General features: G+C 71.7%; 179 protein-coding genes, 5 tRNA genes and 1 pseudogene (2 of these 185 running past the window's edge). 108 read left to right on the forward strand and 77 right to left on the reverse strand.

The annotated features are described in order from the left end of the window. The 3 genes from glmS to ACZ592_RS27005 all read right to left on the reverse strand — a co-directional run. On the reverse strand, positions 1-462 hold the start of the coding sequence (glmS, locus tag ACZ592_RS26995) for a glutamine--fructose-6-phosphate transaminase (isomerizing) (protein WP_471584222.1). It extends 1,356 nt beyond the left edge of the window; only the first 462 of its 1,818 coding nucleotides appear in the window; the start codon lies at positions 460-462; its stop codon lies beyond the left edge, outside the window. Positions 463-516: 54 nt separating this feature from the next. Continuing rightward, the gene (locus ACZ592_RS27000; protein ID WP_471584223.1) at positions 517-774 is read right to left on the reverse strand and encodes a hypothetical protein; all 258 of its coding nucleotides are present in this window, start codon (positions 772-774) and stop codon (positions 517-519) included. Between the two features lie 122 nt (positions 775-896). Next, entirely contained in the window at positions 897-1,775 is an 879-nt protein-coding gene (locus ACZ592_RS27005; RefSeq protein WP_471584224.1) for a DUF4429 domain-containing protein, read from the reverse strand. Positions 1,776-2,013: 238 nt separating this feature from the next. Here ACZ592_RS27005 and ACZ592_RS27010 point away from each other — a divergent pair, with 238 nt between their 5' ends. Continuing rightward, positions 2,014-3,645: a beta-N-acetylhexosaminidase gene (locus ACZ592_RS27010; protein ID WP_471584225.1), complete on the forward strand. Its 1,632-nt coding sequence runs from the start codon at positions 2,014-2,016 to the stop codon at positions 3,643-3,645. Between the two features lie 47 nt (positions 3,646-3,692). On the opposite strand, the gene ACZ592_RS27015 is transcribed toward ACZ592_RS27010, so the two are convergent. The 6 genes from ACZ592_RS27015 to ACZ592_RS27040 form a co-directional block, all read right to left on the reverse strand. Next, the gene (locus tag ACZ592_RS27015) at positions 3,693-4,331 is read right to left on the reverse strand and encodes a GNAT family N-acetyltransferase (protein ID WP_471584226.1); all 639 of its coding nucleotides are present in this window, start codon (positions 4,329-4,331) and stop codon (positions 3,693-3,695) included. Positions 4,332-4,572: 241 nt separating this feature from the next. Beyond that, entirely contained in the window at positions 4,573-5,625 is a 1,053-nt protein-coding gene (locus ACZ592_RS27020) for an ABC transporter substrate-binding protein (protein WP_471584227.1), read from the reverse strand. A gap of 141 nt (positions 5,626-5,766) precedes the next feature. Beyond that, on the reverse strand, positions 5,767-6,921 hold the full coding sequence (locus tag ACZ592_RS27025; protein WP_471584228.1) for an acyl-CoA dehydrogenase family protein: 1,155 nt from the start codon (positions 6,919-6,921) through the stop codon (positions 5,767-5,769). A gap of 6 nt (positions 6,922-6,927) precedes the next feature. Beyond that, positions 6,928-7,881, reverse strand: coding sequence for a hydroxymethylglutaryl-CoA lyase (locus ACZ592_RS27030; protein ID WP_471584404.1), 954 nt, complete (start codon positions 7,879-7,881; stop codon positions 6,928-6,930). Between the two features lie 80 nt (positions 7,882-7,961). Then, positions 7,962-9,899, reverse strand: a complete 1,938-nt coding sequence (locus tag ACZ592_RS27035; protein WP_471584229.1) for an acetyl/propionyl/methylcrotonyl-CoA carboxylase subunit alpha — start codon at positions 9,897-9,899, stop codon at positions 7,962-7,964. Positions 9,900-9,951: 52 nt separating this feature from the next. Continuing rightward, the gene (locus ACZ592_RS27040) at positions 9,952-11,568 is read right to left on the reverse strand and encodes a carboxyl transferase domain-containing protein (RefSeq protein WP_471584230.1); all 1,617 of its coding nucleotides are present in this window, start codon (positions 11,566-11,568) and stop codon (positions 9,952-9,954) included. A gap of 121 nt (positions 11,569-11,689) precedes the next feature. Here ACZ592_RS27040 and ACZ592_RS27045 point away from each other — a divergent pair, with 121 nt between their 5' ends. From ACZ592_RS27045 to ACZ592_RS27060, 4 genes are all read left to right on the forward strand, one after another. Next, the gene (locus ACZ592_RS27045; protein ID WP_471584231.1) at positions 11,690-12,292 is read left to right on the forward strand and encodes an SACE_7040 family transcriptional regulator; all 603 of its coding nucleotides are present in this window, start codon (positions 11,690-11,692) and stop codon (positions 12,290-12,292) included. 84 nt (positions 12,293-12,376) lie between these two features. Continuing rightward, on the forward strand, positions 12,377-13,534 hold the full coding sequence (locus ACZ592_RS27050) for an acyl-CoA dehydrogenase family protein (protein ID WP_471584232.1): 1,158 nt from the start codon (positions 12,377-12,379) through the stop codon (positions 13,532-13,534). A gap of 37 nt (positions 13,535-13,571) precedes the next feature. Beyond that, the gene (locus tag ACZ592_RS27055) at positions 13,572-14,441 is read left to right on the forward strand and encodes an acyl-CoA thioesterase (RefSeq protein WP_471584233.1); all 870 of its coding nucleotides are present in this window, start codon (positions 13,572-13,574) and stop codon (positions 14,439-14,441) included. 44 nt (positions 14,442-14,485) lie between these two features. Further along, positions 14,486-15,487 carry a cation diffusion facilitator family transporter gene (locus ACZ592_RS27060; protein WP_471584234.1) on the forward strand — a complete coding sequence of 334 codons (1,002 nt, stop codon included), beginning with the start codon at positions 14,486-14,488 and terminating at the stop codon, positions 15,485-15,487. Here the strand turns inward: ACZ592_RS27060 and ACZ592_RS27065 are convergent. Both ACZ592_RS27065 and ACZ592_RS27070 read right to left on the reverse strand, forming a co-directional pair. Continuing rightward, positions 15,448-16,245 carry a phosphatase gene (locus ACZ592_RS27065; protein ID WP_471584235.1) on the reverse strand — a complete coding sequence of 266 codons (798 nt, stop codon included), beginning with the start codon at positions 16,243-16,245 and terminating at the stop codon, positions 15,448-15,450. The genes ACZ592_RS27060 and ACZ592_RS27065 overlap by 40 nt on opposite strands. A gap of 98 nt (positions 16,246-16,343) precedes the next feature. Next, the gene (locus tag ACZ592_RS27070) at positions 16,344-17,795 is read right to left on the reverse strand and encodes a PucR family transcriptional regulator (protein WP_471584236.1); all 1,452 of its coding nucleotides are present in this window, start codon (positions 17,793-17,795) and stop codon (positions 16,344-16,346) included. Positions 17,796-17,975: 180 nt separating this feature from the next. On the opposite strand from ACZ592_RS27070, the gene ACZ592_RS27075 reads away from it, so the two are divergent. The 6 genes from ACZ592_RS27075 (at position 17,976) to ACZ592_RS27100 (ending at position 28,184) form a co-directional block, all read left to right on the forward strand. After that, positions 17,976-19,442: a sodium:solute symporter family protein gene (locus ACZ592_RS27075; RefSeq protein ID WP_471584237.1), complete on the forward strand. Its 1,467-nt coding sequence runs from the start codon at positions 17,976-17,978 to the stop codon at positions 19,440-19,442. 50 nt (positions 19,443-19,492) lie between these two features. Beyond that, complete coding sequence (gene speB, locus ACZ592_RS27080; protein WP_471584238.1) at positions 19,493-20,476, forward strand: agmatinase; 984 nt, start codon at positions 19,493-19,495, stop codon at positions 20,474-20,476. Beyond that, positions 20,473-22,161: a thiamine pyrophosphate-binding protein gene (locus tag ACZ592_RS27085; protein ID WP_471584239.1), complete on the forward strand. Its 1,689-nt coding sequence runs from the start codon at positions 20,473-20,475 to the stop codon at positions 22,159-22,161. Before speB ends, ACZ592_RS27085 begins: the two co-directional genes overlap by 4 nt. A gap of 179 nt (positions 22,162-22,340) precedes the next feature. Then, entirely contained in the window at positions 22,341-26,093 is a 3,753-nt protein-coding gene (locus ACZ592_RS27090) for an ABC transporter ATP-binding protein (RefSeq protein WP_471584240.1), read from the forward strand. 121 nt (positions 26,094-26,214) lie between these two features. Beyond that, complete coding sequence (locus tag ACZ592_RS27095; protein ID WP_471584241.1) at positions 26,215-26,625, forward strand: hypothetical protein; 411 nt, start codon at positions 26,215-26,217, stop codon at positions 26,623-26,625. 92 nt (positions 26,626-26,717) lie between these two features. After that, positions 26,718-28,184: an aminopeptidase gene (locus tag ACZ592_RS27100; protein WP_471584242.1), complete on the forward strand. Its 1,467-nt coding sequence runs from the start codon at positions 26,718-26,720 to the stop codon at positions 28,182-28,184. Between the two features lie 118 nt (positions 28,185-28,302). On the opposite strand, the gene ACZ592_RS27105 is transcribed toward ACZ592_RS27100, so the two are convergent. From ACZ592_RS27105 to ACZ592_RS27120, 4 genes are all read right to left on the reverse strand, one after another. Continuing rightward, on the reverse strand, positions 28,303-28,983 hold the full coding sequence (locus ACZ592_RS27105) for a hypothetical protein (RefSeq protein ID WP_471584243.1): 681 nt from the start codon (positions 28,981-28,983) through the stop codon (positions 28,303-28,305). 113 nt (positions 28,984-29,096) lie between these two features. After that, a complete protein-coding gene (locus tag ACZ592_RS27110) occupies positions 29,097-30,992 on the reverse strand; it encodes a glycoside hydrolase family 3 protein (RefSeq protein WP_471584405.1) in 1,896 nt (631 codons plus the stop codon). An 810-nt stretch (positions 30,993-31,802) separates the two neighbouring features. Further along, positions 31,803-32,603, reverse strand: a complete 801-nt coding sequence (locus tag ACZ592_RS27115) for a sugar phosphate isomerase/epimerase family protein (RefSeq protein WP_471584406.1) — start codon at positions 32,601-32,603, stop codon at positions 31,803-31,805. 207 nt (positions 32,604-32,810) lie between these two features. Continuing rightward, positions 32,811-33,854 (reverse strand): LacI family DNA-binding transcriptional regulator, encoded by a 1,044-nt coding sequence (locus ACZ592_RS27120; protein ID WP_471584244.1) that lies wholly within the window; start codon positions 33,852-33,854, stop codon positions 32,811-32,813. A 134-nt stretch (positions 33,855-33,988) separates the two neighbouring features. On the opposite strand from ACZ592_RS27120, the gene ACZ592_RS27125 reads away from it, so the two are divergent. Genes ACZ592_RS27125 through ACZ592_RS27135 form a run of 3 tightly spaced genes read left to right on the forward strand, consistent with a single transcriptional unit; the run spans position 33,989 to position 37,163 of the window. Next, the gene (locus tag ACZ592_RS27125) at positions 33,989-35,146 is read left to right on the forward strand and encodes a Gfo/Idh/MocA family protein (RefSeq protein ID WP_471584245.1); all 1,158 of its coding nucleotides are present in this window, start codon (positions 33,989-33,991) and stop codon (positions 35,144-35,146) included. After that, the gene (locus ACZ592_RS27130; RefSeq protein WP_471584246.1) at positions 35,143-36,306 is read left to right on the forward strand and encodes a dihydrodipicolinate synthase family protein; all 1,164 of its coding nucleotides are present in this window, start codon (positions 35,143-35,145) and stop codon (positions 36,304-36,306) included. The genes ACZ592_RS27125 and ACZ592_RS27130 overlap by 4 nt, the downstream gene beginning before the upstream one ends. Continuing rightward, positions 36,303-37,163, forward strand: a complete 861-nt coding sequence (locus ACZ592_RS27135; RefSeq protein ID WP_471584247.1) for a sugar phosphate isomerase/epimerase family protein — start codon at positions 36,303-36,305, stop codon at positions 37,161-37,163. The genes ACZ592_RS27130 and ACZ592_RS27135 overlap by 4 nt, the downstream gene beginning before the upstream one ends. 83 nt (positions 37,164-37,246) lie before the next feature. Here ACZ592_RS27135 and ACZ592_RS27140 read toward each other — a convergent pair whose 3' ends face one another. Further along, the gene (locus tag ACZ592_RS27140) at positions 37,247-37,783 is read right to left on the reverse strand and encodes a DUF937 domain-containing protein (protein ID WP_471584248.1); all 537 of its coding nucleotides are present in this window, start codon (positions 37,781-37,783) and stop codon (positions 37,247-37,249) included. A gap of 339 nt (positions 37,784-38,122) precedes the next feature. Here ACZ592_RS27140 and recD2 point away from each other — a divergent pair, with 339 nt between their 5' ends. Continuing rightward, positions 38,123-40,429 (forward strand): SF1B family DNA helicase RecD2, encoded by a 2,307-nt coding sequence (gene recD2, locus ACZ592_RS27145; RefSeq protein ID WP_471584249.1) that lies wholly within the window; start codon positions 38,123-38,125, stop codon positions 40,427-40,429. Between the two features lie 133 nt (positions 40,430-40,562). Beyond that, a complete protein-coding gene (locus ACZ592_RS27150; protein ID WP_471584250.1) occupies positions 40,563-41,861 on the forward strand; it encodes a citrate synthase in 1,299 nt (432 codons plus the stop codon). A gap of 412 nt (positions 41,862-42,273) precedes the next feature. On the opposite strand, the gene ACZ592_RS27155 is transcribed toward ACZ592_RS27150, so the two are convergent. The 4 genes from ACZ592_RS27155 to ACZ592_RS27170 form a co-directional block, all read right to left on the reverse strand. Then, positions 42,274-44,625 (reverse strand): heavy metal translocating P-type ATPase, encoded by a 2,352-nt coding sequence (locus tag ACZ592_RS27155; RefSeq protein WP_471584251.1) that lies wholly within the window; start codon positions 44,623-44,625, stop codon positions 42,274-42,276. 121 nt (positions 44,626-44,746) lie between these two features. Then, on the reverse strand, positions 44,747-45,061 hold the full coding sequence (locus tag ACZ592_RS27160; RefSeq protein WP_471584252.1) for a heavy-metal-associated domain-containing protein: 315 nt from the start codon (positions 45,059-45,061) through the stop codon (positions 44,747-44,749). 135 nt (positions 45,062-45,196) lie between these two features. Further along, positions 45,197-45,394, reverse strand: coding sequence for a MerR family transcriptional regulator (locus ACZ592_RS27165; RefSeq protein WP_471073732.1), 198 nt, complete (start codon positions 45,392-45,394; stop codon positions 45,197-45,199). A gap of 253 nt (positions 45,395-45,647) precedes the next feature. Continuing rightward, entirely contained in the window at positions 45,648-46,547 is a 900-nt protein-coding gene (locus tag ACZ592_RS27170; protein WP_471584253.1) for a sugar phosphate isomerase/epimerase family protein, read from the reverse strand. Between the two features lie 128 nt (positions 46,548-46,675). Here ACZ592_RS27170 and iolC point away from each other — a divergent pair, with 128 nt between their 5' ends. From iolC to ACZ592_RS27200, 6 genes are all read left to right on the forward strand, one after another. Next, positions 46,676-47,632: a 5-dehydro-2-deoxygluconokinase gene (gene iolC, locus ACZ592_RS27175; protein ID WP_471584254.1), complete on the forward strand. Its 957-nt coding sequence runs from the start codon at positions 46,676-46,678 to the stop codon at positions 47,630-47,632. Between the two features lie 100 nt (positions 47,633-47,732). Then, complete coding sequence (locus ACZ592_RS27180) at positions 47,733-48,617, forward strand: Cgl0159 family (beta/alpha)8-fold protein (RefSeq protein ID WP_471584255.1); 885 nt, start codon at positions 47,733-47,735, stop codon at positions 48,615-48,617. A gap of 27 nt (positions 48,618-48,644) precedes the next feature. Next, positions 48,645-49,460 (forward strand): 5-deoxy-glucuronate isomerase, encoded by an 816-nt coding sequence (gene iolB / locus ACZ592_RS27185; protein ID WP_471584256.1) that lies wholly within the window; start codon positions 48,645-48,647, stop codon positions 49,458-49,460. After that, the gene (gene iolD / locus ACZ592_RS27190; protein WP_471584257.1) at positions 49,457-51,355 is read left to right on the forward strand and encodes a 3D-(3,5/4)-trihydroxycyclohexane-1,2-dione acylhydrolase (decyclizing); all 1,899 of its coding nucleotides are present in this window, start codon (positions 49,457-49,459) and stop codon (positions 51,353-51,355) included. The genes iolB and iolD overlap by 4 nt, the downstream gene beginning before the upstream one ends. Positions 51,356-51,372: 17 nt before the next feature. Further along, a complete protein-coding gene (gene mmsA / locus ACZ592_RS27195; RefSeq protein WP_471584258.1) occupies positions 51,373-52,875 on the forward strand; it encodes a CoA-acylating methylmalonate-semialdehyde dehydrogenase in 1,503 nt (500 codons plus the stop codon). Between the two features lie 407 nt (positions 52,876-53,282). Beyond that, entirely contained in the window at positions 53,283-54,707 is a 1,425-nt protein-coding gene (locus ACZ592_RS27200) for an APC family permease (RefSeq protein WP_471584259.1), read from the forward strand. Between the two features lie 117 nt (positions 54,708-54,824). Here the strand turns inward: ACZ592_RS27200 and ACZ592_RS27205 are convergent, their stop codons facing one another. After that, positions 54,825-55,238, reverse strand: coding sequence for a GNAT family N-acetyltransferase (locus ACZ592_RS27205; protein WP_471584260.1), 414 nt, complete (start codon positions 55,236-55,238; stop codon positions 54,825-54,827). A gap of 110 nt (positions 55,239-55,348) precedes the next feature. On the opposite strand from ACZ592_RS27205, the gene ACZ592_RS27210 reads away from it, so the two are divergent. From ACZ592_RS27210 to ACZ592_RS27220, 3 genes are all read left to right on the forward strand, one after another. Then, positions 55,349-58,009: an alpha/beta fold hydrolase gene (locus ACZ592_RS27210; RefSeq protein WP_471584261.1), complete on the forward strand. Its 2,661-nt coding sequence runs from the start codon at positions 55,349-55,351 to the stop codon at positions 58,007-58,009. Beyond that, positions 58,006-58,905, forward strand: coding sequence for an ABC transporter permease (locus ACZ592_RS27215; RefSeq protein ID WP_471584262.1), 900 nt, complete (start codon positions 58,006-58,008; stop codon positions 58,903-58,905). The genes ACZ592_RS27210 and ACZ592_RS27215 overlap by 4 nt, the downstream gene beginning before the upstream one ends. Positions 58,906-59,035: 130 nt before the next feature. Beyond that, positions 59,036-60,724 (forward strand): vWA domain-containing protein, encoded by a 1,689-nt coding sequence (locus ACZ592_RS27220; protein WP_471584263.1) that lies wholly within the window; start codon positions 59,036-59,038, stop codon positions 60,722-60,724. Between the two features lie 47 nt (positions 60,725-60,771). Here ACZ592_RS27220 and ACZ592_RS27225 read toward each other — a convergent pair whose 3' ends face one another. From ACZ592_RS27225 to ACZ592_RS27235, 3 genes are all read right to left on the reverse strand, one after another. Next, positions 60,772-61,278: a DinB family protein gene (locus ACZ592_RS27225; protein ID WP_471584264.1), complete on the reverse strand. Its 507-nt coding sequence runs from the start codon at positions 61,276-61,278 to the stop codon at positions 60,772-60,774. A 296-nt stretch (positions 61,279-61,574) separates the two neighbouring features. Then, positions 61,575-62,876, reverse strand: coding sequence for an acyl-CoA dehydrogenase family protein (locus ACZ592_RS27230; protein WP_471584265.1), 1,302 nt, complete (start codon positions 62,874-62,876; stop codon positions 61,575-61,577). Between the two features lie 13 nt (positions 62,877-62,889). After that, on the reverse strand, positions 62,890-63,360 hold the full coding sequence (locus ACZ592_RS27235; RefSeq protein WP_471584266.1) for an SCP2 sterol-binding domain-containing protein: 471 nt from the start codon (positions 63,358-63,360) through the stop codon (positions 62,890-62,892). A 70-nt stretch (positions 63,361-63,430) separates the two neighbouring features. On the opposite strand from ACZ592_RS27235, the gene ACZ592_RS27240 reads away from it, so the two are divergent. Together ACZ592_RS27240 and ACZ592_RS27245 are read left to right on the forward strand one after the other, a co-directional pair. Beyond that, positions 63,431-64,126 (forward strand): TetR/AcrR family transcriptional regulator, encoded by a 696-nt coding sequence (locus tag ACZ592_RS27240; protein ID WP_471584267.1) that lies wholly within the window; start codon positions 63,431-63,433, stop codon positions 64,124-64,126. Between the two features lie 372 nt (positions 64,127-64,498). Continuing rightward, positions 64,499-66,433, forward strand: a complete 1,935-nt coding sequence (locus tag ACZ592_RS27245) for an AMP-dependent synthetase/ligase (protein WP_471584268.1) — start codon at positions 64,499-64,501, stop codon at positions 66,431-66,433. 242 nt (positions 66,434-66,675) lie between these two features. Here the strand turns inward: ACZ592_RS27245 and ACZ592_RS27250 are convergent, their stop codons facing one another. Beyond that, positions 66,676-67,104: a VOC family protein gene (locus tag ACZ592_RS27250; RefSeq protein WP_471584269.1), complete on the reverse strand. Its 429-nt coding sequence runs from the start codon at positions 67,102-67,104 to the stop codon at positions 66,676-66,678. A 321-nt stretch (positions 67,105-67,425) separates the two neighbouring features. Between ACZ592_RS27250 and ACZ592_RS27255 the strand changes: the two genes are divergently transcribed. After that, complete coding sequence (locus ACZ592_RS27255; RefSeq protein ID WP_471584270.1) at positions 67,426-67,998, forward strand: hypothetical protein; 573 nt, start codon at positions 67,426-67,428, stop codon at positions 67,996-67,998. Positions 67,999-68,798: 800 nt separating this feature from the next. Next, a complete protein-coding gene (locus tag ACZ592_RS27260) occupies positions 68,799-69,095 on the forward strand; it encodes a hypothetical protein (protein ID WP_471584271.1) in 297 nt (98 codons plus the stop codon). A 178-nt stretch (positions 69,096-69,273) separates the two neighbouring features. Here ACZ592_RS27260 and ACZ592_RS27265 read toward each other — a convergent pair whose 3' ends face one another. Beyond that, a complete protein-coding gene (locus tag ACZ592_RS27265) occupies positions 69,274-70,479 on the reverse strand; it encodes a restriction endonuclease (protein ID WP_471584272.1) in 1,206 nt (401 codons plus the stop codon). Positions 70,480-70,868: 389 nt separating this feature from the next. Here ACZ592_RS27265 and ACZ592_RS27270 point away from each other — a divergent pair, with 389 nt between their 5' ends. The 5 genes from ACZ592_RS27270 to ACZ592_RS27290 all read left to right on the forward strand — a co-directional run bounded on the left by ACZ592_RS27270 (position 70,869) and on the right by ACZ592_RS27290 (position 75,383). Further along, entirely contained in the window at positions 70,869-71,726 is an 858-nt protein-coding gene (locus ACZ592_RS27270) for an HNH endonuclease (RefSeq protein ID WP_471584273.1), read from the forward strand. Positions 71,727-72,286: 560 nt separating this feature from the next. Then, positions 72,287-72,946, forward strand: coding sequence for a PIN domain-containing protein (locus tag ACZ592_RS27275; RefSeq protein ID WP_471584274.1), 660 nt, complete (start codon positions 72,287-72,289; stop codon positions 72,944-72,946). Between the two features lie 1,288 nt (positions 72,947-74,234). Next, the gene (locus tag ACZ592_RS27280) at positions 74,235-74,414 is read left to right on the forward strand and encodes a helix-turn-helix domain-containing protein (protein ID WP_471584407.1); all 180 of its coding nucleotides are present in this window, start codon (positions 74,235-74,237) and stop codon (positions 74,412-74,414) included. A gap of 71 nt (positions 74,415-74,485) precedes the next feature. Next, positions 74,486-75,226: a helix-turn-helix domain-containing protein gene (locus tag ACZ592_RS27285; protein WP_471584275.1), complete on the forward strand. Its 741-nt coding sequence runs from the start codon at positions 74,486-74,488 to the stop codon at positions 75,224-75,226. Next, on the forward strand, positions 75,216-75,383 hold the full coding sequence (locus ACZ592_RS27290) for a hypothetical protein (RefSeq protein WP_471584276.1): 168 nt from the start codon (positions 75,216-75,218) through the stop codon (positions 75,381-75,383). Before ACZ592_RS27285 ends, ACZ592_RS27290 begins: the two co-directional genes overlap by 11 nt. Positions 75,384-75,581: 198 nt before the next feature. Here the strand turns inward: ACZ592_RS27290 and ACZ592_RS27295 are convergent. Further along, positions 75,582-75,654 (reverse strand) — tRNA-Arg (locus tag ACZ592_RS27295). Positions 75,655-75,961: 307 nt separating this feature from the next. Here ACZ592_RS27295 and ACZ592_RS27300 point away from each other — a divergent pair. The 7 genes from ACZ592_RS27300 to ACZ592_RS27330 all read left to right on the forward strand — a co-directional run bounded on the left by ACZ592_RS27300 (position 75,962) and on the right by ACZ592_RS27330 (position 85,158). Next, positions 75,962-77,614: a GTPase domain-containing protein gene (locus tag ACZ592_RS27300; protein ID WP_471584277.1), complete on the forward strand. Its 1,653-nt coding sequence runs from the start codon at positions 75,962-75,964 to the stop codon at positions 77,612-77,614. Continuing rightward, complete coding sequence (locus ACZ592_RS27305) at positions 77,611-79,554, forward strand: YfjP family GTPase (protein WP_471584278.1); 1,944 nt, start codon at positions 77,611-77,613, stop codon at positions 79,552-79,554. Before ACZ592_RS27300 ends, ACZ592_RS27305 begins: the two co-directional genes overlap by 4 nt. Positions 79,555-79,861: 307 nt before the next feature. After that, complete coding sequence (locus ACZ592_RS27310) at positions 79,862-80,305, forward strand: single-stranded DNA-binding protein (protein ID WP_471584279.1); 444 nt, start codon at positions 79,862-79,864, stop codon at positions 80,303-80,305. Between the two features lie 302 nt (positions 80,306-80,607). Continuing rightward, positions 80,608-82,047, forward strand: a complete 1,440-nt coding sequence (locus tag ACZ592_RS27315) for a Cys-Gln thioester bond-forming surface protein (protein WP_471584280.1) — start codon at positions 80,608-80,610, stop codon at positions 82,045-82,047. 306 nt (positions 82,048-82,353) lie between these two features. Continuing rightward, positions 82,354-84,018 carry an energy-dependent translational throttle protein EttA gene (gene ettA, locus ACZ592_RS27320; RefSeq protein WP_471584281.1) on the forward strand — a complete coding sequence of 555 codons (1,665 nt, stop codon included), beginning with the start codon at positions 82,354-82,356 and terminating at the stop codon, positions 84,016-84,018. Positions 84,019-84,025: 7 nt separating this feature from the next. Next, the gene (locus tag ACZ592_RS27325) at positions 84,026-84,475 is read left to right on the forward strand and encodes an acyl-CoA thioesterase (protein WP_471584282.1); all 450 of its coding nucleotides are present in this window, start codon (positions 84,026-84,028) and stop codon (positions 84,473-84,475) included. After that, positions 84,472-85,158 (forward strand): DUF8185 domain-containing protein, encoded by a 687-nt coding sequence (locus tag ACZ592_RS27330; protein ID WP_471584283.1) that lies wholly within the window; start codon positions 84,472-84,474, stop codon positions 85,156-85,158. The genes ACZ592_RS27325 and ACZ592_RS27330 overlap by 4 nt, the downstream gene beginning before the upstream one ends. Before the next feature lie 63 nt (positions 85,159-85,221). Here ACZ592_RS27330 and ACZ592_RS27335 read toward each other — a convergent pair. Together ACZ592_RS27335 and ACZ592_RS27340 are read right to left on the reverse strand one after the other, a co-directional pair. Further along, positions 85,222-85,542, reverse strand: a pseudogene (locus ACZ592_RS27335) (ABC transporter ATP-binding protein); the annotation flags it as partial. Positions 85,543-85,771: 229 nt separating this feature from the next. After that, positions 85,772-86,185, reverse strand: a complete 414-nt coding sequence (locus ACZ592_RS27340; RefSeq protein WP_471584284.1) for a globin — start codon at positions 86,183-86,185, stop codon at positions 85,772-85,774. A 170-nt stretch (positions 86,186-86,355) separates the two neighbouring features. Between ACZ592_RS27340 and ACZ592_RS27345 the strand changes: the two genes are divergently transcribed. Further along, on the forward strand, positions 86,356-87,318 hold the full coding sequence (locus ACZ592_RS27345; protein WP_471584285.1) for a methyltransferase domain-containing protein: 963 nt from the start codon (positions 86,356-86,358) through the stop codon (positions 87,316-87,318). 6 nt (positions 87,319-87,324) lie between these two features. On the opposite strand, the gene ACZ592_RS27350 is transcribed toward ACZ592_RS27345, so the two are convergent. The 4 genes from ACZ592_RS27350 to ACZ592_RS27365 form a co-directional block, all read right to left on the reverse strand. After that, positions 87,325-88,725: an FHA domain-containing protein gene (locus ACZ592_RS27350; protein WP_471584286.1), complete on the reverse strand. Its 1,401-nt coding sequence runs from the start codon at positions 88,723-88,725 to the stop codon at positions 87,325-87,327. A 116-nt stretch (positions 88,726-88,841) separates the two neighbouring features. Then, the gene (locus ACZ592_RS27355) at positions 88,842-90,188 is read right to left on the reverse strand and encodes a vWA domain-containing protein (protein WP_471584287.1); all 1,347 of its coding nucleotides are present in this window, start codon (positions 90,186-90,188) and stop codon (positions 88,842-88,844) included. A gap of 120 nt (positions 90,189-90,308) precedes the next feature. Then, the gene (locus ACZ592_RS27360; RefSeq protein ID WP_471584288.1) at positions 90,309-91,655 is read right to left on the reverse strand and encodes a PP2C family protein-serine/threonine phosphatase; all 1,347 of its coding nucleotides are present in this window, start codon (positions 91,653-91,655) and stop codon (positions 90,309-90,311) included. Positions 91,656-91,657: 2 nt separating this feature from the next. Next, positions 91,658-93,883: a serine/threonine-protein kinase gene (locus ACZ592_RS27365; RefSeq protein WP_471584289.1), complete on the reverse strand. Its 2,226-nt coding sequence runs from the start codon at positions 93,881-93,883 to the stop codon at positions 91,658-91,660. Between the two features lie 10 nt (positions 93,884-93,893). Here ACZ592_RS27365 and ACZ592_RS27370 point away from each other — a divergent pair, with 10 nt between their 5' ends. Then, entirely contained in the window at positions 93,894-94,250 is a 357-nt protein-coding gene (locus ACZ592_RS27370; RefSeq protein ID WP_471584290.1) for a hypothetical protein, read from the forward strand. Between the two features lie 13 nt (positions 94,251-94,263). On the opposite strand, the gene ACZ592_RS27375 is transcribed toward ACZ592_RS27370, so the two are convergent. From ACZ592_RS27375 to ACZ592_RS27420, 10 genes are all read right to left on the reverse strand, one after another. Further along, positions 94,264-95,583 (reverse strand): hypothetical protein, encoded by a 1,320-nt coding sequence (locus ACZ592_RS27375; RefSeq protein ID WP_471584291.1) that lies wholly within the window; start codon positions 95,581-95,583, stop codon positions 94,264-94,266. Positions 95,584-95,705: 122 nt separating this feature from the next. Then, positions 95,706-96,701, reverse strand: a complete 996-nt coding sequence (locus ACZ592_RS27380) for a glutamate ABC transporter substrate-binding protein (protein WP_471584292.1) — start codon at positions 96,699-96,701, stop codon at positions 95,706-95,708. Between the two features lie 32 nt (positions 96,702-96,733). Next, positions 96,734-98,236, reverse strand: coding sequence for a hypothetical protein (locus tag ACZ592_RS27385; protein ID WP_471584293.1), 1,503 nt, complete (start codon positions 98,234-98,236; stop codon positions 96,734-96,736). Positions 98,237-98,442: 206 nt separating this feature from the next. Continuing rightward, positions 98,443-99,438: an N-acetylglucosamine kinase gene (locus ACZ592_RS27390; protein WP_471584294.1), complete on the reverse strand. Its 996-nt coding sequence runs from the start codon at positions 99,436-99,438 to the stop codon at positions 98,443-98,445. Further along, positions 99,429-100,694, reverse strand: coding sequence for a 6-phospho-beta-glucosidase (locus tag ACZ592_RS27395; protein ID WP_471584295.1), 1,266 nt, complete (start codon positions 100,692-100,694; stop codon positions 99,429-99,431). Before ACZ592_RS27395 ends, ACZ592_RS27390 begins: the two co-directional genes overlap by 10 nt. Before the next feature lie 8 nt (positions 100,695-100,702). Next, a complete protein-coding gene (locus ACZ592_RS27400; RefSeq protein ID WP_471584296.1) occupies positions 100,703-101,608 on the reverse strand; it encodes a carbohydrate ABC transporter permease in 906 nt (301 codons plus the stop codon). Between the two features lie 6 nt (positions 101,609-101,614). Further along, positions 101,615-102,550: a carbohydrate ABC transporter permease gene (locus ACZ592_RS27405; protein WP_471584297.1), complete on the reverse strand. Its 936-nt coding sequence runs from the start codon at positions 102,548-102,550 to the stop codon at positions 101,615-101,617. Positions 102,551-102,564: 14 nt separating this feature from the next. Beyond that, on the reverse strand, positions 102,565-103,905 hold the full coding sequence (locus tag ACZ592_RS27410) for an ABC transporter substrate-binding protein (RefSeq protein ID WP_471584298.1): 1,341 nt from the start codon (positions 103,903-103,905) through the stop codon (positions 102,565-102,567). A 56-nt stretch (positions 103,906-103,961) separates the two neighbouring features. Then, complete coding sequence (locus ACZ592_RS27415) at positions 103,962-105,137, reverse strand: ROK family transcriptional regulator (protein WP_471584299.1); 1,176 nt, start codon at positions 105,135-105,137, stop codon at positions 103,962-103,964. Positions 105,138-105,412: 275 nt separating this feature from the next. After that, positions 105,413-106,495: a mechanosensitive ion channel family protein gene (locus ACZ592_RS27420; protein WP_471584300.1), complete on the reverse strand. Its 1,083-nt coding sequence runs from the start codon at positions 106,493-106,495 to the stop codon at positions 105,413-105,415. Between the two features lie 307 nt (positions 106,496-106,802). Here ACZ592_RS27420 and ACZ592_RS27425 point away from each other — a divergent pair, with 307 nt between their 5' ends. Continuing rightward, on the forward strand, positions 106,803-107,339 hold the full coding sequence (locus tag ACZ592_RS27425) for an HNH endonuclease (RefSeq protein ID WP_306335859.1): 537 nt from the start codon (positions 106,803-106,805) through the stop codon (positions 107,337-107,339). Positions 107,340-107,432: 93 nt separating this feature from the next. On the opposite strand, the gene ACZ592_RS27430 is transcribed toward ACZ592_RS27425, so the two are convergent. Further along, positions 107,433-110,531, reverse strand: a complete 3,099-nt coding sequence (locus ACZ592_RS27430; RefSeq protein WP_471584301.1) for a beta-N-acetylglucosaminidase domain-containing protein — start codon at positions 110,529-110,531, stop codon at positions 107,433-107,435. A gap of 418 nt (positions 110,532-110,949) precedes the next feature. On the opposite strand from ACZ592_RS27430, the gene ACZ592_RS27435 reads away from it, so the two are divergent. Genes ACZ592_RS27435 through ACZ592_RS27445 form a run of 3 tightly spaced genes read left to right on the forward strand, consistent with a single transcriptional unit; the run spans position 110,950 to position 113,647 of the window. Then, positions 110,950-111,186, forward strand: coding sequence for a hypothetical protein (locus ACZ592_RS27435; RefSeq protein WP_471584302.1), 237 nt, complete (start codon positions 110,950-110,952; stop codon positions 111,184-111,186). Then, entirely contained in the window at positions 111,186-113,393 is a 2,208-nt protein-coding gene (gene malQ / locus ACZ592_RS27440; RefSeq protein ID WP_471584303.1) for a 4-alpha-glucanotransferase, read from the forward strand. The genes ACZ592_RS27435 and malQ overlap by 1 nt, the downstream gene beginning before the upstream one ends. Before the next feature lie 20 nt (positions 113,394-113,413). Next, positions 113,414-113,647 carry a hypothetical protein gene (locus ACZ592_RS27445; RefSeq protein ID WP_361181082.1) on the forward strand — a complete coding sequence of 78 codons (234 nt, stop codon included), beginning with the start codon at positions 113,414-113,416 and terminating at the stop codon, positions 113,645-113,647. 154 nt (positions 113,648-113,801) lie between these two features. Here the strand turns inward: ACZ592_RS27445 and ACZ592_RS27450 are convergent, their stop codons facing one another. Then, a complete protein-coding gene (locus ACZ592_RS27450; RefSeq protein WP_471584304.1) occupies positions 113,802-114,410 on the reverse strand; it encodes a TetR/AcrR family transcriptional regulator in 609 nt (202 codons plus the stop codon). Positions 114,411-114,509: 99 nt separating this feature from the next. Here ACZ592_RS27450 and ACZ592_RS27455 point away from each other — a divergent pair, with 99 nt between their 5' ends. The 3 genes from ACZ592_RS27455 (at position 114,510) to ACZ592_RS27465 (ending at position 118,141) form a co-directional block, all read left to right on the forward strand. Next, on the forward strand, positions 114,510-116,006 hold the full coding sequence (locus ACZ592_RS27455; protein WP_471584305.1) for an FAD-dependent monooxygenase: 1,497 nt from the start codon (positions 114,510-114,512) through the stop codon (positions 116,004-116,006). 253 nt (positions 116,007-116,259) lie between these two features. Then, a complete protein-coding gene (locus ACZ592_RS27460) occupies positions 116,260-117,177 on the forward strand; it encodes a DMT family transporter (protein ID WP_471584408.1) in 918 nt (305 codons plus the stop codon). A gap of 52 nt (positions 117,178-117,229) precedes the next feature. Continuing rightward, entirely contained in the window at positions 117,230-118,141 is a 912-nt protein-coding gene (locus tag ACZ592_RS27465; RefSeq protein WP_471584306.1) for a LysR family transcriptional regulator, read from the forward strand. Positions 118,142-118,716: 575 nt separating this feature from the next. Here the strand turns inward: ACZ592_RS27465 and pepN (ACZ592_RS27470) are convergent. Beyond that, on the reverse strand, positions 118,717-121,284 hold the full coding sequence (gene pepN, locus ACZ592_RS27470) for an aminopeptidase N (RefSeq protein WP_471584307.1): 2,568 nt from the start codon (positions 121,282-121,284) through the stop codon (positions 118,717-118,719). A 279-nt stretch (positions 121,285-121,563) separates the two neighbouring features. On the opposite strand from pepN (ACZ592_RS27470), the gene ACZ592_RS27475 reads away from it, so the two are divergent. Continuing rightward, entirely contained in the window at positions 121,564-122,841 is a 1,278-nt protein-coding gene (locus ACZ592_RS27475; protein ID WP_471584308.1) for a flavin-dependent oxidoreductase, read from the forward strand. Positions 122,842-123,093: 252 nt separating this feature from the next. Next, the gene (locus ACZ592_RS27480) at positions 123,094-123,597 is read left to right on the forward strand and encodes a DUF1203 domain-containing protein (protein WP_471584409.1); all 504 of its coding nucleotides are present in this window, start codon (positions 123,094-123,096) and stop codon (positions 123,595-123,597) included. Between the two features lies 1 nt (position 123,598). On the opposite strand, the gene ACZ592_RS27485 is transcribed toward ACZ592_RS27480, so the two are convergent. Next, on the reverse strand, positions 123,599-124,489 hold the full coding sequence (locus tag ACZ592_RS27485) for a LysR family transcriptional regulator (RefSeq protein ID WP_471584309.1): 891 nt from the start codon (positions 124,487-124,489) through the stop codon (positions 123,599-123,601). A gap of 99 nt (positions 124,490-124,588) precedes the next feature. On the opposite strand from ACZ592_RS27485, the gene ACZ592_RS27490 reads away from it, so the two are divergent. After that, entirely contained in the window at positions 124,589-125,824 is a 1,236-nt protein-coding gene (locus tag ACZ592_RS27490) for an MFS transporter (protein WP_471584310.1), read from the forward strand. 53 nt (positions 125,825-125,877) lie between these two features. On the opposite strand, the gene ACZ592_RS27495 is transcribed toward ACZ592_RS27490, so the two are convergent. Further along, on the reverse strand, positions 125,878-126,894 hold the full coding sequence (locus ACZ592_RS27495) for an aspartate-semialdehyde dehydrogenase (protein ID WP_471584311.1): 1,017 nt from the start codon (positions 126,892-126,894) through the stop codon (positions 125,878-125,880). Between the two features lie 242 nt (positions 126,895-127,136). Here ACZ592_RS27495 and ACZ592_RS27500 point away from each other — a divergent pair, with 242 nt between their 5' ends. Together ACZ592_RS27500 and ACZ592_RS27505 are read left to right on the forward strand one after the other, a co-directional pair. Continuing rightward, positions 127,137-127,673 carry a sigma-70 family RNA polymerase sigma factor gene (locus ACZ592_RS27500; RefSeq protein WP_471584312.1) on the forward strand — a complete coding sequence of 179 codons (537 nt, stop codon included), beginning with the start codon at positions 127,137-127,139 and terminating at the stop codon, positions 127,671-127,673. Further along, positions 127,670-128,428 (forward strand): hypothetical protein, encoded by a 759-nt coding sequence (locus ACZ592_RS27505; RefSeq protein WP_471584313.1) that lies wholly within the window; start codon positions 127,670-127,672, stop codon positions 128,426-128,428. The genes ACZ592_RS27500 and ACZ592_RS27505 overlap by 4 nt, the downstream gene beginning before the upstream one ends. A 136-nt stretch (positions 128,429-128,564) precedes the next feature. Here ACZ592_RS27505 and ACZ592_RS27510 read toward each other — a convergent pair whose 3' ends face one another. Beyond that, a complete protein-coding gene (locus ACZ592_RS27510; protein WP_471584314.1) occupies positions 128,565-131,849 on the reverse strand; it encodes a S8 family serine peptidase in 3,285 nt (1,094 codons plus the stop codon). 305 nt (positions 131,850-132,154) lie between these two features. Between ACZ592_RS27510 and ACZ592_RS27515 the strand changes: the two genes are divergently transcribed. From ACZ592_RS27515 to ACZ592_RS27525, 3 genes are all read left to right on the forward strand, one after another. Next, positions 132,155-132,619, forward strand: a complete 465-nt coding sequence (locus tag ACZ592_RS27515; protein WP_471584315.1) for an NUDIX hydrolase — start codon at positions 132,155-132,157, stop codon at positions 132,617-132,619. A gap of 257 nt (positions 132,620-132,876) precedes the next feature. Next, positions 132,877-134,706 carry a TIGR03767 family metallophosphoesterase gene (locus ACZ592_RS27520; protein ID WP_471584316.1) on the forward strand — a complete coding sequence of 610 codons (1,830 nt, stop codon included), beginning with the start codon at positions 132,877-132,879 and terminating at the stop codon, positions 134,704-134,706. A 201-nt stretch (positions 134,707-134,907) separates the two neighbouring features. Further along, the gene (locus ACZ592_RS27525) at positions 134,908-136,062 is read left to right on the forward strand and encodes a serine hydrolase domain-containing protein (RefSeq protein ID WP_471584317.1); all 1,155 of its coding nucleotides are present in this window, start codon (positions 134,908-134,910) and stop codon (positions 136,060-136,062) included. 125 nt (positions 136,063-136,187) lie between these two features. Here ACZ592_RS27525 and ACZ592_RS27530 read toward each other — a convergent pair whose 3' ends face one another. Both ACZ592_RS27530 and pepN (ACZ592_RS27535) read right to left on the reverse strand, forming a co-directional pair. Continuing rightward, a complete protein-coding gene (locus tag ACZ592_RS27530) occupies positions 136,188-137,231 on the reverse strand; it encodes a hypothetical protein (protein ID WP_471584318.1) in 1,044 nt (347 codons plus the stop codon). Positions 137,232-137,539: 308 nt separating this feature from the next. Beyond that, the gene (gene pepN / locus ACZ592_RS27535; RefSeq protein ID WP_471584319.1) at positions 137,540-140,116 is read right to left on the reverse strand and encodes an aminopeptidase N; all 2,577 of its coding nucleotides are present in this window, start codon (positions 140,114-140,116) and stop codon (positions 137,540-137,542) included. A 144-nt stretch (positions 140,117-140,260) separates the two neighbouring features. Between pepN (ACZ592_RS27535) and ACZ592_RS27540 the strand changes: the two genes are divergently transcribed. After that, entirely contained in the window at positions 140,261-140,908 is a 648-nt protein-coding gene (locus tag ACZ592_RS27540) for a mycothiol-dependent nitroreductase Rv2466c family protein (RefSeq protein ID WP_471584320.1), read from the forward strand. Between the two features lie 175 nt (positions 140,909-141,083). Here the strand turns inward: ACZ592_RS27540 and ACZ592_RS27545 are convergent, their stop codons facing one another. The 3 genes from ACZ592_RS27545 to ACZ592_RS27555 form a co-directional block, all read right to left on the reverse strand. Then, positions 141,084-141,734 carry a superoxide dismutase gene (locus ACZ592_RS27545; protein ID WP_471584321.1) on the reverse strand — a complete coding sequence of 217 codons (651 nt, stop codon included), beginning with the start codon at positions 141,732-141,734 and terminating at the stop codon, positions 141,084-141,086. Positions 141,735-141,989: 255 nt separating this feature from the next. After that, positions 141,990-143,408 (reverse strand): amino acid permease, encoded by a 1,419-nt coding sequence (locus tag ACZ592_RS27550; RefSeq protein ID WP_471584322.1) that lies wholly within the window; start codon positions 143,406-143,408, stop codon positions 141,990-141,992. A 192-nt stretch (positions 143,409-143,600) separates the two neighbouring features. Beyond that, a complete protein-coding gene (locus tag ACZ592_RS27555; protein WP_471584323.1) occupies positions 143,601-145,061 on the reverse strand; it encodes an amino acid permease in 1,461 nt (486 codons plus the stop codon). A gap of 262 nt (positions 145,062-145,323) precedes the next feature. On the opposite strand from ACZ592_RS27555, the gene ACZ592_RS27560 reads away from it, so the two are divergent. Continuing rightward, complete coding sequence (locus ACZ592_RS27560) at positions 145,324-145,902, forward strand: biotin transporter BioY (protein WP_471584324.1); 579 nt, start codon at positions 145,324-145,326, stop codon at positions 145,900-145,902. A gap of 51 nt (positions 145,903-145,953) precedes the next feature. Here ACZ592_RS27560 and ACZ592_RS27565 read toward each other — a convergent pair whose 3' ends face one another. Beyond that, positions 145,954-147,213, reverse strand: coding sequence for an FAD-binding oxidoreductase (locus tag ACZ592_RS27565; RefSeq protein WP_471584410.1), 1,260 nt, complete (start codon positions 147,211-147,213; stop codon positions 145,954-145,956). Between the two features lie 290 nt (positions 147,214-147,503). After that, entirely contained in the window at positions 147,504-149,012 is a 1,509-nt protein-coding gene (locus ACZ592_RS27570; RefSeq protein ID WP_471584325.1) for an amino acid permease, read from the reverse strand. A 184-nt stretch (positions 149,013-149,196) separates the two neighbouring features. Here ACZ592_RS27570 and ACZ592_RS27575 point away from each other — a divergent pair, with 184 nt between their 5' ends. Together ACZ592_RS27575 and ACZ592_RS27580 are read left to right on the forward strand one after the other, a co-directional pair. Further along, complete coding sequence (locus ACZ592_RS27575) at positions 149,197-149,682, forward strand: ribose-5-phosphate isomerase (RefSeq protein WP_471584326.1); 486 nt, start codon at positions 149,197-149,199, stop codon at positions 149,680-149,682. 142 nt (positions 149,683-149,824) lie between these two features. Next, positions 149,825-150,685 (forward strand): Fpg/Nei family DNA glycosylase, encoded by an 861-nt coding sequence (locus tag ACZ592_RS27580; protein ID WP_471584327.1) that lies wholly within the window; start codon positions 149,825-149,827, stop codon positions 150,683-150,685. Here ACZ592_RS27580 and ACZ592_RS27585 read toward each other — a convergent pair. Then, the gene (locus ACZ592_RS27585; RefSeq protein ID WP_471584328.1) at positions 150,682-151,911 is read right to left on the reverse strand and encodes a GNAT family N-acetyltransferase; all 1,230 of its coding nucleotides are present in this window, start codon (positions 151,909-151,911) and stop codon (positions 150,682-150,684) included. The two genes, ACZ592_RS27580 and ACZ592_RS27585, sit on opposite strands and share 4 nt — an antisense overlap. A 162-nt stretch (positions 151,912-152,073) precedes the next feature. Here ACZ592_RS27585 and ACZ592_RS27590 point away from each other — a divergent pair, with 162 nt between their 5' ends. After that, positions 152,074-153,252: a PP2C family protein-serine/threonine phosphatase gene (locus tag ACZ592_RS27590; protein ID WP_471584329.1), complete on the forward strand. Its 1,179-nt coding sequence runs from the start codon at positions 152,074-152,076 to the stop codon at positions 153,250-153,252. Positions 153,253-153,757: 505 nt separating this feature from the next. Here the strand turns inward: ACZ592_RS27590 and ACZ592_RS27595 are convergent. The 3 genes from ACZ592_RS27595 to ACZ592_RS27605 form a co-directional block, all read right to left on the reverse strand. After that, positions 153,758-154,969: a cation:proton antiporter gene (locus ACZ592_RS27595; RefSeq protein WP_471584330.1), complete on the reverse strand. Its 1,212-nt coding sequence runs from the start codon at positions 154,967-154,969 to the stop codon at positions 153,758-153,760. Between the two features lie 233 nt (positions 154,970-155,202). Next, complete coding sequence (locus tag ACZ592_RS27600; protein WP_471584331.1) at positions 155,203-155,478, reverse strand: DUF397 domain-containing protein; 276 nt, start codon at positions 155,476-155,478, stop codon at positions 155,203-155,205. Then, positions 155,438-156,286, reverse strand: coding sequence for a helix-turn-helix domain-containing protein (locus ACZ592_RS27605; RefSeq protein ID WP_471584332.1), 849 nt, complete (start codon positions 156,284-156,286; stop codon positions 155,438-155,440). The genes ACZ592_RS27600 and ACZ592_RS27605 overlap by 41 nt, the downstream gene beginning before the upstream one ends. Positions 156,287-156,620: 334 nt before the next feature. Between ACZ592_RS27605 and ACZ592_RS27610 the strand changes: the two genes are divergently transcribed. The 3 genes from ACZ592_RS27610 (at position 156,621) to ACZ592_RS27620 (ending at position 160,483) form a co-directional block, all read left to right on the forward strand. Then, positions 156,621-157,454 carry an ABC transporter ATP-binding protein gene (locus ACZ592_RS27610; protein WP_471584333.1) on the forward strand — a complete coding sequence of 278 codons (834 nt, stop codon included), beginning with the start codon at positions 156,621-156,623 and terminating at the stop codon, positions 157,452-157,454. Further along, positions 157,454-159,928, forward strand: coding sequence for an FtsX-like permease family protein (locus ACZ592_RS27615; RefSeq protein ID WP_471584334.1), 2,475 nt, complete (start codon positions 157,454-157,456; stop codon positions 159,926-159,928). Before ACZ592_RS27610 ends, ACZ592_RS27615 begins: the two co-directional genes overlap by 1 nt. Positions 159,929-160,027: 99 nt before the next feature. Further along, positions 160,028-160,483: an HD domain-containing protein gene (locus ACZ592_RS27620; RefSeq protein WP_471584411.1), complete on the forward strand. Its 456-nt coding sequence runs from the start codon at positions 160,028-160,030 to the stop codon at positions 160,481-160,483. 10 nt (positions 160,484-160,493) lie between these two features. Here the strand turns inward: ACZ592_RS27620 and ACZ592_RS27625 are convergent, their stop codons facing one another. After that, entirely contained in the window at positions 160,494-161,714 is a 1,221-nt protein-coding gene (locus tag ACZ592_RS27625; protein ID WP_471584335.1) for an acyltransferase family protein, read from the reverse strand. 654 nt (positions 161,715-162,368) lie between these two features. Here ACZ592_RS27625 and ACZ592_RS27630 point away from each other — a divergent pair. Next, on the forward strand, positions 162,369-162,563 hold the full coding sequence (locus ACZ592_RS27630) for a hypothetical protein (protein ID WP_467770386.1): 195 nt from the start codon (positions 162,369-162,371) through the stop codon (positions 162,561-162,563). A 132-nt stretch (positions 162,564-162,695) separates the two neighbouring features. Here ACZ592_RS27630 and ACZ592_RS27635 read toward each other — a convergent pair. Then, positions 162,696-162,766 (reverse strand) — tRNA-Gly (locus tag ACZ592_RS27635). Positions 162,767-162,908: 142 nt separating this feature from the next. Here ACZ592_RS27635 and ACZ592_RS27640 point away from each other — a divergent pair. From ACZ592_RS27640 to clpX, 5 genes are all read left to right on the forward strand, one after another. Beyond that, positions 162,909-162,985 (forward strand) — tRNA-Pro (locus ACZ592_RS27640). A 206-nt stretch (positions 162,986-163,191) separates the two neighbouring features. Further along, positions 163,192-164,577, forward strand: a complete 1,386-nt coding sequence (tig, locus tag ACZ592_RS27645; protein ID WP_471584336.1) for a trigger factor — start codon at positions 163,192-163,194, stop codon at positions 164,575-164,577. Between the two features lie 509 nt (positions 164,578-165,086). Next, entirely contained in the window at positions 165,087-165,692 is a 606-nt protein-coding gene (locus ACZ592_RS27650; RefSeq protein ID WP_268775614.1) for an ATP-dependent Clp protease proteolytic subunit, read from the forward strand. Positions 165,693-165,753: 61 nt separating this feature from the next. Continuing rightward, positions 165,754-166,449 (forward strand): ATP-dependent Clp protease proteolytic subunit, encoded by a 696-nt coding sequence (locus tag ACZ592_RS27655; RefSeq protein ID WP_471584337.1) that lies wholly within the window; start codon positions 165,754-165,756, stop codon positions 166,447-166,449. 166 nt (positions 166,450-166,615) lie between these two features. After that, positions 166,616-167,902, forward strand: coding sequence for an ATP-dependent Clp protease ATP-binding subunit ClpX (gene clpX, locus ACZ592_RS27660; protein ID WP_055569952.1), 1,287 nt, complete (start codon positions 166,616-166,618; stop codon positions 167,900-167,902). Positions 167,903-168,007: 105 nt separating this feature from the next. Here clpX and ACZ592_RS27665 read toward each other — a convergent pair whose 3' ends face one another. From ACZ592_RS27665 to ACZ592_RS27675, 3 genes are all read right to left on the reverse strand, one after another. Then, positions 168,008-169,069 (reverse strand): hypothetical protein, encoded by a 1,062-nt coding sequence (locus ACZ592_RS27665; RefSeq protein WP_471584338.1) that lies wholly within the window; start codon positions 169,067-169,069, stop codon positions 168,008-168,010. Positions 169,070-169,190: 121 nt separating this feature from the next. Further along, positions 169,191-170,228, reverse strand: coding sequence for a hypothetical protein (locus ACZ592_RS27670; RefSeq protein ID WP_471584339.1), 1,038 nt, complete (start codon positions 170,226-170,228; stop codon positions 169,191-169,193). 242 nt (positions 170,229-170,470) lie between these two features. Continuing rightward, entirely contained in the window at positions 170,471-171,493 is a 1,023-nt protein-coding gene (locus ACZ592_RS27675; RefSeq protein WP_471584340.1) for a hypothetical protein, read from the reverse strand. Positions 171,494-171,626: 133 nt separating this feature from the next. Between ACZ592_RS27675 and ACZ592_RS27680 the strand changes: the two genes are divergently transcribed. After that, positions 171,627-174,251: a valine--tRNA ligase gene (locus ACZ592_RS27680; protein WP_471584341.1), complete on the forward strand. Its 2,625-nt coding sequence runs from the start codon at positions 171,627-171,629 to the stop codon at positions 174,249-174,251. A gap of 97 nt (positions 174,252-174,348) precedes the next feature. Here the strand turns inward: ACZ592_RS27680 and ACZ592_RS27685 are convergent, their stop codons facing one another. The 5 genes from ACZ592_RS27685 to ACZ592_RS27705 all read right to left on the reverse strand — a co-directional run bounded on the left by ACZ592_RS27685 (position 174,349) and on the right by ACZ592_RS27705 (position 179,952). After that, entirely contained in the window at positions 174,349-175,698 is a 1,350-nt protein-coding gene (locus ACZ592_RS27685; protein WP_471584342.1) for a glycosyltransferase, read from the reverse strand. 49 nt (positions 175,699-175,747) lie between these two features. Then, positions 175,748-176,899 (reverse strand): non-hydrolyzing UDP-N-acetylglucosamine 2-epimerase, encoded by a 1,152-nt coding sequence (wecB, locus tag ACZ592_RS27690; protein ID WP_471584412.1) that lies wholly within the window; start codon positions 176,897-176,899, stop codon positions 175,748-175,750. Between the two features lie 383 nt (positions 176,900-177,282). After that, the gene (locus ACZ592_RS27695; protein ID WP_471584343.1) at positions 177,283-177,993 is read right to left on the reverse strand and encodes a response regulator transcription factor; all 711 of its coding nucleotides are present in this window, start codon (positions 177,991-177,993) and stop codon (positions 177,283-177,285) included. Further along, positions 177,990-179,126 (reverse strand): sensor histidine kinase, encoded by a 1,137-nt coding sequence (locus tag ACZ592_RS27700; RefSeq protein WP_471584344.1) that lies wholly within the window; start codon positions 179,124-179,126, stop codon positions 177,990-177,992. The genes ACZ592_RS27695 and ACZ592_RS27700 overlap by 4 nt, the downstream gene beginning before the upstream one ends. A 7-nt stretch (positions 179,127-179,133) precedes the next feature. After that, positions 179,134-179,952, reverse strand: a complete 819-nt coding sequence (locus ACZ592_RS27705; protein ID WP_471584345.1) for a hypothetical protein — start codon at positions 179,950-179,952, stop codon at positions 179,134-179,136. Positions 179,953-180,131: 179 nt separating this feature from the next. Between ACZ592_RS27705 and ACZ592_RS27710 the strand changes: the two genes are divergently transcribed. Then, positions 180,132-181,316 carry a sensor histidine kinase gene (locus tag ACZ592_RS27710; protein WP_471584346.1) on the forward strand — a complete coding sequence of 395 codons (1,185 nt, stop codon included), beginning with the start codon at positions 180,132-180,134 and terminating at the stop codon, positions 181,314-181,316. A 206-nt stretch (positions 181,317-181,522) separates the two neighbouring features. Here the strand turns inward: ACZ592_RS27710 and ACZ592_RS27715 are convergent, their stop codons facing one another. Then, entirely contained in the window at positions 181,523-182,530 is a 1,008-nt protein-coding gene (locus ACZ592_RS27715) for a rod shape-determining protein (RefSeq protein WP_471584347.1), read from the reverse strand. Positions 182,531-182,653: 123 nt separating this feature from the next. Between ACZ592_RS27715 and folC the strand changes: the two genes are divergently transcribed. From folC to obgE, 18 genes are all read left to right on the forward strand, one after another. Next, complete coding sequence (folC, locus tag ACZ592_RS27720; protein ID WP_471584348.1) at positions 182,654-184,189, forward strand: bifunctional tetrahydrofolate synthase/dihydrofolate synthase; 1,536 nt, start codon at positions 182,654-182,656, stop codon at positions 184,187-184,189. A gap of 5 nt (positions 184,190-184,194) precedes the next feature. After that, on the forward strand, positions 184,195-184,542 hold the full coding sequence (locus tag ACZ592_RS27725; protein ID WP_471584349.1) for a DUF4233 domain-containing protein: 348 nt from the start codon (positions 184,195-184,197) through the stop codon (positions 184,540-184,542). 109 nt (positions 184,543-184,651) lie between these two features. After that, positions 184,652-185,065, forward strand: coding sequence for a nucleoside-diphosphate kinase (gene ndk, locus ACZ592_RS27730; RefSeq protein ID WP_471584350.1), 414 nt, complete (start codon positions 184,652-184,654; stop codon positions 185,063-185,065). 329 nt (positions 185,066-185,394) lie between these two features. Continuing rightward, positions 185,395-186,414 carry a rod shape-determining protein gene (locus ACZ592_RS27735; protein WP_030362602.1) on the forward strand — a complete coding sequence of 340 codons (1,020 nt, stop codon included), beginning with the start codon at positions 185,395-185,397 and terminating at the stop codon, positions 186,412-186,414. A gap of 144 nt (positions 186,415-186,558) precedes the next feature. After that, positions 186,559-187,512, forward strand: a complete 954-nt coding sequence (gene mreC, locus ACZ592_RS27740; protein WP_471584351.1) for a rod shape-determining protein MreC — start codon at positions 186,559-186,561, stop codon at positions 187,510-187,512. 12 nt (positions 187,513-187,524) lie between these two features. After that, positions 187,525-188,196 (forward strand): rod shape-determining protein MreD, encoded by a 672-nt coding sequence (gene mreD, locus ACZ592_RS27745; RefSeq protein ID WP_471584352.1) that lies wholly within the window; start codon positions 187,525-187,527, stop codon positions 188,194-188,196. A 98-nt stretch (positions 188,197-188,294) separates the two neighbouring features. Next, the gene (mrdA, locus tag ACZ592_RS27750; RefSeq protein ID WP_471584353.1) at positions 188,295-190,469 is read left to right on the forward strand and encodes a penicillin-binding protein 2; all 2,175 of its coding nucleotides are present in this window, start codon (positions 188,295-188,297) and stop codon (positions 190,467-190,469) included. A gap of 3 nt (positions 190,470-190,472) precedes the next feature. Then, positions 190,473-191,666: a rod shape-determining protein RodA gene (gene rodA, locus ACZ592_RS27755; protein ID WP_471584354.1), complete on the forward strand. Its 1,194-nt coding sequence runs from the start codon at positions 190,473-190,475 to the stop codon at positions 191,664-191,666. A 62-nt stretch (positions 191,667-191,728) separates the two neighbouring features. Next, a complete protein-coding gene (locus tag ACZ592_RS27760; protein WP_471584355.1) occupies positions 191,729-193,333 on the forward strand; it encodes a CYTH and CHAD domain-containing protein in 1,605 nt (534 codons plus the stop codon). A 50-nt stretch (positions 193,334-193,383) separates the two neighbouring features. Next, entirely contained in the window at positions 193,384-195,309 is a 1,926-nt protein-coding gene (locus ACZ592_RS27765; RefSeq protein WP_471584356.1) for a TIGR03960 family B12-binding radical SAM protein, read from the forward strand. Between the two features lie 53 nt (positions 195,310-195,362). Beyond that, positions 195,363-195,923, forward strand: a complete 561-nt coding sequence (locus ACZ592_RS27770) for a GNAT family N-acetyltransferase (RefSeq protein WP_471584357.1) — start codon at positions 195,363-195,365, stop codon at positions 195,921-195,923. A gap of 6 nt (positions 195,924-195,929) precedes the next feature. After that, entirely contained in the window at positions 195,930-197,285 is a 1,356-nt protein-coding gene (locus ACZ592_RS27775; protein WP_471584358.1) for a hypothetical protein, read from the forward strand. A gap of 145 nt (positions 197,286-197,430) precedes the next feature. Next, positions 197,431-198,228, forward strand: a complete 798-nt coding sequence (locus ACZ592_RS27780) for a TIGR03936 family radical SAM-associated protein (protein WP_471584359.1) — start codon at positions 197,431-197,433, stop codon at positions 198,226-198,228. 233 nt (positions 198,229-198,461) lie between these two features. After that, positions 198,462-202,643, forward strand: a complete 4,182-nt coding sequence (locus ACZ592_RS27785) for an Rne/Rng family ribonuclease (protein ID WP_471584360.1) — start codon at positions 198,462-198,464, stop codon at positions 202,641-202,643. 233 nt (positions 202,644-202,876) lie between these two features. Then, positions 202,877-204,232 carry a phospholipase D-like domain-containing protein gene (locus ACZ592_RS27790; protein WP_471584361.1) on the forward strand — a complete coding sequence of 452 codons (1,356 nt, stop codon included), beginning with the start codon at positions 202,877-202,879 and terminating at the stop codon, positions 204,230-204,232. Positions 204,233-204,419: 187 nt separating this feature from the next. After that, positions 204,420-204,740, forward strand: coding sequence for a 50S ribosomal protein L21 (gene rplU / locus ACZ592_RS27795; RefSeq protein ID WP_055555985.1), 321 nt, complete (start codon positions 204,420-204,422; stop codon positions 204,738-204,740). A 14-nt stretch (positions 204,741-204,754) separates the two neighbouring features. Then, positions 204,755-205,009, forward strand: a complete 255-nt coding sequence (gene rpmA, locus ACZ592_RS27800; protein ID WP_030564037.1) for a 50S ribosomal protein L27 — start codon at positions 204,755-204,757, stop codon at positions 205,007-205,009. Positions 205,010-205,175: 166 nt separating this feature from the next. After that, positions 205,176-206,615 carry a GTPase ObgE gene (gene obgE, locus ACZ592_RS27805; RefSeq protein ID WP_471584362.1) on the forward strand — a complete coding sequence of 480 codons (1,440 nt, stop codon included), beginning with the start codon at positions 205,176-205,178 and terminating at the stop codon, positions 206,613-206,615. Positions 206,616-206,766: 151 nt separating this feature from the next. Here the strand turns inward: obgE and ACZ592_RS27810 are convergent, their stop codons facing one another. Beyond that, positions 206,767-208,857 carry a hypothetical protein gene (locus tag ACZ592_RS27810; RefSeq protein ID WP_471584363.1) on the reverse strand — a complete coding sequence of 697 codons (2,091 nt, stop codon included), beginning with the start codon at positions 208,855-208,857 and terminating at the stop codon, positions 206,767-206,769. 305 nt (positions 208,858-209,162) lie between these two features. Here ACZ592_RS27810 and proB point away from each other — a divergent pair, with 305 nt between their 5' ends. The 5 genes from proB (at position 209,163) to ACZ592_RS27835 (ending at position 214,262) form a co-directional block, all read left to right on the forward strand. Next, the gene (gene proB / locus ACZ592_RS27815; protein ID WP_471584364.1) at positions 209,163-210,377 is read left to right on the forward strand and encodes a glutamate 5-kinase; all 1,215 of its coding nucleotides are present in this window, start codon (positions 209,163-209,165) and stop codon (positions 210,375-210,377) included. Between the two features lie 108 nt (positions 210,378-210,485). After that, positions 210,486-210,974: a hypothetical protein gene (locus ACZ592_RS27820; protein ID WP_471584365.1), complete on the forward strand. Its 489-nt coding sequence runs from the start codon at positions 210,486-210,488 to the stop codon at positions 210,972-210,974. 85 nt (positions 210,975-211,059) lie between these two features. Further along, positions 211,060-212,352 (forward strand): glutamate-5-semialdehyde dehydrogenase, encoded by a 1,293-nt coding sequence (locus ACZ592_RS27825; RefSeq protein ID WP_471584366.1) that lies wholly within the window; start codon positions 211,060-211,062, stop codon positions 212,350-212,352. A 75-nt stretch (positions 212,353-212,427) separates the two neighbouring features. Further along, the gene (locus tag ACZ592_RS27830) at positions 212,428-213,045 is read left to right on the forward strand and encodes an SCO2584 family spore wall biosynthesis protein (RefSeq protein ID WP_471584367.1); all 618 of its coding nucleotides are present in this window, start codon (positions 212,428-212,430) and stop codon (positions 213,043-213,045) included. A 113-nt stretch (positions 213,046-213,158) separates the two neighbouring features. Beyond that, complete coding sequence (locus tag ACZ592_RS27835) at positions 213,159-214,262, forward strand: SCO2583 family membrane protein (protein WP_471584368.1); 1,104 nt, start codon at positions 213,159-213,161, stop codon at positions 214,260-214,262. A 15-nt stretch (positions 214,263-214,277) separates the two neighbouring features. Here ACZ592_RS27835 and ACZ592_RS27840 read toward each other — a convergent pair whose 3' ends face one another. Next, positions 214,278-215,414 (reverse strand): M48 family metallopeptidase, encoded by a 1,137-nt coding sequence (locus tag ACZ592_RS27840; protein ID WP_471584369.1) that lies wholly within the window; start codon positions 215,412-215,414, stop codon positions 214,278-214,280. Positions 215,415-215,524: 110 nt separating this feature from the next. Here ACZ592_RS27840 and ACZ592_RS27845 point away from each other — a divergent pair, with 110 nt between their 5' ends. From ACZ592_RS27845 to ACZ592_RS27875, 7 genes are all read left to right on the forward strand, one after another. Further along, positions 215,525-215,962: a hypothetical protein gene (locus tag ACZ592_RS27845; RefSeq protein WP_471584414.1), complete on the forward strand. Its 438-nt coding sequence runs from the start codon at positions 215,525-215,527 to the stop codon at positions 215,960-215,962. 86 nt (positions 215,963-216,048) lie between these two features. Next, positions 216,049-216,213: a hypothetical protein gene (locus ACZ592_RS27850; RefSeq protein ID WP_150184080.1), complete on the forward strand. Its 165-nt coding sequence runs from the start codon at positions 216,049-216,051 to the stop codon at positions 216,211-216,213. A gap of 67 nt (positions 216,214-216,280) precedes the next feature. Then, positions 216,281-216,919 carry a nicotinate-nucleotide adenylyltransferase gene (gene nadD / locus ACZ592_RS27855; protein ID WP_471584370.1) on the forward strand — a complete coding sequence of 213 codons (639 nt, stop codon included), beginning with the start codon at positions 216,281-216,283 and terminating at the stop codon, positions 216,917-216,919. A 16-nt stretch (positions 216,920-216,935) separates the two neighbouring features. After that, positions 216,936-218,792 (forward strand): LCP family protein, encoded by a 1,857-nt coding sequence (locus ACZ592_RS27860; RefSeq protein WP_471584371.1) that lies wholly within the window; start codon positions 216,936-216,938, stop codon positions 218,790-218,792. A gap of 168 nt (positions 218,793-218,960) precedes the next feature. After that, the gene (gene rsfS / locus ACZ592_RS27865; protein ID WP_055550452.1) at positions 218,961-219,404 is read left to right on the forward strand and encodes a ribosome silencing factor; all 444 of its coding nucleotides are present in this window, start codon (positions 218,961-218,963) and stop codon (positions 219,402-219,404) included. Further along, positions 219,401-220,042 (forward strand): histidine phosphatase family protein, encoded by a 642-nt coding sequence (locus tag ACZ592_RS27870; protein WP_471584372.1) that lies wholly within the window; start codon positions 219,401-219,403, stop codon positions 220,040-220,042. The genes rsfS and ACZ592_RS27870 overlap by 4 nt, the downstream gene beginning before the upstream one ends. A gap of 104 nt (positions 220,043-220,146) precedes the next feature. Then, positions 220,147-220,219, forward strand: a tRNA-Ala gene (locus ACZ592_RS27875). 23 nt (positions 220,220-220,242) lie between these two features. Here the strand turns inward: ACZ592_RS27875 and ACZ592_RS27880 are convergent. Continuing rightward, entirely contained in the window at positions 220,243-221,166 is a 924-nt protein-coding gene (locus ACZ592_RS27880; protein ID WP_471584413.1) for a helix-turn-helix transcriptional regulator, read from the reverse strand. A 111-nt stretch (positions 221,167-221,277) separates the two neighbouring features. Between ACZ592_RS27880 and ACZ592_RS27885 the strand changes: the two genes are divergently transcribed. Next, positions 221,278-222,744: an MFS transporter gene (locus ACZ592_RS27885; protein ID WP_471584373.1), complete on the forward strand. Its 1,467-nt coding sequence runs from the start codon at positions 221,278-221,280 to the stop codon at positions 222,742-222,744. A gap of 256 nt (positions 222,745-223,000) precedes the next feature. Then, positions 223,001-223,234, forward strand: a complete 234-nt coding sequence (locus ACZ592_RS27890) for a hypothetical protein (RefSeq protein ID WP_454409781.1) — start codon at positions 223,001-223,003, stop codon at positions 223,232-223,234. On the opposite strand, the gene ACZ592_RS27895 is transcribed toward ACZ592_RS27890, so the two are convergent. After that, positions 223,203-224,417, reverse strand: a complete 1,215-nt coding sequence (locus ACZ592_RS27895; RefSeq protein ID WP_471584374.1) for a glycosyltransferase 87 family protein — start codon at positions 224,415-224,417, stop codon at positions 223,203-223,205. The two genes, ACZ592_RS27890 and ACZ592_RS27895, sit on opposite strands and share 32 nt — an antisense overlap. Before the next feature lie 121 nt (positions 224,418-224,538). Here ACZ592_RS27895 and ACZ592_RS27900 point away from each other — a divergent pair. Beyond that, positions 224,539-224,611: transfer RNA gene (locus ACZ592_RS27900), tRNA-Ala, on the forward strand. A gap of 164 nt (positions 224,612-224,775) precedes the next feature. On the opposite strand, the gene ACZ592_RS27905 is transcribed toward ACZ592_RS27900, so the two are convergent. Both ACZ592_RS27905 and ACZ592_RS27910 read right to left on the reverse strand, forming a co-directional pair. Beyond that, positions 224,776-226,368, reverse strand: coding sequence for an NADH-ubiquinone oxidoreductase-F iron-sulfur binding region domain-containing protein (locus tag ACZ592_RS27905; RefSeq protein WP_471584375.1), 1,593 nt, complete (start codon positions 226,366-226,368; stop codon positions 224,776-224,778). Further along, entirely contained in the window at positions 226,365-227,384 is a 1,020-nt protein-coding gene (locus tag ACZ592_RS27910) for a hypothetical protein (RefSeq protein WP_471584376.1), read from the reverse strand. Before ACZ592_RS27910 ends, ACZ592_RS27905 begins: the two co-directional genes overlap by 4 nt. 607 nt (positions 227,385-227,991) lie before the next feature. Between ACZ592_RS27910 and leuS the strand changes: the two genes are divergently transcribed. Next, positions 227,992-230,686 carry the 5' portion of a leucine--tRNA ligase gene (leuS, locus tag ACZ592_RS27915; protein WP_471584377.1) on the forward strand. Its footprint extends 206 nt past the window's final position, so the window shows 2,695 of its 2,901 coding nt (coding positions 1-2,695); it begins with the start codon at positions 227,992-227,994; its stop codon lies off the right edge, out of view.

Here is a 230,686-nt window from a genome sequence, read left to right on the forward strand (position 1 = left end):
CTCGATGTGGCGCAGGGCCTCGCGGACCTTCTCCTCCAGGGTGTCCGCCTGGGCGCGGGCGACGAGGTGGGTGAGGACCTCGGTGTCCGTCTCGGAGAGGAACTCGACGCCGTCGGCGGTGAGCTTGGCGCGCAGCTCGGAGGCGTTGTCGATGATGCCGTTGTGGACGACGGCGACCTTGCCGTCCTGCGACAGGTGGGGGTGGGCGTTCTCGTCGGAGGGGGCGCCGTGGGTGGCCCAACGGGTGTGGGCGATACCGGTGGTGCCCTTGAAGCGGGCGGGCACCTTGGCCTCCAGGTCGCGTACACGGCCCTTGGCCTTGACCATCTTCAGGCCCGTGGCCTTGGGGGCGGTGACGGCGATGCCCGCGGAGTCGTAGCCGCGGTACTCCAGGCGCTGCAGGCCTTCGAGGAGGAGCGGGGCGACGTCACGCTTGCCGATATATCCGACGATTCCGCACATGGAGGGTGTCCTAGTCGTAGAGGGATGGCGTGGCCGGTCGTGGTCCGGGCCTGGTCAGCCGTAGACGATGCGGCGCAGCTGTCTCAGCGTGAGTTCCGGCGGGGCGACCGCGCGGTACCCGAGATCCGCCGAGATCTGCTGGAAGATCGCCGCGTTCAGCAGGCCCTGACCCTGCAGTTCGCGGTGGCGGCGACGGACGAACGCTTCGGTCGTCTCGTCGAAGTAGGCGAGCACGTCCTGGACGACCCGCAGCGCTTCGCCCCGCTGGAGCGGGGTGCTGCGGGTGAGGTGGTCCACCAGGTCGTCGTGCATGCGTCGATCCTGGGGTATCGGATGACCTTGTGCAAGAATCCTGCCCGGAATCGGGCAGGGTCGTGTCGGAACGGACCGGAAAGTGACGCGAGCGCGGTCGGTACGCCTCTCCCGCACCGTCCTCACATACGGCGCAGGACCGCCTGCTTGGCCGCCGCGAACTCCTCGTCCGTGAGGATCCCGCTCTGGTGGAGCTCGCCCAGCTCCCGCAGGCGGCGCAGGAGCGCGTCGTGGTCGTCGGCCGGCGGCTGCGGGGCGGCGGCCGGTTCCGGCGCCGCGAGGGCCTTCGGGGCCGTGGCGGCCGCGGGGTGCGGCAGGCGGGCCTGGACCGCCGCGGCGACCAGGGCCATCAGCGGGTCCTTCTTGAAGCCCCACAGCTCGACCGCGTTCGGGTCGTACTTCGGCGGGGTCTTGGTCGGCGCGTTCTTCACGGTGAACCGGAGGTGGCCGTTCTCCAGGCCGATCGCCGGCTGCCACTCCACCGCGGTGACGTCGGCGAGCACCAGCGACCGCGTGCCGGACGCCGACTTCGCCTCCTCCGTCTTCCAGTTCCACTCCAGGCGGATGTTCTCCCCGTCGAAGCTCGCCGTGCCGTCACCGGCCGAGACGGAGAGCGGCAGGGAAGGGCCGCCGAGGAGGTACGCGTCGCAGGGCGCGGCCGGTACCTGTTCGAGCAGGTGGGCATTGCGGACCTCGTCGACCAGATACTCCGCGACGCCGTACCGGTCCGGTTCGACCGTCAGCTGGTACGGGTCCGAGGAGTCCGTCAGCTTGCCGCCCGTCGCCTGGAGCAGCGGGTCGGCGCCGTCCCGCAGCCGCAGCCTCAACCGGCCGGACTTCTTGCCCTGTTCGAAGGCGATGCCCGCCAACGCGGCCAGCGGTACGGTCAGTTCGCCCAGCGACTTGCGCAGCAGGGACACGTTCTTGTCGCGGCCCGGGACCAGGCGCAGCGTCTCTCCGTCGAAGGTCCACGTGCCGTCACGCTGGATGATTTCCGCCATGCGGGGATTCTCGCACCGACCACTCGGATAAAAGGTCAACACCCCTTGACCCCTGGTGAGGACGGGGTTACCAATGGGGACCGTTCGATTGCGATGCCACCGGGGTGCGCCACACGGCCATGACGCCGTACAGCCGCGACGCCGTACAGCCGTGACGCTGTGACGCACCGGGGGCGCCACCACAGACGCGCCGCACACGTGCCCCACCGCGGCGCCGGCCCGTCGAAGGGACCCGCTTGTGAGATCGCACAGAAGAACGACACACCTCATCGGCTCGCTGCTGCTCGTGGCGGCCGCCGGAATCTCCTCGTCCGCCGCCGCGTCCGCCACGGGCACCGAGCACGCCACGGACGCGGCGCGGCCCGCCGTCACCCCGCTCGGCCAGGTCGTGCCCGCGCCCCTGAAGGCCGAGGCGGGCGGGGCCGGTTACGAGATCACCGCCAAGACCCGGATCCGCGTCGACAGCGGCAGACCCGAGGAGCGCCGGGTCGCCGAGTACCTCGCCGCGGTGCTGCGCCCCTCCACCGGCTTCAAGCTCCCCGTCACCGCGGGCAAGGGCGCGGACGGCATCCGGCTGCGCGTCGGCGGCGCGGATCAGGACAAGGCGCTGGGCGCCGAGGGGTACCGGCTCGTCTCCGCGCCCGGTTCCCTCACCATCGCAGCCCGGACGGGTGCCGGGCTCTTCCACGGTGTCCAGACGGCCCGTCAGCAACTGCCCGCCGACGTGGAGAAGAGGACCGGACAGCGCGTCCCGTGGCGGGTCGCCGGCGGCACCGTCACCGACGCGCCGCGCTACGGGTACCGCTCCACGATGCTCGACGTCTCCCGGCACTTCTTCACCGTCGGCCAGGTCAAGCGCTACATCGACCAGGCGGCCCTCTACAAGATGAACAAGCTGCACCTGCACCTCAGCGACGACCAGGGCTGGCGCATCGCCGTCGACTCCTGGCCGCGCCTGACGTCCCACGGCGGATCCACGCAGGTCGGCGGCGGCAAGGGCGGTTACTACACGAAGGCGCAGTACAAGGAGATCGTCGACTACGCGGCCTCGCGGTACCTGGAGGTCGTTCCGGAGATAGACATGCCGGGCCACACCAACGCCGCGCTCGCCTCGTACGCCGAACTGAACTGCGACGGTGTCGCCCCGCCGCTCTACACCGGCACCGAGGTCGGCTTCAGCTCGCTGTGCGTGAAGAAGGACGTCACCTACGACTTCGTGGACGACGTGATCCGTGAGCTCGCCGCGATGACGCCGGGCGAGTACCTCCACATCGGCGGCGACGAGGCGCACTCCACCAGCCACGAGGACTTCGTCGCTTTCATGGACAAGGTGCAGCCGGTGGTCGCCAAGTACGGCAAGAAGGTGCTGGGCTGGCACCAGCTGACCGGCGCGAAGCCCGCACAGGGCGCCGTCGCGCAGTACTGGGGCTACGACAGGACCGGCGCCGCCGAGCGCGAGCAGGTCGTGAACGCCGCGAAGAACGGCACCGGGCTGGTCCTCTCGCCGGCCGACCGCGCCTACCTCGACCACAAGTACACCAAGGACACCCCGCTCGGCCTGTCCTGGGCGGGCTACGTGGAGGTGCGGCGGTCCTACGACTGGGACCCGGGGACGTATCTGGCGGGCGCGCCCGCGGACGCGGTCGTGGGTGTCGAGGCGCCGCTGTGGACCGAGACCCTGTCGACCTCGGCGCAGCTCGAGTACATGGCGTTCCCGCGGCTGCCCGGCATCGCCGAGCTCGGCTGGTCGCCCGCGGCCTCGCACGACTGGGACGCGTACAAGGTGCGGCTCGCCGCGCAGGCCCCGCGCTGGGACGCGCTGGGCATCGGCTACTACAAGTCGCCGCAGGTGCCCTGGCCCGCGGGGTGAGGGTGACGGGCGCCCCGGAGGACCGTCTCCGGGGCGCCCGTCGGTTTTCAGGCGAGCGCGCCGTGGTGGCGCTCGCGGGTGCAGAAGCTCAGCAGGGCCTCCTTCTCGGGCTTCTGGACGACGGTCTCGGCGCGGAAGCCGAGCGTCTCGTTGCGGGCGTGGGCCGCCGTGTCGCGCACGTCGGGGTCGACGACGACCCGTTCGGTCGCCGGGTCGGCGAACAGCAGGCGCAGCGTCGCCGCGAGCGCCCCGCGCGTGAAGCCGGGCACGCGGGCGTCGTAGGGCGCGGTCAGCAGCCGCATCCCCACGTCGCCGGGCAGGGGCTCGTAGAGGCCGGTGAGTTCGGTGTACGCGGGGTCGTAGCGCTCCGCGAGGAACGCGGGCACGCCGTGGTGCAGGCCGAGGAACGCGTCACGGTGCGCGGAGGCGGCGATCGCCATGTACTCGCGCTCGGTGTCGGTGAGCGTGGCGTGCCGCATCAGCCAGGCCGCCGCCTTGGGGTGGGTGACCCAGCCGTGCACCAGTTCCGCCTCGGTGAAGGGGTCGAGGGGGCGCAGCGTGAAACCGGGGGTTCCCGTGAACGGACGGGAGGTGGTGGCGAGTCGGGCCGCCACCCGCTCGGCTCCCTCGGTCACGCAGGCGCGGTACCGCTCCGCGGTGGTGTCGTTGAGCAGGGGCGAGCGCATGGACTGTCCTCCAGGTGAGGGGACTTGACCGCGCCCCCGGGGACGGAAACGCGGGGAGACGGGGGCGCGGTGTGTAACTAAGGTTAGCCTAACCTAAGTCTCTGTTGGGTTGGTCTCCGGGCCGGAAGACGGACCAGAAGACGAAACCGCCCCCTCCGTACGTGGAGGGGGCGGCCGGTGGAGCCGGTGGCGGTGGCAGCGGCGGCGGTGGCTGAGCGAGCCGGAATCGGGGCGAGGGCGCCTACTTGAGCTTCTTCGCCTTCTCGATCGCGTCCGCCAGGTCCTCCAGGATCGGCGCGCACTTGTCGTAGGAGAAGATGGGCTCCGTGACGCGCGGGACGACCTGTCCGGCCTTGACCGCGGGAAGTTCGCGCCAGGTCGGCTTGGACTTGTCCAGGGCGGCCGGCTGGATCGCCGAGGTGCGGTTGTCCATCATGATGAGGTCGGCGTCGTACCGGTCGACGTTCTCCCAGCTGAGATTCTCGAACCAGCCGCCGGACTCCTTCTTGGCCTTCTCCGGCGGCTCGACGATGTTCACGCCGAGCGCCTTGAAGTACTCCAGGTCGACGGAGAGGTTCGAGCCGGAGACGTAGAACAGCTCCTGACTCGCCGAGCCGACCAGGACCTTGATGTCCTTGTGCGCCTTGGCGACCTTGCGCAGCCGCTCGGAGGCGTCCTCGAAGCGCTTCTTGGCCTTGACGACCTTGTCGGACCTCACGTCCGCGCCGAGCGACTCGGCGAGCGCCTGGATGCGCTGCAGCGGGTGCGTGAGCTGCCGGTCGTAGACGCTGATGCCGACGCTCGGCGCGAGCTGCAGGATCTTGTCCGCGTCCTCCTCGGGGACGTACCAGAGCGTGCCCTTGGCGTCGAACATCGTGGAGATCAGCAGGTCCGGGGCGAGGCTCGCGTACTTCTCCATCTTGAACTGGCCCCAGGTGTTGCCGATGACCGTCAGCTTGCTGACGTCCATGTCGCCGGCCTGCACGTCGGGCTTGCCGCCGTCGGTCGTCGTCGGGCCGAAGACGCCCTTGACCTCGATGCCGTAGTCGAACAGGGCCGCCGCGACACCGGTGAACGCCACGATGTTCCCGGGCGTCGCGTCGCGCCTGGCGGTCTTGCCCCGGTCGTCCTTGAAGCTCCAGGGGCCCTTCTTGCCGCCGCCGGCGTCCCCGCTCCCGGCGGTCCCGTCCTTTTTCTTGTCGCCGCAGGCCGCCAGCGCGGCGGTCAGGCCGAGGGCGCCGCCGGCGGCGAGGAGGCCGCGGCGGGAGGGCTGGAAGAGGCGGGCCTGGGGCATGCGGATCTCAGCTTTCGTGACGTACGGCGGTGGGGCGACTGGCCGGAACCAGCGCTTAGGTTAACCTAAGCTAAGTTCGCGTCCAGTGGCCCCACGCGTCACACGCCCCGCCCCCGGCCGGCCCGCCTCACGAAGCCCGCCTCAGCTCGCGAAGCCCAGCTCCCGTGCGATCAGCATGCGCTGCACCTCGCTCGTGCCCTCGCCGATCTCCAGGATCTTGGAGTCCCGCCACATGCGGGCGACCGGGTACTCGTTCATGAAGCCGTACCCGCCGTGGATCTGTGTGGCCTCGCGGGCGTTGTCCACCGCGACCGTCGACGAGTAGAGCTTGGCGATGGCCGCCTCCTTCTTGAAGGGCTCGCCCGCGACCAGGCGGGAGGCCGCGTCGTGCCAGCCGATCCGCGCCATGTGCGCCCGCGTCTCCATGTCGGCGATCTTGAACTGGATGGCCTGGTTCGCCCCGATCGGCCGGCCGAAGGCGTGCCGCTCCTTGGCGTACTTCACGGACTCGTCCACGCAGCCCTGGGCGAGGCCGGTGGCGAGTGCGGAGATCGCGACCCGGCCCTCGTCGAGGATGTGCAGGAACTGGGCGTAGCCGCGGCCCTCCTGGCCCAGCAGGTTCGCCGCGGGGACGCGGACGTCGGAGAAGGACAGCTCCCGGGTGTCCGACGCGTTCCACCCCACCTTGGAGTAGGGCGCGGCGACCGTGAAGCCGGGCGTCCCGGACGGCACGATGATCGAGGAGATCAGCGGACGGCCGTCCTCCTTGCGGCCGGTGACGGCGGTGACCGTGACCAGGCCCGTGATGTCGGTGCCGGAGTTGGTGATGAAGCACTTGGAGCCGTTGATCACCCAGTCGTCGCCGTCACGGACGGCCGTCGTGCGCGTGCCGCCCGCGTCCGAGCCGCCGTCCGGCTCGGTCAGGCCGAACGCGCCGAGGATCTCGCCCGAGCACATCCTCGGCAGCCACTGCCTCTTCTGCTCCTCCGTACCGAAGAGGTGCAGCGGCATCGCGCCGAGGGAGACGCCCGCCTCCAGGGTGATCGCCACGGACGAGTCGACGCGGGCGAGCTCCTCCAGGGCGATGCCCAGCGCGAAGTAGTCACCGCCCATCCCGCCGTACTCCTCAGGGAAGGGCAGCCCGAACAGGCCCATGCGGCCCATCTCGCGGACGATCTCGTAGGGGAACTCGTGGCGTTCGTAGAAGTCGCCGATCTTGGGGGCGACGACGTCGTGCGCGAACGCCTCGACCGTGCGGCGCAGTTCCTCGTGCTCGGGGCTCAGACGGTGGTCCATCGTTGTTCACTGCTCCTGGTGGGAGTCGGTCTGCTCGTCGTGTGAGCGGGCCGTGAGGGCACGGACGGTGCGGGACGGGCTCGGCCGGCCCAACTGGTCGGCCATCCAGGCGCTCGTGGCGCTGAGACGGACGAGGTCGACCCCGGTGTCGATGCCGAGGCCGTGCAGCATCCAGACGAGGTCTTCGGTCGCGAGGTTTCCGGTGGCGCTCTTCGCGTACGGGCAGCCGCCGAGGCCGCCCGCGGAGGCGTCCACCGTCGTCACGCCGTGTTGCAGGGCGGCGAGGGTGTTGGTGAGCGCCTGCCCGTATGTGTCGTGGAAGTGGACGCCGATGCGCTCGGTCGGCACCTGGACCGCGTTGAGCGCGGCGAGCATCGCCGAGACGTGGCCCGGGGTGGCCACGCCGATCGTGTCGCCGAGGCTCAGCTCGTCGCAGCCCATGTCGAGCAGGGCGCGGCTGACGCGGACGACCTTGGAGATCGGGACCGCGCCCTCCCAGGGGTCGCCGAAGCACATCGAGAGATAGCCGCGGACGTGCACGCCCTGCTCGCGGGCGCGGGCGACGACCGGGGCGAACATCGCGAGGGCCTCGTCCACCGTGCGGTTGAGGTTGGCCTTGGCGAAGGACTCGGTGGCGCTGGCGAAGACGCCGACGCGGTGGGCGCCGAGCGCGAGGGCCCGGTCCAGGCCGCGCTCGTTCGGCACGAGGACCGGCAGGTGCACGTCCGGGAGGTCGCCGAGGAGCGGGAACAGCTGCTCCGCGTCGGCCAGTTGGGGCACCCACTTGGGGTGCACGAAGCTCGTCGCCTCGACGGTCGTCAGGCCCGCGTCGGCGAGGCGGTGGATGAACTCCGCCTTGATCTCCGTGGGAACGACCGTCTTCTCGTTCTGCAGGCCGTCGCGGGCGCCGACCTCGTGGATGCGGACGCGGGCCGGCAGGCCGCGGGTCGGTACGACCATCGGGAGCGGCGCGTCCGCCAGCTCCAGCGGCTCGTCCGTGGCGTCTCCCGCGGCCGACGGGCCGTGCAGCGGGTCGGTGGTCATTCCTGCTCCTCCTCGGGGGTGACGACGGCGAGGACCTGGTCCATGGCGACGGTCGTGCCCGGGGTGACGTCGAGCTCGGCGACGGTGCCGGCGTGCGGGGCGGAGATGACGTGCTCCATCTTCATCGCCTCGACCACCAGCAGGCTCTGGCCCGCGCTCACCCGGTCGCCGGGGGAGACCTTCACGACGGTGACGGTGCCGGGCATGGGGGCGGTGAGGGCGTCGGCCCCGGCGTGCGCGGTGCCGGTCAGGGAGGCGGCCACGGGGTCGTGGTCCTGGACGTGCCAGGCGTCGCCGTCGCCGCCGAGCCAGTCGCCCGCGCGGTGGAAGGTGTGCAGGGTGCCGTCGACGGTCACCGAGACGCGGTCGGGGCCGACGGTGCTTCCCGTGGCGCGGATCCGGTGGGCGACCGGTTCGTGCCCCGCCACGCGCAGCCAGTGGGTGAGGGGCGCCGGGGTGCCCCCGAGCCGCCAGCCGCTCGGCACGGAGAAGGGGTTCTGCCAGCCGTCGCCCGAGGGCCGGAGCGCGTCCTCGCGCACCGCGGCCGCCGCCTCGTACACCTCGTCGGGCACGCCGTCCGGGACCAGGCTCTCGGCCTCGCGCTCCACCAGGCCCGTGTCCAGCTCGCCCGCGACGACGTCCGGGTGGGCCAGGAGCCTGCGCAGGAAGCCCGCGTTGGTGGGGACGCCGAGGGTGACCGTGTCCGCGAGGGCGGCGCGCAGCTTGCGCAGGGCCGTGGCGCGGTCGGGGCCGTACGCGATGACCTTGGAGAGCATCGGGTCGTAGAGGCTGCCGACCTCGGTGCCCTCGCTGAGACCGGAGTCGGTGCGCACGCCGTCGCCCTGCGGCTCGTGCAGGGCGAGGACCGCGCCGCCCGAGGGCAGGAAGCCGCGGGACGGGTCCTCGGCGCAGACGCGGGCCTCCACCGCGTGCCCGGTCAGGCTGATGTCGTCCTGCGCGAAGGGCAGCGGCTCGCCCGCGGCCACCCGCAGCTGCCACTCCACCAGGTCGAGCCCGGTGACGAGCTCGGTGACCGGATGCTCCACCTGCAGGCGGGTGTTCATCTCCATGAAGTAGTACGACGAGGGGTCGTTGCCCGGCACGATGAACTCCACCGTGCCCGCGCCCGCGTACCCGCAGGAGCGGGCCGCCTGCACCGCTGCCTCGCCCATCGCCGCGCGCGTGGCCTCGTCCAGGAGGACGCTGGGCGCCTCCTCGACGACCTTCTGGTGGCGGCGCTGCAGCGAGCACTCGCGCTCGCCGAGGTGCACGACATGGCCGTGGGTGTCGGCGAGGACCTGGATCTCGATGTGCCGGGGCCGGTCGACCCACCGCTCCACGAGCAGCGTGTCGTCGCCGAAGGAGGCGCGGGCCTCGCGCCGGGCCGCCGCGATCTCGTCGGCGATGAGCGCCTCGTCCCGCACCAGGCGCATGCCCTTGCCGCCGCCGCCCGCGCTCGGCTTGAGCAGCACCGGGGTGCCGATCTCGCGGGCCGCTCCGGCCAGTTGGGCGTCGGTCAGGCCGCTGCCCGAGGAGCCGGGCACGACCGGCACGCCGGCCGCCTGCACGGTCTCCTTGGCGCGGATCTTGTCGCCCATGAGGGAGATCGCCTGTGCGGGCGGGCCGATGAAGGTGAGGCCCGCGTCGGCGCAGGCCCGCGCGAAGTCGGCGTTCTCCGCGAGGAAGCCGTAGCCCGGGTGGACCGCCTGGGCGCCGGACTTCGCCGCCGCCTCCAGGAGCCGCTCCACGGACAGATAGCTCTCGGCGGCCGGCGCCGGGCCGAGCCGTACGGCCGTGTCGGCCTCGCGCACGTGCCGGGCGTCCGCGTCCGCGTCGCTGAAGACGGCGACCGAGCGGACGCCGAGCGCCCGCAGGGTGCGGATGACGCGGACCGCGATCTCGCCGCGGTTGGCGACGAGCACCGTGTCGAACATGGTCCCTCTCCCCGAGGTGGTCCCTTGCTGGAAGTCGCTCATCGTCCGCCCCTCACATCCGGAAGACGCCGAAGCCGGGCTCGCCGAGCGGCGCGCCCGCGCACGCCGTCAGGGCGAGGCCGAGCACCTGCCGGGTGTCCCGGGGGTCGATGACCCCGTCGTCCCAGAGGCGGGCCGTGGCGTAGTAGGCGTTCCCCTGCTGCTCGTACTGCGCGCGGATCGGGTCCTTGAAGGCCTCCTCGTCCTCGGCGGGCCACTGCTCGCCGCGGGCCTCCAACTGGTCGCGCTTGACCGTGGCGAGGACGGAGGCGGCCTGCTCGCCGCCCATCACGGAGATCTTGGCGTTGGGCCACATCCACAGGAAGCGGGGGGAGTAGGCCCGGCCGCACATCGAGTAGTTGCCCGCGCCGTACGAACCGCCGACGACGACCGTCAGCTTGGGCACGCGCGTGCAGGCCACGGCCGTCACCATCTTCGCGCCGTGCTTGGCGATGCCGCCCGCCTCGTAGTCCCTGCCGACCATGAAGCCGGAGATGTTCTGCAGGAAGACCAGGGGGATGCCGCGCTGGTCGCACAGCTCGATGAAGTGGGCGCCCTTCTGGGCCGACTCGGAGAACAGGATGCCGTTGTTCGCGACGATCCCGACCGGGTGGCCGTGGATGTGGGCGAAGCCGGTCACCAGGGTCGTGCCGTACTCCGACTTGAACTCGGCGAAGCGGGAGCCGTCGACCACGCGCGCGATGACCTCGCGCACGTCGTAGGGGGTGCGGGAGTCCGTCGGCACCGCGCCGTACAACCCCAGGGGGTCGACCTTCGGTTCCTCCACGGGCTGCACCGACCACGGCAGTTCGCGGCGCTCGGGGAGCGTGGAGACGATCGTGCGGACGATGCGCAGGGCGTGGGCGTCGTCCTCGGCGAGGTGGTCGGTGACTCCGGAGGTCCGCGAGTGGACCTCGCCGCCGCCCAGCTCCTCGGCCGTGACGACCTCGCCGGTCGCGGCCTTCACCAGGGGCGGTCCGCCGAGGAAGATCGTGCCCTGATTGCGCACGATCACCGCCTCGTCGCTCATCGCGGGGACGTACGCCCCGCCGGCCGTGCAGGAGCCGAGGACGGCGGCGATCTGCGGGATGCCGGCGCCCGACATCCGGGCCTGGTTGTAGAAGATCCGCCCGAAGTGCTCGCGGTCGGGGAAGACGTCGTCCTGCATCGGCAGGAAGGCGCCGCCCGAGTCGACCAGGTAGAGGCACGGGAGGCGGTTCTCCAGGGCCACCTCCTGGGCGCGCAGGTGCTTCTTCACCGTCATCGGGTAGTACGTGCCGCCCTTGACGGTGGCGTCGTTGGCCACGATCACGCACTCGCGGCCCGAGACGCGGCCGATGCCGGCGATGACGCCGGCCGCGGGGGCGTCCCCGCCGTACAGCCCGTCGGCCGCGAGGGGAGCCAGCTCCAGGAAGGGGGAGCCGGGGTCCAGGAGCGTGTCCACGCGGTCGCGGGGCAACAGCTTGCCGCGCGCCACATGGCGGGCCCTCGCCCGCTCCCCGCCGCCGAGCGCGGCCGCCGCGAGCTTGGCCCGCAGCTCTTCGGCGAGGGCGGTGTGGGCCGCCTCGTTCGCCCGCCATGCCTCGGACGCGGGATCCGCCGCGCTCGCCAGCACTGGTGCCTGCCGCATCAGTCGAGCCCCCTTGCTCGGTCCATTCGGTGCACTCGGTCGACCTTCGGTTCGGTTAATGACCGTTAACGTGTTTCCTCTAGGTTAACGATCGCTAACCGGCCTGTCTAGAATCAATTTCATGGCCACGAGAACCGACGCCCCCACGCGGCGCGAGCAGATCCTGAAGGAGGCCGCCCGGCTCTTCGCCGAGCGCGGCTTCCATGGAGTCGGAGTCGACGAGATAGGAGCCGCGGTCGGCATCAGCGGCCCCGGCCTCTACCGGCACTTCGCGGGCAAGGACGCGATGCTCGCCGAACTGCTCGTGGGCATCAGCGGGCAGCTCCTGACCGGTGGCAAGCGGTGTGTGGCCGACGTGGAGGGGGCACCCGAACGGGTGCTGGACGCGCTCATCCAGGGACACATCGACTTCGCCCTGGACGACCGCTCCCTCATCACCCTCCACGACCGCGAGCTTGACCGGCTGCGGGACAGTGACCGCAAGCTGGTCCGCCAGCTCCAGCGGCAGTACGTGGAGATCTGGGTCGACGTCGTGCGCAAGGTCTACCCGGACCTCGCCGAGAACGCGGCGCGGGTGGCCGTGCACGCGGTCTTCGGGCTGCTGAACTCCACGCCCCACCTCAGCCGCCGTGACGCCCTGCCCAGCCGCACGGCGATGTCGGACCTCCTGCACCGCCTCGCGCGCGGGGCGTTCGCCTCGGCGGTCACGCCCGCCGCCGAGTGACGTGCATCTCTGGACGCTCTGGTGACCGCCGGGTAACCTGCCCCTGAGCAAGCGCTTAGTCGCCGTAGGCAGAGGGAGCTTTCCGTGCGCCGTACCGTTTTCAATGAGGACCACGAGGCGTTCCGGGAGACCCTGCGCGCCTTCATCGAGGCCGAGGTCGTCCCCGTCCACGACGAGTGGTTCGCCGCGGGCCAGGTGCCGCGCGAGTTCTACTACAAGCTCGCCGAGCTGGGCCTCTTCGGCATCAACGTGCCCGAGGAGTTCGGCGGCGCCGGCCTGGACACCCACAAGTTCGAGGCCATCCAGTACGAGGAGACCGCCCGCGCGGGCGTCACCTTCGGCGGCTCCGGCGTCCACGTGCTGCTCGCCCTGCCCTACATCAAGGCGCTCGCCACCGACGAGCAGAAGAAGCGCTACCTGGAGAAGTTCGTCTCCGCCGAGGAGATGTGGGCCCTCGCGATGACCGAGCCGGGCACCGGCTCCGACCTCGCGGGCATGAAGAGCACCGCCAAGCTCTCCGAGGACGGCACGCACTACGTCCTCAACGGCTCCAAGACCTTCATCACCGGCGGCGTGCACGCCGACCGCGTGATCGTCTGCGCCCGCACCTCCGCGCCCACCGCCGAGGACCGCCGCTTCGGCATCTCCCTCTTCGCCGTCGACACCAAGTCCGAGGGCTACTCCATCGGCCGCAAGCTCGACAAGCTGGGCCTGAAGACCTCCGACACCGCCGAGCTGGCGTTCGTCGACGTGAAGGTCCCCGTGGAGGACCTCCTCGGTGAGGAGAACAAGGGCTTCTACTACCTGGGAAGCAATCTCCCCTCCGAGCGCTGGGGCATCGCCTACGGCGCGTACGCGCAGGCCAAGGCCGCCGTCCGGTTCGCCAAGGAGTACGTCCAGGACCGCACGGTCTTCGGCAAGACGGTCGCCTCCTTCCAGAACACCAAGTTCGAGCTGGCCGCCTGCCAGGCCGAGGTGGACGCCGCGGAGGCCGTCGCCGACCGCGCCCTCGAAGCTCTGGACCAGGGCGAGCTGACCGCCGCCGAGGCCGCATCCGCGAAGCTCTTCAACACCGAGGTCGCGCACCGCGTCATCGACAAGTGCCTCCAGCTGCACGGCGGCTACGGCTTCATGAACGAGTACCCCATCGCCCGCCTGTACGCGGACAACCGCGTCAACCGCATCTACGGCGGCACCAGCGAGGTCATGAAGATGATCATCGCGAAGAACATGGGCCTGTAGAGACCGCCCACCAGAGACGCCCGGTAGAACTGCCTTCATGAACCAGGCACTTGAAGCCCTCCTCGATCTGCTCGACCTGGAGCAGATCGAGGAGGACATCTTCCGGGGCGTGAGCCGCTCGGCGCTCGTGCCCCGCGTCTTCGGCGGCCAGGTCGCCGCACAGGCCCTCGTCGCCGCCGGACGCACCGTCCCCGACGACCGTCCCGCCCACTCCCTGCACGCGTACTTCCTGCGCCCCGGTGACCCCGGCGCGCCCATCGTGTACTCCGTCGACCGGATCCGCGACGGCCGCTCCTTCACCACGCGCCGCGTCGTCGCCGTCCAGCACGGGCAGCCGATCTTCCACCTCTCCGCCTCCTTCCAGACGTACGAGGAAGGGTTGGAGCACCAGGCGCAGATGCCGCCCGCGCTCGACCCGGAGACGCTCCCCACCGCCGCCGAGACGCTCCCGCAGCACCTCCCCAAGGAGGTCGCCGACCGGCTCCTGGAGACCCGCGCCGCCGTCGACCTGCGCTACGCCGACGCGCCGCCCTGGGCCACCGCCGGACAGCCCCGCGAGCCGCGCTCCCAGGTGTGGTTCCGCGCCAACGGCAAGCTCGCCGACTACGAGTCGGACCCCCTGCTGCACGTCTGCCTCGCCACGTACGTCTCCGACATGACGCTCCTGGACTCCGTGCTCCTCGCGCACGGCCGGGGCGGCTGGGCCGTCGGTGACGTCGTCGGCGCCTCCCTGGACCACGCCATGTGGTTCCACCGGCCCTTCCGTGCCGACGAGTGGCTCCTGTACGACCAGGAGTCGCCGTCGTCCTCCGGAGGCCGGGGCCTGGGCCAGGCGCGGATCTGGACGCAGGACGGGAAGCTGGCCGTCACCGTCATCCAGGAAGGCGTGATCCGGGTCCCGCGCTGACCCGGGGTTCGCATTCCCCACTGATCGGACATACCGTCCGATACATGAGTGAGCAGGCCGTCAGCGGCGCCCCGCAGCCGTCACAGCCGCCGGAAGGCGGCGGCGAGAGCACCTTCACCGTCATCGTCGCTGCCGTCGCCAACCTCGGTATCGCCCTGGCCAAGGCCGTCGCGGGCGTCATCAGCGGCTCCAGCGCCATGCTCTCCGAAGCGGCGCACTCGGTGGCCGACACCGTCACCGAGCTGATGCTGCTCGTCTCCCTGAAGGCCAGCGACAAGCCCGCCGACGAGGAGCACCCGCTCGGCTACGGAGGCGCCCGCTACATCTGGGCGCTCCTCGCCTCCGTCGCCACCTTCGTCGGCGGCGGCGTCTTCGCCGTCTACGACGGCATCCACACCCTCACGCACGGCGAGGACCCCGGCGACCCGCTCATCTCGTACATCGTCCTCGCCATCGCCTTCCTCCTGGAGGGCTACTCGCTGCGGACCGGCCTCAAGCAGGCGCGCGGCGAGGCCGACCGCTTCGGCGTGCACATCAAGCGCTACCTGCGCCACACCCCCGACACCGCGGTCAAGGCCGTCGTGATGGAGGACTCGGCGGCGCTGGTGGGCCTCGTGCTCGCCGCGGCCGGGCTCCTCGGCGGCCAGCTCACCGGGTCCGGCGTGTGGGACGGCGTCGCCTCGCTCTGCATCGGCGTGCTGCTCGTCTACGTCGCCTGGGTCCTCGGGCACGCCAACTCCGAGCTGCTCATCGGGCGACCGCTGCCCCACGGGATGCGGTCCGCGGTCCGCGCCGAACTCCTCGCCGACCCGCACGTCGTGGACGTACTGGAGCTGACCACGCTGCTCCAGGGCCCCAACGAGGCCCTGGTCGCCGCGAAGGTCGACTTCCGGGACATGTCGAGCGCCGCGGAGATCGAGCGTGCCTGCGACCGGATGGCGCGCCGCGTTCAGGAACGCTTCCCCGCCGTGCGGCGCGTGTACCTCGACCCGACGCCGGGCCCCGCTCAGGACCCGGGCGTCAGCCCCGCCGCGTCGAGCAGGTAGGCCGTCATCGGGTCGTAGTGGCGCGGGCTGGTGACGTGGTCGTCGAGCGGCACGGTCACCTGCACGGTGCCCTCGGCCTCGCCGATGAACAGCGCGGGGTCGTTGCAGTCCGCGTAGCCCACCGCGTCCAGGCCGCGCTGGCCCGCCCGGCCCGCCCAGCCGTGGTCGGCGACCACGAGGTCGGGCCGCGGGCGCCCCTCGCGCTCCAGGCCGTCCAGGATGGCGTTCATCGGCTCCGGGGAGTGCGTGTGCCACAGCGTCGCGCCGCGCTCCAGCATCGCCACGTCCGCGAACTGGAAGACCATGCCCTCGTCGGCCGTCAGGCCCTCGGGGATCACCACGATCTCGCAGCCCGCCGAGCGCAGGGCCGCGGCCGTCGCGCGGTGCACGTCCATCAGGCCGCCGGGGTGCCCGGTCGCGAAGAGCACGCGCTCCTTGCCGGCCGCCGCCTTGCGCAGCCGGGCCGCCATCCGGTCCAGGGCGTCGACCGTCAGCTCCGGGTCGATGGTGTCCTGGCCGTGCCGGTACTGGGGGTCGTCGATGACGCCGCAGCGCTCGGCCATCACCGCGAGGACGTCCTGCTCGTCGGTCCAGCGGTCGCCGAGCTCCAGGCCGAGCCAGTAGTGGCGGTCGCCGTTCGCGAGCTTCCTGTAGTGGCTGAGGTTGTTCTCGCGGGGCGTGGCGACGTCGCCCGCGATGCGGGTGCGGACGAGGTGGTCGACGAGCGCGGCACGGGTGGGTATGGACATGGGCCCCATTGTGCCGTCGCTCGGGCCGCGGGGCCCCGGCGTCCCATCAGCCGGCCCTGTGATGTGTGTTGCCCTGGGGTGGCTGGTCGCGCCGTTCTCCGCGCCCCTCACGGGGCGCTCTTCAACGCGAACCACAGTTCCATGCGGACGTCCGGGTCGTTCAGGTCCGTGGCCAGGAGGGATTCGCAGCGGGCGATGCGCTGGCGGACCGTGTTGCGGTGGATGGAGAGGGCGAGGGCCGTGCGGTCCCAGCTGCCGTGCAGGGAGAGCCAGGTGCGCAGGGTCTGGGGCAGGGCCTCGTTGGTGGCCAGGGGGGCGAGGAGCACGCGTGCGTGGGCGGTGGCCTCCTCGGGGGCGATCAGGGCCGTGACACCGTTCTCGTGGTGGCGGACGAGGGGGACGCGGGTGGCCTCGGCGCGGCGCAGGGCGCGGGCCGCCTGGGCGTCGGCGGCGGCCAGGTCGGCCACGGCCGCCGGGGCGGAGAGGCCGAGCGTCCAGCCGTCGGCCGGGGCGATGTCGCGGTCGGCGGGGACCAGGAGACGTACGTCCGCCTCGTCCCCGGGGTCCACGAGCGCGCTGCCCAGGGCGGCGGCGAGCGCGGACGCGGCCAGCGGGGTGTGCTCCCCGCGCGCGTGCGCCACGGTCCACGGACCGCTGCCCAGGAGAGGGCCGATGTCCTCGGGGGAGGCGCCGAGCAGGAGTCGTACGAGGGCCGTCGAACGGGCCGCCTCGGAGGTGCTCTGGTGTTCGCCGGTGAGCAGCGAGAGCAGGACGACGGCGGCCCCCGCGATGGTGTGGTCGCCCGGCTCGCGGCGGTCCGTGGCGACGCCGAGGGCGAAGCCCCGGCCGCCGCCGAGCGCGTAGGCGGCCAGGTGGGTGGGGCCGGCCGTGTCGGCGGCGGACGCCGGGGCGGGCGCGGTGCGGCGCACGACGCCGGTCAGTTCGCGCAGCGCCGCTCGCGCGGGCTGCTCCGTGTGGCCCGCCGTCTGCAGCTCCGTCCCGTCGGGTCCGTAGAGGGCCGTGAGGCCGCCGAGGCGCGCCGCCAGCTGGCGCAGGACGGCGGGGACCGGGTCGGGGCGGGCCGCGGCTGTGGCGAGGCCCTGCTGGGCCTCCGTGACCCGGCGCAGCTCCGTGTGCCTGGCCTCGGCCATCAGCCGCCACACCGCCCGGGCGACCCCGCTGAACGTGGTGCGCGGCGGGACCTCCAGGAGCGGCAGCCCGTAGTGGTCGCAGGCCTCCAGCAGGGCGCGCGGCACCGTGTCGTGCACGGGGGCGACGCCGAAGCCGAGGGCCGCGCCGCCCGCCGCGACGATGCGGGCCACGTAGGCGTCGAGGTAGTCGCCCGCCGGGTCGGTGATGTGCACGCCCGCCGTGAGCAGCAGCTCGCCGCCCAGCAGGTACGGGTAGGGGTCCGTCATCTCGGAGGTGTGCACCCACTGCACGGCCGTGCCCGCCGCCCGCGCCCCGGGCCCGGCGATCTGCCGCAGGCCCAGGTCCTCGCGGGCGAGCAGCGCGGTGAGCGGGACGGGCGGGGTGGGCGGGGCTGCGGGGTCGGTCATGGTGGATGTTCCATCCGGATCAATCGCGGCGAGTGGAGGAAACGTACACTTCAGCGTTGCTTTCCGGCCACCTAAGGTCGTGCCGACCGGAGGCCGCGGGTACGGGCGGATGTCCCCGCGGCCGGTCCTCATCCCCATCTGCACGACACGCCACCGAGGTGCGCGAAGGAGGCCCCCCTTATGGCCGTCGACTACACAGTGATCGTCGTCTATCTCGCAGGGATGCTGGCCATGGGCTGGTGGGGCATGCGCCGCGCCAAGTCCAAGTCGGAGTTCCTGGTCGCGGGGCGCCGCCTCGGGCCGTGGATGTACTCCGGGACCATGGCCGCGATCGTCCTCGGCGGCGCCTCCACCATCGGCGGCGTCGGCCTCGGCTACCAGTACGGGCTCTCCGGCGCCTGGATGGTCTTCACCATCGGCCTCGGCCTGCTCGCGCTGAGCGTCTTCTTCTCGGCCCGCATCGCGCGCCTGAAGGTGTACACGGTCTCCGAGATGCTCGACCTGCGCTACGGCGGGCGCGCGGGCGTCATCTCCGGAGTGGTCATGTGGGCGTACACGCTGATGCTCGCGGTCACCTCGACCATCGCGTACGCCACGATCTTCGACGTCCTCTTCGACGTGAACCGCACCGTGGCGATCGTCATCGGCGGCTCGATCGTCGTCGCGTACTCCACGCTCGGCGGCATGTGGTCCATCACCCTCACCGACATGGTGCAGTTCGTGGTGAAGACCATCGGCGTGCTGCTGCTCCTGCTGCCCATCGCCGTGGTCAAGGCGGGCGGCTTCAGTGAGATGAAGGCCAAACTGCCCACCGAGTACTTCGACCCGCTGGGCGTCGGCGGCGAGACGATCTTCACGTACGTGCTGATCTACACGTTCGGCATGCTCATCGGGCAGGACATCTGGCAGCGCGTCTTCACCGCCCGCAGCGACAAGGTCGCCCGCTACGGAGGCACGGTCGCCGGCACGTACTGCCTGGTCTACGCGATCGCGGGCGCCGTCATCGGCACCGCGGCCAAGGTCATGTACCCGAAGCTGCCGAGCGCCGACGCGGCCTTCGCGACCATCGTCAAGGACGAACTGCCCATGGGCGTGCGCGGCCTGGTCCTCGCGGCCGCCCTCGCCGCGGTGATGTCGACGTCCTCCGGCGCGCTCATCGCGTGCGCGACCGTCGCCAACAACGACATCTGGTCGCGGCTGCGGGGCGTCGTGACGTCCGACGCGGGCGACGGGCCGCACGACGAGGTCAAGGGCAACCGCGCCTTCATCCTCGCCATGGGCGTCGTCGTCATCGTCATCGCCATCGCCCTCAACGACGTCGTCCAGGCGCTGACCGTCGCCTACAACCTGCTCGTCGCCGGGCTGCTCGTGCCGATCCTCGGCGGGCTGCTGTGGCGGCGCGGGACGGCGCCCGGCGCGCTGGCGGCCGTCGCCGCCGGCGGGCTCTCCGTCATCGGGCTGATGTGGGGGTACGGCATCCTCGCCAACGAACCCGTCTACTACGGCCTGTTGATCTCGCTGGCCGTGTACGTCGTCGTCTCCCTCGCCACCCGGCCGACCGACGCCGCGGTGCTCGCCGCCTGGCGCGAGCGTCTCGCGGGGCGTGGCACGGAGCCCGTGGCCGAGACGGCCCCCGTACCTCAGTAGAGTCATAAACGCTCACAAAGCGCATCGAAGCGTAAGAAGGAAGGCACTCCATGAGCAGCAACGAGACGCCCCGCGGCCCCGTCGACTCCTCCCGCGTCCCGCGGTACGCGGGTCCGGCGACGTACGCCCGCCTGCCCCGCCTCGACGAGGTCGGCGGCACGACGGACATCGCGGTGGTCGGCGTGCCCTTCGACACCGGCGTCTCGTACCGCCCCGGCGCCCGCTTCGGCGGCAACGCGATCCGCGAGGCGTCGCGCCTCCTGCGCCCCTACAACCCGGCGCAGGACGCCTCGCCCTTCGCGCTCGCGCAGGTCGCCGACGCGGGCGACATAGCGGCCAACCCGTTCAACATCAACGAGGCCGTGGAGACGATCGAGGCCGCCGCCGACGACCTCCTCGGCTCCGGCGCCCGCATGATGACGCTCGGCGGCGACCACACCATCGCGCTGCCGCTGCTGCGCTCGGTCGCCAAGAAGCACGGCCCGGTCGCGCTCCTCCACTTCGACGCCCACCTGGACACCTGGGACACCTACTTCGGCGCCGAGTACACCCACGGCACGCCGTTCCGCCGGGCCGTCGAGGAGGGCATCCTCGACACCGAGGCGCTTTCCCACGTCGGCACGCGCGGCCCGCTGTACGGCAAGAAGGATCTCACCGACGACGAGAAGATGGGCTTCGGCATCGTCACCTCGGCGGACATCTACCGCCGCGGCGCCGACGAGGTCGCCGACCAGCTGCGCCAGCGCATCGGCGACCGCCCGCTGTACATCTCCATCGACATCGACTGCCTCGACCCGGCCCACGCGCCCGGCACCGGCACCCCCGAGGCGGGCGGCATGACCTCCCGCGAGCTCCTGGAGATCCTGCGGGGCCTCGCCTCCTGCAACCTCGTCTCGGCGGACGTCGTCGAGGTCGCCCCCGCCTACGACCACGCGGAGATCACGGCCGTCGCCGCCTCCCACACCGCGTACGAACTGACCACGATCATGTCCCGCCAGATCGCGGAGGCCCGCGGGACGGGGAGCGAGAAGTGACCCACGACCACGACGTCGTCCTGAAGCCCACCGCGGCCCAGACCGAGGCGGCCCTCAACCCGGCCCCCGGGCGCAACGGCGGCGACCTCGTCGTCGAGACCCTCCAGGGCCTCGGCGCCACGACGGTCTTCGGCCTGCCCGGCCAGCACGCGCTCGGCATGTTCGACGCGCTGCGCCGCTCCTCGCTCTCGTACGTCGGGTTCCGCGTCGAGAACAACACGGGCTTCGCCGCGGACGCCTACGGCCGGATCACCGGCGAGGTCGCCCCGCTGCTGCTCTCCACCGGGCCCGGCGCGCTCACCTCGCTCGCCGCGCTCCAGGAGGCCGCGGCGGGATCGTCCCCGGTCCTCGCCATCGGCAGCCAGGTCCCGGTCGCCGGGCTCGGCGGTGGGCGCCACGGCTACCTGCACGAACTCCGCGACCAGCAGGCGTCCTTCCGCGACGTCGTGAAGTCCGTCCACCCGGTCCGCACGGCCTCGCAGATCCCCTCCGCGATCGCCGCGGCCTGGGAGTCGGCGCTCACCGCACCGCACGGCCCGGTCTGGGTGGAGATCCCGCAGGACGTGCTGCTCGCCGCGACGACGCTGCCGGCCGTCACCGCGATGGACGCGACGCCCGAGGAGGTCGTGCCGCGCCCCGAGCTGACCGCGGTCGCCGCCGACCTGCTCGCCCGCGCCGAGCGCCCGGCGATCATCGCGGGCGGCGGAGTCGTGCGCGCGGACGCCTCGGGCAAACTGCTCGCGCTCGCCGAACTGGTGAACGCTCCCGTCGTCACGACCTTCGGCGGCAAGGGCGCCTTCCCCTGGGAGCACCCGCTCTCGCTCCAGTCGTGGCTGGAGGACCGCCACACCACCGACTTCCTTGAGGACGCGGACGTTCTCCTGGTGATCGGCTCGGGTCTCGGCGAGCTCTCCTCGAACTACCACACGTTCACGCCACGCGGCCGGGTCATCCAGATCGAGGCGGACGCCGGGAAGCTGGAGTCCAACCACCCCGCCCTCGGCATCCACGCGGACGCCCGCATCGCCCTGTCCGCGCTCCTGGAGACGATCGAGACGCCCCGCGAGGACCCCACGGCGCCCGAGCGGGTGTCCGCCGTCCTCGGGAAGGTCCGCGAGCGGATCGCCGCCCAGGACCTCACCCTGGAGCAGCAGGTGCTGGCCGCCGTCCGCGAGGCCCTGCCGGACGCGGCGCCGTCCTTCTGGGACATGACGATCCTGGCGTACTGGGCGTGGTCGGCGTTCGACGCGCGGCGCCCGAACACCATGCACTCGGGGCAGGGCGCGGGCGGCCTCGGCTACGGCTTCCCCGCGGCGCTGGGCGCGGCGGCCGCGGACCCCTCGCACCCGGTCCTCGCGGTCTCCGGCGACGGCGGCGCGATGTACTCGATCGCGGAACTGGCCACGGCGCGGCAGTACAACCTGCCGGTGACCTGGTTGATCGTCGACGACGGCGGCTACGGCATCCTGCGCGAGTACATGTCCGACGCCTTCGGCGAGGCGACCGCCACGGAGCTCTCGCGGCCCGACTTCGTCAAGCTCGCGGAGTCCTTCGGGGTGCCCGGCGTGCGGACGACGCCGGAGACGCTCCGGGACGACCTGGCGAAGGCGCTGGCCGAGCCCGGCCCCTCCGTAGTGGTGCTCCCGGCCCTGCTGCGGATGTTCGCGCCGACGCATCTGGGGTGATCCTGGCAGGTGCGGGCCGGCCTCACGGACGGCCCGCACACCACCTGATCGAACGCGTGTCCGAGGAACGTCCGGGCCCCAGGTCGTCAGTCCAAAGACCTGTCTTTGTTGCGGCGGGATGAAATCCCGCACCCCCCGTGTTGGGCCTCTCGGCAGGTCAGGTCGACGGGAGGCAACACGTGGCGGAGCAACGGGGTGGCGTCGAGCGGGAGAAATCCGGCTGGGCGAAACGGCTGACCGGATACGCGTGGCGGTATCCGAAGGACGTCGTGCTGGCGCTCGGGTCCTCACTGGCGGGCATGGCCGTCATGGCCCTCGTGCCGCTGATCACCAAGGTGATCATCGACGACGTCATCGGCCAGGACGGCCACGGCGGCGGGCGCTCCATGGGCCCCTGGGCCGGCGCGCTGATCGGCGCCGCCGTCCTCGTCTACATCGCCACCTACATACGCCGGTACTACGGCGGCCGCCTCGCCCTCGACGTCCAGCACGACCTGCGCACCGACATGTACGGGACGATCACCAAGCTCGACGGACGGCGCCAGGACGAGCTCTCCACCGGACAGGTCGTCGGGCGCGCCACCAGTGACCTGCAGCTCATCCAGGGCCTGCTCTTCATGCTGCCGATGACCATCGGCAACATCCTGCTCTTCGTGATCTCCCTGGGGATCATGGCGTGGCTCTCCCTGCCGCTCACCCTCGTCGCCCTCGCCGTCGCCCCCGCCCTGTGGGTCATCGCCCGCCGCTCCCGCTCCCGTCTGCACCCCGCCACCTGGTACGCGCAGGCCCAGGCCGCCGCGGTGGCCGGGGTCGTCGACGGCGCCGTCAGCGGCGTACGCGTGGTGAAGGGCTTCGGGCAGGAGGAGCAGGAGACAGGGAAGCTCCGCGAGGTCGGGCGCAAGCTCTTCGCCGGGCGGCTGCGCACCGTCCGCCTCAACTCCCGCTACACCCCGGCCCTCCAGGCCGTCCCCATGCTCGGCCAGGTCGCCATGCTCGCCCTCGGCGGCTGGCTCGCGGTCAAGGGCGAGATCACGCTCGGCACGTTCGTGGCCTTCTCCACCTACCTCGCCCAGCTCGTCGGACCCGTGCGGATGCTCGCCATGGTCCTGACCGTCGGGCAGCAGGCCCGCGCCGGCGTCGAGCGCGTGCTCGAACTCATCGACACCGAGCCGAGCATGGCGGACGGCCGCAAGGAGCTGCCCGCCGACGCCCCGGCGACCGTCGAGTTCGACGACGTCTCCTTCGCCTACGAGGACGACCGCCCCGTCCTCGACGGCCTCTCCTTCGAGATACGCCCCGGCGAGACCCTCGCCGTCGTCGGCTCCTCCGGCAGCGGCAAGTCCACCGTCTCGCTGCTCCTGCCGCGCTTCTACGACGTGACGCACGGCGCCGTCCTCGTCGCGGGCCACGACGTGCGCGAGCTGACCCTGGACTCCCTGCGGTCCGCCATCGGACTCGTGCCCGAGGACTCCTTCCTCTTCTCCGAGACCGTCGGCGCCAACATCGCCTACGGACACCCCGAGGCGACCCGCGAGCAGATCGAGACCGCCGCGCGCGCCGCCCAGGCCCACGGCTTCATATCCGACCTGCCCGAGGGGTACGACACCAAGGTCGGCGAGCAGGGCCTGACCCTCTCCGGCGGCCAGCGCCAGCGCATCGCACTCGCCCGCGCCATCCTCACCGACCCCCGCCTCCTCGTCCTCGACGACGCCACGTCCGCGGTGGACGCGCGCGTGGAGCACGAGATCCACGAGGCGCTGCGGGCCGTGATGGCCGGACGCACGACGCTCCTCATCGCCCACCGCCGCTCCACCCTCGGCCTCGCCGACCGCATCGCCGTCCTCGACGACGGGCGCCTCGCCGACCTCGGCACGCACGAGGAGCTGGCGGAGCGCTCCGCCCTCTACCGGCGGCTGCTCACCGACCCCGACGAGCTCGGCGGCGTCTCGCCGGGCCACACGCTCCCCGCCGACCTGCCCGAGGACACCTCCGTACGCGCCGAGCTCGACGCTGAGTTCGACGCCGAGCGCGGCATCACGCCCGCGCTGTGGACCGGCGACCGCGAGCCCAAGGACGCCGCGCTCGCCGGGATGCCCTCCACACCCGAGCTCCTCGCCCAGGTCGACGCGCTGCCCCCGGCGAACGACACCCCCGGCATCGACGAGGCGCGGGCCGTGACGCCCGAGGAGTCGTACGGGCTGCGCAGGCTGCTCGCCGGATTCGGCGTGCCGCTCCTGTTCAGCCTGCTGCTCGTCGCCGTCGACGCGGGCATGGGGCTGCTGCTCCCGGTCCTGATCCGGCACGGCATCGACGAGGGCGTCAACCGGCTGGCGCTCGGCGCCGTCTGGGCCGCCGCCGGGCTCGCGCTCGCCGCCGTCGTCGTGCAGTGGGCGGCGCAGACCGGCGAGACGCGGATGACCGGACGGACCGGCGAGCGGGTCCTCTACTCGCTGCGCCTGAAGATCTTCTCGCAGCTCCAGCGGCTCGGCCTCGACTACTACGAGCGGGAGCTGACCGGGCGCATCATGACCCGGATGACGACCGACGTGGACGCCCTGTCGACGTTCCTGCAGACCGGGCTCGTCACCGCGTTCGTCTCCGTCGTCACCTTCTTCGGCATCATGGTCGCCCTGCTCGTCATCGACGTACAGCTCGCGCTCGTCGTCTTCGCCACGCTGCCACTGCTCGTCGTCGGCACGTACTTCTTCCGCAAGTCCAGCGTGAAGGCGTACGAACTGGCGCGCGAGCGGGTCTCCGTGGTCAACGCCGACCTCCAGGAGTCCGTCGCCGGGCTGCGCATCGTGCAGGCCTTCCGGCGCGAGAGGGCGGGCGCCGAGCGGTTCGCCCGCAACAGCGACAGCTACCGCCAGGCCCGCATCCGCGGCCAGTGGCTCATCTCGGTCTACTTCCCGTTCGTGCAGTTCCTGTCGTCCGTCGCCGTCGTCGCGGTCCTCATCGTGGGCGCGGGGCGGGTCGAGGCGGGCACGCTGACGACCGGCGCGCTCGTCGCCTACCTCCTCTACATCGACCTGTTCTTCGCCCCCGTGCAGCAGCTCTCCCAGGTCTTCGACGGCTACCAGCAGGCCACCGTCTCGCTCGGCCGCATCCAGGAGCTGCTCCAGGAGCCGACGTCGACGAAGGCCGCCGACGAGCCGATGGAGGTCCTCTCGCTGCGCGGCGAGATCGCCTTCGAGGACGTCGACTTCGCGTACGCGGCCACCGGCGATGGCGCGCCCGAGGAGGCGCTCAGCGACGTACGCCTGCGGATACCCGCCGGCCAGACCGTCGCCTTCGTCGGCGAGACCGGCGCGGGCAAGTCGACGCTCGTCAAACTCGTCGCCCGCTTCTACGACCCCACCGGCGGCCGGGTCACGGTGGACGGCACGGACCTGCGCTCCCTCGACCTCACCTCGTACCGCCACCGCCTGGGCGTCGTGCCGCAGGAGGCGTACCTCTTCGCGGGCACGGTCCGCGACGCCATCGCCTACGGCCGCCCCGACGCCACCGACGCCCAGGTCGAGGCCGCCGCCCGCGCGGTCGGCGCGCACGACATGATCGCCACGCTGGACGGCGGCTACCTCCACGAGGTCACCGAGCGGGGCCGCAACCTCTCCGCGGGACAGCGCCAGCTGATCGCGCTGGCCCGCGCCGAGCTGGTCGACCCCGACGTCCTGCTGCTCGACGAGGCGACCGCCGCGCTCGACCTCGCCACGGAGGCGCAGGTCAACCAGGCCACCGACCGCATCGCGGGACGGCGCACCACGCTGGTCGTCGCCCACCGCCTGACCACCGCGGCCCGCGCCGACCGCGTCGTCGTGATGGACCACGGCCGGGTCGCCGAGGACGGCACGCACGAGGAACTCCTCGCGCTGGACGGGCGCTACGCGCGCCTCTGGCGGACCTTCGTGGGCGAGCCGGTGGAAGCGGCCTGAGGACCGGACGGAGAGGGCCCGGGGACCCGACGGCAAAAGCCGGGAGAACGCGCAACCGCACGGGCTGTGGACTGCGTCCGTACATCAGTACGCTGAGGCCGAAGTGGCGGGAGGGGCAACCGTGAGCAGTGGTGGGAGCAGAGGTCGCACACGACGGTGGCTGACGCTCGGCACCGCCGTGCTCGCCGCCGCCGTCCTGCTCGCCCTCGCGGGCCCCGGCACCGCGTCGGCGGAGGCCGCCGCCAACAAGGGCTGCGCGGGCCGCAAGGTGCGTACGCTCCCCTTCAGCACCGGCCGGGTCGACGTCTTCAAGTCCCGCGGCTACATCTGCGCCGTGGCCCTCGCCAAGAACCCCGGCGCCCGCAAGACCATGTCCGTCAGCGTCAAGGCGCGCGGTGGCCGCCCCGCCCGCGACAAGGGCAGGTACACCCACCGCGCGGGCCCCGTGACCGTCCACGCGGGCCACCGCTGCGTGTGGGTCAAGGGCAAGATCGGCGGGCGCGGGGTCAGTTCGGGCTGGATCCTCTGCTGATGCCGCCCCGCGGCGCCGCCAACTCCCCTCTGGTGCGGACCCAGTTGCTCCGTTAGGTTCCGGGGCATTGCTGTGTCGACAGGGGAGGGTGCATGCGCAAGGCGCTCAGATGGGTGCTGTCGCTCGTCGTGCTGATAGGCACGGTGGGCGCGGCCGGAGCGACGTCCGGGGCGGCCACAGCCGCGGAACCGGGCACCACCAGTACCAAGAGCACCACGAGCGGTACCAGCACCACGAGCGGTACCAGTACTGACATCAAGGACAGGCTGCTCGCCATACCCGGCATGAGCCTGATCGAGGAGAAGCCGTATCCCGGCTACCGGTTCTTCGTCCTCAACTACACCCAGCCGGTGGACCACCGGCACCCGTCCAAGGGCACCTTCAAGCAGCGCCTGACGGTGCTGCACAAGGACACCAGCCGCCCCACGGTGTACTACACCAGCGGCTACAGCGTCTCCACGAGCCCCAGCCGCCGCGAGCCGACACAGATCGTCGACGGCAACCAGATCTCCATGGAGTACCGCTTCTTCACGCCCTCGCGCCCGGAGCCGGCCGACTGGACCAAGCTCGACATCTGGCAGGCCGCCACCGACCAGCACCGCATCTACCAGGCGCTCAAGCCGATCTACGGCAAGAAGTGGCTGGCCACCGGCATCTCCAAGGGCGGCATGACGGCCACCTACTACGAGCGCTTCTACCCGCGTGACATGGCGGGCATCGTCTCCTACGTGGCGCCCAACGACGTCGTCGACAAGGAGGACTCGGCCTACGACAGGTTCCTCGCGCGCGTCGGCACCAAGGAGTGCCGCGACAGGATCCAGGCCGTGCAGCGCGAGGCGCTGGTCCGCAGGGAACCGCTGTCGGCGAAGCTCGCGGCCCTCGCCGGGACCGAGGGCTACACCTTCAAGACCGTCGGCACCCTGGACAAGGCCTTCGAAGCGGTCGTCATGGACCTCGTGTGGGGCTTCTGGCAGTACCAGCCCGCCGCCACCGCCTGCGGGCAGATCCCGGACGCGGCCACCATGACCGACCAGGCGCTCTTCGACTACGTCGACTCGGTGGGCGGCTGGTCCTCCTACGCCGACCAGGGCCTCACCCCCTACACGCCGTACTACTACCAGGCGGGCACGGAGCTCGGCGCGCCCACCATCAAGCAGCCCTGGCTCGGCGACCTGAGCCGGTACGGGTACCAGCCGCCGCGGAACTTCGTGCCGCGCGAGATCCCGATGAAGTTCAAGCCGTACGCGATGCAGGACGTGGACCGGTGGGTGCGGCACGACGCGCACCGGATGATGTACGTCTACGGCGAGTACGACCCGTACGGCGCCGAGAAGTTCCGTCCCGCGCGCGGCGCCAAGCACGACAGCCACGTCTTCGTCGCACCCGGCGCGAACCACGGCGCGACGGTCTCGCAGCTCGTCGCCGGCCAGAAGGCGAAGGCGACGGAGCGGATCCAGACATGGGCCGGGGTGTCCTCGCCGTCGGACGAGCCGCTGGCTCCGTACGACAAGAAGCTGGACCGGCGGGACGTGAAGAAGGAGATGACGCTGCGGCCGTGACGGCGTGAGCGAGCCGAGCCGAGGCGAATTGAGCTGAGGTGAGCTGAGGCGAGGTCAAGTGAGGGGGCCGGTGCGATGGTGATGCGCCGGCCCCCTCCACCGTCGTGACACCCGTGCGTCAGACCCGTGCCGCGCACCCGACCGGGCGCGCGCCGCCCAGCGTCACGTAGAGCGCGGTCGCGGTCCCGCAGCCCGACCGGTCCCGCTCCGCCGACGTCACGCGGTACTCGGGGCGCCGCTTGCCGGAGCCGTCGCAGGCCGTCTCCCGCACCTCGCCGCGCCCCGCGCCGTACACGCAGTCCCCGACGACGGTCCGCGGGCCGCCGCCGCGACCGGGGTCGCCGGGGTGCGGCGGCTCCAGGTTGCGCATGCAGGCGTAGCCCTGCGGGACCTCGCCGTCGCCGTTCTCGTCGACGGCCGGCCTGCTCTCGCTGATATGCAGCACGAAGTCCGTGCGCGCGGGGCACAAGGGGCCCTGTCTGACCTTGCCGTCGTAGCGCGCGACGACCCGCGCGGCCGCCCGCTCGCTGCCGCACGGCACCTCCGTGAACGCCTTCCCGCGCCGCGAACTGCACGCGCGGACGGAGAGGAACACCGTGCCGGAACCGGTGGGGGACGTGGCGGCGGGAGTGGTTCGGTCGGACGTTCGTCGTGACGCGCCCAGGTCCGAACCCGGACGTGGACCGGAGCCCGAGGTGTCGGGCTTCTGGCAGCCTGTCAGGGACGGCGTGACGGTGAGCAGCAGCGTGCAGCACACCCACACGGCCGCACGCGGCCACCCTGTGGTGCAGGCATTCATGGCCAACCCCCCGACACGTGCACCCAGCGTGACCCGTCGAAGCGGGCGCACGCCAGGTGTGCGGGGGGCTTTGGGTCTCTTGGGGGTCGTGTGCCCGGGGTGCTGCGTACGGGTCAGTACGTCAGGCCGTGCCCGATCGGGTACAGCACCTGCGCCGGGTCCTCCGCCCGCCGTACCGGCACCGGCAGCCGCCCCTGGGGCGCGGCCCGGCCCGCGATCACCCGTGCGGCGGCGCGCAGTTCGACGTCCGTCCAGCAGTACGAGGCGAGGGCGGCGTCGACCGGGGGCAGGTGCGCCACGTCGTACGGGTTGCGGATCGCGAGCGTGACGACGGGGACGCCGGTCGCCTTCAGCGCCTCGACCAGGGCGGCCTGGCCGTCGCCGTCGCCGGTCGGGTCCGTCGCCCGGTGGGCGCGAGCATGGGTGCTGGTGCTGGCACTGGTGCTCGTGTCGGTGTCGGACTCGGTGGTGGTGTCCAGGTCGGTGTTGGCCGCCTGGGTGTTGTCCTGTGCGGTGGTGGCGTGGGTGGTCACGTTGTACGTCGCCACGAGGACCGCGTCCCGGCCCTCGGCCGCTGACACCGCCTTCTCGATCGTCGTCCCGTCGGGCGCCGTCCCGGTGGGCAGGGCCGTCGCCCGGAAGCCGAGGCCGGTCAGGGTGTCCGCGAGGACGGTGGTCGGCGGGCCCGTGGTGCCCGACGGCGAGCGCGGGTCCGCGCCCACGACCAGGACGTCGGGGCGGGTGTCGGGGGACAGCGGGAGGAGCCCGTCGGGGTTGCTCAGGAGGGTGGTCGTTGCCTCCGCGATGCGGTCGGCGGCGGTGAGGTGGGCGGGGGTGCCGACGGTCGAGTCCACGAGGGCGGGGGTCGTGGTGGCGGTCGTGGTGGCGGTGGCGGTGGCGGTGGTTGCGCCGGTGGCTGTGCCGGTGGTCGCGCCGGTGGTCGCGCCGGTCAGGAGTTCGGCCAGGAGGCCCACGTCGGCCTTCATGCGCAGGACGCGCAGGACCGACTCGTCGATGCGGTCCTCCGTCAGTTCGCCGCTGCCGACCGCCTCGATCACCGCGTTCCACGCGACCTCCGGCCGCGGCGGGTTCAGGAGCTGGTCCACGCCCGCCTTGAGCGCGAGCACGGCCACGCGGTCGTCCCCGTACTTCGTCCGTACGCCGCGCATCGCCAGCGAGTCCGTGGCGATCACGCCGTCGAAGCCGAGCTCCCCGCGCAGGATCCCCGTCAGGATCGGGTGGGAGAGCGTCGCGGGGTCGCCGGACGGGTCCAGGGCGGGCACCACGATGTGCGCGGTCATGACCGAGTCGACGCCCGCGGCGATCGCCGCGCGGAACGGCGGGGCGTCGTGGCGGTCCCACTCCTCGCGGGTGTGGTGGATGTGCGGCAGCTCCGTGTGGCTGTCGTCCATCGTGTCGCCGTGCCCCGGGAAGTGCTTGGCCGCGGTGGCGAGGCCCGCGCTCCGGTACCCCTCGACCTGGGCCGCCACGAAGCCGGCGACGGTTTCGGGGTCGGCGCCGAAGGAGCGTACGCCGATGACGGGGTTGGCGGGGTCGATGTTCACGTCGGCGTCCGGGGCGTAGTCCTGGCGGATGCCGAGGGCGTGGAGCTCGGCGCCTGCGATGCGGGCGGCCTCGCGGGCGTGCGCGTGCGAGCCGGAGGCGCCGAGGGCCATGGCGCCGGGGAGGAGGGTCGCGGGGGCGCCGATGCGGGCGACGGCGCCGTGCTCCTGGTCCACGGCGATCAGGACGGGGACGGGGAGGGCGGCTTCCGTCGCGGCCCGCTGGATGCCGTTGGAGAGGTCCGCGATCTGGTGCGGGGTACGGGTGTTGTGGGCCCAGCCGAAGTAGATGATGCCGCCGAGACGGTAGCGGGCGATGAGCTCGGCGGCATCCCGTACGCCGAGTTCCTCGAGGTTGGTGTCGATGTCGGCCCGGTCCGGGGCGGTGGCGGTGTGGCCGTACACGTGCATCACGAAGAGCTGGCCGACCTTGTCCTGAAGGGACATGGTGGCGATGAGGGCGCGGAGCCTGCGGTCGCGGTCTGCGTCGCGGTCGTGGGGGTGGGACACGTGGGCTCCTGCGGGCCGGAGGAAACTTTCAGGAGCTACGGATATCCCGAAGATTTCTGCCGGTCAAGGGAGGGCCGCCACCGGCGCTGTGGAAGGGGGGCGCACCGGTGACGGCGTGCTGCCGACCGCAGGCGGCGGAGAGGGTGGTCAGCGTTCGCAGCCAGCAGCGATGCCGACACCGCCTTGCGGAGACTCACCGGCAGCGTGCCGGTTGGACGAGCGGGGGGTCGGGCGGGTTCCCGCCTCGCGTCGTATTTCCGGAAGTTGGGGCGGGTGGGGTTCGCCTTCCGTCCGGTTCGTGGGGCGGGGTCGCGGGGGTATGTACGTACTCGCTATCCCTGCGCCACGCCTCAAGAACAAAGACGCCACAGTCCGCTCGGTGCTCCGTGCGCACATACCCCCGCGCCCCCTCCGGCGCGCGTGCGACTGCCGGTCATCGGTGCTGAATAAGCCCCGCAGGGGCGAGTGGGCTTTTAGGGGCGCGGGGAACTGCGCGACAAGCCACAACCAACCCGCACCCGCCCACGCAGCACGGCCCGCAACGGCGGGTGGTCTTTAGGGGCGCGGGGAACTGCGCGACCAGCCACAACACACCCGCACCCGCCCACGCAGGGAGGAACCCACCCACCCCGCACCGCCCAAGGCCCAGGGGCCAGCCCACGCGGGGAACTGCGCGACCAGCCACAACACACCCGCACCCGCCCGCGCAGGGAGGCCCCCCACCCCGCACCGTCCAAGGCGGCGGTGTCACGCCGAGCGGTTCACCAGGCGCGACAGCAGTTCGTGGCCCGGGCCGAGCAGGTCGGGCAGCGGTGCCGCGTCCTCGTACCAGCGCTTCTCGTACTCCCAGCACAGCCACCCCTCCCAGTGCTCCGCGCCGAGCTGCGCCACGCACTCGGCGAGCGGCAGGACCCCGGCCCCGAGGGCCAGCGGTGTCGTGTCGTCGGCTGAGGCGATGTCCTTGACCTGCACGTAGCCGAGGTAGGGGGAGAGGGCGGCGAAGGTGTCGGTGACCGATTCGCCGCCGAGCCAGGTGTGCATCAGGTCCCACAGCGCGCCGACCTGGCGGTGGCCGACCGTGCCGAGGACGCGGGTGACGTCGGCGCCCGTGCGGTGCGAGTCGTGGGTCTCCACGAGGATGCGTACGCCGGCGTCGGCCGCGTACCGGGCGGCGGTGCCGAGGCGCCGCGCGGCCGTCGCGTCGGCCTCGTCCGTGCTCTGCTCGTCGCCGCCGCCGGGGAAGACGCGGACGAAGGGGGCGCCCAGGTCGCGGGCGAGGGTGACGAGGGACCGGATGTCCTCCAGGACGGGCTCGTCGTCGCCGGGCGCCGCCACCTGCGCGTACCCGGCGATGCCGAGGATCTCGACGCCCGCCGCCTTGAACTCCGCGGCCACGTCGGCCCGTTCCACGAGCCCGAGCCCCGGGTGCACCGGCTCCTCGGGGTGCGCGCGGAGCTCGACGCCGTGGTAGCCGTGGGCCGTGGCGAGTCGCAGCACGTCGGGAAGGGGCAGGCCGGGTACACCGAGAGTGGAGAAGGCGAATTTCATGGTCCCGACAGTAGGCGGCATGCCGGTGTGGTCAAGCCCGCGCCGTCGGGCGGGCCGCTCGCGCAGCGGGAGCCGCCGGTCCTGCCCCACCAGGACGGCGCCGAACGAGCGGTGCGGGCCGGGGACCCGTGGCCTCATGCCGGGGCCCACCCCTGTCCGAGGCGGTCCCCGCCATCCGCCCCCACCAAGGCGGCACCCCACCGCCCCCTACCGAGGCCCCGCCGTGGACCCCCGCACCATCAGCTCCCCGTGCACCGTCGCCACCCCGCCGGGCGGCGGCTTCTCCTTGCCCATGGCGATGCGGCCCGCGCGGGCACCCGCCTCGTGCAGGGGGAGGCGCACCGTCGTCAGCGCGGGGACGGCGTCGATACTGAAGGGGAGGTCGTCGAAGCCCGCCACCGACACGTCGTCCGGGATGCGCAGGCCCTTGTCGCGCAGGGCCGCGCACGCGCCGAGGGCCACCGTGTCGTTGGCGGCGACCACGGCCGTCAGGTCGGGGGCGCGGCGCAGGAGTTCGACGGCCGCGTCGTAGCCGGAGCGACGGTCGTAGGGGCCGTGGACCGTCAGCGCGGGGTCGTCCTCGACGCCGCGCGCGGCGAGTGCGGCGCGGTGGCCCTCCAGGCGGTGCCTGGTGGTCGTGCGCTCCTCGGGGCCCGCGATGTAGCCGACGCGGCGGTGCCCGAGGCCGAGCAGGTGTTCCGTCAACTGCTGCCCGCCGCCCCGGTTGTCGAACGTGAGCGCCACCGCCTCGGTGTCCGGCGACGGCGGCCGCCCGCACAGCACGACCCGCGTGCCCGCCTCGGCGAGGCGCCGCAGCTTCCCGGCGATCGCGGCGGCGTGCCCGGCGTCCTCGATCGCGCCGCCGGTGAGGATCACGGCGGCGGCGCGTTGGCGCTGAAGGAGCGTGAGGTAGGTGAGTTCGCGCTCGGGGGAGCCGCCGGTGTTGCAGACGACGGCCATGCGTTCGCCGCCGGCCCGCCCGCCGGGCCCGCCGATCTCCGACTGCACCGCGCCGGCCATGATCCCGAAGAAGGGGTCGGCGATGTCGTTCACGAGGATGCCGACCAGGTCGGAGGTGGCGGCGGCGAGCGCGCTCGCGGGGCCGTTCAGGACGTAGTCGAGGTCGTCCACGGCGCGCAGGACGCGTTCGCGGGTGGCCGCGGCCACGGGGTAGTTGCCGTTCAGCACGCGGGAGACGGTGGCGGGGGAGACCTGCGCGCGTGCCGCCACGTCCGCCAGGGTCACGGTCATCTCGTCGTCCTCCGGTCACCCGTCTCGTCGACTTCCGCCACGCCCTCGACCGAAGCCCTTGTCCCCACCTTGTCCGGCAGGCTAGCTTGCCCTTGGATAGAAAGCGCTTGCTACGCAGCTACGGAGGGACTTTCGTGACACGCAAGACCGTGCGCATCGCCATGAACGGCGTCACCGGACGCATGGGTCACCGCCAGCACCTGGTCCGCTCGATCCTCGCCCTGCGCGCAGAGGGCGGGCTGGATCTGGGCGACGGAACCGTGCTGTGGCCCGAGCCCGTCCTCGTCGGCCGCCGCGAGCACGCGCTGCGCGCGCTCGCCGCCCAGCACGGCCTGGAACACGTCTCGACCGACCTCGACGCGGTCCTCGCCGACCCCGGCATCGACATCTACTTCGACGCGCAGGTCACCTCGGCCCGCGAGGACGCCATCAAGCGGGCCATCGCCGCGGGCAAGCACGTCTACACCGAGAAGCCGACCGCCACCGGCCTGGACTCCGCCCTCGAACTCGCCCGGCTCGCCGAGCGTGCGGGCATCAAGCACGGCGTCGTCCAGGACAAGCTCTTTCTGCCGGGGCTGCTCAAGCTGAAGCGGCTGATCGACGGCGGCTTCTTCGGCCGCATCCTGTCGGTGCGCGGCGAGTTCGGCTACTGGGTCTTCGAGGGCGACTGGCAGCCCGCCCAGCGCCCGTCCTGGAACTACCGCAGCGAGGACGGCGGCGGCATCGTCGTCGACATGTTCCCGCACTGGGAGTACGTCCTGCACGAGCTGTTCGGCCGGGTGCGCAGCGTCCAGGCGCTCACCGCCACGCACATCCCGCAGCGCTGGGACGAGGGCGACAAGCCCTACGACGCCACCGCCGACGACGCCGCGTACGGCATCTTCGAGCTGGACGGCGGCGCCGTCGCGCAGATCAACTCCTCCTGGACGGTGCGCGTCAACCGCGACGAGCTCGTGGAGTTCCAGGTCGACGGCACCGAGGGCTCCGCCGTCGCCGGGCTGCGCAACTGCCGCGTCCAGCACCGCAGCGCGACGCCCAAGCCGGTCTGGAACCCGGACCTGCCCGCCACCCACGCCTTCCGCGACCAGTGGCAGGAGGTCCCCGACAACGAGGACGACGGCTTCGACAACGGCTTCAAGGCGCAGTGGGAGCTCTTCCTCAAGCACGTCTACGCGGACGCGCCCTACCACTGGGACCTTCTCGCGGGCGCGCGCGGCGTGCAGCTCGCCGAACTGGGCCTGAAGTCCTCCGCGGAGGGCCGCCGCATCGACGTACCGGAGATCGCACTGTGAGCACCACCGTCCTGCTGCCCGCCGCGGGGGGCGCCACGCGCGCGTACCGCCCCAGGAGCGAGCCGCCGCGCACGGCCGCCGGCGGGCCCCCGCTCACCTCCCGCGTCGTCTATTCGGCCGCCCACGTGGTCGCCGACCCGTTGGCGGACGTCTCGCCGGACGGCCCCGCCGCCGTCGACTGGGACGCCACCCTCGCCTTCCGCCGCCACCTCTGGTCGCACGGCCTCGGCGTCGCCGAGGCCATGGACACCGCCCAGCGCGGCATGGGCCTGGACTGGGCGGGCGCGGCCGAGCTGATCCGCCGCTCGGCCGCGGAGGCCAAGGCCGTCGGCGGGCGCGTCGCGTGCGGCGTGGGGACCGACCAACTGGCCCTTCCCGCCTCCCTGACGGACGTCAGGGGCGCGTACGAGGAGCAGCTGGCCCTCGTCGAGTCCGTGGGTGCCCGGGCGATCCTGATGGCCTCACGCGCCCTCGCCGCCGCGGCGACGTCGCCGGAGGACTACCTGGAGACGTACGGCCACCTCCTGCGCCAGGCGCGGGAGCCGGTGATCCTGCACTGGCTCGGCCCGATGTTCGACCCCGCCCTGGAGGGCTACTGGGGCTCGGCCGACCTGGACGCGGCCACGGACACCTTCCTGGAGGTGATCGCCGCCCACCCCGACAAGGTCGACGGCATCAAGGTCTCGCTCCTGGACGCCGACCGAGAGATCGCCCTGCGCCGCCGCCTGCCGAAGGGGGTGCGCTGCTACACGGGCGACGACTTCAACTACCCCGAGCTGATCGCCGGGGACGACCGGGGCTTCAGCCACGCGCTGCTCGGCATCTTCGACCCGCTGGGCCCGGTCGCCGCCGAGGCCGTGCGGATCCTGGACACCGGGGACGCGAAGGGCTTCCGCGCACTCCTCGACCCCACCGTGGAGCTGTCCCGCCACCTCTTCCAGAGCCCGACCCGCTACTACAAGACCGGCGTCGTGCTGCTGGCCTGGCTGGCCGGGCACCAGTCGCACTTCACCATGGTCGGCGGCCTGCAGTCGGCCCGCTCGCTGCCGCACCTGGCCCGCGCCTACGAGCTGGCCGACGGCCTCGGCCTGTTCCCCGACCCGGCGCTCGCGGCCGCCCGCATGCGCTCCCTGCTCACCGTCCACGGAGTGCCCCAGTGACCGTTCCGCCGAGCCCCGCACCGCCGAGCCCCGTCCCGTTGTCGCGGCTGAGCATCAACCAGGAGACCATCAAGCAGTGGTCGCTCCCCGAACTCGCCGAGGGCTGCGTCAAGGAGGGCATCGGTTCGGTCGGTCTGTGGCGGGCGCCGGTCCAGGAGTACGGGGTCGAGCGCACCGCACGCCTGATGCGGGACGCCGGGCTCACGGTGACGAGCCTGTGCCGGGGCGGCTTCTTCACGGACATCGACGAGGCGGCACGCGCGCGTGCCCTCGACGACAACCGCGCGGCGGTCGACGAGGCGGCGGCGCTCGGCACGGACACCCTGGTCCTGGTCTCGGGCGGCCTGCCGCACGGCAGCAAGGACCTGGCGGGCGCGCGCGAGCGCGTCGCGGAGGCACTCGCCGTCCTCGGGCCCTATGCCGAGGAGCGGGGCGTGCGCCTCGCCATCGAGCCGCTGCACCCGATGTTCGCCTCGGACCGCTGCGTGGTCTCCACCCTCGGCCAGGCCCTCGACCTCGCGGAACGCTTCCCCGCGCGGCAGGTCGGCGTGGTCGTGGACACGTACCACGTCTGGTGGGACGACCGGGCGCCCGCGCAGATCGCGCGGGCGGGGGAGGGCGGCCGGCTGCACGCCTTCCAACTGGCCGACTGGATCACGCCGTTGCCCGCGGGCGTGCTGCTCGGGCGCGGACAGCTCGGCGACGGCAGTGTGGACTTCCGGGCCTTCCGCGCGCTCGTCGAGGCCGCGGGACACGACGGGCCGGTCGAGGTCGAGATCTTCAACGAGGAGCTGTGGGCGCGGGACGGGGGCGAGGTCCTGCGCGAGACGGCGGAGCGCTTCCGCACGCACGCGTGAGCAGTGGGCAGTGAGCACGCCTGAGGAGTCCACACGCGTGCGGAGCGGTCCCGCCGTACGCGTGCCCCGTGGCGTGACTGCCGCTACTTCTTGCCGCCCAGGATCTGGCCGAGCAGGTCGCCGAGGCCGCCGGAGGCGGACGCGGAGCCCTTCGGGGCCGCGCCGCCGGCCGTCTTCGTGCTCGCCGCCCGCTTGGAGAGCACCGCGAGCACCACGGGGATGAGCATCTCGATCACGCGCGTGACCGTCGGTGCGGGGATGCCGGTCTTCTTGGAGACCGCGTTCGCCACCGGCCTGCTCATCTTCGCGAGGACGCCGGACATCATCCCGCCCGCCGCGAGGCCGCCGAGGCCGCCGAAGGCCGCCACTCCTTGCAGGGGCTGCTCGCCCGGAGCGGGCCCGGCGGCGCCGACCTCGTCGATCGCCTGCCGCACCTCGTCGGCCTCGGCGGGGTCGGCCGCCTTTCCCTGGAGGTCGCCGGAGAGCGCGGACACCGTGGTGCCCACGACGTCCTGGGCTCCGGAGGCGTCCGTTCCGAGCAGACCCGCGATCTCCTGGAGCCTGTCGTCGCCGAGCTCGTTCAGCACGTCCTGCTCGAAGGACTGGGAATCTTCACTCATGCGTCAAACGCTACGTCTGCCCCGCTTTGTCAGCACCTGGAAGCCGTCGAAAAATTCGTGGGCAACGCCGTGCAACCCTTCGGGCACCACGTGTGTCGTATTGGGCGTCAGAGCTTATGAGGGGGGAACCAGGATCTGGGGGGATCCGGGGGATCCGGGGGGATCGCGAGTTCTGGCAGGGGAGGGGAACCCGAAGGGGCCCGGTCTGTGGACCGGGCCCCTTCGAAGGTGTTCACCGGGGTGTTCGCAGGCGAAGTTGCCCACGGGCGACGGCGTCCGCGGGCGAAGTTGTCCACAGGCGCGGGCCGCGCTGTCGGTGCCGGGCGGTAGCGTCGGATCATGTCGAGTCCAGCTGCCACGACGGCGGTGCTCGAGGGGGTCCTCGAGCGCATCACGTACGCCAATGAGGAGACCGGGTACACGGTCGCGCGCGTCGACACCGGACGCGGCGCCGGTGACCTGCTCACCGTCGTCGGCGCGCTGCTCGGCGCGCAGGCCGGCGAGTCGCTGCGGATGCAGGGCCGCTGGGGCTCCCACCCGCAGTACGGCAAGCAGTTCACCGTCGAGAACTACACGACGGTGCTGCCCGCCACCATCCAGGGCATCCGCCGCTACCTCGGCTCCGGCCTCATCAAGGGCATCGGACCCGTGATGGCCGACCGGATCACCACCCACTTCGGCGTGGACACCCTCGACGTCATCGAGACCGAGCCGAAGCGGCTGGTGGAGGTGCCCGGGCTCGGGCCCAAGCGGACGAAGCTGATCGCCGCCGCCTGGGAGGAGCAGAAGGCCATCAAGGAGGTCATGGTCTTCCTCCAGGGAGTCGGCGTCTCCACCTCCATCGCCGTGCGCATCTACAAGAAGTACGGCGACGCCTCGATCTCCGTCGTGAAGAACGAGCCCTACCGCCTCGCCGCCGACGTCTGGGGCATCGGCTTCCTCACCGCCGACCGCATCGCCCAGTCCGTCGGCATCCCGCACGACAGCCCGGAGCGCGTCAAGGCCGGTCTGCAGTACGCCCTTTCGCAATCCACCGACCAGGGCAACTGCTACCTCCCCGAGGAGCGCCTCATCGCCGACGCGGTGAAGCTCCTCCAGGTCGACACGGGCCTCGTCATCGACTGCCTGGCCGAACTGGCCGGGGAGGAGGAGGGCGTCGTCCGCGAGCCGCTCCCCGACCCGGACGGCGGCGACGACATCGCCGCCGTCTACCTCGTGCCCTTCCACCGCGCCGAACTGTCGCTCGCGGCACAGCTGTTGCGTCTCCTGCGGACGGGTGACGACCGCATGCCCGCCTTCCAGGGCGTCGCCTGGGACAAGGCCCTGCCCTGGCTCGCCGCCCGCACGGGCGCCGCGCTCGCGCCCGAGCAGGAGGAGGCGGTCCGGCTCGCCCTGACCCAGAAGGTCGCCGTCCTGACCGGCGGTCCCGGCTGCGGCAAGTCCTTCACGGTCCGCTCAGTCGTCGAGCTCGCCCGCGCCAAGAAGGCCAAGGTCGTCCTCGCCGCCCCCACCGGGCGCGCCGCCAAGCGCCTCGCCGAGCTCACCGGCGCGGAGGCCTCCACGGTGCACCGCCTGCTCGAACTGAAGCCCGGGGGAGACGCTGCGTACGACAAGGAGCGGCCGCTCGACGCCGATCTGGTCGTCGTCGACGAGGCCTCGATGCTCGACCTCCTGCTCGCCAACAAGCTGGTGAAGGCCGTGCCGCCCGGCGCGCACCTCCTCTTCGTCGGCGACGTGGACCAGCTGCCCAGCGTCGGCGCCGGCGAGGTGCTGCGCGACCTGCTCAGCGACGGCAGCCCGATCCCCGCCGTCCGCCTCACCCGGATCTTCCGGCAGGCCCAGGAGTCCGGCGTCGTCACCAACGCCCACCGCATCAACTCCGGTGTCCCGCCCATCACCCAGGGCATGAAGGACTTCTTCCTGTTCGTCGAGGAGGAGACCGAGAACGCGGGCCGCGTGACGGTGGACGTCGCCGCGCACCGCATCCCCAAGAAGTTCGGCCTCGACCCGCGCCGCGACGTGCAGGTGCTCGCCCCCATGCACCGCGGCCCGGCCGGCGCGGGCAACCTCAACGGCCTCCTCCAGCAGGCCATCACGCCCGCCAGGCCCGACCTGCCCGAGAAGCGGTTCGGCGGCCGGGTGTTCCGCGTCGGCGACAAGGTCACCCAGATCCGCAACAACTACGAGAAGGGGCAGAACGGCGTCTTCAACGGCACGGTGGGCGTCGTCACCGCCCTGGACCCGGACGAGCAGCGGCTGACCGTCCGTACCGACGAGGACGAGGAAGTCCCGTACGACTTCGACGAACTGGACGAGCTCGCGCACGCCTACGCCGTGACGATCCACCGCTCCCAGGGCAGTGAATACCCGGCGGTCGTGATCCCGGTCACCACCGGGGCCTGGATGATGCTGCAGCGGAATCTGCTCTACACCGCGGTGACCCGCGCCAAGAGGCTGGTCGTTCTGGTCGGTTCGCGCAAGGCTCTGGGGCAGGCGGTACGGACGGTCTCCGCGGGCAGACGCTGTACGGCCCTGGATTTCCGGCTTTCCGGGCGTCGCGGAGCAGGTCCCGGCCGTTTTGATCGATCAAACGAGTCGGAAACGTCACACAGGACTTCCGGAACCGGGGCGAAGGGGGCAGGATGAGCAGGTTGGCGGCACTGAGTGCCGCCAATTGGCCCAATGGTCGACCCCGAGTGCACTCTCCAGGGCCAAATGGGGGATGGTAGAGACAGTCAGGGCACCTCGAAGAAGAGGCACAACGTCGGTGAGGGATGACGTGAGCGAGAACGCTAACAACGGTGTAGTACTGCGGTACGGCGACGACGAGTACACCTACCCGGTGATCGAGTCGACCGTGGGCGACAAGGGCTTCGACATCGGGAAGCTCCGCGCCCAGACCGGTCTGGTGACCCTGGACAGCGGCTACGGCAACACCGCCGCCTATAAATCCGCCATCACCTATCTCGACGGTGAGCAGGGCATCCTCCGGTACCGCGGCTACCCGATCGAGCAGCTGGCGGAGCGCTCCACCTTCACCGAGGTGGCGTACCTGCTGATCAACGGCGAACTGCCGAAGGTCGACGAGCTCTCCACCTTCAAGAACGAGATCACGCAGCACACCCTGCTGCACGAGGACGTCAAGCGGTTCTACGACGGCTTCCCGCGTGACGCCCACCCGATGGCCATGCTGTCGTCCGTGGTCAGCGCGCTGTCGACGTTCTACCAGGACAGCCACAACCCGTTCGACGAGAAGCAGCGTCACCTCTCGACGATCCGCCTTCTCGCCAAGCTTCCGACGATCGCGGCCTACGCGTACAAGAAGTCGCAGGGCCACCCGGTCGTCTACCCGCGCAACGACCTCGGCTACGTCGAGAACTTCCTGCGCATGACCTTCTCGGTGCCCGCCGCCGAGTACGAGCTGGACCCGGTCGTGGTCTCCGCGCTCGACAAGCTCCTGATCCTGCACGCGGACCACGAGCAGAACTGTTCGACCTCCACCGTGCGTCTGGTCGGCTCCTCGCAGGCGAACATGTTCGCCTCGATCTCCGCCGGCATCTCGGCCCTGTGGGGCCCGCTGCACGGTGGCGCCAACCAGTCGGTCCTGGAGATGCTGGAAGGCATCCAGGCCTCCGGCGGCGACGTCGACACCTTCATCCGCAAGGTGAAGAACAAGGAAGACGGCGTGAAGCTCATGGGCTTCGGGCACCGCGTCTACAAGAACTTCGACCCCCGGGCGAAGATCATCAAGGCGGCGGCGCACGACGTCCTCTCGGCCCTCGGCAAGTCCGACGAGCTGCTCGACATCGCGCTCAAGCTGGAGGAGCACGCGCTGGCCGACGACTACTTCGTCGAGCGCAAGCTCTACCCGAACGTCGACTTCTACACCGGCCTCATCTACCGGGCCATGGGCTTCCCGACCGAGATGTTCACCGTGCTCTTCGCGCTCGGCCGTCTCCCGGGCTGGATCGCCCAGTGGCACGAGATGATCAAGGAGCCGGGCTCCCGCATCGGCCGCCCGCGCCAGATCTACACGGGCGAGGTCCTCCGGGACTTCGTGCCGGTCGAGGGCCGCTGACAGCGCGCACATAGCGGAAAGCGCCCCGCCGCCGATCCCCCCACGGGTCGACGGTCGGGGCGCTTCCCTTTTTCCCGGTGCGGATTCCCCCCACGGGATCCGGCCGGGCGTCTGTGGTTGCCCTGCGGTCTGCCGGGACGCGTACGTACGGGAGGGCCGCTCAAAGCTCCCCGGTGCACGTGCCCCGGCAACGCAATTTCCAGGAAACATCCCCCAAGATGTCCCCTGATGTCGGAAGACGTCCCCCAAGACATCTTCCTGCATCGCCCCATTAGACTCGCGACTTCCCCCAATGGTTACGTGTGAATCAGTGTGATCTGCGTCTCTTGCATATGTCGCGTACATGCGCAAGACCTGCCATATGGGAATTCTGTGACGCGGGTGAGGATGCTGAAACGGCCTTGTGAAGGGGTTATGTGAATGTCCTCAGCCGCAGGCTGTTCGTGACCACGAAGACCGAGGAGAACGCCATCGCGGCGCCGGCGATCATCGGGTTCAGCAGACCGGCCGCGGCGAGCGGCAGCGCGGCGACGTTGTAGCCGAAGGCCCAGAAGAGGTTGCCCTTGATGGTGGCGAGGGTCTTCCGGGAGAGCCTGATGGCGTCGGCCGCCACCCGCAAGTCCCCGCGCACCAGTGTCAGGTCGCTCGCCTCGATGGCCGCGTCCGTGCCGGTGCCCATCGCCAGGCCCAGATCGGCGGTGGCGAGCGCGGCGGCGTCGTTCACGCCGTCCCCGACCATCGCCACGACCTTGCCCTCGCCCTGCAGCCGCCGTACGACGTCGACCTTGTCCTGCGGCAGGACCTCCGCGAACACGGCGTCCTCGTCGATGCCGACCGCGCGGGCGACCGTCCCGGCGACGGCCTGGTTGTCGCCGGTGAGCAGCACGGGGGTGAGGCCGAGCGCGCGCAGCTCGCGGACCGCCTCGGGGCTCGTCTCCTTCACGGCGTCCGCGACGGCCAGGACGCCGCGTGCGGCGCCGTCCCAGGCCACCAGGACCGCCGTGCGCCCCGCGGCCTGCGCGGCGTCCCTGAGCCGGGCCACGGCGTCGAGTCCGCTCACCCCGGCGTCCGCGAGGAGCCGCTCCCGGCCGACGAGCACCTCGTGCCCCTCCACCGTGCCGCGCACCCCGGACCCCGCGACGTTCTCGAACCGTTCCGGCGTCGGCAACTCCCCGGCGGCGATGCCGAGGCGGCCGGCGGCGCCCGCCGCGACCGCGCGGGCCACCGGATGCTCGGAGGCGTGCTCCAGGGCGCCCGCGAGCCGCAGCAACCGCCGCTCCTCCAGGGAGCCCTCCGTGCCTCCCGCGTCTCCCGAATCTCCCGCGTCTCCCGTGTCCCCGGCGACGGCGACGGTGTGCACGTCCGTCAGCTCCATGCGTCCCGTCGTCACCGTCCCCGTCTTGTCCAGGACGACGGTGTCGACGCGGCGCGTGGACTCCAGGACCTCGGGGCCCTTGATGAGGATGCCGAGCTGGGCGCCGCGGCCCGTGCCGACCATCAGGGCCGTCGGCGTCGCGAGGCCGAGCGCGCAGGGGCAGGCGATGATCAGGACGGCGACGGCGGCGGTGAACGCGGCGGTCACGTCGCCCGTGGCGCCCAGCCAGCCGCCGAGCGTGCCGATCGCGATGAGCAGCACCACCGGCACGAAGACCCCGGCGATCCGGTCGGCGAGGCGCTGCACCTGGGCCTTGCCGGTCTGCGCGTCCTCGACCAGGCGCGCCATCCGCGCCAGTGAGGTGTCCGAGCCGACCCGGGTCGCCCGCACCACCAGGCGCCCCGCGACGTTCACGGTGCCGCCGGTCACGGCAGCGCCGGCGGCCACGTCGACCGGCACGGACTCGCCGGTCAGCATGGCGGCGTCGACGGCGGAGGAGCCCTCGACGACGGTGCCGTCGGTCGCGACGGTCTCCCCGGGACGTACGACGAAACGATCCCCGACGGCCAGCCGCCCGACCGGCACCCGGACCTCCGTGCCGTCCCGCAGCACCGCCACGTCCTTGGCGCCCAGTTCGAGCAGGGCGCGCAGCGCCGAGCCCGCCGTCCGCTTGGAGCGGGCCTCCAGCCAGCGCCCGAGCAGGATGAACGTGACGACGCCCGCGGCGACTTCGAGGTAGATGGTCGAGGCGCCGTCGCCCGGCGCGACCGTGAAGTCGAAGCCGTGCCGCATGCCGGGCATCCCGGCGTCCCCGACGAACAGCGCCCACAGCGACCAGCCGAAGGCGGCGAGGGTGCCGACGGAGACGAGGGTGTCCATGGTCGCGGCCCCGTGCCGGAGGTTGGTGAACGCCGCCCGGTGGAAGGGCAGTCCGCCCCAGACGACGACGGGCGCGGCCAGCGTCAGCGAGAGCCACTGCCAGAAGTCGAACTGCAGGGCGGGGACCATCGCGAGCAGCACGACGGGCAGCGCGAGGACCGCGGAGACGGTCAGGCGCTGCCGCAGGGTGTCGGGCTCGGTGATGTCGGCGGTGGTGGGGGCCGCGGGGCCGTCGTCCGGGTCGGGCGCGGGCGGGACGATCTCCTCGGCGGTGTAGCCCAGCTTCTCGACGAGGGCGATCAGCTGGGCGATCTCGACCCCGTCGGCGTACTCGACCTTGGCCTTCTCCGTGGCGAGGTTGACCGTGGCGGTCACGCCCTCCACGCGGTTCAGCTTCTTCTCGATGCGGGACGAGCAGGAGGCGCAGGTCATGCCGCCGACGGCGAGTTCCACCGCGGAGGTTTCGGCCGGGGCGTCGGGGGCTTTCGTGGCGCTGGAGACTTCCGTCATGGCTCTTTCGTGGCTTCCGGGGTGGTGGGACGGCGCCGGGCCCTGAGGTGTCGGCGCCGACACCTCAGGGCCCGGGGTACCCGGCGGACGGCCGGTCGGACACCGCGGCCGCGGGCGGGGTTCAGGCCTTGACGCCGACGAGCTCGTAGCCCGCCTCGTCGACGGCGGCGCGCACGGCGTCCTCGTCGAGGGCGGCCTCGGAGACCACGGTCACCTGTCCCGTCGAGGCGACGGCCTTGACGGAGCTGACGCCCGCGATCTCCGAGATCTCGTCGGACACGGCGCCCTCGCAGTGCCCGCAGGTCATCCCCGTGACCTCGTACATGGTGGTGACGGCGCCCTGTGGGGCCTCGGCGGACCCGGAGTGGCAGGAACCGCTGGGGGAACAGCAGGAACCGGACGTCTCGGCCTGCGGGAGCTCGGTCTGGGCGCTCATGTCGTTCTCCTCGGGGAGGGATGTGTACGTATGCGGCGTAGCGTGCGGGAGGGGGCCCCGGAGTCCCGGTGACCTCCTGGCACACCCGAGACTATACCCCTAGGGGGTATTTCTCAACGAGGTGGGGCCGCGACGTCAGCCTCTGCGGCCCCGGTTGCCGGGACGGGCCGCGACCCACGTGCGGATGGTGTCCGCGTACCAGTAGGGCTTGCCGCCCTCCACGTGGTCGGGGTCGGGGAGCAGTCCGTGCTTGCGGTAGGAGCGCACGGTGTCGGGCTGCACCCGGATGTGCGCGGCGATCTCCTTGTACGACCAGAGCCTGCGGTCGGTCATCGGTGGCACCTCCCTGCGCGCGCCCAGGGCGGCCCGAAAGGGCCGACGGGGGAGCTGGGCGCTGCGCGCGGCGATCACTCAGCCTGTGCCCGGTGAACGACGCAGCGTGACCACCGGTGGGTGCCTGTCGACTGCCTGTGACGCAAGACCCGCGTACGCGAGACATGTGTGACAGGAAGGGAGTGTTTGTGACAGAAGAGACGCATGCGGGGAGCGCGTCACCCCGGCGCGCAGGAGGCGCGCGGCCGGTCCTTCAGGCGCCGCACGACCGGAGGTAGGAGCGGGTGCGACGGGCGATCGGCAGCGGCTCGTCGGGCGCGCACGGGTACATGTCCTGCTCGACGATGGCGAAGAGCTCGACGCCGAGGCGCTGGGCCGCGGCGAGGACGGGTTCGAGGGGCGGCACTCCGGCCGGCGGCTCGCACATCACGCCGCGCGCCACGGCGGGCCCGAACGGCACCTCCCTGGCCCGCACCTCCGCGAGGATCTCCGGGTCGACCTGCTTGAGGTGCAGATAGCCGATCCGTTCGCCGTACGTCTCGATGAGCTTGACGTTGTCGCCGCCGCAGTAGGCGTAGTGGCCGGTGTCCAGGCAGAGCGAGACGAGGTCGGGGTCGGTGGCGTCGAGGAAACGGGTGACGTTCTCCTCGGTGTCGATGTGCGTGTCCGCGTGCGGGTGGACCACGACGCGCAGGCCGTGGCGCTCGCGGACCTCGTGGGCCAGGCGCTCGGTCTGGGTGGTCAGTTCACGCCATTGTGCGGGGGTGAGGACGCGGTCCTCCAGGACCTCGCCGGACTTGTCGTCGCGCCAGAACGAGGGGATGACCACCAGGTGCTCGGCGCCCATGGCCTGTGTGAGCGCGGCGATGTCCGCCACATGCGCCCAGGTGCTGTCCCAGACGGCGGGGCCGTGGTGCAGGCCCGTGAAGACCGTGCCCGCGGACACCCTGAGGCCGCGGCGGGCCGTCTCGGCGGTCAGTTCGGCCGGGTCGGTGGGCAGATATCCGTACGGGCCGAGCTCGATCCACTCGTAGCCCGACTCCGCGACCTCGTCGAGGAAGCGGCGCCACGGGACCTGCCGGGGGTCCTCGGGAAACCACACGCCCCACGAGTCGGGCGCCGAACCGATGCGGATGCGAGACAGCGTCGTCATGTCGGCCAGCGTCCAGGCCGCCTCGGAAGAGTGTCAAGCAGTGGTCCGAATGTAAGGACAAATGTTGACAGGGTTCCCGGCGCGGGAATAGACCTGGGGTCCTGGCGGGCGATGAAGGGACGTGCAGGGTGAGCGATCCGTACGACGTCATCACGATGGGCCGGATCGGGGTGGATCTGTACCCCCTGCAGGCGGGGGTGTCCCTGGCCGAGGTGACCGCGTTCGGCAAGTTCCTCGGCGGCTCGGCCAGCAACGTCGCGGTCGCCGCGGCCCGCCTCGGCCGCCGCGTCGCCGTCGTCACCCGCACCGGCGAGGACCCCTTCGGGGAGTATCTGCACGGCGCGCTGCGGGAGTTCGGCGTCGACGACCGCTGGGTGAGCGCGGTCGCCGGCCTGCCGACGCCGGTCACCTTCTGCGAGATCTTCCCGCCGGACGACTTCCCGCTGTACTTCTACCGGCTGCCGAAGGCACCCGACCTGGAGATGTACGCGAGCGAGCTCGACCTCGACGCGGTCGCGGCGGCGCGGATCTTCTGGATGACGGGCACGGGGCTCTGCGCGGAGCCCAGCCGGTCGGCGACGCTGGCCGCGCTCGCGCACCGGGCGCGGTCCGGCACCACCGTCTTCGACCTCGACTGGCGGCCCATGTTCTGGGCCGACCCCGAGGCGGCGCGCCCCCACTACGCCGCCGCCCTCGCGCACGCCACCGTCGCCGTCGGCAACCTCGACGAGGTGGAGATCGCCACGGGCGAGCGCGAACCCCTCGCGGCGGCGCGGGCGCTGCTCGATGCGGGGGTCGAACTCGCCGTCGTCAAGCAGGGCCCCGAGGGAGTGCTCGCGATGAACCGCGCGGGGGAGCGCGCGCACGTGCCGCCGCTGCCGGTGAAGGTCCTCAACGGGCTCGGCGCGGGGGACGCGTTCGGCGGGGCGCTCTGCCACGGGCTGCTCGCCGGGTGGGATCTCGAACGGATCATGCGGTACGCCAACGCGGCGGGGGCGATCGTCGCCTCGCGGTTGGAGTGCTCTTCTGCCATGCCTTTTGCCGGCGAGGTCGCCTTGGCGGTGGAAGCGGGGGCCGTCACGTGACCGTGTTGGCCCGACGGGGGCGCCGCGCGCGGGGCTCCGCCCCGGACCCCGCTCCTCGAACGCCGGAGGGGCTGAACATGTCCGAGGGACTGGAGATGTCGTGAGCGCTGTCGATGTCGGGGCGCTCGTCCGCGTTCGCGCCCACCACCCCGAAGCCATCGCCGAAGCCGCCCTGCGGCGGGAGCGGCGGGCGTTGCTGGGGGAGCGGGGGCGGTTGATGATCGTTGCCGCCGACCATCCCGCTCGGGGGTCCCTCGGGGTGGGGAGCGACCGGCTTGCCATGGCCAACCGGGGGGATCTGCTCGGGCGGCTCTGTCTCGCGCTGTCGCGGCCCGGCGTCGACGGCGTGCTCGCCAGTGCCGACGTGCTCGACGACCTGTTGCTCCTCGGCGCCCTCGACGGCAAGGTCGTCATGGGGTCGATGAACCGGGGCGGGCTCGCCGGGGCCGCCTTCGAGCTGGACGACCGGTTCACGGGGTACCGGCCCGAGGACCTGGACCGGCTCGGCTTCGACGCGGGCAAGCTCCTGTTGCGCGTCGACTACGACGACCCGGGGTCGCTGCGGACCCTGTACTCCGCCGCCCGTGTCGTCGACGCGATGGCCGAGCGGCGGCTGCCGGTCTTCGTCGAGCCGTTCCTCACCGGCCGCGACGGCACGGGCCCGCTCCGCAACGACCTGAGCGCCGATGCCGTCATCCGGTCCATCGCCATCGCCTCCGGGCTCGCCGGCACCTCCGCGTACACCTGGCTGAAGGTTCCCGTCACCGAGAACCCCGACGACATGGCCCGCGTCATGGAGACCTCGACGCTGCCCGCCGTGCTGCTCGGGGGCGACATAGGCGACGATCAGGACGCCGCGTACGAGAAGTGGCGCGGTGCCCTGCAACTGCCCACGGTGCGGGGACTCGTCGTCGGCCGGGCGCTGCTCTATCCGCCCGACGGGGACGTGGCGGGTGCCGTGGACACCGCCGTAGGACTGCTGTAGTGGGGCGGACAGGCCGAGGAGGCCCACATGACGTACGTACCGAAGGGGAGTGCGGTCGACGGTCCGTACGCCCTCTCCATCGACCCGAAGCGGGCCGGCTGGACCTACTCGCAGCTGCGCGTCGTCGAGATCGAGGCGGGCGGCCGGCACTCCTTCGCCACCGGGGAGAGTGAATGGATCGTGCTCCCGCTGACCGGCGGCTGTACGGTGCAGACAGCAGACGGGATCATCGAACTGCTGGGCCGCGAGAGCGTGTTCAGCGGAGTCTCCGACTTCGCTTACGTGCCGCGTGATGCCCGGATCCAGATCGCCTCCGGCGCGGGAGGCCGCTTCGCCCTGGCAGGAGCGAAGTGCGAGCGTCGACTCCCCGCCCGCTACGGCTCCGCGCCGGAGGTACCCGTCGAGAGCCGCGGCAGCGGCGGCACCGCCCGCGAGGTGCGCAACTTCGCCTCCGCCGACGCCTTCGACTGCGACCGGCTGATCGCTGTCGAGGTGATCACGCCCGGCGGCAACTGGTCCTCGTACCCGCCGCACAAGCACGACGAGCACCGTCCGGGCGTCGAGGCCGAACTGGAGGAGATCTACTACTTCGAGATCGAGGCGCCGGGCGGCCGCGACGGATTCGGCTACCAGCGCGTCTTCCCGTCCAGGGAGGGCGGCACCGACGTCCTCGCCGAAGTCCGCACCGGGGACGCCGTGCTGGTGCCCGACGGCTGGCACGGCCCGTCCGTCGCCCAGCCGGGGCACGCGATGTACTACCTGAACGTGATGGCGGGGCCCGGGCAGGAGAGGGAGTGGCGGATCTGCTTCCACCCCGAGCACCACACGGAGGGATATCGATGACGCAGACCCCGACGGGACCCGAGGTGAGCGTCCGGCTCACCACCGCGCAGGCGCTCGTACGCTTCCTGGCCCGGCAGTTCACCGAGCGGGACGGCACCCGCCGACGACTGATCGGCGCGACCTGGGGCATCTTCGGGCACGGCAACGTGGCGGGAGTCGGGCAGGCGCTCGTGGAGCACGCCGAGGACATGCCCTTCCACCAGGGCCGCAACGAACAGGCCATGGTGCACGCCGCCGTCGGCTACGCCCGCCAGTCGGGGCGGCTCTCCACCCACGCCGTCACCACCTCCATCGGCCCCGGCGCCACCAACCTCGTCACCGGCGCCGCGCTCGCCACCGTCAACCGCCTGCCCGTCCTGCTGCTGCCCGGCGACACCTTCGCGACCCGGCCCGCCGACCCGGTGCTCCAGCAGCTCGAAGTGCCGTACGCGGGCGACGTGTCGGTCAACGACTGCCTGCGGCCCGTCTCCCGCTACTTCGACCGCGTGAGCAGGCCCGAGGCCCTGATCCCCGCCGCGCTCGCCGCGATGCGGATCCTCACCGACCCCGCGGAGACCGGCGCCGTCACGCTCGCGCTGCCGCAGGACGTGCAGGCCGAGGCGTACGACTGGCCCGCGGAGTTCTTCGCCGAGCGGGTGTGGACCGTCCGCAGGCCCGCCCCCGACCCGGCCGAACTGGCCGCCGCCGCGGCCGCCGTGCGCGAGGCCCGGCGCCCCCTGGCCGTCGTGGGCGGCGGCGTCCACCACAGCGCGGCCGAACAGGCGCTGAAGGAGTTCGCCGACGCCACCGGGATTCCCGTCGCCGCCACCCAGGCCGGCAAGGGCTCCCTGCGGCACGACCACCCGGCCGACGTCGGCGGCATCGGGCACACCGGCACGGCCACCGCCGACGAACTGGCCCGCGCCGCCGACCTGGTGATCGGCGTCGGCACCCGCTACAGCGACTTCACCACCGCGTCCGGCACGCTCTTCGAGCGGCCCGGGGTGCGCTTCCTCAACCTCAACATCGCGCCGTTCGACGGCCACAAGATGGCGGGCGCCACGCTGATCGCCGACGCGCGCGCCGGCCTTCAGGCGCTGACGCAGGCGCTGCGCGGCCACCGCGTCGAGGCCGCGTACGTCGCCGAGTACACCGGTGACAAGGAGCGCTGGGAGCAGCGCGTGGACGCCGCGTTCCAGTTGGACGAGCCGGACGTGCGCCCGACGCAGGCCCAAGTCATCGGGCTGCTGGACGAGGTGGTGACCGATGAGGACGTCATCATCAATGCCGCCGGGTCGCTCCCCGGTGACCTGCACAAGCTGTGGCGGGCCCGCTCGCCGCGGCAGTACCACGTCGAGTACGGCTACTCCTGCATGGGATACGAGATCCCCGCGGCCATCGGCGTCGCGCTGGCCGACCCCGGGCGGCCGGTGTGGGCACTGGTCGGCGACGGCACGTACCTGATGAACCCGACGGAGCTCGTCACAGCCGTCCAGGAGAACGTCCCGATCAAGGTCGTCATCCTGCAGAACCACGGTTACGCCTCCATCGGCGGGCTCTCGGAGTCGGTGGGCGGCGAGCGGTTCGGCACGGCGTACCGCTTCCGGGCGCCGGACGGGGCGTACACCGGGGAGCCGCTGCCCGTCGATCTCGCGGCGAACGCCGCCTCGCTCGGGATGCGGGTGCTGCGCGCCAAAACCGTCCGTGACCTGCGCGGGGCGCTGCGCGAGGCGCGCGACGCAGACCGTCCCACATGTGTCTATGTGGAGACGGAAACGGCAGACACAGTGTCGGGCCCGCCCCCGGCGCAGGCGTGGTGGGATGTGCCCGTGGCCGAGACCGCGACCAGGGTGTCCGCGGTCAGGGCCAGGGAAGAGTACGACCGGCACGTCACTGCCCGACGCCGCCACCTGTGAGAGTAGGGATGCTTGTCATGACGAAGACCGTCAATCACTGGATCGGTGGGAAGACCGTTGAAGGTGCGTCGGGTGCGTACGGGCCGGTGACCGACCCGGCGACCGGTGTCGTCACGACGCAGGTCGCCTTCGCGTCGGCCGACGAGGTGGACGCCGCCGTCGCCTCCGCCCGTGAGGCCTTCAGGACCTGGGGCACGTCCTCGCTCGCCAAGCGCACCGCGATCCTCTTCGCGTTCCGCGCGCTGCTCGACGCCAACCGCGACGCCATCGCCGAGCTGATCGTCGCCGAGCACGGCAAGGTGCACTCCGACGCGCTCGGCGAGGTCGCCCGCGGTCTGGAGATCGTCGACCTGGCCTGCGGCATCACCGTGCAGCTGAAGGGCGAGCTGTCGACCGAGGTCGCCTCGCGCGTGGACGTCTCCTCCATCCGCCAGCCGCTGGGCGTCGTCGCGGGCATCACGCCGTTCAACTTCCCGGCCATGGTGCCCATGTGGATGTTCCCGCTGGCCATCGCATGCGGCAACACCTTCATCCTGAAGCCCTCGGAGAAGGACCCGTCCGCGTCGATGAAGATCGCGGAGCTGCTGAGCGAGGCCGGTCTGCCCGACGGTGTCTTCAACGTCGTGCACGGGGACAAGGTCGCCGTGGACCGTCTCCTGGAGCACCCGGACGTCTCGGCCGTCTCCTTCGTCGGCTCCACGCCGATCGCCCGGCACATCCACGCCACCGCCTCCGCCAACGGCAAGCGCGTCCAGGCGCTCGGCGGCGCCAAGAACCACATGCTGGTCCTGCCGGACGCCGACCTGGACGCGGCCGCCGACGCCGCCGTCTCGGCCGCCTACGGCTCCGCGGGCGAGCGCTGCATGGCGATCTCGGCGGTCGTCGCGGTCGGCGCGGTCGGCGACGAGCTGGTCGCCAAGATCAAGGAGCGCGCCGAGAAGATCAAGATCGGTCCCGGCAACGACCCGACGTCCGAGATGGGCCCGCTCATCACGGCCGCCCACCGCGACAAGGTCGCCTCCTACGTCACGGGCGCGGCGGCCGAGGGCTGCGAGGTCGTCCTGGACGGCACCGGTCACACGGTCGAGGGTCACGAGGACGGCCACTGGATCGGCCTCTCCCTGCTCGACCGCGTCCCGACCACCGCGAAGGCCTACCGGGACGAGATCTTCGGCCCGGTCCTGTGCGTGCTGCGCGTGGACACGTACGAGGAGGGCGTGGCCCTCATGAACGCCTCGCCGTTCGGCAACGGCACCGCGATCTTCACCCGGGACGGCGGCGCGGCCCGCCGCTTCCAGCTGGAGATCGAGGCGGGCATGGTCGGCGTGAACGTGCCGATCCCGGTGCCGGTGGGCTACCACTCATTCGGTGGCTGGAAGGACTCCCTCTTCGGGGACCACCACATCTACGGCAACGACGGCACGCACTTCTACACGCGCGGCAAGGTCGTCACCACGCGCTGGCCGGACCCCTCGGACGCGCCGGCCGGGGTGGACCTCGGGTTCCCGCGCAACCACTGAGGAAGCGCTCGGTCACCGCCGTGTGACCGTTCGTGGAGCGTGCACGGAGCAGGGCCGTCCGGAATCCGGACGGCCCTGATTCTTTTTTGACGCCGCTCTTGCGGTTCCCGTGCACAGGGTGCAATTCGGGCACCGAAAGCTTCCGCGTTCATACGCCTGCAATAACAAGGTCATAGTCGCTGTCGGCATGTTCATTGAGACCTCAAGCGGCAAACTCTTGGGAAAGAGAGGCGACTTGGGGTGCGGTGCCGCTGCGGATTCCGTAGGTAAATGACCGTTGACGTTCCGGTTGCCGCCGGGGTTCGATGACGCGCCGGGAGCCACAGAAAGACGCAGCTCAGCAGCCTTCGGAGGCGATAGCGCTCCCGCCGCACTCCTGCCGTACGAGTCGATCGGAACCGCGCTTCATGACCGATACGCTTCGCCCGCCCCCCTCCGCCGACGCCAAGGCCCCCGCAGCGCCGACAGCAGTGCCGGGCGACCCCCAGAAGCTCAAGCGCTCCATCGGCGTCGTCGGCGGCACCCTCCTCACGCTGTCGTGCGTGACGCCCGCCTCCACGCTCTTCGTCGTCGTCCCCGACCTCTTCTCCTCGCTCGGCACCGCCACCGCGCTCACCATCGCCATCGGCTCGCTGCTCTGCGTGGGCGTCGCGTTCTGCTACTCCGAGCTCGGCACCCTCATCCCGAGCGCGGGCGGCGAGTACGCGATGGTCTCGACGATGGCGGGACGCCTGGCCGGCTGGCTCGTCTTCGTCCTCTCGCTGCTCGTCGTGATGATCGTGCCGCCCGTGATCGCCATGGGCACCGCCGACTACCTGGCCCCCGTCGTCCATCTGGACCCCTCCTACGCGGGCGCGGGCGTCATGATCCTCGCCACCCTCGCGGGCCTGCTCGACCTGCGCGCCAACGCGTGGATCACCGGCATCTTCCTGGTCCTTGAGGTCGTCGCGGCGGGTGTCGTGGCCGTCCTCGGCTTCACGCACGCCGAGCGGGGCGTGGGCAGCCTCGCGGACCTGTCGGTGGCCTCCGGGTCCGGCTCGGGGCCCGGCGGCGTCGACACCGTCACGGCCATGCTGATCGTCTCCGGCCTCGCCATCGCCCTCTTCGTCACCCAGGGCTTCTCCACGGCCGTCTACCTCTCCGAGGAGATGGAGAACCCGCGCCGCAACGTCGCCCGCACCGTCCTCGCCACCCTCGCCATCTCCTCCGTGATCATCCTGGTGCCGGTGATCGCCATCACCATGGGCGCCGAGAACCTGACGGCGCTCACCGAGGGCGACATCAGCGGGATGGTGACGGCCTGGTCCAGCTCGGCGGTGGGCACCTTCGTCAGCCTCTGCGTGGCCCTCGCGATCATCAACGCGGGCATCGTCATGGTCATCCAGAACTCCCGCGTCCTGTTCGCGTCGGCCCGCGACAAGGCGTGGCCCTCGCCGGTGAACAAGGCCCTGTCCAGGCTCGGCGCGTCCGGCGCCCCCTGGGTGGCCACCCTCCTGGTCGGCGTCCCCGGCGCGCTCCTGTGCTTCGTCAACCTCGACACCCTGTACGGCGTGACCGGCGTCTCCGTGACCGGCATGTACCTCCTGGTCGCCGTCGCGGCACTGCTCGCCCGGCGCGGCTCGCACGGGCACACGGCGGCCTGGCGGATGCCGTTGTGGCCCGCGGTGCCCGTGGTGCTCATCGCGGTGCTCGCGTACGTGCTGAGCCGGCAGGAGGTGGCCTACCTCGGGTGGACCGGCGGGATCGTGGTGGCGGCCACGCTGTACTGGGCGCTGTACCTGCGGCCGAGGCGGGAGACGCGGTGGCTGGTGAGCGTGCCCGAGGAGTCCTAGTCCGCCTCGTGGCGGGCGGGCGGGCGGGCCCGGCCCGTGCGGCGAGTTCTGAGAGGTGCGTGCGGCGAGTTCTGACAGGCCCGTGCGGTGAGTTCTGAGAGGTGCGTGCCGTGAGCCTCAGCCGAAGTCCCAGTTGACCGACTCGAACCGGCCCTCGTCCGTGCCGCCCGCGCTGCGGTACGTCGCGAGGGCCGCGTCGTTGTCCGTGTCGACGCCGACCCACATCCCGTAACAGCCCCGTTCCCGCGCGAGCGCCGCCAGCGCCGTGACCAGGGCGCGCCCCGCGCCGCGGCGGCGGAAGCGCTCGGCGACCGCGAGCTCGTACAGGAACATCTCCACGCCCTTGTCGGGATGGACCGTCTCCACGCCGCTGACGAAGCCGACCGGGGCGCCCTCGTCGTCGTGGGCGAGGAGGAGGTGGTGGTCCGGTGCGGCGAGGAAGCGCCGGGTCGCCCCGGGGCGGGCGGGGCCGTCGAAGAGGTACTCGGCGGCGGTCACTTCGGCGACGGTCGTCGCGGGGCGGATCTCCATGCGTACCACGATCGCGGTACGCGGGGCGGGGAGTCTACTCCCCGGGGAGGCAGGTCGGTTCAGACCGGCGGGGGCCCCGGTCGTCGGCCGGCGCCCGTACGGTGGACGGCATGGATCTACGACTGCCCAGGGCCAGGTTCCCCGTGCCACGGGGGCCGCGCCGGCTCCTCGCCGCGGTGGCCGCCGTCGCGGTGCTCGCCGGCGTGGGCACATGGACGGCGGTCGCCTCGGACGACGGACCGGCCGTGCACCGCTCCGACCGCACGGTCGACACCGGCGGCGCCCGGCTCGACACCTCGTACTTCACGGCGGGCTCCCCGGACACCAAACGCCCCGCCGTCCTCATCGGGCACGGCTTCGGCGGCAGCAAGGCCGATGTGCAGGGGCAGGCGGAGAAGCTGGCCGAGGACGGGTACGCCGTCCTGACCTGGTCCGCGCGCGGCTTCGGCAAGTCCACCGGCAAGATCGGCCTGAACGACCCCAAGGGCGAGGTCGCCGACGTCTCGAAGCTGATCGACTGGCTGGCGACCCGCCCCGAAGTGCGCCTCGACAAGGACGGCGACCCGCGCGTCGGTCTCACCGGCGCCTCGTACGCGGGCGCGGTGTCGCTGCTCACCGCCGGGCACGACCCGCGCGTGGACGCCCTCGCCCCGCAGATCACCTACTGGAACCTCGCGGACGCCCTGTTCCCCGACGGCGTCTTCAAGAAGCTGTGGGCCGGGCTCTTCATCAACACCGGCGGCGGCTGCGACAAGTTCGAGAAGCGGCTGTGTGCCATGTACGAGCGGGTCGCCGAGGCGGGCAAGCCGGATGCGGCGGCGCACAAGCTGCTCGCCGAGCGCAGCCCCGCCGCCGTCGGCGACCGCATCAAGGTGCCGACGTTCCTCGCCCAGGGCCAGACCGACTCGCTCTTCCCGCTCACCCAGGGCGACGCCATCGCCAAGGCGGTCCGCGCGAACCACGCCCCCGTCTCGGTCGACTGGATCGCGGGCGGCCACGACGGCGGCGACAGCGAGCAGGGCCGCGTGCAGAAGCGCGTCACCTCCTGGTTCGACCGCTACCTCAAGGACGACAAGAGCACCGGCACGGGCCCGGTGTTCCGCGTCACCCGTACCGGAGGTGTCGACTCCACCGACGGGGCGGCCCAGCAGCGCGGCGCGAGCGGCGAAACCTACCCGGGGCTGGAGAGCGGCCCGCGCGCGGTGGAGCTCAAGGGGCGCGAGCAGACCTTCGACAACCCGGCGGGCGCGAGCCCGCCCGCGATCTCCGGGCTCCCCGGCGTCGGCGGCAGCCGCCTCTCGCAGTTCGCCTCGCTCGGCGTCGGCGTCTCCGTCGACTTCCCCGGCCAGCACGCCCGCTTCGACTCGAAGCCGCTGGACAAGGACCTGCGGATCACCGGCACACCGACCGTGCGGGCCCACGTGAAGTCCACGTCCGACGACGCGGTGCTGTTCGCGAAGGTGTACGACGTCGGGCCCGACGGCAAGCAGAAGGTGCTGCCCTCCCAGCTCGTCGCGCCGGTGCGCGTCGAGGGCGCGCAGCAGGGCAAGGACGTCGAGCTGCGCATGCCCGCCGTCGACCACGAGGTCCAGAAGGGCCACCGCCTGCGTCTGGTCCTCACCTCCACCGACCTCGGGTACGCCTCGCCGATCCGCCCCGCCAAGTACACCGTCTCCCTCAAGGGCGACCTGAAGGTCCCGACGGCGCCCGGCGTGCGGACCGCCGCCGCTTCGCTGCCCTCCTGGGTGTGGTGGCTGCCGGCCGCCGGCGCCGTGCTCGCCCTCCTCCTGCTCGTCACCGCACGGCGGCGCACCAGCGCCCCCGCGCCCGACCCGGCCCTCGCCGACGTGCCGCTGCGGATCACCGACCTGAGCAAGCGGTACGCGAAGTCCACCGACCGGTACGCGGTCCGTGACGTCTCCTTCACCGTCGAGAAGGGCCAGGTCCTCGGCCTCCTCGGGCCCAACGGCGCGGGCAAGACGACCACCCTGCGCATGCTCATGGGCCTCATCCGGCCCGACGCGGGCGAGATCCGCGTCTTCGGCCAGGCCATCAGGCCAGGAGCGCCCGTCCTCTCCCGGGTCGGCGCGTTCGTCGAGGGCGCGGGATTCCTGCCGCACCTCTCGGGCCGCGAGAACCTGGAGCTGTACTGGAAGGCCACCGGGCGCCCCGCGAACGACGCCCACCTGGAAGAGGCGCTGGAGATCGCCGGACTCGGCGACGCCCTGGCCCGCGCGGTGCGGACGTACTCGCAGGGCATGCGCCAGCGCCTGGCCATCGCCCAGGCCATGCTCGGCCTGCCGGACCTGCTGATCCTCGACGAGCCGACCAACGGCCTCGACCCGCCGCAGATCCGCGAGATGCGCGAGGTCATGATCCGGTACGCGCGCGGCGGCCGTACCGTCATCGTCTCCAGCCATCTCCTCGCCGAGGTCGAACAGTCCTGCACGCACCTGGTCGTCATGGACCGCGGCCGGCTCGTCCAGGCGGGACCGGTCGCCGAGATCATCGGCTCCGGGGACACGCTGCTCGTCGGCCTCGCGTCCGCCATCACGGACCCGCTGGTCGAGAAGGTCGCGGCCCTGCCCGGCGTCGCCTCCGCGGCCCGCGCCGACGACGGGCTCCTGGTGCGCCTGGACGGCACCGAGCACGCCAGTGCCGTACGGCTGCTGCCCGAACTGGTGCGCCTGGACGTGCCGGTGGAGTCCATGGGCCCGCACCGCCGCCTCGAAGACGCGTTCCTGACCCTGATCGGAGGAGGCGCCGCATGACCGCCACCGCACCGCCCGAGCGCCCCGCCGCACCCGCCGCGTCCCCGGAGCGGGCGACCGCCCCCGGCTACCGGGCCCGGCGCACCCTGCCCCTGCGCGTCGAGGCGGTCCGCCAGCTCAAGCGGCGCCGCACGCTCGTGATGGGCGGCATCATGGCGCTGCTGCCGATCGTGCTCGTCATCGCGTTCGCCGTGGCCGGCGGCTCGCCCGAGTCCCGCAGCGGCCGGGTGACGCTGATGGACACGGCCACCGCGTCCGGCGCCAACTTCGCCGCGACCTGCCTGTTCGTGTCGGCGGGCTTCCTGCTGGTGATCCCCGTCGCGCTGTTCTGCGGGGACACCGTCGCCTCCGAGGCGAGCTGGTCGTCCCTGCGCTACCTGCTGGCCGCGCCCGTGCCGAGGGCCCGGCTGCTCTGGTCGAAGATGGCCGTCGGGCTCGGCCTGAGCGCCGCCGCCATGGTGCTGCTGCCCGTCGTCGCCCTCGTCGTCGGAACCCTGGCGTACGGCTGGGGGCCGCTGGAGATCCCGACCGGCGGCGCGCTCCCCGCGGACACGGCGGTTCAGCGCCTCGCCGTCGTCGTCGCGTACGTCTTCGTGTCCCAACTGGTCACCGCGGGCCTCGCGTTCTGGCTCTCCACCAAGACCGACGCCCCGCTGGGCGCGGTCGGCGGCGCGGTCGGTCTGACCATCGTGGGCAACGTCCTCGACGCGGTCACCGCGCTCGGCGACTGGCGCGACTTCCTGCCCGCGCACTGGCAGTTCGCCTGGGCCGACGCCATCCAGCCGAAGCCGGAGTGGGGCGGCATGATCCAGGGCTCGGCGATCTCGGTGACGTACGCGCTGGTCCTCTTCGCGCTGGCCTTCCGCGGGTTCGCGCGCAAGGACGTGGTGTCGTGAGCGCGGTACGGAGTGCCGTGGCGACGGCGTCGTAGCCGCATCGAGACGGTTCCGCAACGCTTCCGGGCGATCGTTCGGAGGACCCATCGCGTCACAGGCAGGTAAGCCGACGACGACGCGAGGGGGAGAGATGCGGACCCGGAGGACACGGACCCGTACGCCACGGTCCCGTAATGCACAGGCCCAGGCCTGTCGTACGCGGTCATGGAAGGCACGGCGCGGGCTGCTCGCCGTGGCCGTGGCGGGTGGCCTGCTGCTGGCCGGCTGCGACGGAGGCGGCGGCGACACCCACCGCGCCACCGGCGACGACAAGAGCAGGCGAGGCGGCGCCGCGGCGCTCCCCGCGCCCGCCTCGCCCGGCACCGGCGGGGCGAGTCCCGGCGACCGGGACGGCGCGCGCGAGGACGCCGCGCCGCCGCCCGACCACCTCTCCACCTTCGCCCTGGACGTCGACACCGCCTCGTACGGCTTCGCGCGCCGCACCCTCGCCGAGGGCCGCCTGCCCGACCCGGCGACCGTCCGCCCCGAGGAGTTCGTCAACAGCTTCCGCCAGGACTACCCGAGGCCCGACGGCGACGGTTTCTCGGTGAGCGTCGACGGTGCCCGCACGGGCGACGACGGCTGGTCGCTGCTGCGCGTCGGCCTCGCCACCCGAGGCGGGTCCACGGCACGGGAACGGCCGCCCGCCGCCCTCACCTTCGTCATCGACGTCTCCGGATCCATGGCCGAGCCCGGCCGCCTCGACCTCGCCAAGAAGTCGCTCGGCCTCATGACCGACCGGCTGCGCCCCGACGACTCGATCGCGCTCGTCACCTTCAGCGACACCGCGGAGACGGTCCTGCCGATGACCCGTCTCGGCGCCCCGGGCGAGGGCCGCTCCCGCGCGCACGACGCGATCGACGAGTTGGAGCCCACCCAGTCCACCAACCTCGAAGCGGGCATCACCACCGGCTACGACACGGCCGTACGCGGCAAGAAGCGGGGCGCCACCAACCGGGTCGTCCTGCTCTCCGACGCCCTCGCCAACACCGGCGACACCAGCGCCGACGGCATCCTGGAACGGATCTCCGACGCCCGCGCCGAGCACGGCATCACCCTCTTCGGCGTCGGCGTCGGCAGCGACTACGGCGACGCCCTGATGGAGCGCCTCGCCGACAAGGGCGACGGCCACACCACGTACGTGTCGAACGACGACGACGCCCGCGAGGTCTTCTGCGAACAACTCCCCGCCCACATCGAACTGCGGGCCCGCGACGCCAAGGCACAGGTCTCCTTCGACCCGGCGACCGTCGAGCGGTTCCGCCTCATCGGCTACGACAACCGTGCCGTCGCCGACGACGACTTCCGCGACGACTCAGTGGACGGCGGCGAGGTCGGGCCGGGACACACGGTCACGGCGCTGTACGCGGTGCGTGCCAAGCCCGGCGCGGCCGGCCACCTGGCCACGGCGAGCGTGCGCTGGCTCGACCCCGGCAGCCGCGCCCCGCACGAGGAGTCGGGCCGCATCGAGGCCGCCGACCTCGACGGTTCGCTGCGCGAGGCCGACGAGGGCCTTCGCACCACGGCGACGGCCGCGTACTTCGCGGACGGCCTGCGCGCGGCGGCCCCGGCCGGCCACTTCTCCGAACGCCACGACGCGACGCTGCCCGCCACCCCGTCGCTGGCCGAACTCTCCGTACAGGCACACGCGTTGCCGACCCGCGACAAGCAGGTGCGCGACCTGACCGAGGCCATCGACCGGGCGGCCCGCCTGACCGACGACACGCACGCGTCCGACGCGGAGTCGCCCGGGGAGCCCCGGGGGGAGATCCGGGGCTAGGGCCTGCCGTCACGGACCCCCGCCTGTCCGGCGGGGGCGAGGGGGATTCAGTCGCCGGTCGTGCCGTCGAGCATCTCGCGCAGGATGTCCAGGTGGCCGTTGTGGCGGGCCGTCTCCTCGGTGAGGTGGAGGAGGATCCAGCGCAGGTCGACGTGGAGGCCGTCGCGGACGGTTCCCCGAGCCTTCTCGTCCAGGCCGTTCCCGGCGACCAGTTCGCGGTAGCGGGCGCTCTGTTCCGCGTACTCGTCGAGCAACTGCGCGAGCGGGAAGTCGACCGCGATGCGCATCTCGCGGTCGGGGTCCTCGTCGGTCCAGGGGCCCTGGTCCTCCTCGCCGAGGAAGACCACCTGGAACCAGTGGTACTCGACCCAGCGGAGGTGGTTGATCACTCCGCTCATGGTCATCAGCGGCGAGCCCGGCAGGAGCGCCTTGTTGGCGTTCTCCGCCGACACGCCCTCGCACTTGGTGCGGGCGGTGTCACGTGCGTAGTCGAGGAACGTGGTGAGCTGGGTGCGCTCGTCCCACGCGGACGGCGTGTCGTCGATTCTTGTCATCGCGCGAAGCGTCCCTGATCACCGCGCCCGATGTCGAGGCATTTAGCGACGGACGGCGACGGGCGGCGACGGGCACCACGGGCCCGGCATGATCCGCCGGACGGGCCCTCGGGCCGCCCGTACCGCATGCGGTACGACGGCACGGCCGCGCCCCGCCGCACAACTCCCGCTCCGCCCGCACCGGGTCGTTGGGGAAGCGGAAGGACGTGCGCTCCACGGACCCGGTCAGGTTCCGCCAGAACCTGCCCGCCGTCAGCGGCGCGCGCGCCGTGCGGGCCGGGGGAACGTGCCGTCGGCTAAGGGATGTGCCGTCCCGTGATCGCCCGGGCGATCACGAGCCGCTGGATCTCGCTGGTGCCCTCGAAGATCGTGTAGATCTTCGCGTCCCGGTACATCCGCTCGACCGGATGCTCCCGGCTGTATCCCGCGCCGCCCAGCACCTGAACGGCCTTCTCACTGGCGGCGACGGCCAGTTCCCCGGCGCGCAGCTTGGACATCGAACCCTGTCCCGCGTCGAAGACCTTGTCGTTCCGCGCCATCCACGCGGCCTGCCAGATCAGCAGCCGCACGGCCTCGATCTCGGTGCGCAGGTCGGCGAGGGCGAAGGCGATGGACTGGTTCTCCACGATGGGCCGCCCGAAGGCGACGCGGTCCCCCGCGTACTCCAGGGCGTACTCGTACGCGGCCCGGGCGATCCCCAGCGCCTGCGCGCCCACCGTGGGCCTGCTGACCTCGAACGTGGCCATGGCCGCCTGCCCGCGCTCCCGGCCGGAACCGGCACGCGAACCGCCGCCGCCCGCGGTCCTGCCCGTACCTCCACCCGTACCGCCACCCGTACTTCCCCCCGCGCTCTCGCGGGCCCTCTCCCGGGCGCGGGCCAGCCGGGCGTCGAGCCGCTCCTTGCCGCCCAGCAGGCAGTGCCCCGGCACCCGCACGTCGTCGAGGAAGACGTCCGCGGTGTGCGAGGCCCGCAGCCCCAGCTTCCGTATCTTCCGGCCCGCCTCAAGACCCCGGGTCCCCGGCGGCACGACGAACGCCGCCTGGCCCCGCGCGCCCAGGGAGGGGTCCACGGAGGCCACCACGACGTGCACGTTCGCGATGCCGCCGTTGGTGATCCACGCCTTCTGCCCGGCCAGCGCCCACTCGTCGCGCGCCTCGTCGTACGTGGCGCGCGTGCGCATCGCGGAGACGTCGGAGCCCGCCTCCGGCTCGGAGACGCAGAACGCCGCGACCTTCGGGGCGTCCTCGTCCCCGAAGCACTGCGGCACCCACTCGGCCAGCTGGTCCGGCGTCCCCGCGGAGAAGATCCCCGCGACGGCGAGCGACGTGCCGAAGAGGGCCATCCCGATGCCCGCGTCGCCCCAGAACAGCTCCTCGTTGGCGATCTGGAGCGAGAGCCCCGAGGGGTCGCCGAACAGGTCGGCCAGCGACTCGAAGCCGTAGAGCCCGATCTTCGCCGCCTCCTGGATGACGGGCCACGGAGTCTCCTCGCGCTCGTCCCACTCGGCGGCGGCCGGGCGCACGACGCCGGCCGCGAAGCCGTGCACCCACTCGCGCAGGTCCCGCTGTTCCTCGGTCAGTTCGAGGGAGAAGGCCATGGCGTGCCGCTCCTCAGGCCTTGGGGATGTCGAAGTAGCGCGTGAGTCCGGCCGCGAGGGCCACATCGCCCGCGATCTTGACCTTGCGCATCATGAACATCGTGACGGGGCTGGCGTTTCCGGAGACCAGCTTGAGGAACTCGGCGTCGGCCATGATGAGGGTGACCCGCGGCTCGGCGTTCGAGCGGCCCTCGCGGACGGTGCAGGTGCCGTCGGCGATGTCCGTCTCGTACACGACGTCCTCGTTGCCGTCGCTGCCCGTGACCTTCCAGCGGATGAGGGCCGTCAGAGAGGCCGCCGCCTCCGGCTTGAACTGCCGCTCCATGCGCCCGAAGACCTCCTTCAGGACACGGGCGCGCAGCGCGCCGTCGCGGGCGATCTCGGCGATCTCCCTGCCGGACAGGCCCTTCACGATGCGCGCGAACTCCTCGGGAGTGACACGGGCGAAGTCGAGTTCGGCGATCCTGCTGATGTCGTCCGCCACGGCAATCTCCTTACTCTGAAGTAAACTTACTAAAGAGTAAGGTAAGTCGGAACGAGGGAGGCTGACAAGGGTGAGCGACACATCCGACGACGCGCTCGGCGCGCCCGCCGCACCGAGCGCTCCCGGGGCGCGCCGGCGCCGGGTCCCGCGCCCCGAACGCGAGCGCCAGATCGTCGACGTGGCGGTGCGGGTCTTCGCCAAGCGTGGCTACCACGGCGCCTCGGTGGACGAGATCGCCGAACTCGCCGGAATCTCCAAGCCGATGGTGTACCTGTACCTCGACTCCAAGGAGGGTCTCTTCCTCGCCTGCCTGCGGCGCGAGGCGGGTCGCCTGGTCGGGGCGTTCCAGGGCGCGGCGACGGCGAGCGGTTCGGCGCCCGAACTCCGGCTGCACGCAGGCCTCCTGGCCTTCTTCACCTTCGTCGCCGAGCATCGCGACAGCTGGGTGGTGCTGCACCGCCAGGCCTCGGAGCTGAGCGAGGCGATCGCGGCCGAGGTGGCGGACGCGCGCCGCGCGGTGATGGCGGAGGTGGCGGGTCTGGTGTGGGCGGGCATCGCGGAGAGCGGCCCGGACGCCCGGCTCTCCGACGAGGACGCCGACTTCGTGGCCCACGCGCTGGTGGGCGCGGCGGACTCCCTGACGGACTGGATGACGCGCCACCCCGACCAGTCCCCGGAGGGCGTCACGCTGCGGCTGATGAACATGGTGTGGGTGGGGATGGGGCGGGTTCTGGCGGGGGAGGTCTGGGGGCCGGTGGCCGGGTGAGAGGGGTGAGACAGATGAGGGAGGGGGTGGGGCGGGGTGGGTGAGCGCCGGGGGCCTTCCCGTCCTGTCCGTCTCGATCTTGCCCGGCCCATTGAATTTTCCTTACGTGTTAGTAAGTTGACCCATGAGTAAGTAGTGGGCGCACGGCCACCGAGGCGCGCCCGCACTCAGGCCTGCACCGCCACACCTGCACCTCCGCACCCGCACCTCAGCACTGCCGCACCTCTGCACATCAGCACTGCCGCACCTCTGCACATCAGCACTGCCGCACCTCTGCACATCAGCACTGCCGCACCTCTGCACCTCAGCACTGCCGCACCTCTGCACCTCCGCACCTGCACATCAGCCGGGAACCGGAAGCCGGGAGCTGACATGGGCGTACGCAAGGATCTGAGAAGGGCACAGCGCCGCAGCGACCTGGCGGAGCGCGCCGAGGTCGAACTCGTCAGGGACGAGCACGGCACCGTGCGCGAGGCCCGCACCGCCCCGCTCGTGGCGCCGGCCACGGCGGGCAGCACGGCCGACATCCCGTTCACCAACGCCGTCGAGGCACCCGACACCGTGGTCCTGCGCCGCAAACAGGGCGGGGCGGGCGGAAAGTGGCTTCCCGTCACCGCCGCCGCCTTCGCGCGCGAAGTGACGGAAGCCGCCAAGGGGCTGATCGCGGACGGCCTCGAACCCGGTGGCCGGGTCGCGTTGATGTCGCGCACCCGCTACGAGTGGGCGGTCCTGGACTTCGCGATCTGGGCGGCCGGCGGGCAGACCGTGCCCATCTACGCCACGTCGTCGGCCGAGCAGATCGAGTGGATCGTCCGCGACTCGGGCGCCCGCCACCTGATCGTGGAGAACGCGGAGAACGCGGCGACGGTCGAGGAGGCGGTGTCAGCCCTGGACGGCGGCCGGCCGCGCATCCGGCAGATCGACGGCGGCGCGATGGCCGAACTGACGGCTCTGGGGCGGGACCTGTCGGACGAGGAGGTGACGAAGCGGCGCTCCACGCTCACCCCGGACTCCATCGCGACGGTCTGCTACACCTCGGGTACCACGGGCCGCCCCAAGGGCTGCGTCCTCACGCACGGCAACCTGCACGCGGAGGCGGCGAACACCGTCGACCTGCTGCACCCCATCTTCAAGGAGATCACGGGACAGGTCGCCTCCACGCTCCTCTTCCTGCCGCTCGCCCACATCCTGGGCCGCAGCATCCAGATCGCCTGCATGCTGGCCCGCATCGAACTGGGCCACTGCCCCAGCATCAAACCGGACGAACTCCGTCCCGAGCTCAGGGCGTTCAGGCCGACGTTCGTCGTCGGCGTCCCGTACCTCTTCGAGAAGATCCACGAGACGGGCCGGGCGACCGCGGAGAAAATCGGCCGGGCCGCCTCCTTCGACCGCGCCGAGCGGATCGCGGTGCGCTTCGGCGAGGCGTACCTGAACAAGTTCCTGGACAGGAACGGCCCCGGTCCCTCCCTGGGCCTCCGCGCCGGCTGGGCGCTGTACGAACTGCTCGTCTACCGCCGCGTCCGCAAGGAGGTCGGCGGCCGCCTGCGCTACGCGATCAGCGGCGGCTCGCCCCTGGACCGCAACCTCAACCTCTTCTTCTACGCCGCCGGAATCATCATCTACGAGGGGTACGGCCTGACCGAGACGACGGCCGCCGCCACCATCACCCCACCGCTCAAGCCCCGCCCCGGCACGGTCGGACTGCCCGTACCCGGCACGGCGGTGCGCATCGCGGACGACGGGGAGGTGCTGATCAAGGGCGGCATCGTCTTCGGCTCGTACTGGAACAACCCGGCCGCGACGGACGCCGTCCTGACGAACGAGTGGTTCGCCACCGGCGACCTGGGCGCGCTGGACGACGACGGCTACCTCACCATCACCGGCCGCAAAAAGGACATCATCGTCACCTCCGGCGGCAAGAACGTCTCGCCCGCCGTCCTGGAGGACCGCCTGCGCAGCCGCGCGCCGATCGGCCAGTGCATCGTGGTGGGCGACAACCGCTCGTACGTCGGCGCGCTGGTCACGCTGGACCCGGAGGCCGTGGCGCACTGGCTCACCGTACGCAAGCGTCCCAAGGACACACCGCTCGCGGAACTCGCCCAGGACCCGAAGATGATCGCCGAGGTCCAAAAGGCCGTGGACTACACGAACCTGGCGGTCTCCAAGGCCGAGTCGATCCGCAAGTTCGCCATAGTCGGCGGCGAGTTCACGGAGGACAACGGCCTGCTCACCCCCTCCCTGAAGATCAAACGCCACGCGGTGACGGCGGCCTACGCGGCGGAGATCGAGGCGTTGTACGGAGGGTGAGGGGCGGCTTGGAGCCGGCGCAGGCGCCGGCGTGGGGGGCTGGCGCGGCGGTTGGCCCGGCAGTCGGTGCGGGAGGTGACGAGTCGGGTGTGGGGCGGGTGTGAGGCGGGTGTAAGGCAGGTATGAGGCGAGCGTGAGGCAGCTGGCGAGGCCGGTGGCGCCGCCGGCTTCACCCGGTTCAACGGTCGGATGCGCGGGGGGAGTTCCCGTTAGCGCCGTCGTCCCGATCCCGTACGCTCGGCTCAGTCGACGCAGAACTCGTTGCCCTCGATGTCGAGCATCGGGATGCACGAGTCCTCCCCGTCGTACAGCGTGCGCAAGTGCACCGCGCCGAGCGGGACCAGCCGGGCGCACTCGGCCTCGAGCGCGGCGAGCCGCTCCTCGCCGACCAGACCGGTGCCGACCCGCACGTCGAGGTGCACCCGGTTCTTGGCGGCTTTGCCCTCGGGGACGCGCTGGAAGTACAGCCGGGGGCCCACACCTGAGGGGTCGCCGCAGGCGAACCACGCGTCCCGCTCCTCGGGCGGCTGGGAGCGCTTGAAGTCGTCCCACGTGGCGAACCCCTCCGGCGCCGGCGGCACGACGTACCCCAACACCTCGCACCAGAACCGGGCGAGACGCTCGGGCTCCGCACAGTCGAAGGTGACCTGGAACTTCCTGATCGACTCCATCCGGCCACCGTATGAGTGAAGGGCTGCGCAAGGAACCCCCTGACGACGTGGCCGGGGTGGACGAGGTGGATGACGTGAGTGACGTCGCCGCACAAGGGCCGGCTGCGTGCCGCCGAGCGTTCGGCACGCCACGCCCGCCGCGTACTTCACGACGCGGCCACCGGTATGTCACGAACGTGTCCTGAGAACGATCAATATGCAACTGGCTCAACCAAACTGACTGTCTGAGAGGACAGAAGGCGACACGGACGAACAGTCGCCGACGCACTAGCCAGTCCGCTCCCAGGAGCGGGAGCCCCCACACAGAGGAAAGTCACCACCATGCGCACTCGCACCCGGAAGATCTCGGTTCTGACCATGACGGCAGTGGCCCTCGGCCTGTCCCTGACGGCATGCAACGGCGACGGCACCGGCAACTCGTCCTCTTCCGCGAGCAGCTCATCGTCGGCCACGAGCACCCCCCAGTCCGACTCGTCGAAGGGCAAGTCGTCCGGCACGCCCGCCAAGTCCGACAAGAAGTGCACGGACCAGATCAACTACGCGGGCGACCCGCGCCCCAACGCGGAGATCAACTCGATCGGCGAGGACACGGGGACCTGCCCGCCGGTGCAGAAGTCCGGCGGCGCGGCGGGCACGCCGAAGGACTCGGACAAGAAGTGCACGGACCAGGTCAACTACGCGGGCGACCCGCGCCCCAACGCGGAGATCAACTCGATCGGCGAGGACACGGGCACGTGCCCGCCGGTGCAGAAGTCCGGCGGCGCGGCGGGTACCCCGAAGGACTCGGACAAGAAGTGCACGGACCAGGTCAACTACGCGGGCGACCCGCGCCCCAACGCGGAGATCAATTCCATCGGCGAGGACACGGGCACGTGCCCGCCGGTCCAGAAGTGAGCCGCTGACCGTCCCCGCGCGATCACCTGGAACCGGTCCGGCACTTACCCGCCCGCTACGTAGCGCTCGCTAGTCTCCCCGGACCAGCAAGAAGGCCCTCCCGGAGAGGAGGGCCTGACAGGGATGGACTGGGCGCCCCCGGCAGGACTCGAACCTGCGGCCAAGCGCTTAGAAGGCGCTTAGCGTGATGTCTGGTGCATTGTTTCTGACCTGGCGCTTCCTGGACCTTGGGTTCGGTCGGATGTCGGCTTCGACACGTATTCGACTGCGGCGGCAGGGTCGGACACGGTTCACTTGCATCGTGGAACTTATTGAGGGCCCGGTCGACTGGAACTCAGAGCTGCATGCTGTAGGGACCCGATCTCGCATGCAGCACTGTGCGTGGGGTGGTTCTTCGTGTCCACGCGAGGCGCGCTGGAGTGTCCGGGTCAGAGACAAGGGCGGCGAGACCTGGTGGGCTGTCTGCGAGGAGCATCGCGCATCATCGGCGGTTCTGCATTCAGACTCCCGGTGATCGTGTGTCTGCACAGCCACAATTGATTAAAGGCGGCCGTGACCTGCGACCGTCTACACGATCACCGCTCTGAACTGCTGTTGAGTTGGGTAGTTGCCAGCGCTGGTCACCAACGAGCGTCCTTCCACGGCCCCGTGACGGCCCGGAAGGGCGCTCGGGTGTGAGCACCACAGTAAGAGCGAAGTCGGGTAGTTGGGATCGGAGCCACGGCTTCTGTCTTCCTCTGATGTGCCCGCGATGGTGGCACGGACCTGGCAGCCTGTGAGCGGCAACGAAAGGACCTGAGATGCCCATTCTCTTCTTCGCCGCCGCGGGTGCCCTCGTTCTAGGCGGAACCGGCGGAGGTTGGTACGTGTGGAAGCGTGGTCAGCAGGAAGCGGCCAAGCGGCTACAGCACGCGGATGCCGAGGCCGCGAAGCAGGCGCTTAGGGATGCCATCGACCTTGCTGACCTGCGGAGCGAGGCGCAAGCGGCAGGCTTGGACCCGGGTGAGGTCGTTGCCGGATACGAGAAGTTGCGAGACTCGCAGTTGTCTCCTGAGGACGTGCTCGAGAAGCTCGGCCGGGCTGCCGTCACCGGCTGAACAACTTTGCCCCATCTGGGCCCGAGGGTAGTTCCTTGGCCAGCGGTCTGACACTCAGAGGGCGTGTGCACGCGAAAGGGCTCTAGCGGCACACGCGTTTCAGCAGTTCAGGGCCCTAGGGGCAGGCTGTCTAGCCGTGTCTGTCCACAAATAGTCCGCGTGTCACGTGAGACGACGACTACGGCCTCGGAAAGCTCTGATCCAGCCACTGCCGGACAGCAGCGACCGTGGTACGGCCGTCCTGGCGCAGGGCGTCGACGATGTCCCGACCGGCCACGAGCACGATGGGGTGGCCGTCCTCATGGACCTCTTCTTGGACCTGCTTGTGGAAGTACGACGTGGTCACCAGGACGCCGAAGTTCCGGTGTCTGATCCTGGAGATCAGACGCGAGACTTCCCGGACCCCAACTGAGCTAGCAGTCCCGTAGCACTTGGCTTCGAGGGCAAAGTCGATCGCAATTCGGCTAGAGGACGGCCCAAGCCCGTACGTTCCAATGGCATCTCGTCCTCCATCCCGGCTGGGGCGCGTGACGTCGACCGGCCCTGTGTTTGGAGCGATCAGCCGCCAGATGGCGACAGCGCAACTTTCGAAGTCGTGCTCGCGGCCGCGGAAGTACTCCCTGATTTCCTCCAGCATGGCTGTTCCGGCGGAGTCGTTCGGGAGCTGATCAGCTTTGGAACGGATGACAGTCGTTGCCGGAGCCAGCATTGGGCGGTACACCCGGCCCTCGACCCAGGCGCGCCATACTTCCGGGCACCCATCGCCGATGGGATCCCCTCCGGCGAGAAGGTGCTGAATCCAGCTGCGGGGGATCAGGCTGTGGTCGAGGACGGTGAAGTGGGACCGGTAGTTCTGGAAGCGCAGACCGGCAGTGGCTCGCCAGATGGCAGTCAGTTCATCGTCTGACGTGAGGGTGGGGCTGCCCGGGGCCAACAACCCGCGGAAGAGAACCGAACGCCCCGGTCCAGCCTTCTCGAACAGGAAGAATGGAGGAACCTGGGCACGGTCGGCTGCGGTTCCGTGGGAGGCGGTGAATACGTCTCGGAGGAGAACGTTTCCTGCTCGGGGTGTGCCGTGGAGGCTTTGGCCGGCCTTCTTGTTGTCGCCGTAGTACGTGAAGGTGCCTGTCTCTACATCCAGATGATCTGGCCAGTCCACCTCGCCCCCGCTTGTGTAGAGCACGGCCAGCTTTACGTTGTTTTTGGTCGGCCAGCCGACGTAGCGAAATCCACCCTGGTTGCCAACCCCCTTTATGAGTTTGGAGATCGGCTCATCGCCCGTATTGCCACTCGTGCCGCCCGCGTAGAGAGCATCGACGATCAGGTCTGCGGTTTCCAGGTCAGAGAACGCCACGTGCGGCTTCGAGGTGACAGGAAGAGTCATGCTCCAAGATCTACCAGCACCCACTGACAACTTGGCCCGATCGGACGGGCGTTGCCGGTTCTGCCTGGACGGCCAACGTTCCGCCCCACGACACCTGCCGAGCTCGACCACGCAGCGCTCGAGGCCTTCAAGGACGGCCTCCCGTTAGAGCGACAGCTAGTTGTCTGGTCATGCGGCCGGCATCTATCCAGGCAGAATCTCGCCGCCGGAATCTGCTGGAGGAGGCAAATTTTCCGGCGGCACAGATTACAGAAACACGCAGGTCATGGCACCAAGCAGCGTCACTGTAAGGGTGTGCGGCATGGCTAAACGCCTTGTCGTGCTGACATGCCGCCCTGTACCTTCCTCGTTGTCGGCCGCAGGGGCTGACGGCGAGGAGGGGGTCCTTGATGACGGACGAGAACGAACCGACCGAACGCCCGCTGCCCGAGTGGGACAGTGCAGAGATCGACACCCTGTTCACGAGCCGGGAGACGGCCGAGGCTGCTCGCTTCCTGCTGAAGCGGCGCAACGACCCGCCGACCATGGATGAGTGGATTGAGCGGTCCCGCGAGGTCTTCGGCAAGGGCAACGTGCACACCCAGCGTCGGCTCCGTGAAGTGCGTGACCACTTCAAGGTCGAGTCCTACCGCCGCGAAGGTGATGGCAAGTGGGCTTACAAGCTTGATGGTTGGAGCGAGACGCCTGCCGGCGACAACGCGAAGATTTCCCCCAAGCTCCAGGCCGAAGTCTTCACCATCAAGGGCCGCTTCTGTGCGATGTGTGGTCTGGGGCCGAAGGACACCAAGCTCCAGATCGACCACATCGTGCCCCGCTCTTGGGGAGGCAAGACGGAGCTGGACAACCTGGAACCGCTCTGTCAGTCGCACAACAACGGCAAGAAGGCATTCTTCAAGAGCCTGGACCCCTACGGCGATGCTCTGGCGCGGGCGATCCACCGGCCCAACCCCTGGGAGCGGATCGGAGAGCTGCTCAAGGCTTTCGCCGAAAAGGGGGAGTTCACGCCTGCCGAACTGATCCAGATCGTGGCGCGGGACACGCACAAGGGAGACCCCAAGAAGCGGTTGCGTGAACTGCGGTTCGTCCTTGGATGGGACATCGTCCCTCATCGGACCAAGGAGAACGGCGTCACGACGGTGACCTACGAGCTCCGCAGCTGTAAGCCCTGGCCTTCAGAAGGCGCACCTGAGGCGGTCAAGAAGTACGAGCGCAATCGCAAGCGTCGCAAGGACGAAGACTCAGACTGAGCCAAGCTCAGCGCATCGGGTCTTGGGCCGAGGTGCTCTTCAGCTGCCCAGATGGTCGGCAGACGTTCGTACTCGTCCATGGCTGTGCGTCGGCGAAAGGAAGAGCTACGGATCGGTGTCAACACCTGATCCGTAGCTCTAAGTGGAACGGTCGGCGGTGGTTATAGCGGTCACGCGATGGCCCCACGAGGACGCTGACGGACGTGATCGGTTGCTGAGGTTGCTGTACTTCGCTGCGGTACAGCAGCGTTCCGGATCGGGCTCGGCGAACCGGTCGAGGACCGCCTTGTAAGTTCCGCCGCGCGGTCATTGCGAGCCTGGCCGACGCGGTCGGTGCCACCCTGTCACTCCGGGACGGTGCCCTGTGATTCGCACCCGTCTCCTGCTGTTGATGTCACTCGTGGATGTCAGAGACCGACCGCGTATGGAATCGTGAAGGCGGGTCAACGCGATGGCCTGGTCGGTGAGTTCGTTGGTGCTAACTTGTGTTGATGCGCGTAGGAGTGTACGTAGACGCTTACAACCTCTACTACGGCGGTAGAGGTCTGTGCGGTCGCGGGGTGGCGGGATGGCGCTGGCTCGATATCCGCAGCTTGGCGACCGCTTTGGTTACCCAACGAACCGACTGGCCAGCGGCGAGTGTCGCGCGGATCGTCTACTGCACCGCTCGTATCGATGCGACTACCAACGCTTCTGGGCACCGTGACCAGGACATCTACCTGAAGGCACTTGTTGCCGCCGGCAGCGTGGATTACATCGAGTACGGCAAGTACGTCTACCGAGTCAAGCAAGCACCGTTGGCGATCAAGGACAGCCACGGGCGCCCCCAGCTAGTCGCTCCCCAGTGGCCGATCATGGTTCAGAACGGCGGCACGCCGTGCAATTCCGCGGTGTTCATGGCCTCATTCGCCAATCGCGAGGAGAAGGGATCGGACGTCAACGTCGCATCTCACCTCTTGATTGACGTACTTACGCAGGCTGTAGACGCTGCCGTAGTGATCTCGAACGACAGCGACCTCAGCTACCCGCTACGAGAGGCGCGCAAGAGGGTTCCCGTCGGCCTAGTCAACCCTTCCCGCAACTACCTGGCTGGCGACCTTCGCGGCGCTGCTAGTGATGGGGTTGGGAGACACTGGTGGCGGCAACTTTCGCAGCAAGACTTCCCCACCCACCAGCTAAGCGATCCGGTACAGAAATATGCACGTCCTGTAGATTGGTAACTACAAGGCGTCACTGAATGGCGTCAGGGAAGTTGACACTAGGACCGGCGCACCGTACGTTGGAGGCACAAACCACCTGACCCCTCGTGGGTCAGGTTTTTTCTTGCCCACGCGACCGCAGCAGAAGAGCGTGACACCACCGCCACCTGCGAATATCGCGTTCAGTAACCACTCATTGAGGCCTAGAGCGCTTCCTGCTGGGTGGTTCCGTTACGCTCGGTCGCTACGCTGTACCTTCGGTAACCGAGCGTAACGGAACCACCCAGCAGGAAGCGGGGAATGGGAGAAGCTTGACCATCTCATTGCCATATCTTTACTGCTGACCAGCGCCAGCAGGGGGCATGCGGTCGGCGGAGCGGCTTTGGGCGGGAGCTGCCATGGGGCGAGTGATCATGGCCCCGTAAGCTCATCGCGAGTCGGGCAGTCTGTGGACCTGCCCGTTAAAGCACGACGTTGGGGCCATGATCTTAGAGGCTCGCCCCATGGTGGCTGCCTAAAGCCGTGGAGCCGACCGCCCCAGCCACGGGGCAACGACCCAGGTAGCGGGTTTGCCCGCCGGGTACCGCCGCCGCGATCCGGCCTTATCGGTAACACAAAGCTGTCCCTGGCCTGCTGTGCGGCAATCCCCTGTGCCCTATGGCTCCGTGCTTGGTTTTGGCCGCTGCCGGGGCGACGGACGGACGGCGCGCGCAGCTGGTGGCGGAGACATGGAAGCGGCGGGCGGCGGCCGGCCGGCGCCCCCGCGCTGTGCGCGGCCCCTCGGTCCTTGGATCGATCCCGACTTCGTTGGGTGGCGCGTGCCTGGTGGTCTTGATGGGGGTGTTCTTCGGCGTGCGCTTCTCGGGCCTACGGATGCTGCTGGTTCTTCTTCCCTCCCTAGGTCGGATCGCGGCGGCGGTACCCGGCGGGCTTCTCCCGCGTCACCAGGGACGGAAGACCCAGGCCAGAGGTGGTTGAAGCTCGCGGCTGACTCTGGCGGCCGCGAGCGCAGCGAGCCTTGATTGAGTAGGGAAACTCTGTCCGCGCAGCTCGTTTCGCGGCCCGCCCCTTTGGTCTGTGTCGTCGTGACCTGCTGGTTTGACTCCGTCACGAACTGGCATATGCGGATCTGACAAGACAGGTTGTCTCACACGAGACGAATCGAGACTATCGAGTCATGTCCACTCGGCGAACTCGTCACCGCAGCAAGGGTGTTCAGCAGCACCAACTTCGCGTAACGGCCGTGCCCACTGCACATGCCCCCGCGGGGACCCCGGAAGATGCCCGCGCTGAGGCCGTGCGGGGGCTGATGGCTCCTGGCGCGCAGCGTCTGCGGCTCGTAGCTGAGTTGGACCGCCTGGATACCGCTTTGCGGCCCCTCGTCGTCCAGGCCGTCCATGCCGGCGTCCCCTACCGGCGCATTGCTGAGCTCACGAACATCTCCCGTGCGACCGTTGCCCGTTGGGGCAAACAAGATCCTGAGGCTTGACGAGCGGGAAGGAAAAGGGCCGCGCCCGATTGCAGCGGACGCGGCCTGACCGATTCGAAGGAGTCGAAGCCATGCCGAATCGATCCCCTTCAATTCTGGCAGAAGATCAAGGGCTCGCGAACGAGCGTTTGCGAGCGGCGATGGTCGCTGCCAACGTCACCACGGAAGGGCTGGCAAGCCACTTGGGGATAGACCCGAAGAGCGTGGATCGGTGGATCACAACAACGCGCATCCCTCACGCACGGAACGCGCACGCAGTGGCCAAGGTGCTTCGCATTGACCCGTACTACTTGTGGCCCATGCTCGATGAGCGGCATCGTTCCAGTGTGAGTCCCCGTGACGAGCTGATGGCCTGCTACCCGAGTCGCGGCGCCGTTCCACACGGTCTGTGGCGTGGAACGCTGCTTGAAGCATCCAGCGTGATCGACCTCGCGATCTCCAACCTGATCTTCTTGACCAACGCTGTCTTCGACCTGCACGCGATTCTCGTCGCGAAGTCTGAGGCCGGTGTACGGGTTCGCATCGCCACTCCTGCTGGCTCCGGCCAGCACGTGGCCTTGATGGATGTCTTCCCCTCGTTGGTAGACGTCCCTGGGGTCAAGCTGGTAACCCATCCTGGGCTACGGGCCGACCTCTACCGCGCCGATGACGAACTTCTGGTCATCACTCCCGTAGATGGGCTCACTCCCGCCCTGTCTCCAGTGCTGCACCTGCGCCGCGTCGGCCCGGCACCGCTGACGGCGGGTTATCTGACTGCGCTGGACAACATCTTCGAGACGGCCACCCCGATGGAGCAGACAGATGCTCCCTGACCCCACTGTGGCCGTGCATCGCTGCTGTGCGGGCAACAGCGTTCCGGTCCTGCTCGCGTTCTGCGCCGGCTGCATCGAGGGCCAGCTCCCGGACCTCAAGCGGCGGATGGAGGCCGTCGGGGATCTCCCCGATCTCGACCTGGGTCCTGGCGACTGATCCGCCCGGAGGAACTTCGACACGTATTCGACACAGCGACCCGCAGAAACCCGGTGACAACCGGACAGCGCCGGACCCTCCCCACTCTGACCTGGGGGCGGTCCGGCGCTTACGCGTCCGCTACCCACAACCCGCTACGTTGCCCTGACCAGCAAAAAGGCCCTCCGGGGTGGAGGGCCGAACTGGGCTGGACAGAAGCGCCCCCGGCAGGACTCGAACCTGCGGCCAAGCGCTTAGAAGGCGCCTGCTCTATCCACTGAGCTACGGGGGCCGGGTGTGGCCGGGTGGCGGAGTCCGGACGTGGGGGTGATCCGTGACCTTGCCGGGGACAAGGATAGGGCTCCCGGGTCCCTGTCCCTGGTGCTTCACCTCCGCGCCGTGATGTGGAGGTTCGGTGAAGCGGTCCTGATAATCGCAGGCAGGTGCGAATCTCGCATCGCTTTTGGCGTCTCACGCCCCGGGTGTTGTGCACTCGTTATGCCTGCGCCCCGGTCGCCCCTTCCATCCCCTGTGTCTGATCGGCGCGCAGAGGCTCCCATATGCTTCAGAAAGCCGTCAAAATTGGGCATTCTTCGCATGTGGTGACCTTGGACGTACGGCCTCAGTTGCTTGACGCACTCTCCGCCCTGCGCGAGCGTGTCGCCGCCGCACGCTTTCCGCTCCCCCTGCCAGGGGCGCCACGCGCGCGTGCCAACCGGGACGAGCTGCTCGCACAGCTCGATGACTATCTCGTGCCCCGGCTCAAGGCGCCCGAAGCGCCCCTTCTCGCGGTCATCGGCGGATCCACCGGTGCCGGCAAATCCACCCTCGTGAACTCCCTGGTGGGGCGGCAGGTCAGCGAGGCCGGTGTGCTGCGTCCCACCACGCGTACGCCGGTGCTCGTCTGCCATCCGGACGATCATCACTGGTTCTCGGGGATGCGCATCCTGCCCGACCTCACGCGCGTGTGGGTGCCCCGCCAGGACCCCGGCGAGGGCCACGACGAGGACGGCGAGGGCGACGGTGACGAGGAAATCACCGCGATCGTCGGCGAGGAGGAGCGCGCCCTGCGGATCGAGACCGCGCCGAGCCTCCCGCGCGGGCTCGCGCTCCTCGACGCCCCCGACATCGACTCGCTCGTCGCCGACAACCGCGTTCTCGCCGCCGAGCTGATCTCCGCGGCCGACGTGTGGGTCATGGTGACCACCGCGTCCCGGTACGCCGACGCCGTGCCCTGGCATCTGCTGCGCACCGCCAAGGACCACGACGCCACCCTCGTCACCGTCCTCGACCGCGTGCCCCACCAGGTGGTCACCGAGGTGTCGCGGCAGTACGGGGCGCTGCTCACGAAGGCGGGACTCGGCCACGTACCGCGCTTCACCGTGCCCGAGCTGCCCGAGTCCGCGGGCGGTGGCGGGCTGCTCCCCGCCACCGCCGTCGCCCCGCTGCGCGCCTGGCTCAGCCACCGCGTCCAGGAGCCCACCGCCCGCGCCCAGGCCGTCGCCCGCACCGCGCACGGCGTCATCGGCTCCCTCAGCTCCCGGATGCCGGAGCTGGCGGGCGCCGTCGCCGCCCAGTACGCGGCCGCGCTGCGGCTCACCTCCGCCGTCGACGAGGCGTACGAGAACGAACACGCGCGCGTGCGCAGGCGGCTGCAGGCGGGCGGTGTGCTCGCCGGGGGCGCCCTGAAGCGCTGGCGCAGCTATCCGCTGGACTGCGGGGCGGGCGAGCTGCTCGACGCCATCGCCGAGAGCCTGGAGGCGCTGCTGCTGTGCGCCGTCACCGCTGCCGACGAGCGCATCGACGAGGCCTGGCGGCGCGAACCCGCGGCCGGCGCCCCGGAGCTCGCCGACCGCGACCCGGACGTGGAGAGCGCCGAGCACCGCATCGGGATGGCCGTCCGCAGATGGCGGCGCGTCCTGGAGGAGTACGCCGAGGACGAGGTCCGCGGGCTGGAGCGGGTCGACAAGAACGCGCTCCCGGACCCGGAAGTCGTCGCCGCGCTGCTGGCCACCGCCCTGCTCGGCGGGCGCCGTGCGCGGTCCGCCGGGGAGGTCCTCGCCGAACGGATCGGCGCCCAGGGCGCGGTCCGGCTGCGCGACCGCGGCGGACGCCTGCTGACCGACTACTTGGAGAAGGTCCTCACGGCCGAAAGGGAGCGCAGACTCGCCCCGCTGGACGCCCTAGAGGTGCATCCCGAACCCCAGGCCGAGCTGATCGCCGCCCTGTCCGTACTGCAGAAGGAGAGGTGACCGCGGTGACCGCCGTCACTGATCACGCCGATCACGCAGACCACACCGATCACGCAGATCATGAAGGCCGCGCTGATCACGCAGACCACGCAGACCATGAAGGCCGCGCCGGTCGCGCAGACCGCACCGGTCGCGAACGCGAGACGCGCGACGGGAGCGCACGCGGTGAGTCCGCACACGGTGACTCCGCACGCGATGAGTCTGGGCGGGCCTGGGACGACGGGCTCATCGCGCGTCGCGTCGCGGGTGGGCCGCGGGGTGCGGACGGGGAGGCGGACGCCGGAGTTCGCTCGTACGTTCCTTCGGCTCCGTCTGTTCCTTCCGGGGCCCCCGCTTCTTACGAAGGGCCCCTGCGCGCCCGCCTCGACGCGCTGCGCGAACTCGTCGGGCTCTCCCGCACCCGCCTCGACACCGGCACGCTCGCCGAGGCCGGCCGGGTCCTGGACGAGGCCGCCACCCGCCGCAGGCTCTCCGAACGGCACACCGTCGTCGCCATCGCGGGCGCCACGGGCAGCGGCAAGTCGACGCTCTTCAACTCCCTCGCCGGAGTGATGATCTCGGACACCGGTGTGCGCAGGCCGACCACCGCGGCGCCCATCGGGTGCAGCTGGACGGACGGCGCCGCCGGGCTGCTGGACCGGCTCGGGATCCCGGGACGACTGCGCCGCCGCCCGCTCCAGGGGCCCGGCGCGGACGAACTCCAGGGGCTGGTGCTCATCGACCTGCCCGACCACGACTCGGCGGTCGGCGAGCACCGCGAGCAGGTCGACCGGATCCTGGCCCTCGTCGATGCCGTCATCTGGGTCGTCGACCCGGAGAAGTACGCCGACGCGATGCTCCACGAGCGCTATCTGCGGCCCATGGCCGGGCACGCCGAGGTCACCTTCGTCGTGCTCAACCAGATCGACCGGCTCCCCGGAGACGCCGCCGACCAGGTACTCGACGACCTGCGGAGGCTGCTCGACGAGGACGGCGTCGCGCTCGGCGAGCACGGTGAACCGGGCGCCACGGTGCTCGCGATCTCCGCGCTGACCGGCGACGGCATCGGCGAACTGCGCGAGACGCTCGGCCAGTTCACGCAGGAGCGGGGAGCCGCGGCGCGCCGTATCTCCGCGGACCTGGACGCCGCCGCGGAACGACTGCGTCCGGTGTACGTGACCGGGCCGCAGGCGGGCCGCAACCGCGGGCGGATCGGGCTCAGCGAGGAGGCGCGCGAGGAGTTCGCCGACCGGCTCGCGGACGCCGTGGGCGCGGCCGCCGCGGGAGACGCGGCGGAGCGGGCCTGGCGCAGGAACGCCGGCAAGGCGTGCGGCGACCCGTGGTTCAGGCTCTGGCGGTGGTACGAGGCCCAGCGCTCCCCGCAGGGCCTGCCGACGCCGACCGGACAGGCCCCCGCGGACGAGGAGGCGACGGCGCGCCAACGGGTGGAGCACGCCGTGCGCACCGTGGCCGACGAGGCGGCGACAGGCCTGCCCACGCCCTGGGGGCAGGCCGTGCGGGAGTCCGCGGCGCGCGGCGCCGAGGGGCTGCCGGAGGCGCTCGACGAGCTCGCGGTGACGGTGGGCGTGCCGGCCGGACGCCCTCCGCGGCCCGGCTGGTGGCCGGTGGCGGTCCTCGCGCAGGCGGCGATGACGCTGCTCCAGATCGTGGGCGGGCTCTGGCTGGTCGGCCAGATCGTCGGGGTCGCCACCCCGAACCTGGGCGTGCCCGCCCTGCTGATGCTGGCGGGCATCGTGGGCGGCCCGTGCGTGGAGTGGACGAGCCGGCTGGCGGCGCGGGGACCCGCGCGCCGGTACGGGAACGAGGCGGAACGGCGGTTGCGGGAGGCGGCGGCCGGGTGCGGACGGGCGCGAGTCCTCGACCCGGTCGCGGCGGAGCTGCTGCGGTACCGGGAGGTTCGGGAGCAGTACGTCCGGGTGACCGGGGCGCCGGTGGGGTGAGGGCGTGGCTGCGGGGAACCGCTCAGGCACCTGAACGAGCTTCTCAGGCACCCGAACGCCCCGCTCAGGCACCCGAACGCCCCGCTCAGGCACCTGAACGACCCGCTCAGGCACCCGAACGAGCGGCCCGGTCCCGCCCGCGCACCCCCCTTTGGGTGTCTGAACGTGCCCCTTTGGAGTGACGGAGTTATCCACAACCGGGGGGTAGCCCACAGGCCTCAGCGGGATCCGCCCGGCCGGTGCAGTCTGAGATCGCAGCCGCGGAAGGCGCGGCGGCGAAGCGGACGAGGCGGGGGAGTGGTGCAGCGTGAACGAGACCTTGGTGACGGTCGTGGGAAATGTGGCGACGACGCCGGTGTACCGGGAGTTGCCTTCGGGGCCGGTGGCGCGGTTCCGGCTCGCGGTGACATCGCGGTACTTCGACGCCGCGAAGAACACGTGGACGGACGGGCACACCAACTTCTTCACGGTCTGGGCGTGGCGGGCGCTGGGCACGAACGTGCAGGGGTCGGTGTCGGTGGGCGAACCCGTCATCGTGCAGGGCCGGTTGAAGGTGCGGGACGAGGAGCGCGGCGGGCAGCACTGGACGTCGGCGGACATCGAGGCGACGGCCGTCGGGCACGACCTGTCGCGCGGTACGGCGGCGTTCCGCCGCGTGGTCAAGGGCAACGCGGCGCTGACGGAACCGGCGACGGAGCGGGCCGATACCGACGCCGGGCTGTGGGCCAAGGAGCCCGAGCCGGTGGGGTGACGCGGCGTCAGGACGGAGCCGGGGGCGGGCGACCGATGTGCGGCATATCGGCGAATGAATGCCGTTGATTTGTCGATAAGCCCAGCTCGGAGCGGGTGTTGGGGATAACGATTCCGAGTCGGATCCGCTGTCGGATGGGATGGGTGGGGCTCGTGATGCGCGGTTTCCTTAGGATGCCGAACGTAGCTCACGGGGCAGTTGGCAGGTGCTGCCATGCAGGTGGCAGGTGTTCCTGTCGCTTTCAGTCTGCTGGCGGGACCACCCCCCAACGTGTGAACGGGTCCCGCCCGGAGGGGAATTCAGTGCTTTCTGCGTTTTCTGCGTTGTCCGCAGCTTCCGCGTCATCGATACGTGGCCGAGGCGCCGCCCGCCTCGCCGCGGTGACCATGGCGGCGGGCCTGGCCGTGGTGGGCACGGTGACCGCCGCCGGCGCGGCCACGGTGGAAGACGCGCCGCAGCACCAGGGCGGCGCGGTCGCGACGCTGGGCGGGCTGCAGACGTTCGACCAGGCCGTCATCCGGGAGAACGGCAGCTCGCAGCAGGTGCCGGCGGGACTCTTCGAGATGTCCGTAGAGGGCGGCGGCACCCTGCAGACGTACTGCGTCGACATCCTCAACCCGACGCAGAAGGACGCCAAGTACCAGGAGACCTCCTGGAGCGGCACCTCGCTGAACGGCAACCGCGAAGCGGGCAAGATCCGCTGGATCCTGCAGCACTCCTACCCGCAGGTGAACGACCTCGCGGCACTGGCCCGCAAGGCGGGGGTGCGTTCCCTCACCGGGCAGAGCGCCGCGGCCGGCACCCAGGTGGCGATCTGGCGGTACTCCGACGGCGCCGAGGTCGACGCCGTCGACCCCCAGGCCGAGAAGCTCGCCGACTACCTCTACAAGAGCGCGCGCGACAGCGCCGAGCCCAAGGCGTCCCTGACGCTCGCCCCGCCCGCCGTGTCGGGACGCGCGGGAGAGCGGCTCGGCCCGGTCACCGTGCGGACCGACGCCGACTCGGTGACCGTGACGCCGCCCGCGGACTCCGAGGCCAGCGGCGTGCAGGTCGTCGACAAGGACGGCAAGCGCGTGAAGTCCGCGGCCAACGGCAGCCGCCTCTACTTCGACGTGCCGAAGGACGCCCCCGACGGCGTGGCCGCGCTGTCCGTGCAGGCGTCGACCACGGTGCCGGTCGGCCGCGCCTTCACCTCCGAGACCCGCAGCCAGACCCAGATCCTCGCGGGCTCCAGCGAGTCGACGGTGTCGGCGACGGCGACGGCGAACTGGGCGGAGAAGGGCGCGGCGCCCGCGCTCTCCGCGGAGAAGAACTGTGCCAAGGGCGGTGTGGACATCACCGCGAGCAACAAGGGCGACGAGCCGTTCACGTTCCGGCTGATGGGCTTCGAGCACACCATCGCGGCGGGTGCGTCGCAGACCGTGACGATCCCGTTGCAGGAGGACCAGCCCTACGACTTCACGATCAACGGGCCGGGCGGCTTCGAGAAGCGCTTCAAGGGCGTGCTCGACTGCCGGACCGAGGGCGACACGGTCGACACCAAGGCGCAGCCCGTCTCCGAGCCGAGCCCCGCGTCGGCGGGCGGCACCACCACAGGCAGCGGCGACCTGGCCGAGACCGGCAGCTCCAGCAACACCCCGTTGATCATCGGCATAGCGGTGGTGTTCGTGGTGATCGGTGGCGCGGCGGTCTTCTTCCTCCGCAAGAAGGACGACCCGTCGGAGCCCTCCGCCGACGAGTGAGAACCGCGAGTGAGAACCGCGAGTGAGAACCGCGAGTGAGAACCGACGGGTGAGAGACGACGAGTGAGGCGCGCGGCAGTGGCTGCGCGGTCCGGGCCGTTCCCCGGGCCGCGTGACGCTGCCCGAGGCCGACGACCACCGGCCGGCAGTGACAGTCCAGATCGACCGACAGTGACAGCCCGGCTACCGATGTCTACGTCAAAGCCCCAGCTCAGGCCCACCCGCTGATACGGGTTTCCTCCGGGAGGTGGCCGTCAGGCAAGATGGGGTGTATCTGCCCACTCACTGATTGCCGGACGGTTTCTCTTGGCTGAGTACATCTACACCATGCGCAAGACGCGCAAGGCGCACGGCGACAAGGTGATCCTCGACGATGTCACCTTGAGCTTCCTTCCTGGCGCCAAGATCGGTGTCGTGGGCCCCAACGGCGCCGGTAAGTCCACGGTGCTGAAGATCATGGCCGGGCTCGAGCAGCCGTCCAACGGGGACGCGTTCCTCTCGCCCGGGTACAGCGTCGGCATCCTCATGCAGGAGCCGCACCTCGACGAGTCGAAGACCGTGCTGGAGAACGTCCAGGACGGCGCCGCAGAGATCATGGGCAAGCTCAAGCGCTTCAACGAGGTCGCCGAGCTCATGGCGACCGACTACTCGGACGCGCTCATGGAGGAGATGGGCAAGCTCCAGGAGGACCTGGACCACGCCAACGCGTGGGACCTCGACGCCCAGCTCGAGCAGGCCATGGACGCGCTCGGCTGCCCGCCCGGCGACTGGCCCGTCACCACCCTCTCCGGCGGTGAGAAGCGTCGCGTCGCGCTCTGCAAGCTCCTCATCGAGGCGCCCGACCTGCTCCTCCTCGACGAGCCCACCAACCACCTCGACGCCGAGTCGGTGAACTGGCTGGAGCAGCACCTCGCGCAGTACGCGGGCTGCGTCATCGCCGTCACCCACGACCGGTACTTCCTGGACAACGTCGCCCAGTGGATCCTGGAGCTCGACCGAGGCCGCGCCATCGCCTACGAGGGCAACTACTCCACGTACCTGGAGAAGAAGCAGTCCCGTCTCAAGGTCGAGGGCCAGAAGGACGCCAAGCGTGCGAAGCGTCTGAAGGAAGAGCTCGAGTGGGTGCGGTCGAACGCCAAGGGGCGGCAGGCCAAGTCCAAGGCGCGTCTGGCGCGTTACGAGGAGATGGCCGCCGAGGCGGACAAGATGCGGAAGCTGGACTTCGAGGAGATCCAGATTCCGCCGGGCCCGCGCCTCGGCTCGATCGTCGTCGAGGTCGAGCACCTCTCGAAGGCCTTCGGTGACAAGGTCCTGGTCGACGACCTCAGCTTCTCCCTGCCGCGCAACGGCATCGTCGGCATCATCGGCCCGAACGGCGCGGGCAAGACCACGCTGTTCAAGATGATCCAGGGCCTGGAGCAGCCGGACTCCGGCAGCATCAAGATCGGTGACACGGTCAAGGTCTCCTACGTGGACCAGGGCCGCGCCAACATCGACCCGAAGAAGACGCTGTGGGCCGTCGTCTCGGACGAGCTGGACTACATCAACGTCGGCCAGGTCGAGATGCCCTCGCGGGCGTACGTCTCCGCCTTCGGGTTCAAGGGGCCGGACCAGCAGAAGCCCGCCGGTGTGCTCTCCGGCGGTGAGCGCAACCGCCTCAACCTGGCGCTGACCCTCAAGGAGGGCGGCAACCTGCTCCTCCTCGACGAACCGACGAACGACCTGGACGTCGAGACCCTGTCCTCCCTCGAGAACGCGCTCCTGGAGTTCCCGGGTGCCGCTGTCGTGATCTCCCACGACCGGTGGTTCCTCGACCGGGTCGCCACGCACATCCTGGCGTACGAGGGCGAGTCCAAGTGGTACTGGTTCGAGGGCAACTTCGAGTCGTACGAGAAGAACAAGGTCGAGCGACTGGGCGCGGACGCCACCCGGCCGCACCGCGCCACCTACAAGAAGCTCACCCGGGGCTGAGGCGACTGTGGCTCGACACATATACGAGTGCCCGCTGCGCTGGTCGGACATGGATGCCTTCGGGCACGTCAACAACGTCGTCTTCCTGCGGTACTTGGAGGAGGCGCGCATCGACTTCATGTTCCGGCTGGCGCCCGGGGACGGGTCCCCGTCGTTCTCCGGCGGCTCGGTCGTGGCCCGGCACGAGATCGACTACGTACGGCCGTTGGTGCACCGGCACGCGCCGGTCACCATCGAGTCGTGGGTGACGAAGATCGGTGCGGCGTCGCTGACCATCGCGTACGAGGTCAAGGACGCGGATCAGCTGTATGTGCGGGCCTCCACCGTGGTCGTGCCCTTCGACCTGGAGGCGCAGCGGCCCCGGCGGATCTCCGCCGAGGAGCGGTCGTTCCTGCAGGAGTACGTCGACGACAGCGCCGACAGCGCCGACAGTGGCTCGGGGGCGCTGGCCGCATGACCGCGCGGCTCCACTTCGCCGATGCCGGGGAGGCGGCGGACCTCGCCGCCTTCCTGGCCCGGCTGATCCACTACGACAAGGCGGCCGCGGTGCGGCTGCAGGCCGCCGGGGACACGCTCGCCGTGTTCGGGCGGCCGCCGTCGTTCGAGGTGCTCGTCATCCGTACGGCACGGCTCGTCAAGCCGTACGAGCACGGCCTCGACACCGCGCTCGACGTCACCGTCTCCGCCGGGGAGTTCCTGGAGCGGGTCGGTGAGTCGGTGGAGTCCGAAGCGGCGCGGGGGGTCGCCGACGTTCCGGCGGCCGTCACCGGTCCGCCGTGGGCGGGTGTGCTGCCGCCCCGGGGTGGTTGGCGGCAGGAGCCGGGGCTGCCCGCCCCGGACGTGATACGGGCGCTGGTGAAGCAGGCCGTTGCCGAATTCCGGTCCCGTATCGAGGAGTTGCCCGCCGAGCGGCGGGTGCGGGCCGAACTCGACCGGGTGGGACGGGAGATCTGGTCCCGCACGGTCGGCGACACGGGGCTGCCGGTGCGGGCCGCGCACGCGGCGCAGTCCCTGGGCTTCCTGCGCGGGGACGCGCTGAGCCTGCTCTCCTCGGGAGCGTGGCTGCGGCTGCGTACCGCCTACGGGTCCGTCGCGGTGCGCCGCGCGGGCGTCGGAGGGCTCACCGTCACGCCTGCGTGAGCCCGGGGTGCGGCCGCGCGGTCGGTCGTGCAGGGGTCGTGCAGCGATCGAGTGGGCGTGCGGTCAGTCGCGTTCGTCCGGCCATACCGCGATGTGGTCGCTCTCCAGCTCCAGCGCCACGCGGTCCCGCATGTCCAGGGCCGCCGTGTACTCGGCGGGGAGCTGGGGGCGGCCGGCGCGGTCCAGCATCGCGTACTCGCGGGAGATCAGGGACTCCTGGCCCGTCGAGGCGCCGACCTCCGTGCGGCGCAGGACCTCCGTCGAGGTGCGGCCGTCGCGGATGGCGACCGTGCGGCGGACCTCGGAGGCGACCGCCTGGTCGTGGGTGACGATGACGATCGTGGTGCCGAGTTCCTCGTTCGCGGTGCGGAACGCCGTCAGAAGTACGAAATCCCGTCACCCCGTGGACCCCCGTGCCCCGCCCGCGCCCGCGCCCGCGCCCGCGCCCGCGCGCGTATGCCCGCGCGCGTATGCCCGCGCGCATATGTTCCGTGCCGTTGTGCCGCCCCCCCCGGCCCTGTGGATGCTTTCAGAGGGCCGGCACTGACGGACGGAGTGGAGCAGTTAAGGGTGGGGCGGACGGGGCGGGAGGGGATCAGATGTCAGCGGGGCGTCAGCCTTCGGAGTTGACCATGGACGCCGCCGCGTACGTCAGGTAGTTCCACAGTGTCCGCTCGTGCTCCTCGGAGAGGCCGAGCTGGTCGACCGCCGCGCGCATGTGCTTCAGCCAGGCGTCGTGCGCGGCCCTGTCGACCGTGAACGGCGCGTGCCGCATGCGCAGGCGCGGGTGGCCCCGGTTGTCGCTGTAGGTGCGGGGGCCGCCCCAGTACTGCATCAGGAAGAGCGCGAGGCGTTCCTCGGCCGGTCCCAGATCCTCCTCCGGGTACATCGGCCGCAGCAGCGGGTCCTCCGCGATCCCCTGGTAGAAGAGGTGCACCAGGCGCCGGAAGGTTTCCTCGCCGCCGACCTGCTCGTAGAAGGTCTGCTCCTGAAGCGTGCCGCGTGGGATCTCTTTCACACTGTCCATGGTCTCAGACGGGGCGGCCGAGTACGGAAGGCTTAGGACCATCCCCGGACCATGGCCGGGCCCTTCGCCACGTCCTTCCCGCGTCCTTCCCGCATCCTTCTCCGGGATCATCCTGATCCGTCCCGGTTCGGCCACTCGCATCGGCGGGCTCCGCGCAGCACAGTGGACCCATGGAACCCGACCCTGCACGCGTCACGGAGGCCCGGGCCGCGCTGGTGCGCGAGATCGAGGCGAGCGGGGCCTGGCGGGACGCCCCGGCCTGGCGGGCGGCGTTCACGGCCGTCCCGCGGCACCTGTTCGTGCCCTACTACTACGTCAGCGCGGGCGGTGGGTACGAGCGGCTGTGGGGCGAGGACCCCGACGACCGGCGGCGCACCCGCTGGCTGAGCGGCGCCTACACGGACGCCCCGCTCGCGACCCGGGTGCGCGACGGCGAGCTCGTCTCCTCCAGCAGCCAGCCGTCCCTGATGGCGAAGATGCTCGACGAACTGGACATCCCCGACGGCGAGAGCTGCGACGTCCTGGAGATCGGCGCGGGCACCGGATACAACGCCGCGCTGCTCGCCCACCGGCTCGGCGACGACCACGTCACGACCGTCGACCTGGACCCGGAGATCACCGAGTCCGCGCGGCGGCACCTGGCGGCCGCCGGATACCGCCCGGCCGTGGTGACCGGCGACGGGGCGGCGGGCTGCCCCCGGTACGCCCCGTACGACCGGATCATCGCGACCTGCACCCTGCCGTCGGTGCCCAGGGCCTGGCTCGCCCAGTGCAGGCCGGGCGCCCGGATCCTGACGCCGCTGGCCACCGGCCTGATCGCGCTCACCGTGCGGGACGCGGAGCACGCCGAGGGGCGCTTCCTGCACACGCCCGCCTACTTCGTGCCGCTGCGCGGCGGCACCCGGACCCCGCACGAGCAGCACATCGGGGGGCTGCCGCGCAGGGCCCTGCAGAACGAGCTCTTCCGCTTCCTGCTCGAACTCACCGCGGGCAGCCTCGACCCGCACGAAGCCCTCGCGCTGTGGCAGCGCGAGGGCCGGCCGGTGCGCGAGCGCTTCGGTGTCACCGTGAGCGGACCGTACGAGTGGGCCTGGCTCGACGACCCCGAGGGGCCGTACGTCTGGCCCCTGTGAACGGGCTCAGTCGCGGCGGACCGTGAGTGTCGTCCAGGCGCCGACGTGCACCTGGTCGCCGTCGTGGAGCGGTACGGGGACGAACGGCTGGATGGGCTCCTCGCCGCCGTTGACCGTGGTGCCGTTCGTCGAGTTCTGGTCGACGACCGCCCAGCTGCCGTCCGGCTGCTGGACCAGCATCGCGTGCTGGTGCGAGACGCCCGGGTCCTCCGGCGGCACCGACAGGTCGATGTCCGGGGTGTCACCCGTGGAGTGCCTGCGGCGGCCGATGCTGATCTGGTTGCCGGCCAGCGGGCGCTGCTGCTCCGGCGAGTACGCGGGCAGGTTCAGGCCCGACGCCTCCGGGCCGCTGCGCTGCATCATCGCCATGAAGTACTCGCGGTCGGGACCGATCGTCACCGTCCACGTGCCGGGCCCCTGCTGGGGCTGGGGAGCCTGCGGCTGCCCGCCGCCCTGCGGGAACGGGTCCGACTGGAACGGCTCCTGCTGGAACGAGTCCGGCTGGTAGGAGTCCGGCTGGTACGGCTCCTGCCGGTCCGCGGACGAGGGCGGCGAGATCACCCAGTCGTCGCCTCCGCCGCCGAACGCGGGGCCGGGCGGCGGCGGGGGCGGACCCTGCGGGGCCCCACCCTCCTGCGGGAACGCGGGCGGCGCGGGCGGACCCGGCTGCTGGAAGGCCTGCGGGGCGCTGGGCGGCACCTGGCCGGGCTGGCCGGGCTGGCCCTGAGGGCCGGGGCCCTGCGGACCCGGACCCTGCTGGCCGGGGGCCGGGTAGCCGGGCCGGCCCTGCTGACCGGGACCTTGCTGACCGGGACCCTGCTGGCCGGGGACCTGGTAGCCGGAGCCGGGGTGGCCCTGCGGACCGCCGGGGCCCTGCTGCCCGGGACCCTGCGGACCCTGCGGTCCGGGGCTCTGCTGGCCGCCACCGTTGCCGAACGGCGGGATCGGCTCGGCGGGCCGGTTCATCTGGGAGGGGCGCGAGCCCTGGTACTCGTAGCCCGGCGGGGGCTGCTGCTGGAACTGCTGCGGCGGGGGGCCGCCCTGGCCGGGGCCGCCGTACGTGTGCGGCAGCGGCGGGTTCGGCGCGGCGGGCGTGTACGAGGTCGCCGTGTTCGTCAGGAAGTTCCAGCGGCACTCCTCGCAGAACGGCGCGTTCGCCTCGCGGGGCGTGCGGCACTGCGGGCAGAGCTCCGCCTCGGGGGCCGCGTCCGGCACGGCGGCCAGGTGCGGGCGCCCCGGCGCGGGCTGCGGGAAGCCCGGGTCCTGGCCGGGCGGCGGCGGGGGATAGCCGTAACCGGCCGCGGGGGGCGGTGGAGGCGGCGGGGGCACGGTACCGGCCATGCGGTGACCGCAGACCTCGCACCAGTCGTCGGAACCCGACTGGTGTCCGTTCGGGCAGGTCGGCATGTCGGCGCTTCCCCCTCTCCTTCTCCGGCCCGAGGGCCGTACATCGTGGTCGCTCCGCGGCGCCCGTGCGCCGCGTCACTGGTCCTGCGTCGGTCCTGCTGCGGTCCTGCTGCGCTCTACTGCTTCTTCACGCGAACCGTCTTCGTCGACCGGGTCTCGAGTGTCATCTCGTCGGCCTCGGCGACCTTCGCCTTCAATCGAACAGTACCTGCCGCGGCGTCCACGACGTCCACCACCTTCGAAAGCAGTTTCGCCGTATCGGCGTTGCCCGAGGCGCTCGCGAGCTGGACGGCGCGGCCCAGTTTCGCCGTCGCTCCGTCGACATCTCCCGATTTGCGGGCGTCGAGTCCCTGCTGGATGACTTGTGCCAGTTCCGCCTGGCCCGTGTAGTGCGCGACCTGCGGATTGATCGAGGTGGAGGCCGCCATGTCGTCCGTCCACACCGCCCGCACCAGGCCCTGCGACAGGGTCTGCACGCTGCCGTCGCCCTGCGGCACGACCAGCGAGACCCGGGCCGCGAGCATCTCCTGGCCCAGTTCCGCGTTCGGCACCTGTACGCAGATGTGGTAGTCGCGGGACTCGTCGCCCCAGGACCCCGTCGGGTAGTCCCCGGCGCGCGGTCCCGCCTCCGTGCGACGGCCGGTCAACTCCTCGACCGTGGGCGCCACTTGCTTCACGAACTTGATCTCCACGCCCACCGGCGTCCACAGCCGCAGGCTGACGTCGGCGACCTCCTTGCCCATCGCCGCCTCCATCATCTGCGTGAAGTCGGCGGCGAGCCCGGCCGGGTCGGCGACGATGTCGGCGGTGCCGAGCAGCGCGGAGGCGATCCCTGTGACCTCCTTCACCTCCCAGTCCGTGCCGACGCCGCGGGCGTCGCAGGTGAAACGGCCCGCACAGGAGTCGAGCGCGGCCTTGAGGTCGTCGGGCGACTCGTGTTCGTTGCGGCCGTCGGTGAGCAGGATGCCGTGCCGGATGGCCACGTCGGCGGAGGACAGCAGGCGGTCGGCCAGCCGCAGCCAGGTGCCGATCGCCGTGCCGCCGCCCGCGCTCAGCCTGCGCAGCGCCTGCTTGGCCGCCTCGCGGGTCTGCGGGTCGGCCACCGCGAGGCGGCCGCTGCCCGGGTAGACCTCCTTGGCGACGTGCGTGCCGCCGATCACCGCGAAGTGCACGCCGTCGCGCAGGGCGTCGATCGCGGCGGCCGTGGCGTCCCGCGCGCCCCGCATCTTCGTCGGCGGGTAGTCCATCGAGCCGGAGCAGTCGACCATGACCGCCACGGCGGCGTCCGGGCTCTGTCCCGCGGAGTACAGATGCGGTGCACCCACCGCGGAACCGATCGTTCCACCGCCGGTCGAGCTGACCGTGGCGATGGCGTTGACCTCCCGTCCACCGTCCGGGAGGTACTCGTTCTGGTACACGTCCACCGAGAACTGCGGCACGTTCGACTTCGAGAAGTTGGCCATGGAACTGCTCCCCCTCAGATCCTCAGACGTCCGGACGCCGGCTTCCCCCCTGGTCCGCCGGGCTGCCCATGGGCGGGCATGCGTCCGTTGTGCTGGCGCTCGTGCGCGTGCGCGTGCGCCCTAGGCCGATCCTGCCCCTTGCGGCACGAACGGGAACGGGACGACGGCCACTGTTACGTTGTCGTGGCCCCCGCCGTCGAGCGCGTGACCGACCAGGACCTGGGCGCTGTGCAGCGGCCGGTCCGCGGCGTCGGCGGGCACCGCGTCGGCCATCTCCGCCACGCCCTCGGCGTAGTTCCACAGCCCGTCCGTGCACACCACCACTACACCCGCACGGTCCGGCTTGAAGGAAGCGGTGTGCGGCTCCAGTTCGTACGCGTCCGCGCCGAGCCAGCCCGTGATGGCGTGCGCGCGCTCGTCGGCGTACGCCTCGGCCTCGTTCATCAGGCCCGCGGCGACCATCTGCGCGGCCCACGAGTCGTCCTCGGTCAGCCGGACGGTGGGTCCTTCGCGGTCGTCGGGCACCCAGTAGGCGCGGCTGTCGCCGACCCAGCCGATGACGAGCAGGCCGCCCGCGACGACCGCGCCGACCAGGGTGCAGGCGGGCGCGTTCTGGTGCGGGCTGTGCTCGCGGGCCGCGGCGGGCTCGGCCGCGAGCGCGTTGACGGCGTCGGAGGCCGCGAGGATCGCCTCGTGCATCCCCTGCTGCGGGTGGGTGCCGCGCGGCAGCGATTCCAGGAGCGCCTCGTTGGCGGCGCGGGACGCGGCGAGCGAGGCCTCGTCGGGGCGGGTCGCCGAGGAGACGCCGTCGCAGACGATCGCGACGACGGCGGGGGAGCCGTCGGGCAGCGCGGCCGCGGAGATCGCGAAGGCGTCCTCGTTGCGGTGGTGGCGCAGGCCGCGGTCGCTGACCGCGGCGACCGCGTCGAGCTCCTGCTCCATGTGGTCGCGCTCGCGCGGCTGGGCATGCCCGCAGTTCTCGCAGTACCCGTCCGGGTCGACCCGGCCCGAGCGGCAGGCCACACAGAGCTTGGTGCCCGCGGGGGGCGTGGGGTCGGGCGCGTTCGTACGGGGGTCGGCGGGGGCCGCCTCGGCCGCGGGGGCCACAGGTGGCGCGGGTGCGGCCGGGGCGGGCAGCGGGTACTCGTCGGGCTCCGCGGGGGCGGCCGGCCTCTCGGGGAGCTCGCCGCCCGCCGAGTCCGTGCCCTGCAGGTCCGTGGGCAGATGGGTCGGCACCGGCACGTCGGAGCTGTCGACGTCCGGCGCGACGGGCCACCGTTCGGCCTTCGCCTCCGCGGCGGCGGTCCCCGCGGATCCGGGGGACCCGGCGGCGGACCCGTTCGGGGACGCGTCCGGCCGGGGCGGCACCGCCGACAGGTCGAACCCGCACGCACCGCAATACAGGTCGCCCGACTCCAGCGGCTCCTCACAGCTGGGGCAGGCGGACAGCTGGGGCATCTGCGACATACTCACACCCACGTCCGGGGGCGGAAACGGTTGGCCCGCTCCACCAGTTCGATCCTCTCCTCGCCACCCTGAGCGAGCCTGGCCAGTGTCCGGTACGAACGCTCCAGACCGAACCGGAGACCGCGCTCGTCCAGGTCGCTGCCGAGCAAGACGGTCCGCGTTCCGGTGGAGGCCGGTGGCGCGGAGACGTGACCAGAGTGCCTACCGGAGAGTACCCAGTCGAGCGCCGTCCCCAGAACCTCGGTCGACAACCGCTCCCTGCGCACCGCGTCGAGACCGAAGCCGGCGAGGGCCTCGATCTGCCCCGCCGCGGCCGTCAGGTCGTCAAGGAAGGCGGTGCCCGACGGCGCCGCGGCCCCCGACGCCATGCGCTGCCGCAGCCGCGCCCGCACCGCCGCGACCCGGGCCGCGGTGTAGTGGATGGACGACTCCGGCACGGACTCCAGGGTGCGTACGGCGCCGGACCTGTCACCGGCGGCGAGCTGCACGCGGGCCAGGCCGAACGCGGCGCTCACATAGCTCGGGTCGGTGGTCCACACCAGGCGGTAGTACTCGGCCGCGTTGTCCAGCTGGCCGAGGACCTCGGCGCACACGCCGAGCGCCAGCTTCGGCGCGGGCTCGCCGGGGAACGCGTCGTAGACCGCGTCGAAGGAGAGCGCCGAGTTCTCGAAGTCGCCGGTCGCGAGCGACGCCACGCCCCGGTACCAGACCACCCGCCAGTCGTCCGGGTGGCGGCGCTCCAGATCGGCCAGGGCCTCGGCGGCGGGCGCGAGTTCGCCCATCGCGAGCCGGGCACGCAGTCCGCTCAGCTTCAGCTCCAGGGAGTCGGCGGGCGCCGACCCCAGCGCGGTGATCAGCTCGGCGGGCGCGGACGCGATGAGACCGGCGAGGAAGCCGGCGTTCGGGTCGCCCGGGTCCACGAGGGGCACGGGCAGCGCGAGGGACGTGGCGGGGGCGTCGACCACCCGGACGATCCCTGAGAGGGCCGCGGTTCCTGTGGTTCCTGAGGCTCCCGTGACCCCTGTGGCGCCGTTGGGGCCGGGCGCCCCTTCGGGGCCCGCGGTGCTCGTGCCCTCGGGCAGCGCCCTCCCGCTCCGCGAGGCCGTCCCGGTGCGCGCCCCGAGGTGGGACACCTCCCCGGCGAGCTCCGCGAACAGTTCCGTGTCCGTCACCTTCACCTCGGGCCCGAACAGCGTGGAGAGCGCGGGCCGGGGAAGCCCCGTCTGCAGCGCCACGACCTCCCGCAGGACGCCCGTGAGCTGCTCGGCCATCTCCTGCGCGGAGGCGAAGCGACGGGCCGGGTCCGGGTCGGTGGCCCGCACCAGGAGGCGGTAGAAGGACTCGTACGTACGGAAGACCTCGATGTGGTCGGGGTCGGGCAGGGAGTCCACGAAGACGTTCGTGTAGCCCTGGAAGTCGAAGGCCAGGACGGCGAGCGTGCGCGCCACGGTGTAGAGGTCGGAGGCGACCGAGGGGCCCGTCTCGGCGACCTCGGGGGCCTGGTAGCCGACCGTGCCGTAGATCGCGGACTCGTCGTCGTCCATGCGGCGGACCGCGCCCATGTCGATGAGCTTGAGCTGGCCCTCGGTCTGGATGGCGTTGTCGACCTTGAAGTCGCAGTACAGGAGGTTGCGGCTGTGCAGGTGCCCGAGCGCCTCCAGGGCCTCGATGCCGTACGCGCAGGCCTGCTCGACCGGCAGCGGATCGCGCTTGCCCGCGGGCGTGCGGCGGCCGTTGGCGATCTCCTTCAGGGACTTGCCGCCGACGTACTCCATGACGATGTAGCCGTCCATGGAGCCGGTGCGCTGGTCGAGGTGCTCGACGAAGTTGTAGATCCGGACGATGTTGGAGTGCTCGATCTCGGCGAGGAAGCGGCGCTCGGAGATCGCGGCGGCCATGGCGTCCTGGTCGCCCGTGTCGAGCAGGCCCTTGAGGACCACCCAGCGGTCGGACACCGCACGGTCGATGGCAAGGTAGACCCAGCCGAGGCCGCCGTGCGCCAGGCAGCCCACGACCTCGTACTGGCCGTGCACGATGTCGCCGTCGGCCAGCTTCGGCACGAAGGAGTACGGGTGGCCGCACTTGGTGCAGAACCCCTCGGTGCGGCCCGGCCGTTCACCCCGCGCACGCCCCACCGGGGCCCCGCAGTCCGAGCGCGAGCAGAATCGCTTCCGCTCGGGCACCTCGGGGTTCTCCTGCACCGCGCCGCGCGGGTCGGGGCGCGGCACGTCCGGCACCGTGACCAGACCGACGCCGAGCCGCCCGCGGGCCGACGACCCGGCCGCCGAGCCCGAGCTGCGCACCGACACCGAACGGGACGTCGAACCGCCGGACAGGGAACGGGAGAGCCGCCCCGACACCGAGCGCCGCGACGACTGCGAACGCGACGACCTGGAGGACCGCGACGACGAACGGGACGAGGAGCGCGCGCTCGCACTGCCCGAGCCCCGTGACCCCCTGCCGCCCGCGGTGATGCCCGTCGGCGACGAACCCACCATGCCGTTCGGCGCGACGACCGGGGCCAGGCCGCAGGTGTCGCAGTACAGCTCGCCGCCGCCGACGTCCTCGTACGACCCCGTGCATCCGGGCCGCTGACACTCCCGCTGGCTCACGATTCCCCCGTCCGGTCGGTGGGCCCGCCCTGCTGCGGTACCCGCGGCACGAGCGCTTCGGCGGCGGCCTGCTGGTAGCGCAGGACCGCCTGTTCCGCCACGCGCAGGTCGCAGGGCGCGCTCCACAGCATCCGCCGCGCCGCGTCGTACCGCTCGATCAGGAACGGGTCCTCGGCGTGGCCGTGCCGGGCGACCTTCGCCTTGTACGCGTCCAGCCGCCCGCGCAGCTCCGCGCGGACCGCGAGCGGCGCCGTGACGGCCGTCAACGACGCGCGGGCGCGCAGCAGTTCGTCCTCCGCCCGCTGCTCCAGGGACTCCAGGAGCGGCGAGAGGCGGTGCCACTGTCCGTACCTGCGGTACTCGGCGGCGGCCGCGAGCTGCTCCTGCAGCGCGGTCGGCGGTCCGCTGACGGCGGGCACCTCGGAGGCGGCGATCTTCGCGAGGACCTCGCCGCGCGCGGAGCGTGCCTCGGCGAGGGTGCGGTCCGCACGGGAGAGCACGTCACGGAGCCTGCCGAGGCGGGCCTCGGCGTCCTGGCGGACGGTGAGCACCGCCTCGATCTCGCGGCGCACCTCCTCCAGCGCGCGGGCCTCGTGGTCGTAGCGGTCGGTGTGCGGGCGGCCGCCGCCCGGCGCCGAACTGCCCTGCGCGCGCTGCCAGAAGGCGAGCGGGTCGCTGACCACCTGCTCGCGCAGTGCGGTCAGGGTGCGGGTGATCCGCTCCAGGTCGTCGCCCGCGGGGTGCTCGCCGGGGCGTACGCCGACGGAGTGCGCGAGCTGGCGGGTGCGGCCGAGCTCCGCGGCGAGCAGGTCGATGCGGGCGGGCAGCGCGGACCACACCGCGTCGGCGGCGACGACCGTGTCCAGGGAGTGGGCGTACAGGTCGTTCATACGGGTCACCAGCTCTTCGAGGGTGAACCGTTCGGTGAGCTTGGCGGGGCCCGTGACGGCCGGGGAGGCCCCGGACGCGGAGCCGCCCGCGACGGTCACGGACTCGCCGCGCAACAGCTCCGTGAGCTCGGCGAGGTCGTCGCGGCCGGGCCAGCGCCTGCGCTCGCGCACCTCGTGGGCGGCGCGCAGCGCACCGGCGTAGGCGTCGAAGTAGGCCCAGAGCAGCGTGATCCGGCTCTCGGTGTCCGTCCAGCGCTCCTCGGTGACGCCGGTGAGCCTGGCGCCTTCGAGGAGACGGCGGCCCGCGTGGTCCTGGAGGGCGAGGAGCGAGGTCTCGATCGCCTCGTGCTCGGCGTCGAGGCGCGCCAGCGCACGGTCCACCTCGTCCCGGTCCATCACCGGACCGGGGGGTCCCGCGACGCTCATCGATCACCTCTCCGCTCTGTGTTGCCGTGTGTCGCCGTGTGTCGCCGTACGTCGTCGTGTGTCCTCGCCGTGAGGCTCGGTGGTAACTCTCCAGTCCTACCAGGTCGGTTGCCGGCTCCGGGTCAGTCGCGGTAGTCGGCGGCCGGCGGGGTCGCCGGCTGGTCGAGGGCGGCCTTCAGCCAGTGGTCGTAGGACTTCTTCCAGCCGTCGTTCTCGCGGTAGTCGTCGAGGACCTTGTTGACCCGGCGGACCAGGTCGTCCGAGCCCTTCTTCATCGCCACCCCGTAGTGCTCGGTGGTGAACGGTTCCTTGCCCTTGAGCTCGACCGTCGGGTCCTGCGCGGCCTGTCCCGCGGCGAGGGCACTGTCGGTCACCACGGCGTCCACCTCCCCGAGCTGGAGCCGCACGAGGCAGTCGAGCTGGTTGGGCACGGTGGTGGAGATGTCGGCGCCGTAGTTCTTCTTCTTGAGCTCTTCCTCGGCGATGGAGCCGGAGGCGCTGCAGACCTTCTTGCCCGCGAGCGTCGGGTTGTAGCCCGTGATGTCGGACTTCTTGGGGGCGAGGACCTGCTGGCCCGTCTCGAAGTACCCGGTGGAGAAGTCGACGTCCTTCAAGCGGTCGCAGTTGACCGTCATCGTGCGGACGACCATGTCGACCTGGCCGCTCTGGATCGCCGGGATGCGCTGGTTGGTGGGTATGGCGCGGAACACGACGGCGTCGCGGTCGCCGAATATCTCCTGGGCGATCTCGCGCGCGAGGTCGATGTCGAAGCCCTCCAGCTCGCCGCCCTTCTTGTTCGGGTCGCGGTAGCCCCAGCGGTAGCTGTTCTGGTCGACGCCGACGACGAGCTTCTTGACCTCGCGGTTCTTGATCTTGTCGATGGTCGGGCCGTCCTTGTCGGACGGGGGCAGGCTGCGGTCGTTGCAGTCGTCCGCGTCCGCCCGCGCGGGCGCGGCCACCGTGGTGGTGGGGCCGCCGAGGCCCTTGCCCGCCTTGTCGTCGGAGTCGTGCTTGTCCGGCAGGGCCAGGACGAGCGATCCGGCCAGGGCGCAGGCCAGGCCCATCGCCCCCACCCCGCCCCAGCCGCGCAGCCCGGCCGTGCCGCGTCGCGTCCGCATCGTCTGCGCGCCCCCTCTCACCTCTGGCTCCATCACCGGTACTCCGAAAGCCTGCGGCCGACGCCGAGCACGGCGCCCGCCGCGGCCAGGACCGCGAGGACGGCCGCGCCGACCGGGAGGCCGCTCATGGCGCCCCTGCCGTCCTTCGCCGCCTGCTGGAACTCGTCGCGCTCATGGGCCAGGGCCCGGTCGAGGGCCGCGTCCACGTTGTCGAAGCACTCGCCGGTCGGCTTGTCGTCCTTGGCGCCGATGACCTTGTTGAGCGCGCCGTTGTAGTCACCCGAGTCGTCGCTGGCACGGGCCACCTTGTGGCGGTCCTTCCAGACGCCCACGTTCTTCGCCGCCTCTTCGACGGGGTCCTTGCCGTCCGCGTCGTCGGCGAGCGCGACGGCCTTGCCGAGCAGGCCGCTCTCCGCGCCGCCGAGCTGCTTCATCTGGGAGCGGTAGGCGACGTCGAACTTGTCCTGCGCCTCGCCGGCCACCTCGGTGGTCTCGGCGCCGCGGCTGACCAGGGTCAGGTTCTCGTTGCCGCGGGCCTTCAGGGAGCTGATGCGGGCGTCGTTGAGGACGTTCAGCGACCGCACGCCGTGGTCGTAGGAGTCGCCGAGACCCGAGCGCGCGACGGTGTGGCCGACGACGAGCCAGAGCAGCACGACGGTGGCGGCCGCGGTCGCGGCGAGCAGGCCGTGGTTGAACACCCTGTTCGTGCGCCGGTAGTTGCGGTGCTGGGCCCAGCCGAGGGCGGCCAGCGCGAGGACGCCGAGCGCGATGGCGAACCAGGGGTACGGCTTGGCCTTGCCGTAGTCGGCGGCCAGCCGTTCGTTCTCCGAGGTGTAGAGCTTCTCGGCGGCCGGGAGCATCTGGTTCTGCATCTTGTCGTTCGCGTACCGCAGGTAGGCGCCGCCGAGCGGCAGGCCCTGGCGGTTGTTGGCGCGGGCGCGCTCGATCAGGCCGGTGTACTCGGGCAGGAGCTTGTTCAGCTTGCCCACGGAGGCGGCGGACGTGGAGTCCGAGCCGGCGTTCGACGCGGCCTTGGCCAGCTTGTCGGAGGCCCGCTCGATGTCCCGCTCGTAGCGCGCGCGGACGGCCGCGGGCTCCTGGCCGCCCGCGAGGAAGCCGCTGGAGGCCGCCGTGTTGGCGTCGGCCAGCGAGCGGTAAATGGCCGCGGCGTCGGCGCTCAGCGGCTGGCTGCGGTGCAGCACGTCGTCCGCGGCGGCCGAACGGTCGGTCATCTGCCAGGTGGTGACGGCGCCGAACGCGACGACGAGCAGCGCGAGGACGGCCCCGATGATGCGCAGCCTGCCCGGCTCGGTGGTCGCCGAGGCGCGCAGCCGGTCGACGCCCTCGGACCACGCGGTGCGCCGCCCGGTGGCGGCGGGCGGGTCCGGCCGGGGCGGCGCGGGTGGCGGGCCCGGCGCCTGCGGCGGCACGGCGGGCATCGCGGGCGCGGTCCGTCCCGGGGCCTGTCCGGACAGGCCTGGTGCCGGTCCGGGCGGACCCGGTGGCACAGCGCTGCCGTTCGGCGGGTATGTCACCTTGACCTCGACCTCCCCCTCGGGTCTCCGGACGGTTGCTTCCGCCCGGCCGCGCGCGGCGCGGGAAGAAGTGCTCGGCCGCAAGTATTGCCGCAGGGACTGACATCCGCACAGGCATTGACTCGATCTTGTACGGATCCCTGCCCTGGAACACGAGATTGAGAGGTGTTCGGTTCCCGCCCCGCGCCTGCGGAGCGGGAACCGCGTCAGCGGCCGGTCGCGCCGCTCTCGTACTGCTCCCGCACGCGCGCGTGGACCCCGGTCGGCGCCCCCACCTGGTCGAGGCCGAGGAGCGCCGCGCCGAGCACGGGCCGGGCGGCGACCACCTGGGGGACCGCCTTGGGGGCGCGGTCGGTGAGCAACACCCGTATGCGGTCCTCCAGTTGCGGGTGGCGTGCCGCGAGGACACCGCCGCCGAGCAGGACCGGGGCGGCCTCGTCGAGCAGGTCGAGGCGGCGCAGGGCCACGGTCGCCATCGCCACCACCTCGTCCGCCATCCGGTCCACGAGGGAGCGCGCCACGGCGTCGCCGGCCGCCGCGGTGGCGAAGAGCACCGGGGTCAGCTCGTGCCGCCTGACCGGGGCGACCCGGCCCAGGTGCAGCGTCTCGATCAGTGCGTACATGGAGTCGAGGCCGAAGTGCGCGGGCAGCGTCTCGCGCAGCGCGGTGGCCGGGCCGCGGCCGTCCTCGGCGCGCGCCGCGTGCCACAGGGCCTCCTCGGCGAGGCCGCCGCCCCCGCCCCAGTCGCCGGACATCCGGCCGATGGCGGGGAAGCGGGCGGTGCGCCCGTCGGGCAGCATGCCGACGCAGTTGATGCCCGCGCCGCACACCACGGCGACACCGCGCGGCTCGGCGTCCTCAAGGAGTCCGGCCCGCAGGATGGCGAAGGTGTCGTTGCGCACGTCGACGGAGGGCCCCCAGGCCCGCCGCCGCAGGGCCTGGGCCAACTCCCGTTCCTCGACGGGGAGATCGGCGTTGGCCAGACACGCGGAGACATGGCCGACGGAGTCGACGCCCGCCTCGGCGAACGCCCGCGTGGCCGCGTCCGCCAGCACGTCCACCGCGGTCTCCACGCCGACCTGCGGCGGCTGGAACCCGCCGCCGCGGGCCGTGCCGACGACCGTGCCGTCGGCCGCGACCACCGCGACGTCGGTCTTGCTGTTGCCCGCGTCGATCGCGAGCACACTCGTGCCTACGCCCACGCCAGGTGCTCCCGGTTGTGCGCGATCAGGCTGTCGGTGAGCTGCTCGGCGTACGCGTACTGGCCGACCAGGGGGTGGGCGAGCAGCGCCTTGAAGACGAGGTCGCGGCCCCCGTGCACGGCGGCGCGCAGGGCCAGGTCCTCGTAGGCGGTGACGTGGGCGATGAGCCCGGCGTACAGCGGGTCCAGCTTCGGTACGGCCAGGGGCGTGGCGCCCGTGCCGTCGACCGTGGCCTGCACCTCGATGACCGCGTCGTCCGGCAGGAACGGCAGCGTGCCGTTGTTGACGGTGTTCACCACCTGGTACGGGCTGCCTCCGTTGCCGAGCAGCGAGGCCGCGAGGTCCACGGCCGCCTCCGAGTAGAAGGCGCCGCCGCGCTTGGCGAGCAGCTCCGGCTTCTCGTCCAGCGCCGGGTCGCCGTACATCTTCAGCAGCTCGCGCTCCATCTCGGCCACTTCGGCGGCCCGGGACGGCTTGGTGCGCAGCTCCTCGACGACCGCGTCGTGCTGGTAGTAGTAGCGCAGGTAGTACGAGGGCACCACGCCGAGCCGGTCGACGATCTCGCGCGGCATGTGCAGGTCCTCGGCGACCGCGGCGCCGTGCTCGGCGAGCAGCTTGGGCAGGATGTCCTCGCCGCCGGGACCTCCCAGGCGCACGCCCGTCTCCCACGTCAGGTGGTTGAGGCCGACGTGGTCGAGGTGCACCTCGCCCGGGGCGACGTCGAGCAGCTTGGCGAACTTGCGCTGGAAGCCGATCGCCACGTTGCACAGGCCGACCGCCTTGTGCCCGGCCTGGAGCAGCGCCCGGGTGACGATGCCCACGGGGTTGGTGAAGTCGATGATCCAGGCGTTCGGGTTGGTGCGCCGGACGCGCTCGGCGATGTCGAGGACGACGGGCACGGTGCGCAGGGCCTTCGCCAGGCCGCCCGCGCCGGTGGTCTCCTGGCCGACGCAGCCGCACTCCAGGGGCCACGTCTCGTCCTGGTTGCGGGCCGCCTGGCCGCCCACGCGCAGCTGGAGCAGCACGGCGTCGGCGTCGGCGACGCCCGCGTCCACGTCGGACGTGGTGACGATGCGGCCGGGGTGCCCCTGCTTGGCGAAGATGCGCCGTGCCAGGCCCCCGACGAGTTCGAGACGGTCGGCGGCGGGGTCGACGAGGACGAGCTCCTCGATCGGCAAGGAGTCCCTCAACCGCGCGAAACCGTCGATGAGTTCGGGGGTGTAGGTCGACCCTCCGCCGACCACTGCGAGCTTCATATCGGTTCTCAGCCCTTTACTCCGGTGAGGGTGACGCCTTCGACGAAGGCCTTCTGTGCGAAGAAGAAGATGATGATGACGGGTGCCATGACGAGCAGCGTCGCGGCCATGGTCATGTTCCAGTTGACGCTGTGGGCGCTCTTGAACGATTCGAGGCCGTAACTCAGCGTCCACGCACCGGGGTTCTGTGCCGCGTAGATCTGCGGGCCGAAGTAGTCGTTCCAGCAGTAGAAGAACTGGAAGAGCGCGATGGCCGCGATGCCGGGCTTGGCCATCGGCACGACGATCTTGACCATGGTGCGGAACTCGCCGCAGCCGTCGACCTTCGCCGACTCGATGTACTCCTTGGGGATGGTCAGGAGGAACTGCCGCAGCAGGAAGATCGAGTACGCGTCGCCGAACGCCATCGGGATGATCAGCGGCCACAGCGTGCCCGACAGGTGGAACTGCTGGGCCCACACCAGGTACATCGGGATCACGATGACCTGCGGCGGCAGCATCATCGTCGAGATGACGAGCAGCATCGCGGTGCGCCGGCCGCGGAAGCGGAACTTGGCGAGCGCGTACGCCACGGGGATCGCCGAGCAGACCGTGAAGAGGGTGCCGAGGCCCGCGTACATCAGCGAGTTGCGCCACCAGTCGAGGAAGCCCGGCGTGTCGAACACGGCCTTGTAGTTGGACCAGTGCCAGGAATCGGGCCACAGGTCGCCGCTCATCGCCTGTGAGTCGCTCATCACCGACGTCAGGAAGACGAAGACGAACGGCAGGACGAAGAGCAGCGCGACGGCTATCGCGACGCTGTGCACGGCGATCCAGTGCAGGATCCGCTTGCGGCGGGCGCGGGCGGCGGCCGGGCCCCGGGCCGGGGCGGTCCGTTCGGGCGCGGTGGGCGCGCTGAGAGTCGTAGTGGTCATGAGTCCTCAGTCCTCCGCCGAGAGCAGCCCGGAGCGCTTGCGCATCAGGAGCATCGTCACGGCCATGGCGATGGCGAAGAGCACGAGCGAGAGAACGCACGCCGCACCGGTGTTGAAGTTCTGGAAGCCCATCGAGTAGACGAGCTGGGGGACCGTGAGGGTCGAGTGGTCCGGGTAGCCGGGCTGGATCACCGAGCCGGGGCCGATGTTGACGCCGGAGGCGACCTTCCCCGCGACCAGGGCCTGTGTGTAGTACTGCATGGTCTGCACGACGCCGGTGACCACCGCGAACATCACGATCGGGGTGATCGAGGGCCAGGTGACGTAGCGGAACTTGGCCCAGGCCCCCGCGCCGTCCAGGTCGGCGGCCTCGTACTGCTCCTTGGGCACGTCGAGCAGCGCCGCCATGAAGATCACCATCAGGTCGCCGATGCCCCACAGGGAGAGCAGCACGAGCGAGGGCTTGGCGGTGTCCGGGTCGTTGAACCAGTTGGGCCCGGAGATGCCGATGGATCCCAGGATCTCGTTGACCGGGCCCGTGGCCGGGTTGAGGAGGAAGACGAAGGCGACGGTGGCGGCCACCGGCGGGGCGAGGTAGGGGAGGTAGAAGGCGGTGCGGAAGAGGCCCGCGCCCGTCTTGATCTTCGTGATGAGCAGCCCGAGCGAGAGCCCGAAGACCACCCGCACGGCCACCATGATCACGACCAGCCAGAGGGTGTTCCACAGGGCGGGCCCGAACAGGGGCATCTGCTCGAACACGTACTTCCAGTTCCTCAGGCCCACGAAGGTGGGCTCCTTGATCTGGTTGTAGTGCATGAACGAGAAGTAGACGGTGGCGATCAGCGGGTACGCGAAGAAGACGCTGAAGCCGACCAGCCAGGGGGAGAGGAAACCGAGCGTGCGCAGTCTGCGGCGCGCCGGGTTGGAGAGGGAGATTGCCATGACGGGGTCCTCAGCTAGCTCTTCGACTGGAGGGTGTCGGCGTCGATCTGCTCGTCGAGCTTTTTCAGGGACTTGCGCAGGTCACCGAAGCGCCCGGCCTCGGCGGAGTACCCGAAGTCCTGCAGCGAGACCACGTAGGCGCCGCCGTTGACGGAGGGCGGCAGGGCCTTGCTGTGCTTGTTCTCCAGGATGTCGAAGAAGGTCCGGAAGGTCGGATCGGCGTCCAGGTCGGGGGACTTGAGCGCCGCGAACGTGGAGGGCACGTTGTGGATGGCGTTCGCGAAGTGCACGACCTGCCGGGTGTCCGCGGTCAGGAACCGCACCAGTTCCCAGGCGGCGTTCTGGTGCTTGCTGCTGTGTGCGATGCCGGCGACGGTGCCGGTGATGAAGCCGCGCCCGTACGTGTCGGCCTGGTCGTCCGGCACGGGCAGCGGCGCCACGCCCCAGTCGAACGTGGCCTTCGCCTCGTTGAGCATCAGGCCGCGCCACTCGCCGTCCAGGTGCATGGCGACCTTGCCGGTCAGGAAGGCGTTCTGGCTGGACATCTCGTCGCCGAAGGTCAGCCGGAAACGCTCCAGGTCGTTGAACCCGCCCTGGGCTTCGGCGAGCTGACGGGCCGTCTTGAAGAACTTGTACGTCTTGGGGTCGTCGGCGAGCCGTGCGTCGCCCTTGGCGTCGAAGTACTCCGGGCCCCACTGCGCGAAGAGCCGGTCCGGACTGTTCTGGTAGAAGCGGAAGTTGGGCATGTACCCGACCTGCTTGTACGAGTTCCTGCCGCTGCGCACGGTCAGCTTCTCGGCGGCCTTCTTGAACTCCGACATCGTGCGCGGCGGCCGCTCGATGCCCGCCTTCCGGTAGGCGTCCTTGTTGTAGTACATCCCGAAGGCGTCCGCGAGCAGCGGCAGCGCGCACTGGTTGCCGCGGTAACTCGTGTAGTCGAGCAGCGTCTTGGGGAACGTCTTGCGCTTGTCGAGGCCGGTCTTCTTCATGAACGGATCGAGGTCCGCCCACATCCCGGAGTCGCAGTACTGGCCCACGTTGTTGGTGGTGAAGGAGGACACCACGTCCGGTGCCTTGTCGCCGCCCGCCCGCAGGGCCTGGTTGATGGTCTCGTCGGAGACGTTGCCGGTGGCCTTCACGTGGATGTTGGGGTGCAGCTTCTCGAAGCGGTCGATGCTGTCGTCCACGGCCTTGACCTCGCCGGGCGTCGCCCAGCCGTGCCAGAACTTCAGGGTGACCGGCTTCGTCGGGTCGTCGTTCGCGCTGCCGACGCTCGGATTGGCACAGCCGGAGAGCAACAGACCGGCTGCGGCGAGCGCCGCGGACGCGCAGGTGGGCATGCGCCATCGCGGCATGGCGGACTTCCTTTGCGGGGAGGTGGGGTGCGGGTGTGCGGTGCGGGGGCCGTGCTTCAGGCGGTGGTGTCGAAGACCTGGTCGCGGGCCTGGGTGAGGGCCGAGCGCAGGGCGCCGGTGAGGATCGGGTCGCCGGCGAGCTCGCTGATGCGGATCTGCGGGCGGGGCAGCGCGAGCCCGGTGAGCTCCTCCTCGACCCGGGCGCGCAACTTGTCGCCGCCCGCCTGGGCCACCGACCCGGAGAGCACGACGAGTTCGGGGTCGACGACGGCGACGACCGCGGCGATGCCGGTGGCGATGCGCCGTGCGACCTCGCCGAGCGCGGTGTCGTCGCCCATGACCTCCTCCAACGTCGCGCCGCCGCCGGTGAGTTCGCGCACGACGTACGCGGAGACCAGGCTCTCGAAGCCGCCGGTGCCGCCCCCGCGGTCCTCCGGTCCCGTGCGCACCAGGGGGGCGCCCGGCTGGGGCATGTAGCCGATCTCGCCCGCGCCGCCGGTCGCGCCGCGCAGCAGGGTGCCGCCGAGCACGATGGCGGCGCCGACGCCCTCGTCGAGCCAGGTCAGGACGTAGTTGTCGTAGTCCTGTGCGGCGCCCTCGTACTGCTCGGCGACGGCGGCGAGGTTCACGTCGTTCTCGATGTCGACGGGCGTGCCGAGCACCGCGGCGAGGTCGTCGCGCAGGGTGCGGGAGTGCCAGCCCGGCAGGTGCGGTGCGTACCGCAGGGCGCCGGTGTGCGGGTCGATGGCGCCGGGGGTGCCGATCACCGCCGCCCGCAGGTCGTCGTGGCCGAGGCCCGCCTGGCGCAGCGCCTCGTCGACGGCCTCGGTGACCAGCTGTGCGGTGCGGTGGCGCACGTCCTCGGCGACGGCGACGGCCTCGACGCGGGCCCGGCCCAGCACGGTGCCGGTGATGTCGGCGACGAGGGCGGTGATCCCGGTCGGGTCGGCGGACAGCGCGGCGACGTGCCCGGCGCCCGGATCGATCTCGTACAGCAGGGCGTTGGGGCCGGGACGCCCGCTGAGGCTGCCCGTGGTGTGGACGAGCCCGGCGGCTTCGAGCCGGCCGAGGAGCTGGGAGGTGGTGGGCTTGGAGAGGCCGGTGAGCTCACCGATGCGGGTGCGGGTGAGGGGGCCGTGCGCGACCAGGAGGTCGAGCACCGCCCGGTCGTTCATGGCGCGCAGGACGCTCGGCGTGCCCGGGGTCCCCGGAGTGCTGCCCGCTGCTGCCATGACGACACCTGCCTTCTCTCACGGCCGGCTGTGACCGTAGCGGCTAACTGTTAGGAAACTTTCCAATTCGTGAGGACCGTACGGCTGGCGTGAATGGGGCGTCAATAGCGGGCGCCCCCGCGGCAACCAAGTCGTTACCTGTGGGGGCGGGGTGTTGCACGGGGTGCGTTGCGCAGGCCGTTCGGGCACCTGGGCGGGGGCAGACGAACGAGTGGCGGACATACGCACGAGGGGCACCCGGAACCGTCCGGGTGCCCCTCGTCGCGTACAGGCCGCTACTTCGCCAGGTTCGGTGGCGGCGGGGGAATGGGGGAGGCCGCCAGGGACTGGGGTGAGGTCGCCGAGGCGTAGGCCGAGGGGGCCGCCACGGCTGCCGACGGGTCGGCCGCCGCCTCCTCCGCCGCGAGCGGGAGGCCGCCCACGATGCGGATGCCCGCCTCGTCGAACGCCTGCTTGATGCGCCAGCGCAGCTCCCGCTCGACGCCCAGGGCCTTGCCCGGCATCGTCTTGGCCGAGACGCGGACCACCATCGAGTCCAGCAGGACGCTGTCCAGGCCGAGGACCTCCACCGGGCCCCACAGCCGCTCGTTCCACGGCTCGTCCTTGGCCATGGTCTCGCCGACCTCGGCCAGCGTCGCCTTGACCTTCTCCAGGTCCTCGTCCGGGCGGACCGTCACGTCGACGCCCGCCGTGGACCAGCCCTGCGAGAGGTTGCCGATGCGCTTGACCTCGCCGTTGCGGACGTACCAGATCTCGCCGTTGTCGCCGCGCAGCTTGGTGACCCGGAGGCCGACCTCGATCACCTCGCCGGAGGCGACGCCCGCGTCGATGGAGTCGCCGACGCCGTACTGGTCCTCAAGGATCATGAAGACGCCGGAGAGGAAGTCCGTGACGAGGTTGCGGGCGCCGAAGCCGATCGCGACGCCCGCCACACCGGCGGAGGCGAGCAGCGGCGCCAGGTTGATGTCGAAGGTGCCGAGGATCATGAGCCCGGCCGTGCCGAGGATCAGGAACGACGCCACCGAGCGCAGGACCGAGCCGATCGCCTGCGAGCGCTGGCGTCTGCGCTCCACGTTCACCAGGAGGCCGCCGAGCGCCGTGCCGTCCACGGCCTGCGCCGTGCGGTTCATGCGGTCTATGAGCTTGGTGATGGCGCGGCGTACCAGGACCCGCAGGACGAGGGCTATCGCGACGATCAGCACGATGCGCAGGCCGATGCCGAGCCACGTGGACCAGTTCTGCTCGACCCAGCTCGCCGCGTTCGTGGCGCTCTCCTGGGCGTCCTCGAACGAGGGCGGCTTCGACGTCGGCTTGTCGTCCGGGTCCGTTCCGGCTGCCGACAGGACGGACAGGAACACTGCGGGTACCTCCAGGTGTCGCGGCCTGCCCGGGTGGAAAGGGTCTCGGCGGAGACGGATCGGGGATACCGGGCAGAATCACCACACTAACGGGGCATCGTGGGTGGATTGTTGTGATGTCCGCGGGAGAGACGGTGCTCACCTGGGGAAGAACCACGTGACGTCTCCGTCCCGCACCCGCTGTGGTCGAAAACACTTCAAGGCCGTTACGGGGACATGCTGGCGCTACGACCAGGCATGAGGGGAGACTGGTGCAGATCGTCCCGGCGCGAGCCACGCGCCGCCGGCGTACAAGGAGGCATCCGCCGTGCCGCATGTCTTGGTCCTCAACGCGTCGTACGAGCCCCTCGGCGTCGTACCGCTCCGCCGCGCGCTCGTCCTCGTCCTGGAGAACAAAGCTCTCTGCCTCGAGGAATCCGGCGCCTTCATGCACAGCGCGACGCGCACCGTCCCCGCACCCAGCGTGGTCCGCCTCAAGCGGTTCGTCCGGGTCCCCTACCGGGGACCCGTTCCGCTGACCAGGCGGGCGCTCTTCGCCCGCGACGGCGGTCGGTGCATGTACTGCGGTGGCGTCGCAACCAGCGTCGACCACGTCATTCCCAAGAGCCGGGGCGGCCAGCACGCCTGGGACAACGTGGTGGCTTCCTGCCGCCGCTGCAACCACGTCAAGGCCGACCGGCACCTCATGGAGCTGGGCTGGCGGCTGCGGCACAAGCCCGCGCCGCCCTCGGGCCTCGCGTGGCGGATCATCGGGACCGGACACAGGGATCCGCGCTGGCTGCCGTACTTGCAGCCGTTCGGCGCGGAGGACGCGATGGCCCGGATCGACGGCATTTCCGCCTAGCACTCGATCCGGGCCTTCGTCGTACGTGGGGACGGTGTGCGCGGTGACGCGCGGGCGGTCGCCGGTGTGTGACCCGCGGGGCGCGCCCCGGGGCTACTTCTCGGCGACCGCGTACGCCTCCACCGACCAGAGGGAGTAGCCGTACCGCGTGGCCCGCCCGTCGCCCTGGACACGGATGTAACGGGTGTCCCGGGCGTCCATGCGGACCGCCTCGCGGCCGCCCCTGCCGTCCCGCACGGTCGCCGCCGTGCGCCAGGTCCGGCCGTCGGCGGACGTCTGCACGCGGTAGGAGGAGGCGTACGCGTCCTGCCAGCGCAGCACCACCTGGCCGAGCCTGACCGGCTCCGCCAGCTCCACCTGCCACCACGCGCCGTCCTCGGCGGGGGAGGACCAGCGGCTCTTCAGGTCGCCGTCGACGGCAGCCGACGCGGGGAAGTCCGCCGTCTCGTCGCCCGAGGACGACGCCCTCGCGCCGCGCGCCACGTCGGGCCCGGCGGTACGGGGGTAGGCGCGGACCGACACCGTGCGGGTATCGCCGCCGAACGTGACCGGGATCTCGTACGTCCCCGCGCGCGTGCCCTTGGGCACGCGGATGTCGAGGGGCACCTCGACCTCCGTGCCGCGCGGCAGCGTGGACCGCTCGGGGACCCGCACCTCGATGCCCCCGGGCGCCCTCGCCCGGAGCCTTCCCGTGACGTCGCCGGGGCGCAGCGAGAGCAGCCGGGCGACGACCCGCCGCGGACCGCCGCCGATCTCCGCGTCGACCTCGGTACGGGCCGGCGAGAGGCGGGCGGCGGGGCCGTCGCCGAACCAGGGGACCAGGTGGTGGACGGCGCCCGTGCCGTCGCCGCCGGTGGAGCGGCCGGGCCGGGTGACGCGGACCGCGTCGGCGCGCAGGCCCCCGCGGGCGGGCCCGGCACCCGTCGTGTCGCCCTGGTCGTCCCCCGCCTCCGTGCGGTCGCTCTCCGTGCGGTCGCTCTCCATGAGGTCGATCTCCGTGAAGCCGCTCCTGGAGAGCGCGCCGACCCGCCGCCAGCCCTCGCCCGGGACGTGCGCCTCGACGCCGCCCGTGGTGCCGGGGTCGGTCAGCGCCGTCACGGCGGCCAGCGAGCGGTCGCGGCCGAAGTGGGCGGCCGCCCCGTCCGAGGCCCGCTCGGCGGCGGTCCCCGCCCACGTCGCGTACGCCTTCCGGGTACGCGTCAGGAACGGGTCCAGGACGCCCTTGCCGACGGTGACGCCGCTGTTCCCCAGCTCCTTCTGCAGCCGCGTCAGCGTGCGCACGCCCCGCCAGGCGCCCGCGCCGTCACCCGCGGACTGCGCGCCCAGCAGGTCGACCGCGGTCTCGCCCGCCTCGCCGTAGCGCGCGAGCTGCTCGATCCAGGGGCGCACCTCGTCGTCGAGCGGGGTGCCCGCCAGCCGCCGGGGCGCCTCGCGCATCACGGTGAAGGCGGCGCGCAGGCTCCGGGCGGTGCTGTCGGCCCGCGCCCGGTCGGTCGTCGTACGGGCCTGCCAGAAGGCGCTCAGGAGCGGGCGCAGGTACGCCGACTCGTCGGCGCCGAGCACGGACGAGGCGTCGTTGCCCGCGAGGGCCCGCAGTGCGCTCCGCGCCCCCGGGTCGCCGCCCGCGAGGTCGTCGATGGCGGCGAGCCAGGACTCGTGGGGGCGGTAGGCGCGCGGGTTCCAGGCGTAGTCGGCGGCCGTGAACAGGGGGATGCGGGAGGCGGACGGCTGCTCCATGGCGTTGCCGAGGAGGGCGGCCGAGCCGGTGGCGACGGCGGGCTCGCGGCCGGTGTAGGGGCCGAGGAAGATGCGGTCCTGCGCGAAGTCGTTGACGGGGTAGTTGTCCATGGTGACCAGCGGGTGCGGGCCGAACGCGGCGCGGGCGCCCGCGAGCTCGCGCCCGGTGATGGTCCGCGGGACCACGCCGACGCCCGTCCAGGCCACCTCGACCGCGTGGTGCAGGTCGTGCGAGAGGGCCGCGCGGTACTCAGTCGACCCGTCCTGGAAGTACTCGGTCGGCAGGAGGGACAGCGGCTCGGCGCCGGGGTGGCGCTCGGCGAGGTGCGCGGCGACCGCGTTGGCCACCCGGGCCTGCGCCTTCGCGGCGGCCTTCGGCCCCGACCCGAACGTCTCTGCGTCCCCGGCGCAGTGCCACTCGCTGTAGCTGACGTCCTGGAACTGCAGCTGGAAGGCGCGCACGCCGAGCGCCCACATGGCGTCGATCTTGCGGTTGAGGTCCTTGACGTCCCGCGCCGACGACAGGCACAGGGCCTGCCCGGGGGAGACCGCCCAGGCGAGCGTGACGTGGTTGGCCGCCGCGCGCTCGGCCAGGGCGCGGAAGTCGGCGCGCCGCTCGGCGGGGTAGGGCTCGCGCCACCGTGCCTGGCGGTAGAGGTCGTCGCCGGGGGCGTAGAGGTAGCGGTTCTGCTTGGTGCGCCCCATGAAGTCGAGCTGGGCCAGGCGCTGCTCGCGGGTCCACGGGGTGCCGTAGAACCCCTCGGTCATGCCGCGCACGGCGGTGCCCGGCCAGTCGCGGATCCGTACGCCGGGCACGGAGCGGGCGCCGTTCGCCGTGCCGGTGAGCTGCCGCAGGGTCTGCACGCCGTGGAAGAGACCGTCCTCGCCGGCTCCCGCGAGGGCGACGGTGTCCCGCCCGCCGACGCGGCCGACGGCCAGGCGGTACCCGCCCGAGGGCAGGTCGCCGCGCTCGCGGGCGCCCAGGGAGCGCAGCGCCCGGTCGGCGCCGGCGCCTCCCGCCCGCACCACGAGGGCGGTGCCCGCGGGCACCGGGTCGCCGTCGCGCACCTCGGTGACGCGCCGCGCACCGGTGTCGTGCAGGAGGGTGCGCAGGGCCCGCAGGGCGTACGGGTCGGTGTCCGCCGCGTTCTTGCCGTCCGCGCCGTTCCTGACGTTCTCGTCGCCCTTGCCGCCCGCCCCGCCGGGGCCCGGGGTGACCAGCACGACATCGTCGCCCACGGTGACGGCGGCGCCCGCCGCGTCCATCGACTGGGGGCGCGGCCAGACGGACGGCAGGGAGGCGTCGCCGGTGCGGTCGTCCCTGCCGTCGCCAGGGGAGGCGGCGGGGGCGTCCGGCGTCCCCGGGGCGGCCAGGGCGCCGGGCGCACCGCCGAGCGCGCCCGCGATCACGGCGACCGCGATGGCGGCCGCGCCCTTCCTGCGCCGCAGCTGCACGGTCCTCGCCCCTGTCCTGGTTTCCCGGGGGTCCTCGCGGTCCCTCGCGTCACGTGTGGAGCGAGCCCACCACTGGGGCGGCGGGGGTGTCAACGGGACCCGATACCGGTCGGGTGATTCTTCGCGGAACCCGCGCGCTTTCCCTGAGAAGGGGGGTCGGAACGCGCGGGCGGTCCGGTTCCGGACGAGGGGTGCGCGGTTTCCGGACGAGGGTGCGCGGTGGAGCGCGGCGGCGGACATCTTCCGGGGTCGCCACGGGGTCGGAGGCGGTTCTTCCGGGGTAGAAGGGACGACGGTGCAACAACTTCCGCAGCAGGCGTGGAATGTGACCAGGGTCACGTTGGGGTGCCGAATACGTCTGCGACTCCGCGCACTGGGTAGGGCTGGCGAGACCTGCCCCCTGAACAAGGAGCTTCACGTGGCCGCTTCAGCGAACCTTCTGCTCTCCGCGCTCTCCAAACAGGTCTCCGATCCCGACTCCGGCCTCGACGGTTCCTGCTCCTGCGGCTGCCTCGAGCCGCCGCTGACCAGCGAGCCGCCCCTCGCCGACTACGCGCCGCTCACCAGCGAGCCGCCCCTCACCGACGCCGCCCCCCTCACCAGCGAGCCCACTGCCACCGGCATGGCCTCGGGCCTGGACTACATGGGGGTCTGATGCCCCTCTCCCGGTTAGCCGCCTCGTACGGGGTGGCGACCTCCTACTCCCCGTCGCCAGGGCGCACCGTCCGCGCCGCCGACGCCGCGGTGATCGCGGCGCTCGCCGCGCTGGACGTGGACGCGAGCAGCCCGGCGGCGGTCCGGTCGGCGCTCGCCGCGCGCGAGGCACACATGTCCGCGCGGCTGCTGCCCCCGACAGTGGTGGCCTGGACGGACGGCCCCGCGGCCGCGCCGGCCGCCACCGCCGAGCCCACCGCCGCCCCGCCGCCGCTCGCGGGGCTGGCACCGGGCACGTGGGTACGGGTGGACCTGGAGGACGGCGGCAGCGAGGAGTGGCGGACCCCGCCGCGCGGCGACGCGACGGGCGAACCCCGGCTTCCCGTACGGCTGCCGCCGGGCCTGCACCGGATCAGGGTGCGCGGCCCCGACGGCCGCGAGGCCCAGGCCCACCTCATCGTCGCCCCCCGCCGGGTCAGGACCCCCGGGCGCCGCGCGCACGGATTCCTGGTCCAGCTCTACTCCCTGCTGTCCCGGCGCTCCTGGGGCATGGGCGACCTCGGCGACCTGGCCGAGCTCGCCGACTGGTCCTGCCGCGCCCTGGGTGCGGGCTTCGTCCAGGTCAACCCGCTGCACGCGGCCGTGCCGGGCGTCCCCGACGGCCCGGGCAGCGACCCCTCCCCGTACCGCCCTTCCTCCCGTCGCTTCCCCGACCCCGTGCACCTGCGCGTCGAGGCCGTCCCGGAGTTCGCGTACCTGCGGGGCGAGGCCCGTGACCGGGCCGACGTCCTGTGCGAGCGGGCCGCCCGATTGCGCGAGGCGGTGCTCGGCAAGGGTGAGCTGATCGACCGCGACGCCGTCTGGACCCTCAAGCGCGAGGCCCTCGAACTGCTCCACGAGGTGCCCCTCGGCCCCGGCCGCCGCGCCGCCTACCACGCCTTCCTCGCCGAGCAGGGCCCCGCCCTGGAGGACCACGCCACCTGGTCCGCCCTCGCCGAGGCCTACGGTCCTGACTGGCACTCCTGGCCCGTCGCCCTGCGCGACCCCGCCTCGCCCGCGACGACCCGCGCCCGCCGCGAGCTGATGCACCGCGTCGACTTCCACACCCGTCTCGCCTGGCTCACCGACGGCCAGCTGGCCGCCGCCCAGCGCGCCGCGCGCGACGCGGGCATGGACATCGGTCTCGTCCACGACCTGGCGGTCGGCGTGCACCCCGGCGGTGCCGACGCCTGGGCCCAGCAGCGGTACTTCGCCCCGCACATGACCGTCGGCGCCCCGCCGGACGCCTTCAACGCGCGCGGCCAGGGCTGGGGCCTGCCGCCCTGGCGCCCCGACCGCCTCGCCGAGTCCGGGTACGCCCCCTACCGCGCCCTCCTGCGCGGCCTGCTGCGGAACGCGGGCGCGCTCCGCATCGACCACGTCATGGGCCTCTTCCGGCTCTGGTGGGTCCCGGAGGACAGCGACCCCACCGGGGGAACGTATGTCCACTACGACGCCGAGGCGATGCTCGCCGTGCTCGCCCTGGAGGCGCACCGCGCGGACGCCCTCGTCATCGGCGAGGACCTCGGCACCGTCGAGCCCGGCGTCCGCGAGACCCTGCGTGAGCACGGCGTGCTCGGCACCTCGGTGCTCTGGTTCGAGCGGGACTGGGCGGGCGAGGGGCCGGGGGCGGGCCGTCCGCTGCCCGCCGCCGACTGGCGCGCCGACTGCGTGGCCACCGTGACCACCCACGACCTGCCCCCGACCGCCGCAAGGCTGACCGGGGAGTACGTCCAACTCCGCGACGAGCTCGGCCTGTTGACGGTTCCCGTGGCGCAGGAGCAGGCGGCTGCGCGCAGGGACGTGCGCGAGTGGCTCGGGCTGCTCTCCCGGCTCGGCATGCTGTCCGGCGGGACGGGCCGCGAGGAGGAAGAGATCCGCGCCCTGCACCGCTTCCTGCTCGCCACTCCGGCCCGCATGATCGGCGTCTGGCTGCCCGACGCGGTCGGCGACCGACGCCCGCAGAACCTCCCCGGCACCTGGGACCAGTACCCCAACTGGCGGCTGCCCGTCGCCGACGCCGCCGGATGCCCCGTCACCCTGGAGGAACTGGCCGCCTCCCCGCGCCTGCACGCGTTCATGACGGTGTTCGGGGAAGGGGCGGGACGGGAGGGGGCCGGACCGGCCGAAAGCCCCCGTACGGCACCCCCGGGCGCGCACCCCGTTTAGGAGTTCGCTACGTTGGCACCGTGGACAAGAAGAACGCACTGCGCGCCGGCGCCCTGGCCTCCGGCACGACGCTGATGATGCTGCTCATGTCGTCCCCCGCGTTTGCCGCGCGCGACGACGGCGACGACCCGGGCCCCGGCCTGAGCGTCATCGACACGCTCGGCCTCTATGTCGCGGCGCCCATCGTGCTGTTCCTGGTGATCGCGGGCCTCGTGATGGTCGGCGACAAGTCCCGCAAGCAGAAGCAGGGCTGACACGCCTTCCGGGGCCGCTTGCCGGGGTTGCGTCCCGAGCGCCACGCGCTGAGGGCCGCACCCCACTCGCACGACTCCGCACGCCGAGGGCGCCCTCCGGCGACGTACACCCGTACCCCGTACGGACGTCGCAGGAGGGCGCCCTCGGCGTGCTTCACGGCCGCTCGGCCGTCAGATAGCGCTGGAGCGTCGGCGCCAGCCAGCCCGTGATCTCTTCGCGGCTCAGCGCGGCCGCGGGCGGGAAGCCGAGCACGTACCGCGTCAGGGCCAGGCCGAGCACCTGGGCGGCGCACAGGGCCGCCCGTGTCGGCGCCTGACCCGGGTCGGGGCACGTCGCGCGCGCCACCGGCAGCAGCTGCTCCGCGAAGACGGCCCGCATGCGCTCCGCCCCCGCCGGATTGGTGATGCCCACGCGCAGCAGGGCGGTGAGCACCCCGTCGCCCTCCCAGAGCGCGAGGAAGTGGGTCACCAGCACCTGCCCGACCTCCGCGCGGGGCACCCGCGAGAAGTCCGGCATCCGCAGGTCGACGGCGGTCGCCGCGGCGAAGAGCCCCTCCTTGTTGCCGTAGTAGCGCATGACCATCGACGGGTCGATGCGCGCGTCCTTGGCGATGGCGCGGATCGTCGCGCGTTCGTACCCGTCCGCGGCGAACCGCTCGCGGGCCGCCGCGAGGATGCCGGCGCGGGTGGCGTCGGAGCGGCGGGGCGGGGCGTCCACGGCGGTTCCGGGGGTTCCGGGGGTTCCGGGGGTTCTCTCCGTCATGCCAACAAGCGTAGGCCAACATGTGTTGACAGTCCATGGTGCGGGCTCTACGTTGGCCAACAAGCGTTGACCAACAGGTGTGGGCATCAGGAGGCGGCCATGAACGGCACGACCGGAACCACCGGCACCACCGGCACCATCGCGACCTCCCGGGGCGGGAACGCGGCCATCGGCACCGTCGTGGTCGTCGGCGCGGGCCCCACCGGGCTGCTGCTCGCCGGGGACCTCGCCACCGCGGGCGTCCCCGTCACGCTCGTCGAGAAGCGCCCGCACGGCATCAGCAACCTCTCGCGGGCGATGGTCGTGCACGCCCGCACCCTGGAGCAGCTCGACGCGCGGGGCCTCGCCGACGAGCTGGAGGCCATGGGGGAGCCGCTCGGCAAACTCCGCCTCTTCGACCGCCTCACCCTCGACCTCGGCCGCCTCCCCACGCGCTTCCCGCACGTCCTGGTCCTGCCGCAGTACGAGGTCGAGCGGGTCCTGGAGCGGCGCGCGGCCGAGGCCGGGGTGCGCTTCGCGTACGAGACCGAAGTGGCCGGCCTCGCCCAGGACGCCGACGGCGTGACCCTCGAACTCCGCGCCCCCGGCGGCGGGTCGAGCACCCTGCGTGCCGCCTACGTCGTCGGCGCCGACGGCCTGCGCAGCGGGGTCCGCAAGGCCGTCGGCCTGCCCTTCCCCGGTCGGTCCGTCATCCGCTCGCTCGTCCTCGCCGACGTCAGGCTCGCCGAGCGCCCCGAGGGGCTGCTCACCGTCAACGCGGTCGGCGACGCCTTCGCCTTCATCGCGCCCTTCGCCGACGGCTACCACCGCGTCATCGGCTGGAACCGCGCACGCGACGTCCCCGACAGCGAGCCGCTCGGCCTCGACGAGGTCAAGGAGATCGTCCGGGCCGCGCTCGGCCGGGACTTCGGGATGCACGACGCCCGCTGGATGTCCCGCTTCCACAGCGACGAGCGGCAGGCGCCCGCCTATCGCGTGGGCCGCGTCTTCCTCGCCGGGGACGCCGCGCACGTCCACTCCCCGGCCGGCGGCCAGGGCATGAACACCGGGCTGCAGGACGCCGCGAACCTGAGCTGGAAACTGGCCGCCGCCGTGGAGGGCCGCGCCCCGCACGGCCTCTTGGACACCTATCAGGCCGAACGGCACCCCGTCGGCAAGGCGGTGCTGCGCAGCAGCGGCGGACTCGTCCGCCTCGCGATGGCCAAGCGCGTGTGGACGCGCGCGGCACGGGCCGCGTTCGGCACCGTCGTCAGCAGGGTGCCCGCGGCGAGCGCCAGGATGGCGGGCCAGGTCACCGGCGTCGGCATCGCCTACCCCGCCCCGAAGGGCGCCCACCCTCTCGTCGGGCGCCGGGTCCCCGACGTGGCGCTCGCGGAGGGCCGGCTCTACGAGGCCCTGCGCGCGGGCGAGTTCGTCCTGATCACCCCGGAGGGCGAGCGGCACGCGACGGGCCGCGCGGTGCCGGCGCACTGGTCGAGCGGCCGCCGCACGGCGCTCTTGGTCCGCCCCGACGGGTACGTGGCATGGGCGGCGGAGGGTGCGGACGCGGATGCGGGGGCAGTGGAGGCGGCGCTGGGGGAGTGGGGGCTGGTCTAGTTCCCCCGCCTCGGGAGGCCCCCGAGTGGCCTCCCGAGCGGCCCCCCCGAGCGGTCCTCCCCTCCCGAGCGGTCCGGATCCTGACCTCTCCCCGGCCCTCCCCCTTTCCCCCCCAACTCTTCAGTTTTCCTTTAAAGAGTCAGCGAAAAGATTCGATGGACCTGATGGGTGGCGAGGTGTCACGGTGGTCCCGCACCTCACCGAGACGCCCCGCCACAGCGGGGAGAGAGACAAGGGATACCTCGTGGCAGTCCTGGACCAGACCCCCACTCGCACCGCGCCGACCGCGCATCCGGCAGCCCGCCCCATCGGCGTCGGCCTCGCCCTCGCGGCCCTCGCCACGGTCGTCTGGTCGGGCAGCTTCGTCACCTCCCGCGCCCTGCACGACTCCGTCCCGCCCATCCAGCACGCCTTCTGGCGCTGGATCATCGCCATCGCGGCGGTCGCGCCGTTCGCGGCGCGCCAGACCTGGCGGCAGCGCAAGGTGCTCCGCAAGCACCTGGGGTTCCTGCTCCTCGCCTCCCTCCTGGGCGTCACCGTCTACAACACGCTGGTGAACCAGGCCGGCATGACGACCACCGCGGGCAACATGGGCATGATCATGGCCGCCTCGCCCGTCCTGATGGCCGTCTACGAACGCCTCGGCGGCACCCGGCTCGGCGCGCGGCGCGTGACCGGCATGCTCGTCGCCTGCGCCGGAGTGCTCCTCCTGGTCAGCAAGGGCTCCCTCGACATGGACTTCGCCGTCGGCGACCTGTGGGTCATCGCGGGCGCCTTCTCCTTCGGCTCGTACAGCGCGCTGCTCAAGCGCAAGCCAGCCGAGATCGAAGGGCTCCCCTTCCTCCTCTCGACGTTCGTGCTCGGCGCGCTCATGCTGCTGCCGGTCTTCGTGGTCAGCTACGTCGTCCAGGGCGGCTTCGCGCCCACCCTCGGCACGGTCTCCCCGCTCCTCTACGTCGGCGTGGTGTCGTCGGCGATCGCCTTCTTCGCCTGGAACAAGGCGATATCGATCATCGGAGCGGCCCGCGCCGGGGTCGTCTACTACCTCCAGCCGGTCTGCGTCGCCCTGCTCTCCTTCGCCCTCATCGGGGAGGCGATGGGCTGGCTGCAGGTGCTGTGCATGGGCCTGATCCTGGGCGGGGTCGTGCTCGGCGCGGCCCGCGCGAAGTAAGGGGGCGCGGCCGGTGGGTTCCCTGCTTCTGACCAGTCGGTACGTTGGCCTCATGAGCGAGTGGGACATCAAGAAGCTGCAGATCCTGCGCACGTTGAGCGAGCGGGGCACCGTGACGGCGACGGCGCAGGCGCTGCAGATGACGCCGTCCGCAGTGTCCCAGCAGCTGTCCAACCTCGCCAAACAGCTGGGCGTACCGCTCCTGGAGGCGCACGGCCGGCGGGTCCGCCTCACCGACGCCGCCCACTTGGTGCTGCGGCACGCGGAGGCCGTCTTCGCGCAACTGGAGCGGGCCGACGCCGAGTTGACCGCCTACGCGCAGGGCGAGGCGGGGGAGGTGCGGGTCGGGGCGTTCTCGACGGCCGTGCCCGCGCTCGTCGTACCTGCCGTGCGGGCGCTGCGGGAGGCGGCGCCCGGCATCTCCGTACGGGTGCGGGAGACCGAGGCGGCCCAGGCCTACGAACTCCTCGCGGCCGGCGAGGTGGACATCGCCCTCTCCCTGGCCGTCCAGGCCCCCGCGGCGGGCGACGCGGACGCCCGCTTCACCCGGGAGTCGCTGCTCGCGGACCCGCTGGACGTGGCGCTGCCCACCGGTCACCGGCTGGCGTCGGTGGCGGACCTGCGCCTCTCCCACCTGGCGGGCGAGCCCTGGATCTTCGGCGGGAGCGGGCCCTGGTCCGAGATCACGCGGGCGGCGTGCGAAGGGGCCGGCTTCACCCCCGAGCAGGCCCACTCGGCGTCCGGCTGGACGGCGATCCTCGCGATGGTGGAGGCGGGGATGGGGGTGGCACTCGTGCCGCGGATGGCGGCGGTGAGCCGGGGCGGGGTGGTGATGCGTGAGCTCTCCGAGGACCACCCGTCCCGGCACGTCATCGCCGCGGTGCGGCGGGGGGCGGCGGCGGGGGCGGCGGTCTCGCGGGTCCTCACGTCCCTCCGCGAGGCGGTCCCTTCGCGGGCGCAGTAACGGTTTCCCCCCGCGACGCCTCTTAACGCCCCCCTGTGTGGCCGCGGAATCCCTATCCCCCCGCGACGCCTCTCGCCGGTCCCCGCGCTCCGCGCGGGGGCTTCCCCACCCACCCGCCCATTACCGAAGCCGTCCGGAGGCCCGGGGGAGGCAGCCCCCAGGGGCGCGGGGACCAGCGCGACAAGCCACACACAACCCGCACGGGACGGACGAGGCCCCGTGTTGAGGGGCGCGGGGACCGGCGCGTCAAGCCACACACAACCCGCACGGGACGGACGAGGCCCCGTGTTGAGGGGCGCGGGGACCGGCGCGTCAAGCCACACACAACCCGCACCGGACGGACGAGGCCCCGTGTTCAGGGGCGCGGGGAACTGCGCGACAAGCCACAGCGGACCCGCACCGGACGGACGAGGCCCCGTGTTCAGGGGCGCGGGGAACTGCGCGACAAGCCACAGCGGACCCGCACCCGACACAAGACCGGCACCCCGCCAAGGGGCCCCGCCAAGGGCACCCCGCCAAGGGGGCCCCGCCCGGGCAGGGGAGCCCGAGATCCGCTCCCCCGCCCGGCCAGAGGGCTACGCGTCGGCGCCCCGAGCCCCCAGCGCCCGCTCCACCCCCGCCCTGGACTCCGTCACAAGCCGCCGCAGCGCCGCCGACGGTTCCGCCGACGCGAGCCACGCGTCCGTCGCGGCCAGCGTCTCGTGGGAGATCTGGAGCGAGGGGTAGAGGCCCGTGGCGATCTGCTGCGCCATCTCGTGGGAGCGGGAGTCCCACGCGCCCTTGACCGCGGAGAAGAACTTCTCCGCGTAGGGGGCGAGCAGTTCGCGCTGGTCGGTCTGGACGAAGCCGTCGATCACCGCTTCCTGGATCGCGTTCGGCAGGGTGTCGGACTCGACGACCGAGGCCCATGCCTCGGCCTTGGCCTCCGCGGTCGGCCGGGCCGCCCGCGCCGCCGCCGCGTGCCGCTCTCCGGCCGCCGTCTTGTCCCGCTCCAGCTCCGCCGTGATGCCCGCCTCGTCGAGCCGGCCCGTCGCCGCGAGCCGCGCCACGAACGCCCAGCGCAGCTCCGTGTCGACGGCCAGCCCCTCGACCGACTCCGAGCCGTCGAGCAGGGCCTCGAGGAGGTCGAGGTCGGCGTCGGTGCGGGCCGTCGCGGCGAACGCGCGGGCCCACGCCAGCTGGTGGTCGCTGCCCGGCTCGGCGGAGCGCAGGTGCTCCAGCGTGGCCTCGGTCCAGCGGGCCAGCGCCGCGTCCCGGCGCGAGGGGGCCGCGTACAGGTCGAGGGCCAGCTTCACCTGGCGGTGCAGCGACTGCACGACGCCGATGTCGGACTCCTTGCCGATGCCGGACAGGACCAGGTTCAGGTACTCCCGCATGGGGAGTTCCGCGTCCCGCGTCATGTCCCACGCCGACGCCCAGGACAGCGCGCGCGGCAGCGACGCCTCGAAGTCGCCGATGTGCTCGGTGACGAAGGCCAGGGACTCGCTGTCCAGGCGGACCTTCGCGTACGAGAGGTCGTCGTCGTTGAGGAGGATCACCGCCGGGCGGTGCTTGCCCACCAGGGCGTCCACCGAGGTCAGTTCGCCGTCGACGTCCAGTTCGACGCGGTCGGTGCGCAGCAGCTTGCCGGACGCGTCGTCCAGGTCGTAGAAGCCGATCGCGATGCGGTGCGGGCGCAGCGTCGGCTCGCCCTTGGCGCCCTCGGGCAGCGCGGGGGCGTCCTGCTTGACGGCGAAGGACGTGATGACGCCGCGCGTGTCGACGTCCACGACCGGACGCAGCACGTTGATGCCCGCCGTCTCCAGCCACTTCTTCGACCAGGTCTTCAGGTCGCGGCCGCTGGTCTCCTCCAGCGCGCCGAGCAGGTCGGACAGGCGCGTGTTGCCGAACGCGTGGCGCTTGAAGTACGCCTGCACGCCCTGGAAGAACTCGTCCTCGCCGACGTAGGCGACGAGCTGCTTGAGGACCGAGGCGCCCTTGGCGTACGTGATGCCGTCGAAGTTGACCAGGACGTCGTCCAGGTCACGGATGTCCGCCATGATCGGGTGCGTGGAGGGCAGCTGGTCCTGGCGGTACGCCCACGTCTTCATGGAGTTGGCGAACGTCGTCCAGGAGTGCGGCCACTTGGAGCCCGGCGCGTACGCCTGGCAGGCGGCCTCCGCGTAGGTGGCGAACGACTCGTTCAGCCACAGGTCGTTCCACCACTCCATGGTGACCAGGTCGCCGAACCACATGTGGGCCAGCTCGTGCAGGATCGTGGCGGCGCGCACCTCGTAGGCCGCGTCCGTCACCTTCGAACGGAACACGTACTGGTCGCGGATGGTCACCGCGCCCGCGTTCTCCATCGCGCCCGCGTTGAACTCGGGGACGAAGAGCTGGTCGTACTTGGCGAAGGGGTACGCGTAGTCGAACTTCTCCTGGAACCAGTCGAAGCCCTGCCGGGTGACCTCGAAGATCGCGTCCGAGTCCAGGAACTCGGCGAGCGAGGGGCGGCAGTAGATGCCGAGCGGCACCGACTGGCCGTTCGGGCCCTCGTAGGAGGAGTGCACCGAGTGGTACGGGCCGACGATCAGGGCCGTGACGTACGTCGACATGCGGGGCGTCGGCTCGAACGACCAGATGTCGTCCTTCGGCTCGGGCGTCGGCGAGTTGGAGATCACCGTCCAGCCGCTCGGCGCCTTCACGGTGAACTGGAACGTCGCCTTCAGGTCCGGCTGTTCGAAGGAGGCGAAGACGCGGCGGGCATCGGGCACCTCGAACTGCGTGTACAGGTACGCCTGCTGGTCGACCGGGTCGACGAACCGGTGCAGGCCCTCACCGGTGTTGGTGTAGTCGCAGTCGGCGACGACCTTCAGTTCGTTCGGCCCCGCGTGCAGGTGCCGGAGCGCGATCCGTGAGTCGCGGAACACCGCGCCGACGTCCAGCGCGTGGCCGTTCAGGACGACCTCGTGGACCGCGGGGGCCACCAGGTCGATGAAGGTCTCGGCGCCCGCCTCCGCGGAGTCGAAGCGCACCGTGGTGACGGACCGGTAGGTGCCGCCCTCCTGCGCGCCGGAGAGGTCGAGATCGACCTCGTACGAGTCAACGGTGAGCAGCTTCGCCCGCTGCTGCGCCTCTTCGCGGGTCAGATTGGTGCCGGGCACGCGGTCATCTCCTCGGGTACGACGTACCGTCCCCGTGGGGACGGCGTCTCGGGTCTTCGTGGGGTGCGACTTGTGGTGTTTCCGGCCATCCTTCCATGCGCCCGTGGATGGCCGCCCGGGCCATTGTTCTCCCGCTGCGGTGCGGTTACGCTCCGCGCGTTCGCACCGGTCCGTGCGGGCCGCCGACCACGGCCACGAGGACCGTCGGGAGAACGGGGGGATGTGGGAGATGCCGGGGATCGAGAGACCGGTCGCCGCCGGTCCGGCCGCGCGACGGCCATGACCGACGTACTGGTGGCGGGCGCCGGCATCGGCGGGCTCACCGCGGCGCTCAGCCTGCACGAGGCGGGCATCGACGTCCGCGTGGTGGACGCCACCGAACAGCTGCGGCCCGTCGGCGTCGGCATCAACCTCCTGCCGCACGCCGTGCGGGAGTTGACCGAGCTGGGCCTCGGCGACGAGCTCGCGGCGACCGCCGTCGCCCCCGAGGCGATGGTCCACTTCGACCGGCACGGCAACCGGATCTGGGCCGAGCCGCGCGGCCTCGCCCTCGGCTACCGCTGGCCGCAGTACTCCATCCACCGCGGCACCCTCCAACTCCTCCTCCTGGAAGCCGTCCGCGACCGGCTCGGCGACCACGCCGTGCGCACCGGCACCGCCTTCGTGCGGCTCGCCGACCGCGAGTCCGGCGCGCTGCGGGTGATCCTGCGGGACATGGGGCGGGCCAGGGAGTACGGCGTGCGGGTGCGGGCCCTGGTCGGCGCCGACGGGCTGCACTCGACGGTACGGGCCGTGCTGCACCCCGGCGAGGGGCCGCCGCGGTGGAACGGCATCCGGATGTGGCGCGGCACCGCCGAGTGGCACCCCGTCCTCGGCGGGCGGACCGTCGCGGTCGCGGGCAGCAACGCCACCGCCAAGCTCGTCGTCTACCCGATCTCGCGGCGGGTCCAGGAGCGGGGCAGGGACCTGCTCAACTGGGCGGCGGAGGTGCGGTTTCCGCCGGCGCGGCACCACGGCGTCGCGGGGCCCGCCGACTGGAACCGCTCCGGGCGGCTCTCCGACGTCCTGCCGCACTACGCGGGCTGGCGCATCGGCGACCTGGACGTCCCCGCGCTGCTCGCCGCGACCCGGCACATCCTGGAGTACCCGATGGTCGACCGGGACCCGCTGGCCCAGTGGGGCCGCGGCCCGGTCACCCTGCTCGGCGACGCGGCGCACCCGATGTACCCGGTGGGGTCCAACGGCGGCTCCCAGGCGATCCTCGACGCCCGCGTCCTCGCCCGCTGCCTCGTCCACGCCGCGCCGGACCGCGAGGCGGGGCTGCGGGCCTACGAGACGGTGCGCAGGGAGCCGGTCAACGCGCTCGTCCTCGCCAACCGCAACATGCCGGCGGACCGCGTCCTGCACGCCGTCGCCGAACGCGCGCCGGACGGCTTCGACCGCGTCGAGGACGTCCTGACGCAGGAGGAACTGGGCGAGCTGAACGCGGCGTACCGCAGGACGACGGGCGCGGACGTGACGGAACTGAACGGGCGGGGGTCGTGGGGCGTGAGGTGACGCGGGAGGCGAGTGGCACGGTGCTTCCCCCGCGGACTCGATGTCCGTAATCCGCCAGCTTGCGCCTCGCCCGCGCGCGAGGGTCGACCCATGGCCACCACGCACACGACTGCCGCGCACGCGAACACCGCGCACGCGAACACCGCGCTCACGAACACCGCGCACGCGAACACCGCGCACGCGAACACCGCGCACGCGAACACCGCGCACGCGAACACCGCGCACACGAAAACCACCTACACCCCCCGCCCCATCGACCCCGCCACCCTCGCCCAGCTCCGTGACGCCGACGACGCGGGGCGGCCCCCCGTCCCGTTCGTCGACGAGGAGGGCGGCGCCCCGCTCCGCTGCTGCCTGCGGCCCGTGGCCCCCGGCGAGCGCATCGCCCTCGTCTCGTACGCGCCGCTGCGCCGCTGGGCCGCCGGGACCGGCGCGCACCCCGGCGCCTACGACGAGCAGGGCCCCGTCTTCATCCACGCCGACCCCTGCGAGGGCCCGGCGCCGGACCGCGCCGGCTACCCCTTCTCGCGCGCGGGCGCCCTGCGCACGGTCCGCCGCTACGACACCCGGGGGCGCATCGTCGGGGGCCGCCTGCTGGAGATCCCCGGGCACCCCGAGAACCCCGAGAACCCCGAGAGCGGGGAGCGGGGTTTCGACGCCGCGTTCGCCGAGGCCTTCGCCGACCCGTGCGTCGCCCTCGTGCACGTCCGCGCCGTGGAGTACGGCTGCTTCCACTTCGAGGTGCGCAGGCCCTGACTCAGCGCCGCGGGCCCGGCCCCACCGCCCGCGCGAACTCCCGTACCCGCGCCGTCTCCGCGTCCCGGTGCCACACCATGCCGAGCACCGAGTCCGGCAGCCCGTCGACGGGGACGAAGACGACGTCCTTGCGGCCGTGGTAGTCCGCCGTCGGGCGGCACAGCAGCATCGCGCCCCGGCCCGCCGCCACCAGGGTCAGGCCCTCCTGGAGCGTGCGGACCGCGGGGGCGGGGGTGTCGGAGGGGGCCTGGGCCGCGCGCCAGTACGCGGGCGCCGGGGCCGCCGCCGCGATCAGCGGGGTCCCGGTCAGCTCCGCGGCGGTCAGCGAGTCCCGCCCCGCGAAGGCGTGCCGCACCGACACGGCGACGGTCTGGCGTTCGCTGGAGAAGACCGGGCCGAGCACCAGGTCCGGCTCGGCGACCGGCAGCAGCACGATCGCCGCGTCCACGCCCCCGTGCCGCACCGCCCCGAACGGGTCCGAGAAGGGGATCTCCACGATCTCCGTGACACACGCGGGGTGCCGCTCCTGGAAGGCCGCGATGGCCGTCATGAGCCGTGCGTCCGCGGTCCCCTGGAAGCCGATCCGCAGGGTGCCCTCCACCCCTCGCGCCGCCGACCTCGCCCGCTCCACCACGGCCGTCAACTCCTCGTAGGAAGGCCTGAGTTCGGCGAGAAAACGTTCCCCCAGTGTGGTCAGGGCGACCCGGCGGCTCGTACGCTCCACCAGGCGCGCGCCGATCCGTCGCTCCAGGGCGGCGAGCAGCTGGCTGACCCGGCTCTGCGACACGTACAGCCGCTCGCCGGTCCGCCCGAAGTGCAGCTCTTCGGCAAGCACCAGGAAACACTCCAGCTCGCGGAGCTCCAGTCCCGCACCTGTCCCCGGTCCGCTCATGGCGCGCGGTCTCCGTATCGTCGATCGATCAGTCCGGCTCATACAAGGATGAGATCTTCGCCGTTGTTCCCGGGCGGACACCCCCACAGGGTGGATGTCATGTCACAGAGCACTCATATCGCCACGCGTCTCGTCGCGTTGCGGCGGCCCCGGGGCCGTCTCGCCGTCCTCGCGGTGGCCGCCGCCACCTTCTCCGTCGTCACCACGGAGATGCTCCCCGTCGGACTCCTCACCTCCGTCGGCGCGGGCCTGGACGTCTCGGACGGCACCGCGGGCCTCGCCGTGACCCTGCCCGGCGTCGTCGCGGCGCTCGCCGCCCTGCTGCTGCCCGTCGCGGTCCGCCGCGCGGACCGGCGCACCGTCCTGTACCTGCTGATGGGGCTGCTCGCCGCCGCCAACGTCGCCTCCGCGCTCGCGCCCGCCTTCGGCGTCCTGCTCGCCGCGCGCGTCCTGGTCGGCGTCTGCATCGGCGGCGTGTGGGCCATCGCGGCCGGTCTCGGCGTCCGGCTTGTCCGCGAGGCGGAGGCGGGCCGGGCCACCGCAGTGATCTTCAGCGGGATCGCCGTCGCCTCCGTGCTCGGCGTGCCCGCGGGCACCCTCCTGGGCGAACTGGCGGGCTGGCGCTGGGGCTTCGCGGCCCTCGCGGTCCTCGCCCTCGGCGTCGCGGTGCTGCTCGCCGCGGTCCTGCCCCGGCTGCCCGCGGACGAGGGCGTCAGGCTCGGCGCGTTCCCCGGCCTCCTGCGCAACGGCAGGCTGCGGGCCGGGCTCCTCGCCGTCACCCTCCTGGTCACCGGCCACTTCGCCGCGTACACCTACATCCGGCCCGTCCTGGAACGGGTGCCCGGCATCGGCGCGGGCCTGATCAGCGGGCTGCTCCTCGCCTACGGGACGGCCGGCATCGTCGGCAACTTCGCGGGCGGCGCCGTCGCGGCCCGCGACCCGCGCAGGGCACTGCTCACCATCAGTGCGGGGCTCGCCGCCGTGGTGCTGCTCATGGTGCCCGCGGGCGGCTCGCTCGCCGCGTCGGTGGCGCTGCTCGTGGCGTGGGGACTGGCGTACGGCGGGGTCTCGGTCTCCGCCCAGATCTGGGTGATGGCCGCGGCCCCGCACGCCCGCGAGGCCGCGTCGGCGCTCTTCGCGGGCGTGTTCAACCTGGCGATCGCCCTCGGCGCCTTCGCCGGCGGCCGGGTCGCGGACAGCCGGGGCGCCGGCGCGGTGCTCTGGCTGGGCGGCGGGCTCGCCGGGCTCGCGCTGGTGGCGGTGGCGTGCGCGGGGCGCTCCGGGCACGCGCGGTCCACCGGGTGCGCGAAGGGGGCGGCCACCGGCGAACAGTGACCGCCCCCTCGGGCGTACGGACTGGCCCTACGGACTGGCCGTACGGGCGGAAATCAGCCCTTGAGCTCCGCGGCGACGAGCTCCGCGATCTGGACGGCGTTCAGCGCCGCGCCCTTGCGGAGGTTGTCGTCGGAGATGAAGAAGGCCAGGCCGTTCTCGACGGTCTCGTCACGGCGGATGCGGCCCACGAACGCGTCGTCCTTGCCCGCGGCCTCCAGCGGCGTCGGCACCTCGGTGACGACGACGCCGACGGCGGAGGAGAGGATCTCGGTGGCGCGCTCGGGGCTCAGCGGACGCGCGAAGCGGGCGTTGACCTGGAGGGAGTGGCCGGTGAAGACCGGGACGCGCACACAGGTGCCGGAGACCTTCAGGCCGGGGATCTCCAGGATCTTGCGGGACTCGTGGCGGAGCTTCTGCTCCTCGTCCGTCTCGTTCAGGCCGTCGTCGACGACGGAGCCCGCCATCGGCAGGACGTTGTACGCGATGGGCGCGACGTACTTGTCGGGCTCGGGGAAGTCGACCGCCGCACCGTCGTGGGTGAGCTTGGGGGCGTCCTGGCCGACCTTCTGCACCTGGCCGAAGAGCTCCTCCACGCCGGCCACGCCGGAGCCGGAGACGGCCTGGTAGGTGGCGACGACCAGCGCTTCGAGGCCCGCCTCCGCGTGCAGCGGACGCAGGACCGGCATCGCGGCCATCGTCGTGCAGTTCGGGTTGGCGATGATGCCCTTGGGGCGGTCCTTGATCGCGTGCGGGTTCACCTCGGAGACCACCAGGGGCACCTCGGGGTCGCGGCGCCAGGCCGAGGAGTTGTCGATGACGACCGCGCCCTGCGAGGCGACCTTCTCGGCGAGGGCCTTGGAGGTGGCGCCGCCGGCCGAGAACAGCACGATGTCCAGGCCCGTGTAGTCCGCCGTGGAGGCGTCCTCGACGGTCACGCCGTCCAGGACCGTGCCGGCGCTGCGGGCCGAGGCGAACAGGCGCAGCTCGTCGGCGGGGAACTTCCGCTCGGCGAGGATCTTGCGCATGACCGTGCCGACCTGACCGGTGGCTCCGACGATTCCGACCTTCACTGGGACTTCCTCCGTGTTGTGCGGCCTCGTGACCTCGGCCGGTCTGTGGGGGGTGGCTCAATGATGCGTCTGTCCAGGGCTTCGTTGTCCAATCCATTGTCCGAGGTGCGGGACGCCACATTTACGGCGAACGTTTCGGGGGCCTTCCGCGTCATAGGTCCTGTCGTCACACTCCTGCCGTCGCCGCGCAGGAGACGTGACGACAGGGCCGGGGGAGAAACGCGGGGGACGGGAGGGGCACATTGCCGCGCAGGAAGGCGCGCCGGGCGTCGCCGGCGGGGGGCGGGGCGGCGGATCCGCTGGACGCCGCCCAGGAGGACCGGGTCCGGGCCGTGCTCGCGCTCGGCGGTGTGCCGCACGCGGACCTGCCCGACGGGGTGCAGCAGGTCAGGCTGAAGCTCCTGGAGCGGGCGGCGGACGGGCGCGAGGCGCCGCGTGACGTGTCCGCGTGGGCGGCCGTCGTGGCCTCCAACCTCGCCATGGACTGGCACCGGGCCCGGCGCAGACAGGAGCGGCTCGGCGAGCGGCTCGCGGTGCTGTGGCGGGAGGCCACCGACGAGGACGGCGCGGAGGCGCGGGCCACCTCGCTGGCCGTCGCCCAGGGCCTCGGCGAGCTGCCGGACGCCCAGCGCCAGGTGGTGGTCCTGCGGTTCTACGCGGATCTGCCGGTGCGGGCCATCGCGGACGAGCTGGGCATACCGGAGGGCACGGTCAAGAGCAGGCTGCACACGGCGGTACGGCTCCTGCGGGCGCGGCTGCACGAAGGGGAGGTGGTGTGACGGTGCCGGAGAAGGACTTCGACGCGCTGATGCTCGCGATCACGGACGAGCCGGTGCCGGACGAGGCGCTGCGCGACCCCGACTTCGCCGCCGCCCACACGGCAGCCCTGGCGGACGTCGCCCTGCTCAGGGAGCGGCTCGGCGCCGTGGGCGACGCGCTCGCCGCCGAACAGGCGCCGCCCGCGGAACGGGTCGTCCCGCTGCGGCCCCGCCCCGGTACGGCCCGCCGCCTGCTCCCCGTCGCCCTGACCGCCCTCGCCGCGACGGTGGCCGCAGGGATGATCGGCGGCCTCGCCTGGCTCGCCGTGGAGGGCGGGCCGGGTGCGGGCGACAGCGACTCGGGCAAGGCGCAGGGTGCGGCGTCCGACCACGAGCGGGGCGGCGACGACAACGGCGGCGGGGCCGCGGACCTCAGCCCCGAGGGCTTCGTCGCGTGCTCGCGGCTCATCGTGGAGGGCACGGTCGCGGCGGTCGACCCGGTGCCGGGCGGCCTCCAGGACCGCGTCACGCTCGACGTGACGCGCTACCTCAAGCCGGCGTCCGGCGCCGGCACGGTCAGGTTCCCCATGGACCGGGAGGTGGACCCGCGCCTGAAGGAGGGCGACCGCGTCCTGATCACCGTCACCGAGGGCTCGGCCGAGCCCGCCAACTGGGCCGTCGGCAAGGAGCGCGACCGCCTGCGCACGATGATCCTCAAGGCCCTGCCGGCCTCGGAGAAGATCCGGTGCGGGGGCGGGCCGGGGCCCGGGGACTAGGCCCTGACCGCGGCCGTTGCTTCCGCGCCCCCGGGAGCGGAGAAGTCCCGCCGGCACCGCCCGGAAGGGCGGGCCGGCGGGACTCCTCGGTGCTGTCCGTCCTGCTCGCCGGGGCGGGCAGGTGTGACGGCAGGTGCTACGGCGTGACCTTCTCGACCTTCACGCTGCCGCTGCCCGCGACCGTGCCGCCCGCGTTGAGCAGGGACACCTCGCCGAACAGCTCACGGCCCTCGGCGGCCGGGGCCTTCGCCTCGACCTTCGCGTCGACCTGCGCCGTGGCGCCGTTGGCGAGCTTCACCGGCTTCGACTCGTCGACGGTGATCTGGCCGAGCGCGCCCGAGAAGAAGACGTCCCGGTAGTCGTACGCGGTCGTGCCGGTCGGCACCGAGTAGCCCGCCACCTCGATGGTGTACGTGCCGGCGGCCGGCTTGGTCAGGCTCACCGACTCCTCCGAGTCGCCTTCGGCCGACGAACCGACGACGACGCCGTCCTTCTTGACGGCGAGGTCCAGGTCGGCGGCGACGTCCGCGGGCGAGCCGATGGCGACGTCGAGACGCTCCGCGCCCGCGGGCACGACGACCTCGGTGGTCTGCGTCTCACCCTGCTTGATGCTGGGACGCGCCGACTTGGCGGAGCCGAGCGTGCCGCCCTTCAGCTTGCCGTCGACGGCCGCGAAGTTGTTCGTGGCCTTCCAGGAGACGGGCGCCGGCGTGCCGACCTTCGCCTCCGGGATCGTCTGCACGGCGGGGTCGAAGGCGACGCCGAGCGCGGCGACGTTCAGCTTGTACGGGTTGTCGAGCAGCGGCGACGTACGGCGCGACTCGACCTCGACCTCCCAGACGCCGGCCTGCGGGTCCGGGTACGAACGCAGGTCGGGGCGGCAGGTGTTGGCGGGGTTCTCGTAGTTCGGGTAGCACACGATCGACGAGGTCGAGTCGACCGGGACGCCGTACGGGTGCACCGCTATGAAGCGGGTCTGGCTCTTGCCCTTCAGGCCGCCGAGGGAGACCTCGAGGGACTTGGCGCCCTGGGGGACCGTCACGAAGTACGACTGCGTGCTGTTGCGCTGCGTCGCGTCCGACTCGGAGAAGGTGTACGACGGCTTCGCGAGCGGCGTCGAGACGACGACCGTCGACATGATCTGCTGGTCGACGCCCTCGGTGCGCTCGTCGTCGACGGTGAGGATCACGCTGTGCAGACCGGCCGTCTTGGCCTGCGCCCGGACCTTGACGGTGACCGGCTTGTTCAGCGGCAGCGCCACCTCGTCCTTGCCGAGCAGCTTGAACGTGTTCTCGTGGTTGTTGACCAGGTCGAGCTCGTGGCGGACGCCCCGGTCCGGGCCCGAGGTGCGGGTGACCGTCACGTCGTACGTCCGCTTCTGGCCGGTCTTCAGGCCGCCCTCGCGGTCGTAGATGCCGGTGCCGGGCTTCTTCAGCTCCTGCTCCAGAGCGGTGTCGACCGGGGCCTTCACCGTGTACGTGTGCGCCGTCGCGTCGTCCTCGATGGCTTCCCACGCGTCGACGACGTCGATGAGGCCGGTGCCCTGCGCGTATGCCTGCTCGCCGACGATGCGGCTCGCGGTCGAGGTCAGCGCCGTGCGCAGCTTCGCCGGGGTCAGGTCGATGTGCTCGCGCTTGGCGGCCGAGAGCAGCAGCGCCGAGGCGCCCGCGGCCTGCGGGGAGGCCATCGAGGTGCCCTGCAGCATCGAGTAACCGGCCGGCAGCTGGTAGCCGGCCTCGGTGACCGGGGCGCCCGGCAGCCAGGTCTGCGTGGTGTTGATCGCCGAACCGGGCGCCGAGATGATCGGCGCGAAGCCGCCGTCCTCACGCGGACCGCGCGAGGAGAACGGCATCATCGCGTACTTCTTCTCCACCCGGGAGCCGTAGTTGGCCGCCCAGGTCTCCTTGGAGATGGCCGCGCCCACCGAGATGACCTTGTCGGCCAGGCCGGGGTCGCCGATGGTGTTGGCGCCGGGTCCCGAGTTGCCCGCGGAGATCACGAGCTGTACGCCGTAGGTGTCGATGAGGCGCTTGTAGAGCTCGGCGCGCGCGTTGTTGCCGTCGTTGAGCGCCGGGAGGCCGCCGATCGACATGTTCACGATGTCGACGCCGCGCTTCGTGACGAGGTCGATCATGCCCTCGGTGAGGGCGACGTTGGTGCAGCCGCCGGTCCAGGTGCAGGCGCGCGAGGAGACCAGCTTGGCGCCGGGCGCCGCGCCGTTCATCTTGCCGCCGAACAGGCCGTTGGCCGCGGTGATGCCCGCGACGTGCGTGCCGTGCTCGGACTCGATGACGCCGATGTTGACGAAGTCGGCCTTCTTGCCGACCCAGTCGCCGCCGTAGGGGTCGGTCGGCACGTCCTTGCGGATCTCGACGACGAAGGGAACGCGCTCGACGACGTCGGTCGCCGGGTCGTCCTTGCCGAAGTAGGCGACCTGGTGGTCGTCCTTGTACGGCTTGAGCACCTCGTCGTCGGTGAAGTCGTTGTTGTCGTTCAGGTCGACGCGGACCGTGCCCGCGGCCGGGTCGTAGAGCACGCCCCAGCTGTCGGTGGTGTCGCCGTCGCGGTTGAGGTCGCCCTTGGCGTCGCCGCCGGTGGTGGCCGACTCGCGGAAGCGGTTGACCTGGAAGGAGCCCGCCGGGGCCTTCCACGTCTCGCTGTCCCAGGTGAAGACCGGTCCGGTGACCGGGTTGGTCATCCGGCGCCAGGTGCCGTCCGCGTCCACGATCGGGTCGGTCGCGGTCACCCAGTCGGTGATCTTGCGCTCGCCGGTCGTGGTCTTCTGCAGCGCCGGGTGGCCCAGGTCGATGCCGGAGTCGAGGATGCCGATGGTGGTGCCCCGGCCGTCCGCCTTCGGGTGCTTCTTCACGAAGTCGACGGCGCCCGTCTCGGCGGACGGGTTGTACGGGTTCTTCGCCGGGGTGCTCTTGTCCGGACCCGGGTAGGTGCCCCTGGCCGCGGGCTTCGCGCCCTTGGCGCGGTCGGCGGCCGGGGTCGGGTCGTCCAGCTCGATCTCGTGACGCAGATCGATGGCGTGCACGGACGACAGCTTCGACGCCGACTTGATCGCTGCGTCGGCCTTGGCGGTCGGCACGGTCGCGCGGACGTAGCCGAGCTTGTCGTCGGTGCGGCCCACCGAGCCGCCCTTGACGCCGTCGAGTTGACCAGCGACCCGCTCGGTGGCGCCCGGTGCGGTGGCGACCATCATGGTGACGGTCTTCTCGCCGGCCGCCTTGGCGTCGGTGAGCAGGCCGGCGTCGGCGGCGCCGAGCTTGCCGTCCGCGGACTTGGGGGCGGGCGCGGGGGACTCGTCCGCCGCGAAGGCGTAAGGGGCGGCCCCGGTCGCGCAGAGCGCGGCGGTCAGACCGACGGCTATCGCGAGACGGGGCGCGCGTCTGGCGCTGGAACTGGATCTGGGCATCGGCATCCCTGTACGTAAAGGTCGGGAAGAGGGTCGATACGGCCCCGGAATACGGGAAGGTCCGTATTCCGGTACCGGATGACCGCTCAGCCTTACGCAAGTGACAGCTGTTTGGGGAGAGTTGTCCGAGCTGTGATCAGGGCGTGACGCAATTCCGCCATGCGTCATGGCGGACAAGGCGGCGTATAGGGGATATGCCGTGCGGGAGGAGTACCCCTGAAGGGGGCGCGGGGAACGGCGCGACCGGCCGTGGCCGGACCGCGGTTCCGCAGCGGACCTCCGGCGGAGCGCCTAGCGTCGACGGCGTGCAGAAAGAACTGAGGGTGGCGGCCTACGCCGTATGCGTACGCGACGGGCGGGTGTTGCTGGCCCGCTGGGTCGCGGGCGACGGCAGCAAGCGCTGGACGCTGCCCGGCGGCGGCATGGACCACGGCGAGGACCCCTACGACACCGTGATCCGGGAGGCCGACGAGGAGACCGGATACGTCGTCGAGCCGGTCGTCCTCCTCGGCGTCGACTCGCTGCGCCGCCGCTACCCGCGCCGGCTGGGCGCCGTCGCCGACTTCCACGGGCTGCGGATCGTCTACGAGGGCCGGGTCACCGGCGGCGCCCTGCGCCACGAGACCGGGGGGTCCACGGACCTCGCCGCCTGGCACCCCCTGGAGGCCGTGCCGGACCTCGACCGCGTCGGGCTCGTCGACATCGGACTCGAGCTGTGGCGCACCCGTCCGGCCGACGGCCACGCCGGTGCCACGGGTCCGGTGCGCTGACCCTCCGTTCCGCCTTCCCTTCCCCGGAAGGTGAACGTGGAGTGACCGCTTCCTCTCCGTCCGGAGGAAGGCGCGTGACCGCGCAGGGTACCGACTGATCCACGTACGGTGATCGGCGCTGCCCGTTGCGGTCTCGTTCACGCGCAGGCCATCCCCGCTGCCAACGATCCAGTACGAGCGGGGAGTTCGCCGGCCGCAACCGGGCCCGGGCCCCCCGCGACCACTGCCGTCGCGTTCGCACCCGGGGAGACCGCGCCATGCCGCGCATACGCTCTGTCGCCACCGCAACCGCCTCGGCCGCCACCGGCGCCGTCACCGCGACGGCCCACGCGGCCTCCGCCGTGGCCGGTGCCGCGGCCGGACTCGACCGCCGCGCTTTCCTGGCCGCCACCGGCGCCGTCACCGTCTCCGCGGGGATCGGCTACGCCCTCGGCCCGGGCGCCGGTTCGGGGAACGCGGCGCCCGCGGGGCACGCCACGATCCCGCGCTCCCGCCCCGCCCCCGCCGCCCCCCTCGCGCCCTACGAGCACGGCACCACCCTGCTCACCGTCGCCGCCCCGCGGGGCGCCACCGGCTACCGGCGGCTCGGCGACGGGCCCGCCTGGCCGCGTGTCGTGCGCGGCGACCTCGCGGCGGCGAAGGCGGGCCGCGAGGGGCGGCGCACCGCGCTCGCCGCCTTCGTGCAATTCACCGACCTGCACCTCGTCGACGTACAGCACCCCCTGCGGTACGAGTACCTGCGGGCCCAGACCGCGAGCGCCTGGCGGCCCCACGAGTCCCTGTCGGTGGCCGGCGCGGTCGCCCTGGTCGAGCGGGTCAACGCCCTGCGCGGCGCGCCCGCCACCGGCGCGCCGCTGCACTGCGTCGTGACGACCGGCGACAACACCGACAACAACTCCCGCTCCGAACTGGACTGGTTCCTGAAGGTGATGAGCGGCGGCCGTATCACCCCCAACACCGGCGACCCGCGCCGCTACGAAGGCGTGCAGGCCAGCGGCCTCAACCTGTACTGGCACCCGGACGACGAGCTGCGCGACGCCGACAAACGGCTCGGCTTCCCGCACCTGCACGGCTTCCTCGACGCCGCGATCCGCGAGGTCAACAGCCCCGGCCTCGGCCTGCCCTGGTACTCCACCGTCGGCAACCACGACGCGCTGCCCGGCGGCTGCTGGGCGCCCCGCGACCCGTACTTCACCGAATTCGCCACCGGGGGAAAGAAGTTGATGTCCTTGGACGAGACGCGCGGGGCCGCCCTGTGGAAGGCGGTCAAGAAGGGCCGCGACCCCAAGGGCGCGCACTTCAAGGAGCTGCTCAGGAGCGAGGCGCGCCGCATGCGGTCGGTCACCCCCGACGCGTCGAGGGCGCCCTTCACCCCCGCCGAATACCTCCGCGCGCACCTCGACCCCGCCCACAAGGGCCCCGGCCCCGTCGGTCACGGCTACACCCAGGAGAACCTGGCCGACGCCACCCAGTACTACTCCTTCCGCATCAGCGACGACGTGCTCGGCATCAGCCTGGACAGCACGGACCCCGGCGGCCACTACGAAGGGTCGCTCGGCACCGGCCAACTGCGCTGGCTTGAGCGGGAGCTGGCCGCCAACGAGCGGCGCGACGGCGGGCCGTCCCACGTCGTCGTGTTCAGCCACCACACCAGCAGGACCATGCGCAACCTCCGTGACGACCCGACGCACCCCGGCGAGGCCCGGCACGGCGGCGACGAGATCGTCGCGCTGCTCGGCCGGTACCGCTCCGTGCTCGCCTGGGTGAACGGCCACAGCCACAAGAACGCCATCACCCCGCACCGCACTCCGCACGGCTCGTTCTGGGAGGTCTCCACCGCGTCGCACATCGACTTCCCGCAGCTCGCGCGGGTCGTGGAGCTCACCGACAACCACGACGGCACGATCTCCCTCTTCACCACGCTCATCGAATCCGCCGCCCCGCACCGCACGGACTTCGACGACCTCTCCCAGACCGGCCTGGCCGCGCTCTACCGCGAGCTGTCCTTCAACGCCCCGGGCGCGAAGCCCGCGTTGGGCGGTACGGACGGCGACCGCAACACCGAGCTGGTCCTGCGGAAGGGCTGAGCTCCGCGGAAGACCTGACCCACGGGAGGCCTGACCTGCGGAAGACCTGACCCGCGGAAGACCTGACCCGCGGGAGGCCTGAAATCTGCGGATGGGCCGAAACTCGCTCAACCTCAGGACTCCGCTCAACCCGGCGCCGGGCCCGCGGGTCTCCCCGGCCGCACGACCGTGACGACCGCAGGGGACCGGAGGGACATGAGAATGGCAGTGCTCAGCAGACGGACGGGTGTGGCGGTGGCGTTGGCCGTGACGATGGCGGCGGGCGCGTTCACGGCTCCCGCGTTCGCCGCGCCCCCCGGCAAAGGCGACCGGCACGACGCGACCCGGCGGGCGATGGCCGCCGCCCTGAACGAGGACGCTCCCGGCGTGAGCGTCCAGGCGAAGGACCGCCACGGCCGGTGGAACGCCGCGGCCGGCCTCGGCGACCTGGCGAAGAACACCCCGCGCGGCGCCCACGACCGCTACCGCGTCGGCAGCATCACCAAGACCTTCGTCGCGACGGTCCTCCTCCAGCTGGAGGCCGAGGGCCGCCTCTCCCTGGACGACAAGGTCGGGCGGTGGCTGCCCGGCGTCGTTCAGGGGCACGGCCACGACGGCGACCGGATCGCGGTGCGCCGGCTCCTCAACCACACCAGCGGCATAGCCGACGTGACGGCCGACCCGGAGTTCCGGCAGAAGGTGTTCACCGAGGAGTTCCTCGACCACCGCTACGACGACTGGACCCCGGAACAGCTGGTCGCCATCGCCATGCGCCACAAGCCGGACTTCGAGCCCGGCACCGCCTGGAACTACTCCAACACCAACTACGTGCTGGCCGGCCTGATCATCGAGAAGATCACCGGCAACCCCTACGGCCAGGAGGTCAGGGAGCGGATCATCGAACCGCTCGGCCTGCGTGCCACCACGGTCCCCGGCACCGACCCGACGATGCCGAAGCCCGGCTCCCGGGCGTACAACAAGCTCTCCGACGCCCCCGGCGCCAAGATCCACGACGTCACCGAGCTCAACCCGTCCGTGGCCGGCCCGGCCGGGGAGATGATCTCCGACTCGGCCGACCTGAACCGCTTCTACACGGCCCTGCTGCGCGGCAAGCTCCTGCCCGCGCGGCAGCTCGCCGAGATGAGGACGACCGTTCCCAAGGGTGACGACGCGCCGGGCCAGCGGTACGGACTCGGCCTGGAGCCCATCAGGACGGCCTGCGGCACGGTCGTCTGGGGCCACGGCGGCGACATCCACGGCTCGTCGTCCGCGGCGGTCTCGACCGGGGACGGCCGCCACGCGCTGGCGCTCAACTTCAACGGCCCCGACGGCGACCGGTCCGCGGTGATCGACGCCGAGTTCTGCGGAAAGGGCTGAGGCCCCGCACGCCCAGGGGCGGGACCCGTGATCCTCGTCCGGGCCCCGCCCCTGAGCTCCCCTCCTGCTTCCCTCCTGCTTCCGTCCTGACGGACGGCCGCGCCGGAACCGGCGCGCCGGGCGCGTTATCTGGGCAGCACCACGACGTATGCCGCCGGGTCGCGGTCGGCCGACGCCATCAGCGCGGTCCGTACGACGGTGGCCTGCTGCTCCACGGAGTCCCGCAGCTTCTTCGGCGTGATGTGGACGACGGTGATGCCCATCCGCTCCAAGTGCTCCCGTTTGCGGGCGTACTCCGACCACAGCGCGTCCTCGTCCTGGCGCGGCGCCCGGGTGTCGAGCTCGACCGCCACGGCCTGGTCGGGCCAGTACGCGTCGACGCCGCCGAGGTGCGGTCCGCCCGGCAGGCGCAGGTCGACGTTCCACATCGGGTCGGGCAGCGCGTGCTCGGCGACCATCCGGTACAGCCGGTCCTCGGCGATGGCCCGCCCCTCGGCGAGCAGCGAGTCGACGGCGTCCACGACGTGCGGCCGGGTCAGCAGCCGCGCGGTGTTCAACTCCCTTACGACGGCGGCGGGTTCGCAGTGCCCGCCGCGCACCGCCTCGGTGAGCAGCCGGCGCACGGCACCGGCGTCGGCGAGCTGCGCCACGGCATCGGCGAGGGCGCGGGGCACGGGGGCCACCGGGACGCCCGTGATCTGCTGGGACGTCGGCATCGCCGCGCTGCGCACCAGCCGGGCGAAGCCCACGGAACGCAGGCGGCGGGTGCGGGGCACCAGGACGTCGACGCGGTCCAGGGAGTGCAGCGGGGGAGCGGAGGAGAAGCGGTGCAGGGCGAGCGCGGCGAGCCCGGTGATCATCGCGTCCGCGTACGGGGCGTGCTGCTCGCCCGCGCGGGGCTGGGCGGGGACGGCCCTGGCCTCGCGGGCCGGCGGGCGCCCCGCGTACAGCAGCGCGCCGTGCAGCCGCTCCTCGTCGGTCGGCGGGCCCGGGTGCAACAGGCAGACGCCGGGCAGGAGTTGCTGCCACGGTCCGCCGGGGCGGCAGTGGGCGCCGGCGTCCGCCGCGGAGATGCCGTGCGCGCCGAGCTGGGCGGTGCTCAGGACGCGGCGCTGGGTGCCGGCGAGGTGCTGGAGGGGGAGGGGGGAGAGCGGGGTGTTGTGGTTCATGACTCGGTCGTTCCCGCGCCCGGGTCCTCCGCTAACCGCTGTTACACGCCCGTCGACAAACCCGGACAAGCTCGCCCTAAAGCACGGACGTTCGACTGCCGATGAGCTTCCGCTCCGGGCACCGCCCCTGACCTGCGCCCGGACAGAACGCCACCCCGCGGACCACCCCACCCGGGCGCTTCCGGCCCTCTCCCGACCCGCTCCCGCCCCCCGCGCCTTGACGCACAAGGGGGCGGGCGCCCCACGGCGCCGCTCCGGCAGCCGTGGGGCGCCCGCCCCTCACACGGTTTCAGGCGTCGGGCGTCGGGCTAGACCGCCGCACCGGCGTCGCAGGCCTGCGCCCGCAGCGAGCGCGCCAGGTCGTCCCGAGCCTCCAGGACCAGGCGCCGCAGGGCGGGCGCCGACGACTCGTGCGCGGCGAGCCACTCGTCCGCCACCGAAAGCGTCGCCGCGTCACTCTGCAGGTGCGGGAACAGGCCCTTCACCACGTCCATGCCGATCTGGATGGACCGGTCCGCCCACACCCGCTCGATGGCGGCGAAGTACTTGGAGACGTAGGGCGCCGTCAGCTCCCGCTGCGAGGGCTGCGCGAATCCCGCGATCGTCGCCTCGACCAGCGCGTTCGACAGCGCGTCGGACTCCACCACCGCGGCCCACGCCTGCGCCTTGACCGCCGCCGAGGGCCGCGAGGCCAGGCACCGTACCTGGTGCCGCTTGCCGGACGCCGTGTCGTCCCGGGACAGCTCGGCGGCCAGCTCTTCCTCACCGGCGACGCCGTGCGCGGCCAGCGGGCTCAGGAACGCCCAGCGCAGCTCCTGGTCGACCTCCAGGCCGTCGATCTTGGCGCTGCCTTCGAGGAGGCCCTGAAGGAGCTGGTGGTCGGCGGCCGACGACGACACCGCGGCGAAGAACCGCGCCCACGTCAGCTGGTGCTGGCTGCCCGGCGCCGCGATCCGCAGCTCCCGCAGCGCACCCTCGGCGAGCGTCCGCGCGCCCTCCTCGCGCCACTCGGGCGCCGCGTAGTGCGTCAGGGCGGTGTTCGTCCACGCGTGCAGCATCTGCAGCACGCCGATGTCGCTCTCCAGGCCGGCGAAGCGCAGTACGAGCCCGATGAAGTCGCGCGCGGGCATCAGGCCGTCCCGCGTGAGGCTCCACAGCGCCGCCCAGCACAGCGCGCGGGCCAGCGGGTCGGTGATGTCGCCGAGGTGCTCGCGGAGCGTGGCGAGGGAGTTCTCGTCGAAGCGGATCTTGCAGTACGTCAGGTCGTCGTCGTTGACCAGGATCAGCTCGGGCGCCTCCTCGCCGGCCAGCTCGGCCACGACCGTGCGCGGCCCGTCGACATCGACCTCGGCGCGGGCGTAGCGCTGCAGGTCGCCGCCCGCCGAGCGGCGGTAGAGGCCCACGGCCACGCGGTGCGGCCGCAGTTCGGGGTGGGACTCGGACGCCTCCTGGAGGACGGACAGCTCGGTGATCCGGCCCTCCGCGTTCAGGATGACCTGCGGGGTCAGGGAGTTGACGCCCGCCGTCTGCAGCCAGGACCGGGACCAGGACGACATGTCGCGCCCCGACGTCTCCTCCAGGACCGCGAGCAGGTCGCCGAGGACCGTGTTCCCGTACGCGTGGCGCTTGAAGTAGCGCCGGCCGCCCTCCAGGAACGCTTCCTTGCCCACGTAGGCCACGAGCTGCTTGAGGACCGAGGCGCCCTTGGCGTACGTGATTCCGTCGAAGTTGAGCTTGGCGTCCTCCAGGTCACGGATGTCGGCCGTGATCGGGTGGGTGGAGGGCAGCTGGTCGGCGCGGTAGGCCCACGACTTGCGGTTGTTGGCGAAGGTGATCCAGCCGTTGGTGAAGCGGGTCGCCTCCACCATCGAGAAGGAGCCCATGAAGTCGGCGAAGGACTCCTTGAGCCACAGGTCGTCCCACCAGCGCATGGTGACCAGGTCGCCGAACCACATGTGGGCCATCTCGTGGAGGATGACGTTGGCCCGGCGCTCGTACGACGCCTGGGTCACCTTGCCGCGGAAGACGTACTCCTCGCGGAAGGTCACCATGCCCGGGTTCTCCATCGCCCCGAGGTTGTACTCCGGCACGAACGCCTGGTCGTACTTCCCGAAGGGGTACGGGTAGTCGAAGGTGTCGTGGAAGAAGTCCAGGCCCTGCTTGGTGACGAGGAAGATGTCGTCGGCGTCGAAGTGCGGGGCGAGGCCCTTGCGGCACATCGCGCCGAGCGGGATCTCCAGGCGCGTGCCGTCCGGCAGGACGCGCTCGTAGGAGTCCGTCACGTAGTGATAGGGGCCGGCGACGACCGCCGTGATGTACGTCGAGATGGGCTTCGTCTCGGCGAACTTCCAGACGCCGTCGCTCAGCTCGCCCACGCCGTTGGACCACGCGGTCCACCCCTCGGGCGCACGCACCGAGAAGCGGTAGGGAGCCTTCAGGTCGGGCTGCTCGAAGTTGGCGAAGACGCGGCGGGAGTCCGCGGGCTCGTACTGCGTGTAGAGGTAGACCTCGCCGTCCTCCGGGTCGACGAAGCGGTGCATGCCCTCGCCGGTGCGGCTGTAGGCGCACTGGGCGTCCACCACCAGCTCGTTCTCCTCGGCGAGGTCCTCCAGGGAGATGCGGGTGCCGTCGAAGACCTCGGAGGGGTCCAGGTCCTTGCCGTTGAGCGAGACGGCCGTGACGCCCGGCGCGACCAGGTCCGCGAAGGTCGCGGCGCCCGGCTCGGCGCTGCGGAAGCGGATCGTGGTGACCGAGCGGAACGTGCGCGGCTCCTGACCGCTCGCGCCGACCGCCGACCGCAGGTCGAGGAAGACCTCGTAGCCGTCGACGGAGAGCAGCGCGGCCCTCTCGCGGGCCTCGTCGCGGGACAGATTCTCACCGGGCACGGGCGGCACTCCCTTGTGACTCACATGACTCGTACGAATGTCTACGATCCTCGCATGTGCCCCGTGCGGCCGACATCCGGGAATGCCCCGGTGCGTCACCGATGTTTCCCCGGCTGGATGCGAACGGATTCCCTAGGGAGAAACATGTCCGAGAACGGCAGCAAGACCCCCGTCGACTTCTGGTTCGACCCGCTGTGCCCCTGGGCGTGGATGACGTCGCGCTGGATGCTCGAAGTGGAGAAGGTCCGCGACATCGAGGTCCGCTGGCACGTGATGAGCCTCGGCGTGCTGAACGAGGACAAGCTCGACCAGCTCCCGGAGGCGTACCGCGAGAACATGCTCCCCGGCGGCAAGTCCTGGGGACCGGTCCGGGTCGCCATCGCCGCGCAGGAGCTGCACGGGGAGGAGATCCTCGGCAAGCTCTACACCGCGCTCGGCACGCGCATCCACAACCGCGGCCAGGGCGTGAGCGACGAGAGCATCGCCGGTGCCCTCGAAGAGGTGGGTCTGCCGGCCGACCTCATCGAGTACGCGCGCAAGGACACCTACGACACGGAGCTGCGCGCCTCCCACAAGGAGGGCATCGACAAGGTCGGCCAGGAGGTCGGCACGCCCGTCATCGCGGTCCCCGGCGCCGACGGCGAGCAGGTCGCCTTCTTCGGCCCCGTCGTGACCCCGGCCCCCAAGGGCGAGGCCGCCGCGAAGCTCTGGGACGGCACGCTGCTCGTGGCGTCGACGCCGGGCTTCTACGAGATCAAGCGCACGCGTACGCAGGGCCCGGTCTTCGACTGACCGCGCCCGGCGCATCGCTGTCGCCCGACCGCGCCGCGCACCGAAAGGCCCCCGTGAGTCACGTCCTCACGGGGGCCTTTCCTCTGTCCGCCCGCCTCGGCGAAAGTTGAGAAGACGATCACGAGGCAGGACGTTCTTCAGTGGTGCACGCGCGTGTGCGCGCGGGCGGGACGCCTCAGGGGGCGAGCAGCAGGCTGTTGACCCGCTCCTTCGCGGCCGCGTAACGCTTGGCCACGTCCTGCCAGTTGACGACCTCCCACATGGCCTCGATGAAGTCGACCTTCTGGTTCTTGTACTGCAGGTAGAAGGCGTGCTCCCAGGCGTCGAAGACCAGGATCGGCGTCGAGCCCTGGCCGACGTTGCCCTGGTGGTCGTAGACCTGCTCGACGATGAGGCGGTTGCTGAGCGGCTCGTAGGCGAGCACGCCCCAGCCGGAGCCCTGCGTCGTCGCCGAGGCCTTCGTCAGCTGCGCCTTGAACTTGGCGAAGGAGCCGAAGGACTCGGTGATCGCGTCCGCGAGGTCACCGACACCGTCGGCGGCCAGCGGCTCGCCGCCGCCCCCGTCCTTCGGGCTGTTCATGTTGTGCCAGTAAATGCTGTGCAGGATGTGCCCGGAGAGGTGGAAGGCCAGGTTCTTCTCCAGGCCGTTGATGGCGCCCCACGTCTCCTTGTCGCGCGCCTCCTCCAGCTGCTCAAGGGTGTCGTTCGCGCCCTTCACGTACGCCGCGTGGTGCTTGTCGTGGTGCAGCTCGATGATCTGCGGGTTGATGACAGGTTCGAGCGCCGCGTAGTCGTACGGAAGTTCAGGAAGCGTGTAAATGGCCATGAGTCCGAGCCCTCCGACTGCTGCTCTGCTGTGGTGCGCTGTTGTGTATCTCAAGTTATTGCAAGTCTCTCGCAACTGCAGGCTAGCAGCAGGTGGCCCGCGAAGTTGATCAGCCCTTCGTCCTAGGTCCGCACGGGAATACCGGAGGAAGGTCCGGACGCACGGAAGAAGCCCCGGACCGATCGGTCCGGGGCTTCTTCCGTGGAGTGCCGTGAAGTGGCGTGGGTGCCGTGGAGTGCCGTGGCGTCAGGGCGCCTAGGCGGTCGCGCGCCGCTCCGCCGTCTTCTGGCGCACGATGCCGATCACGGCGAGCACCAGCGTCAGCGCGCCGGTCGCCAGCAGCTGCTTGCGCGTGTCGGGCTGGTCGGTCATCAGGTAGAACACGTAGGCCATCGCGGCCAGCGCCACCCAGGTGAGGACGGGGAACGCCCACATCTTCACGACCAGCTTCTCCGGCGACTCGCGCTCGGTGCGGCGGCGCAGGATCAGCTGCGAGACGGCGATGAAGATCCAGACGACCAGGATCATCGCGCCGATCATGTTGAGCAGCCAGGGGAAGACCTCGTCGGGGCTCCAGTAGCTGAGCAGCACGCAGACGAAGCCGAAGACCGAGGAGGCGAGGACCGCGTAGCGCGGGACGCCGCCCGAGATTTTGCCGAGCGCGCGGGGGCCCTGGCCGCGCTCGATCAGGGAGTACGACATGCGCGACGCGCCGTAGATGTTGGCGTTCATCGCGGAGAGCAGGGCGATCAGGACGATGACGTTCATGATCTCGCCGGCGCCGGGGATGCCCAGGTGGTCGAGCGTGGCGACGTAGGGGCCCTTGGCGACGACCTCCTTGTCGTCCCACGGCAGCAGCGTGACGACGACGAGCATCGAGCCGACGTAGAAGACCGCGATGCGCCACATCGCGGTGCGCACGGCCTTGGCGACGCTCTGGACCGGCTTCTCGGACTCGGCGGCGGCGATGGTGACGGTCTCCAGACCGCCGTACGCGAAGACGGAGGCGAGCAGGCCGATGATCAGGCCGTCCGTGCCGTTCGGCATGAACCCGCCCTCGCCGGTCAGGTTCGCGGTGCCGGGGGCCGAGACGTCCGACCCGGGCAGGATGCCGAGGATCGCGAGGACCCCGATGCCGAGGAAGAGCGTGATGGCGCCGACCTTGAGGGCGGCGAACCAGAACTCGAACTCGCCGAAGTTCTTCACGGCCGTCAGGTTCGCCCCGCAGAACGTGAGCATGAAGAGGGCGACCCACATCCACTTCTGGGTGTCGGGGAACCAGCCCACCATGATCTCCGCGGCGCCGATGCCCTCCAGGCCGACGGCGACGCAGAGCAGGAACCAGAAGCCCCAGCCCGCGGTGAAGCCCGCCCAGGGGCCGATGGCCCGCTCGGCGTGGACCGAGAAGGAGCCCGACGCCGGGTTCGCGGCCGACATCTCGCCCAGCATGCGCATCACGAGCATGACGAGCGCGCCGGACACCGCGTAGGCGAGGACGATCGAGGGTCCGGCGGCGGCGATGCCCGCTCCGGAGCCGACGAAGAGGCCCGCGCCGATCACGCCGCCGAGCGCGATCATGGAGAGATGCCGCTGCTTGAGGCCGTGCACGAGCGGGGAGTCGGCCTTGGGGGCCTCGTCGGGTGCTGCGTCCTGGGGGGTGGACGTCCGAGACATGGGCGTGCCCTGTTCAGTAGCCGAGACGGGGGAGCGAGCGGCCCACAGTCTGAAGTCCGGCACCGCTGACAGGGAACACTTGACCGCTATACGGACACGACGCTCACACGTTGTGAAGGCACACGCACGTCATGTTCATGCACTGTTCACACGCGCCCCACGGGCTGCCGCACAGGTGCCCCGTGCGCTGCTTCACGCGTCCCCCGCACCCTGCTCGCCGCGCGCCCCGCACCACTCCCGCACCCCCGCGATCGCCAGGACGAGCCCCGTCGCCCCCGCCGACCACAGCAGCTGAGGACGCGCCCCGTCGTCCGTCAGCATCAGGCCGAGCACCGCGGCCATCGCGGCCAGCGCCGCCCACGTCAGATACGGGAAGGCCCACATCCGCAGCACGAGCCGCTCCGGGGCCTCGCGCTCGATGCGCCGGCGCAGCCGCAGCTGCGAGAGGGCGATCAGCGCCCAGACGAAGAGGAGCACCGCGCCGACGGAGTTGAGCATGTAGAGGAAGACGGTGTCCGGCCACTTCAGATTGAGGACGACGGACACGAACCCGAAGGCGACGGAGGCGAGGACCGCGCGGCGCGGCACCCCGCCGCCGGACACCTTCAGGAGCGCCTTGGGCGCCTCGCCGCGCTCGGCCAGCGAGAAGACCATCCGGGACGAGCCGTACAGGTTGGCGTTGAGCGCCGAGAGCAGCGCCACGAACACCACGATGTTCATGATCGTCCCGGCCGACGGCACCCCGATCGAGTCGAGGACCGTGACGTACGGGCTGACCCCGGCCTTCTGCGCCGTCCACGGCAGCACCGTCACGATGACCAGCATCGACCCGACGTAGAAGAAGAGGATGCGGTAGACCGCGCTGCGCACCGCGCGGGCGACCGAGCGCACCGGGTCGTCGGACTCGGCGGCCGCGATCGTCACGACCTCCAGACCGCCGAACGCGAAGACGACGGCGAGGACGCCCGAGACGACGCCCTCCCAGCCGTTCGGCAGGAAACCGCCGTGTCCGGTGAGGTTGGTGAGGCCCACGGGGTCGGTGTCCGGGAGCAGCCCGAAGACCGCGAGCAGACCGAGTACCAGGAACGCGACGATCGCGAAGACCTTCAGCGTCGCGAACCAGAACTCGAACTCGCCGAAGTTCTTCACCGAGGCGAGGTTGGCGGCGGTGAAGACCAGCATGAAGATCAGCACCCAGGCCCACTGCGGCACGGCGGGCGCCCACCCGTTCGCGATCTGTGCGGCGCCGGTCGCCTCCACGGCGAGCACGACCACCAGCAGGAACCAGTAGAGCCAGCCGACGCTGAACCCGGCCCAGCGGCCCAGCGCCCGCTCGGCGTGCACGGAGAACGAGCCCGACGCGGGCATCGCGGCCGACATCTCGCCGAGCATCCGCATCACGCACATCGCGAGCGCGCCCGCGATCAGGTACGAGACGACGATGCCGGGACCCGCCACGGAGATCCCGGCCCCCGACCCCACGAAGAGCCCCGCGCCGATGACCCCGCCGAGGCCCAGCATGGTGAGGTGGCGCTGCTTGAGCCCGCCCCCGAGCGGCTCCGGCGCCACTCCCGTCCCACGCGCCCCGCCGTCCGAGGGGCGGGCGCCACCCCCGGTGCCGGGTGCCGATTCGTCGGGGGGTGCGTCGTGCATGGCGTTCAGGCTGCTCTCGGGGGTCACAAGACTTTGGTGGGACTCCACAGTCTCCCCGGGTGGCGGGCCCTCGCGCAAAACGGGACAGCCACCCGCCGACCTCCGTGACGAGCATCACCCCGCCCGAGGTGTACCCGCTCTCCTTTGTACGGAGCCCACCAAGGCCCCGCCTCCGCCTTGTCGCCCGGAGACCGTGTTGCCGCGCGCCCGCCTGGGATAGCGTCGACGCGTTCCCACCTGCCCACGCCCCCGCGGAGTTTCGATGAGCATCGCCGCTGCCACCACCCGTCCCGGCCAGGTCCTCGCCGACCTGCTGCCCGCATCCCGTGCGAAGGACGCGGCCCTCGTGCTCGGCGGCGCCGCGCTCACCGGGATCGCCGCCCAGATCGCGGTGCCCGTGCCGGGCTCCCCGGTGCCGGTGACCGGCCAGACCTTCGCCGCGCTGCTCGTCGGCACGGCGCTCGGCGCCCGCCGCGGCTTCCTCTCCCTCGCGCTGTACGTCCTCGTGGGCATGGCGGGCATGCCGTGGTTCGCGCAGGCGGGTTCCGGCGCCGCGGCGCCGTCCCTCGGCTACGTCCTCGGCATGCTCCTCGCCGCCACGGTGGTGGGCGCCCTGGCCCGCCGGGGCGGCGACCGCTCCGTGCTGCGCACCGCGGGCACGATGGTCCTCGGCTCCGCGATCATCTACGCGGTCGGCGTCCCCTACCTCGCCGCCGCGACCGGCATGTCACTGACCCAGGCCGTCGCCGCCGGGCTCACGCCCTTCCTGATCGGCGACGCCCTGAAGGCCGCGCTCGCGATGGGCGCGCTGCCCACGGCGTGGAAGTTCCTCGACCGCTGAGCCGTCCCTGAGCTGCCCCTGAGCCGCCCCTGAGCCGTCGGGGACGCCCGCTCAGCCGATGTTGTAGTTCCGCCTGAAGAGGTTCGCCGGGTCGTACGTGGCCTTGAGAGTGGCGAGCCTCTTCAGCGTTTCCGGGTCGTACAGCCCCTGCGGCCGGTCGCTCGCGCCGAAGGCGAAGTTGAGCGAGCGCCCCAGGGTCTGCGGCGCGACGAGCCCGAAGACCTCCGCGTACAGCTTCCTGATGGCTGCGACGTCCGTGCCGTCCAGCGGGGAGAGCACCCGCAGCAGCCAGCCCGCCTCGCGGAAGGGCACCGCGTTCGGCGCGGGCCGCGACAGCGCGCCGCCCAGGTGGCTGAGCTGCACGACGTGCATCGAGGACGCGGCGGGCCCGGTCAGCGCGAGGATCTCCTCGACGGCCGCCGTGTCCAGCTCGCGGAGGGCCGCGTTGTCGCCGTAGTAGGCGTGCGGGAAGTCCGGGTCGCTGTGGATGCTCGGGCTCTCCGCGTACGGCATCTCCCGCAGCGTGTCCGAGGAGAGGGGACCGATCTCCCGCAGCGGCGCCACGAGTCGCTCGCCCTCCGCCGCCGAGCCGGTGAACGCGACCCGGACCAGCAGGAGATGGCGGCCCCTCAGGTGCGGCGGGAGCTGCGGGATGTCCGGGTAGACGAGCACGGCGAGCGACGAGGTCAGCTCGTCGGGCAGGGTCCGCGTCCACTGCTCGTAGCCGCGCAGCACGGCGGCCGGGTCGACCTCGGTGCCGTCGAACGTGAGGGCGCCGCCGTACAGCCGGTCCACCGGCATCAGGTCGATCTCCAGCCGGGTGACCACGCCGAGGTTGGCGCCGCCGCCGAGCAGGCCCCAGAACAACTCCGGGTCGCCGTCGCGCGTGACGTGGCGCGGCACGCCGTCCGCGGTGACGACGTCGGCCGAGCGGACGTGGTCGGCCGCGTACCCGAACTCCCGGCCCAGGATGCCGAGTCCGCCGCCCAGCGTGTACGAGACGGCGCCCACGCTCGGGGCCGTGCCGTTCAACGGGGCGAGGCCGTGCGGCACCGAGGCCTCGACGACCTGGCCCCAGCGGGTGCCCGCGCCGAGCGTGGCGGTACGGGCCCCGGGGTCGATCCGGACCTCGTCCATCCGCCGCGTGCTGATCAGGACACCGCCCTCGTAGGCCCCCGGCACGCCGTGCCCCGAGGCCTGCACGCCGACGGGCAGGCCGGCCTCGGCGGCGTACGACACCGCGGCGACGACGTCGTCGACGCTCTCCGCGCCGAAGACGATGGCGGGCCGCGTCGCGAAACCGGTCTGCATTCCCGCGAGTTCGTCGTCGTATCCGACGTCGTCCGGCCGGAACACGAGTCGCTGTGCGGTGAAGTCCACGGGAGCCTCCGTTGAGCGGCGTACGTCTGTCGAGTCACGTGTGTCCGCGGGACCGACGTCCTGTCCGTCGCGTCCCGCACGAAAAGCATCCCTCAAGGGTCCGACAACGCGTCGTCGGCTCACGGTGTGGGGTCCGGGCCGGGTCCGGACACGACGACGCCCCCGCGGGTGCGGCCCGCGGGGGCGTCGTGCGAGGGGGAGGGGCCGGTGGGCGGCCGGTGTCAGGCGCCGGCCTTGTCCCCGGTGCCCTTGGCGACCCCGGTGCCCTCGGGCCCCGGGGCCGTGACCTCGGCCCGCGGGCGGACCTTCTCGCGGACCAGCGAGAAGACCACCACGAACGCGGCGGCGAGGAGCGAGAGCAGCACCTGCTTGCGCCCGGCCTCGTCGGTCAGCATGTAGACGAGCACGAACGAGATCATCGCGATCGTGACCCAGGTCAGGTACGGGAAGAGCCACATCTTCACGACGAGCTTCTCCGGCTGCTCGCGCAGGATGATGCCGCGCATCCGCAGCTGCGTGAAGCTGATGATCAGCCACACGAACAGCGCGACCGCGCCCGAGGAGTTGAGCAGGAAGTCGAAGACGGTGTCCTTCCACTGGTAGTTGAACCAGACGGCGACGAAACCGAAGACGACGGAGCCGAGGATGGCGGCCTGCGGCACACCGCGCGCGTTGGTGCGGGCGAATGCCTTGGGCGCGTCACCGCGCTGCCCGAGCGAGAAGGCCATGCGCGAGGCGGTGTAGAGACCGGAGTTGAGGCAGGAGAGCACGGCCGTGAGGACGATGACGTTCATGACCTGACCGGCGTGCGGGATGCCGATCGAGTTGAGCGCGGCGACGTAACTGCCGTCCTTGGTGATCGACTTGTCGTTCCACGGGAGGAGGGTGATGACGACGAAGATCGAGCCCAGGTAGAAGACGCCGATGCGCCAGATGACGCTGTTGGTCGCCTTGGTGACCGCGCGCTGCGGGTCCTCGGACTCGCCGGCGGCCAGCGTGACGATCTCGCTGCCCATGAAGGAGAAGACGACCATCAGCACACCGGTGAGGATCGCGCCCGCGCCCTTGGGCATGAAGCCGCCCGCGTCGGTGAGGTGCGCGAATCCGGCGCCGGGGTTGTCCGATCCGGGCAGGACGCCGAAGACGGCGAGCAGACCGATGATCACGAATCCGCCGATGGCGACGACCTTGATCCCGGCGAACCAGAACTCGAACTCGCCGTAGGAGCCCACCGACACGAGGTTCGTCGCGGTGAGCACCACCATCACGATCAGGGCCCAGCCCCACTGGGGGACGGCGGGTATCCAGCCGTTGAGGATCACCGCGCCCGCGGTGGCCTCCACGGCGAGGACGACGACCCAGAAGAACCAGTACAGCCAGCCGATGGAGAAGCCGGCCCAGCGGCCGAGCGCCTGGTCGGCGTAGGTGGAGAAGGAGCCGGAGGCGGGCCGTGCGGCGGCCATCTCGCCCAGCATCCGCATCACGAGGACGACCATCGTGCCGACGAGGGCGTACGAGACCAGGATCGCGGGACCCGCGGCGGCGATGCCGGAGCTGGAGCCGACGAAGAGGCCGGCGCCGATCACACCGCCGATGGCGATCATGGAGAGGTGGCGGTTCTTGAGACCCGCTTTCAGGCCGTCGCCGGTGTCACCACCGGGGCCAGACTGCGGATCCCCAGGGGATGTGGGGCTGCTGTCTGCCTTCGCAAGGGAGGGTTGCGAGGTCATGGACGAATCCTTAAGTTCTCGGGTCGCGAGCCCCCGCATTCAAACTCAGGGGTGAACGGGACGGAAGTCCTGAATCCGGATCGTTGTATTCAGGCCAAAGGCCTGGACCAAGGCCCCGGTCGGGAAGATCAAGGCCCTGCCCCGGTCGCGGCTACCCGCCCCGCGACGTGCCACACTCAGTCCCATGCGCGTGTACCTCGGCTCGGATCATGCCGGCTACGAACTCAAGAACCACTTGGTCGAATGGCTCAAGAGCCACGGCCACGAGCCCGTCGACTGCGGGCCCCACATCTATGACGCCCAGGACGACTACCCGCCGTTCTGCCTGCGTGCCGCGGAGCGGACCGCCGCGGACCCGGAGGCCCTCGGCATCGTCATCGGCGGCTCCGGGAACGGCGAGCAGATCGCCGCGAACAAGGTGAAGGGCGTGCGGGCGGCCCTGGCCTGGAGCGAGCAGACGGCCGAGCTCGGCCGCGAGCACAACGACGCGAACGTGATCTCCATCGGTGGCCGGATGCACACCCAGGAAGAGGCGACGAAGTTCGTCGAGATCTTCCTGAGCACGCCGTACTCGGGCGAGGCCCGCCACACGCGCCGCATCGAGATGCTGTCGGCGTACGAGGAGACGGGCGAGCTGCCCGCGATCCCCGCTCACCACCCCCAGCCGTAGCGAGGCCACGGGGCTCCGCCCCGGACCCCGCTCCTCGAACGCCGGAGGGGCTGACTCCACGATGCCACCCGGTTTCAGCCCGTCCGGCGTTTGACGACGAGCCCGCAGGGCGATCAACCCGCACAACCCCCGGAGGGACACCGTGCCGGAGGGGCACACCATTCACCGGCTCGCGGCCGATCACCGGGACCGGTTCCAGGGCGGCGCGGTCCGGGCGACCAGCCCGCAGGGCAAGTTCTCCGACAGCGCCGCGCTCGTCGACGGCCGGCCGATGGAGACCGCCCAGGCCCACGGCAAGCACCTCTTCCTCGGCTTCGGCGAAGCCGACTGGGTCCACGTGCACCTCGGTCTCTTCGGCAAGTACGCCCTCGGCGAGTGCCCCGCCCCGCCCCCCACGGACACCGTCCGCCTGCGCCTGGCGAACGACACGTACTACGCCGACCTGCGCGGCCCGACCACCTGCGCCCTCATCACGGACGACGAGAAGCGGGCGATACACGACCGCCTCGGCCCCGACCCCCTGCGCGAGGGGGACGACCCGGAGCGGGCCTTCCGCCGCATCTCCCGCAGCCGCACCACCGTCGCCGCCCTCCTCATGGACCAGAAGGTCGTCGCGGGCGTCGGCAACGTGTACCGCGCGGAGGTCCTCTTCCGGCACGGCATCGACCCGTACACCCTCGGCAAGGACCTCACCGAGGCGCAGTGGACGGCGATCTGGACGGACCTCGTCGGGCTGATGCGCGAGGGCGTGCGCCTCAACCGCATCGACACCGTCAGGCCCGAGCACACCCCGGAGGCGATGGGCCGCCCGCCGCGCGTCGACGACCACGGCGGCGAGGTGTACGTCTACCGCAGGGCGAACCAGCCGTGCCACCTGTGCGGCACCGACATCCGCACCGCGGACCTCGCCGCCCGCAACCTCTTCTGGTGCCCCACCTGCCAGCGGCCCTCAGGCCGCAAGGCCCGCACGCAGGCCCGCGGCACCAGGGCCCGCACCCGCTAGAAGCCGTGCGGCAGCCAGGGCGCGACGTCCGAGCCGAAGGACAGCGAGGCCTCGGCGAGGGCGCCCTCGCGGAGTTCCCGCACGCGGCCCGCGCCCGCCAGCGAGCTCAGTGACACGCCGCCGAGGTAGGCCGCGCCCAACTCCCGTACGGACAGGGCGAGGTCGGCCGCGTCGGCCGTCCGCTCGCAGGACGCGCCCTTGGTGTCGCCGGTGAGCCGCCAGCGCCCCGCGTTCCAGGGGCAGAACGCGTCCTCGACCTCGATGACCAGGTCCACGGGCGTCTGATACGTCCGTGCCTCCAGGGCCGCGCCCAGCTCCACCAGCCGTACGTGCAGCGAGTCCCGCACCGAGAGGTCGCAGCGGCGGACGTCGGAGACCAGTTGCAGCAGCGGGTCGTCCACCGGACGGCTGTGCGCGACGACCGACGACGTCAGGTCGATGTCGAAGAGGAACCGCCACAGCGCCGCGTACGCCACCGGGTCGAGCGCCTCGACGTCACGGGCGAGCACCGTGCCCTTGGGGCCCTTCCAGTCCCACTCGGGCTTGACCGCGTACCGCGCGTACCCGACGAGCTCTCCCGCGCGCTCGGCGACCACGCACAGCAGCGGAGAGGCGCCGCCGCGCTCGCTCGGCGGGTCGAGCAGCCTGAGCCGCTCCCAGCCGGGCTGCCGCGCCAGCATGCCCGGGCGCTCCGTCACGCGTCGTGCGTACAGCTCCTCGCACGCCTCGTGGACGTCGGCGGGCTCGGCGTACCGAAGGCGTACGCCGTCCGTACCGGCCGGGAGGGACAGGTTCACCCGGGTCGTGTCGATGTGGGCCTTCAGCTGCTGGGTGGCCGCGCCGTAGCCGAACCGGCCGTAGATGGCCGGCTCGGACGCGGTGAGCACGGCGAGCGGCTCGCCCCACGCGCGCACGTCGTCCAGCTGCCGCCGCATCATCGAGGTCAGGATCCCGCGCCGCCGGTGCGTGGCGGCGACACCGACCATCGTGACGCCCGCCGAGTCCACCAGGGCGCCGCCGGGCACGGCGAGCCGGAAGGAGAACGCTCCCGCGGCCCCCACGCACGCCCCCTCGTCCCACACGCCGATCGAGCGCTCGTGCTCGGTGAGCGAGCGCCACAGCTCCCGCTCCTCGGGTGATTCGGCGACACCGCCGAACGCGAGGTCCAGCGTCCCGTACCACGTCTCCCAGTCGGCCTCGTCGAGCACCCGCACGTCTGTCGTCATATGCCATGAGTACCAGGGCGATACGGCCCGGTGCGACAGGATTTACGCGGTCCGCCACGGTCCGCGCACGCCGTCGCACCACATCCTCCACATGCCTCTGACGGGGGACAACCGGGACCTCCCGTGCGAAGTGCCCGGCCCGCTGGATAAGGTCCACGAGCAATGGCAGTACGACGAGCACGGCGCGCGCGGGGCGCGCGGCGTGCGGAAGCCGAGACGTTCACGGCCCGGATGAAGAAGAGGGTGCACCGGGCCCGCATCGCGCTGCGCAAATCCGGGGTCGACTACTTCCGCGGCGACGGCTCCGACTGGATCGCCCTCGCCGGCCTCCTGCTGACCGTTCCCGTGATCACCTGCTGCACGATCGTCAACAACGTGTGGTTCTCGCCGGCCGCGCTCGTCCTGCCCATCGTCGCGGGCGGCCTGCTCCTGCGCCCCGCGAGCCTCCTCGGCCTGTACGCGGCCTCGGCGGTGGCCCTCATCGTGGAGTCCGTCCAGCTCGGCCCGTACCCGCAAGGTTCCTCCCGCGTCACCCCCGGCGTGGTCCTGGTGGTCGCCGCCTGCGGCTTCTTCGGCCTGGTCATCGCCCAGTTCCGCAGCCGGGTCGGCGTGCCCTGGCGCGGCGGCGGCACCATGCTCTTCGACCTGCGCGAACGCATCCGCGTACAGAGCAAACTGCCGAAGCTGCCGCGCGGCTGGCACCGTGAGATGGCGCTGCGGCCGGCCGGCGGCCAGTCCTTCTCCGGTGACTTCGTGGTCGCCGCCCGGACGAACGGCGGCCGCACCCTGGAGGCCGTCCTCACCGACGTCTCGGGCAAGGGCATGGACGCGGGGTCGCGTGCGCTGCTGCTCTCGGGGGCGTTCGGCGGCCTGCTCGGCTCGCTGCCGCCGCACGCGTTCCTGCCCGCCGCCAACGGCTATCTGCTCCGCCAGGACTGGGACGAGGGCTTCGCGACCTCCATCCACCTCGTCCTCGACCTGGAGACCGGCGACTACGAACTGTTCTCCGCGGGCCACCCGCCCGGCCTCCAGCTCAGCGCGGGCAGCGGCCGCTGGGAGGAGAAGACGGGCCAGGGCCCGCTCCTCGGCGTCTACGACGGCGCGCAGTTCGACCCCGTCAAGGGCGTCCTGCGCCCCGGCGACGTCCTGATGCTCTTCACGGACGGCCTCGTCGAGACGTCCGACCGCGACATCGCCGAGGGCATCGACCGGCTGACGGGCGAGGCCGACCGGTACGTGGCCGGCGGCTTCCACGGCGCCGCCTGGCACCTGATCGAGGCGGTCGCCAAGGACGTGAACGACGACAGGGCGCTGCTGCTGATCTGCCGGGCCTCTTCCTGACGACCGGTCCGGAGGAGATCGCCGAGGTCTCGTTCCGGCCGGTGCCCGCCGAGGTGTCGCCGGAACTGTGGGGCGGGCAGTGGCCCGGTGAGCGGTTGAAGAACGTGGGCGCCAGCATCCGGGGGCGTCCTACGGCTCGACCCCGGACTCACCCACGCCCTGGACCGGTTGGGCCCCGAGCGCCGGCGTGCCGTCGCCCGCCCGGCGTGCCGTCCCCCGCCGGGCGATGCGCCGCGCCCACGAGGAGGCCGGGCTCGACGGCATCGACTGGGCCGCCCCGGCCCTGGACGCGGCAGGGCGCGGGCAACCGCTGCCCGCGCCCTTCGACGCCGTGGACGACGTCAGGGACACCGTGGTGGACCGGCTGATCGACGATCCCGACGTGCCGGATGCCGGAAACCCTGCCGGACACCACCGTGCCTCCGGCCCACCCGGAGCACCCGCCCGTCAGGCAGCGGCTTCTCGCGCTCCCTGCCCTGCACGCGGCCGTCACCGGCGGCGAGGACTACGCGGCGCTGCCGGCCGAGCTCCGTGTCAGGTTCGCGCCCGACCCCGGGCCGTCGTCCCCGTGGCCACCGTCCCGGCCCCCCGGCAGGATCCGTGCCAGCCACTCCGACCGCCCCGCGGCCAGCGGCCCGAGCACCGCGAGCAGCAGCACGTACCCCGCGATGAAGGGGGAGAGCCGTTCGTCGAGGCCCGCGCCCGCCGCCATCGTGGCGAGGATCAGCGCGAACTCGCCGCGCGCGAGCAGCGTCGTGGAGATGTTCGCCGCGGGGCCCGCCCCGAAGCCGTACACGCGTGCCGCGCCGAGTCCCGCGAGGACGTTCATCAGCAGGGTCACCGCGACCGCCGCGAGGACCGGCCACAGCACCGTCGGCAGGTCGCCGGGGTCGATGGAGAGCCCGAAGGCGAAGAAGAAGATCGCTCCGAATGCGTCCCGCAACGGGTGCACGAGCGTGCGGATGCGGTCGCCGGACGCCGTGCTGCCCAGCATCAGACCGACCATGAACGCGCCGATCGCGTCGGCCACGCCGAACCACTCGGAGACGCCCGCGACGAAGACGGCGACGCCCAGGAAGGAGATGACGAGGAGCTCGTCGTCCCGGGTGTCCATCAGCCGTCCGACGATCTTGGTGCCGAAGCGGGCCGCGAGGGCGAGCAGGAACAGGAAGCCGAAGGCCTTGCCGCCGTCCATCACCGCGGCGGCGAGGCTGTCGGCGCCGGACAGGATGGGCTGCAGGGCGGCGAGGTAGAGCGCGAGGAAGATGTCCTCGACCACGATGATGCCGAGGATCGGCTTGGTCTCGGGGTTGCCGAGCCTGCCGGTGTCGACGAGGACCTTCGTGACGATCGCCGAGGACGAGATGCCGAGCACTCCGGCGAGGACCAGCGCTTCGGAGGTGCCCCAGCCGAGCGCGAATCCGAAGCCCAGGCCGGCGCCGACGTTCAGGGCGAGGTAGGTGCCTCCGGCGACGGCCATCTTGCGGCCGCCGGTCTTGAGGTCGTCCATGTGGAACTCGAGGCCCAGGTAGAAGAGCAGGAGCACCAGGCCGAGCGCCGAGAGCATTTCCAGGTCGTGGGGGTCGGAGACCAGGACCACGCCGGGGGTGTGGGGGCCGAGGAGGATCCCGGCCAGGATGAAGAGGGGGATGGTGGGGAGTCCGATACGGCCGCCGAGGCGGGCGAGGACGGCGGCGGCGAGGAAGGCGCCGCCCATGGCTATCAAGGTGTCTGCGTGTCCGATGGGCCCGTTCCTTCTGTGTGGTCGGTACGAGTCGTCTGGGCAAGGAAAGTGCTTAGTGCAAAGGAAGCGTCAAGAACGCGTCAATACTTAGGTTACCAAACGATCCGCCGGGGTCCCTGGGGACAGCGAAAAGCCCGCTCGGTGCGGGGCAGAGGGCGCTGCCCCGCACCGAGCGGGCCGGGAGGGAAAGGTTCGGGCGGCCGGCGCTACACGCGGCCCGCGGCCGCCGCCGCGACGAACGCGGCGAAGGCGCCGGGCGTGACGGTGAAGGCGGGGCCCTCGGCGTTCTTGGAATCGCGTACGGCGACGTGGGCGCGGAGGTCGGCGACCTCGACGCAGTCGCCGCCAGTGTCACTGCTGTACGACGACTTGTGCCAGGCCGCGGTGCCGAGCGGGGCGCACTCCACGCAGTCGCCGCCGGTGGTGCCGCTGTAGCTCGACTTACGCCATGTCACGCCCGCCGTCGGCTGGTTGGTCCCCATATCGTTCCTCCATCACGCGCGCGATCAGTGCCGCCGAGCCCTCAACGGACAGGGCGGATGCCTGCAAGTGAGCGTAACGAAGGGCGCTTTCCTTGACCTTCTCGGGATGAGCCGTCATGTGTCCTTGGACAAAGTCCTCGGTGTAGATGAGATCGGGGTCGCCGTCGAAGCGCAAGGTATTGAAGGTGCCAGGGAGGCCCGCGTGTTGGCCTGCCGTGAACGGCAGGATCTGGATGTTCACCCACTGGCTGTCCAGGAACTTCAACAGGTGCGTGAGCTGTTCGCGCATGACCGCGTGACCGCCGATCTCCTGGTGCAGCACCGCCTCGCTGAGCACCACCCACAGCAGCGGCGGGTTCTCCCGCCGCAGGACCCGCTGTCGCTCGATGCGGGCCGCCGCCCGCGCGTCGATGTGGTCGTCCGTGAGGACGCCGAGAACGGCCCGCGCGTACGCCTCCGTCTGGAGAAGTCCGTACACCAACTGCGCCTGGTACGTGGAGATGTAGGATGCCCGCGCCTCCAGCTCCGCGTACGCCTGGAACCAGCTCGGCAGCTGGCTGCGCAGCACCAGGCCGATGAGGCGCGAGAGATGGCCCTCCGTCCCGAGCGCCGCGTCCACCCGCTCGGAGAAGTCCCGCGTCGGGACTTTCTTCGCCGTCTCGATCTGGCCCACCAGGGAGGCCGTGCAGAAGATGCAGCCGCCCAGCTGGGACTGGCTCAGTCCGGCGGCTTCGCGCAGGCGGCGCAGCTCCGCGCCGTAGTAGTCGAGGGGTGATGCGCTCGCGTCGAGCGTGCGGGGTTGCGTCATGGCTGCCTCCAGCGTCACGGAGGGTTGCCTCCGGTCGCGGTCAAGAGTAGGGGCGAAATGGCGTACGGGGGACGCGAATGCACCAACTGGCCTCGTGAGGGAGGGGGTTAGCGTCTGTGGCCCCCCGGGACGTCGAGCCGTGGGCTTCACTGTGAGTGATGGTGCGGTGGAGCGGGAGGAGAAACTGAAGGGTGGGGGTGGGGTTCTCCCCACCCTCGTTTCGCCAGCCGACCTCATGGTCCGGGCCACCCCCGTATCCGTACGTTCGAGGCATCACCCAGGGACGCGATCAGCGATGTGATCGGCGACGTACGGACGGAAGGCGGGCACAGCCATGGGGCTGCGACGGAAGAAGCGGGCAGAAGTGGGCGCGCAGGCAGGTCAGGTGCCCGCGATGCCGAGCGGCCTGCCCGGCGACTGGGCCGTCGAGCTGCGCGCCGTCCGCCGCCAGTACGGGCGCGGCTCCGGCGCCGTGCACGCCCTGGCCGGCATCGACCTCGCCCTGCCCCGCGGCAGCTTCACCGCCGTCATGGGCCCTTCCGGATCCGGCAAGTCCACCTTCCTGCAGTGCGCGGCGGGCCTCGACCGGCCGAGCGGAGGCACCGTCCACCTCGGCGGCACCGAGATCACCGGCATGAGCGAGAACAAGCTCACCGCGCTGCGCCGCACCCGCCTCGGCTTCGTCTTCCAGGCCTTCAACCTGCTGCCTTCGCTCACCGTCGAGCAGAACGTCGTCCTGCCGATGCGCCTGGCGGGACACCGCCCCGACCGCCGCAAGGCCGCCGAGACGCTCGCCCGCGTCGGCCTCGGCGACAAGGGACGCCGCCGCCCCGGCCAGCTCTCCGGCGGCCAGCAGCAGCGCGTCGCCATCGCCCGCGCCCTGGTCACCGAGCCCGACGTGATCTTCGCCGACGAGCCGACCGGCGCCCTCGACACCACCACGGCCGCCGAGATCCTCGGCCTGCTGCGCTCCGCCGTCGACGGCATGGGCGCCACCGTCGTCATGGTCACCCACGACCCGGCCGCCGCGGCCTACGCGGACCGCGTGCTCTTCCTCGCCGACGGCTCGATCGTCGACCGCCTGGAGCGCGCGTCGGCCGCCGCCATCGCGGCCCGCATGGCGTCCCTGACGGCCACGGCTCCCGCGTACACGAAGGCGGCCGCGTAATGGCGCTCGTGCCCAACGGCCTCGCCCGCGCGGCCGTCCGCTTCAAACCCGCCGCCTTCGCCGGCACCTTCGTCGCCCTGATGATGGCCTCGCTGATCGTGTCCGCCTGCGGCATCCTCCTGGAGACCGGCGTACGCGCCTCCGTGCCACCCACCCGCTACGCGAACGCCCCCGTGGTGGCCGCCGCCGACCAGATGGCCCACTTCGTCACCGGCAGCGGCGACTCCCGCTCCGAGAACTCCACGCCGATGCCCGACCGGGCCCGCGTCGACGCGTCCCTGGTCGCGAAGGCGGCAGCCGTGCCCGGCGCCCGTACCGCCGTCCCCGACGTCACCTTCCCCGTGCGGTCCGGCGGCAAGGACGTCACCGCGCACGGCTGGGGCTCCACCGCCTTCACCGGCGAGAAGCTGACCGCGGGCCGCGCCCCGCACCCCGGCGAGGTCGTCCTCGCCGCACCCGGCGCGTCCGTCGGCGAACGCACCACCCTCACCACGGCGGACGGGCCGCGCGAGGTCCGGGTCTCCGGCACGGTGCGCGGGGGCGGGACCGGGGACGCGGGCCCGACCGCCTGGTTCGCCGACTCCGAGGCCGTTCGCGTCTCCGGGCACCCCGGCCGGATCGACGCCGTCGCCGTACTGCCCGAGGACGGTGTCTCCGCCGACACCCTCAAGTCCCGGGTGGCGCACGCCGTCGGCGGCAAGGCGAAGGTGTACTCCGGCGACGACCGCAGCGACGCCGAGGGCTCCTCGCTCGCCTACGCCAAGGAACTGCTCACCGGCCTCGGCGGCTCCTTCGGCGGCATCGCCGCCCTGACCGCCGTCTTCACCTCGGCGGGCACCGTCGCCCTCTCGGTGGGCCAGCGCGCCCGCGAGTACGCGCTGCTGCGGGCCATCGGCACCACCCCGCGCCAGATCCGCCGCACCATCGCCACCGAGACCCTCCTCGTCGCGCCGCTCGCCGGAGCCGTCGGCCTGCTGCCCGGCATCGCCCTGGCCACCTGGTGGTTCGGGCAGCTCAAGGACAAGGGCGCGATCCCGCGGGGCGTGGACCTGTCCGTCTCGTTCATCCCGCTCGTCTCCGCCGTCGGCGTCGCCGTCCTCTCCGCGCTCGGCGCCGGCTACATGGCGGCCCGCCGCCCCTCCCGCATCAAGCCGGGACAGGCACTCGCCGAGGCCTCCGTCGAACGGTTCCCGCTCGGCTGGATCCGGACGCCGCTGGGCGTCGCGGCCGCGGTCGGCGGCGCGATCTTCGCCGGATTCGCCGCGCACAACACCGGCGAGGACGCGGCCAACGCGGCACTCGGCGTCGTCATGCTCTTCATGCTCGCCGTGGCCCTGCTCGGCCCGCTGGTGGCCCGGGGCTGCGCCGCCCTCTTCGGTCTGCCGCTGCGCGGCGCGGGCGCCGCCGCCTCGCTGGCCGCCGCCAACTCCCGTACGAACGCCCGCAGGCTGGCCTCCGCGATCACCCCGATCGTGCTCGCCATGGCCTTCTCCTCCGTCCTCGTCTTCATGCACACCAGCGAGGACCGGGTCGCCGCCGACCAGCAGCGCGCGGGCATCACCGCCGACCACATCGTCAGCCGCGAGGCCGGCCTCGCCCCGGGCGAGGTCACCCGGGCCGCCGCCGCGAAGGGCGTCACCCACGCCGTCGGCGTCCTCAAGACCTCCGTGCTCGTCCCGGTGGGCTCGGGCGGCGACCGCTGGCTGCAGTCCGCCTCCACCCAGGGCATCACCGGCTCGGCGGCCGACCTCGCCGAGGTCCAGGACCTGGGCGTCGAGACCGGGGCGCTCGGCCTCGCCAGGGGCCAGATCGCCGTCGACAGCACGCTCGCCGACTCCGCCCACATCACCACCGGCGACCGCATCGACGTCCGGCTGCCCGACGGCACCAAGGCGTCGCCGAAGGTCGTGGCCACGTACGGCAGGGGGCTGGGCCTCGCCGAGGTGACCATGCCCGCGGCCGACCTGAAACAGCACGTCACCTCGTCCTTCGCCACCGAGATCTGGACGCGGGGCGGCTCCGCGCAGGCGCTCGCCGGCCTCGGCACGCTCACGGACCGCGAGGGCTACGCCACCGCCCGGTCCCTGGACCGCGAGCTCAACGCCTGGGCCAACACCACCATGGCGGCCGTCCTCGGCGGCTTCGCGGCCGTCGCCGCGGTCAACACCCTCGTGATGACGGTCCTGGACCGCCGCCGCGAACTCGGCACGCTCCGCCTGATCGGCTCCACGCGCCGCCAGGTGATGCGGATGGTCCGCTGGGAGGCGCTGCTCGTGGCCTGCGCGGGCATCGTCATCGGCACGGCCATCGCCCTGGCCACGCTGGTCCCGATGATGAAGGGCCTGACCGGCGAATCCCCTTACATCCCCCCGCTGTTGTACGGCTCCTTCGCGGGCGCGGTCCTGCTCCTGGGCCTCGCGTCGACGGCGCTCCCGGCGCGGGCGGCACTGGCCTCGCCGAGGAACGGCCACTGACGGACGGGCCTGCGCATGGTCCCGCGTACGGGCCTGCGCATGGTCCTGCGTACGGGCCTGCGCATGGTCCCGCGTACGGGCCTGGGGAAGAATCCCCGTATGGACCGTCCCAGCCCGTCGCCCCTCCCGCTCGCCGCGGTGGAAGCCCTGGCCCGCGAGGCCCACGCCGCCCAGACCGACAAGGCGGGCCGCCCCTACGCCGAACACCTCCAGGCCGTGGCCGAGGGAGTGCGGACCAGGGGCGGCGACGACGAACAGATCGCCGCGGCCTGGCTGCACGACTCCGTCGAGGACGGCGCCCTGACGGAGCGGTGGCTGGCCGAGGCCCCGCTGACCCCTCGGACGAAGGCCGTCGTCCTGGCGCTCACCAAGCGCCCCGACGAGCCCAAGGAGGCGTACGCCGCCCGCATCCTGGCGACGGACGGAGCCCGCCTCGTGAAGGAGGCGGACCTCGCGCACAACGCGGACCCGGCCCGCCTCGCGGTCCTCGACGCAACGACAAGGGCGCGCCTGACGGAGAAGTACGCCGTCATGCGCGCCCTGTTGGGGCTGTAGCGGAGGTCCGCTACGTCTTCGCCCCGGACCGTTCCCTGGCCAGCGCCGCCGCGTCCCGCTTGAAGGCCCATTCCATCTTGGGCTCCATCGCGAAACGGAACATCCGCTGCACCGGTGGGGTGCACAGGAGGGTCACCACGGTGCCGGCGACCACGGTCACGAAGATCTCGCCGGCCGGCTTGTGCAGCCACTCGTAGTTCTCGAACCAGCCCCAGAAACGGGAGCCCTTGGCGAGGAAGCCGTGCAGCAGGTAGCCGTACAGCGTGCCCGCGCCGAGCACCGTGAACCACATCTTGCGGCGCGGCACCCACGCGAAGAAGCACGCGGTGAGGACCACCGAGCAGCCGAACAGCGCCAGCGTCATCACGACGCCGACCCACCACGGAACACCCAGCTCCTGGGCGCTGTCACGGTGGTAGAACCAGGCGGAGGTCATCCGCGGCGCGGCCCAGTAGGAGAGGAGCAGCGCGCTCGCGAAGATCGGCACGGAGAGGATCCGCACCTCGCGGCGGCGCACCAACTGGAAGTACTCGGGCTTCATGAAGAGGCCGAGCACGAAGAACGGCATGAACTGGAGCACGCGCTGCAGGTCGAGGTCGTCGCCGATGTCCGGTGAGATGACGGCGAGGATGGCGATGGCCAGCGAGAGCGCCACGGGCCAGCGCACGATCTTCCACAGCGGCACGGTGAGCCGCCACACGAAGAGCGCGACCAGGAACCAGGTGAGGTACCAGGGGTCGAGCAGGCTGATCGGCTGGGTGGGGTCGTCGTCCGCCCAGCGCTTGAAGAAGGTGTACGCGACCTCGAAGATCACGTACGGCACCGCGATGCCGGTGACCAGCCGCTTGAGCCGGTCGGCCCGCATGTCGAAACTGCGCGAGAAGTAGCCGGAGATCAGGATGAACGCCGGCATGTGGAACGTGTAGACGGTCATGTACAGCGCCTCGGCCGTACGACTGTGATCCGTCAGCGGTTCCCATGCGTGAGCCATCGCCACGAGGACGATCGCCAGGTACTTGGCATTGTCGAAGAACGCGTCGCGCTGCTTCGCGGGCTTGGACGTGCTCGGGTTGCCTTGGGCGGTGCTGCGGCCTGCCGTGGTGGGGGGTGCTGCGGTGGCCTGCGGCGTCGGATGGTGGGCGCGGGGAGTGGGGACTCCGGCGGCGGCCGGCACCTGGGCCGGGGGAAGCGGCGTCCGGTGGCGTCCGTGCGGGTGCACCGAGTTGGTCACAGGCCCTCCCACCACGAGCTCGGTGAGACGACCCGGGACCGCACTGCGCCTGGGGGGATGGTGGCAGCGTGGAACATCTGAGGCACCCTAGCGTCGTGGCGGTGTTTTCGTAAAACCCTCGCCGCTTTCGTCAACTCAATCTCTTCCAATCCCGGTGTGGAGAATCCCGCTTAACGGGTACCGGGTACCCCGGATTCGGGCCGAGTCGACAAAGAGATGTCGTTGTCTGACGTTGTCTTCGGTCACATCGCGTCCGGTACGTCACAACTCATCCGGTTTAAATGGTGCATAACGTTCGCGGGCGACTCTGGTGAAATGTCCGATTAGCCGCGCGGCTGAATGGATGCCCGGGTGAAGTTACGCCCGGATGATGTGCCGTCGGCGACAATTCGAATTTACTGCGAACGCCATGTGTGGCGATGGCAACGATCAAGCCGAATTACCCGTGCCCGCGGCCCGTCGAATTGCCGTGCGACCGTGCGCCGCGCATACGCCCCCGGGGCGCCCCGGCGCACCGCGGCCGGGAAGCGTTGGCCGACGATGTGTCACCGGCCGCATACAGCGGGCCTGTTGGTGGCACGATGGTCCCTGGCGGGGGAGTACGGGGTCGTACCCCCCGGGCCGGGAGAGCGACCGACCTAGGGTGTGATCAGTGTGGCCATTTCGCTATCAGTAGTACTGCTGTTGGCGATCATCCTTGTGGTGCTGATCCGCGGGGGATCGCTCAAGGCGGGGCCCGCGGTCGTCGCGGTGCTCTTCGGCTTCTTCCTCGCTTCCACGGGCATGGCCCCCTCCATAAACCGCTTCCTCAACGAAGTGGCGGAGACCATTAACTCGATCAGCTTCTGAGCTCCGCCTCCGAGCTCCGCGTTCCGAGGCCCGCGGCGCACGCCCGTCCGCGGGCCCGTGCGCCGCGCGGGCGACAGACGGCCCGGGAACGACGAAACCCCAGGCCGTGACCGGCCTGGGGTTCCTCATGAGAGCGGGCGACGGGAATCGAACCCGCGTAGCTAGTTTGGAAGACTAGGGCTCTACCATTGAGCTACGCCCGCACGGTTCGCGCCACGACGCGGACGCCGCGGCACGACAGGCATCGTAGCGGGTCGTGGGCCTTCGCCGCACGCCCCCCTCATCAGGCCCCGTTTAACCGGGAGCCGCACTGCCTGCGGGCATGTACCCTACGTGTCGCACCGACGGGGTGTGGCGCAGCTTGGTAGCGCGTCCGCTTTGGGAGCGGAAGGCCGTGGGTTCAAATCCCGCCACCCCGACCACCCTCTTCACCACTCTCTCCTTCCGCAGGGCCACGCCTTCCTTCCGCGGTGCCGCCTGCTGCGGGGCGGCGTCGAGGCCGCCCCGGCATCGCATCCAAGATCGCATTGTGGGTCGGCTCCCGCTTGCCGTTACTATGCAATCTGTGTGCCCGTGTGTCTCTGAGCCGGGCTCAATCCCAAGAAGTCAGCCCCAAGGAGACCGAACCGTGAAGAGCGCCGTGGAGACCCTGAACCCGACCCGGGTTCGGCTCACTGTTGAGGTGCCCTTCGAGGAGCTCAAGGACAGCCTCGACGCGGCCTACAAGAAGATCAACCAGCAGGTCACGGTGAAGGGCTTCCGCAAGGGCAAGATCCCGGCCCGCGTCATCGACCAGCGGTTCGGCCGCGGCGCCGTCCTCGAAGAGGCCGTCAACGACGCGCTCCCGAAGTTCTACACCGAGGCCGTCAACGAGGCCGAGCTCAACGTCCTGGGCCAGCCCGAGGTGGACATCACCGAGCTGAAGGACAACGAGACCCTCAACTTCACCGCCGAGGTCGACATCCGTCCCGCGATCGAGATCCCGGACTACTCCGGCATCGAGGTCGAGGTCGACGCGATCGAGGTCAGCGACGAGGACGTCGACAAGGCCGTCGAGGAGCTGCGCGAGCGCTTCGCCTCCACGTCCCCGGTCGAGCGTGCCGCCGCGGACGGCGACGTCGTGACGATCGACCTGGAGGCCAAGGTCGAGGGCGAGGTCCTGGAGGACGGCGTCGCGTCCGGCGTCTCCTACACGATCGGCTCCGGCGAGCTCCTCGAGGGCATCGACGAGGCCGTGACGGGCCTGGAGGCCGGTGGCGAGGCCACCTTCACCTCCGAGCTCAAGGGTGGCTCTGCCGCCGGCAAGGAGTCCGAGGTCACCGTCAAGGTCACCCAGGTCGCCGCCCGTGAACTGCCGTCCCTGGACGACGACTTCGCGCAGCTCGCCTCCGAGTTCGACACCCTCGACGAGCTGAAGGCCGACAGCCGCAAGCGCCTCGAGAACATGAAGCAGTACGACCAGGCGACGCAGGCCCAGGAGCGCGTCCTGGAGAAGCTGCTCGAGCTGGTCGAGGTCCCCGTCCCCGAGAAGCTCCTCGCGGACGAGATCGAGACCCGCAAGCACAACCTGGTGAACCACCAGCTCGGCCAGATGGGCCTCGACCTCGCGAAGTACCTGGAGATCCAGGGCAAGAGCGAGGAAGAGTTCGACGCCGAGACCAAGGAGCAGGCGGAGAAGGGCATCAAGACGCAGTTCGTCCTGGACGAGCTCGTCAACAAGGAGAAGCTGAACGTGAACCAGGAGGAGCTCACCGAGCACCTCATGCGTCGCGCGCAGTCCTCCGGCATGTCCCCCGACCAGTTCGCCCAGGCCGTCGTCGAGGGCGGCCAGGTCCCGATGCTCGTCGGCGAGGTCGCGCGCGGCAAGGCCCTCGCGGTCGTCGTCGAGGCGGCGACGGTCAAGGACACGAACGGCGAGGTCGTAGACCTCGAGGACGAGACGGACGAGCCGGCTGCCGCCGAGGGCGAGCAGGCCGAGTCGGACGACTCCGCCGAGGAGAAGACGGAGGCCTGATCGCCCCCGCGCTCCACTGAACGCACGCAGGGCCCCCGGGATTCTTCCGGGGGCCCTGTCGCGTTCCCCGCGAGGCGCGCACCGTCCCCGCCCCGTCAGGGCCGCAGTCGCGTCTGCCGGGCCAGGCCGCACGGCGAGTGCGGTACGTCCTCGTCGGCTCGCAGCCGCACGTGCCGCCGCAAGGCCCCGGCCGGGGGCGGGGTCGCACCGGGCCGCTCGCGAGGTTCGACGCGGCCCCGAAACGGCCACTCCGCGCCCCGCAGGGGTATCTGGGGGCAACCCCGGACCCCCGCTCAAGGCGCCCCCGCCAGAACCTGCGCTGACAGCGAACAGTTCCCTCTGCGGGATTCCCCGGAGGGACCCGCGCGTTAGGGTCCATGAATACGAGGGCAGGGGAGTCCCCGAGCCGCCCCGGAGCGGCGAGCACGCGGGTGCCCCACGCCCCAGCTGAAGACGTGAGACGGCCCGGCGCCGTCGTAAGACGAGCAGGTGGATACGTGACGAATCTGATGCCCTCCGCCGCCGGCGACCCCTCCATCGGTGGTGGCCTCGGCGACCAGGTCTACAACCGGCTGCTCGGCGAGCGGATCATCTTCCTCGGCCAGGCCGTGGACGACGACATTGCCAACAAGATCACCGCGCAGCTGCTGCTCCTTGCCGCAGAGCCGGACAAGGACATCTTTCTCTACATCAACAGCCCCGGCGGCTCGATCACGGCCGGCATGGCGATCTACGACACCATGCAGTACATCAAGAACGACGTGGTGACGATCGCGATGGGCATGGCGGCCTCCATGGGCCAGTTCCTGCTCAGCGCCGGTACGCCCGGCAAGCGCTTCGCGCTGCCGAACGCCGAGATCCTGATCCACCAGCCGTCCGCGGGCCTCGCGGGCTCCGCGTCGGACATCAAGATCCACGCCGAGCGGCTGCTGCTCACCAAGAAGAAGATGGCCGACCTGACGGCGTTCCACACCGGCCAGACCGTCGAGCAGGTCACCCGCGACTCGGACCGCGACCGCTGGTTCGACCCGCAGGAGGCCAAGGAGTACGGCCTCATCGACGACATCATGTCCAGCGCCGCCAGCATGCCGGGCGGGGGCGGCACCGGAGCCTGAGCCCCGTGCTCAGCGCCCCGAAGCCACTACCTCAGCCCCTCCCTTCTCAGGAGAACCAGAGATGAACAACTTCCCCGGCAGCGGCCTCTACGAGCGCACGCAGGCCGAGAGCGGCCAGGCCGAGTTCACCGGCGCCCGCGCCGAGTCCCGCTACATCATCCCGCGCTTCGTCGAGCGCACCTCGCAGGGCGTGCGTGAGTACGACCCGTACGCGAAGCTCTTCGAGGAGCGCGTGATCTTCCTCGGCGTGCAGATCGACGACGCGTCCGCCAACGACGTCATGGCGCAGCTCCTGTGCCTGGAGTCGATGGACCCGGACCGTGACATCTCGATCTACATCAACAGCCCGGGAGGCTCGTTCACCGCGCTCACGGCCATCTACGACACGATCCAGTTCGTGAAGCCGGACGTTTCGACGGTGTGCATGGGCCAGGCCGCGTCCGCCGCCGCCGTGCTCCTCGCGGCGGGTACGCCGGGCAAGCGCATGGCCCTGCCGAACGCGCGCGTGCTGATCCACCAGCCCTACAGCGAGACGGGCCGCGGTCAGGTCTCCGACCTGGAGATCGCCGCCAACGAGATCCTCCGGATGCGTTCGCAGCTGGAAGAGATGCTGGCCAAGCACTCGACGACGCCGATCGAGAAGATCCGCGACGACATCGAGCGCGACAAGATCCTCACGGCCGAGGACGCGCTCTCGTACGGTCTCATCGACCAGATCATCTCCACCCGGAAGATGAACAATGCGTCGGTCGCCTGACCCGGAGCTGTAGCATCTGCCGCTCCGTGGCACGGTTCGCGCACGACGTACGTCGAAGCGAACCGTGCCAAGGGGGGCCCGAACGGGGGGCTCGGCAAGGTACCGTCGGATAGAGGCACCAGGAGCCGCTGAACGTGGCGTCTCCCAGGCGAAGGGGAAGCACCTCGTGGCACGCATCGGTGACGGCGGCGATCTGCTCAAGTGCTCGTTCTGCGGAAAGAGTCAGAAGCAGGTCAAGAAGCTCATCGCAGGCCCCGGTGTGTACATCTGCGACGAGTGCATCGACCTCTGTAACGAGATCATCGAGGAAGAGCTCGCGGAGACGAGCGAGGTCCGCTGGGAGGAACTTCCCAAGCCTCGCGAGATCTACGAATTCCTTGAGGGCTACGTCGTGGGCCAGGAGCCCGCGAAGAAGGCCCTCTCGGTAGCGGTGTACAACCACTACAAGCGGGTCCAGGCCGGAGAGAACGGCGGCGCACAGGGCCGTGACGACGCGATCGAACTCGCGAAGTCCAACATCCTGCTGCTCGGCCCGACCGGCTCCGGCAAGACGCTCCTCGCGCAGACGCTCGCGCGCATGCTGAACGTGCCGTTCGCCATCGCGGACGCGACGGCGCTGACGGAGGCCGGCTATGTCGGCGAGGACGTCGAGAACATCCTGCTCAAGCTGATCCAGGCGGCCGACTACGACGTCAAGAAGGCCGAGACCGGGATCATCTACATCGACGAGATCGACAAGGTCGCCCGTAAGAGCGAGAACCCGTCGATCACGCGCGACGTCTCGGGTGAGGGCGTCCAGCAGGCCCTGCTGAAGATCCTGGAGGGCACCACCGCCTCCGTTCCGCCGCAGGGCGGCCGCAAGCACCCGCACCAGGAGTTCATCCAGATCGACACGACGAACGTGCTCTTCATCGTGGGCGGCGCCTTCGCCGGCCTTGAGAAGATCATCGAGTCGCGGGCGGGCGCCAAGGGCATCGGCTTCGGCGCCACCATCCGCTCGAAGCGCGAGATGGAGGAGAAGGACCAGTTCGAGGACATCATGCCGGAGGACCTGGTGAAGTTCGGGATGATCCCCGAGTTCATCGGCCGCCTCCCCGTGATCACCTCGGTCCACAACCTCGACCGTGAGGCCCTGCTCCAGATCCTCGTCGAGCCGAGGAACGCGCTGGTGAAGCAGTACCAGCGACTGTTCGAACTCGACGGTGTGGAGCTGGAGTTCGAGCGCGAGGCGCTTGAGGCCATCGCGGACCAGGCGATCCTGCGGCAGACCGGCGCCCGAGGGCTCCGCGCCATCATGGAAGAGGTCCTGCAGTCGGTGATGTACGAGGTGCCGTCCCGCAAGGACGTGGCCCGTGTCGTCATCACGGCGGACGTCGTCCGCTCGAACGTGAACCCGACGCTGGTGCCGCGCGACGCACGCGGTCCGGGAGCCGGGGAGCAGAAGTCCGCCTAGGCGGACCGCTCGTCGAGCAGTACGTGGAAGGGGGCGCCCCGCGAGTGATCGCGGGGCGCCCCCTTCGTCGTACGCGGGTGCGGCTCGCCGCACGCCGGGGAACGCTCAGTTCTTGACGCGGACCGCCTTGCGGACCTTGAGCGTGGTGGCCGAGGCGTCGCTGAGCGAGACCTTGCCGGCCACGGCGTCCGCGACCTCGACGGGCACGATGACGGCGACGGTGCTGTGGTCGCCCCAGATGCAGACCGGCATCCGCATCTCCTTGGGGCCCGACGTCGAGCCGGTGCCCGAGCTGTCGTTCTTGATCACGGACTCCTGGCACTTGAGGACGGCGTCGCCGGTGCTGAAGTCCTCGGGGCTGCCGACGAGTTCGCCGGTCTGCGAGCCGTTCTCCTGGGAGTCCTTCTTGACCTTGGCGAACATGCCGTCGACGACCTTGGCCGGGTCCGTGACGTCGCCGTAGACGCCCATGACCTGGAGGACCTTCTGCGACAGGGGGTTGGTGTCGTCCCCCGCCTTGTAGGCGGCGTCGACGTCCTTGGCGTTCTTCACGCCCGCCTTCTCCGCGGCCGCCATGTCACTGGAGTTGAAGCCGCCGCCGGCCTGCGCCGGGTCCTTCTCGTACTCGCCGAGGAGCGTCTGAGGGGTGGTCAGCTTGTGCGGGCCGTCGTCCTTGATGCCGCTGTCCGCGACGTTCGAGGAGCCGCCGTTCTTGCCGTCCTTGTCGTCCTTGCCGGAGAGGACGAAGTAGCCGCCGACGGCCGCGGCGGCGACCACGGCGACGGCGGCGATGATGATGCCGGTCTTCTTCTTGCCGCCGCCCGGGGGCGGGGGCGGGACCTGCCCGTAAGGGGCCTGCGGGGGAACCTGGCCGTACGGATCCTGGGGCGGCTGCTGCCCGTACTGCTGCCCGTAGGGGCCGGGCTGCTGGGGCTGGCTGTAACCGCCCTGCTGCGGTGCCTGCTGCGGTGCCTGCTGGGGGTAGCCGTAGCCGGGCTGCGGCGGCGGTGCCTGCTGGGGATAGCCGTAGCCGGGCTGCGGGGCCTGCGGCGGCTGGCCGTAGGGGCCGGGCTGCTGCGGCTGCTGGCCGTACGGCCCCGGCTGCTGGGGCGGCTGGGGCTGCTGGGGCGGCTGGCCGCCGTACGGTCCCGGCTGGTTGTAGCTCATTGCTGGGGTTCCCCCTCGGAAATGCTGATGTGTTCCCGACATCCTGACGCAACAGGGCCCGGCCTCAGGACCGGGCCCTGTCGGACCGGAGCGGCAGGGCCGGACGGCGGCCCGGCGTGCGTCAGAGCTTGACGCGGACTTCCCCGCGGAACTTGGCCGTGGTCGACGCGGCCTCGTCGAGGTCGGCGGACTTCCCGGACACGGCGCTCGCGACGTCCGTGGTCACGACGTAGCCGATGGTGCTGTGGTCGCCCCATATGCAGGTCGACGCGGACATCTCGCTCGGCCCGGAGGCGCCGGCGCTCGTGCCGGAGGTGCCGCTGCCGCCCAGGTCGACCTTCATCTCCTGGCACTTCATGACGGCGCCGTCGAGCGCGGCCGGCTCGTACTCCTTGGGCTCGCCGACCAGCGTGACCTTCTCGCCGCTGCCGCTGCCGGACGACGCCTCGTTCTTCTCCTTGGCGTTGGTGAACATGTGGTCGACGACGGACTCCGGGTCCTCGATGTCCCCGTAGACGCCGCCGAAGCTCAGGATCTTCTGCGCCATCGGGTTGTCCTCGCCGCCCGACTTGTAACCGGCCTGCACGTCCTTGGGGTTCTTCACCCCGGCCGCCTCGGCCTTGTCCAGGTCGATGCTGTTCAGACCGCTGGACTGCTCCGCGTCCTTCTTGTACTCGGTCAGGACGGTCTCGGGCGTGGTCAGCTTGTGCGGGCCGTCGTCCTTGATGCCGCTGTCCGCGACGTTCGAGGAGCCGCCGTTCTTGCCGTCCTTGTCGTCCTTGCCGGAGAGGACGAAGTAGCCGCCGACGGCCGCGGCGGCCACCACGGCGACGGCGGCGATGATGATGCCGGTCTTCTTCTTGCCGCCGCCCGGGGGCGGGGGCGGGACCTGCCCGTAAGGGGCCTGCGGGGGTACCTGCCCGTAAGGGGCCTGGGGCTGCTGCCCGTACGGACCCTGGGGCGGCTGCTGCCCGTACGGACCCGGCTGCTGGGGCTGGCTGTAACCGCCCTGCTGCGGGGCCTGCTGGGGGTAGCCGTAGCCGGGCTGCGGGGCCTGCGGCGGCTGGCCGTAGGGGCCGGGCTGCTGCGGCTGCTGGCCGTACGGCCCCGGCTGCTGGGGCTGCTGGTTGCCGTACGGGCCCGGCTGGTTGTAGCTCATTGCTGGGGTTCCCTCCCGATGCTTATGTGTTCCGAACATCCTGGCGGATGCACGAGGGGCTCGGGGCGGCCGGGTTCGGATCGATGCGGAGTTGTTGAAGGGCTGTTCCACAGGGCGGACGTACGACGGACGGACGACGGACGGACGACGGACGGACGACGGACGGACGACGGACGTACGAAGGCCCGGGGCGTCCGCGCCGCCCCGGGCCTTTCCTCCGCACATGGTCCGCAAACGCTCCGCTACGCCTTGACGCGGGCCGCGATGCGCAGGTCGGAGGCGAACTGCGCGACGTCGTCGGTCGCCATGCCGCCACCGCCGCCCTTCACCATCGCGGCCAGGTCGATGCCGAAGACGATGCCGTAGGTGCTGTGGTCGGCCCAGATGCAGATCGGCAGCTTCGTCTCCTCGCCGTCGTCCTTGAAGCTGGCGGTCTGGCACTTCATCACGGCGTTGCGGAAGCCCTTGGGGTCGACGGTCTCGGGGCTGCCGGTGAATTCGATCTTCTCGGACTCGCGGCTGCCGGACTCCTTGTCCGCGTTCTCGCGCGCCTTGGCGAAGCCGTCGTCGACCGCCTTCTCCGGGTCGTCGATCTCGCCGTACATGCCCTGGAAGTTCATCTGCTTCCCCTTGAGCGCCTCGCCGGACTCGTAGGAGGCGGCCACGTTCTCCGGGTTCTTGATGCCGATCTCCTCGGCGTTCTTCTTGTCGCCGGAGCCGAGCGGACCGTCGTCGGGGGCGGCCGAGTCGTCGCCCTTCTTGAACGTGCCCACCGAGGCCGGCGCCACCAGCTTGTGCGGCCCGTCGTCCTCGACCGACACCGAGTCGGACCCGCTGAGGAGGAAGTACGCGCCGACGCCGAGGGCCGCGACCACCGCGACGGCGCCGATGACGAGCCCGGTCCGCTTCTTCCCGCCCGCGCCGCCCTGCGGAGGCGGGGGCGGGGGCGGCGGGGCCTGGCCGTAGGGCTGCTGCTGCCCGTACGGGTCCTGGGGCTGCCGGCCGTACGGCCCCTGGGGCGGCTGCTGCCCGTACTGCTGCCCGTAGGGGCCGGGCTGCTGCGGCGGGCTGTAGCCGTCCTGCCGGGGCGCCTGCTGAGGGGGCTGCGGGAAGCCGTAGCCGGGCTGGGGCTGCTGGGGAGGCTGCTGAGGGGGGACGCCCTGCGGCGGCTGACCGTACGGATTCGGCTGCTGGGGCGGGCCGCCGTACGGCCCCGGCTGCTGGGGCTGCTGCCCGTCGTACGGGCCCGGCTGGTGGTGGCTCATGACGTGGTCCCCCTCGAACGCTGATGTCTGGGGACATCCTGAACGAAGTTCAGGGCCCGTGGCGGCCCCGGCCACAAGCGATGCTGAACGTTCCGGTTTCGGCACCGCTCCGCGACCCCTCTAAACTGACCGCGTGACCGAGAACGCTCAGCAGCAGCCTCCAGCGACCACTCCCGAACTGCCGACCCAGTACGCGCCGGCCGAGGTAGAGGGGCCGCTGTACGAGCGCTGGGTGGAACGGGGTTACTTCTCCGCCGACGAGAAGAGCGACAAGCCGCCGTACACCGTCGTCATCCCCCCGCCGAACGTCACGGGCGCGCTCCACCTGGGCCACGCCTTCGAGCACACGCTGATCGACGCCCTCACCCGCCGCAAGCGCATGCAGGGCCACGAGACGCTCTGGCAGCCCGGCATGGACCACGCCGGCATCGCCACGCAGAACGTGGTGGAGCGCGAGCTCGCCAAGGAGGGCAAGTCCCGCCACGACCTCGGGCGCGAGGCGTTCATCGAGCGCGTCTGGAAGTGGAAGGGCGAGTCCGGCGGCCAGATCTCCGGCCAGATGCGCCGCCTCGGCGACGGCGTCGACTGGGAGCGCGAGCGCTTCACCATGGACGAGGGCCTCTCGCAGGCCGTCCAGACGATCTTCAAGAAGCTCTACGACGACGAGCTGATCTACCGCGCCGAGCGCATCATCAACTGGTGCCCGCGCTGTCTGACGGCGATCTCCGACATCGAGGTCGAGTACCAGGACGACGACGGCGAGCTCGTCTCCCTGAAGTACGGCGAGGGCGACGAGACCGTCGTCGTCGCCACCACCCGCGCCGAGACGATGCTCGGCGACACGGCCATCGCCGTGCACCCCGACGACGAGCGGTACAAGCACCTCGTCGGCAAGCTGATCAAGCTGCCGCTGACCGACCGCTCCATCCCGGTCGTCGCGGACGAGCACGTCGACCCCGAGTTCGGCACGGGCTGCGTCAAGGTGACGCCCGCGCACGACCCGAACGACTTCGAGATCGGTCAGCGCCACAACCTGCCGAACATCGCCGTCATGGACGAGCACGCGGTCATCACGGTCCCCGGCCCCTTCCAGGGACTGGACCGCCTGGAGGCCCGCTCCGCGATCGTCGGCGCGCTGCGCGCCGAGGGCCGCATCGTCGCCGAGAAGCGCCCCTACACGCACTCGGTCGGCCACTGCTCGCGCTGCAAGACCACCATCGAGCCGCGCCTGTCGATGCAGTGGTGGGTCAAGGTCGGCCCGCTCGCGAAGGCCGCCGGTGACGCGGTCCGCGACGGCAAGGTCAAGATCCACCCGCAGGAGATGGAGAAGCGCTACTTCGACTGGGTCGACAACCTCCACGACTGGTGCATCTCGCGCCAGCTCTGGTGGGGCCACCGCATCCCCGTCTGGTACGGCCCGAACGGCGAGGTCGTCTGCGTCGGCCCCGACGACGAGGCGCCCACCGGCGAGGGCTGGACGCAGGACAACGACGTGCTCGACACGTGGTTCTCGTCGGGCCTGTGGCCGTTCTCCACGCTCGGCTGGCCCGAGGAGACCGAGAGCCTCGCGAAGTTCTACCCGAACTCCGTCCTGGTCACCGGCTACGACATCCTCTTCTTCTGGGTCGCCCGGATGATGATGTTCGGCCTGTACGCGATGGACGGCACCCCGCCGTTCCACACGATCGTGCTGCACGGCATGGTCCGCGACCAGTTCGGCAAGAAGATGTCGAAGTCCTTCGGCAACGCGGTCAACCCGCTGGACTGGATGGACAAGTACGGCTCGGACGCCCTGCGCTTCACGCTGGCCCGCGGCGCCAACCCCGGCACGGACGTGCCGATCGGCGAGGACTGGGTCCAGGGCTCGCGCAACTTCGCCAACAAGATCTGGAACGCCACGCGCTTCGCGATGATGAACGGCGCGACGATCGAGGGCGACCTGCCGCCGGTCGAGCAGCAGTCGGCCACGGACCGCTGGGTCCTGTCCCGGCTCAACGCGACCGTCGCCGAAGTCGACGCGCTCTACGACGACTTCCAGTTCGCCAAGCTCTCCGACGCCCTCTTCCACTTCGCGTGGGACGAGGTCTTCGACTGGTACGTCGAGCTGTCCAAGACGACGTTCATGGCGGGCGGCGAGGGAGCGAAGGTCTCGGCCCGCGTCCTGGGCGAAGTCCTCGACGTCACCCTGCGGCTGCTCCACCCGATCGTCCCGTTCGTCACGGAGACGCTCTGGACCGCGCTGACCGGCGGCGAGTCGCTCGTCATCGCCGACTGGCCGTCCGACAGCGGCTTCCGCGACGCGGGCGCCGAGCGCGAGATCGAGACGCTCCAGCAGGTCATCACCGAGGTCCGCCGCTTCCGCGCCGACCAGGGGCTGCAGCCGGGCCAGAAGGTCCCGGCCCGCCTGGCCCTGGAGGGCACGGCGCTCGCCCCGCACGAGGCCGCCATCCGCCAGCTCCTGCGCCTGCAGCCGGAGGGCGACGCCTTCACGGCGACGGCGACCCTGCCGGTCTCCGGCGCCACGGTGGCGCTGGACCTGTCCGGCACGATCGACGTGGCGGCCGAGCGCAAGCGCCTGGCCAAGGACTTGGCCGCCGCCGAGAAGGAGAAGGCGCAGGCCACGGCGAAGCTCGGCAACGAGGCGTTCCTGGCGAAGGCGCCGGACAACGTGGTCGACAAGATCCGTGGCCGCCTCACCAAGGCGGAGGCCGACATCGCCCGGCTGCAGGCACAGCTGGAGGCCCTGCCCGCCGCGTGATGCCCGACCGGTGTACGCAGAAGGCCCCGGGACCGCCACTGGTCCCGGGGCCTTCGCGTACCCGCTACGCCTCCGTGCCGCTCCGCCTCCGTACCCGCTACGCCTCCGTGGCCACCGGCCCCGCGCCGACCGCCTCCGCGTTGCGCCGCGTCTTGGCCCAGCCGTTCCTGCCGCGCAGCACGCGCAGGAAGCCGCGGGCCGAGACGACGAAGACGTGGTACGCGTACAGCCACAGCGCGAAACCCCACAACAGGCCCACCAGCCAGGAGCGGTCGGGCGCGAAGTCCCTGCGGTAGACCGGGCCCCAGAGCGCGAACGGCAGGACCGAGAGCAGGCACAGGGCGAGCACCAGCGGCCAGGCGCCGAGCGCCGCCGCAAGCGGGGCGCGGCCGAGGGCCAGCGCGGCCACGAGCAGCACGGTCAGCACCAGGCTCGCGACGTGCGCCAGGGGCTGCACGAAGGTGTAGAGCGTCTCCAGGACCCCGCGCCCCGAGTAGTGCCGTGAGCCGATGATGCGCGGCGCGTACCGCACGCACTGCAGGTTGCCCTGCGCCCAGCGGGTGCGCTGGGTCAGGAAGCGGCGGGCGTGCGGCAGGCCCTCCTGGGAGACGTACGTGTCGGCGATGTGCGTCACCCGGTAGCCGCCCAGGATCATGTGCAGGCCCAGCTCGTAGTCCTCCAGGAGCGCGTCGCGCTGCCAGGGGCGGCGCTCGGCGGCCGCGATCCGGTCGAGGGCGGTGAGCCGGGTGAACTGGCCGTTGCCGCCGAGCCCGACGGATCCGGTGCGGGCGCGCAGCAGCTGCATGGCCGCGTTGGAGACGGCGAACTCCATGTCCTGCATGCGGACCAGGAGCCGGGCCAGGGCGTTCGCCGCACGGCCGCGCCCGGGCAGCGGACGCGGCTCGTCGACGTTCCGCATGCGCACGCTGACCTGCACCCCGCCCGTCTCCGGGTCGCCGAAGCCGCCGGGACCGCTGACGGCGGACAGCGCGTCGGGGGAGAGCTGCCCGTCGGCGTCGACGACGCACACCACGACCCGCGACCGGTCGGTGTCCCCGGGCAGGAAGTCGTCCAGCTGGGCGTAGGCGGCGTTGAGGGCCGCGCCCTTGCCGATACGGGCGTCGGGCCTGCGGCGCGACACCAGGTGGACGCGGAGGTCGTCCTCGGCGAGCGAGGCGACGACGGCGGCCGTCCGGTCCTCGCTGGCGTCGTCGACGACCCACACGTGCGCGGCGGGGAAGTCCGCGCGCAGCCGCGACACGGTGGTCCCCACGACGGTCTCCTCGTCACGGCAGGGCACGAAGAAGTGCCAGGCGAAGGCGGCGGCGTCACCGGCCTCGGCCGCGGGGCGGCGCCGGTAGGAGTACCGGGCGCCCGCCCAGTAGAGGAGGAAGCAGGTGAGAAGGACGAAGGGGAAGAGGAAGAGGAGCCGGTCGAACGTCAGCATCGGGAGTCCAGGACGTGGGGAGGGGAGGGGCCGGGGGGGAGGGCGGAAGTCAGGCCACAGCGCGCAGCTGGGCTTCGGCACCGTCGGCCACCAGGCCGGCCAGGAGCTCGACGATGCGCTGCGAGGCGTGCGCGTCGCCGAAGGGGCTGGGGGCGGCGGCCAGGCGGCGCAGTCCGGCCGCGCCCTCGTCGAGCCTGCGCCGTGCGGCACGGCCGATCTCCGGTCCCGGCGCGACGAGTTCGGCGAAGCCCGCGGCCATCGCCTCGGGGCGCTCGGTGGACCGGCGCACGACGACGAGCGGCCTGCCGAGGACGGTGACCTCCTCCTGGACGCCGCCGGAGTCGGAGACGAGCAGCGCCGCGTGCCGGGCCAGCGCGAGGAACTCGCCGTGGCCGAGCGGGGGCAGGGCGGTGAGCGGCGCGAGGAGGTGACCGAGCCCGGCGGACTCGGCGCGGGCGCGGGTGCGCGGGTGCAGCGGGACCAGGACGGGCAACCGCTCGGCGAGCGAGGCCAGTTCGGTGAGGACGGCCTGGAGGGCGGCCGGGTCGTCGGTGTTCTCGGGCCGGTGCACGGTGGCCAGGACGTACGCGTCCGGGGTGAGACCGTGCGAGGCGAGCAGCGCGGCGCGCTCGGCGGGGGAGGGCAGCGCGTCGGCGACGGCCGCGACGACGGTGTTGCCGGTGACGGCGATCCGGTCCGCGGGGACGGACTCGGCGAGGAGGTGGGCGCGGTTCTCCTCGGTGGCGGCGCACAGGACGTCCGCGAGCCGGTCGATCAGGACGCGGTTGTGCTCCTCGGGCATCGCGCGGTCGTGGCTGCGCAGGCCGGCCTCGATGTGGACGAGGGGGATGTCGCGGGCGTTGGCGGCCAGCGCGCCGGACAGGGCCGCGTTGGTGTCGCCCTGGACGACGACGGCGCGGGGCGGCCGGGCGGCGAACACCGTGTCCAGCTGGGCGAGCGCGGCGGAGATCTGCACGGCACGCGCCTGCCCGCCGACGCCGTCGAGCAGGGTGGGCTCGGGCAGCCCGAGCTCGGCGAGGAAGCGGCCGGAGAGGGAGTCGTCGTAGTGCTGCCCGGTGTGGATCAGCCGGGCCGCCGGACCGAGCAGCCGCACCAGGGGCGCGAGCTTGACCAGCTCGGGCCGCGTACCGAGCACGACGGCGACGCTGCCTGCGGGGAGCCGGTGGGCGACGGGGTGGATGATCACGCGGAGCACTCCAGGAGAAACGGGACATACGGGGTACGTCCAGGAGAGTGCGGGGCAAAGGTTGCAGCCGCGGATCGCGTTCGGTTGCGCAACGGTTGCGAGCGGCCGAATTGCCGGACCCAGGACGTTGGTCCAGGACTTTGGTCCTGGGGGGCGGGCCCCGGGACCCCGTCCGGGGGCGCGGCGAACGGCACACCAAGCCCCCACGGACCCGCGGCCGAGCTCCGACGGGGGCCCGTCCGGGGGCGCGGCGAACGGCACACCAAGCCCCCACCGTCCCGCGGCCGAGCTCCGACGGGGGCCCGTCCGGGGGCGCGGCGAACGGCGCAACAAGCCCCCACCGCCCCGCAGGGAAAAGCGAGGAGAGCGAGGGAACGCTAGTGGGTCCCTCGGTACCGGTACCCGAGCCCTCGCACGGACTCCAACGGATCCTCCACCCCCACCCCCGCTTCCGACCCCGACCCCGCTCCCGCCCCCACCGCCAGGCGCCGCCGCAACCGAAGCACCGCGAACTTCACCCGCTCCCGCCCCGCCCCGTCGGGCGCGTCCCACACCAGATCGAGAAGCTGCTCGGTGGTGACGACGCGCCCCCGGTTGCGTACGAGCACCTGAAGCAGCCGGTACTCGATGTCGCTGAGCCGGATCTCCTGGCCCTGCCAGACCGCCGACCGCCGCTCCGGCACCATGCGCAGGCCCGATTCCACATAGTCGCCGCGCCACTGGTCGGGCCGGCTGCGGCGCAGCAGCGCCTCGATGCGGGCCAGCAGCTCCTGAGTGTCGAAGGGCTTGGTCACGTAGTCGTCGGCGCCGGCACGCAGCCCCCGTACCCGCTCGGCGGGGCTGGTGCGGCCGGAGAGGATGAGGACGGGCAGGTCCGTCATGTCCCGGGTGCGGTCGAGGACCTCCCAGCCGTCGAGGCCGGGCAGCACCAGGTCGAGGACCATCAGGGCGGGGCGTTCGGCGAAGAGCAGGCGCAGCGCGGCCTGCCCGTCCTCGGCGAGCAGCGTCTCGTACCCGGCCCGGTCCAGGACGGCGCGCAGCGCCACTCCGAGGTCGGGGTCGTCCTCGACGACGAGCAGACACGTCATCCGGGCTCGGCGGGGGAGGGGCGCCCCGTGGGCAGCCTGACCACCACGGCCGTCCCGTCGTCCTCCCCGCCGTGCAGGGCGATGTGCCCGTCGTGCAGCCGCACGGTGTCGCGGACGGCGGAGAGACCGAGGCCGGTGCCGGGGTAGGCGCCGCGACGGGCGTTGGGGGCGCGTACGAACTCGGTGAAGACCTCTTCCTGGAACTCCTTGGGGACGCCGATACCGGTGTCGGCGACGGAGATCTCCCAGCCGGTGCCTTCCGGTTCGTCGTAGGGGTGGGCGGTGACGGTGACGGTGCCGCCCGGCGGGGTGAACTTCACGGCGTTGTCGAGCAGCGCGGCCAGGGCGTTCTCCAGCTGGCCGCGGTCGGCGAAGGCGGGCGGCCCCGGCTCGTGGTCGTGGACCAGGAAGATCCCCGCGGCCTGCGCGCGCGGCAGCAGCTCGCCGGTGAGGCGCCCCAGGAGCCGGGCCATGTCGACCCGTGCGTACGACGCCTCCGGGCGGCTGCGCGCGCCCGAGGCGGCGTGCAGCAGTCCGTCGACCATCTCCTGCATGCGCTGTGCGTTGCGCCGGATGGTGTCCAGGTACGTGCCCTGCGTCGCGGAGAGCGGGCCGCCCGACGGCGGGGCGAGCAGCTCGCAGAAGCTGAGGATGGTGGCGAGCGGGGTGCGCAGCTCGTGCGAGGCGCGGGCGGCGAACTCGGAGCGCTCGCGGGCCAGGTCGCCCAGGGTGTGGACGTGGCGCCGCAGGTCGTTCTCGCGGCGCCGCTGCTCGGTGATGTCCTCGGCGAGCCAGAGGAAGCCGATGCGCTCGCCCGCCACGTCGATCGGCCGGCGGTTGGTCCTGACGACCCGGCCGTCGAGGAAACGGACCTCGGCCGTCCGCGGGAACTGGCGGCGGTTGAGCTGGCGCAGGGCCGTGCTCCCCGACGGCAGCTGCTCCGCGACGGCCGCGGCCAGCGTCCCGACCGGTACGCCAGGGGACGTGTCGACGTCCTGCAGCCGTGCCAGCTCGATGAGCTGCTGGTTGACGGCGACCACCCGGTTGTCGGCGCCGACCAGCAGCGCGCCCTCGGGCACCGCCTGGAGCAGGGCCTCGGCGAGCTGCGAGGTCAGCCGCGGGGTCTGGGGCACGGCCGTCCTATCCGACCGGGTCGGTGGCGGTCTCGGGGGCCTCGGTGGCCTGGGCGGGGACGGGGCGGGTGACGGGGGTGCCGGGGACGGCAGGGCTGCCGGGGCCGACGGGGCCGACGGGGCCGACGGGGCCGACGGGGACGGCAGGGCTGCCGGGGCCGTCGAGAGCGCCGGAGCTGTCGCAGCCGTCGGAGGTGTCGGAGCCGCCGGAGCTTTCGGGGACGCCTGAGCCTTCCGGGACGCCGATGACGTCGGGGGCGGCCGGTGGGGAAGTGAGGTCGAGGCCGAGCCGTTCGAGCTCCGCCGCGGCCAGCGCGTCGAGCGTCTCCGGGTCGCCGTGCCGCCAGCCCCAGGCGAGGCTGCCCGGCGTCGCGTCCGGGATCTCCGACGCGGTGACGGCGACCTCGTGCAGCGGTCGCAGCAGGGAGCGCAGGGCGAGCAGTTCGCGGCCGTCGTCACAGGCGGCGAGGTCCCGGGCGGCGCCCGCCTGCCGGATCCAGCGCAGCCTGCGCGGCACCCAGGCGCTCAGGACGAGGCCGACGGGGACGACGAAGAGAGCGAGGGCACCCACGGCGACGGCGGTGCGGACGACCACCGGGTCCATGGCGTCGACGGCGCCGACGACGCGCCGCAGCACGCTGTCGACACGGCCGCCGACCAGGGGCAGCGGCGCACTGTGTTGCTGCAGGGCGCGGGGGAGGGCGATCAGACAGGCCAGCCGGTACGCGATGACGGCGGCGGCGGCCCACAGCGCGGTCCACAGGAGGACCCCGGCGTCGCCGGCGAGCTGATGGGTCCGCCTGGCGGGATTCTGGGCATACCACATGGTCCGATTTGACCCCCGGTGGGCGTCCGGGCCGGGCAGCCGCGCCGAAAGGACACCCGTTGTGCGCACGTCCGGACGACTCGACCATGATCACCCGCAACGTCCCGGGGTGCGGCATATCACCAAGACAAGGACGTAAGTCCGGTGGAACGGGCCGAAAGACCTTGGATGATGGAAGTATGCGCAACCGGCCCGCCGCCCAGGCGATACGCCAGGCGGCGGCCACGGCCGGCCGCCTCTGCGGGCGCTGGTCGCAGGAGCCGCGCGCCCTGGACGTGCTCACGGCGCTGAGCGCCTTCGCGCTGATGAGCCTGGACGTCCCCGGCCTCGCCGAGGCGGACAACTCCCTCAACGGCCCGCTCGCCGTCCTGGCCCTCGCGGCCGGCGCGTCCTCGCTGCTGCTGCGGCGCAGGACGCCCTGGCTGACGTTCGCGGTCGCGCTCTTCTTCCTGAGCTGGCTGCACGAGCTGACGCTGGCCCAGTTCGCGCTCTACTCCCTGGGCCGTTATCGGGGCCGGGTCGCGGGCACGCTCGGCGTCGTCGGCTACGTCGCCTTCGCGTACGTGATGTTCAACCTGCCCGGCTGGCCGGTGCACCGGGGGGACACGCTCGCGTCGTTCCTGAGCCTGGTCGTCCCGATCGGCGTGCTCGCGGCGGGCGTCGGCGTCGCGGCGAACCGGCAGGACCTGGTCCGCGCGCTGGCCGTGCAGCGCGCGGAGACGGACACGCTGCACGCCGTCCAGCAGGAGCGCACCCGCATCGCGCGGGACGTGCACGACTTCGTGGGCCGCGAACTGACCCTGCTGAGCGTGCGCTCCCAGGTGCTGGCGCGCCGGGCCGCGGGCGGGACGTTCGAGGGTGACTTCGAGGAGCTCTCGGAGACGGCGCGCAGTGCGCACCGGATGCTGAACGAGATCATCGTGCAGCGCGGCACGGACGGTGCCCCGACCCCCGGCCTCGACGCGCTCCCCGAACTCGCCGAACGCAGCGGGCGCGCGGGCAGTCCCGTGGACCTCCTGGTGGACGACGCGGCCCACCGCCTCTCACCGCTCCGTCAGGCGGCGGTCCACCGGGTCGTCCAGGAGTGCCTGACCAACGCGGCGAAGCACGCGCCGGGCGAGGCGGTCGAGGTCCACGTGGGCCTGCGGGGCGGCCGCCTGGAGATCACGGTCCGCAACCCGCTGCCCCGCACGGCCCCGCCCGCCGCTCCGGTCTCCGCGGGGACCGGCACCACGGGAATGGCGGAGCGGGTGCGGGCGGTGGGCGGCACGTTCGCGGCGGGGCCGCGGGGTGGGGTGTACGAGGTGCGGGCGACGTTGGCGTCGGGTGAACCGGGGCCGCGGGCGCGGGGCGGGGTGGGCTGATTCCTGCCCGCCCGGCAAACGGGTGGGTGGACGGGTGGGAAGATCCGCCGCGCAGTTAGCGGTACAGGGACGCCCTCCACGGTGGCGAGCCCAACGCACCCCCCCAAGAGAGTCCCCCGGCCCCGGGGCAGTCGCCCGGCCCCGGGGCAGTCGCCCGGCCCCGGGGCAGTCCCCCGGCCCCGGGGCAGTCGCCCGGCCCCGGGGCGTCACGCCGCCGACATGACCCTCTCCAGGCCGTCGAAGTCCTCGACACACTTGCCGCAGCCCATCGCCACGCTGTCCAGCGGATCCTCGGCCACGAAGACAGGGATCCCCGTGGCGGAGGCGATGCGCAGGTCGAGGCCGGGGAGCAGCGCGCCGCCGCCCGTGAGGACGATCCCGTGCTCCATGATGTCGCCGGACAGCTCCGGCGGGCACTCCTCCAGGGTCGTCTTGACGGCGGCGATGATCTGCTCGACGGGCTCGTCGAGCGCGGCCCGGACCTCACGTGCCGTGAGGTCCACCGTCTTGGGCAGTCCGCCGACCTTCTCGCGGCCCCGCACGGTGAACGTCCGCATCTCCAGGGCGTCCTCGCCCGGCACCGGCCAGGCCGACCCGATGGCGACCTTGATGTCCTCGGCGGTGCGCTCGCCGACGAGCAGCGAGTGCTCCTTGCGCACGAAGTCGGTGATGGCCGCGTCGAGGCGGTCGCCGCCCACCCGCAGGGACTGGGCGGTGACGATGCCGCCGAGCGAGATGACGGCGACCTCGCTCGTGCCGCCGCCGATGTCGACGACCATCGACCCGCGCGGCTCGGCGACGGGCAGCCCCGCCCCGATGGCCGCCGCCATGGGCTCCTCGACCAGGTGCACGGCGCGCGCCCCGGCCCGCTGGGAGGCGTGCACGATCGCGCGCCGCTCGACGGGCGTGACTCCGCTCGGCACGCACACGACCATGCGGATACGGGGCCTGCGTCCCGGCACGGCCTTGCGCACGAAGTGCCGGATCATCTCCTCGGCGGCCTCGTAGTCGCTGATCACGCCGTCCCGCAGGGGACGGATGGCGGTGATGGACCCGGGCGTGCGCCCGATGGTCTCCTTGGCCTCCGCCCCCACGGCGAGCACCCCGCCCTTGCCTTCGCGCACGGCGACCACGGACGGCTCGTTGAGCACGATGCCCTGGCCGCGGACGTAGAGGAGGGTGTTCGCAGTGCCGAGGTCGATACCTATGTCCATGATCGCCAAGTTTGCCCGGCGGGCCGCCCGAGCGGAGGGACCAAGGTCCCGAATCGGACGGGCCGAAGGTCCTGACGAAGGTCCTGAGGGCGAGTGTCGGCGCCGCTCCGTAGACTGGCGTACGTGAGTGATCTCCCCCCGCACGACGACCACGCCGACAACGACCCTGCCGGCCGATCCGCCGACGACTCCTTCGACGAGATCGTCGGTGCCGAGACGGACCGGGACCCCGACCTCGCGGTGATCGAGGCGGGCAGCCGCACCCTGCGCACCCAGGGGGGCCCGCCCCAGAGCGACGTCCCCGCGCGCCCCTCCGATCCGGAGGTGGACAAGGCACTGCGCGAGGTGGAGACGGAGCTCGCGGGCCGCTGGGGCGAGACGAAGCTCGAGCCGTCCGTCACCCGTATCGCCGCCCTCATGGACGTCCTGGGCGAGCCCCAGCGCGCGTACCCCTCGATCCACATCACGGGGACGAACGGCAAGACGTCCACGGCCCGCATGATCGAGGCGCTGCTCTCCGCCTTCGAGCTGCGCACCGGTCGGTACACCTCGCCCCACGTCCAGTCGATCACCGAGCGGATCAGCCTGGACGGCGCTCCGCTGGACGCCGAGCGCTTCATCGAGACGTACAACGACATCAAGCCGATGGTCGAGATGGTCGACTCCCAGCAGGAGTACCGCCTCTCCTTCTTCGAGGTCCTCACCGGCATGGCGTACGCGGCCTTCGCGGACGCCCCGGTGGACGTGGCCGTGGTCGAGGTCGGCATGGGCGGCAGCTGGGACGCGACGAACGTGATCGACGGCTCGGTCGCCGTCATCACCCCCATCGACCTGGACCACACGGACCGCCTGGGCTCCACGCCCGGCGAGATCGCCAAGGAGAAGTCCGGCATCATCAAGCCGGACGCCACGGTGATCATGGCCCAGCAGCCGGTGGACGCCGCGCAGGTCCTCCTGAAGAAGGCCGTCGAGGTCGACGCGACGGTGGCCCGCGAGGGCCTGGAGTTCGGCGTCGTGGCCCGCCAGGTGGCGGTCGGCGGCCAGCTCCTGACCCTGCGCGGTCTCGGCGGGGAGTACGAGGAGGTCTTCCTGCCGCTGCACGGCGAGTACCAGGCACACAACGCGGCGGTGGCGCTCGCCGCCGTCGAGGCGTTCTTCGGCATCGGCTCGCAGCACGCGCGCCCGCTGGACATCGACACGATCCGCAAGGCCTTCGCGTCGGTCGCGTCGCCGGGCCGCCTCGAAGTGGTGCGCCGCTCGCCCACCGTCGTCCTGGACGCCGCGCACAATCCGGCGGGCGCCCGCGCCACCGCCGCGGCGATCAGCGAGGTCTTCGACTTCAGCCGGCTGATCGGCGTGGTCGGCGCGAGCGACGACAAGGACGTGAAGGGCTTCCTCGAGGCCTTCGAGCCGATCTTCGCCGAGGTCGTCGTCACGCGGAACTCCAGCCATCGCGCGATGGACGCGGACACGCTCGCCGGAATCGCCGTGGAGGTCTTCGGCGACGACCGCGTGCAGGTCGAGCCGCGTCTGGACGACGCGCTGGAGGCGGCGATCACCCTCGCCGAGGAAGAGGGGGAGTACGCGGGCGGAGGCGTACTCGTCACTGGTTCCGTCATCACGGTCGGCGAGGCCCGACTGCTCCTGGGGAGGGGCTGATTCCTGTGCGTATGCTCTGTGCTTCGACGCTGATCGGCGAGTTCTTCGTGATCGGCTTCGCGGGCCTGGTCGCCATGAAGGACGAGGACCTGTCCATGGGCACGGTCTGGACGGTCTGCGGTATCGCGATGCTGCTGAGCCTCCTGCTCTGCGGAATGCTCACCCGGCCCGGTGGTGTGCAGCTCGGCTGGGCCCTGCAGCTCGCGCTGATCGCCAGCGGCTTCGTGGTGCCGACGATGTTCTTCCTCGGTGCCGTGTTCGCCGCCCTGTGGTGGGCGTCGGTGCACTTCGGGCGGCAGATCGACGAGGCGAAGGCCCGGTTCGCGGCGCAGGCCGAGGCGGACCCGGCCTGAGACCGCGGGAGCGGGGCGGCCCCGGCCGACCTGCGGCACGGATGCCCCTCGTACGGCGGTATCGTGCCGGTCATCCCACGTGATCGTACGAACCTGCTTGGAGCCGCACATGAGCCAGCGCACCCTCGTCCTGCTGAAGCCCGACGCCGTCCGTCGTGGCCTGATCGGTGAGATCATCGGCCGCATCGAGCGCAAGGCGGGCTGGACGATCTCCGCGCTGGAGCTGCGCCCGCTGGACCAGGAGACCCTGGAGCAGCACTACGGCGAGCACAAGGGCAAGCCCTTCTACGAGCCGCTGGTCGCCTTCATGGCGTCCGGTCCTGTCGTCGCGCTGGTCGTCGAGGGCGAGCGGGTCATCGAGGGCGTGCGCGCGCTCGCGGGTCCGACCGACCCGATCGCCGCCGCGCCCGGCTCGATCCGCGGCGACTTCGGCACGATCGTCCGGGAGAACCTGATCCACGCCTCGGACTCCGAGGAGTCCGCCGAGCGCGAGCTCAAGATCTTCTTCCCGGGCGTCGCCTGACCGCCACGGAGATCGGGACGGAAAGACTTCGTCAGATTTTCTTGACACACCGTCAGAACGGGGTCGCGTCCGACCGGGGACGGCCGGAGCAATTCGGCCGTCCTTTTGGCATATGCACCCCCATTGGGGGAACGCATGCCCCCGATGGCACGTCTCCAAAGGCGAGGCGACCCATCATCTGCTGACAATGGCGAAGACCCTAGCGCCGTGTTCGCGCAGCCGAGACTACGATGGAAGCCTCCACTGCCACACAGCACCCACCTCGCCTACCTAAAAAGCCATCACACGCTCCACTAGGGAAGGCCAGACGCATCCTCATGGGGAACAACATGTCGTTCATCGGCCGTGACATGGCTGTCGACCTCGGGACCGCCAACACGCTGGTGTACGTCAGGGGTCGGGGGATCGTGCTCAACGAGCCGTCCGTCGTCGCGATCAACACCAACACCGGTGGCATTCTCGCGGTGGGCGCCGAAGCCAAGAAGATGATCGGCCGCACGCCGGGCAACATCGTTGCCGTGCGGCCGCTGAAGGACGGCGTCATCGCCGACTTCGAGATCACCGAGCGGATGCTCCGCTACTTCATCCTGAAGATCCACAAGCGGCGCTACCTCGCCCGCCCGCGCGTCGTCGTCTGCGTGCCCTCCGGCATCACGGGCGTCGAGCGCCGCGCCGTCATCGAGGCCTCCTCGCAGGCCGGCGCGCGCCAGGTGCACATCATCGAGGAGCCCATGGCGGCGGCCATCGGCTCCGGCCTGCCGGTCCACGAGGCCACGGGCAACATGGTGGTGGACATCGGCGGCGGCACCACCGAGGTCGCCGTCATCTCGCTCGGAGGAATCGTCACGGCACAGTCGATCCGCGTCGCGGGCGACGAGCTGGACAACGCGATCATCCAGCACATCAAGAAGGAGTACTCCCTCCTCCTCGGCGAGCGCACCGCCGAACAGATCAAGATCACCATCGGTTCGGCGTACGACATGGACGCCGACGAGCACACCGAGATCCGCGGCCGCGACCTGGTCTCCGGGCTGCCCAAGACCGTCGTCATCTCCGCCGCGGAGGTCCGCAAGGCCATCGAGGAGCCGGTCAACGCGATCGTCGACGCGGTCAAGACCACCCTCGACAAGTGTCCGCCGGAGCTCTCCGGTGACGTGATGGACCGCGGCATCGTTCTCACCGGTGGCGGCGCCCTGCTGCGCGGCCTCGACGAGCGGCTGCGCCGGGAGACCGGCATGCCGATCCACATCGCCGAGGACCCGCTGGACAGCGTGGCGCTCGGCTCCGGAAAGTGCGTCGAGGAGTTCGAGGCGTTGCAGCAGGTGCTCGACGCCCAGCCGCGCAGATGATCTGACGCGAAACATCCGCCGTACGAGTGCCTGCCCTCTCGTGCGGCGGATCGTTGATATAGAGGCAAGGCACGACAATTCCCCAGAACACCGTGGATTCCGCAGACTCCACGGAATCCGATTGAGGAAGGCACGCCGCCGCACGTGAGGGACACACGAGAGAGCCGGCTGCTATTGGTGCTGCTGGTAGCCATCGCGTTCGCTTTGATCACGGTGGACATCCGCGGCGGCGAGGACTCACCGGTCGACGGTGCCCGCCAGGCCGCCGCCACCGTCTTCGGTCCGGTGGAGGAGGGAATGTCCTCCGCCGTCGACCCGGTCGGCAACGCCATCGGCGCGGTCCGCGACTCCGGCGAGCGCCACAACCGCATCGCGGAACTGGAGCGCCAGAACGCCGCGTTGAAGGCGAGGCTCGGCAGCGACGCGCGCAACAACAGCCGCGTGCGGCAGCTCGACAGCATGCTGAAGAAGGCGGGCGCCGGGCAGTACGGCATCAAGGGAGCCGAGGTCATCGGCATAGGAGCGGCCCAGGGCTTCTCCTGGACCGTCACCATCGACGCCGGCGCCAACGACGGACTCAAGCGGGACATGACCGTCCTGAACGGCGACGGCCTGGTGGGCCGCGTCACCACGGTCGGCCCCAACACCGCGACCGTCCTGCTCGCCAACGACCCCGACTTCACCGTCGGCACCCGTATGGAGACGACCGACGAGCTCGGCTTCGCCACCGGCCAGGGCGACCGGCCGCTCTCCGTCCAGCTGCTCAACGGCAAGGCCAAGGTCAGAAAGGGCGACCGCCTGGTCACCTTCGGCTCGCAGGGCGACAAGCCGTTCGTGCCCGGCGTGCCGGTCGGCGAGGTCGTCCGCGTCGACCCCTCGGGCGGTGACCTCACCCGCAACGTCTACGTGAAGCCGTACGTCGGGTTCACCAAGCTCGACATCGTCGGCGTCGTCGTCGAGGCGCCCCGCGAGGACCCGCGCGACACGGTCCTGCCGCCCAAGCCCGCCAAGCCCAAGCCGACCCCGACGGTGACCGTCACGGCCACCCCGTCGGGACAGCCCCCGGCCGACGGCGCCGACAACGGCAACGAGCAGTAGGAGACCGGACCCATGCGCTTCAACCGAATCCTGCTCTCCACCGCCCTCGTCGTCGTCGCCCTGGTCATCCAGGTCAGCGTCCTTGCCCGGCTCCAGCTGCCGGGCGCGGTGCCGGACCTCGTCCTGCTCACCGTCCTCGGCCTCGCCCTCGTCTACGGCCACGTCGGCGGCGCCCTCGTCGGCTTCGGCGCCGGACTCCTCTCGGACCTGGCGCCGCCCGCCGACCACGCCGCCGGGCGGTACGCGCTCGTGCTCTGCGTCATCGGCTACCTCGCGGGCCTCGCCAAGCCCGACGGCGGCCGTCTCCGCTCCGCCGCCGGGCCACTCGTCGTGGTCGTCGGTGCCGCGATCGGCTCGACCCTGCTGTACGCGGGAGTGGGCTCGCTCGTCGGGGACACCGCCGCCCGCCACGTGGGCCTGGTCGGCCTGCTCTTCACCGCCGCGCTCTACGACCTGCTGCTCGCGCCCTTCACGGTGCCGCTGATCATCGCGCTCGCCCGGCGCGCCGAGAACGACCCGCTGGGGGAGAACTCACCCGTCAACAAGGCGGCCGACGTCTCGGCCGGCTGGCTCTCGTCCGGCACCGGCCTGCGCATCGGCAACCAGCGCAGTGGCCTGCGGGCGAAGGCGGCCAAGGCCCGCGTCGCCCGCGCCGGACGCATCAAGGGGGTCAAGCGCCTGTGAACGCCGTCCGGCCGGCCCCGCACGCGCCCGCGCACCCGCACAGGTTGAGCGTGTACACGTACTGCCCGTACGCACACTGAGAGGGGGGACCACCAGCAGTGACCAACATCCCCGAGACCGGACGGACCCCACGCGTCCAGATCCGTCTCATCACCATCCAGATCCTCGTCGTCTCCCTCCTGCTCACCCTCGGCGGCCGCCTCTGGTACCTCCAGGTCCGCAACGGCGACGAGTACGCCGAGGAGGCCTCGGGCAACCACGTCCAGCAGGTCGTCCAGCCCGCCGTGCGCGGCTCGATCCTGGACGCCCGCGGGGTGCCGATCGCCGACAACCAGACCCGGCTCGTCGTCTCCGCGTCCCGCACGGACCTGATGAAGATGAAGGACGACGGCAAGGCCGTCCTCGGCAAGCTCGCCGACGTGCTCGGCATGGACACCAAGGACGTCGAGGGCAAGGTCCGCCTCTGCGACGCCAAGACGCCGCAGCCCTGCTGGAACGGCTCGCCCTACCAGCCCATCCCGATCACCGACGAGGCCACGCCCAAGCAGGCGCTGCAGATCCGCGAGCGCTCCGAGGACTTCCCCGGCATCACCGCCGAGCCCACCGCCGTCCGCCGCTACGCGGCCCCCGGCAAGTCCAACAGCGCCCAGGTCCTCGGCTACCTCTCGCCCGTCACCGACGAAGAGATCAACAAGGCCAAGGACACCGACTCGCCGTTCCTGCGCTCCGACCAGGTCGGCCGCTCCGGCCTGGAGCGGACGTACGACAAGCAGCTGCGCGGCAAGGCAGGCGTGACGCGCTACGAGGTCGACAACCTCGGCCGCGTCATCGGCAAGGCCAAGTCCGACAAGGCCGAGCCCGGCGCGAACGTCGTCACCAGCATCGACGCGCGCGTGCAGGCCGTCTCCGAGTACTGGCTCAACGACGCGATGAAGAAGGCCCGCCAGGAGTTCGACAAGAACACCGGCGAGAACTACAAGGCCGACGCGGGCGCCGTCGTCGTCATGGAGAACAAGACGGGCCGCGTCGTCTCCATGGCCTCCAACCCGTCGTACGACCCGAACGCCTGGGTCGGCGGCATCTCCGGCAAGGACTACTCCAAGCTCACCGGCAAGAAGTCCAACTACCCGCTGCTGAACCGCGCCATCCAGGGCCAGGCGGCCCCCGGCTCGATCTTCAAGGTCATCCCGACCACCGCGGCGGTCAACGCGGGCTACCAGTTCAACGGGCGCTACCCCTGCCCCAGCTCGTACTCCATCGGCGGCCAGACCTTCAAGAACTTCGAGTCCAAGGGCCACGGTTCCATCAGCCTCGGCCAGGCGCTCGAGGTCTCCTGCGACACCGTCTTCTACAAGCTCTCGCACGACCAGTGGGCCAAGGACGGCGGCAACAAGCCGAAGAAGGACGCCAAGGACTGGTTCTACAAGACCGCCCACCAGTTCGGCCTCGGCAAGGAGACCGGCATCGACCTCCCCAACGAGGTCACCGGACGCGTCCCGGACCGCCAGTGGAAGAAGGACTACTGGAAGGCCAACAAGGACGCCTGGTGCAAGCAGGGCAAGAAGAGCGGCGAGTACGCCGAGCGCATCGCGTACGAGAACTGCCTCGAAGGCATGAAGATGCGCGCCGGTGACTCCGTCAACTACTCCATCGGCCAGGGCGACACCCTCGTCACGCCGATCCAGATGGCCACGATCTACTCCGCCATCGCCAACGGCGGCACCCTGTACGACCCCACCGTCGGCAAGGCGATCGTCAGCGCGGACGGCAAGCAGGTCCAGGAGCTCAAGCCGACGTCGCACGGCAAGCTGCCGATGAACGCCGCGCTGCAGAAGGACATAGACGGTGCCCTCGCGGACGTCGCGACGCGCGGTACGGCCGCGTGGCGGTTCGGCGGCTGGCCGCAGGACAAGATCCCGATGCACGCCAAGACCGGTACCGCCGAGGTCTACGGCAAGCAGACCACCTCGTGGTTCGCGACGTACACCAAGGACTACTCGATCGTCATGACGATCTCCCAGGGCGGTACGGGTTCCGGTGCGTCGGGACCCGCCGTCCGCAAGATCTACGACGCGATCTACGGCCTGGACGAGAGCGGCAAGCAGGACAAGAAGAAGGCGCTCCTGCCCGAACCGCAGAAGAACCTGCCGAAGATCGAGAACGACGGCTCCATCGACTCCCCGAAGATCAAGCCGTACAAGCCCGAGGCGCCCAAGCCGCCGGCCGAGCTGCAGGAGCTGGCCGGTGCCCCGGCCAACGGGAGGCGGGACTAGTCCATGACCGGCAACGGCTTCTCCGTCTCGGGATACGGACCCGAACGCTCCAGCATGTCCCGGCTCCTGGCCCGCGACTCGATCGTGCGCCGGCTCGACTGGCCGATGCTCCTCGCCGCGCTCGCGCTCTCCGGCATCGGCTCCGCCCTCGTCTACTCGGCGACCCGCAACCGCACGGAACTCGTCGGCGACGACCCGTACTCCTTCCTGGTCAAGCACATCATCAACATCGGCATCGGCCTCGGCCTGATGGCGGGCACGATCTGGCTGGGCCACCGCACGCTGCGCACCGCCGTGCCGATCCTCTACGGCGTCTCGGTCTTCCTGGTGCTCCTGGTCCTGACCCCGCTCGGCGCCACCATCAACGGCGCCCACGCGTGGATCGTGATCGCGGGCCAGTCGCTCCAGCCGTCCGAGTTCTGCAAGATCACGATCATCCTGGGCATGGCGGTGCTGCTCGCCGCCCGCGTCGACGCGGGCGACAAGGAGCACCCCGACCACCGCACGGTCGTGCAGGCCCTCGGCCTCGCCGCCGTACCGATCATGATCATCATGCTGATGCCCGACCTCGGCTCGGTCATGGTCGTCGCGATGATCGTGCTCGGCGTGCTGCTCGCCTCGGGCGCCTCCAACCGCTGGGTGTTCGGGCTGATCGGCACGGGCGTCGCCGGCGGTGTCGCCATATGGCAGCTCGGCGTCCTGGACGACTACCAGATCGCCCGCTTCGCCGCCTTCGCCAACCCCGCCCTCGACCCGGCGGGCGTCGGCTACAACACCAACCAGGCGCGCATCGCCATCGGCTCCGGCGGCCTGACCGGCACCGGCCTGTTCAAGGGCTCCCAGACCACCGGCCAGTTCGTCCCCGAACAGCAGACCGACTTCGTGTTCACCGTCGCGGGCGAGGAGCTCGGCTTCGTGGGCGCGGGCGCGATCCTGCTCCTGCTCGGCGTCGTCCTGTGGCGCGCCTGCCGCATCGCCCGCGAGACGACCGAGCTGTACGGCACGATCGTCGCCGCCGGAATCATCGCCTGGTTCGCCTTCCAGGCCTTCGAGAACATCGGCATGACCCTCGGCATCATGCCGGTCGCGGGTCTTCCGCTGCCCTTCGTCAGTTACGGCGGCTCCTCGATGTTCGCGGTCTGGGTGGCCGTCGGCCTGCTCCAGTCGATCAAGGTGCAACGGCCGATGTCCGCGTAGGTCCTGTGCCGGCCGGAGCGGGGGGACTGCCCAGATTCGTCCCGCGCGTCTAGATTCGGTTCATGGCGGAGACGAAGCGCGAGATCGAGCGGAAGTACGACGTCGGGGCGGACGCGGCACTGCCCGACCTGTCCGGCGTGGCCGGTGTCGCGGACACCGTCGACAAAGGCGTCGTCGACCTGGACGCCGTCTACTGGGACACCCCCGACCAACGCCTGGCCGCCGCCTCGGTCACCCTGCGGCGCCGCACCGGCGGCGCCGACGCGGGCTGGCACCTGAAACTGCCCGTCTCGCTCGCGGAGGGCGTGCGCGACGAGATCCACGCCCCGCTCTCGGACGCCGTGCCCCCCGCCCTCTTCGGCCTCGTGCGCTCCCGGGTGCGCGAGGCCGCCCTCGTTCCCGTCGTCCGGCTGCGGTCCGCGCGGACCCTGTGCCACCTCCTCGACGCGGACGGCGGCCTCCTCGCCGAGGTCAGCGTCGACCGGGTGCGGGCCGAGCGGCTCAGCGGGGGAGCGGGCACCGCCGCCTGGACCGAGATCGAGGCGGAACTGGCGGACGGCGGCGACCCCGCGCTCCTCGACAAGGTCGAGAAGAAGCTCAAGAAGGCGGGCGTGCGGCGCTCCTCGTCGTCCTCGAAGCTCGCCAGGGCACTGGCGCGGACCGAGCCGGAGAAGAACCGGGTGACCAAGGCCGCCCCCGAGACCGCCACGGGCACCGGCGGGAAGGCAGGCAAGAGCGGGGCCGTGGCCGAAGCGGTGCACGCGGCCGTCGGCGAGGGGCCCGGCACCGCGGGCGACCACGTCCTCGCCTACCTGCGCGCCCAGCGCGACGCGATCGTCTCGCTCGACCCCGCCGTCCGCCGTGACCTGCCCGACTCCGTGCACCAGATGCGGGTCGCCACCCGCCGGATGCGCAGCGCCTTCACGTCGTACCGCACGCTCCTGGACCGCACGGTCACCGACCCCGTCGGCGACGAGCTCAAGTGGCTCGCGGGCGAGCTCGGCGTCGACCGCGACCAGGAGGTCCTCACCGAGCGGCTCACCACCCGTATCGACGACGTGCCCCGGACCCTCCTCCTGGGCCCGGTGCACGGCCGGCTGCGCATCTGGACCGTCGCCCGCGGCACCGGCTCGCGCCGCAGGACCGTCGCCGTGCTCGACAGCGAGCGCTACTTCGCGCTCCTGGACACCCTCGACGCCCTGCTCGCCGCGCCCCCGCTGCGCCCGGCCGCCGCCGCGCCCCCCGCGAAGGCGCTCCGCAAGGCCGCGCTCAAGGACTACAAACGCCTGGCCACCCGCGTCGAGCACGCCCTGGGACTGCCCCCGGGCCATGAGCGGGACACCGCCCTGCACGAGGCCCGCAAGGCCGCCAAGCGCGCCCGGTACGCGGGCGAATCGGCGGTTCCGGCGCTCGGCAGGCCGGCCCGGCGGTTCGCCGGAAGGATGAAGGCGGTCCAGAGCGTGCTCGGCGACCACCAGGACAGCGTCGTCGCGCGCGAGGCCCTGCGCGCCCTGGCGATCCAGGCCCACATGGCCGGGGAGTCCGCGTTCACCTGGGGACTTCTGTACGGCCAGGAGGAAGCGGCAGGGGCGGACCGCGAGCGGGAGCTGCCCGAGGTGTGGGCCAAGGCGTCGAGGCCGAAACTGCGGGCGGCACTGGGCAGCTGAACGCCGGGGTACGCTTGATGGTCACCCCTGCCAGCTCATGAAGGTCCGCGATGTCTGCCGAATCGGTCTTCCCACAGCTCGAAGCTCTGCTCCCGCATGTGCAGAAGCCCATCCAGTACGTCGGCGGTGAGCTGAACTCCACCGTCAAGCCGTGGGATTCCTGTGACGTCCGCTGGGCGCTCATGTACCCCGACGCGTACGAGGTGGGGCTGCCCAACCAGGGCGTCATGATCCTCTACGAGGTCCTCAACGAGCGCGAGGGTGTGCTCGCCGAGCGCACCTACAGCGTGTGGCCGGACCTGGAGGCCCTGATGCGCGAGCACCGGGTGCCGCAGTTCACGGTCGACTCGCACCGCCCGGTGGGCGCCTTCGACGTCTTCGGGCTCAGCTTCTCCACCGAGCTCGGGTACACCAACATGCTGACGGCCCTGGACCTCGCGGGCATCCCGCTGGAGTCCAAGGACCGCACCCTGGACGACCCGATCGTGCTCGCGGGCGGCCACGCGGCCTTCAACCCCGAGCCGATCGCCGAGTTCATCGACGCCGCGATCATCGGCGACGGCGAGCAGGCCGTCCTGGAGATGACGGAGATCATCCGCGCCTGGAAGGCCGAGGGCCGCCCCGGCGGCCGCGAGGAGGTCCTCTTCCGCCTCGCCAGGACGGGCTCGGTCTACATCCCGGCGTTCTACGACGTCGAGTACCTCCCCGACGGCCGCATCGGCCGCGTCGTGCCCAACCGCAGCGGCGTGCCGTGGCGCGTGTCCAAGCACACCGTCATGGACCTCGACGAGTGGCCCTACCCCAAGCAGCCCCTGGTCCCGCTCGCCGAGACCGTCCACGAGCGCATGTCCGTGGAGATCTTCCGCGGCTGCACCCGCGGCTGCCGCTTCTGCCAGGCCGGCATGATCACGCGTCCCGTGCGGGAGCGGAGCATCACCGGCATCGGCGACATGGTCGACAAGGGCCTGAAGGCGACCGGCTTCGAAGAGGTCGGCCTGCTCTCGCTCTCCTCCGCCGACCACAGCGAGATCGCCGACGTCGCCAAGGGCCTCGCCGACCGGTACGAGGAGGACAAGATCGGCCTGTCCCTCCCCTCGACCCGCGTGGACGCCTTCAACGTCGACCTCGCCAACGAGCTGACGAGGAACGGCCGTCGCTCCGGCCTGACCTTCGCCCCCGAGGGCGGCTCCGAGCGCATGCGCAAGGTCATCAACAAGATGGTGTCCGAGGAAGACCTCATCCGCACCGTCGCGACCGCGTACGGCAACGGCTGGCGCCAGGTGAAGCTGTACTTCATGTGTGGCCTGCCCACCGAGACCGACGAGGACGTCCTGCAGATCGCCGACATGGCGATGAACGTCATCCAGAAGGGCCGCGAGGTCTCCGGCGCCAACGACATCCGCTGCACGGTCTCCATCGGCGGTTTCGTGCCGAAGCCCCACACGCCCTTCCAGTGGGCCCCGCAGCTCTCCTCCGAGGAGACCGACGCCCGCCTGGAGAAGCTCCGCGACAAGATCCGCGGCGACAAGAAGTACGGCCGCTCGATCGGCTTCCGCTACCACGACGGCAAGCCCGGCATCGTCGAGGGCCTGCTCTCGCGCGGCGACCGCCGCATCGGCGCCGTCATCCGCGCCGTCTACGAGGAGGGCGGCCGCTTCGACGGCTGGCGCGAGCACTTCTCGTACGAGCGCTGGATGCGGTGCGCCGAGAAGACGCTGCCCGAGGTGGGCGTGGACGTCGACTGGTACACGACCCGCGAGCGCACCTACGAGGAGGTCCTGCCCTGGGACCACCTGGACTCCGGTCTCGACAAGGACTGGCTCTGGGAGGACTGGCAGGACTCGCTCGACGAGACCGAGGTCGAGGACTGCCGCTGGACCCCGTGCTTCGACTGCGGCGTCTGCCCGCAGATGGACACGCAGATCCAGATCGGCCCCACCGGCAAGAAGCTCCTGCCGCTCACGGTCGTGAAGTAGCGGCGGCGGACGGCACAGGCGGAGCCAGGAACCGAAGCGCCGAGCACCGGCCCATGCCCCGACTCGCCCTGCCCAGCGGCCTGGTACACCGCTCCTTCGTCGCCGCGATGGAGGAGCTGCGGGCCGAGGGACAGGGCGGTCCGGGCGACGACTCGGCGCTCGGCGGCACCCTGCGCGACTACGGCACCCGGTGGCGCGACCGCGCGGTCTTCGACGCGTACGTCGCCGAGGTCCGCGCCGCCGCCCGCCCCACCGAGCCGCACGCCGTCCCCGTGACGACCCTCTGGTACGTCGACGGCGCCGACTACTTCGGCCGCGTCACCGTCCGGCACACCGTCGGCACCCGCTTCCTGCGCGAGTACGGCGGCCACATCGGCTACGACGTCCGGCCCACCGCCCGCCGCCGCGGCCACGCCACCGAGATGCTCCGCGCCTGCCTCCCGTACGCGGCCGAACTCGGCCTGGAATCCGTCCTGGTGACCTGCGACACCGACAACACCGGCTCGCGCAAGGTGATCGAGGCGGTGGGCGGCGCCTTCGAGGACGAGCGGGGCGGCAAGCTGCGGTACTGGATCGACACCGGCCGGATCCGAACCGACGCCTCACGCGTCTAGGACGACATGGACCTGGAGAAGCGGCCGCAGCAGCAGGCCGGACAGCCGCCGGCACGGCCCGCGCCGCCCGCACGGCCCGCGCCGCCCGTACAGCCCTCGCAGCCGCAGCCCGAGGGCTGTCTCGCCGTCGCCATCCGCATCCCGGTGCGGATCGTCGTGCTCGTGCTCGTCGTGCCCGTGCGGCTGGTCTGGGACGCGCTCGCCGTGTGCGGCCGTTTCGTCTGGCGCACCGTGCTGCGCCCCCTCGGACGCGGCATCGGCGCGGTGCTGACCTGGCTGTTCAAGGCGGTGTTCGTCTGGCCGTGGGTGGCGCTGTGGCGGTACGTGGTGGTGCCGGTCGGCGTCGCTCTCGCCTGGCTGGGGCGGATCCTGTTCGTCGTCCCCGCCAGGTGGCTGTACCGGTCCGTGCTCACGCCCCTCGGGCACGGCATCGCGTGGACGGTACGGGGGATCGGCACAGGTCTGGGCCGGCTGGGCCGGGTGCTGTTCGTCCTCCCCTCGGTGTGGCTGTACCGGTCCGTCCTCACGCCTCTCGGGCACGCGATCGCGTGGCTGGCGCGGGGTATCGGAGCCGGGGCCGCCGCGGCCGGACGCGGCATCGGCGCGGTGCTGACCTGGCTGTTCAAGGCGGTCTTCGTCTGGCCGTGGGTGGCGCTGTGGCGGTACGTGGTCGTGCCGGCCGGCATCGGGATCGCCTGGCTGGGCCGGGTGCTGATCGTGATCCCCTCGGTGTGGCTGTACCGGTCCGTCCTCACGCCCCTCGGGCACGGCATCGCGTGGACCGTACGGGGGATCGGCGCCGGGATCGCCTGGCTGGCCGGCGGCGTCTGGACCGTCGTCACGACGCTGCTGCGCTGGCTCCTCGTCGTGCCCGCCGTCGCCGTGTGGCGCTGGGTGCTCGCCCCCGTCGGACGCGCGATCGCCGTCGTCGCGCGCGAGATCGGCGACGCGCTCGGGCACGCCTGGCGTGTCGCGGGACACCTCTCGCTCGTCGTCGGCCGGTTCCTCGGCACGCTCCTTCGGTGGATCTTCGTGGAGCCGGTGCGGTGGGCCTACCGGTCGGTGCTCACCCCCCTGGGACACATGGTCCGCGACGTGGTGTGGCGGCCCGCCGCCGCGGCCGCCAGGAGCGTGCGCCGCACCACGCGGCAGGCCCTCACCGCGGCCAGGGAGAGCGTGCGCCAGACCCGCGCCGAGGTACGCCGGATGCTCTTCGGGGCGCCGAAGGAAGCGGCGCCGGTGGCGGTGGCCCGGGGCGGGTCCGCCCCGGTACCGGTGGCCCGGCGGGAACCGGACACGCCGGAGCCGCGTAACCTAGAGAAGAAGCCCGGGAGTGCGGTTTCCCCGCCCGGGTGGGGATGATCCCGACCGGACGGTCCGACCGGACGGCGCCGGGCGAACCCCACCCGCACCACTCCGCTCCGCAGCGGGGTGTCTCCCGGCCCGCACACAAGGAGAAGTTCCCCTGGGCAAGCGACAGCCCGTAGGCCCGCCGCCCGCACCCGCGGTGCAGCGCATCCGACTGCGCTACACCAAGCGCGGCCGCCTCCGGTTCACCAGCCACCGTGACTTCCAGCGTGCCTTCGAGCGGGCGCTGCGCCGCGCCGAGGTGCCCATGGCGTACTCGGCGGGATTCACCCCGCACCCCAAGGTGTCGTACGCCAATGCCGCACCCACCGGCACCGGCAGCGAGGCCGAGTACGTGGAGATCGCGCTCACCGCGCCGCGCGACCCCGAGAAGCTCCGTGAGCTCCTCGACGAGTCGATGCCGACCGGGCTGGACATCGTCGACGCCGTCGAGTCCCGCACCTCCGGACTCGCCGACCGCCTCACGGCCTCCGTCTGGGAACTGCGCCTGGACGGCGTGGAGAGCGCGGCGGCACAGCGCGCCGCCGACCTGTTCACGGCCGCGGAGCAGGTCGAGGTCCAGCGCCGCACCAAGAACGGCATGCGCACCTTCGACGCACGCGAGGCCGTCGTGAGCCTCGCGCTCGCCGACCGCGAAGCGACTGCTCACGACGCTGATAGGCCGACCGACAAGCCCTGTGCGATACTGCGGCTGGTTGTTCGGCACGTGACACCTGCCGTACGACCTGACGACGTCCTGTCCGGTCTCCGAGCTGTGGCCGACCTGGCGCCGCCGGTCCCCGCAGCGGTGACCAGGCTGGCGCAGGGGCTTTTCGATGAAGAGACCGGCACGGTGACCGACCCGCTCGCGCCCGACCGCGAGGCAGATTCGGCCGCATCACCCACGGCCGCCGTACCTGCCGCCGCGAAGGCGCCGGTGCCGGAAGGCCCCCGTTAAGGACGTACGTCACCGCGCAGCCCTCGTACTCGGGAGCCACCTGGGTCGGGCAGCGCACTGACCGAGACTTTCGCCAGGCCGTCCGCATTTGGGCGTACGGAACCGGCGAGACAAGACATAGAGCTCCCGTGCGGCGCCCGCGCCCCGGATGGCGGCCCCGCGCACCTAGCGCGAGCTGCGGCCATCACCGGACCAGGCGCGGCGCCCGGGAGCGTGACGGGAGAACCGCCCGCATGCTTGAGCCGAACGAACCCACTGAGGGCTCGCAGGACAACAACACGCCCAGCGACACCTTGCCGCCGCGCCGCAGGCGCCGCGCCGCGTCGCGACCGGCGGGACCGCCGACGGGAGCCGCCGAAGGCGCCGCTCCGGCCATACCGGCCACCCCCGCCGCCGAAGAGGCCCCCGAGATCGAAGAGGCCGACGAGGCCGCCGAGGCCGAGGTGACGGCCGAGGCCCCGGAGCCCGCCGTCGAGCCCGAGGCCGCCCCGGCCCCGCGCGCCCGCCGCCGCGCCACCCGCCGTGCCTCCGCGCCGGCCGGTGCGCCGCAGACGGCCGAGGCGACGGCGCCCGCCGCCGAGGCCGCCGCGCCCGCAGAGGACGCGAAGACCCCCAAGACCACCAAGAACACCAAGAACGGCAAGGCCGCCGCGGCCACCGACGCCGCCGAGGCCGCTCCGGCCACCGGGGAAGAGGCCGAGGAGGCCGCCCCCGCGCCGCGTGCCCGTCGCCGTGCGACCCGCCGCGCCTCCGCTCCCGCCGGCGCGCCGCAGGCCGCCGCCGCGGAGCCGGCCGCCGCCGTCGAGGAGGCCCCGGTGCCGAACGAGCCCGAGATCGCCCAGGCCGCCCAGGCCGGGCCCGCCGCCGAGGACGCCGCGCCGCGCCGTTCGCGCCGTCGTGCCGTCCGCGGCGCGTCCGCGCCCGCCGCCCCCGCCGACACCCAGCCTGCCGAGGAGACCCCGGAGAAGGCCCAGGGCAAGGCGCGGGACAAGGACCGGGGCAGGGCGAAGGCCGCCGAGAAGCCCGCCGCCGTCGAGGAGGCGCCCGCCGCCGCCGACGCCGAGCCCTCGGACGAGGACGCCCCCCGCGGCCGTCGCCGCCGCGCCACCCGCAAGACCGCCGCCACCGGCTTCTCCGCGCCGTCCGCCCAGAAGGCGCGCAAGGCGCAGCAGGCCGACGAGTCCGGCGACAACGGCGGGCGCAAGAACGCCCGCCCGGCCGTCGCCGTCTTCCAGGCCCCGGTCTTCGCCGAGCCGATGTTCCAGACCCCGGAGCGCGCCGCCGCGGCGGCCGCCGCCGAGGCCGCCGAGGAGCCCGCCGAGGCCGCCCCGGCCACCCAGGCGGCCCCGGCCGCCCCCGTGGCGGAGGAGGAGCAGACGCCGCGCCGTCGCCGCCGCCGTCGCGCCGCGGACGAGCAGCCCGCCGCCGAGGAGCGCGAGCCCGCCAAGCCCGCGCGGACGGAGCCGGCCGAGCAGGCCGACGACGCCGCACAGGCCGAGGACACCTCCGCCGATCAGCACGACTCCGACGACGACGCGGAGGACTCCGGCGAGCGCCAGGGCCGCCGCCGTCGTCGTGGTGGCCGTCGCCGTCGCCGCGGTGACTCCGCCGACCAGGACAACGAGCAGCACGACGCGTCGGGCGACGCCGACGACGCCGTCGAGCAGGGCGGTTCCGACGATGACGCCGCGGACGCCGCGGACGCCCCGGACGCGGACGCCGAAGGGCAGGACGACGAGGCCGAGGAGTCGGCCTCCGAGTCCGGCGGCTCCGGTTCCAGCAGCAGCCGTCGCCGCCGTCGGCGCCGTCGGCGTGCCGGTGACTCCGGCGAGGGCGAGCCGGGCGACGGCGACCCCGAGCGCACGGTCGTCAAGGTCCGTGAGCCGCGCAAGAAGGAAGAGCGCGAGCCCGGCACCGGCGTCGACGAGGTCCAGTCCATCAAGGGCTCGACGCGTCTCGAGGCCAAGAAGCAGCGCCGTCGCGAGGGCCGTGAGCAGGGCCGCCGCCGCGTGCCGATCATCACCGAGGCGGAGTTCCTGGCGCGCCGCGAGGCCGTCGAGCGCGTGATGGTCGTCCGCCAGAACGGCGAGCGCACCCAGATCGGCGTCCTCGAGGACAACGTGCTCGTCGAGCACTACGTCAACAAGGAGCAGGCCACCTCGTACGTCGGCAACGTCTACCTGGGCAAGGTCCAGAACGTGCTGCCGTCCATGGAGGCCGCGTTCATTGACATCGGCAAGGGCCGCAACGCGGTGCTGTACGCCGGTGAGGTCAACTTCGAGGCGCTCGGCATGGCCAACGGGCCGCGCCGCATCGAGTCCGCCCTGAAGTCCGGCCAGTCCGTCCTCGTCCAGGTCACGAAGGACCCGATCGGCCACAAGGGCGCCCGCCTGACCAGCCAGGTCTCGCTGCCCGGCCGGTACCTGGTCTACGTGCCCGAGGGCTCGATGACCGGCATCAGCCGCAAGCTGCCCGACACCGAGCGCGCGCGTCTGAAGACCATCCTCAAGAAGATCGTCCCCGAGGACGCCGGCGTCATCGTGCGCACCGCGGCCGAGGGCGCGAGCGAGGACGAGCTGCGCCGCGACGTCGAGCGTCTGCAGCAGCAGTGGGAGGACATCCAGAAGAAGGCGAAGGCGGCCTCCACGAGCTCGCCGAGCCTGCTGTACGGCGAGCCGGACATGACCGTCCGCGTCGTCCGCGACATCTTCAACGAGGACTTCTCCAAGGTCATCGTGAGCGGCGACGAGGCGTGGGAGACCATCCACGGCTACGTCTCGCACGTCGCGCCCGACCTGGCGGACCGCCTCTCCCGGTGGACGTCCGAGGTCGACGTCTTCGCGACGTACCGCATCGACGAGCAGCTCGCCAAGGCGCTCGACCGCAAGGTCTGGCTGCCGAGCGGCGGCTCGCTGGTGATCGACAAGACCGAGGCGATGATCGTCGTCGACGTCAACACCGGTAAGTTCACCGGGCAGGGCGGCAACCTCGAAGAGACCGTGACGAGGAACAACCTCGAAGCGGCCGAGGAGATCGTGCGCCAGCTGCGCCTGCGGGACCTCGGCGGCATCGTCGTCATCGACTTCATCGACATGGTCCTGGAGTCCAACCGGGACCTGGTCCTGCGGCGCCTCCTGGAATGCCTCGGTCGCGACCGTACGAAGCACCAGGTCGCCGAGGTCACCTCGCTCGGCCTGGTCCAGATGACCCGCAAGCGTGTCGGACAGGGGCTCCTGGAGTCCTTCTCCGAGACCTGCGTGCACTGCAACGGCCGCGGCGTCATCGTGCACATGGAGCAGCCGACCTCCGCAGGGGGCGGCGGCAAGCGCAAGAAGCGCGGCCGCGGCGGCTCGGAGCACCAGGACCACGGTCACGAGCACACGCACGACGACGGTACGGACGATGCGGCGGACTCCGCCGTGGAGACCGAGGCCGAGGTCGCGGCCGAGGCGGCCGCTCCCGTGGCGCTGCCCGAGCCCGAGTTCGTCCCGGACGAGGAGCTGTACAGCAGCGCGGCCGAGGCCGAGGCGGCGGCTCACCGCGGCGGGCGTTCGCGCCGCCGCGCGACCCGGCGTGCGTCGGCTCCGGCGGGCGCTCCCCGCGCGGAGAGCGCCCCGGTGGAGGAGCCCAAGGAGGAGGCTCCCAAGGCGGAGGCCGCACCGAAGGCGAAGAAGTCGGGCCGGAAGGCCAAGTCCGCCGCGAAGGCGGAGAAGGCCGCGCAGGCCGAGGCCCGGGAGGCGGAGGTGCCGGTCGTCGAGTCCGACGTGGCGCGCACCGAGGCCCCGGCGGCCGAGGACCCGGTCGTGGGCAGCCCCGAGGCGGTCGAGGAGGCCCACAAGGCCCCTGCGGCGGCGGTTGAGGCTCCCGTAGCGGACGCCGCGGACGCCGCGCCGAAGGGTCGTACGCGCCGTCGTGCGGTCCGCAAGGCGACGTCGCCGGCCGGCGCCCCGAAGGGTGCCGAGAGCGACGCGGCCGAGGCCGCCCAGGTGGTCGTGGCCGAGGCGCCCAAGGCGGAGCCCGTCGCCGAGCCGGTGACCGAGGCCGTGGCCGAGGCGCCCGCCGCCGACGCCGCGCCGCCGCGTGCGCGCCGGCGTGCGGTGCGCAAGGCAACCGCGCCGACCGCGTCCGAGGAGACGGCCGTCATGGTCGTCCCCGCGGCGGAGAAGCCCGCCGGGAAGGCCGACGCGGAGGCCGAGGCTCCGGCCGAGGACGCCGCTCCGGCCAAGAAGACGGCGCGCAAGACCGCCAAGAAGGCGCCGGCCAAGAAGGCCGCCACCAAGAAGACCGCGGCCAAGAAGACGACGGCCGCAAAGAAGACGACGGCCAAGAAGGCGTCGAAGACGACGGCGAAGAAGGCCGCGGCGGCGGAGCAGACGCCGTCCGGCGTCTCCGCCAGCGCGTCCAGCGAGGGCTGACCCTTCGCACATCCGTGCCCCCTGTCCGGCGTTCCCGCCGGACAGGGGGCACGGTCGTGTCCGGCGTCCGCGGCCGGCACGGCCCGAAAGCGTGAAGTCGGCGGGGCCCCCTTGGAGGGCTGGAGGGACACCTGTAAAACTCGTGCGGTCTGATGAGTGAACAGATCTGATGAGTGAACGAAGACGTGCGCGCGTTTGGGGAGACGGCGCGCGCGTCAGGGGAGGGATGAGACATGGCGCACGCGCGCCTGCGAGGCACGGGACGACACCGTGCGGTCAAACCGGTCAAGGGCGGCCGCCAGGCGGTGGCGCTGGCCACCGTCCTGTCGGCGGCGGGGCTGCAGGCCGCGGGTTCCGTGGGGAGTGCCGCGGCGGACACGACGGCGCCCACCTGGACCGAGGGGCCGATCTTCAACGACCCGAAGGGCTCCGTCGACCGGCAGTACGCGATCCGGGCCCGGCTGATCGAGCTGACGAACTCCGCGGTGCGCGGCTCGACGATCAAGGTCGCGGTCTACCACGTGTGGGAGGCCTCGGTCGTCGACGCGCTCGTCGCCGCCAAGAACCGCGGCGTGCACGTGCAAATCCTGCTCGACGAGACCAGCAAGAGCGACCGCCCGACGAACACCTCGTACAACACGCTCAAGACGGCGCTCGGCACCAGCACGGCGAAGTCGTCCTTCGTGACGCTCTGTCCGACCGGGAAGTCCTGCCTGGGCAACCCGCGGTACGGCAAGTCGATCATGCACAACAAGTTCTGGCTGTTCTCCCAGGTGCAGGGCGCCAAGGACGTCGTCGTGCAGACCACGTCGAACTCGACGCCGTCGGCGCACACGAAGTTCTACAACGACGCGCTGCTGCTGCCGGACAACCCCGCGATGTACGACGCGTACGCCGAGTACTTCACGGACATGCTCGGCAAGCGCTGGGCGGACTGGGACTACCGCACGGTCAGCAGCGGCCGCTACAAGGCGTACTTCTTCCCGCGCAACGGCACGGTGAACGAGACCGACACCATGTACTCGGTCCTGAACAACGTGAAGTGCACGTACAAGGACGCGGCGGGCACCACGCAGCACACGAAGGTCCGCGCCGCCATCTTCAAGATCACCCGGCAGCAGATCGCCGACAAGCTGGTCTCGCTGAAGAAGGCGGGCTGCTCGGTGAGCATCCTGTACGCGGAGACGGACAGCGCCAAGAGCCAGGGCGGCACCCCGGGCACCTGGGAGCAGCTCCACAAGTCCGGCGGCCCCTCCGTGCGCTGCTACAACGACGACCGGGACCCGCTGCACCCCGGTACCCGGCTGACCACGCCGTACATCATCCACTCGAAGTACCTGCTCGTGGACGGCATGTACGACGGCAAGCGGAACAAGGTCTCCTTCACGGGCTCGCAGAACTACACGGCGCCCGCGCTGCGCGAGAACGACGAGGCGATCGTCAAGATCGACGACGACTCGGTGCACGACACCTACCGCTCGCACTTCGACCGCTCGCGCGCCGTGGCCTGGCCGGGCAGCGCGGACAAGACGGACCTGTGCAAGGGCGTCAAGCCGCTGCCGCCGGACGGTGAGAACCCGGTCACCTGAGTCGGGGCGAGGGGCCGGTTTGACCCGTGTCGACCGGCCCCGTAATCTTGACCGTCGGCGTGTTCCTATGCACGCCCACCCCTCGTAAACCTTTTTCCTCTCGTGGCCTGTGCCGTGAGAGAGGCCGCTCGCTTCTTGCTTGCGGCTGGACTGCGGGGGTCCCGTTCCGAGCGAGAGAGAGATCCGCGTGTACGCCATCGTGCGCAGCGGTGGTCGCCAGCACAAGGTTGCTGTCGACGACATCGTTGAGGTTGACAAGATTTCCACTGCCAAGGTTGGCGACACGGTCGAGCTCTCGACCCTGCTCGTTGTCGACGGCGACGCCGTGACCAGCGACCCGTGGGTGCTGGCCGGCATCAAGGTGCAGGCCGAGGTCGTGGACCACCACAAGGGTGTCAAGATCGACATCCTTCGGTACAAGAACAAGACCGGCTACCGCCGTCGTCAGGGTCACCGCCAGCAGTACACGGCGATCAAGATCACCGGCATCCCCACGGCTGCGAAGTAAGGGACTGAGACTAGATGGCACACAAGAAGGGCGCATCGTCCACTCGGAACGGGCGCGATTCCAATGCTCAGCGGCTCGGCGTGAAGCGCTTCGGCGGTCAGACCGTCAACGCCGGTGAGATCCTGGTCCGCCAGCGCGGCACCCACTTCCACCCGGGCTCGGGCGTCGGCCGCGGCAAGGACGACACCTTGTTCGCGCTGGACGCCGGTGCGGTGGAGTTCGGTACCCACCGCGGCCGCAAGGTCGTGAACATCGTTCCGGTCGCCTGAGTCCGTCTTTCTGACTGACTAGGCGCTCGTCGAGCGAGTTCTGCGAGGGCGGACCTCTCTTCCCGGATCGGGAAGCGGGTCCGCCTTTCGCGTGTTAGACGTAAGACATTTCCGTACGCCCCCTCTGCCCCGAAGGCGTGGGGGGACCCCCAGGAGGCACCGAACCATGACCACCTTCGTGGACCGCGTCGAGCTGCATGCCGCCGCGGGTAACGGGGGCCACGGCTGTGCCTCCGTCCACCGTGAGAAGTTCAAGCCGCTCGGCGGCCCGGACGGCGGCAACGGCGGCCGTGGCGGTGACGTGATCCTGGTCGTCGACCAGGACGTCACCACGCTGCTCGACTACCACCACAGCCCGCACCGCAAGGCCACCAACGGCCAGCCCGGAGCCGGCGACAACCGTTCCGGCAAGGACGGCCAGGACCTGGTGCTGCCCGTCCCCGACGGCACCGTCGTCCTGGACAAGGCGGGCAACGTCCTCGCCGACCTGGTCGGCCAGGGCACCACCTTCGTCGCGGGCCAGGGCGGCCGTGGCGGCCTCGGCAACGCGGCGCTGGCCTCCGCCCGGCGCAAGGCCCCCGGCTTCGCGCTGCTCGGCGTGCCCGGCGAGGAGCGGGACATCGTCCTGGAGCTCAAGACCGTCGCCGACGTGGCCCTGGTGGGCTACCCGAGCGCGGGCAAGTCCTCGCTGATCTCCGTGCTGAGCGCGGCGAAGCCGAAGATCGCGGACTACCCGTTCACGACGCTCGTCCCCAACCTCGGTGTGGTGACGGCCGGCGCGACCGTCTACACCGTCGCGGACGTGCCCGGCCTCATCCCCGGCGCCAGCCAGGGCCGCGGCCTCGGCCTGGAATTCCTGCGGCACGTCGAGCGCTGCAGCGTGCTCGTGCACGTCCTGGACACGGCGACCCTGGAGTCCGACCGCGACCCCGTCTCCGACCTCGACGTCATCGAGGCCGAGCTGCGGGAGTACGGCGCGGGCCTGGAGAACCGGCCGCGCATCGTCGTCCTGAACAAGGTCGACGTACCCGACGGACAGGACCTCGCCGACCTGGTCAGGCCCGACCTGGAGGAGCGCGGCTACCGCGTCTTCGAGGTGTCGGCCGTCGCGCACAAGGGCCTCAAGGAGCTCTCCTTCGGCCTCGCCGAGCTGGTCTCGGCCGCGCGCGCCTCGAAGCCGAAGGAGGAGGCGACCCGCATCGTCATCCGTCCCCAGGCCGTGGACGACAGCGGCTTCACCGTCACCCAGGAGGAGGACGGCATCTACCGCGTGCGCGGCGAGAAGCCGGAGCGCTGGGTGCGCCAGACCGACTTCAACAACGACGAGGCCGTCGGCTACCTCGCGGACCGCCTCAACCGCCTCGGCGTCGAGGACGCGCTGATGAAGGCCGGCGCCCGCAACGGCGACGGCGTCGCCATCGGCCCCGAGGAGAACGCGGTCGTCTTCGACTGGGAGCCGACGATGATGGCGGGCGCGGAGATGCTCGGCCGCCGTGGCGAGGACCACCGCCTGGAGGCGCCGCGCCCGGCCGCGCAGCGCCGCAGGGACCGCGAGGCGGAGCGGGACGAGTCGCAGAAGGCGTACGACGACTTCGAGCCGTTCTAGGCGGGGCGCCGTGGACCGGGGTGCCGGCCGGCCTCCCGGTTCCTGTCGCCGGTAAGAGCCGAGCGGTGGAACGAGCCGAGCGGTAGAACGAGAGGGGCCCCGGAGCACATGCTCCGGGGCCCCTCTCGTATGTCTCTCGTGTGTCAGGGCGTTACGCGGTGACCGTGTCTTCCGCGCCGTTCTGCTCGTTCGGGTCCTGTTCCATCTCCTCTGCCGCTTCCTCCGCGATGCGCTGGCCGGGGATGTCCGCGTCGATGCGGGAGGCCATGCGGGCGCGACGGGCGTCGGCCTGGGCGGAGAGCGCGAGGGCCGCGCCGTTGAAGCGGGTCAGGGAAGGCGGGTCGGAGGGGCCCAGGAGGTGCTCCTTGAGCTCCGCGCGGGCCTCCGCGTGGGTGTCGAGCTCGGGGTCGCGAACGGCCTTCAGAAGGTCCGCCACGCCGTCCGCCTCGGGGGCGAGGATCGTCGCCGCCGACGCCGTCGGGAAGCTCGCGCGGAACTCCGCCTCGCCCATGCCGGCCGTGTTGGCGACCGCGTACGGCTTCTCGCTGCTCAGCCAGTCCGAGACGACCGAGGAGACGTCGCTGATCAGCAGGTCGGCCTGGTTGAAGCAGGCGAAGATCGCGGGGCGCGCCGACGTGATGATCTGGTGCTCCCACTCGGGGAAGGAGGCCCAGAACGCCGTCTCCCACGCGGACGTCGCCGCGGCCACCGCCGCCTGCTGGCCGCCCTCGGGGGCGCCCTGGAGCATCATCCGCTCCTGCTCGTCCGCGCTCTTGCGGAAGGTCCGCGCGGTCAGCAGGTCCAGCGCCGCGGTGCGGGCGGTCAGCTCGGCCGCTGCCTCGGGACCGGGACGCGCGCCGGAGCGCTTCGTGTTGGCCGCGAGGATCATCGCCTTGATGCGCTCGTTGGCGGCGCCCGCCGCCGGGTTCTGCGAGCCGGTCATCGGGTGCGGCTTGTAGAGCAGGCGCACGCCCGGGTCGGCCAGAAGCTCACGGACGATGTTCTCGCCGGCCAGGACCACCGAGGTGTTGCCGGGGTTGCCGTCCCAGCCCTCCCACGTGGGGGCGTACAGGACGGTGGTGTACGCGCCGGTCGGGGCGCCGGCGTACGGGCGGATCGGGGACAGCTGGGGGCGGCCGACCTCGACCACGTCCTTGTCCTCGACGCCGATGTCCGCGAGCTGGTAGCGGTCGCGGGCCGCGGGTCCTGCCACCCACACCTCGTCGTACGCCTTGGCGTAGGGGTTGCAGGAGGAGAGCTTGTCGCTCTCGCCGTGGTTGATGAAGGCGTGCTTGATCGTGGGGATGCGCAGGACCTGCGAGGTCTTCGCGGCGTTGGCCGGGTGCAGCATCATCTTCAGCGTCGACGTCTCCAGGGAGAACATCGTGGCGACCTTCGGGAAGCAGATGATCGGGACGTCGGTCGCGTCGATCTTCTGCACCATGAACCGCTCGCGCAGCACGATCAGCGGCTTGCCGTCGAGGTCGGCGAGCGTGGAGAGCCACATGTTCGCCTGGTAGGCGGACGTGGTGCCGCCGGAGAAGTACATGGCGACGGTCGGCTTGTAGTCGGCGAGCCACTCGTCGAGCCACTCCATGACCTTCTGGTCGTTCTTCGCCCGCTTCTTGGGGAGCAGCCAGGTGCCGAGGTAGAGGGCGCCCGCGCCGATCAGCGTGAGGGAGACGGCGAGCCCGATGCCGCCCCAGTACGCGTCGGTGGTCGCCGCGGTGACCAGCAGGCCGATCGTGGTCGGCACCGAGAAGGTGAGCAGGCGGTGGGCCTGGCGCCGGGAGAGGATCCGCGGCGGTGCGGCCGTCAGGTGCAGCTTTGAGGTGTCGATGTTGCGCGTGACGATCGGCAGCGATCGGGTGCGGCGCACCAGCACGGCGACGGCCTGGCAGCAGAAGTGCAGGACGTAGAAGGCGAGCAGCGCGATGGTCAGCGGCGACTGCTCGGCCAGCGGCTCGATGCCGTCGATGCGCAGCAGGCCGACGAGGATCAGCATGTCGCGCAGCAGCTGGCGGACCGTGACGTCGAAGCGGATCTTGCCAAGGAGGGAGAGAAGGCCCGGCTGCTTGTACTGCAGATAGATGTCGAGCGCGAGGTTCGCCGCGGCCGCGGCGACGAACACCGGGACGTAGGGAATCAGCGCGGTCACCAGCTGGGCCGTGAAGAGCGCGAACATCGCGAACAGCGCTGTCAGCTGCACGATGCGTCGGGGGGCGAGTCCGGCAGAGGGCACGGGCTTGGGCTCCTGGCGGGGAAGAAGAGGGAAGGGGGGAAGTCGACCACTGACCGTATGACGCGCAGTGGCTCCCTAGCAATCTTCCGTGACATCAATCACCTGATATAGGGGCAAAGGGACTGAACCTCAGGGGCGTTTTCCGCCTCTGACGGGAATGCGCCCAGGCGCTGCCCGGCCCCGGTCCGCCCCTCGGAACAGGCAGGCGCCCCGCCCCGGGGCTCACGTAGATTGCAGGTCCGGAGACCGCAGATCCGGGGCATCGGGATCATTTGGGGAAGAGCGTGGCAGCGGCAAGGCAGTCAGTGGCAGAGGCCCGGCGGGTCGTCGTCAAGGTCGGGTCGTCATCCCTGACCACCGCATCGGGGGGCCTGGACGCGGACCGTGTTGACGCGCTCGTCGATGTGCTCGCCAAGAGCCGTAGCGGGGGCGAGCGCGAGATCGTGCTCGTCTCGTCCGGTGCCATCGCCGCGGGCCTCGCCCCGCTGGGCCTCGTGCGGCGCCCCAAGGACCTCGCCCGGCAGCAGGCCGCCGCCAGCGTGGGCCAGGGCCTGCTCGTGGCCCGCTACACCGCCTCCTTCGCGCGCTACGGCGTACGCGTGGGGCAGGTGCTCCTCACCTCCGACGACATGGCCCGCAGGGCCCACCACCGCAACGCGTCGCGCACCCTGGACCAGCTCCTGGCGATGGGCGCGCTGCCGGTCGTGAACGAGAACGACACCGTGGCGACCGACGAGATCCGCTTCGGCGACAACGACCGGCTCGCCGCCCTGGTCGCCCACCTCGTCCACGCCGACCTCCTCGTCCTCCTCTCCGACGTGGACGGCCTCTACGACGGCGACCCCGCCAAGCCGGGCACCTCCCGCATCGACGAGGTCACGGGCCCCGCCGACATGGCGCACGTGGAGATCGGCAGCGCCGGCAAGGCGGGCGTCGGCACCGGCGGCATGGTCACCAAGGTCGAGGCGGCGCGCATCGCCGCGGCCGCGGGCATCCCCGTCGTCCTGACCTCCGCGAGCCAGGCGGGCGACGCCCTCGCGGGCCGCGCCACCGGCACGTACTTCCACCGCACGGGACGCCGCTCCGCCGACCGCCTCCTGTGGCTGCAGCACGCCTCCGAGCCGCGCGGCGCGCTCACCCTCGACGAGGGCGCGGTGCGCGCGGTCGTCGAGGGCCGCAAGTCGCTGCTGCCCGCGGGCATCGCCGCCGTCGAGGGCGACTTCACCGCGGGGGACCCGGTCGAGCTGCGGGACGCCGGAGGGCGGGCGGTGGCGCGCGGTCTGGTGAACTTCGACGCCAAGGAGATCCCGTTGCTCATCGGCCGCTCCACGCGGGACCTGGCGCGGGAACTCGGACCTGCGTACGAGCGGGAGATCGTGCACCGCGACGACCTCGTCCTGCTGCACGCAGAGCCCTCGCAAAAGCCGCAGGTCGCATCGGACCACCCGCCCCACGCGCCTCGTGCGCCCCGGCCGAAAACCGTCACGAACACCGCCGGGGGCCCGGCCCACGGAAGGTGAAACTCCCCAAAACCGCCCCGCGGGACCGCTTGGCCTGCTCAACTTTGTTGAAGACAGTTCCGCACGACCGTTGCGTATCCGCGCCACTAATGCGTAAAGGAGGCCGTCGTGAGACGAGTGCGCCCAGGGGCGGCGTCCCGCGGCTCGGCTGAGCGGGCGCTGACGAGCGTCGCCGCAGGTGCGGCGTACGAGAGCGACGCGCACCGCGCGCGCGAGGGCGAGAAGGGCGAGGGCCAGGAGGGCGAGACGGTGGAGGGGCCCCGTCTGTGGCACGTCACGCTGAGCGTCTCGGGTGCCGAGGCCCCGCTGGACGAGGTCAGGCGGGGCCTCGAGCAGCTCGCGTACGACCATCCCTTCCTGCTCACCAGCAGGTACGCGCCGGACCACGCGGAGATCCGCTACTGGGAAGAGGCCCGCGACCTGCACGACGCGGCCGCCGTCGCGCTGCGGCTGTGGGGCGAGCACCGGCAGAGCGCGCAGCTGCCGGCCTGGGAGATCGTGGGGCTCGAAGTGATCGGTCGCGACACGTATCACCAACGGATCGCGGAAGGATACGGTCCGTTGCCGGCCACGCCCGTGGGCGTGCACCCGTTCTGAGACGCCGTCCCCCGCGGGCCGCGGCCCGGTCTCGGGGACTGGAACACCGGGTGGACGCCCCGCGCGCGGGGATTACCCTGCGGGCATGACGTCGCTCTCTCCCGTCTCGCCCTACGACAACCTCTCGCCGGTCGCCCAGGCCGCCTACCGCGCCCGCGGTGCCGCCGCCACCCTCGCGCCGCTGCCACGGGCCGCCAAGGACGACGCGCTGCTCGCGATCGCCGACGCGCTCGAGGTGCGGACCGCGGAGATCGTCGAGGCCAACGGCAAGGACATCACCCGCGCCCGCGAGGCCGGGACCGACGAGGGCATCGTCGACCGGCTCACCCTCACCCCCGAGCGGGTCCGGGCCATCGCGGGCGACGTGCGCGACGTGGCCGCGCTGCCCGACCCCGTCGGCGAGGTCGTCCGAGGCTCGACGCTGCCCAACGGCATCGACCTGCGCCAGGTCCGCGTCCCGCTCGGCGTCGTCGGCATCATCTACGAGGCCCGCCCGAACGTCACCGTGGACGCGGCGGCCCTCTGCCTCAAGTCCGGCAACGCGGTGCTCCTGCGCGGCTCGTCGTCGGCGCACGCCTCGAACACCGCCCTGGTGCGCGTCCTGCGCGACGCGGTGCACGGCGCCGGCCTGCCCGCGGACGCCGTCCAGCTCGTGCCGGGCGAGAACCGTGACTCCGTAAGGGAGTTGATGCGCGCCCGCGGCCTCGTCGACGTCCTCATCCCGCGCGGCGGCGCCTCGCTGATCAGGACCGTCGTCGAGGAGTCCACCGTCCCCGTCATCGAGACCGGCACCGGCAACTGCCATGTGTACGTGGACGCCGAGGCCGACATCGACATGGCCGTCGACATCCTGATCAACTCCAAGGCGCAGCGCCCCAGCGTCTGCAACGCGGCGGAGACCCTGCTCGTGCACCGCGACATCGCCGACGCGTTCCTGCCGCGCGCCCTGGACGCCCTCGCGGAGGCCGGGGTGACCGTGCACGCCGACGAGCGCGTCCTCACGTACGCGGACGCCACCAAGGCCACCGTGGTGCCCGCGACGACCGAGGACTGGGAGACCGAGTACCTCTCGTACGACATCGCGGCCGCCGTCGTCGACACCCTGGAGCAGGCCGTCGAGCACATCAGGCTGTGGACCTCCGGGCACACGGAGGCCATCGTCACCACCTCGCAGCGGGCCGCGCGCCGCTTCACCCAGCTCGTGGACTCCACGACGGTCGCCGTGAACGCCTCGACGCGCTTCACCGACGGCGGCCAGTTCGGGTTCGGCGCCGAGATCGGCATCTCCACGCAGAAGCTGCACGCGCGCGGCCCGATGGGGCTGCCCGAACTGACCTCGACCAAGTACATCGTGACGGGCGACGGTCACATCCGCTGACGGGCATATGACCGAAGCACGCCGAATTCCCTTACCGGCTGCCCAAATTGCCCCCTCCAGGGCTACGCTGGAGGGGTGCCGGAGGACGTGGGGGGCACGCCGTCGTTCCCTGACGGCGGGGAGCCCGACGACGACCGCGACCGCGGGGGTGCGGACGAAGAGTTCGCCTCCGTGGTCTTCGACGAGGACTTCGTGCGAGCCGCGGAGATCCATGAACCCAGCGCCGTGGAGCGCCTGTTGGCGGCCGCCCAGGCGCGCGCCGAGGCCTCCGAGGCAGAGGCCCGCCGGGCCCGCACCCGCGGCCGGGGCCACGACGCCACGGACGACGAGCTCTTCGAGGACGGCTTCGGCCCCGACGACGGCAGCGAGTTCGGCCGCGACGACGACCTCGACGAGGTCTACGAACACGACCCCCGCCACGAGGGGTACGGGCGCCCGGGCCGCCATCCCGGCCAGGTCCGCTGGCACCGGCCCGTCGCGTGGCTGCTCGCCCTCCTGATGGGCATCGGCATGGTCGCCCTCGCCTTCACCGCCGTCTACCGCGGCGCCTCCTCGTCGGGCCGCCAGGACCAGGTGCCCGCGCCCGCCTCGACCGAGGTCGGACAGAGCGCGGACAAGGCGGTGTCACCCAGCCCCTCCGTCTCGGCGGAGTTCAGCCAGTCGGCCGTGCCCGCGGAGCCGCGCAGACCCTGAGCGCCACCCCGCGCGGCCTGGCAGGGTGTTGTCGCGGCCACCCGTGAGGAGTTCTCAGAACTTGTCGTGTACCAGGGCGTTTACCTGACCGCCCCGAGACCTACTCTGAAAGTATGGGCGGGCCAGGAGACCCACCGGCGGGGACGCCCGAGGGCGCTCCGAGCGGTGGCGAGGACGAGTACCGATCCGTTGTCTTCGACGAGTCGTTCGTGCGGGCTGCCCGCCTCCAGGAGTTCTCCGCGCAGGAGCGCATGGGCGATCACGCGCGCGCCGTCCGCCGCCGCCCGGGACTCCACCGGGGCCTGTCCCGGCAGCTCGTGGTCCTCGTCGTGCTGATCGCGGTGGCCTTCGGCACGGCGATCTACATGGGCGTACGCCACCCGTACCAGACCCCGGCGGCCAAGCGCCCCGAGCCGCTGCGCATGACCGTGATACCCCTCGCCCCGCCGGGCCGCGTCCCCGGTTCGAAGAGCGTCGCCGACCTGTACGCGCACAGCCCGGCCGCGGAGTTCCGGGTGGGCGCCGGAGGCATCAACCTCCCCGCCTCGCGCCGCACTTCGCACTTCTCCGACAGCCAGGTGCTGGCCGCGCTGATCACCGCCAAGGACTACCTGGTCGAGTCCTCGCTCGACCCGGACGTGCTCGTCGGCGGCTCCGCGCGCTCCGTGCGGATCCTGGTCGACCCGGAGCAACTGGCCCAGTTCGACCGGAGCTTCGCCCACCCGGTGGCCGACGGGCGGCACGCCGCCACCGGCTGGCTGGTGCGGTTCGACCCGACGAGGACGGCGCTCGCCGACCGGCGGGTCAGGGCCGACGGCGCGATGCGGATCGTCGAGGCCGACAAGAACACCCTCGAAGTGACCTCGGACCACACGTTCGTCTACGCACTGCGGCCCGCGGGCAAGGAAGCGGCCAAGGGCGCGAGCAAGGACCGCGCCCGGGCGTCGCTGTTCACCGTCCGGCGCGAGCTGCACTTCCGCTTCGACCGCGACGACCTGCGCATGCACCGGGCGGAGGTGATCACCTCCGCCACCCAGGCGGGGCCCCTCGCCTGCTCGGCCGGGACGGCGGACCAGCTGCGGCCGCTGCTCGCCGGGGAGAAGGCGAAGGCGGGCGGCCCGGCCGGCACCGATCCGTTCGCGACGGGTGACGCGATGTCGCTGTGCGGATCGCTGGCGGCCTCGGCCCAGCCCTCGCTCCCGCCGACGGCGTCCTGACGGCGTCCTGACGGGTTATTTGTCGCCGGGCGGGGTGCCGCCGCCGTCCGCACCGTCCGTGCCGCCCTGGCTCTGGCCGCTCTGGCCGCTCTGGCCGCCCTGCCCGCCCTGCCCCGTGAACTTCCCGCGGAGCTTGCCGCCCAGGTCGCCCGCGCCGCCCGCGATGTCGTTGACCAGCTTCATCAGCGGGTCCTTGCTGTTGCGGACGTTGTCGGCGTACGACGACGCCGACTGGCGGAAGGAGTCCGAGACCGAGGTGTCCCTGTCCTCGTCGCGGCGCGGGTAGTGGCCGTCCATGATGCGCTGGAAGTCGCGGGACTCGGCCCACTTCTTCAGTTCGGCGGCGCGGACCGTGGCGAAGGGATGGGTGCGCGGCAGGACGTTGAGGATCTTCAGGACGGAGTCGCGCAGATCGCCCCCGGCCTCGTACTCCTCGGCCTGCTCCAGGAACGCGTCCACGTTCATCTCGTGCAGGTGGTTGCCGCCCGCGAGCTTCATCAGGCCGCGCATCGAGGACTTCAGATCCTGCCCGACCAGCAGCCCCGCCCGGTCCGCCGACAGCTCGGACTTGCGGAACCACTCGCGCAGCGCGGTGACGATCGCCATGATCGCGACATTGCCGAGCGGGATCCACGCGACCTTCAGCGCGAGGTTCGTCAGGAACAGCAGGATCGTGCGGTAGACGGAGTGGCCGGAGAGGGCGTGGCCCACCTCGTGGCCGACGACCGCCCGCATCTCCTCCTCGTCGAGCAGCTCGACCAGGCCCGTCGTCACGACGATGATCGGCTCGTCCAGGCCGATGCACATCGCGTTCGGCACCGGGTCCTGGTTGACGTACATCGGCGGGACCTTCTCCAGGTCCAGGATGTAACAGGCGTCGCGCAACATGGTGTTGAGATGCGCGAACTGCGCGTCGGACACGCGCACGGAGTCCGACAGGAACAGGAGCCTCAGGCTCCGCTCGGGCAGCAGGCCACTGAGGGCCTTGAAGACCGTGTCGAAGCCGCTGAGCTTGCGCAGGGCCACCAGGGCCGAGCGGTCCGCCGGGTGCTCGTAGGCACGCGACGAGATGTCGGGGAAGCGCCTGCGCTGCCGGCTCGGCACGCGCTCGTGGCCCTCGCCGCCCCCGCCGTACCGGTTGTCGTCGGTCATCCCGCATCCCCCATGTCTCGTCCTCCCGTGCCCCCGACCGTGCCCCCGAGGTGAGGCCCAGCCTAGGCGGGATACCGTGACAGGGCAGCACACAGAAGGAGTCTTCCGTCATGGAGCACAACCCCGGGGCCGCCTGGCTCACCGAGGCGGCCAAGGCCGCGGAGCGGCAGGGTCCGGGCAATCTGCTGCGGATCGTGCTGATCGTCATGGTCGTCGGATGCGTACTGGTCGGCTGGTTCCTGTTGCGCGGTTACCGCCAGAGCAGCGACAACGGCACCGTCCGCGGCGCCGGGAGCGCGCCCGACAGGAGCCCGGCGCGTACGCCCGAGAGGCGGACGGAGCCGGAGACGGGGGCGGAGGCCGGGGAGAGCGCGGAGGCCACGCCGGGTGCAACTGCCGGCACAGGCGCCCGCGAAGCCGCCGGCGAGGGCGCGGACAAGGGCGCCGGCGAGGGTGCCGGTGCGGGTGCCGACAAGAGCGCGGGCAAGAACGCAGGCGAGAGCGCCGACCAGAGCGCGGACAAGGGTGCCGACCACCGCAACGGCTGAGTCGGCGTAAGGCGGAACGAGCCTCCCGCTTACGATGGCCCGGAAGTCTTTATGTCCATCCCACCTCCGGATAGGTCCTGCCTGAGATGAGCCTCCACAGCAACGCCGCCCAGCTGGTCACTCTCGCCTCCGAGGGCGGCGAGCACGGCGGCAACCACGAAAGCCTCAGCCCTCTCCTCACCGGCGGCGGCGCCTTCGTCGTCCTCCTGCTGCTCCTGTGGATCACCACCCGCTTCAACCGGGACCGCTGAGCCCGGCCGTCCCCGAACGGGACCGCTGAAACAGGGCCCGTCCGCCGGGCCGGTAGGGTCTGCACGCATGGGAGAGCAGGACATGCCTACCGGTCCGGAGACCGGTCCGGTGAGCAACGGCAAGCGCCGCCTCGGCGTCATGGGCGGAACGTTTGATCCGATCCACCACGGACACCTCGTGGCGGCCAGTGAGGTCGCCGCGCAGTTCCACCTCGACGAGGTGATGTTCGTACCGACCGGCCAGCCGTGGCAGAAGAGCGACAAGCAGGTCTCGCCCGCCGAGGACCGCTATCTGATGACGGTCATCGCGACCGCCGAGAACCCGCAGTTCTCGGTGAGCCGCATCGACATCGATCGCGGCGGCAAGACCTACACCACGGACACGCTGCGCGATCTGCGTGTCCTCAACCCCGACACGGACCTCTTCTTCATCACGGGCGCCGACGCCCTCGGCCAGATCCTCACCTGGCGGCACACGGAAGAGCTTTTCTCCCTCGCGCACTTCATCGGGGTCACCCGGCCCGGCCACACGCTGGCCGACCCCGGACTGCCCAAGGGCGGTGTCTCCCTGGTGGAGGTGCCGGCCCTGGCCATCTCCTCCACGGACTGCCGCGCGCGGGTCGCCAAGGGGGATCCGGTCTGGTACCTGGTGCCCGACGGTGTGGTGCGTTATATCGACAAGCGCGAGCTGTACCGCGGCGAATGAGCCGAGAGGGGCACCGGTGAACGACCGACAGTACGACCCGTATGCGGGCAGCGACCCGTATGCGGGCGAGTACACGGCTGATCAGTACCAGGTCGTCGGGTACGACGAGTACGGACGGCCGGTGTACCAGCAGGTGCAGCCGCAGGTGCCCCAGCAGCAGTCTCACCAGCAGCAGTCGCAGCAGCATCAGGGGTACGGGTACGACCCCTACGCGGGCGGGCAGCAACACGGGCAGCAACAGGGCTACGACACCGGGTCCTACGGTGCGGGCTCAGCGGGCGGCACCGGGGCGTACGACGCGTACGGCGGCGCCGGGACCGCGTACGACAACAGCGGGACCGCCTATGACAACAGTGGGACCGCGTACGACACCAACGGTGCCTCGTACGGCGCGGCGGCCACGCAGGGCACGGGCTGGATTCCTCAGCAGCAGCAACAACAACAGCAGCCCCAGCAACATCAGCAGCCGCAGGCCCAGCCCCAGCCCCAGCCCCAGCAGCAACACCCGCAGCCGCCCATGGCCGCGCCCGCACCGGAGCCCGAGCCTGAGCCCGAGCCCGAGCCCGCGCGACGCGCGCCGGGGCGTGCGCCGCGGCGGGAGCAGCCGGGCGAGTACCAGACCGAGCAGTTCTCGTTCATCGAGGAGCCGGACGAGGAATCCGAAGACGTCATCGACTGGCTGAAGTTCACCGAGAGCCGCACCGAGCGGCGCGAGGAGGCCAAGCGGCGCGGCCGCTCCCGGGTCGTCGCGCTCGTCGTGGTCCTCGCGCTGGTGATCGCGGGCGGCGTCGGCTACCTGTGGTTCGCCGGCAAGCTGCCGGGCCAGTCGGACGACGCCGGCGCCGCGGCCGCCGCGTCGGGCCCCCAGAAGCGCGACGTGATCGTCGTGCACCTGCACAACACCAAGAGCAAGGGCACCTCCACCGCGCTCCTGGTCAACAACGCCACCACCAAGCAGGGCGCCACCGTCCTGCTGCCCAACTCCCTCGGCGTCTCGGACGACGACGGCACGCCGACGACGCTCGGGAAGTCCGTCGACGACGACGGCTCGACCGGCACCCGCGAGTCGATCGACACGGTGCTCGGCACCGAGGTCGAGGGCACCTGGCGCCTGGACACCCCGTACCTGAACAACCTCGTCGAGCTCGTCGGCAACATCGACGTCGACACGGACGCCGACGTGCCCGACCCCAAGGCGAAGAAGGGCGAGGCGCCGCTGGTGAAGAAGGGCGAGCAGCAGACCCTCAGCGGGCCGATGGCCGTCGCCTACGCCACCTACCGCACCTCCGGCGAGCCCGAGACCGCCCAGCTGAACCGCTTCGGCCAGGTCATGCAGGGCGTCCTGCGCAAGCTCTCCTCGGACCCGCAGGCGGCCACGACCACCGTGCAGTCGCTGGCGCAGATCCTCGACCCCTCGCTGGAGGAGAAGGACCTCGGCGCCTTCCTCGCCAAGCTCGCCGACCGCGCCAAGGGCGGCGACTACAAGACGACGCTGCTGCCCGTGCAGCAGGACGGCACGCTGTCCCAGAAGGCGGGCGACAGCGTGGTCAAGGACGTCCTCGGCGGCGCCGTGAAGAGCCCGGAGAAGGACGCGGCGGTACGGGTCGGCGTCAAGAACGCCTCCGGCAAGAAGACCGCGGCCCAGGACGCCAGGGTCTCCCTGGTCAACGGCGGCTACACCTTCATCGACAGCGGCGCGGGCAGCACGGCGGAGGCCACCTCGCAGGTCACCTATGCCGACGCGGACAAGAAGACGCAGGCCACCGAGGTCGCGAAGACCCTGGGCCTGCCCGCGAGCGCGGTCCGCAAGGGCAGCACACCGCAGAACGCCGACGTCTCCGTCGTCCTCGGCCAGGACTACCGGACCGGGTGAGAACCCGGCGCAGAACCGGCGGGGAAACGGCGGGGAACCGGGTGGGAAGGGCCGGTGCGGGCGGCGTGCGGCCGTCCGCGCCGGGGCGGTGACGTAATCGTCTGGGGGCGGTGTCGGCGGTCCGTGAGACCCTTGGGGTGTATCCACCAGCCGAAGGAAAGCTCACTAGTGACCGCCACGGACCGCTCCACCGAGCTCATCAACGTCGCCGCCCAGGCGGCTGCCGACAAGCTCGCGCACGACATCATCGCGTACGACGTCAGCGACGTGCTGTCGATCACGGACGCCTTCCTGCTCGCCTCCGCGCCCAACGACCGCCAGGTCAAGTCGATCGTCGACGAGATCGAGGAGCAGCTGAACAAGCAGCTCGGCGCCAAGCCGGTCCGCCGCGAGGGGGACCGCGACGCCCGCTGGATCCTCCTCGACTACGTGGACATCGTGGTGCACGTCCAGCACAGCGAGGAGCGTGTCTTCTACGCTCTTGAGCGCCTGTGGAAGGACTGCCCCGAGATCGACCTGCCCGAGGAGGCCAAGGCCACCCGCGGCAAGGCCGCCGAGCACGCCGAGCAGCGGGCCGCGGAGGAGGCCGACCTGGACGGTGAGCTGCGGTGACCGTCCGGGGTTGCCGGATCATCCTGTGGCGGCACGGCCAGACCGCGTGGAACCTGGAACGCCGCTTCCAGGGCTCCACCGACATCGAGCTGACCGAGACGGGCGTCGCCCAGGCCAGGCGCGCCGCCCGGCTCCTCGCCTCCCTGAAGCCGGACGCCATCGTCGCCTCCGACCTCAAGCGGGCGGCTGCCACGGCCGGCGAGCTCTCCGCGATCACCGGTCTCCCCGTCACGCACGAGGAGGGCCTCCAGGAGACGTACGCCGGTGAATGGCAGGGCCTCACGCACGACGAGATCATCGCCCGCTTCGGCGAGCAGTACGCCGCGTGGAAGCGCGGCGAGGCGGTGCGCCGGGGCGGCGGCGAGCTGGAGACCGAGGTCGCCGACCGGGCCGCTCCCGTCGTGCTGCGTCACGCCGAGAAACTCCCCGAGAACGGCACGCTGGTGGTGGTCAGCCACGGCGGCACCATCCGCACCACGATCGGTCGCCTGCTGGGTCTGGAGCCCCACCACTGGGAGGGTCTGGGCGGTCTCACGAACTGCTGCTGGTCGGTCCTCGGCCAGGGCGCGCGGGGCTGGCGCCTCCTCGAGCACAACGCGGGCACGCTGCCGGAACCGGTGCTCGGCGACGACGACTGAGCACCCCGGAGCCGCGCCGAGCGGCGGCCCGACCCGGATTTCACATTCCGGCTGGTCGCAGGCTAAAGTTCTTCTTGTTCGCCCGCCGAGCGGGAAGAACGCAAGGGGCTATAGCTCAGTTGGTAGAGCGCCTGCATGGCATGCAGGAGGTCAGGAGTTCAATTCTCCTTAGCTCCACAGTGATGGAAATCCCGTCCCCGTCAGGGGGCGGGATTTTCCTTTTCCCCCGCTCGTGAATCAGCCGTCCGCAGCCGGTGCAGCTCGGCGATGTGGCCCCTGCTCTCCTCGTCGTCCGGGGTGTAGACGACGATCCGGCACTCCGGCATGCCGTTGATGCTCAGGGAGACCGACGTCACGCGCAGTTCACCGATGGCCCGGTGCCGGAACGTCTTCACGCGGCGCCCCGGCGGTATCACGTCCCCGCTGTCCCAGAGCCGCGCGAAGTCCGGGCTGGCGGCGGACAGCCGGCGCAGGAAGCCCTCCCAGGCGGGCTCGCCCGCATGCCGGCCGTACGCACTGCGCAGGGTCGCCACCATCACGGGCAGCTCCGCGTCCCGGAAGACCAGCGGGCACTCCTCCGCCGGCACGGTGAACAGCGCCCACAGCACGTTCGGGACGCCGGTGCCGGCGGGCTGGGGGAGGAGGAAGAGGTCGCGGTAGGCGGGGTTGGTGGCGAGGATGTCGTAGCGCCCGTTGTAGACCACCGCCGGGCGTGGGTCCATGGCGTCGATGATGCCCTGGATCTCCGCGCCCACCGCCTCCGCCGAGGCCTCGTGGTCCGGGGCGTACGGCACCTCGGCCAGGTGGTACAGGTGCTCGCGCTCCGGCTGGTCCAGGCGCAGGGTGCGCGCCACGGCGTCCAGGACCTGGGGCGAGGCGTTGATCGGCCTGCCCTGTTCGAGCCAGGTGTACCAGGTGACGCCGACGCCGGAGAGCTGGGCGACCTCCTCGCGGCGCAGGCCCGGCGTGCGGCGGCGCAGGCCCGGGGCCATGCCGACGTCGGCCGGTGTGACCCGCGCCCTGCGCCCGCGCAGGAAGGCGGCGAGCTCCGGACGCCGGCGCCGGCCCGCCCCCGGCCGGCCGAGCGGGTGCGTTCCCCGGTGCTGTTCGTGTGCGGTCGCCATCGTCGTCACGTCCCCCATCGTCCACGGCCGCCACGAGCGCTGACAGGTGCTGTCAGTACCAGCATCGGCGGGCTCTCGTCACCCGTACCGGACCGCCCGCACGCTCACGGCATGACGACGACCACCCCACCCGCCCCCGCGGGTCCGACTTTCCCGTCCAGTAAAGCCTCCGGCACTGACAACCGGCCCGGACGGCTGCTCGCGGTCGTGCTGGCCGCCCAGTTCATGGCGCTCCTCGACGCCTTCATCGTCAATGTCGCGGCGCCCACCATCCGCACCGAACTGCACGCGTCCGGCGCCGGGTTGCAGCTGGTGATCGCCGGCTACACCATCACGTACGCCGTGCTCCTGATCACCGGCGCGCGCCTCGGCGACCGCGTCGGCCACCGCCGCGTCTACCTCGCGGGGCTCGCGGTCTTCACCGCGGCCTCCCTCGCCTGCGGACTGGCCCGGACGACCGGCGAGTTGATCGCCTTCCGGCTGCTGCAGGGCGCGGGCTCCGCGGTCCTCATCCCGCAGGTGCTCAGCCTGATCCAGCGCCACTTCGCGGGCGAGGCGCGGGGGCGGGCGCTCGGCGCGTACGCGGCGGTCCTCGCGACCGGCGCCGCCGCCGGGCAGGTGCTCGGCGGCGTCCTCGTCAGCGCCGACCTGTTCGGCGCGGGCTGGCGGCCGGTGTTCCTGGTCAACGTGCCCTTCGGCGTCGTCCTGCTGGCCGTGGCGGTGCGTGTGCTGCCGCGCGACGACGACGCGGAGCGGGCGGCGGCGCGGGCCCGGGGGCTCGACCTGCCCGGCCTCGTGCTGCTCGGCGCGGCCGTCTCGCTGTTCACCGTGCCGCTGGTGCTCGGGCAGCAGAAGGGCTGGCCGCTGTGGACCTGGCTCTCGCCGGCCGCCGCCGGAAGCTGCTTCGCCCTGTTCTGCGCGTACGAGTCCCGGCTGGCCCGGCGCGGCGGCGCACCGCTGATCGCGCCCCGGGTCCTTCGCACGCCCGGCATGGGTCTCGCGGTCTTCCGGATCGCCGCCGCGATGGCCGTGAACGCCGGCTTCCTCCTCACGCTCACCCTGCACGTCCAAGGCGGCCTCGGCCACAGTGCGCTGCGGGCCGGGTTCACCTTCGCGCCGACCGCCGTGGCCTTCGGCCTGGTCGGGCTGACGTGGCGCGGCTGGCCGCAGGCGGCCCAACGGGCACTGATCCCCGGCGGGTTCGTGCTGACCGCACTGTCGACGGCCGCCGTGGGGCTGCTGCTGCGCGACGGCGGTGACGGCGGGCTCTGGCTCTACGCGGCCTTCGTCGGCGTCGGCACGGGGCTCTCGCTGGGCTTCGGTCCGACGCTGACCCGGGCGCTCGCCACGGTGCGGGCCGAGGACGCGGCGGACGCCAGCGGTCTGCTCGCGACGGTCACCCAGCTCGGCCAGTTGACCGGAGTCGCCTGCTTCGGTGCGCTGTTCTTCAACCGGCTTGAGTCGGAAGGGGCTCCGGGGGCGTATTCATCGGGGAGCGCGCTTTTGGTGTGCGCCTGGGCGCTGGCCGCTGTCGCCGCACTCGGTGCCGTGTCCGGACTGGTACGAATGCGTCGCTGACCGGGTCGCTCAGACCGTGGCAGAATCGGACGGCCGGAAGGGGACGCAGCCCGACGGGAGGGAGAGCGAGATGCCTGCGAGCATCCTCGGAGGGGTCGACCGCCTCTCCGAAGCGGCGGCCGTGCGAGATCGACGCGGACTCCGCACACTCCTCGACTGCCCTTCCTGCGGCTCGGCCCCCGTCGCCCACGTACTCGGTGACCACGGCGGAGTCTCGTACATGTGCACCGCCTGCGCCCACAGCCGGAGCTGATCGATGGGTGCACACAGGCGGAAGTGCGACTGGTGCGGCGGTGGCACGCCGATCGTCCGCGACATGGAACCCGTCAACCCGGAGTACCAGTACTGGTGCGAGGAGTGCGCGCGGGCGCTGATCATAAAGGGCGACCCCATCGAGACGTACCGCGAGCTCGAAGGGGAGCCGATCTACGGTCGGCTGCTGGACGAGCACTGCACGCTCAAGCGCTTCTACTCGTTCGCGACCGCGTGAGCGCGACCAGCAGGAACGCGAAAGCGGTCGCTACGTAGAGGGCGGACAGCGTCATCTGGCCATAATTCTGGCCGAGTTCGTTTCGTCCTTCCCCGTGCGGCACCCACCACAGGGCGTACGAGCAGAAGACCAGGGACACGCCCGCGGCGAGCGCCCACCGCGCGTGCCCGCCCCGGCGCGCCGCCTCCGTCCACAGGAGGAGCGCCATCGGCACGCACCACACCCAGTGGTGCGACCACGACACCGGGCTCACCAGGAGCGCCGTCGCCGCACAGGCGAGCACCGCCCGGGCCCGCTCCCCGCGCAGCGCCGCGGCCACCGCCACGGCGAGGCCCGCCGCGCCAACAGCCGCTGCGGCCAGGGCCCAGGGGGCGCCGGGCTCCCCGGTGTGCAGGAGCCGGGCCAGAACGCCGCGCAGCGACTGGTTCGCGGTGTCCTCGGCGAATCCGACCCGGCCCGCCTCGAAGACCATGCGGGTCCAGAAGCGCCACGAGTCGTACGGCAGGACGGCGGCCGCGAGGAGCGTCGCGCCGGCGAAGGCCACGGCCGCCCCGCACGCGTGCCGCACGACCGGCCGCCAGGGCCCGCGCCGCAGGGCCTCGGCGGCGCCGACGAGCAGCAGGAACACCGCGAAGAGCGCGGGCGTCAGCTTGACGGCCGCCGCGACGCCGATGCCCACGCCCGCCCAGCGGTGGCCGGGGCGCCGGGACAGGTCCCACACGACGAGCACGGCGAGCAGCAGATTGATCTGCCCGTACCGCAGCGTCGTCCACACCGGCTCGCACCAGACGGCGACGGCGGCCACCCACAGGGCACTCTCCACGCGCGCGTGCCGCTCGCCCCGCACCAGCCGCAGGGACAGGTGCGCGAACGCGACCAGGAGCAGCAGGTTCGTGAGCGTCGCCAGGGTGCGCATGTCCGCGGTGTCCAGCAGCGTCAGCGGGGTGAACAGGAGCGCGGCGAACGGCGGATAGGTGGTGGGCAGCCGGGCCTCGGTGGTGCGCAGCGCGTAGAGGTCGCCGCCCGCGCGCACGGTCTCGCCCTCGGCCCGGTAGACCATCAGGTCGATCATCGAGACGTCGGCGGCGCGCTGAGCCAGCCAGAAGGCCGTGAAGGAGAGCAGGCAGGCCCCGGCGGCGAGAGGCACACGGCGGCGGGCGGCGGCGAGCGCGATCACGGTCACGAAGGCCGACAGTACCGGCCGTATCGACCCAGAACGGACCAGACTGGAATCGATTTGGTGGAGCACGGGTAGGACCGTGTAATGTTGGCGGAGCCGCCGGGGAAACCGGGCGGACAGGCAAGGGGCTATAGCTCAGTTGGTAGAGCGCCTGCATGGCATGCAGGAGGTCAGGAGTTCAATTCTCCTTAGCTCCACAGGATATGAGCGGGCCACCCGGATCGGGTGGCCCGCTTTTCTGTCTGCTCCTCATTCCCGGCCGGTCATGCGTCGGTCATTCCCTCGTCCGTCGCCCCCGTCGCCCCCGTCGCCCCCGTCGCCCCCGTCACCCCCGTCACCCCCGTCACTGCCGTCACCCCCGTCACTGCCGTCCGCTGCCGAGCGCCCTGCGGCCCCGGCCGGGCGGCAGCGCCGCCGGCAGCGCGGGACGGCCCCGGAGCGCGGCCTTCGGATCCTCCTCGATGCGCAGCGCGAGCGCGGGACAGCGCCGCACGGCACGCGTGGCACGCGCTTCGGAGTAGCGCGGTACGGATGCCTCCGCGACCGAGGGAAAGCCGTCAGGGCCCAGCTGGATCAGTTCCGGGACGATGTCCGCGCACAGTCCGTGGCCCTGGCAGAGCGTCCAGTCGACGGCCAGTTTGCGGCCACTGGGGGCCTCGGCCGGGGGCGCCTCCGCCTGGAGGGGCAGCACGCCCTCCACCGGACGCCCGCAGCCGTCGCCCAGGACATGCGCCGCGAGGTCGTCGGTGAACGCGGAGATCGCCGACTCCAGGAAGGCCGCCGAACCGTCGGGATGCTTGCACGCGCCGCGCCGCTTCACGGCCCGGGTCACCTCGCGCAGCGCCTCCAGTGCGGTCGGGCCGCCGCCCTGCAGGACGTCCGCGAGGCCGCGGGCCGCCGCGGGGAGGCCGAGGTAGCAGGGCCCGCACTGCCCGGAGCTCTCGGCGGCCAGCCAGTGCGCGACGCGCAGCGACTCCCCGAGCGGGCAGGTGTCTTCGCCGATCGGCAGGATCGCGCCCGCGCCGAGCGCGCCCCCGCAGGCGTCCAGGGCGGCGCGTGAGACGACGGCGTCGTGCGCCGTGACGGTGTCGAGCCACCTGCCGTGATAGCCGCCCGTCAGCACACCCTGGGGGAGCGCCGGTGCGCCGGCGAGCTCCAGGACGTACCGCAGGGGCACTCCGGTGGGCACCTCGACGACCATCGGCCGGGCGACCGCTCCGGAGAGCGTCAGCAGGACCGTGCCGGGCTCCTCGCGCAGGCCGGTGCGGCCGTAGCGGTCGGCGCCCACCCGCGCGGCGACCGCGAGCTGGGCGAAGGTCTCCGCGTTGGAGAGCAGGGTGGGGGCGCCCCCCACCCCGGAGTCGGACGTCCGCACCTTGCGGCCCGGTGGCAGCGGCGGGCCGCCGTCCGCCGAGCGGACGAGAGCGGAGGACTCTCCGGTGACCATGCGCACCGGATTGCGCTGCACGCGCGCGCGAAGGGCCGATCCGCGCCGGTTGCCGAGGCCCCGTTCGGCCAGAGCGGTGCGCATCGAGGCCTCGGTGGAGTCGCGGGTCACGCCGACGACCAGGGTGCGGGCGCCGAGGGCCTCGGCGGCGAGCAGGGCGCCGTCCAGGATGAGGTGCGGGGCGCGGTTGATCAGGACGGTGTCCTTGCGGCAGGCCGGTTCGTCCTCACTGCCGTTGACGACGACCACGGGACGTACGCCACGACGTATCGCCGCGTCGGCGACGGCCCGCAGCTTCTGCGCGAAGGGGAAGCCCGCGCCGCCCCGGCCGCGCAGCGTGATGTGCTCGGAGAGGCGGGCGAGCGGTTCGCCGGGCATCGGTTCCAGGGGGCCGTGCACCTTCAGGTGCATGGCGAGGTCGAGGCGTTCGACGAGGTCGAATCCCGAGGTGAGCAGGGGCAGTCCGACGACGCGGACTTCGGGGACGTCGGGCAGCGACGCGTTCACGGATGGCCTCCGGTGGCGGCGTTCCAGGGCTCGCCCGTGCTGGGGGCCTGAAAGGGCCGGTGCAGCGGTTCGGCGGCGGGGCCACTGTCGTACGCGGGATCGAGGACGGGGTCGTACGCGGTGTCGAGCGGGGCGTCGTAGGACGGGTCGTAGACGGGCTGAGGGGCCGTGTCGTACGTGGGCTGGGGTGCGATGTGGGGGGACTCGGCGGGCGGTGGTGGCGAGGGGGCGGGCCAGCGGCCCACGGGTTCGCGGGGCGGCGGGACGGTCGGGTGCGGGGGCGAGGTGGGGGCCAGCGCGCGGTAGGCGGCCGAGATGCCGACGACCGGGTCCGGGGCGGATGCGGGGGCGGTCGTGCCGGGCGGCGGGGTGGCGGCGGCGTCCCGCGCGGGAGGCGCGTCGGGCGACCGGCCCGCACGGTCCGGTTCGAGCAGGGCGAGGATCCGGGCGGCGACCCTCCGCTTGACCGGGAGGGGCGCGGCGCGCAGCGCGACGGCCCCGGCGACCGCGACCAGGCACAGGCAGTACAGGGCGACCACCCACGGCTTCGGCTGGCGGCCCGCGTACAGGCCGTGGACCAGCGCCGAGCACCAGGCGGGGTAGGCGAGCGTGTGCACCGCCCGCCAGCGCGACGCGACCCGCGCGGGGGAGGCGAAGGCGCTGCGCAGGGCGCCGGTGACGGCCGTGGCGATCATGAGGAGGCCCGCCAGCGAACCGAGGCCGATGAGCCCGGCGCTGCCGGACACACCGAGCCCGAACGGCAGCAGGGCGCCCGACAGCGACACATGGTCGAGCGCCACCTTGACCGTGCCGTGCAGCAGCAGGAAGCCCACGGAGGCGATCGCGGTGGCCCGGTGCACGGCCTGGGCCAGCAGGCGCTGGCGCGAGTGCAGGAAGAGGCGGTCGGTGGCGACCAGGCCCCAGGCGACGGCGGCGGTCAGTGAGACCAGGGACAGCACGCCCGAGGTGAAGTCGATCGCGGCACGCAAGGCGTCGCTGCCGGCGAAGACGAGCACGGGTATCAGGAGCAGGGCTCCGGCGCTCAGGGCCCGCGAGAGCGGGACGGCGGCGAAGGAGGGCGAACCCGATGAGGGAGATGGGCGAGACGAGCGGGATGAGTGAGACGAACGAGGAGACGGTCGGGAGAGGGAACGGCTCTTGCGGTGCGGGTGCAGAGGGTTCATGGGGGCGACTCCGAAATGGTTCGGTCCCGCCGCATGCTAAGTCGCTCCATACCGGTGGGTACGGGGTTTGAGTTATTGCGTTGTTATCAAAGCGCGACACGATCTTGGTGTTGCCCCGATAGAGGGCGGTACGCCGAGTAACCCTTGGCCAAGGCTCGTTGATCGACCCTTGGCCGGTGACGGGCGGGCCGCACGGCTGCGGTGTGCGGCCGGTGCGGGCGGCGCGGGCGGAAGCCCGTCGCGAGGCCCGGGAGGCCTGCGGTACCCTGACGCCATGCGTGCCGTACGCCTTCTGCTTAGCGGGCCGCGCTGATCAGTCCCCACCGCCGGTGAATCGCGGTGGGAATCGGCGCGGCGTCCCCTCCTGTGCGAGGGGCATTTTTATTTGGCCGGACGGCCGATTCCGCAGGCAGAGACGATCGATGGAGCTTTGAGGATCATGAGCGAGACGAATTCTGCTGCCGCCTCCGAGGTGGCCGCGCCGCACCGCTATACGGCCGCTCTGGCCACCGAGATCGAGGCGCGCTGGCAGGACTTCTGGGACGCCGACGGCACCTACGAGGCGCCGAACCCGAGCGGCGACCTGGCCGCGCGGAACGAGGCCGAGGCCGCCCTGGCCGAGCGGCCCAAGAAGTTCATCATGGACATGTTCCCGTACCCCTCCGGAGCGGGCCTGCACGTCGGCCACCCCCTGGGGTACATCGCCACGGACGTCTTCGCGCGCTTCCAGCGCATGAACGGCCACAACGTCCTGCACACCCTGGGCTTCGACGCCTTCGGCCTGCCCGCCGAGCAGTACGCCGTGCAGACGGGCACCCACCCGCGGGTCTCCACCGAGGCCAACATCGAGAACATGAAGTCCCAGCTGCGCGCGCTGGGCCTGGGCCACGACAAGCGGCGGTCGTTCGCGACGATCGACCCCGAGTACTACAAGTGGACCCAGTGGATCTTCGTCCAGATCTTCAACTCCTGGTACGACGCCGACGCCGGGCAGGCCCGCCCGATCGCCGACCTGGTCGCGCAGTTCGAGAGCGGTGACCGCGCCGTACCGGACACCACGCGCACGTGGAGCGAGCTGGACGCCGCCGAGCGCGCCGAGGTGCTGGGCACGTACCGCCTGGCGTACGCCTCCGACGCGCCCGTGAACTGGTGCCCCGGCCTGGGCACCGTCCTGGCCAACGAGGAGGTCACCGCCGACGGCCGCTCCGAGCGCGGCAACTTCCCCGTCTTCAAGGCGAAGCTGCGCCAGTGGAACATGCGCATCACCGCGTACGCCGACCGGCTGCTGGACGACCTGGACGCGCTGGACTGGCCCGACGCCATCAAGCTGCAGCAGCGCAACTGGATCGGCCGCTCCGAAGGCGCCCGCGTGGACTTCCCCGTGGGTGTCGAAGGCGACGCGATCACCGTCTTCACCACCCGCCAGGACACCCTGTTCGGCGCGACCTACATGGTCCTGGCGCCCGAGCACGACCTGGTCGACAAGGTCGTCCCCGAGGCCTGGCCCGAGGGCACCCACGAGGTGTGGACCGGCGGGCACGCCACGCCGGCCGAGGCCGTCGCCAAGTACCGCGCCTTCGCCGCCGCCAAGTCCGACGTCGAGCGCCAGGCCGACGCCAAGGAGAAGACCGGCGTCTTCACCGGCGTCTACGCCACCAACCCGGTCAGCGGCGAGCAGGTCCCGGTCTTCATCGCCGACTACGTCCTGATGGGCTACGGGACCGGCGCGATCATGGCCGTCCCGGCCCACGACGGCCGCGACTTCGCCTTCGCGCGCGCCTTCCACCTGCCCATGCACTGCGTGGTCGAGCCGTCCGACGACCGCGGCACCGACACCCGCACCTGGGACGACGCCTTCTCCTCCTACGAGGCGAAGCTGATCAACTCCTCGAACGCGGAGATCTCCCTGGACGGCCTGGACGTCGCCACCGCCAAGGCCCGCATCACCGGCTGGCTGGCCACCCGCGGCATCGGCGAGGGCACCGTCAACTTCCGCCTGCGCGACTGGCTGTTCAGCCGCCAGCGCTACTGGGGCGAGCCCTTCCCGATCGTCTACGACGAGGACGGCATCGCCCACTCGCTGCCCGAGTCGATGCTGCCCCTGGAGCTGCCGGAGGTCGAGGACTACTCCCCGCGCACCTTCGACCCCGACGACGCGAACACCTCTCCGGAGACGCCCCTGTCCCGCAACGAGGACTGGGTCAACGTCACGCTGGACCTGGGCGACGGCCCCAAGCAGTACCGCCGCGAGACCAACACCATGCCCAACTGGGCGGGTTCGTGCTGGTACGAGCTGCGCTACCTGGACCCGCGCAACGACCAGCAGCTGGTCGACCCCGACGTCGAGCGGTACTGGATGGGTCCGCGCGAGGGGCAGCCGACCGGCGGCGTCGACCTGTACGTGGGCGGCGCCGAGCACGCGGTGCTGCACCTGCTGTACGCGCGCTTCTGGTCGAAGGTCCTGTTCGACCTGGGCCACATCTCGTCGGCCGAGCCGTTCCACAAGCTGTACAACCAGGGCATGATCCAGGCCTACGTCTACCGGGACAGCCGCGGCTTCCCGGTGGCGGCCACCGAGGTCGAGGAGCGCGACGGAAAGTTCTTCTTCGAGGGCGAGCCGGTCAAGCGCGAGCTGGGCAAGATGGGCAAGTCCCTGAAGAACGCCGTCACGCCGGACGAGATCTGCGACGAGTACGGCGCGGACACCCTGCGCCTGTACGAGATGGCGATGGGCCCCCTGGACGTCTCCCGCCCCTGGGACACGCGCGCGGTAGTCGGCCAGTACCGCCTGCTGCAGCGGCTGTGGCGTCTGATTGTCGACGAGTCGACCGGTGAGGTCACCGTTGCGGACGTCGCCGAGGCCGACGTCGAAGAGACGACGCTGCGCGCCCTGCACAAGGCGATCGACGGCGTGCGCCAGGACCTGGACGGCATGCGGTTCAACACCGCGATCGCCAAGATCACCGAGCTGAACAACCACCTGACGAAGGTGGGCGGCGTAGTGCCGAAGCCCGTCGCGGAGCGCCTGGTGCTGCTGATCGCGCCGCTGGCCCCGCACGTCGCCGAGGAGCTGTGGCGCAAGCTGGGTCACTCCGACTCGGTCGTCCACCAGGACTTCCCTGTCGCCGACCCGG

Source organism: Streptomyces sp. NPDC040622, from assembly GCF_055593965.1.

Excerpts from the sequence above, each read along its gene's own strand:
- ACZ592_RS27000 (WP_471584223.1), bottom strand. The coding sequence starts at position 774 with ATGCACGACGACCTGGTGGACCACCTCACCCGCAGCACCCCGCTCCAG.
- ACZ592_RS27005 (WP_471584224.1), bottom strand. The coding sequence starts at position 1,775 with ATGGCGGAAATCATCCAGCGTGACGGCACGTGGACCTTCGACGGAGAG.
- ACZ592_RS27015 (WP_471584226.1), bottom strand. The coding sequence starts at position 4,331 with ATGCGCTCGCCCCTGCTCAACGACACCACCGCGGAGCGGTACCGCGCC.
- ACZ592_RS27020 (WP_471584227.1), bottom strand. The coding sequence starts at position 5,625 with ATGCCCCAGGCCCGCCTCTTCCAGCCCTCCCGCCGCGGCCTCCTCGCC.
- ACZ592_RS27025 (WP_471584228.1), bottom strand. The coding sequence starts at position 6,921 with ATGGACCACCGTCTGAGCCCCGAGCACGAGGAACTGCGCCGCACGGTC.
- ACZ592_RS27030 (WP_471584404.1), bottom strand. The coding sequence starts at position 7,881 with ATGGTCGTACCGACCCGCGGCCTGCCGGCCCGCGTCCGCATCCACGAG.
- ACZ592_RS27035 (WP_471584229.1), bottom strand. The coding sequence starts at position 9,899 with ATGTTCGACACGGTGCTCGTCGCCAACCGCGGCGAGATCGCGGTCCGC.
- ACZ592_RS27040 (WP_471584230.1), bottom strand. The coding sequence starts at position 11,568 with ATGCGGCAGGCACCAGTGCTGGCGAGCGCGGCGGATCCCGCGTCCGAG.
- ACZ592_RS27045 (WP_471584231.1), top strand. The coding sequence starts at position 11,690 with ATGGCCACGAGAACCGACGCCCCCACGCGGCGCGAGCAGATCCTGAAG.
- ACZ592_RS27055 (WP_471584233.1), top strand. The coding sequence starts at position 13,572 with ATGAACCAGGCACTTGAAGCCCTCCTCGATCTGCTCGACCTGGAGCAG.
- ACZ592_RS27060 (WP_471584234.1), top strand. The coding sequence starts at position 14,486 with ATGAGTGAGCAGGCCGTCAGCGGCGCCCCGCAGCCGTCACAGCCGCCG.
- ACZ592_RS27065 (WP_471584235.1), bottom strand. The coding sequence starts at position 16,245 with ATGGGGCCCATGTCCATACCCACCCGTGCCGCGCTCGTCGACCACCTC.
- ACZ592_RS27070 (WP_471584236.1), bottom strand. The coding sequence starts at position 17,795 with ATGACCGACCCCGCAGCCCCGCCCACCCCGCCCGTCCCGCTCACCGCG.
- ACZ592_RS27075 (WP_471584237.1), top strand. The coding sequence starts at position 17,976 with ATGGCCGTCGACTACACAGTGATCGTCGTCTATCTCGCAGGGATGCTG.
- speB (WP_471584238.1), top strand. The coding sequence starts at position 19,493 with ATGAGCAGCAACGAGACGCCCCGCGGCCCCGTCGACTCCTCCCGCGTC.
- ACZ592_RS27100 (WP_471584242.1), top strand. The coding sequence starts at position 26,718 with ATGCGCAAGGCGCTCAGATGGGTGCTGTCGCTCGTCGTGCTGATAGGC.
- ACZ592_RS27105 (WP_471584243.1), bottom strand. The coding sequence starts at position 28,983 with ATGAATGCCTGCACCACAGGGTGGCCGCGTGCGGCCGTGTGGGTGTGC.
- ACZ592_RS27110 (WP_471584405.1), bottom strand. The coding sequence starts at position 30,992 with ATGTCCCTTCAGGACAAGGTCGGCCAGCTCTTCGTGATGCACGTGTAC.
- ACZ592_RS27115 (WP_471584406.1), bottom strand. The coding sequence starts at position 32,603 with ATGAAATTCGCCTTCTCCACTCTCGGTGTACCCGGCCTGCCCCTTCCC.
- ACZ592_RS27120 (WP_471584244.1), bottom strand. The coding sequence starts at position 33,854 with ATGACCGTGACCCTGGCGGACGTGGCGGCACGCGCGCAGGTCTCCCCC.
- ACZ592_RS27140 (WP_471584248.1), bottom strand. The coding sequence starts at position 37,783 with ATGAGTGAAGATTCCCAGTCCTTCGAGCAGGACGTGCTGAACGAGCTC.
- recD2 (WP_471584249.1), top strand. The coding sequence starts at position 38,123 with ATGTCGAGTCCAGCTGCCACGACGGCGGTGCTCGAGGGGGTCCTCGAG.
- ACZ592_RS27155 (WP_471584251.1), bottom strand. The coding sequence starts at position 44,625 with ATGACGGAAGTCTCCAGCGCCACGAAAGCCCCCGACGCCCCGGCCGAA.
- ACZ592_RS27160 (WP_471584252.1), bottom strand. The coding sequence starts at position 45,061 with ATGAGCGCCCAGACCGAGCTCCCGCAGGCCGAGACGTCCGGTTCCTGC.
- ACZ592_RS27165 (WP_471073732.1), bottom strand. The coding sequence starts at position 45,394 with ATGACCGACCGCAGGCTCTGGTCGTACAAGGAGATCGCCGCGCACATC.
- ACZ592_RS27170 (WP_471584253.1), bottom strand. The coding sequence starts at position 46,547 with ATGACGACGCTGTCTCGCATCCGCATCGGTTCGGCGCCCGACTCGTGG.
- iolB (WP_471584256.1), top strand. The coding sequence starts at position 48,645 with ATGACGTACGTACCGAAGGGGAGTGCGGTCGACGGTCCGTACGCCCTC.
- iolD (WP_471584257.1), top strand. The coding sequence starts at position 49,457 with ATGACGCAGACCCCGACGGGACCCGAGGTGAGCGTCCGGCTCACCACC.
- mmsA (WP_471584258.1), top strand. The coding sequence starts at position 51,373 with ATGACGAAGACCGTCAATCACTGGATCGGTGGGAAGACCGTTGAAGGT.
- ACZ592_RS27200 (WP_471584259.1), top strand. The coding sequence starts at position 53,283 with ATGACCGATACGCTTCGCCCGCCCCCCTCCGCCGACGCCAAGGCCCCC.
- ACZ592_RS27205 (WP_471584260.1), bottom strand. The coding sequence starts at position 55,238 with ATGGAGATCCGCCCCGCGACGACCGTCGCCGAAGTGACCGCCGCCGAG.
- ACZ592_RS27210 (WP_471584261.1), top strand. The coding sequence starts at position 55,349 with ATGGATCTACGACTGCCCAGGGCCAGGTTCCCCGTGCCACGGGGGCCG.
- ACZ592_RS27215 (WP_471584262.1), top strand. The coding sequence starts at position 58,006 with ATGACCGCCACCGCACCGCCCGAGCGCCCCGCCGCACCCGCCGCGTCC.
- ACZ592_RS27220 (WP_471584263.1), top strand. The coding sequence starts at position 59,036 with ATGCGGACCCGGAGGACACGGACCCGTACGCCACGGTCCCGTAATGCA.
- ACZ592_RS27225 (WP_471584264.1), bottom strand. The coding sequence starts at position 61,278 with ATGACAAGAATCGACGACACGCCGTCCGCGTGGGACGAGCGCACCCAG.
- ACZ592_RS27230 (WP_471584265.1), bottom strand. The coding sequence starts at position 62,876 with ATGGCCTTCTCCCTCGAACTGACCGAGGAACAGCGGGACCTGCGCGAG.
- ACZ592_RS27245 (WP_471584268.1), top strand. The coding sequence starts at position 64,499 with ATGGGCGTACGCAAGGATCTGAGAAGGGCACAGCGCCGCAGCGACCTG.
- ACZ592_RS27250 (WP_471584269.1), bottom strand. The coding sequence starts at position 67,104 with ATGGAGTCGATCAGGAAGTTCCAGGTCACCTTCGACTGTGCGGAGCCC.
- ACZ592_RS27255 (WP_471584270.1), top strand. The coding sequence starts at position 67,426 with ATGCGCACTCGCACCCGGAAGATCTCGGTTCTGACCATGACGGCAGTG.
- ACZ592_RS27260 (WP_471584271.1), top strand. The coding sequence starts at position 68,799 with ATGCCCATTCTCTTCTTCGCCGCCGCGGGTGCCCTCGTTCTAGGCGGA.
- ACZ592_RS27265 (WP_471584272.1), bottom strand. The coding sequence starts at position 70,479 with ATGACTCTTCCTGTCACCTCGAAGCCGCACGTGGCGTTCTCTGACCTG.
- ACZ592_RS27270 (WP_471584273.1), top strand. The coding sequence starts at position 70,869 with ATGACGGACGAGAACGAACCGACCGAACGCCCGCTGCCCGAGTGGGAC.
- ACZ592_RS27280 (WP_471584407.1), top strand. The coding sequence starts at position 74,235 with ATGGCTCCTGGCGCGCAGCGTCTGCGGCTCGTAGCTGAGTTGGACCGC.
- ACZ592_RS27285 (WP_471584275.1), top strand. The coding sequence starts at position 74,486 with ATGCCGAATCGATCCCCTTCAATTCTGGCAGAAGATCAAGGGCTCGCG.
- ACZ592_RS27290 (WP_471584276.1), top strand. The coding sequence starts at position 75,216 with ATGCTCCCTGACCCCACTGTGGCCGTGCATCGCTGCTGTGCGGGCAAC.
- ACZ592_RS27330 (WP_471584283.1), top strand. The coding sequence starts at position 84,472 with ATGACCGCGCGGCTCCACTTCGCCGATGCCGGGGAGGCGGCGGACCTC.
- ACZ592_RS27340 (WP_471584284.1), bottom strand. The coding sequence starts at position 86,185 with ATGGACAGTGTGAAAGAGATCCCACGCGGCACGCTTCAGGAGCAGACC.
- ACZ592_RS27345 (WP_471584285.1), top strand. The coding sequence starts at position 86,356 with ATGGAACCCGACCCTGCACGCGTCACGGAGGCCCGGGCCGCGCTGGTG.
- ACZ592_RS27350 (WP_471584286.1), bottom strand. The coding sequence starts at position 88,725 with ATGCCGACCTGCCCGAACGGACACCAGTCGGGTTCCGACGACTGGTGC.
- ACZ592_RS27355 (WP_471584287.1), bottom strand. The coding sequence starts at position 90,188 with ATGGCCAACTTCTCGAAGTCGAACGTGCCGCAGTTCTCGGTGGACGTG.
- ACZ592_RS27360 (WP_471584288.1), bottom strand. The coding sequence starts at position 91,655 with ATGTCGCAGATGCCCCAGCTGTCCGCCTGCCCCAGCTGTGAGGAGCCG.
- ACZ592_RS27375 (WP_471584291.1), bottom strand. The coding sequence starts at position 95,583 with ATGAGCGTCGCGGGACCCCCCGGTCCGGTGATGGACCGGGACGAGGTG.
- ACZ592_RS27380 (WP_471584292.1), bottom strand. The coding sequence starts at position 96,701 with ATGCGGACGCGACGCGGCACGGCCGGGCTGCGCGGCTGGGGCGGGGTG.
- ACZ592_RS27395 (WP_471584295.1), bottom strand. The coding sequence starts at position 100,694 with ATGAAGCTCGCAGTGGTCGGCGGAGGGTCGACCTACACCCCCGAACTC.
- ACZ592_RS27400 (WP_471584296.1), bottom strand. The coding sequence starts at position 101,608 with ATGACCACTACGACTCTCAGCGCGCCCACCGCGCCCGAACGGACCGCC.
- ACZ592_RS27405 (WP_471584297.1), bottom strand. The coding sequence starts at position 102,550 with ATGGCAATCTCCCTCTCCAACCCGGCGCGCCGCAGACTGCGCACGCTC.
- ACZ592_RS27410 (WP_471584298.1), bottom strand. The coding sequence starts at position 103,905 with ATGCCGCGATGGCGCATGCCCACCTGCGCGTCCGCGGCGCTCGCCGCA.
- ACZ592_RS27415 (WP_471584299.1), bottom strand. The coding sequence starts at position 105,137 with ATGGCAGCAGCGGGCAGCACTCCGGGGACCCCGGGCACGCCGAGCGTC.
- malQ (WP_471584303.1), top strand. The coding sequence starts at position 111,186 with ATGCCCCTCTCCCGGTTAGCCGCCTCGTACGGGGTGGCGACCTCCTAC.
- ACZ592_RS27450 (WP_471584304.1), bottom strand. The coding sequence starts at position 114,410 with ATGACGGAGAGAACCCCCGGAACCCCCGGAACCCCCGGAACCGCCGTG.
- ACZ592_RS27455 (WP_471584305.1), top strand. The coding sequence starts at position 114,510 with ATGAACGGCACGACCGGAACCACCGGCACCACCGGCACCATCGCGACC.
- ACZ592_RS27465 (WP_471584306.1), top strand. The coding sequence starts at position 117,230 with ATGAGCGAGTGGGACATCAAGAAGCTGCAGATCCTGCGCACGTTGAGC.
- ACZ592_RS27475 (WP_471584308.1), top strand. The coding sequence starts at position 121,564 with ATGACCGACGTACTGGTGGCGGGCGCCGGCATCGGCGGGCTCACCGCG.
- ACZ592_RS27485 (WP_471584309.1), bottom strand. The coding sequence starts at position 124,489 with ATGAGCGGACCGGGGACAGGTGCGGGACTGGAGCTCCGCGAGCTGGAG.
- ACZ592_RS27490 (WP_471584310.1), top strand. The coding sequence starts at position 124,589 with ATGTCACAGAGCACTCATATCGCCACGCGTCTCGTCGCGTTGCGGCGG.
- ACZ592_RS27510 (WP_471584314.1), bottom strand. The coding sequence starts at position 131,849 with ATGCCCAGATCCAGTTCCAGCGCCAGACGCGCGCCCCGTCTCGCGATA.
- ACZ592_RS27520 (WP_471584316.1), top strand. The coding sequence starts at position 132,877 with ATGCCGCGCATACGCTCTGTCGCCACCGCAACCGCCTCGGCCGCCACC.
- ACZ592_RS27525 (WP_471584317.1), top strand. The coding sequence starts at position 134,908 with ATGGCAGTGCTCAGCAGACGGACGGGTGTGGCGGTGGCGTTGGCCGTG.
- ACZ592_RS27530 (WP_471584318.1), bottom strand. The coding sequence starts at position 137,231 with ATGAACCACAACACCCCGCTCTCCCCCCTCCCCCTCCAGCACCTCGCC.
- ACZ592_RS27540 (WP_471584320.1), top strand. The coding sequence starts at position 140,261 with ATGTCCGAGAACGGCAGCAAGACCCCCGTCGACTTCTGGTTCGACCCG.
- ACZ592_RS27545 (WP_471584321.1), bottom strand. The coding sequence starts at position 141,734 with ATGGCCATTTACACGCTTCCTGAACTTCCGTACGACTACGCGGCGCTC.
- ACZ592_RS27550 (WP_471584322.1), bottom strand. The coding sequence starts at position 143,408 with ATGTCTCGGACGTCCACCCCCCAGGACGCAGCACCCGACGAGGCCCCC.
- ACZ592_RS27555 (WP_471584323.1), bottom strand. The coding sequence starts at position 145,061 with ATGCACGACGCACCCCCCGACGAATCGGCACCCGGCACCGGGGGTGGC.
- ACZ592_RS27560 (WP_471584324.1), top strand. The coding sequence starts at position 145,324 with ATGAGCATCGCCGCTGCCACCACCCGTCCCGGCCAGGTCCTCGCCGAC.
- ACZ592_RS27565 (WP_471584410.1), bottom strand. The coding sequence starts at position 147,213 with ATGCAGACCGGTTTCGCGACGCGGCCCGCCATCGTCTTCGGCGCGGAG.
- ACZ592_RS27570 (WP_471584325.1), bottom strand. The coding sequence starts at position 149,012 with ATGACCTCGCAACCCTCCCTTGCGAAGGCAGACAGCAGCCCCACATCC.
- ACZ592_RS27575 (WP_471584326.1), top strand. The coding sequence starts at position 149,197 with ATGCGCGTGTACCTCGGCTCGGATCATGCCGGCTACGAACTCAAGAAC.
- ACZ592_RS27585 (WP_471584328.1), bottom strand. The coding sequence starts at position 151,911 with ATGACGACAGACGTGCGGGTGCTCGACGAGGCCGACTGGGAGACGTGG.
- ACZ592_RS27590 (WP_471584329.1), top strand. The coding sequence starts at position 152,074 with ATGGCAGTACGACGAGCACGGCGCGCGCGGGGCGCGCGGCGTGCGGAA.
- ACZ592_RS27595 (WP_471584330.1), bottom strand. The coding sequence starts at position 154,969 with ATGGGCGGCGCCTTCCTCGCCGCCGCCGTCCTCGCCCGCCTCGGCGGC.
- ACZ592_RS27600 (WP_471584331.1), bottom strand. The coding sequence starts at position 155,478 with ATGGGGACCAACCAGCCGACGGCGGGCGTGACATGGCGTAAGTCGAGC.
- ACZ592_RS27605 (WP_471584332.1), bottom strand. The coding sequence starts at position 156,286 with ATGACGCAACCCCGCACGCTCGACGCGAGCGCATCACCCCTCGACTAC.
- ACZ592_RS27610 (WP_471584333.1), top strand. The coding sequence starts at position 156,621 with ATGGGGCTGCGACGGAAGAAGCGGGCAGAAGTGGGCGCGCAGGCAGGT.
- ACZ592_RS27615 (WP_471584334.1), top strand. The coding sequence starts at position 157,454 with ATGGCGCTCGTGCCCAACGGCCTCGCCCGCGCGGCCGTCCGCTTCAAA.
- ACZ592_RS27620 (WP_471584411.1), top strand. The coding sequence starts at position 160,028 with ATGGACCGTCCCAGCCCGTCGCCCCTCCCGCTCGCCGCGGTGGAAGCC.
- ACZ592_RS27650 (WP_268775614.1), top strand. The coding sequence starts at position 165,087 with ATGCCCTCCGCCGCCGGCGACCCCTCCATCGGTGGTGGCCTCGGCGAC.
- ACZ592_RS27655 (WP_471584337.1), top strand. The coding sequence starts at position 165,754 with ATGAACAACTTCCCCGGCAGCGGCCTCTACGAGCGCACGCAGGCCGAG.
- ACZ592_RS27665 (WP_471584338.1), bottom strand. The coding sequence starts at position 169,069 with ATGAGCTACAACCAGCCGGGACCGTACGGCGGCCAGCCGCCCCAGCAG.
- ACZ592_RS27670 (WP_471584339.1), bottom strand. The coding sequence starts at position 170,228 with ATGAGCTACAACCAGCCGGGCCCGTACGGCAACCAGCAGCCCCAGCAG.
- ACZ592_RS27675 (WP_471584340.1), bottom strand. The coding sequence starts at position 171,493 with ATGAGCCACCACCAGCCGGGCCCGTACGACGGGCAGCAGCCCCAGCAG.
- ACZ592_RS27685 (WP_471584342.1), bottom strand. The coding sequence starts at position 175,698 with ATGCTGACGTTCGACCGGCTCCTCTTCCTCTTCCCCTTCGTCCTTCTC.
- ACZ592_RS27695 (WP_471584343.1), bottom strand. The coding sequence starts at position 177,993 with ATGACGTGTCTGCTCGTCGTCGAGGACGACCCCGACCTCGGAGTGGCG.
- ACZ592_RS27705 (WP_471584345.1), bottom strand. The coding sequence starts at position 179,952 with ATGTGGTATGCCCAGAATCCCGCCAGGCGGACCCATCAGCTCGCCGGC.
- ACZ592_RS27710 (WP_471584346.1), top strand. The coding sequence starts at position 180,132 with ATGCGCAACCGGCCCGCCGCCCAGGCGATACGCCAGGCGGCGGCCACG.
- ACZ592_RS27715 (WP_471584347.1), bottom strand. The coding sequence starts at position 182,530 with ATGGACATAGGTATCGACCTCGGCACTGCGAACACCCTCCTCTACGTC.
- ndk (WP_471584350.1), top strand. The coding sequence starts at position 184,652 with ATGAGCCAGCGCACCCTCGTCCTGCTGAAGCCCGACGCCGTCCGTCGT.
- ACZ592_RS27735 (WP_030362602.1), top strand. The coding sequence starts at position 185,395 with ATGTCGTTCATCGGCCGTGACATGGCTGTCGACCTCGGGACCGCCAAC.
- mreD (WP_471584352.1), top strand. The coding sequence starts at position 187,525 with ATGCGCTTCAACCGAATCCTGCTCTCCACCGCCCTCGTCGTCGTCGCC.
- rodA (WP_471584354.1), top strand. The coding sequence starts at position 190,473 with ATGACCGGCAACGGCTTCTCCGTCTCGGGATACGGACCCGAACGCTCC.
- ACZ592_RS27760 (WP_471584355.1), top strand. The coding sequence starts at position 191,729 with ATGGCGGAGACGAAGCGCGAGATCGAGCGGAAGTACGACGTCGGGGCG.
- ACZ592_RS27765 (WP_471584356.1), top strand. The coding sequence starts at position 193,384 with ATGTCTGCCGAATCGGTCTTCCCACAGCTCGAAGCTCTGCTCCCGCAT.
- ACZ592_RS27770 (WP_471584357.1), top strand. The coding sequence starts at position 195,363 with ATGCCCCGACTCGCCCTGCCCAGCGGCCTGGTACACCGCTCCTTCGTC.
- ACZ592_RS27775 (WP_471584358.1), top strand. The coding sequence starts at position 195,930 with ATGGACCTGGAGAAGCGGCCGCAGCAGCAGGCCGGACAGCCGCCGGCA.
- ACZ592_RS27785 (WP_471584360.1), top strand. The coding sequence starts at position 198,462 with ATGCTTGAGCCGAACGAACCCACTGAGGGCTCGCAGGACAACAACACG.
- ACZ592_RS27790 (WP_471584361.1), top strand. The coding sequence starts at position 202,877 with ATGGCGCACGCGCGCCTGCGAGGCACGGGACGACACCGTGCGGTCAAA.
- rpmA (WP_030564037.1), top strand. The coding sequence starts at position 204,755 with ATGGCACACAAGAAGGGCGCATCGTCCACTCGGAACGGGCGCGATTCC.
- obgE (WP_471584362.1), top strand. The coding sequence starts at position 205,176 with ATGACCACCTTCGTGGACCGCGTCGAGCTGCATGCCGCCGCGGGTAAC.
- ACZ592_RS27825 (WP_471584366.1), top strand. The coding sequence starts at position 211,060 with ATGACGTCGCTCTCTCCCGTCTCGCCCTACGACAACCTCTCGCCGGTC.
- ACZ592_RS27835 (WP_471584368.1), top strand. The coding sequence starts at position 213,159 with ATGGGCGGGCCAGGAGACCCACCGGCGGGGACGCCCGAGGGCGCTCCG.
- ACZ592_RS27840 (WP_471584369.1), bottom strand. The coding sequence starts at position 215,414 with ATGACCGACGACAACCGGTACGGCGGGGGCGGCGAGGGCCACGAGCGC.
- ACZ592_RS27845 (WP_471584414.1), top strand. The coding sequence starts at position 215,525 with ATGGAGCACAACCCCGGGGCCGCCTGGCTCACCGAGGCGGCCAAGGCC.
- ACZ592_RS27850 (WP_150184080.1), top strand. The coding sequence starts at position 216,049 with ATGAGCCTCCACAGCAACGCCGCCCAGCTGGTCACTCTCGCCTCCGAG.
- nadD (WP_471584370.1), top strand. The coding sequence starts at position 216,281 with ATGGGAGAGCAGGACATGCCTACCGGTCCGGAGACCGGTCCGGTGAGC.
- ACZ592_RS27880 (WP_471584413.1), bottom strand. The coding sequence starts at position 221,166 with ATGGCGACCGCACACGAACAGCACCGGGGAACGCACCCGCTCGGCCGG.
- ACZ592_RS27885 (WP_471584373.1), top strand. The coding sequence starts at position 221,278 with ATGACGACGACCACCCCACCCGCCCCCGCGGGTCCGACTTTCCCGTCC.
- ACZ592_RS27890 (WP_454409781.1), top strand. The coding sequence starts at position 223,001 with ATGGGTGCACACAGGCGGAAGTGCGACTGGTGCGGCGGTGGCACGCCG.